This window comes from Thioalkalivibrio nitratireducens DSM 14787 (assembly GCF_000321415.2).
In the GTDB taxonomy this organism is placed as follows: domain Bacteria; phylum Pseudomonadota; class Gammaproteobacteria; order Ectothiorhodospirales; family Ectothiorhodospiraceae; genus Thioalkalivibrio; species Thioalkalivibrio nitratireducens.
Genome location: NC_019902.2, coordinates 57,672 through 286,946, shown reverse-complemented (window position 1 = coordinate 286,946; position 229,275 = coordinate 57,672). Strand labels below are relative to the sequence as shown.

The window sequence follows — 229,275 nt, the reverse complement described above, 5'->3', positions numbered from 1 at the left end:
GAGGAAACCTGGGTCGACGGGGCCTCGGTGCAGTTGCGCCGTGTCCAACCGGACGCCGAACTCTGCGTGCGTGCGCGCTCCCAGATGCTCCGAGTGCTGGACGACGGCAGTTACGTGCTGGAAAACGGGCCGTTCATGCGGCGTTTCCTCGATGGCTATTATCCGATGCGGGTGACCGTCGCGATCAACTGGGGCGATCTCGACCTGTCACTGACGGACACCACGCCGGACGCCCAACCGGGTTTCGATGTCACCGAGTCGCGGCACGGGGTGATCATCGACGCCACCTTCGAGGGGCGCCTGAACACCGTGCTGCGGTTCGTGAACGGCTCACGGGGCGCGGACACGACCGACTGATGCCCATGCAGCGCACCAAGCCCGCCGTCCATCATCGCCGCACGGTGGCCCGCAGCCGTCTGTTCGAGGTCGAGGAGATGCATCTGGAGTTCAGCAATGGAGTGCATGCCCGCTACGAACGGCTGCTCAGCAGCGGCCGCGGCGCGGTGGTGATCGCGCCGATGCTAGACGCGGAGACCGTGCTGCTGATCCGCGAGTACGCGGCGGGCACCCACCGCTACGAGCTGGGCCTGCCGAAGGGGCGAATCGAGGCGGACGAGGACATCCTGGCCGCAGCCGACCGCGAGATCATGGAGGAGATCGGCTTTGGCAGCCGGCGCCTGAGCCACCTCGGATCGTTCTCGCTCGCTCCCGGTTACATGTCCCATACCTCGCATCTCGTCCTGGCGCAGGATCTGTACGAGCACCGGGTTCCGGGCGACGAACCCGAGGAGATCGAGGTGCTCCCCTGGCGGCTGGCCGACCTGGGTCGCCTGCTGGAGCGCGAGGACTGCTCCGAAGCCCGCTCCATCGCCGCATTGTTCATGGTGCGCGAACGACTGCTGGCAGCCGCGTCATGAGCGGGCTTTCGCTGCCGGTCGAGGTGCTGCTGAACGAGGCCCGGAACATCGCCCGCGAGGCCGGGGATGCGATTCTCGACGTCTACGAGACGCGTTTCGCGACGATGGAGAAGGACGACCGGTCGCCGCTGACCGAAGCCGACCTCGCGGCACACCGCATCATCAGCGCGCGTCTCAGGGAACTGACCCCGGAACTCCCGCTGCTGTCCGAAGAGGGACGTGACGTCCCGTTCACCGAGCGCCGGCACTGGGAATCGTACTGGCTGATCGATCCGCTGGACGGCACGCGCGAATTCGTGAAACGCAACGGCGAGTTCACCGTGAACATCGCTTTGATCGAGCGCCACGACCCGCTGCTCGGTGTCGTCTGGAGCCCGGTGCTCGGCACCCTCTACTCGGGCGCTCGCGGCCTCGGCGCGTTCCGGGAAACCTCCGCGGCGTCGCGGGTACCGATCCGGGTGCGGCCGCCCACACCCGGACACAGGCCGCGCGTGGTCGGCAGCCGTTCCCACGGCAACGACCGGCTGCGCGCCGCGCTGGAGAAGCTCGGCCCGCATGAACTCGTCCCGATGGGCAGCTCCCTGAAGCTCTGCCTAGTCGCCGAGGGCGCCGCCGACCTGTACCCCCGCCTCGGACCCACCAGCGAGTGGGACACCGCCGCGGCACATGCGGTAGTCGACGCTGCGGGTGGGCGCGTCGTGGATCTGACCGGAGCCGAGCTGCGCTACAACACCCGGGAGTCGCTGCTCAACCCCGAATTCCTGGTCTGCGCCGAAGACCCTCGCGACTGGCTGTCGCGCCTGGGCCTGGACAGCCCCACCGCCTGAACCCGAATCGGTGCACCTGCGCTCGGCGCCGGCGCGCGCGAGGCGCCTACCCGGTCAGTTCACCGGCGACGGCACACTCGACACCCCCAGTACCCTGATTGGTGTCACGTTGCGCGTTCAGGGTGAGGGTCGAACCGATGATCGGTCCACCCGGCGTCTCGATACCCAGCCACGCGTCCACCGGTCCGGAGACCACTGCGCGGCGCTGGGGCAACTGGTTCTCGATGAACCCCTCGGTCAGCAGCTCCACCACGCGCAGCGGCGAAATCATTCCAGGCGTCTCCGCGGTCGTCGAGAAGAAGATCTGGACGTGCTGCGCGTCGTTGGAGATGGCCCGGCACGAGACGTAAGTCAGGCGCAGCACGGCCCCATCGGGAACCGTGTAGGACCGGACACCGATGCCGCTGTCGAACAAGTTGATCGAGCCGTCCTGGAATCCGCCCCGGAGATGGAGCTGCACCGGCGTCGGCGCACGCAACTCATGCCCGGGTGGGTTGAAGGGCTGGGCCACGGCAGTGGAGCCCAGCGATGCGACGATGCCGAGTGCGGCGACCAAGGCCACGAAAGGTGGCCACCGACGATAGGCTTCCCGCCGGCCGGGGGTGCGGATTCCCATCACAGTACCCTCCTGTATGGGTGCCCCGGCGCCCACTCGACCCGGGGCTGCAAGGGAAAGAGGGGTAAATTCAGCCGCCTTCAACAAGTTTCCTAGATCCTGCACTGCCGTTGGTCAATCGTCTCAACTGGAAAAGCAGGGTTTTACACGCACCACCGAGCGTTAGCCTGCACCGGCAGCGCGAGCGGCGTCGGCACATCGAGGCACCGGATCGCGCTGGCCGAAAGCGCGGACGCTCCCGCGGCGATACCATCAGCTTTTCACAGCCCCGCAAATGCAAACGGCTCGGCTTCTTCGAATGCATCCGACACTTCGCCGGAATAGACCTCGTGCTTTGCCAGCGGCAGCTGCCTGACAGCGCTGTCTGCGCCGAAATCGACCCGGTTCAGGTCTACCCAGAACGTGTTCGGTGTCAGCGCTGTCTCGAAGTAATACACGAGATGCTTCTGGTCAGACACCGACCTCCACCTCGTCGACGAGATGTGGGGCTCACCTTCCGTTGAGATGCCAAAAGGAACGGAGGCATTCCTGATGACACTGAAGACGCTCGCCACCGCAATTCGCGGGTCGCTGGTTCTGGGGATCGCATCCATGTAGAACGATGCCCGCACAAAGCGATCCGCCGGCCGGTTGGTTCCGGGCAACATGGTGGTGCCGCCGATCTGCTTCCAGTATTCGTTCAGCGCAAGCTGCTGTTCAAAGACCGGCGAGTTCGTCATCACCGTGTACGACATTCCATGATGAATCGTCAGCGCTCCATCCACGTACTCGAAAATCGCATTGTCGCCCATTACGTCGGAGATCGACAGGTGCAGCGTTCCGAAACGGTCGGTCCCGGGGATGTTCGTGGAAACCACCACGAAGGGCTCCTCGCTCAGCGCGTCGACCGCTTCTTCAACCGTGGCGAAATTATCAAGCACGTACTGCACCCAGGCAGCGATACTCAGGCCCTGCTGATCCCCGTCGAAGTCCGGATAGCGGGATTCGGTGAGCCAGAGCAGGTTGGCGACCAGGCCTTTCTCGTTCATTCCATCGGCGCTGGCAATATCGAAAGCGCTCGCCACGATGCTCCCATACCTGGAGACCCAGGTAACCGAGTTCGGACCGACCGCCCCGTGCCGCTCCATCCCCCTGGGAAACAGCCACAGATTGGCGGGGATCTCATCTTTCCAGTCCATCGAACGGGCCGTGATGGTCAGACCCTCGGGCCCCTGATAGACAGCCCGCGTGCAGGCATGGGCTTGCGGCGCGATCGAAAGCATGCACACGCATGCAATGGCAAGAGACAAGATTCCGTGACTCATTTTCACCCCCTCCCGCTTCGGTGATGACGACCGCATTCCGCGACAGCGCAAAGCAGCGCCGGATGCCGTACGTTGCTGGATCTCACTATGCGCGCACAGTCTACCGGACAGGAACTCGATTTGCTGCAGGACAGCAACGCGCAGCGGTGACCGCAACGGGCCACCGCCGGCCGAATTCGGAGGGCATGCCGTGCGGCCGGCACTGCTGCCCGGCGCGCACGCAGGGCACAGGGCCGCACGGCCTATCGAGCGACCCTGCCCTTCCAGTGCAAGAGCCCATTCAGTTCCGCGATCACTTCCAGATCGTCGAGATACGGGCGCAGATCGTCGAGATACGGGCGCAGATCGTCGAGATACGGGCGCAGATCGTCGAGATACGGGCGCAGATCGTCGAGTTCCGCCCCGTCGCAGAGTCCGCGATACAGCGGCCCTGCCGCACCGCGTTGACGCGCCCGCACGACCAGGTCGTTGGGACTGCGCAGCCGTGTGAAGCTTCTGCCATTGCTGGCGTGGAATGAATAGGCGCCAGGGACGATACGGAGCTGCCGGGACCAGTTGCAGTAGACCGGGCTCTCGTCATCTCGCAGCACCCGGGCGAAATCCTCGAGCAGGGGCCGATACTGGCTCTGAGCGGGGTTCGTCAGCCTCAGCGATTTGACCGACTGCAACGGCATACCGCCCCAGAACGCCAGCAACAGTGCGACGGGGACGACCAGTCCCCGCCATGGAATCAGCCGCGCCAGGATTGCGGCGAGGCTTGCTGCCAGGATCGGCAGTACCAGCAGGATGCACCGATCGTAGGTCATCCCCGAAGCCAGCGTAAGCATCAACGCGAATCCGGCCGCCGCCAGCGGTAGAAAAAACGCCTCCGGCCGGCGAACGATGAAGGGCAGCAGAAACAGCGCGGCGATCGCCGGGAGCCAGAGACCGGCGCCGTCCCGCAGGATCCACTGCCACCACTGCATCTGAACATCCGCATGATCCCCGTTCGGAGCAAACCGGCCCACGAGCCCGCGACCGTACGCGGCCCTGACGACCCGGGGCCATACAGCATCGTCTGCAGGATCGGCCACCAGAGAAAGATTGCCGCCCCGAGCAGCAGCGAAATCCGGAAATGGATACTCCGCCCGATTGCGCGCAGAGATACGTCGTGAAACCGCGCGGTCAATGGAATCAGCGCAAGAAAGGCCGGGATTGCCACCATCGCCGCCGGAACCTTCTGCAATGCGCCGAGCCCTGCCGCCAACGCCACCACGTACCACCATCTCGGCTGGCGCATCGCCAGAATGAAGGCAGCGATGGCGAGGGTCAGGAAGAATGCCGCCCCCGTGTCCAGCAGCGCGGAGGTGCTGTGGCGCTATAACGACGAAGAAGCGGGAAAGATCAGGATCGCGGCCGGACTCGCGTAGGGGTATCCCGGCACGAGTGCATAGGCGAGCAGCCCCGTGGCGGCGAGCAGCGCGAGCCCGAACAGAAAGGGCCAGAGCCTCAGGGCGAACTCGAGATCATCGAAATGCGCCAGGACACCGGCAGTCGGTACGGCAGCGGTGGCTTGAAGAAGCTCGGCCGGTGATTGGTGTAGACCGTGAACCAGTCGCCGTGCAGCGAAAAACCGGGCGATCGTTCACAAGCGTGAAGTACTCGTCCCAATGGCCGATCGCCCCGACGTGAAGCATCGACCCGTGGTGAACGGCGAGCACCAGCATCACGCCGAACGCGAGCAGAACGGGAGGGCAACGCGGTCCCTGGCAGACGGCGGCATGTACAAAGACTCCTGAAAGGTACGCGCGGAGCACGCAAGCCAATGCGCCGGATATCGAGCGACCGACCTCCGCCGGATCGCCGTCAGTAAGCCCCTGCAGCCAGGGCGATAACGGCAAAGGCTACGATCGCGGCCGCGGCAATTACACGGGGAGCCCGGATCTCGCCGTGGCGGACGTCGAAACCGCCCTCGTCATCCCAGAAGGTGGTGGCGTCGCGCGACAGTTGGTAATGCTGGGCAGCCATCAGGAACTGGCCGATCAGCGGCGTGCCCGCGCCGAGCCCCTTGGCCCAGACCATGTCCGAGCGGCGCAGCGCCTGCGAGTAGCTGAGCCGGGAACCATCCCGGTTCAGGATCCGGATCGAGAACACCCACTTGCCGGGGCTCGTAGCCAGACGGCTGATCAGGATGGGTTCGAGCAGCAGCCAAACGAACAGCGCGAGCATGCCGAACAGCATCAGGTCGAACCAGCCTGGCTCCGCCGGCCGGAACCAGTGCCACTGGGCCAGCCCCAGTGGCACCGCGACCAGCAATACATCGAAGGCTCGCGCCCAGAGTCGGATCCACGGATGGACGCGGCCCGGATCCTCCCAACGTTCGCCCGCAGGCATTGCCCGACCCCCACCCGCCCCGGCGTGCCGTCAGCGCCCGCCGAGCTGGGCGTCGATGGCCTGTTCGGCCTCCAGCCAGTGAGCATGATGGTCACCGGTGAACCCGTTGCGCTCGGCGATGAAATACGCGGCATCCTGAATCATGCGGTAGCGCTGCTCGGGACTGACATCCGCACCGTTGGCCGTCGCCGTGTTCCGTGCCCGCGCTCCGCTACCGTTCGTTGCCTTGCGCGGTGCTGCCTTGCGCGCGGCGGGCTTCTTCTCAGTCGGTGCGGCCTTCTTGCTTGCGCGCGCCGGTTGCTTCGGCTTCGCCGCTACGGTCGCCGCGGGTTCGGACACCGCTGCCGCGGCCTCGGACTGGGTTACGCCTTTCTTCGGTTGTTTTGCCATGATGCAGCCCCCTAGAGCTTGCCAGCGATATTGACAACGGAGCTGCGCGCCGGCAGCCACCGTGGTTGATCATAGGACGGCCCACCCGGCCCTTCAACACGAATTCACCCGGATGCAGCGAAAATTGCCGACACGCGATCGCGCGGTACCGGAAAAACCGTCGGGTGATGCAGGCTCCCGGGCCGCATTCAGGCAGCTGCGGTCAGGCCGGCTGCGCCCCTGGCGATGCAGCCTCCGCCTGACCGCACGCGGCTTCCAGCGGGATGTCGCAACGGCTCAGCAGGTCGAAATGTTCCACCGCTTCCAGGATGCCGCGGGCATGCGCAGCCTCGGCGAAATAGATGCGCGTAAACCCCCGCAGCTTTTCCAGTTCCGGGTGATGGTTGCCGACCACGACGCCGAGCAGCCGCCCGCGCAGCATGTCCTCGTCGTTGCCGGAATCACCGGCCACCAGCACCTGCTCCAGCGGGATACCCCACTTGTGAGCGACGTAGCGCACGGCCAGCCCCTTGGATGCCCGCACCGGCAGGAGATCCAGGAACATGTCGTGCGAGTAGACGACGCGGGCATGCAGATCCGCCTGGTACAGCAGCCGGTCGATCGCAGGTGCGCCCTCGAACTTTTCGGCATCCACGAAATAGCTCAGCTTGAACGGTCGCTGGTCCACCTCGGGCTGCAGCTCGAGCCCCGGCTGTTCCGACAGCAGTTCGCGCAGCCGGTCCGGTTGCCAGCGGTGGCTGATGTGGCGAGCCCAGCCCTTGTCGGGCGTCGCCTCCGCACCGTAGTAGATTTCCGAACCCACCGAAGTGATCCACAGGTCAGGCGCCGGAACCCCGTGCCGGGCCAGCACCTCCTGCGCGGAATCCAGGCGCCGCCCGGTGGCCACTCCGAACACGACCTTGCCTCGGTGCCGGCGCAACCAGGCTAGGAAGGCCTTCAGCGCCGCAGGGTCGCCGATCAGGGTGTTGTCGATATCGGTCAGCACCGCGCGGTCGGCATCCACCAGCCGGCCGGACACCGAACGCTGTTCGCGGCGGCTGCGCCGGACCTCGCGGTTCAGTTCCTTGATCAGCTTCACATAGCGCGCCGCATGGCCGTCCCAGGAGTAGTGTTCACGCACGCCCTTCAGACCCTGTTCGGAGAAGCGGCGCCAGAGGGTGCGGTCGGAGAGTATCGACTCGATGGCCGTGGTGATCCCGGGGGGATCCAAGGGATCGACCAGCACGCCGTTGTGGCAGCGCGAGATGATCTCCTGCGGGCCGCCGTCGTTGGTGGCCACGATCGGGGCACCGCTGGCGGCGGCCTCGATCAGGGTCAGACCGAACGGCTCGGTCAATGCGGGGTTCACGAACACGCCGCGGCTGGAGGCCACCAGCCGATACAGGTCGGGAACGTCGTCGCCCCCGTGGTGCTTCGGATACGCCACCTTGCCGTACAGGTCGTGGCGATCGATGCGCAACAGCAGGTCGGTCAACACCTCGCGCGCACCCTTGTCCATCTGGCTGATATCGTCGCGGTTGCCGGCCACGATCAGCAGGTTGGCGTGTTCACGCAGCCAGTCGCTCTGGGCGTAGGCGTCGACCAGTGCACGGATGTTCTTGCGCTCGTCGGCCCGGGACAGCGCCATGATCAGCGGGCGCTCGGATTTCTCGAGGAAGCGGGTGATTTCGCGCCAGATGCGGGGTTTGCGCTGGCCGCGCTTCGGCGGGTGGAAACGGGACAGGTCGGTACCCGGCGGGATGACCGTCATCCGCGACGGGTGGTAATTGTCGTAGGTCGCGTACTGCTCCTCAACCTCCTGCCGGGTGCTGGCGATCACCCGGTGGGCATGGGCCAGCGCCTCCTCCTCGGCCTGGATGCGCGCGGAGATGTTGTAGCGCGCCTCGATGTCCTCCTCCTTCACTCCGTGGGCCAGCAGGCGCTCGCGCTTGACGCGGCCCAGCGAGTGCCCGGTCTGCAGCATCGGAACGCCGAGCAGGTTGGAGATCCGCGTGGCCACGTAGCCGGCATCCGCGTAGTGTCCGTGCACCACGTCCGGGCGCAACCCGACCTTGCGGATGTGGTCCAGCAGGTTGTCGGCGAAGCAGTCGAGGTGCGGCCAGAGCTTCTCCTTGCGCAGGTAGCGCCGGGAACCGCACTCGACGCGGACGATGCGGGCACCGTGCCCGAGGTCCTCCTCGGGCACCGCGTAGTCGTTGGCCACGCGGCTGTCCTCCACGTGCCGGGTCACCAGGTCGACGCGTCCCACCTCCGAGTGCCGCGCCAGCGCGCGCGCGAGTTCCACCACGTAGAGCGTCTGGCCGCCGGTGTCGGCATCGCGACCCAGTTCCAGATTGCTGCCCCGGATCAGGCCGTGCACACTGATCAGCACGAGGTAGAGGCCCTCGCCGGCCCGCGCCTTGCTCTGGGTTTTCTTCACGTTTCTCCTCGCGGCTTGGGTGGGATCCTTCAGAGGCCTAGCGGCGCCGGCTAGACTCTCGGGCAGGCTCTTTCGGGGGAGGCGTAACCGGCGCGATGTACCTGCCGGCCCCCGGGGCGGCCCGCGGCTCCGGATGAGCCGCACACAGCCCGTAACCATACACAATGCCGGTGAACCGGCCAAGCTTGCGCCCCGCCCGCGACACAGCCCGTTCCCGAGGAGCCCCCTGATGTCCCGATTCGACGAGCTTTCCGATGCCGAGTGGCGGCAACGGCTGACCCCGGAGCAGTACCGCATCGCGCGCGAAGGCGGCACCGAACCGGCCTTCACCGGCCAATACCACGATCACAAGGCACCGGGACGCTATCACTGCGTCGGCTGCGGGGCCGAACTGTTCCGTTCCACCGACAAGTATAATTCGGGTTCCGGCTGGCCGAGTTTCACCGCGCCGGCCAGCCGCGACGCGGTATCCGAACACCGCGATATGAGTCACGGGATGCTCCGTACCGAGGTGCGCTGCGGCCGCTGCCAGGCGCATCTCGGGCACGTGTTTCCCGACGGCCCGGCGCCGACCGGTCTGCGTTACTGCATCAACTCCTCAGTGCTGCAGTTCGAGAGGAGCCCGTCCGGGGCCGGCGGCCGGACGTGAGCCGGCGCAGCGCCGGCGCGTCCGGTGAAGCGATACGGACTTCCCGCGTGCCCCACTAGGCGACTCCGCCCTCGCGGCCGCGGTCGACATCGTCGATGCGCGAGTCGAGTTGCTCGATGCGTCGGGTCATCGCCTTAGGGGACGTCGTTTGGCGCGCGAGCAACCCGTAGGAGGCGGGGATCACGAACAGCGTGAACAGGGTCGCGAAGAGGACGCCGGAGAACACCGCGATGCCGATCACGAAGCGCGTTTCGGCACCCGGGCCGGTGGCCAGGATCAGCGGGATCGAGCCGGCCACCGTGGTCAGCGCGGTCATCAGCACCGGGCGCAGGCGCATGCTAGCCGCCTCGACCACGGCATGGCTGAACTCGCGCCCGTGGTCGCGCAGCTGGTTGGCGAACTCGACGATCAGGATGCCGTTCTTCGCCGCAAGCCCGATCAGCATCACCATCCCGATCTGGCTGTAGATGTTGATCGTCTGCCCGGTGAGGTAGAGCCCGAGCAATGCGCCGACCACTGCCAATGGCACCGTCAGCATGATCACGAACGGGTGCACGAAGCTCTCAAACTGAGCCGCGAGCACGAGGTAGACGATCACCAGCGCAAGCACAAAGGTAAAAAACACCGCCTGGCTGCCCTCGCGCAGATCCAGCGACTCGCCCTTGTAGTCGATCCGCGCCTCCGGCGGCAGCACCTCGTCGGCGGCGGCGTCCAGCGCCGCCAGCACCTGGCCGAGAGTATAGCCCTCCTGCACCGCCGCCGAGAGCGTGACCGAACGGGCGCGGTTGTAGCGCTCCAGCGAGCCGGCCCCGGCAACCTCCTGGTAGCTCACCAGGCTCGACAGCGGGATCAGTTCCCCGCTGTCCGAACGCACGTAGAGGTTGGAGATGTCGCCCGGCGTGCGGCGCTGGTCCGAACGGCCCTCGATGATCACGTCGTACTCCTCGCCGCGATCGATGTAGGTGGTCACCGCGCGGCCGCCCAGCATCACGTCGAGCGTTCGGCCGACCGTGGCCAGCGACACCCCGAGGTCGGCCGCGCGGTCACGGTCGATGCGGACGGTCACCTGCGGCTGGGTCGGCTTGTAATCGAGATCCAGGCGCGCGAGCCCGGGAATTTCCTCGGCCCGTTCCAGTAGGGTCTGGCCCCACTCGGCCAGTTCGTCGTAGTCGGGCCCGGTGATCACGAACTGCACCGGCTGGCCGATTCGCCCACGGGAAAGCCCCTGGCGCATCACCAGCCGGGACTGGATCCCCGGGATCTCGGCAAGCGATGCGTTAATGTCCTCCATCACCTCCCAGGACAAACGCTCGCGGTCGTTCCAGTGGTGCATGATCACGATCACGAAGCCGTTGTTGACCACCTCGGTATTGCCGAAAGCGCGCGGGGTGCGAACCAGGATCCGGCGCACCTCGCCCTGCTCGGTCAGCGGCAGCATGCGCCGCTCGACTTCGGCCATCTGTTCGCGCATGTATTCGAAACTCGCGCCCTCGGGTCCGTTGACCAGCACGAAGAACGCACCCCGGTCCTCGCGGGGGGCGAACTCGTCCGGGATCTCGTTCAGCAGCCACCAGGCCCCACCCAGGCTCAGCAGCAGGATCGGCACCACGCCCCAGGAGTAGGGCAGGCTGCGCTGCAGAAGCCGCGCATAGCCGCGCTCCAGTGCTCCGAAGCCGCGTCCGATGATCCGGGCCATTCCGGTTTCATCGTCACCCTTGTGCATCAGCCGGCCCGACAGCACCGGAGCCAGGGTCAGCGCAACCAGGCTGGAGAAGACCACCGCGATCGCGATCGCCAGCGCGAACTCGGTAAACAGCCGCCCGACCGTGCCACTGAGAAAGGCCAGCGGCACGAACACCGCGACCAGCACGGAGGTAGTCGCTACGATCGCGAAACCGACCTGGCGCGCACCGCGATAGGCGGCGAGCAGTCCTGGCTCGCCGCGCTCGATGCGCCGGTGGATGTTCTCCAGCATCACGATCGCGTCGTCGACCACCAGGCCGATCGCGAGCACCAGTGCCAGCAGTGTCAGCAGGTTGACCGAGAATCCGAGCAGGCTGATCCCGATGAACGCGGCGGTGATCGCGACTGGCACGGTCACCCCCGGGATCAAGGTCGCGCGCCAACTGCCGAGGAACAGGTAGATCACCAGTACCACCGCCGCGGTCGCGATCGCCAGCGTGATGTAGACCTCGCGGATCGCGCCTTCGATGAACACCGAGCTGTCGTAAGTAACCACCAGCGAGGTGCCGTCGGGCAACTGCTCCTGCAGTTCCGCGGCGACCCGCTTGGCCCCGTTCGCGACGTCGAGCACGTTGGCATTGGCCTGGCGGATGATGCCGAGACCGACCATGTCCTCGCCGTTGCCGCGGAACTCGGTGCGCTCGGAATCCGAGCCCACGGCGACCTCGGCCACTTCGCCCAGGCGCACCAGGTGCTGGTTGTCGGCACGCTGGATCACCAGGCCCGCGAAGTCCTCCGCGGTGCGGTACATCCGGTCGACCCGCACCTTGAACTCGCGGTCGAGCGAGTCGATCCGGCCAGCGGGGAGCTCGACGTTCTCGCGGCGCAGCGCGTCCTCGATGTCGGCAACGGTCAGTCCGCGGGCGGCCAGCGCCTCGCGGTCCACCCAGATGCGCATCGCATAGCGTTTCGCGCCACCAAGCCGGATCAGCGCGACGCCGTCGACCACGGACAGCCGGTCGACCAGGTAACGGCGCGCGTAGTCGGCGAGCTCCAGACCATCCATCGTCGTGCTGGACAGATTGAGCCACAGGATCGGGCTGGCATCCGCATCCGCCTTGGTCACCTGCGGCGGGTCGACCTCGTCGGGAAGGAAACGGATCACGCGGGACACCGCTTCGCGGATGTCGTTGGCGGCGCCGTCGATGTCGCGATTCAGGTTGAACTCGATGGTGATCGACGAGCGACCGTCGCGGCTCGACGACTCGATGTAGCGGATCCCCTCGATCCCAGCGATCCGGTCCTCGAGGCGCTGGGTCACCTCGCGCTCGATGATTTCGGCGCTCGCTCCGGGGTAGCCAGTCTGCACCGTGACGACCGGCGCATCGACGTCCGGGTATTCGCGCAGCGGCAGCTGCTGGTAGGCGATCAGGCCGAAGGTCACCAGCAGCAGGTTGAACACCACTGCCAGCACCGGCCGTCGGTTCGCGATGTCGGAGATGATCATACCGCTTCCTCGCCCAGCACCCGCACCTCGCTGCCCTCGCGTACGCGCAGGATGCCTTCGTGAACCACGCGGTCACCGTTGGCGAGCCCATCCAGCACCTCAACCCAGCCCGGCTGACGCCGGCCGATGCGGATCTGTCGGCGCTGCACCGTGCCGTCCTCGGCCAGCACGAACACAAAATGCTGATCGGCAGTGGCCAGCACTGCGCCTTCCGGAATCGCCAGGCGGTCGGCAGGGTCCAGCGCCAGCCGTGTCGTCAGCAGCATGCCCGGACGTAGCTCGCGGTCAGGGTTGTCGATCTCCGCGCGCACGGTGAAGGTACGGGTCGCAACATCGACGCGGGTGCTGATTGCGGTGACCACGCCTTCGAACACGCGGTCCCGGAACGCGACGCTACGGGCCTCGATCGGCATGCCGCGCCTCACCACACCCAGGAAGCGTTCGGGTATGGTGAAGTCGACCTTGATCAACGAGATGTCGTCGAGTTCGGCGACAGCAGTACCCGGAGTGACCAGCGAGCCAGTGCTGACGCGCCGCAGTCCCAGCACGCCGCTGAACGGCGCGCGGATCACGCGATCGGAGAGCCGCGCTTCGACCGCAGCAAGCCGGGCCTCCGCCTCTTCCACGCGCGAGCGTTGCTGGTCGACCTGCTGCCGCGGCACGATGCCGTCCGCCGCCAGACCTCGAATGCGGTTCAGTTCCCTGCGCTGTTCGGTCAGCGTCACCTGGGCCTCCCGCTGTTCGGCGAGCTCCTCGGCCGAAGCCAGCCGCACCAGCACCTGCCCGGCCTCGACTTCGTCGCCATCCCGGAACCCAATCGCGGCCACATTGGCGGTCACGGTCGCAGTCAGCGTCACCGATTCATTTGCCTGCGCCGTACCCAGCGACTCCAGCACGGTCTCGAAACGCAGCGGCTCGACCACGGCTAGGCGTACCGGGACCCGGCGGTCCAGGGCCGCATTGCCGGCGGCGGGGCTGGCATTGCCCGCACCGTCGTCATGAAGCGACCAGTACCACAATCCGATCCCTCCCAGAATGGCGACGACCAGCACACCAACAAAGGTCTTCAACGCAATGCCCTCCGGACACAGCGGACAACAGCGACCAGGGTTCGGGACATAGCAGACCTCCAAGCAAGGGTACGATGGCTCAGGCAGTTTCAATCGAACGAGCCGGCGCCGCGATGCACGTTCCGAGCTGGCGACGTCATCGCGCCGAACCACCCCATCTTGTGGACTGCAACAACACGCCTAGATTCCGCCCGAGACCAAGCTAGTGGGCCATGCGGGAAGTTCGGCGCCTAAGGAGCACAGCCGAGCGCGCTGGAGCAAGGCGGGCAAGTGTAGGAATAGCCGACCTATTTCAAACTTGCCCAACGCAGCGCCGGCGTGTCTGGCGAAGCGACCGGTTGATGAACTTTCCGCATGGCCCACTAGGCCTCGATCTCCGGCGCCGGCCAGGGCCGCATCGCACCCTCCCCCAAGGAAGGATCCATCCTCCGCGCGCTGGGCGCTATCATTACATTCGTTTGAGCACGACTGCGCACAACGTTCGGGCCGCAGGATGGTCCTGACCGCAGGGAACCTCCGGACGATCCCGTCTGGACACGGCCGGCAGACACGATCTGCGGGCGCTCGGACGGAACTCACGGCCGTACGCACGCGGCCCCGACCGATGGAGAAGCGAGAACGATGGCCTCGGGAGTCTATTTCATCAAGTTCAAGTCGATCGTCGGAGGTTTGGGGCTCGGAGTCATCGTTCTGGACGATGGCCGCCTCCATGGCGGCGACACAGGCTACTACTATCGGGGGGTATACCGGATCCACCGCGGAACCATGGTGGCCATGATCGAGGTTACCTACTACCGCGGACCGCGGGATTCGGCCTTCGGCGGAACGATCAACCGATGCACCCTGCTGCTTAAGGGAGGGCTCAACGCGCGGGGTTTCGAACTGACCGGCGAAATGCGCGAGCGGGCCGGCATGAAGATGACCCTTACCGCCGAACGTCTCTGCGACCTGATCTCCGCGAGCAACGCCCTGTCGGCAGTCACCGTCCCGCACGAGGATGCACCTTAGCGGATGAACGATCGAGCGGCGGACATTCCCACCAGGCTACCGTCGAAATAGCGCTGCAGAAAGCTGTCGAAGTCGTACCGGTCGCTGGCCTCCATCGCGGTCTGCTCGGTCAGCGAATGCTGGGCTAGTTCGACCAGTTCGGCCTCGCGAGGCAGCGGGCAGTTGCTGCGGAAAGCCTCGCGGTGCTGGTCCGAGAGCCGCCGCGCATAGCGGTAGAACCCCTCCTCGCGAGCCATCATGTCCTCCAGCATCCGCGCCGACGGGGTCAGCGCTGCCTGCTCCACCTTGCCCCATTGCTCGCTCAGTGAACGGCGATACGGGTCTCCGGGCAATCCCTGGTCGAGCATGGCCGCAACCGGACGCATCAGGGTCAGGATCTCGCGCCCGAGATCCTGCAGTGCCGCGGGACCGCGCTCGCAGCGCAGCATCAGCCCCGGCTTGCGGCCGTAATGGGCCACGGCGAGCAGGTTCGCGTCGATATCGGCCATCGCCGATTCGCTGAGCGGGGCGCTGGGAATCAGCAGCGCCGTGAGACAGAAAGCCTCGAGGAAGCGCAGCTGGCTTTCGTCCACCCCAAGCGGGTGCTGGGCGTTCACGTCGACCGAGCGCAGCTCGACATAGGCGATCCCCCGTGACTCCAGCGCATCGGTCGGTTTCTCGAATCGTTCCAGCGGCTGCTTGGGCCGCACCGAACTGTAGTACTCGTTCTCGATCTGCAGAATGTTCGCGTTCAGCTGCCGGTAGTCGCCGTTCACCTTGACCCCGATGCGCGCCCATTCCGAGCTCTCCGTGGTGATCGCACAACGCAGGCTGTCGACGTACTCGGCCAGCGAGTTGTAGTTGGCCTTGATCCCGGTGTCCGCCTCCTTGCGGTTGTTGTAGCCGATATCCCCCATGCGCAGACTCGTCGCCAGCGGCAAGTAGCTGCTGTCGTCGTCGAAGTCCTCGAGCTTCGCCCCGCGCCCGTCGAGGAAGGTGTTGCAGACCGCGGGAGACGCACCGAACAGGTACGGCACCAGCCAGCCAAAGCGCAGGAGATTGCGGATCATCCCCATCATGCACTGGTCGCGGAATTCGCGGTCGTCGGTCGCGCCGCGAAGATCGGCGAGCACCGGCCAGAGTGCGGGTTGCGGTGAATAGTTGAAGTGAACACCGGCGATCACCTGCATCAGCCGCCCGTAGCGATGCCCCAACCCGATGCGATAGACGGTCTTCATGCGGCCTGCGTTCGAATGGCCGTACTGCGCCACGGGGATCGAATCCTCGCCACTGACCGCGCAGGGCATGCTGGTGGCCCAGAGGATCTCGTCGCCGACACGGGCCGCCGCGAAGGCCTGCAGATCCTGCAAGAATCCCAGAGTTTCGCGCACGTCGTCGAACGGCGGTGTGACCAGTTCCAGCAACGCCTCTGAGTAGTCCGTGGTGATGTAGGGATGGGTCAGTGCCGACCCCAGCCCGGCCGGGTGCGGTGTCTGCGCGATCGAACCGGCCGCCTGTACCCGTAGCGTCTCCTTCTCCAGACCGATCCGGCCGCGTAGCACGGTCGGCGCAAGCCGGTCGCCCAGACGCAGCATCAGTTGATGAAGATCGCTTTCGGGAATACCCACGGACTTTTTCCTTTGTCTGGACCGACGAAGGCGGGGAACATACCGTAATGACCACGCGCGGTCACATTGGTGTCCGTGGGATAATGATCCGATGATGCCAAATGACCTGAGAACCCTGTTCGATGGCCTCGGCAGGCGCCTGCGCCTGACCGGGCCGGATCCGGTCGTGCTGGATGAGGACCAGTGGGCCGCACTGCAGTCGCGGGTTCCGTTCCTGGCCGCCCTGTCACCGGAAGACGTCGCGGTTCTGCGGGAACGCATCGGCGAATTTCTGGCGGCCAAGCATTTCGTCGCGATCGGCGTGGATCTCCAGCTCTGGCAGCGACATGTGATCGCGGCCTATGCCAGCTTACCGGTGCTCCATCTCGGTACCCGCGCCTACCGGGAATGGAAGACCGTGATCGTCTACCCGGACACGTTCGCCCCCGAACAGGAATGGGTCGACGACGCCGGAGTGCATCACCGGGCGGTGGTGCCGCAGGCCGGGGAGGCCTGGGAACGCGGCCCGGTCGTTCTGTCCTGGAACGACATCGCCACCGACGGCGCGGTGATCGTGCACGAAATGACGCACACGCTGGACGCCGCGAACGGCGACGTGAACGGTTTCCCGCCGCTGCCCGCGCGGATGCCCGCAAAAGCCTGGACCGACACCTTCAGCGCGGCCTTCGAGCGTCTGAACGATGGCATCGAGCGCGGCGAAGATCCGCTGATCGACCCCTACGCAGCCACCGACCCGGCCGAATTCCTGGCGGTCGCCAGTGAGTACTTCTTCTTCTCGCCCGGATACCTGCGCGAAGTGTTTCCCGGAGTTTATGCACAACTCGCCGACTATTTCGGGCAACAGCCGCATCTGCGCGCTCCGGAGATCGAGACCGACCTGCCGGAGGGGCCATCCTGAGCCCGCGGGCGTCCGGCCCGAAGCCATCACCGACCCGAACGCGTTGGTGCGGACCGCGCTGGATCGCCGTGAGGAACGTGGCACCGAGGCCGGCCCCTATTTCTGCTGTTCCACCACCCACAGGGCCGCCTCGAGGCGGGAGTGCATCCCGAGCTTCTTCAGCAGGTGCTTCACATGCACCTTGACCGTGCCTTCGCTCAGCCCCAGTTCCCGCGCGATCTGCTTGTTGCTCAGGCCGGCGGCGATCTGGTCGAGCACCTCCTGTTCGCGGCGCGTCAGCACAACGCGCTCCCCGGGGGCCGGCTGGCGGCGCATCGCCTCGGCCAGGCGTTCGGTGAGTTCGTCGGTCAGGATGAGGCGGCCCGAGAGCACCTGCCGCAACTGGCGCAGCAGATCCTCGGGCTCGGTATGCTTCAACAGGTAGCCATCGGCACCGGCCCGCAGCGCGGCCACCAGATCCTCCTCCTCGTCGGACACGGTGAGCATGACCACGCGGGCGTCGATCCCGGCCTCGCGCAGCGCGCCGAGGGTCTCGGTGCCGTCCATGTCGCTCATGTTCAGGTCCAGCAGCACCAGGTCGGGCCGCAGGCTCAGCGCCAGATCGAGGCCCTCGCGCCCGGAACTGGCCTCGCCGACGACCTCGAACCCGCCATCGATATCCATCAGATGACGCGCCCCCCGCCGGAACAGGGGGTGGTCGTCGATCACCAGCACGCGGACCGTTGCCGTCATGTCAGACCGCCCAGCGCGCGGCTTCGGCCGGTTGCGGAACCGGGGCCGGCGCGGGTCGGAACCTCAGTTCCACGCAGGTGCCGCCGTCGCGAACAGGCTCGACTGAGATCGTCCCATGCAACTGCCGTGCGCGCTCGCGCATGATCGAGAGTCCGTAGTGATCCGATTTGTCGCGGGCCCCGGCGCCAATGCCGATGCCGATGCCGATGCCGATGCCGTCGTCGCGGATCGTCAGCAGAACCCCCTCCGGTGCCCACTCCAGCCGCACCCAGGCGTGCGAGGCGCGGGCATGCCGCAGGACGTTGCACAGCGCCTCCCGAACGATCTGCAGCACGTGGATCTCCTCGTTGATATTGAGCTCCCCGTCGGCGAGCCGGTTCTCGAGTGTGATCTCGATGGGCCCGCGCGCCGCGATACCGGCGGCCGTCTCCTCGAGCGTGCGTCCCAATCCCTCTCCACCTCGGCCGATCCGGAACGTCGTCAGCAGTTCGCGCAGTTGCCCATAGGCGTCGTTCAGCCCATGGTGGAGTTCCTGCAGCGCCGCTTCCACCTCCTCATTGCGGCGTGAACCGCGCAGCGCCGCGCGCAGGCGGCTGACCTGGATCTTCAGGTAGCTGAGCGCCTGGGCCAGCGAGTCGTGCAATTCCCGAGCAATCGTCGCCCGCTCCTCCAGCAGCGCCAGGCGCCGGCCCTGAAGGGCACGACGCTGACTCGCGATCGCGACCCCGAGGTGCCGGCCGATCGCCGCGACCAATTGCAGCTGCCACGGCTCGGGCCGGGTTTCCCCGGGTACCGTCATCTGCAGCAGCGCGTGCAGTTCCCCGCCGTCGAACAGCGGCACGGATACCACCCGGTGGCCGTCGGGTCCCGTCTTCAGCTGTGGACCCTCGCGGGCATCGTCGATGCAGGCCGCACACGTCAAGCGGTCACACAGAGGTCCGGTCGAGTCGTCGCTGGTTCCCGAGTTGGCCAGCTGGAAACCCTTGCGACCGTCCTGCTCGAGCAGGCAGAGGCTGCCGTGCCCCAGGCCGAGCACCTGCTCCATCTCGCGCAGGGTGTCGGTGTAGGTCGCCCGGTTCAGGGAGCCATCGTGCAGATGGCTCAGCGAGCGGTACATCAGTTCCAGCGACCGGTTGCTGTACTCGAGCGCCCGCGTCTTCTCGCGCACGCGCTCCTCGAGATCGCCGTAGAGGCGTGACAGGTCCCGGGTCATCCGGTTGAACGCCGCACCCAGCTGTCCCAGTTCGTCGCGCCCGGTATGGGCAACATGACGGGTAAAGTCGCCGTGGCGCACCTCCTCGGCACCGGCGAGCAGTTCGCGCAGCGGGCGCATCACCTGCCGCCGCAGAAACCCGACGGTGTAGAGCATCACCAGCACCGTCATCAGCAGGCAGGCCGCCTGCACGCCGCGCAGAACCTGCACGAAGGCCTCCGTACGCTGTTCGAGCTGCAGCACCATCCGGTCGACCAACTCCACGAAATCGTCGACCGCCACACGCAGATTCCGGTAGCCTGCGCCATCCGGGTGCACAGCAGAGAACCCGAGGATCAACGGCCGCATTTCGGCGTCCCAGATCCGCCCGACCTCGTCGTAGGATCGCCGCGCCGGGTGCGACGCTTCGCTTGGCACCAGCCGCTGAAGAGCCTCACTCCGGTAATGCCGTTCGAACCGCTCCAGCGCGGCCTCCAGATCCGCCCGGTGCCGCGCCGCGTCCTCGACTTCCGGCCGCAGCGCCGTGGTGCTCGCGGCGTAGGTCGAGTAGCGCAGGGTGCCGGCATGATTGATCGCCGTTGCCGCACCGCGCAACTGCTCGGCAATGATCACCGAGGTCACGATACCGAACAGGGCCATGGTGGCCATCAGCGACAGCGCGAAACCCAATTGCACGAGCAGCGAGCGATGGATACGACGTAGCATGCGGATCCCCGGGGCGGCGCCGCACCCGCGGCAGGCGGTCGGCCGGTACCCCCTCTATGATGACTGCACCCATGATCATAGATGGTTCCCGCAGGCCATGGGGACCACGCACGGGGTGGCAACGGCACCGCCGGGCGGCGGGTCGGCGCAGGCGTCAGGGGTTCACGTCGCCCGCCCGGGCCAGGCGCGCCTCCAGCTCGTCGAGGTTCGCGCGGATGACCGCGCCGTTCTGCGAGTCCTCCGGCAGGCGGCGCGCAAGCCGCTGCCAGTGCTCGCGAGCGTCGGCGTAGTCGCCCGCGCGGAAGGCCGCGGTACCCGCGAGCCACAAGCCGGTGACGTGATCAGGCTCGATCGCAAGAGCACGCCGGACCAGTTCGCGCGGCCGCCCCTCGAGGTTGCCGTTCTGAATTGTACCGAGGACATCGGCGTAGTCCACCAAGATGTCGGCGTCGTGGTTTCCGCCGTACTCGAGCGACTCGGCGTAGGCTTGCGCGGCCTGCCGCGTCAGCCCCATCGCGTGGTAGACCTTACCCAGCAATGCCCAGGCGATCGGGTCGTCCGGGCTCTGGTCCAGGCGTTCACGCAGTGCCTCGACGATCTCGTCGGGGCCGTTCCCGGCACTGGCGACGGTCTCGGACGGATCGGGCTGCCGCGGCGGATCAAAGGCCAGCGGACCGCCGCCGAATCCCTGGTAGATGCCCACAGCCAGCACCGGGACCAGCATCAGCGCTGCGCCGCCGGCGGCCCAGCGCCAGGAGTGCGACGGCGTGCGGTTCGAACCCTTTGCCGATTCGGACATCTCGAGCAGGCTGCGCTGCAGGTCCACTTTTGCGGCCTGATACTGCGCCTCGGACAATGCACCGGCCTGGTGGTCGGCGTCGAGTTCCGCCATCTGACTGCGATAGATCGACAAGCCGGTACCGGTTGCGCCTCTCCGGGCGCCGGTGGTGTCGACCACCGTCCGGGCACGCCACAACGGCACGAACACGAACAGCAAGGAGATCGCCAAGAGCGCGATCGCAAGAATCCAGAACAGGGTCATTCACTTCTCCGAAATACAGGGTTTGCCGCCGGGGCACCAACCCCGGGCTCCGCGAACCGAACGGAATCCGGCCCGCGGGGGCCGTCATGACTCGGCCTCGAGCTGGCGATAGAGCGGGATCAATTCGCGCCGCACGAGTTCCGCGCGCAGCGGGCCGACATGCTTGAACCGGACCTGCCCATGACGGTCGACCAGGAACGTCACCGGCGTCGCATGCACGCCCCAATCCGCACTGACCCGCCCGTTCGGGTCGAATCCGATCGCGGAGAACGGGTCTCCTCCCCGGCTCAGGTAATTCACCGCCTGCTCGCGGCTGTCGCGGAAGTTCAGGCCGAATACCGGGATACCCATGCGCTCGAGGCTCACCAATGTCTGGTGCTCCTGGCGGCAGGTCACGCACCACGACGCCCAGACGTTCAGCAGCGCCGGCTGTCCGAGCATGTCGGTGCTGGCGAACCGGGCCTCCGGGTTCCGCAATTCCGGCAGATCGAACGCCGGTGCGTCGCGGCCCACCAGTGGCTCCGGAACGTTCATTATATTCCAGACCAGTGCACCGGCCAGCGCCCCGACCAGCCCGATCAGAATCAGAACGGGCAGGAAGGGAAGCAGCGAACGCGAACGCATGCCCGGGCCTCAGGCCGACGCAGCCGACGGCTTGCCCGGGGGCCTGGCGGCGGTGTCGGTGTCGTCGTCGGGCAGATCCTCCTCGCGGCGCACGCGCACGCGGTAGCGGCGGTCGGTGGCGGCCAGGAAGCCGCCCAGGCCCATCAGCACCGCGCCGGTCCAGATCCAGTTCATGTACGGCTTGTAGTAGACGCGCATCACCCAGGCATCCCCGCCCAGCGGCTCTCCCATGTTCACGTACAGGTCCCGGAACAGCCCCCGGTGCAGCGAGGTGTGTGCCATCGGCATGTCCTGGCTGAAGTAGTCGCGCATCTGCGGGCGCAGCGTCGCCAGGCGCCGGCCGTCGTCGCGGTACACCGCGACCGTCGCCTGTTCGGCGCTGTAGTTCGGCCCGTCGATGTGTTCCAGCGCATCGAGCCGGAACGCGTAGCCGCCGACCTCGACCGTCTCGCCCACCGCCATGCGCACGTCGCGCTCGTCGTCGTAGCCGAGCACGAAGGTGACGCCGATCACCAGCAGTGCGACGCCGATGTGCGCGATCTGCATGCCGGCGTAGCTGCGCCCGAGCCGCTTGACCCGGGTGCCGAAGCCCTGCGTGCTGCCCGGGCGCCGGCGCAGGCGCTCGACCAGGTCCTTCAGTGCCGAGCCGATGATCCACAGCCCGAGGAAGGTGCCCATTCCGGCAAGCAGCGACCAGCTGCCGACCGCCAGCGGCCAGAGCATCCCGAACACCAGGCTGAACCCGAGGATCCAGCGCAGCCGCCACAGCTGCTCGGTCGGGCTGTCCTGCTTCCAGCGCAGCCGCGGGCCGAACCCGAGCAGCAGCAACAGCGGCAGCATCAACGGCAGGAACACCGCCTCGAAGTACGGCGGGCCGACCGAGATCTTGCCCAGACCGAACGCGTCGAGGAACAAGGGGTACAGCGTGCCCAGCAGCACCGCCGCTGCGGACACCGCCAGCAGCACGTTGTTGGTCAGCAGCGCCGACTCGCGCGAGACCAGCCCGAAGCTGCCGCCGAGACCGACCTTGCCCGCGCGCCAGGCGAACAGCGTCAGCGAGCCGGCGACGACCACCGCCATGAAGCCGAGCAGGTACAGCCCGCGGTCGGGGTCGACCGCGAACGCGTGCACCGAGGTCAGCACCCCGGAACGCACCAGGAACGCGCCCAGCAGCACCAGCGAGAAGGTCAGGATCGCGAGCATCACGGTCCAGTTCTTGAACCCGCCGCGCTTCTCGGTCACCGCCAGCGAATGCAGCAGCGCGGTACCCATCAGCCAGGGCAGGAACGACGCGTTCTCGACCGGATCCCAGAACCACCAGCCGCCCCAGCCGAGCACGTAGTACGCCCACCAACTCCCGAGCGCGATGCCGAGCGTCAGAAACGCCCAGGCGACCGCGGTCCAGGGCCGCGACCAGCGCGCCCAGGCCGCATCGAGCCGGCCGCCGATCAGCGCGGCGATCGCGAACGCGAACGCGACCGAGAAGCCGACATAGCCCATGTACAGCATCGGCGGGTGGAAGATCAGCCCCGGGTCCTGCAGCATCGGGTTGAGATCGCGCCCTTCCATCGCCGCCGGCAGCAGGCGCTCGAACGGGCTCGAGGTGAACAAGGTGAAGCCGATGAAGCCGATCGCGACCAGGCCCATCACGCCCAGCACCCGCGCCAGCACCTCGCGCGGCAGGCTGCGGCTGAAGGTCGCGACCGCCGCGCTCCACAGGCTCAGGATCAACACCCACAGCAGCAGCGAGCCCTCGTGTCCGCCCCAGACCCCGGAGATCTTGTACTGGGTCGGCAGCAGCGAGTTGGAGTGGGTCGCGACATAGCGCAGCGAGAAGTCGTCGGTGACAAAGGCCCAGGTCAGCGCCGCGTACGCCAGCGCGACGAAGAACAGCTGCCCGAACGCGGCGCTGCGCCCCACCGCCATCAGCGCGACGTCGCCGCGTGCGGCGCCGATCAGCGGCAGCGTGCCCTGGGCGATCGCCAACAGCAGCGCCAGGATCAGCGCAAACAGTCCAAGCTCGGCAATCATGCCTCAGTACCCCCCGGAATAACCGCCGGAATAGCCGCCGGGCGTGCCGCCGGGATGGCCGCCCACCGCAGCGTCGGCCGCACCGACCGTGCGCGCCTGCTCGCGCTGCGCGCGCTCGATCGCCTCCGCCGCCTCCGGCGGCATGTAGGTTTCGTCGTGGCGCGCCATCACCTGGCTGGCCTTGAACACCCCGCCGTCCTGCAGACTGCCCACCGCGACCACGCCCTGGCCCTCGCGGAACAGGTTCGGCAGGATGCCGTGATACACCACCGGCACCGCCACCGCGGTGTCGGTCACCCGGAAATGCACCGTCACCCCGTCCTCGGCCCGCTGCACGCTGCCGTCCTCGACCAGCCCGCCAATCCGGAACGTCCGCTCCATCGGCACGATGTCGGCGACGATGTCCGACGGCGTGTAGAAAAACACCAGATTGTCCCGAAAGGCGTTGAGCACCAGCCCCGCCACCACCGCCAGGCTCGCCAGCCCGCCGGCCACCAGCAACAACCGCTTCTGTCGCGTCTTCATCGCGTACCCTCCTGCTCGTTCAACCGGGCCATGCGCTTGAGCCAGCCCATCAGACTGCGCCGGCGATAGCGCAACTGCACCAACTCCACCAGTAACAGCCCAGCCATCACCAAATACGAGCCCCAGACATAGGGCGCATACCCGCCCATCGCCAGAAACTCCATCATGTCTCACCCTCCAGCCGTTCCCGTACCCAGCGCGCCCGGCGCTCGCGCTCGAGCACCTCGATCCGCGCCCGCGCCAGCACCACCGCAATCGAATACATCCAGCATGCCAGCGTCATGATCAGCAAGGTCACGAACATGATCGTCGCCATCGTCGGCGCCTCGGTCACCGTGATCGACGCCCCCTGGTGCAAGGTGTTCCACCACTGCACCGAAAAATAAATGATCGGCACGTTCACCACACCCACCAGCGCCAACACCGCACTCGCGTTCGCCGCCCGCTGCCGATCGTCGATCGCCGCGTGCAACGCCATGTAGCCCAGATACAGAAACAGCAGAATAAGTTCCGACGTCAGGCGCGCATCCCAAACCCAGTACACCCCCCAGGTCGGCCGCCCCCACAACGCCCCGGTCCACAACGCCAGGAACGTGAACAGTGCCCCCGTCGGCGCAATCGCCTTCGCCATCACCTCCGCCATCTTGATCCGCCACACCAGCCCGATCCCGGCATACACGGCCATCAATACGTACAGAAACATCGACATCCACGCCGCCGGCACGTGAATGTAAATGATCCGGTAACTGTCCCCCTGCTGGTAATCCGGCGGCGCCACCACCAGCCCCAGGTACAGCCCGATCACGAACAGAATCACCGTCAGCCCGGCAAACCACGGAATCATCCGCCCCGCCAGATCGTAAAAATTCGCCGGCGCCGTGAACCGGAACCACTGGATACCCCGGTCCACCACCACCGTGCCACGCTGCGACATCGTGCGTTCCTCCGAATTTGAGCGTGTCTCGCGCGCCACCGCCCCGGGCGCCGATCCGGCGCGCCCGGGCGCGGCACGCTGAGTCAGGGTCGGACGGTGTCGATCACCAGACGCACGTCTTCGGCACCGACCTCGACCGATTCCAGCACACCTTCCAAGTCGCCGGGACGGGCCTGGGCGTCACCGTGGCGGGAGACGCGCGCCACCAGCGTAATACTCTCGTGATTGGAGAGAACGTGGTCGGGAGTCATCGCGAGGCTGTCATCCAGGGTGAAGGTCACCGGCAACTGATCCAGGCTCGTGCGCAATGCCGCCAGCGGCGCGGTGCTTCCAGTGATGGTGCGCGCGAACAGGTAGACCGTGTCGCCCGGATCAGCGCTTCCGGCCAGATCGGGTGCGAGCTCGACGCGGCCCGTGATGCTTGCGGTCGATCCCACCGCCTCTTCGCCGAAAGCCTCCGCCCGCGACAGCCCGCGTGCCTGACGGACCATGGCGGTGAGCTCGCCATGCGCTGGCGATCCCTCGGGCATCTGGCGCAACAGCTGGTTCCAGTAATAGGCGGCGGTGCCATACTCCTGATTCTGATAGGCATGGAGGCCCGCCATCTCGAGACCCTTCGGATCCTCAGGGTCGAGCGCCAGCGCATCGCGTACCAGTTCCATTGGCCTGCCCCGAAGGTCCCGGTCCGCGTTCACCGCCAGCGCCTCCGCGTAGCCGGATACGACCACTGCCGTATCCGGAAGGAGTTCGTAGGCACGCTCGTACGCGGCCTCGGCGTCGTCCCACCGATCCCGGGCGATGTAGGCGTTGGCCAGGAAGGTCCAGCTGAGGCCGTCGTCGGGATCCTCACGTACCGCTTCCTCCAGGCTGGCCAGCGCCTCGTCTACCTGTTCCTCCAGGCGCGCCAGTGCCTCGTCGACCTTGCGCTGACGTTCCTGTTCGGCCTGTTCGGCCGCTGCCGCCTTCATGATGAATCCGGGGTCGCCGACGACCAGGTAGCCGCCCAGCGCGAGCGCGGGGACGACCGCCAGCAGCGCAGCCGCGAGACCGCGCCCCCCCTCGGTGGCCGCAGCCGGCGTCGGTGTTCGGGTCAGCGCGTCCTGGGCCAGGCGCGCCTCCAGTTCGGAGCGAGCAGCCTCCAGCTGCGCGTCACTGAGCAGCCCGTTGCGGTGATCGGACTCGAGTTCCCGATACTGGTCGCGGTAGACGGCAATGTTCAGTTCCCGCCGGTTCAGGGTCTTGCCGGTCGCGGGGCGCCGAAACAGCGGCGGAAGGACCCAAAGCAGGACCAGGGCCAGAATCAGCAGGGCAATGCTCCAGAACGCGGCTACGGATACGATCGAATTCAAGGGTCTTACCTCTCTTCTTGCAACGAGGACCGGGAGACCGGCCCGGAAACGGATGGGGCTCGTGGTGGAAGCGGTTCGTCGGAATCGAGCAGGGCTGCAGCCTCCCGAAGTGCCTCGCGGCTCACGTTGGGTGCCGGCGGCAGCGACCGGCGGCGATACAGCGTGCCGGCGGCCAGGCCCGCGCCCACGAGGAGGAACAGCAGCGGGCCGCCCCAAAGGGCGTAGGTCAGCGGTTTCACCGGCGGCCGGTAGAGCACGAAATCTCCGTAGCGCGCCACCAGCGACTCGACGACCTCGCCATCGCTCATCCCGGCGCGCATCATCTCGCGAATCTCTTCGCGCAGATCCAGCGCCAGCGACGCCCGTGACTCGGCCAGCGACTCGTTCTGACAGACCACGCAGCGCAGATCTTCCGCGAGGATGTTCAGCCGCGCCTCGAGCGCCGGGTCATCGGCATTCGGCAGGGCAGGCGGGCTCGCCGGGGCGAGCAATGGCACCAGCGACAGCATCAGCGTGACCGCGAGCAGCAGCGCCATCCTGGTCATACCCTGAGCTCCGCGAGCAGCGGTGCGAATTTCTGCTCCCACACCACCGGGGTGATCGGCCCTACGTGTTTCATGCGGATGATGCCGTCGCGGTCGATCACGAAGGTCTCCGGGGTCACGGTTACGCCGTAACGGATCGCGATGCGTCCGTCGTGGTCGTCCACCGCGGCCACATAGGGGCTGCCGTTGCGCGCGAGCAGCGGGGCCGCCTCGCGGTCGAGATCCTTCCAGGTCAGCCCGTAGATCGGTACTCGCCCGGCGACCATCCGCGGCAGGTGGCGATGCTCCTCGAGGCAGGTGCTGCACCAGGGGGCCCAGATATTCAGCAACCACACCTGGCCGCGCACCTCGGACGGCGAGAAGGTCTCTCCCGGGCGGCCGACCACGGGCAGCGTAAAGTCCGGTGCAGGGCGCCCAACCAGAGGCGACGGCACCTCTTTGGGATTCAGGTACAGCCCGAGGTAGAGGAATACCCCGAGTGCCATCACCAGCAGCAGCGGGATCCAGCGCCTCATGTCGCGGCTTCCTCGCGGGGCACGGCTGCGGCGGGTGCCACCGCTCCCGACGACCGCTCGCGGCGCCGGACTACGACGCGGTAACGCCTGTCGGCGGCCGCCAGCACGCCGCCGATCGCGAGCAGCAGGGCGCCGGCCCAAAGCCAGCCGACGAAAGGCTTGTGGTAGACGCGCACGGTCCAGACGCCGTCGCCCAGCGGTTCGCCCAGCGAGACGTACACGTCGCGGAACGGCCCGTAGTTCACCGCCGCCTGGGTCATGATCATGCCCGACGCATTGTAGTTGCGCTTTTCGGGATAAAGCACGAAATTTCGCCCCCAGGGACTCGTGACCTCCATCGTGCCCCGACCGGCGACGTAATTCGGCCCCGGAAGCTCCTCTACGCCCTGGAACTGGAAGCGGTATCCGGCCAGCTCGACGTGGCTGCCGATCGGCATGCGCACGTCGCGCTCGGTTTCGTAGTTGGAGACGACGGTCACTCCCACCACCAGCAGGGCCAGTCCGGCATGCGCGATCTGCATTCCCCAGAACGCCCTCGGCATTCCCGCCAACTGCTGCAGGCGTCCCTTGCGGGTACTGCGCAGGCGCAACGCAAAACCCTTCGCCACGGTGAACAGAATCCAGAGCGCGAGGAAGATACCCAGCGTCACCTGCAGGTTCATGCCCTTGAGCGTCAGCGGCAGCAATGCCGCCGTCGCCAGTGCCACCCCAAACGCCCATTTCAGACGCCACATCAGATCCGGAAGATCGGCCTGCTTCCAGCGCGCCAGCGGTCCGAGACCGGCCAGGAACAGCGCCGGGGCGACCAACGGCACGAAGACCGCGTTGAAATACGGTGGCCCCACCGAGATCTTGCCCAGCCCAAGCGCATCGAGGAACAGCGGATACAGCGTACCCAGCAGGACCGCGCCGAGGGCGGCCACCAGGAACACGTTGTTGGCCAGCAACAGCGATTCGCGCGAGAACCAGTGGAAGGAACCGCCCGACACGATGCGCGGCGCACGCAGCGCGTACAGCGCCATCGAGCCGCCGATCACCAGGCCCAGAAACGCCAGGATGAACAGGCCCCGGGCCGGGTCGGTTGCGAAGGCATGCACCGACGACAATACACCGGAACGCACCAGGAAGGTGCCGAGCAGGGACAACGAGAACGTCGCGATCGCCAGCAGCACGGACCAGTTGCTGAACACGCCCCGCTTCTCGGTAGCCGCCAGCGCGTGAATCAGCGCGGTGCCGGCCAGCCAGGGCATCAGCGAGGCGTTCTCGGTCGGATCCCAGAACCACCACCCACCCCACCCCAGCTCACGGTAGGCCCACCAGCTCCCGAGCGCCACACCCAGCGTGAGGAACGTCCAGGCGGTCGTGGTCCACGGACGCGACCAGCGCGCCCACGCGGCGTCGAGCTTGCCGGCCAGCAGCGCGGCGATCGCGAACGCGAACGCGACCGAGAACCCCACGTATCCCATGTAGAGCAACGGGGGGTGCGAGATCATCCCGACGTCCTGGAGCAGCGGATTCAGGTCGCGTCCGTCGGCCGGAATCGGGAACAGGCGCTCGAACGGATTGGAAGTGAAGATCAGCAGGGCCAGAAAACCGACACTGATCAGACCCATCACACCCAGTACACGGGCCACCATTTCCTCGGGCAGCTGCTTCGAGAATGCCGCGACGGCCGCCGACCAGCCCGCGAGAATCACCGTCCAAAGCAGCAGCGAACCTTCGTGGGACCCCCAGGTAGCGGTGAACCGGTACACGGCAGGAAGCTGCGAGAACGAATTCTGCGCGACGTTCTTCACCGAGAAATCGTGCGCGAGGAAGGACCACGCAAGCGCCGCGAATGCCGCCAGCAGCAGCACGAACTGTGCCTGCGCCAACGGTCGGCCAATGGCCATCAGGCTGGCGTGGCCGCGATGCGCGCCGACCAGCGGCCCGATTCCCTGAACCAGCGCAAGCACCAGCGCCAGAACGATCAAGAACTGACCCAGTTCCGGGATCATGCCTCACCGCCTTTGGAATCCGGAGCCGCCGAATTGCGCGTTTGGAATGCACCGGCGGGTCGAACCTGTGACGCCGGCCCGTCGGTGCTGGGGAAATCGATACACACCCGATTGCCTCGGGAGTCAGAAACACGTGACATCAACATCTACCGCAGGAAACCGTGAAAAAAGGAGCCGGTGACCAGCACCGGCTCCTCCAGGCTGTCGAACTTCAGCTTATCTCGAAGCCACCTGGGCGTCGATTGCGTCATTCAGCAGGCTAACGGCTTCCTTGCTCTTGCTGATCGAGGTCATCAGCGACTCACGCGCCTGATCGGGGTTGTGGAAACCGACGGAGTTTTCCGCGGTCCACCACTCCCAGTACAGGTGTGCGTCGTAGTGCAGCTCACGCGCCTGGTTCAGAACATCCTCCGACACGCCAGCCCGCTTCGCGACCGGGAACAGGTCGATCATCTTGGCAAGCCAGTACTCGGATTTGACGATCTTGCCGTGAGTGTAGTTCTTGATGTAGTCGATCGCGTACAGGGCCTGATCCTCGGTCCACTCCGCATGGCAGTTCAGACACGCCTGGCCCATCATGTCACGCGGCGTGCGCTGGCTGTGGCTGGTGTAGACCTTGCCGTTTTCCAGCTGAACCTTGGGCATGTGGCAGTCGGCGCAGGCGACGCCGTTGCGCTCGTGGACAGAGCCCCAGAACGTCTCGGCCTCCGGATGCTGCAGCTTCGGCAGCGCCGCTCCGGTGGTGGCATGCCGGAAATCGAAGAAGTCGATCTCCTGCGCGGCTTCCTTGTAGTCGAACACGTTGGCCCAGAAGAAGTGGTTGGCGCGACGATCGTCCATGCCGACCCGCGACCCGTCACTCAACTGGTAACCCGGGTTGCAGTTGTACTCCACGTGGCACTGGGCGCACATCACGTTGGAATCCGCCGTATCGAGCAGGCCGATCGCCCGGAAGTCCTCGCGGCCGCGCTGGAACGTGACCTTGGTCATGCCCTGCTGTTCGCTTTTCACCGGGTCATGCGGGTAGGTCCCGAGCCCGCGGTCGACAACCGCATTGATCAGGCCGTCACGCACGACGCGCGGACCGGCCGAATGCGGGTCATGGCACATGAAGCAGTTCAGCGGATGGTTCAAGTCACGCGCGAACTCGACCACCTCCGAGGTCCGGCTCCACTTGGCCGCTTCGTGCTCGTCACCCATGTAGGCCCAGTCAAGGATATGGTCCTGCGTCTTGCAGTTCAGGCACACCGGGTTTGCGGCGGTGGCCGTCTGCGACAGGAACCGGCGCTGGTCCGAGCTCTCGGGGTCGGCATCGGTCAGCACTGTCCAGGCGCCGCGAACCGCCCCCATGCCGTCGGTGACCTTCTGCCAGTTCTTGAACTGGAAGCGGCCGCCATAAGCGCGGTCGACGACAAAGTGATCGACCAGCATGAACGCGTGACTGCGCGGTTCGGCGTGCTCGAACGCGAAACCGTGACCGGCGATCAGCTTGTCGAACATCGGCGACCGACTCGTCGGCGTCGCCTTCTCCAAGCGCGGGTGCGACTCGTGGCGCACTTCAACGAAGGAATTGAACTGTGCGGTATGGCAGGTAGCGCAGGCCTCCAGATCCATGCGTGTAACGGGCCGTTCGCCCATGCGGCGGCTGCTGGCCGTTTCGACGTGCTCGGTAGCATCGTGACAGTGGACACAGTTCACGGTGGCGTGCTTGCCAACTGTGTGCATGTCCTCGATCTGCGTGTGGCAGTCGAAGCACTGCATCGCATCCACGGGTTTGAGGTTCTCCCCCGGTTCCGCGTGAGCGGCAGAGGCAAGGAACAGACAGGCTGCCCCCGCAATCCATCGGCCCACACGGCCGAGTCTGTTGAGATCATTCATAACAGGTTCTCCTCTCCTCGGCCCCCCGGGCTTGTCCGCAGCCCTTCGAGCCGTTTGTCTGCCTTTACGGTCTATGCGGGACATCCCTTCGAAAGCCCCACCCCTGTAGCACCCCCGGATCCGGGTGCGGACGAAGCCCCGAACCTGGCGCCGCCCTCGGCCCCCTCAGGCAAGCAGGGGCGCGGTTACAAGCCGCGCCCCTGTTTTCCGAGAGGTCGGATGCGATGATCCGGGTGCTGCCTTCCTCTGCTGCTCCCTGGGCACTCATTCCCATGCCCGATCGATCGTGACGGATGACTTCAACTGCGACGTCACCATCAGGTTTTGCTCGCATCCTTACCGGACACTATATAGCACATCCCCTTGCCCACCGACCTCGCCATACGCAAGAAATCACACCACCTCCCCACGATGGTTTCAACATTACCAATGGCAGCCACCCGCGGCATGGGTAGCATGGCTACCTCCGTATGGGTACAAATCACTACCCTCATAGGATCTCTACCTCGCGACACACCACAAAAACCTATATATATAATTGATTTTCCAGTATTTGTCTTGGGTTGCGGCGATCCGCGCAGCCGCTCGAGCAATTTCTCGGGAATGATGTAATGTATAAGGAGCGTGCGCCAGACCAAAATCAGAGAGTCTCAAAATACAACGTATTGCTAATACGCAAAGCACGAATCGACTCATGGGTCCGCATCGCTTCTCCGGCCAGAGCCCGTTGCCGGGCGCGACGCCGGAAAACAATATCCATGGCATCCAGAGGGCGCACGAAGACGCCCAGCACGATTCTTTGATCAGCCCAAGGGGCGAAGGAGAAATGATGAGACGAAACAGACTGAAGGCGATCGTAGTCGCCGGCCTGCTGACGGCCGGTTCGGCAGCGGTTGCAGACAACACGCCGCTGTCGGGCGAGATGCTCGCGTTCCAGTGCGCCGGCTGTCACGGTTACAACGGCCACAGCGTTGGGCCGGCGACGCCGTCGCTTGCCGGGTTCCCGCAAGAATACTTCGTGGACTCGATGATGGGGTACAAGGACGGCAGCCGGTACGCAACCATCATGGACCGCGTAGCGATCGGCTATACCGAGGAACAGTTCGAGGCGATGGCCGAGTTCTTCGCCGCCCAGCCCTACCTGCCGGCGCAGCAGGACTTCGATCCCGAACTCGCCGAGCGCGGTGCCGCAATTCACGACGAGCACTGCAATACCTGCCATTCCGAGGGCGGCCGGTATCCGGAGCCGGACACGGCACCGATCGCGGGACAGTGGATGCCGTACCTGCGCGACTCCTTCGAGGACTTCCGCGAGCACGGACGCTGGCAGCCAAGGGGCATGGAGCGGCGGCTGCTTTCGGTCGACGATCTGGAAGCGCTGGTTCACTACTACGGCAGCCAGCAGGATCCCGCGGCCTACGTGTTTGACTGATCAGGAGACGGACAGATGGCGAATTTCACTCGAAGGAGATTCATTCAGGCTGCGGGCCTGGGCGGCCTCGCGGCAACGCTGCCGTTCGGCACGGCCTGGGGCAGTCAGGCCAAGGCCCGCGTCATAATCGTCGGCGGCGGCACCGGCGGGGCGATCGCGGCCCGCTACGTGAAGGCGCTGGACCCGGCGATCGACGTGACCATCGTCGAGGCCAATCCGGAATACATCACCTGCTACATGAGCAACTGGGTGCTGGCCGAGATGCGCGACCTCGACAGCCTCACGCATGGCTACGACAACGTGAAGGCGCGCGGCATCAATGTCGTGATCGACACCGCCACCCGAATCGATACCGAAGGGCAGAAGGTCCTGACCGCCGGTGGGCAGAGCCTGCCCTACGATCGCCTGATCGTAGCACCCGGCATCGATTTCCAATGGGATGCGATCGAGGGCTACGACGAGGCGGCTTCACAGGTGCTGCCCCATGCATGGAAGGCAGGGCCGCAGACGCAGCTGTTGCGCGACCAGGTCGCGGCGATGCCCGAGAACGGCGTGGTCGCAATCGTCGCTCCGCCGAACCCGTTCCGCTGCCCGCCCGGACCCTACGAGCGCGCAGCGCTGATCGCGAACTACTGCACGCGGCACAAGCCGAATGCGAAAATCGTGATCTACGATGCCAAGGACGCTTTCTCCAAGCAGGGCCTGTTCCAGGCCGGTTGGGAACGCCATTACCCGGGCATGATCGAGTGGGTCGGTGGCTTCGAAACCGCTGGTGGCGTCCGGCGGGTGGACCCTGCCGCGAAGACGCTGCACACCGAGTTCGACGACCTCGAGGCGGATGTGATCAACGTGATCCCGCCGCAGACCGCTGGACGCATCGCGGTCGACTCGGGCCTGACCGACGACTCCGGCTGGTGTCCTGTCGATTACCGTGACCTGCAGTCGACGATCGCGCAGAACGTGCACGTGATCGGCGACGCGATGGTCAGCAGCGCACTGCCGAAATCCGGGTACATCGCGGCCTCGACCGCGAAAGTGGCGGCACTCGCCGTAGTCGACCACATCAACGGCCGCGAGCCCGGCGCTCCGGCGTACTTCAACACCTGCTACAGCCTACTGACGCCCGAGCACAGCATCTCGGTCTCCGGCGTCTACGAGGCGGGCGAGACCGATGACGGCGAGCAGGCGATCGTCCCGGTGGGAGACTCGGTCGCGGTGTCGCCAGCCGGCGCCGACGACCGCTTCCAGGGCCGCGAGGCGCGTTATGCAGCCAGCTGGTACGACAACCTGACCGACCAGGGCTTCGGCTGACGCCAGCCCTCGCGCACTGCGGCCGCCTCTCGGGCGGCCGCGGGTTTCTCGTTCGCGCGGCAACCGGCTTCGGCCGCGCGCAAGGACCGCCCGGGGCGTCGCGCGGGCGTCCCAGACCAACGCGGGCTTCAGGCCTCCATCCGGGCGTTTTCCAGGGCCTCCAGCACTTCGAGCCACGCGGCCTCCGCGGCCTTGAGTTCCGCACGTAGCTGACCCTGGCGCTGCAGCAGCGATTCCAGCTGTCCGCCGTCACCCTGGTCATAGAGGCCCGGGTCCGCCAGCGCCTCCTCGAGCGCATCGAGTTCCCCCTGCAACCGGGTGCAGCGTGCCTCCTCGCGTTCCGCCGCGTTGCGCAGCGGCTTCAGTGCTTCGCGCTGCCGCGCCGCCTGTTGCCGCCGCTCGCGACCACCCTCGCGTTCCCCTGCATCCCCGGTGCGTGCACCGTCGCTCGCCGCAATCTCGCTGGCAGGCGCCCCCCGGGTCAGTTCACGGGCGTAGTCGTCGAGATCGCCGTCGTAGTCCTCCACCCGGCCATCCCTTACGCGCCAGAACCGGTCGCAGGCCCGCGCCAGCAGATCCCGGTCGTGCGAGACCACGACCAGCGCCCCCGCATACTCCTCCAGGGCCTCCGCCAAGGCCTCGCGCATGTCGAGGTCCAGGTGGTTCGTGGGCTCGTCCAGCAGCAGCACCGACGGGCCCTGGCAGACCAGCATCGCCAATACCAGCCGCACGCGCTCGCCGCCGGACAGGCCGGCCACCGGCAGGTCGACACGGGTTCCCGAAAAGCCGAACCCGCCGAGGAGATTGCGCAGTTCCTGCTCGGTACTGTCGCCGCCGAGCCGCTGCAAGTGCAGCAGCGGGCTCGCCGCATCGTCGAGCTGTTCACGCTGGTGCTGGGCGAAATAGCCGACCCTCAGCCCTGGCTCGACCGCACGGCCACCCTCGGTCAGCGGGAGCAGCCCCGCGAGCACGGCCAGCAGGGTCGACTTACCGGCGCCGTTCGCGCCGAGGACGCCGATACGGTCGTCCGGGCGCAGGCGCAGCGTCGTCGGGTGCAGCCGCACCCGGCCTTCCACCGTAACGCCGGCGTGATCGAGGCGCAGCAGCGGGTCCGGCAGCCGGTCCGGTACCGGAATGCGCAGGTGCATCGGCCGCGCCGCCCGGATCAGCGCGACCTCGTCCAGCTTCTCCAGGCGTTTCAGCCGGCTCTGCGCCTGCCGGGCCTTGGTCGCCTTGGCCCGGAACCTCGCGATGAAGCGTTCGAGATGCGCGCGCTCCTCGGCCACGCGCCGGGCGGCGGCCTCGGTCTGGGCCACGGCCTCGGCCCGCCTGCGTTCGGCCGCACTGTAGTTACCGGTGTACAGCTGGATCTGCCGGTGCTCGATATGAGCGATGTGGCTGACCACCGAGTCGAGGAAACGCCGGTCGTGCGCGATTACGATCAGGGTGCCGGAATAACGCATAAGCCACCCCTCCAGCCACAGGATCGCCTCGAAGTCGAGATGGTTCGTGGGCTCGTCGAGCAGCAGCAGGTCCGAACGCGTCATCAGCGTTCGGGCCAGCCCCAGGCGCATACGCCAGCCGCCGGAGAACTCCGCTACCGTGCGATCGGGATCGCCCGGCGCGAAGCCGAGACCCGCCAGCAGCTGCCGGGCCCGGGCCTCGGCGCTCCAGCCGTCGATCGCGTCGATCTCGGCATACAACCGCCCGCGCTCGGTGCCGTCCTGGCAGTGCTCCAGGCGCTCCTGCAGCGCCCGCAGAGCAGCATCTCCGTCAAGCACGTAATCGACCGCGCGACGCGGACTCGCTTCCACTTCCTGCGGTAGGTGCGCACACACCCAGCCCCGCGGCATCTCGATGCGACCCGCGTCCGGCGCAAGCTCGCCGCGCAGCGCGGCGAGCAGACTGCTCTTGCCGCAGCCGTTGGCCCCGGTCAGGCCCACCCGCCATCCCGGATGAATTCCGAAACTCGCGCCGCCGATCAGCACCTGGCCGCCGCGGCGTAACTCCATGTCGTCGAACCGAATCATGCGCGTCAGTGTAGTGCCTGCACCGCGCCCCGGCGAATCGGGGCACAACCGTCGCGTCCGAACGCCCGCCGTTGCCAGCAATATCTGATTAGTCTTTGCTAATATACCGGGTAGTCAGGCGATGGCACGACCGCAACCCCGGTCGGCGCCGGGAACAGCGAGGACACAACCATGAAACGACCCACGATCGGCCGCCTGCTCGCGGCATTGCTGGTACTTCTGCTCTGGAGCCCGATGGCTTCGGCCGGGGTATTGGTGCTGGTACACGGCTACCTCGGCGACGGCGAGAGCTTCCAGCGCGCCGGCGTGATCGACGTGCTGCAGACCTCCGGTTGGCCTTACCGAGGCGACTGGCGCCCGACTGCCGATGGCAAGCCGCAGCTCGCCGGGACCACCGGGCCGCAGGAACCGGCCGTGTACCAGGAACCGGCCGTGTACACGGTGACCCTGCCGGCCAGCGCACCGCTCGCCGTGCAGGCGGACTGGCTCAACGCGATGCGTCGGGCGATCGAGCGGCACCACCCCGGCGAGCAACTGACGCTCGTCGGACATTCTGCGGGCGGCGTAGTCGCCCGGCTCGCGCTGGTGCGCTGGGGTGCCGGTTCGGTCGAACACCTGATCACCATCGCCAGCCCGCATCTCGGCACCTCCCGCGCGATCCAGGCGCTCGAGGCCACCGACAACCGGGGCCTGTTCGGACCGTTCCGGCAGATCGTCACGCGCCAGGTCGTCGGCGGCAACTACAATGCGATCCGGAATTCACGGGCCGCGCTGGTCGACCTGACCCCGCCCGCGCCGGGCAACCTGCTGGGGTGGCTGAACACGCAGGAACACCCCGACATCACCTATGACGCGGTAGTCCGCAACACCGATTTCCGGATGGGCGGGGATATCCTGGTTCCGGCCTTCAGCCAGGATCTGAACCAGGTTCCGGCACTGCGCGGCCGTGCCACCGTGATCCCCAGTCCCCTCGAACACGGCCTGGAGGCCCGGGATGCACGCCTGATCCTGGAGCGGATCGCCGCGCGCCAGGCCGCAGCGGACTGACGATCACGGCGATCCCCGAGGGGTGCGGCTTCCGCCGCCCGCGCCGACCGTCGCGCCGCGATCTTGGTCGGAACGCTCGCCCGGCCGGATGAAGCGTACGCAGCTCAGGCCGGTGTCGAGCACCGCCCGGCGCAGCGCCTCGATCGCCTGGGGCCGGGGGAAGCTCGTTCGCCAGGCAAGCGCGACCCGCCGGCTGGGTATCGGTTCGGCAAAACGCCGAACTGCGAGCAACCGCTGGGCATAACGATCGGCCCCGGCGGCGGTGCAGGGCAGGATCGTCACCCCCATTCCCGAGGCAACCATGTGCCGAATGGTTTCCAGCGAAGAACCTTCTAGATTGCTGGACGGGCTGCCCGCCGCGCGGGCCTGATGCAGGCATCCGGGGCATACCTCGAGCACCTGGTCGCGGAAGCAATGTCCGGCTCCGAGCAGCAGCAGGGTCGCCTCGGCGAGCCGGTCCATCGTCAGGGGTTCGCGACTGTTCAGCGGATGCGAGGCCGGCAGGACCGCGACGAACGGCTCGTCGTACAGCGGCAGGGTCACCACGCCTGGCTCGTCGAATGGCAGGGACACCACAATCGCGTCGAGTTCCCCTTCCTTGAGCCGATCACGCAGCACCGCGGTAAAGTTTTCCTCGATCACCAGCGGCATCCCGGGGGCCCGTTCATGCAGCACCGGGATCAGTTCGGGCAGCAGGTACGGGGCGACCGTGTAGATGGCTCCGAGCCGCAGCGGACCCGACAGTTGATCCTGTTGCCGCGCCGCCATCTCCTTCAACGCACCCGCCTCGTCCAGCACCCGTCGCGCCTGACGGATCAGCGCTTCACCTGCCGGTGTGACCGTGACTTCGCCGTGCCCGCGCTCGAACAGGGTGATCCCGAGTTCCTCCTCCAGCTTGCGCACGGCGACCGACAGCGACGGCTGGCTGATGTGGCAGGCTTCGGCTGCGCGGCCGAAATGCCGTTCCCGGGCCACCGCCACCGCATAGCGCAGTTCGTTCAGGGTCATGGGCGTTCGCGGCCGGATTCCGAACCGGTCGAGTCCGGGTCGAGCAGGCGCCCTCCTTCCGGGAGGTCCATGCTGACGACCCGGACACGGCGCCCCCGCAGCGACAGTTCGCCCACGTAGCGCGCGTTGCCGTCGGTGGCGAACTCGAACCGGTAGCGCCGCACCAGACCGAGGCGACCGTCGCTCCATTCCGGGCGCACCCCTGCCGCCACCACACTCCCGTCCAGGAACTGAACCCCGGCACGGGCGCACACATCGCGCGCCACCTTGCGCGCCCGTTCGATACTGCGCCAGGCATCGTTGAAGTAGACGGCGGCCAGCACGAGCGCAAGAATCACGAAGAGTCCAGTCATGAACGGGTATGATACGCGCAAGGCTCCACGGCTCTCACCCCCGGCGTGCCCCGCAGCCGGCTCCGCCGTCCGCCCCGCCCATTTTTTGTGGTCCCGAGATGATCCCGACACCCGATACGATCGATTCCCTGCTGATAGCCCTGCGCGACGTCGCGAGGCAAGAACTGCTGTCCCGCTTCGAGGGCCGACTGGCGGTAACCCGCAAGGCCGATGGCAGCCTGGTCACCAGTGCCGACCACGCGGTCGACGAACGCATGCGGGCAGTACTTGCAGCCCGGTTTCCCGGTATTCCGGTGCTGAGCGAGGAACAGACCCGCGAGCACCAGCAGGAAGTGTTGAACGGCGACGGCCCGTTCTGGCTGCTCGATCCGCTCGACGGCACCACCAACTTCACCGGCGGTCTGCCGTTCTTCGCGGTTTCGCTCGCGCTGGTCGACGACACCGGCGTCCTCTTCGGTGCGACCTGCGATCCTGTCCGGGACGAGCTCTTCAGCGCCACGCGCTCGACCGGGCTGCGTCTGAACGGAGAGCCGATTCCCCGGCGATTGCGCGAGAACACCGAGCTTCGCGAATGCACCGCGTTGATCGATTACAAGCGACTGCACCCGAAGCTGGCCGGCGCGCTGGTCGAGAATCCGCCCTATCGATCGCAGCGTAACCTGGGCGCCTGCGCACTGGAATGGGCCTGGCTGGCCGCCGGCCGGGCCGACCTGTACCTGCACGGCGGGCAGGCTCTGTGGGACAGCGCTGCGGGCGGCCTGATGCTGGCCGAGGCCGGCGGCAAGGCCAGTGATCTCGAGCGCGGACCGGTGTTCCGGCGCACGCTGGAAAAACCCTCGGCGGTTGCCGCCCGCACGCCGGCTTTGTACGAAAACTGGTTGCGCTGGCTCGACCAGCGGCGCTGACCCCTGCTGCCGTGGCACTGGCCCCCGTCCTGCCCCGTTACCTGCCGATCGCGTGGAAACTGGCGGCGGTCATCTCCGCACTGACGCTGCTCACCGTCGTGGCGCTGGCAACACTGGTTCTCTACCAAGTACGCGACGTGCTGCACAATCAGATCCGGGTGCAGGCCGAACTGATCGTCGGGCACATCGCCCGGGCTTCCGCGGAACCGATCCTCGCCGATGATCGGCTGGCGGTGCAGACGCTGGTCCAGGCGCAACTGCAGGACGGCGACATCGAGTTCCTCGCGGTCCATGCTAACGACCGTGGCCTGCTGGCCAGTGCCGGCCAGCGCCCGGGCACCCAGCCGCTGGATGCACACCCGCACTGGTCGCTGGTTCCATCGAGCCACTACCAGTACCGACCGGTCCTGTTCCAGGGCGTCGAGGTGGGATGGGTCGAGGCCTACATCGACACCGCCCCGATGCAGGGACTGCTGCAGAACACGATCCGGGCCGGTGTCGCCACCGCGGTCGTGATATCGATCCTGGGGCTGCTGCTCGCAATCACGATCAGCAAGCGGATGGTCCGGCCGCTGGAGCGTCTGGCCAGAGCGACACGCGAACATGCTGCGGTTGCGCCCAGTCCCAGCCTCGTGCAGGACGAACTGGGGCAACTGATCCACGCGTTCCAGAGCATGAGTACCGACCTGCTGCGCAAGGATCAGGTCGAGGACGCGCTGCGCCGCTACGTGTCGGACGGAGTAGCGCAGGACATTCTCGACAACCTGGACCGGGTCGAACTCGGGGGCCGCCCGGTGGAGGGATCGGTGCTGTTCGCCGACATCAAGGGCTATACCACGCTTTCCGAGGGGCTCGATCCGGCCGAACTCGGACGGATTCTCAACGAGTTCTTCGGGCCGATGGCAAGCACCATCGCGGCGCACGGCGGCGTGGTCGACAAGTACATCGGCGACTGTACGATGGCCGTGTTCGGCGTGACCCGGCCCGACGCGGACCATCGCCTGAAGGCGCTGTGCGCAGGCCTCGCACTGCTGGACACGATCCGCGAAATCAACCGCAAACGCGAGCAACGCGGCGAAGTTCGTACCGAATTCCGCATCGGCCTCCACGCCGGGCGGATGCTCGCCGGCAACCTGGGCGCCGAGGACCGGATGCAGTACACCGTGGTTGGCGATCCGGTGAATCTCGCCTCGCGCCTGACCGAGATCGCGAAGCCGGATTCGCTTCTGGTTACCGACGGTTTCATGGACCGCGACGAACTCGCCCGGCGGTTCCGCATCCGATCCTGCGGGCGCCGGCAGCTCCGGGGCGTGGCAGACGAGGTGGAACTGCTGTGCGTGTTGGAGGAACGATGACCCCAAGCCTACACGGGACCACCCCCTCGGTTCCGCTCGCGGCGGGATTGCTGCTGCTGATCCTGCAGGGTTGCGCCGTGGTGTTGCCTCCCGAGATGCACGAGGATCGCCTCGAACGGTTCCTTGCGGCCGAGGACTACCGCGCCGCGCTGGATCTCCTCGACAACCTGGAGTCCGCCCGCTTCGAGCCGCTGCTGGAACGCAAGCCCGAGATCGCGGCCGCCGCCAACCGCGCCGGTCGCGAAGTCCTGGGGCAGGCCGAACGCTTGGCCGCCGACGGTGACCTTGCACTGGCGCTGGTCACGCTGCGTCAGGCGCGTGACCGGCTGCCCGACGACCCGCGGCTGGAGCGTCAGATCGAGTTGCTGACCGCGACCCGGACCGTGGAACTGGAGGCGCTGAACACCGACTACCTGCGACTGGAGGCCGCCAGCCTGCTGGAACGCCAGCGCCTGATCGAGAGCATGAGCCGCCTGGCCACCGGCCCGGGTGAACTGCCGATGGGCCCGGAAGAACTGCAGCGCGAGGCCCGGGCACTCGCCCGGGCGCTCGACGCTCGGGCCGCGACGCACGAGGATCCGGCAGAACGCCAGGCCCTGCTCCAGCTCGCACAGGCGCTGGTCCCGTCGGAGCAGCGCGCACAAACGCTGGCTGCGCTGCAACCGTCGACGCCCGCACCAGCCCGCGACACGCCGGCCAGTCCGACCGTCGCGGATCTCCAGCAGGCCCTTGCCGGCGACGATCTCGAGTCAGCGCAGCGCATCTGCACGGATGCGGCCCGAGCCGGAACCGACGGCGCGCTCGCGGCGCTGTGCCAGGACATCGAACAGCGGCTGGCCATGCAACTCGAGGCGTGGCTCGAGGAGGGCCGGCGTCTGTACGCGACCGGCGACATCGATGCCGCGATCGACCGGTGGCGCCGCGGACACGAACTGGCGCCGGAACACGCGGAGTTGCAGGCGGCGCTGGAACGTGCGGAGCGGGTACAGGAACGGCTGGAGAGCCTCCGTGACCGCAACGCTGCGGTGCGGACCCAGTAGATGCACTCTGCAGATCCTGGCTGCACCGACTCCTGCGCGGCGCGCTGCACTTCCAGGCGGGTTCCGCCGCAATGCCGGGCCACATTCAGCCCACGGCGGATGGCTGCGCTCGCTCCCCGGGCATATTCCGGATAGGATGGCCGGCTGTTTTTCCGTCTTCTTGCCGACATGAGCCAAGCCATCGAACCCCTGCTCGCCGAGGAACCGCATCGGCGCATCCGCATCGGCGACACCGAGATCGTGCTGCTGGGTACCGCACACGTATCCCCGGCCAGCGCCCGCATCGTCGGCGACCTGATTGCCACCAAGGCCTTCGACACCGTCGCGATCGAGCTCTGCCTGAGCCGGCAGCGCGCAATGCTCGACCCGGACGCGATGCGCAGGCTCGACCTGTTCAGCGTCATCCGCGGAGGCCAGGTTCCGATGGTCGCCGCAAGCCTGGCGCTTGGCGCCTACCAGCAGCGCCTGGCCGAACAGTACGGGATCGAGCCCGGGGCCGAGATGCGCGCGGCGATCGACGGCGCGATGGACCGGGGGCTGCCGCTGGCGCTGATCGACCGCGACATCGGACTGACGCTGCGCCGCGCGTACCGGGCCGTGCCCTGGTGGCAACGCATGGGGCTGGTCGGCGGCCTGTTCGCCAGTGTGCTGAGCCGGGAGAAGATCGACGAATCGGAGATCGAGCGCCTGAAGCAGGGCGACATGCTGGAATCGACCTTCAGCGAGTTTGCCGAGCAGTCGCGCGAACTCTACCTCCCGCTGATCGACGAGCGCGACCGCTACATGGCCGCGCACCTGCGACGGCTGGCGGCCGACGGCGGCCACCGACGCATCCTCGCGGTGGTCGGGGCGGGACACCTCAAGGGGATCGAGAACTACGTGGCGCTGGACCGGCAGCCACCGCCCGAGGTGTTGCGCGAACTCGAGCAGTCCCCGCCACGGGCGCGCTGGCCCCGTTATCTGCCCTGGGTGGTGGTCAGCGTGATCCTGGCCGGCTTCGTGATCGGCTTCACGCGCAACCCCGAGCTGGGTCTGCAGATGGTGCTGGACTGGATCATGATCAACGGCGGCCTGGCCGCGCTCGGCGGAGCCATTGCACTGGCCCACCCCGTGACGATCGTGACCGCCGCGCTGGCGGCACCGTTGACGTCGCTGAATCCCACCATTGGCGTGGGGTTCGTCGCGGCCGCAGTGGAACTGTACCTGCGCAAGCCGCAAGTCGGCGACTTCGCCCAGCTGCGCCGCGACACCACCAGCGCAAGGGGCTGGTGGCGCAACCGGGTTTCGCGGGTGTTGCTGGTGTTTCTGCTGACCACGGTCGGCTCGGCGCTCGGCACCTACATCGGCGGTGCGCGCATCTTCGGACATCTCTTCGGCGCGGGGAACTGATCCGTGCCCCGGCCTGGGGTCAGAGGCCGATGCCGATCCCGATTCCGAAGGTCACACCGCCGGAACGCCGGTCGCGTACCTCCGGCTCCGGCCACAGCTGCACCGCGGTGCCGACCATCACCGGAAAGACATACTCGACCGCGCCGATGTGCCCGGCCTCGGTTCGCTCGACCGGCCCGTACGCAGTGATCCTCCGACCGACCCGGTAGTCCAGCGGGTCGAGAAATCCGGCGACCTGCACCCGGAATCGGCCATGGGTCATCCGGTCGGTCCGGGGCTCCTGGTTGCGCAGCGGGTAACCGACGACTTCCAGCAGCGTGTGGTCCGAACGGTTGTCGACGCCGACGATGACGCCGCCCCAGAGCTGTGCATGCACCGGCTGGCCGATCTCGACCGCCTGCCGGGGCGTAACCTGCGTACCGGCCTCCGGTACCGGAAGCGGCAGCGTCGCGCAGGCGGCGACCACGACCGACAACAATAGCACCACGACCGCGCGCGGCGGCCGCGACGTCATGGCCACGGCCCCCATCGCCGGGGTGCCCAGGGATACCGGTAGTAGGGACGCCAGGGATCCCAGAACGGATCCCAGTAGGGATCCCGGTAGATCACGGCCGGTTCCGGCACGGGCCAGAGGTGGACCGATGCCGCGGCGACTTCGGGAAAGCGATACGGGTACTCGCCAACGCTGCCGGAGCGGACACCGGTGACCCGGCCGCGTACGGTCATCTCGCGCATCGGCGCGTAAACCTGTGGATCGAGGAAGTCGGCGAAAAACACGTGGAACCGGCCCTCGCTGCGATCGCCAGCCAGCGGGCGCTGTTCGCGCGCCAGCGGCCGGGCGACGATCTCGAAACGCGTGCCATCGGGTTCGTTCGAAACCTGGGCAATTACACCGCCCCAGACCACTTCGGTACCGACCCAGGCGTCGGGGTTAGACCGGACTTCGGCGATGCCCGGCTGGGCTTCAGGCACTGGCTCGAGCGCTTCGGGCACGGTCGCGCACGACGCCAGCAGCCATGCAGCACAGCACAGAACCGGCAGAACGGACCCGGCGTATCGGCGCAACCTGTCCATGTTTAATAAGACCCTTGCGGCGACGGCGGCGTTCCCCGCCCGATGGGCGGGTGAACGTCCGTGCAGCATCCGCGTTGTGGACGCCATCAGCGCGCCTGCGCGAGATCAGTGTCCGGCCCGCAGCTGCCGGTTCATGAACGCCGTGGCCCGCATCAACGCGTCACGGGTGGCGAGATCGTCGGCAAAGGTCCGCACCGGGGGTTCCCGAAAATCGAACCCCCGGCCCACCCCTGGATAGGTCACCAGCTGCACCGGCAGTCCCCTGCCCTGCATGCTGCCCACGGCCATGTCGATCCCCCGCTTGCGTTGGTACTGTTCATGCTCGCCGACGAAAATCAGCGCCGGCAGGGTCAGCCGGTCCGCCTCGCCCGCATAGCGGTACACCTGCATGGGTTCCGGGGCATTCGGATCCTGCATGTGCGGGTAATAGCTGACGTAGCAGGCCAGCGCATCGGACTGGCGATCGAGGGTCACGGCCAGTTTCAGACTCTTGTACCCGCCCCGGGTATGCGAGTACACGCAAACGCGATCCCCGGAATGCGTCCCCGTGGCGAGCACGTGGTCGAGCACGTCGTTAAGATCGGCCTCGAGTGCGTAGTCGTGCTCGATCGGCATGGCCTCGACGAAGCGCCCGACATAGAGATCGGGCGCGTAGACCACGAAACCGCGGGCCGCCAGACGTTGCACGTGCCCTTCTATCAGCGGGTCCACTCCGCGGCGGCCATGCACGAACAACACCCCGGGGAATTCACCCTCCGTTTCCGGGCGAGCGATGAAGATCGGAATATCGGCCTCGTCCGTGATCAGCGTCTCGGTGGTCGACGTGACCTTGTGGTTCGGAGGAACCGGCAGTTGCCCCTCGGACCACCAGGCCGGATCCAGCCACTCGTGGCGGTCATCGGCGGCGGCAGGGTCGGCCACGAACAGCAAAAACATGAGCACGGTCAGTCGGTACGCCATAGCCTGCACTCCTTTCATTGGTGGTGCGCTGCTGCACGACTCCGGATAACGACCCATCGGGAGGGTACACCGCGTGGCGCAACTGGGGCCATTCGTCCGGCTCCTGAATGCTTCCGGATCGCGAAAGCGCTGACAGGGAACGACGGGCTGACCTTCATGGCCAGCGGCCACCCTGCAAGACGAAAAGGCGAGCCACGGAAAGCACGGAAGAGGAAACGGGTTGAACCTCTTTTCCGCGTCCGTCCGTTCTTTCCGTGTTCAACCGCGGCCGTCTTTTCCCGTAAGAAAGTAGACTTCCAGCCAGCTGTCCGCATTCCACGGCGACGGTGCGAATAGGTGCGATTGCACGGGATCGAAGCGCCGGATATTCTCGACCGCCAGAGTGACGCGACCGGACCGGGCCCCGGGCCGCCACCCACTCCTGACCCACCGAACGAGGAGCCCCCATGCGCCGGATGATCGTCGTTGTCGCGTTTGCCCTGCTGCTGACCATTAATACCGCCTTCGCCCAGACCGCGGCGGAGATCCATGTCGAAGAAATCACCTACGAACACGCCGGAGTCGAACTGACCGGCTATCTTGCCCATGACGCATCGCGCGAGGGCCCGCGCCCCGGCGTGATCGTCGTCCACGAATGGTGGGGGCACGACACGCACGCGCGCAGGCGCGTGGAAATGCTCGCGGAGGCGGGCTACGTCGGTTTCGCGCTGGACATGTACGGAACCGGCAAACTCGCCGAGCACCCGAGCGAAGCGCGTGAGTTCTCGACTGCGGTGCGCAGCAACCGCGACACGATGCTGGGCCGGTTCCAGGCCGCCGAGGCGCTGCTGCGGGAACATGGGTTGACCGGCGGCGAACCGCTCGCTGCGATCGGCTACTGCTTCGGCGGCAGTGTGGTGCTGGAGGCGGCCCGAAGCGGCGCCGACCTCGCGATGGTCGCGAGCTTCCATGGCGCGCTCGCCACCGAGCACCCCGCCAGGCCGGACAGCGTGAAGGCCGACATCCTGGTGTTCAACGGCGTCGACGACCCGCTGGTTCCGGCGGAACAGATCGCCGCGTTCCGCGAGGAAATGGCGACCGCCGGCGTCGACTACACGTTCATCGACTTCGCCGGCGCGACGCACAGTTTCACCAACCCCGGAGCCGACGCGATTGCCGAGCAGTTCGATATGCCGGTGGGCTACAACGCGCGCGCCGACCGTGACTCGTGGAACTGGCTGATCGCCTACCTCAACGACCGGGTCTGATTGTTTTCGCCGCGAAGGCCGAAGGCTGTGAACGGACAAGCGCAGCGACGCTGGAACGTGTCGGACAGGCAACCCGGTGACCGCACCTGTCGCCGCAGACCGCTTTGGCGGTATTACAGATCCGTCAGGCCGGCTAACGCGACGGGATCGGCTGGTCCCGATTGGGGAGACCTGTAGGGCCGACGAGCGCAGCGTCATCCGCCAGACAGAGTTGGCGCCGCTGCGGGGGCCTGGGCAACCCCGGCGCGGGCACGGCGGATGACGGCCTTGCGCCTCTTCCGCCCCGAGTTAGATCACATCGGGTCTACGCGTCTGCCATGGTCGGGGTGTGGCCGGCAGGACGATTACGGATTTTCAATCGCTGCGTGGCCATCAGCGCCTCCCCTTCCACACGACATCGTAGAGATCGCGCCGCCGGTCGCGCAGGTTCTGCACCGAGCCGTGGTTGCGCAACTCCTTCAGGTTGTCGAGATCGAGGTCGACGATCAGCGTCATCTCGGTGTTCGGGGTCGCCTCGGCCGCCACCGCGTCGTGCGGAAACGCGAAGTCTGAAGGGGTGAATACCGCGGCCTGCGAGTACTGCATGTCCATGTTCTCGACCTTCGGCAGGTTGCCGACGCTTCCCGAGATCACCACGTAGCACTCGTTCTCGATCGCCCGCGCCTGGGCACAGCGGCGCACGCGAAGGTAGGCGTTCTTGGTGTCGGTCCAGAACGGCACGAACAGGATCTGCAGGCCCTGCTCGGCCATCAGCCTTGGCAGTTCGGGAAACTCCACGTCGTAGCAGATCAGGATGCCGATCTTGCCGAAGTCGGTATCGAAGACCTTTACGTCGTCGCCGCCTTGCAGGCCCCAGAAGCTGATCTCGTCGGGAGTCACGTGGATCTTGTACTGGTGATCCCAGGTACCGTCGCGCCGGCACAGGTATGAGACGTTGCGCAGCACACCATCGTGGTACTCGGGCATCGTGCCGGCGACGATGTTGATATTGTACGCAAGCGCCAGGCGCACCATTTCCTCGCGGATCGCCTCGGTGAACTCGGCCAGACTGCGCACCGCCTCGGCGGTGTTCTCCTGGTTGAACTGTCCCATCAATGGCCCGTTGAAGAACTCGGGGAAGAGCACCGCGTCGGCCCGATACCCGGACACGGCATCGACGAAATATTCCATCTGGAGGAAGAGCTCATCCAGCGTGGCGGTCGGGCGCATCTGCCATTGCACCACGCCCACCCGAACGTCGGAGCGGCTGCCGCCGATCACCTTCTCCTCTTCCTCGTAGTAGATGTTCAGCCACTCGATCAGCGTCGCGTAAGCCCCGGACTTGTCGTCGGCCGGCAGGTAGTCGGTGATGATTCGGCGGACGTGGAAATCGTTCGCGAGCTGGAAGGTTAGGATCGGATCGGTGATCTCGTGGTTCTTCACCTTCTCCACGTACTGCTGCGGCGTCAGGTGATCCGCGTATTTCGCGTACCCCGGGATGCGTCCGCCTGCGACGATCGCGCGCAGGTTCAACTTCTCGCACAGTTCCTTGCGGGCGTCGTACAGGCGCCGGCCCAGGCGCAGGCCGCGGTAATCCGGGTGCACGAAGATGTCGACACCGTAGAGCGTGTCGCCGTCGGGATCGTGGGTGGTCAAAAAGCCGTTCCCGGTGATCTGCCAGTAGCTGTGCTGGTCGCCGAAACGGCGGTATTCGACGATCAGGCTGATGGCGGCCGCAACGACCTTGCCGTTGTCCTCGATGCAGATCTGGCCCTCGGGAAAGCGCGTAACCTGCGAGGTGAACTGATCGAGGCTCCACGCCCCGTCCAAGTCGGGGTACACGCGCTCCATGATCTCGCAGATGTCGGGATAATCGTCCAGCCGGGTCTGCCGAAGGGTGAGGTGGTGGGGCGTAACGCCCGAGTCGTGGCTGTCGGTCATGGGCACGGGCTCCCGGTCGGCGTGGGCGGTTCCGGATTTTGGCCCGCGCCCGGGATCCCGGCAACCTCCGGCACGCATCCACCCGCTTTCAGGTAGAGGGGTCCAACGAGACGCTCTGCGGCGCGAAGCTGCGGCGATCGCCCGCCACGGTGCCAACGCCAGCGCCCGGCTCTTCGATCGAGTGGTGCAGAGCTATGAAGCCTGAAGGCCGCGCGTTCGCCCGGTCCGCACTGCCTGTGCACCCCGCTCCCGCGTTCGCGAGCGGCGTCGCCGGCCCGCACGCGCATCACCCCGGGAAGTACCGGGCCTGGGCACCAAGCCCGATCAGAACACCCAGGCGATCATCAGCCAGAAGAAGACGAAGAACAGGAAGAATCCGGGGATCATGAACTGGATCTCGCCGATGATCCCCTCGCCCGCGGCCAGCGCGAACACGATCATCACCGTCACCGCGATCACCGCGGCGATGATCGCCGCGTTCTTCAGCCCGATGCCGCTGTCGAAGGTCACGGCCACCCACTCGGACAGCCCCGGCAGGGTGACGGCCGCAGCCAGCACGACCAGCGCGACCAGCAGCGCGACCAGCGCCGAAAAGCCGAGCAGGATCCGCAGCGCCAACCGGCTGTCGCGCAGATCGCTGCTGCTCACTCGGCGGACTCCCGGCGATTGCGCACATGGTCGCGCACGCGGTTCGGGTTGGGCATGCCCCCCACGGTGAACTCGGCTGAATCGCCGGTGGTGAAGACCTCGATCCGCCCGACCCGGAAGATCCGGTCCAGGAATCCCTGGTATACCCGCACCGCCCGGACCTGCCCGACGTGCAGGTCGACGTGATGCTTGCTGAGCAGCCCCTCCTCGAGATGCACCTGGTCACCGTTGATGCGCAGCCGGGTCGCCCGCGTTTTCACGAACCAGTACATCAGAACCACGATCCCGAGGCCGGTCGCAGCGAGCAGCATCGCCGGCGGAAAATCCCCCATCTCGGCGATCGGCTTGCGGAACAGCAACAGGAGCACCACCGGCGCGATGATCAGCACCCAGGTGACCAGGTAACCGAGCGGGTGGTTCCGGAACATCGCCGGATGGGAGTCGTAGGCAGGCTCGTTCTGATTCGTCATGGCAATCCCCCTGAAATTCCAAGAACCACAGTTTGCCAGAAGCCGCGGCCAAAGCGGTATCGATTGCCGGAACCCGCCGCCGATGCGCGGCCGCGAGCGAAGCGCCGCGGAGCCAGTAGCGTGGGGCAACATCGCCCACTTCGCTTGAATGGGAAGCCCCCTTCCCCCGCTTGCGGGGAAGGAGGGACGGACGGCGCCGCCCGAGTGCCTTCACCTTCGCCCTCGCCCTTCTCCCGCGGACGGGAAAGAGGACCATGGCTCAGGCGGACTCGGATAGTTTCCGCTCCGCCGGGTCGTAGCCGAGATTCGGCGCCAGCCAGCGCTCGGCCTCGCCGACGCTCCAGTCCTTGCGGCGGGCGTAGTCCTCGACCTGGTCGCGGTTGATCTTGCCCAGGCCGAAGTAGCGCGAATCGGGATGCGCGAAGTACCAGCCGGAGACGGCCGAAACCGGCAGCATCGCGTAGCTCTCGGTCAGCGTCATGCCCGCGTTCTCGACCGGATCGATCAGCTCCCAGAGCAGGCCCTTCTCCGTGTGCTCGGGGCAGGCCGGATACCCCGGAGCCGGGCGGATACCGGTATATCGCTCCTGGATCAGATCGTCGTTGTCGAGGCTTTCTTCCGGGGCGTAGCCCCAGAAGTCGCGCCGAACGCGCTGGTGCATCGCTTCGGCGAAAGCCTCCGCAAGGCGGTCGGCCAGACTCTTCACCAGGATCGCGTGGTAGTCGTCATGGGCGTCCTCGAACGCCTTCGCGCGTGCGTCGACGTCACCGCCGGCGCTGACCGCGAACGCGCCCATCCAGTCGGGCACGCCCGTCTCCTTCGGCGCAACAAAGTCGGCCAACGAATGGCTGGGGGCGCCGCGGCGTTTCTGCACCTGCTGGCGCAGGTGGTGCAGGCGCATCAGCACGTCACTGCGTCCTGCGTTGCGGTAAACCTCGATGTCGTCGGACTCGACGCTGTTGGCCGGGAACAGCCCGACCACGCCGCGCAGTCGCACCCAGCCCTCGTCGATCATCCGTTCAAGCATCTTCTGCCCGTCGTCGAACAGCTTGCGTGCCTCGGCACCGACCACCTCGTCGTCGAGGATGCGCGGGTAGGCGGCATGCAGCTGCCAGGCGTGGAAGAACGGGGTCCAGTCGATGAAGCGCGCGACCTCGCGGACGTCGTAATCGTCGAAACGCAGCAATACCGAATCCGGCCCATGGGGCTGCAGCCGGGAAACGCCCTGCGGCAGTGGGAAATCCGGATCCAGCGCCTGCGGCCGGACGGGTTGGTACGACTCCCAGTCGATCTGCGGCCGGTTCGCGCGCGCCTGCTCGAGGCCGAGCCAGTGGATGCGCTGCTTGCGCCCGGCGAGGCTCTCGCGCAGTTCCGCGTATTCGGCCCGGGTCTTCTCGGCATAGTCACCCTTGAGCTCCGGGCTGATCAGGCTCTGGGCGACACCCACCGCGCGTGACGCGTCCTTCACCCAAACCACCGGGCCGGCCCCATAGTTGGGCTCGATCTTCACCGCGGTGTGCGCGCGCGAGGTGGTCGCACCGCCGATCAGCAGCGGGGTCTCGAAGCCCTGCCGCTGCATCTCGGCGGCGACGTGGGCCATTTCTTCGAGCGACGGCGTGATCAGGCCGGAGAGCCCGATCACGTCGACGTTGTTCTCGCGCGCGGTTTCGAGGATTTTCTGCGCCGGCACCATCACGCCGAGGTCGATCACCTCGAAGTTGTTGCACTGGAGCACGACGCCGACGATGTTCTTGCCGATGTCGTGCACGTCACCCTTGACCGTCGCCATCAGGATGCGGCCGTTGTTCTCGCCGCAGCCGGCCTTCTCGGCCTCGATGAACGGGATCAGGTGGGCGACCGCCTTTTTCATCACCCGTGCCGACTTGACCACCTGCGGCAGGAACATCTTGCCCTCGCCGAACAGATCGCCGACGACGTTCATGCCGTCCATCAGCGGGCCTTCGATCACGTGGATCGGGCGCTCGGCGGCCAGGCGCGCCTCCTCGGTGTCCTCGACCACGAAGCTGTCGATGCCCTTGACCAGCGAATGTTCCAGACGCTTGGCAACCGGCCAGCTCCGCCATTCGAGGTCCTCCTTCTTCTCCGCCCCGCCGGTGCCGCGGTAGCGCTCGGCCAGATCCAGCAGCCGCTCGGTGGCGTCGGAACGGCGGTTCAGCACCACGTCCTCGACCGCCTCCTTCAGTTCCGGTTCGATCTCGTCGTAGACCGCGAGCTGCCCGGCGTTGACGATGCCCATGTCCATGCCGGCGCGGATCGCGTGGTACAGGAATACCGCGTGAATCGCCTCGCGCACCGGCTCGTTGCCACGGAACGAGAACGAGACGTTCGACACCCCGCCGGAGACCAGCGCGTGCGGCAGCCGCTGCTTGATCGCACGCGTCGCCTCGATGAAGTCGACGCCGTAGTTGTCGTGCTCCTCAATCCCGGTCGCGATCGCGAAGATGTTCGGGTCGAAGATGATGTCCTCGGCCGGAAAGCCGACCTGCTCGGTGAGGATCCGGTAGGCGCGCCCGCAGATCTCGACCTTGCGCTGTTCGGTATCCGCTTGGCCCTGCTCGTCGAAGGCCATCACGATCACCGCTGCGCCGTAGCGGCGTACCAGCTGCGCCTGCTCGAGGAAGTTCGCCTCGCCCTCCTTCAGCGAGATCGAGTTCACGATGCCCCTGCCCTGGATGCATTTCAGACCCGCCTCGAGGATCTCCCACTTGGACGAGTCGATCATGATCGGCACCCGAGCGATGTCGGGCTCGCCGGCGATCAGGTTCAGGAAACGCTGCATCGCGGCCTGCGAGTCCAGCATTCCCTCGTCCATGTTGATGTCGATGACCTGGGCGCCGTTCTCGACCTGGTCCTTCGCGACCTCGAGTGCGGTCTCGTAGTCCTCGTCACGGATCAGCCGGGCAAAGCGCTTGCTGCCGGTCACGTTGGTGCGCTCGCCGACGTTCACGAACAGCGAATCCTCGGTGATGTTCAGCGGTTCCAGGCCGGACAGCCGGCAGGCCGGGGCGATCTCCGGGATCGGGCGCGGGGGATGTTGCTGCACCGCCCCGGCGATGGCACGGATGTGATCCGGCGTGGTCCCACAGCAGCCCCCGATAATATTCAGGAAACCCGAGGCGGCCCATTCGCCGATCTCGACCGCCATCTGCTCCGGTGTCTCGTCGTAATCGCCGAATTCGTTCGGAAGACCTGCATTGGGATGTGCCGAGACGTGAGTGTCCGCGATCCGCGACAATTCCTCGACATAGGCACGCAATTCCTTCGGCCCCAGCGCGCAGTTCAGGCCGATCGACAGCGGCCGGGCATGGCGCAGGCTGTTCCAGAATGCCTCGGTGGTCTGGCCGGAGAGCGTGCGCCCGGAGGCATCGGTAATCGTGCCGGAGATCATCACCGGCACCCGCTGCCCGGTCTCGTCGAACAGCGTTTCCACCGCGAACACCGCGGCCTTCGCATTCAGCGTATCGAACACGGTCTCGATCAGCAGCAGGTCGGCGCCGCCCTCGACCAGCGCCGCGGCGGACTCGCGGTAGTTCGCGACCAGCGTGTCGAAATCAACGTTGCGATAGCCCGGGTCGTTGACGTCCGGGGAGATGCTGGCGGTGCGGTTGGTCGGGCCGAGCACGCCAGCGACGAAGCGCGGTTTCTCCGGCGTCTTCGCAGTCCAGGCGTCGGCGGCCCGGCGCGCGAGCCGCGCGGCCTCGCGGTTCAGCTCCGGCACCAGGTTCTCCATCGCGTAGTCGGCCATCGCGATGCGGGTACCGTTGAAGGTATTGGTCTCGATGATGTCCGCGCCGGCCTCGAGGTACTCGTTGTGGATCGCCTCGATCACGTCCGGCCGGGTCAGCACCAACAGGTCATTGTTGCCCTTCAGGTCGCTGTTCCAGTCGGCAAAACGCTCGCCGCGGTAATCCGCCTCCTCGAGACGGTACTCCTGGATCATCGTGCCCATTGCGCCATCCAGGATCAGGATGCGCTCGGTCAGGGCCTGTTGAATCGGTTGCTTGTCTGTCATCACCACGAAACCTGCGTCTGGATTTGGAAGAATGTCACGAGGCCACGGCGTGGCCAGCAGTCACCCGTCGGGTCAGGGGCCCCTGAACGGCATGGTCCTTGCCGCGGCCACCCCTTGCACCGGCGCCGCGAAATGTCACGATAGACGGATGCAAACGCATCCGATCCAGTGGTACATCACCGCGCCCCAGCCGTGTCCCTACCTTCAGGGCCGCGAGATGCAGACGGTGCTCGTCGATCCGGCGGCCCGCCTGCGCAGCGACCATTATGGCCGCCTGCTGGGCGAAGGGTTCCGTCGCAGCGGCCAGTTCGTGTACCGCCACCAGTGCCCGTCCTGCCGCGCCTGCATCCCGGTGCGGATCCCGGTAACCAAGTTCCGGCCTGGCCGGGCACAGCGGCGCTGCCTGCACCGGAATGCGGATCTGGACGTGCGCCACGTGCGACGCCCGGACCTCGACGAGCACATGACCCTGTTCCGGCGCTACCTGGACGCCCGCCATCCTGGCGGAGGCATGGAAAGCACCACGCGCGACGACTACGCCGGAATGCTCAGCGAGCGCGCCTGCGGCGTCTTGCTGTTCGAACACCGGCTCGGGTCGGAATTGCTCGCGGTCGCGGTAACCGACGTTACCCCGCGCGGCCTGTCGGCGATGTACAGCTTCTTCGACCCGAACCGGCCGGAACGCAGCCTGGGCACCTACGCGATCCTGCGCCAGATCGACGAGGCCCGGCGCATGGGCCTACCCCATCTCTACCTCGGCTACTGGATTCCCGGCTCGGAAAAGATGGACTACAAGACGCGCTTCCGGCCGGTCGAAGGCCGGGCGAACGGGGCCTGGCGGCGGATCGGCACGCAGTAGCGCACCGCTCGGGCAATGCCGATCCAGCCCCGTTCCAGCGAGCAGGAGAGGGGCGAACGCCCCCCTGCTACCCAGCGCACTCGCGCGGGAAGAACCCCGGGCAGGGCCCTATGGCGCTGCAGTCAGCGTCAGGCCGAGGCCTTGCGCGGGGATACTCCGGCATCGTCCGCCAGCGCCTGCGCCTTGTCGGTCCGCTCCCAGGACAGGTCGACGTCCTCGCGACCGAAGTGGCCATAGGACGCGGTGGGGCGGTAGATCGGGCGTTCCAGGTCCAGCATTTTCAGGATCCCGTACGGGCGCAGATCGAAGTGCTTGCGCACCAGCGCGGTGAGCTTGCTTTCCTCGATCTTGCCGGTCCCGAAGGTGTCGACCGCGATCGAGGTCGGCTCGGCCACGCCGATCGCATAGGAGACCTGCACCTCGCAGCGCTCGGCGAGCCCGGCCGCGACGATGTTCTTGGCCACGTAGCGGCACGCATACGCCGCCGAACGGTCCACCTTGGACGGATCCTTGCCCGAGAACGCACCGCCGCCGTGACGTGCCATCCCGCCGTAGGTATCGACGATGATCTTGCGCCCGGTCAGGCCACAGTCGCCGAGCGGACCGCCGGTGACGAATCGACCGGTCGGGTTGATGTGGAAACGGGTGTCGCCATGCAGCCACTGCTCGCCAAGCACCGGCTTGATGATCTCCTCCATCACCGCCTCGACCAGCGTGTTCTGCTCGATCTCAGGCGCATGCTGGGTCGACAGCACCACCGCGTCGGCAGCGACGGCCCGGCCGTTCTCGTAGCGGAAGCTGATCTGGCTCTTCGCATCGGGGCGCAGCCACGGCAGCGTACCGTTCTTGCGCACCTCGGCCTGGCGCCGGACGAGGCGGTGGGCAAAGTGGATCGGGGCCGGCATCAGCACGTCGGTTTCGCTGCAGGCGTACCCGAACATCAGGCCCTGGTCACCCGCGCCCTGCTCCTCAGGCCGCTGACGGTCGACGCCCTGGTTGATGTCGGCCGACTGCTTGCCCAGCGTGACCGCGACCGAACAGGTCGCATAGTCGAAACCCTTGTCGGAGCTGTCGTAGCCGATATCCTTCACCACCTCGCGCACGATGTCCTCGATCTCGACCTTCGCGCTCGATTTCACCTCGCCGCCGACCAGGACCAGGCCGGTCTGCGTGAAGGTTTCGGCGGCGACGCGGGCTTTCGGATCCTGGGCCAGGTAGGCATCCAGGATCGCGTCGGAGACCTGGTCGCACATCTTGTCCGGATGGCCCTCGGACACAGATTCGGAAGTAAAGAGATAGCGCTTGTTCATAATCGTGAAGACTCCTTGGGTGTTCTGTTGATCGAATGTCGGGATACCGGGTGGCTGGCGGGGCGCAACGTCAACGCGCAATACCCGTCCCGCAACCGGTCCGGCCCGGCAGCGAATCGCCGTCCCCGGTCACCGGGACGGGACGCGATCGCCGAGGCCGGTGATCGCCCCGGATTCAGGCCCCGGGCTTGCGGAAACGGAAGATGCCCCAGGCCAGGTGACCGGCCTTGCCGCCCTCCACCCAGTGGCCGAGGCCCTTCTTCATGCGGGCGATGTAATCGGGCGAGATATGCTCGGACAGATCCGCCTCGCGCGCCTCCAGTTCCTCCCGCACCCGCGAGTAGTGCCGCGGCAGCTGGTGCGAGTGATCCTCGAAACCGACCAGGTCGAGCCCCAGCGCCGATGCGGTCTGTTCGTAGAATCCGGGGGAACCGAGGCTGTCCAGATGGATGCGCTGCAGGATCGGGTCGAGCACGCCCTCGGGACAGGCGTCGTGCTGCATCGGGTCGGTGAAGATCAGCACCCCGCCCGGCTTCAGCACCCGCGCCGCTTCCTGCATCACGCGCTCGCGATCGCCGCTGTGCAGGAACGCATCCTGCGACCAGACCACGTCGAACTGTTCGTCGTCCTCGGGCACGTTTTCGAAGCTGCCGTCGACCACCGTGATCCGGTCGTCCAGGCCACGCGCCTTATTGATCGCGCGATTGCGTTCGTTCTCGACCTCGCTCAGATTCAGCGCGGTCACGCGGCAGCCATGGTTCTCGACCAGGTAGCGCGCGGAACCGCCGTAACCGGCGCCCAGGTCCAGCACCCGCCATTCGGCGGGTGGCTCGCCCAGCAGGTCGGCCATGTGTGCGACGGTGCGCCGGCTGGCGTCGATGATGGGCTCGCGGTCGTGCTCGTAGAGACCGATGTGGATGTCCTCGCCGCCCCACACACGATGGTAGAAGGTATCGGCGTCGGGGCTGTTGTAGTAGTCGCGGGCCGTGGCCACGGAACTGGAATAATCACTCATCGGGTGATTGCCTCCTCGTAATGCTTGTCGGCAACGTGGATGAAGAAGTCGGGCTCGTGCTCCCGATACGTCTCCTTGAAGTCGCCATAGGTGTCGATATTCTGAAAGCCGACCTCGCGCATCAGGCGGCGCACGTAGGCCTTGCGCAGCGGGAACATGTTCAGGTGATACGTCGACTTGTCGGGGAACCGGTACTCGAACCGCGCCAGCCCCTCGTCGACGTGTTCCGGTGCCACCGACACGTTGTCGCCGCAGTAGTAGTAGGTATGGCTGCTGGAATAACCATGATCCAGGATTGCGTCGTAGTTGCGCTGGTCCAGGATCAGCACCCCGTCATGGTTCAGCGCCGAATAGAACTCGGCCAGCGCCTTGCGCCGGTCGTTCTCGTTGAACAGGTGTGTGAAGGAATTGCCGAGGCAGACCACCGCGTCGTAGCGGCCATAGATGTCCCGGTTCAGCCAGCGCCAGTCGGCCTGGGTGGTGCGCATGATGTGTCCGCGGCGGCGGGCATTCTCGAACGCCTTGGCCAGCATCTCCGGGCTGCCATCGGCGCTGACGACATCGAACCCGGCCTCGATCAGCTGCACCGAGTGAAACCCGGTCCCGGCCGCGACATCCAGCACCCGGCGCGCACCGCGATCCTTGAGTACCTGGATGAAGAAATCCCCCTCGCTGCGGGCGCGGCTGTCCCAATCGATGAGATCGTCCCATTTGTCGACGAAGGACTTCACGTACTCCGAGCGATAGTTGTCGGTTTCCCGGCGTTCGATCGGCTGGTCACCGAAATCCTGTTGCATCGTGGCAGACATGGCGTTCCTCGCTGGCTGATGGGCGCTGGGCGCCGAAATACGGACGGGAAGACGAAAAGGCAATGGAGCCCAGAGTCCGCCCGCAACCGTTGCCACCGGTTGCACAAGGCGAACCCGATCGCCCGGATCGGACCTGGCAGTATCGTCTCCCGCTGAGCAGGGTTCCCGGACCGGCTGACCGCGCCCCGTTCGGGCACGGCTCTGGAGACCGCGTGGATGAGGCCTCGGGGGCATCGGGCGTCGACGGTAGAGTCCAGATCCACCGCTCCACCGGCACCGGGGGGCGCCTCGCGACCGGTGTCGTGAACCGGCTCCAGCGAAGCGCGCTTTATTACCCTGAACGTTCTGGGCCACGATTTCAAGGCCTGCCCGTACACGGTAGTGGGGCGGCACATTTGTTTGCAACGGTGTTTCCGGACTTGCGGTGGGAAAACACCTGTTCTTTCGGCGGGTCACGAACGTCGCATCATCCTGCCGCCCGCGCGGCATCCGCCGGCACGGGACCGCGGGACACCCGGCCATCCAAGTCCGTTATAATTTAAAGCTTTGCTGCAACGAGGCCCACTGCATGTCCGATTCCCGACCGATCCGCCGCGCCCTGCTCTCGGTGTCCGACAAGACCGGGCTGGTCGAATTGGCCCGCGAGCTGCACGCCCGGGGCGTCCAACTGCTGTCGACCGGGGGCACCGCGAAGCTGCTGGCAGCACATGACCTGCCGGTCACCGAAGTGTCGCGGCATACCGGTTTCCCCGAGATCATGGACGGCCGGGTGAAAACCCTGCATCCGATGATCCACGGCGGTCTGCTCGGGCGCCGGGGCCAGGACGATACGGTCATGAAGGAACAGGGGATCGAGCCGATCGATCTACTGGTGGTCAACCTGTATCCATTCGAGGCCACCGTCAGTCGGGCCGGATGCACGATCGACGAGGCCATCGAGAACATCGATATCGGCGGCCCGGCGATGCTCCGCGCGGCGGCCAAGAACTACGGTGACGTGACCATCGCGACCGAGCCGGGGCAGTACCCGGCGATCGTCGAGGCCCTGCGACACGAGCAAGCGGTTCCGGCGACGCTCCGCTTCCAGCTGGCGGTTGCAGCCTTCGACCACGTCGCACGCTACGATGCAGCGATCAGCAACTACCTGTCGGCGCTGGACGAAGCGCGCGAACCCGGGCGGTTCCCGGGGCAGCTGAACCTGAATTTCGTGAAGACCCAGGATCTTCGCTACGGCGAGAACCCGCATCAGAGCGCGGCGTTCTACCGCGAAATCCAGCCGGCCGCCGGGCAACTCGCGAGCTACCGGCAGCTGCAGGGCAAGGCGTTGAGCTACAACAATCTCGCCGATGCCGACGCTGCCTGGGAGTGCGTGCGCCAGTTCGAGGCACCGGCCTGTGTGATCGTGAAGCACGCGAATCCCTGCGGCGTCGCCCTCGCACAGAACCCGCTGATGGCCTACGAGCGCGCGTTCCAGACCGACCCAACGTCGGCATTCGGCGGCATCATCGCGTTCAACCGCCCGCTGGACGCCGACACCGCACAGGCGATCGTCAGCCGGCAGTTCGTCGAGGTGATCATCGCCCCCGAGCTCGCCCCCGCCGCGCTGCACGCAACCGCCGCGAAGGGCAATGTCCGGGTGCTGGAGATACCCCCCGCCGAAGTCCCTCCCGGGCTCGACTTCAAGCGCGTCGGCGGCGGCCTGCTGGTTCAGGACACGGACACCGGCAGCCTCGGCCAGGCGCAGCTGCGCTGCGTGACCGAGCGCGCTCCCGCCGAGCAGGAGACACGCGACCTGCGCTTCGCCTGGCAGGTGGCCAAGTTCGTGAAATCGAACGCGATCGTCTACGTGCGTGATGAGCAGACCATCGGGGTCGGCGCCGGGCAGATGAGCCGCGTCTATTCCGCAAAGATCGCAGGCATCAAGGCCGCAGACGAGGGCCTGCGTGTGCCGGGCAGCGTGATGGCATCGGACGCGTTCTTCCCGTTCCGCGACGGCATCGACGCCGCCGCCGAAGCCGGCATCACCGCGGTGATCCAGCCCGGGGGCTCGATGCGCGACGAGGAGGTGATCGCGGCCGCGAACGAGCACGGGATCGCGATGCTCTTCACCGGCATGCGCCACTTCCGCCACTGAACAGACAATGCCTGCACGCATCGTGCGGAAAAGGTCGCTGGCCGCGATCCGTGGGGTCGGCGGCGGACAGACCGGTCGCTTCGACACGCCCCCAGTGGCGGCTGACGCTTCGGCCGCCGGGCACGCGTGCTGAATGCTGGTGCAGCCGGCCCCGGAATCACGGTTACAGGGGGAGGGATGACATGAACGTTCTGGTGGTGGGCGGCGGCGGCCGCGAACACGCGCTGGCCTGGAAGCTGGCTCAATCCCCGCGCGTGAACCGTGTGCTGGTCGCACCGGGCAACGCCGGCACGGCCGCCGAGCCGAAATGCGAGAACGTGGCCATTGCGGCTACGGACATCGATGCGCTGGCTGCGCTCGCGCAGCGCGAGGGGGTGGCGTTCACCGTGGTCGGGCCCGAGGCGCCGCTGGTCGACGGTATCGTCGATACGTTCCGTGCGCGGCGGCTGCGCATTTTCGGGCCCAGCGCGAAGGCCGCGCAACTCGAGGGATCGAAGGCCTTCGCGAAGGATTTCATGCAGCGCCACGGCATCCCCACAGCCGCGTACGGCAGTTTCACCAATGTCGCGCAGGCCGAGGCCTTCATCCACGCGCACGGCGCGCCGATCGTGGTCAAGGCCGACGGGCTGGCCGCGGGCAAGGGCGTGATCCTGGCGCAGACCGTGGACGAGGCACTCGCCGCGGCGCGCGACATGCTGGCCGGCAACGCCTTCGGCGCCGCGGGGCACCGGGTCGTGATCGAGGAGTTCCTGACCGGCGAGGAGGCGAGCTTCATCTGCATGATCGACGGCGACCACATCCTGCCGCTGGCGAGTTCGCAGGACCACAAGGCACGGGACGATGGCGACCTCGGCCCGAATACCGGCGGCATGGGCGCGTATTCGCCGGCGCCGGTGGTCACGCCGGAGCTTCACCGGCGGATCGTGGACGCGATCGTCGAACCGACGCTGCGAGGAATGGCCGCCGAAGGCGAGCGCTACACCGGTTTCCTGTACGCGGGGGTGATGATCGACCCGCAGGGCCACCCAAAGGTGCTCGAGTTCAACTGCCGCTTCGGCGATCCCGAGACCCAGCCGATCCTGATGCGCCTGACGAGCGACCTCGCCGACCTGGTCGAAGCCGCGATCGACGGGCACCTGAATCGGTGCACGATCGACTGGGATCCGCGGGTCGCCCTCGGCGTGGTGCTGGCGGCGGGCGGCTATCCGTGCGAGTACCGCAAGGGCGACGAGATCACCGGCCTCGATACGATCGACCGAGACACCGCGAAGGTGTTCCATGCGGGCACCCGGCTCCGCGACGACGGCCGCGTGCTCACCGACGGTGGGCGGGTGCTGTGCGTGGTCGGTCTGGGCGACGACTTCCGCAGCGCGAGGGACCACGCGTACCGGGCCTCGCAAAACATCCGGTTCAAAGGTATATACTACCGGACCGATATTGGCCACCGCGCGCTCGAACGAACCCCCTGACGACCCGTTGCCGGGCGGCAGGCGGGAGGCCTGCCACCGCGACTCCTGGAGCTCCAACGCGATGACCGAAACGACACCGCCTAATCCACGGCACCGGCTCTCGCCGCTGACCTGCGACGCTCCCGGCCTGCGTCAGTCAATCCGCGACGCGCTGGTGCGGGTGGTGGGCAAGGACCCGGACCTGGCCACCCCGCGCGACTGGCTGCACGCAGTATCGTTCGCGATCCGGGAACGGATCATCGAGCGGCGCGTGGTCACCCGACGCCAGTTCGCCGACGAAGACGTGAAGCGGGTCTACTACCTGTCGATGGAATACCTGATCGGCCGGATGCTGGAGGCCAACCTGCGCAACATGGGCATTCTCGAGGTCACCCAGCAGGCGCTGCAGGATCTCGGCGTCGACTTTCGCGAGATCGCACGGCTGGAGGAAGACGCGGCGCTCGGCAACGGCGGTCTCGGGCGGCTCGCGGCGTGCATCCTCGAGTCCATGGCCACCCAGGGCTATCCCGGCTACGGCTACGGCATCCGCTACGAATACGGAATGTTCCAGCAGCATATCGAGCATTTTCGGCAGGTCGAGCACCCGGACAACTGGCTGCGCTTCGGCAACCCCTGGGAGTTCCCGCGGCCCGAAAAGACTTTCCCGGTACGCTTCTACGGCTACGTGGTCGAACACCACCAACCCGACGGCGAAACGTCCTGCAACTGGGAGAACGGCGAGGAAGTCCTGGCGATGGCCTACGATTACCCGACCGCCGGCTACGAGCGCCGGAACGTGAATAACCTGCGGCTGTGGGCGGCCAAGGCGACCCGCGACTTCGATCTGCGGTATTTCAACGAAGGAGACTACATCCGGGCAGTCGCGGACAAGAACGAGTCCGAGACCATCTCGATGGTCCTGTACCCGAACGACGCCACTGCGATCGGCAAGGAACTGCGGCTGAAACAGGAATACTTCTTCGTGTCCGCGTCGCTGCAGGACATCATAGACCGCCACCTGCAACTCGAATACCCGATCGACGAACTCGCCGACAAGGCGGCGATCCAGCTGAACGACACCCACCCGGCGATCGCGGTCGCCGAGTGCATGCGCCTGCTGCTGGACGAGCACCGGATTCCGTGGGACCAGGCGTGGACGATCACCCGTAACCTGTTCTCCTACACCAACCACACGCTGATGCCGGAGGCATTGGAGACCTGGCCCGTGGCGCTGATGGAGCGCGTGTTGCCCCGACACATGGGCATCATCTACCGCATCAACCACGAGTTCATCGAGGAGGTTCGGCACCGCTTCCCGGGCGAACACGAGTTCTTCCGGCGGCTCTCGATCATCGACGAGGACCACGGGCGGCGGGTCCGCATGGCGCATCTCGCGGTGATCGGCTCGCACCGGGTGAACGGGGTCGCGGCTCTGCACACCAGCCTGCTGAAGCAGACGCTGTTCGCCGATTTCAACCGCGTCTGGCCGGAACGGTTCGTGAACGTCACCAACGGTGTCACGCCGAGGCTGTGGATGATCCAGGCGAACCCGGGTCTGACCGAACTGATCGAATCACGGATCAGCAGCGACTGGAAGTTCGATCTCGACCGACTCAAGCAATTCGAACCCTACGCCTCGGACGATGCCACCCGCGAGGCGTTCCGCGCGGTCAAGCGCCGGAACAAGGAACGGCTCGCGGCGCTGGTGCACAAGCGCACCGGCATCACCATCCGCTCCGACGTGATGTACGACGTCCAGATCAAGCGCATCCACGAATACAAGCGGCAGCTGCTGAAGCTGCTGCACGTGATCGAGCTGTACCAGCGGATTCGCGACGGCGAGGACGTATTGCCGCGCGTGGTGCTGTTCGCCGGCAAGGCCGCTCCCGGCTACCAGCGCGCGAAGGACATCATCGCGGTGATCAACGAGGTCGCGGACATCGTGAACCACGACCCGGCGATGGGTGACCGGCTGAAATGCGTGTTCTTCCCGAACTACGAGGTGAGTTCGGCAACGATCATCATCCCGGCGGCCGACCTCTCGGAACAGATCTCGACCGCGGGCTTCGAAGCCTCGGGTACCGGCAACATGAAGCTGGCCCTGAACGGCGCACTGACGATCGGAACGCTCGATGGCGCCAACATCGAGATCCGCGACGCGGTCGGGACCGAGAACATCTTCATCTTCGGGATGACCGCGGACGAAATCAGCGCCCACCGGGCGCAGGGCATCCCGCCCGGCGCCCATCTGGATTCACACCCGCGCCTTCGCAGCATGGTCGAGGCACTGCGCGACGGCTTCTTCTCCAACGGCGGGCGCCACCTGCACGCCGAGATCGCGCGTTACCTGCTCGAAGAGGATCCGTTCTTCGTGCTCGCCGACTACGCAGCCTACAGCGACGCCTGCGCGCAGGCCGACCGGATGTACCAGGACGCAGAGGCCTGGTCCGAGGCCGCGCTGTTGAACGTCGCGCGGATGAGCCATTTCTCGATCGACCGCACCGTGCGCGAATACGCCCAGAACATCTGGAACGTGGTGCCCGAACCGGTACTGCCGCCCTGCCCCGAGGCGGACACGAACGACTGCGGACCGTAGCCGTTCCGCCCGGCAGGACCGGGTCAGACGCGGCGCAGGTCGCGCGGCGGCGCGTACTCGTGACGTGGCCGGGGATCGTCGTCGATCGGGGCCACACCGTGCGCCTCCAGTGCGGCGATCAGCTCCTGCGCGAGGTCGCCGAGCTGCGCCTCGTGCCGCTTCAGGCTGGTCAGCAGATCGGCGGCCTCGAAGGCATCCATCCGCACCTTCGCCTGGCGATCGGTGATTCCTTCCAGATTCATCGGGCTTCTCCGGGCTGACGCGGGGTTCAGTTCTCGATCGACGGCTGCCTCGGCGCCTTCTCGTCGAAGGCGTGCGGTGGCTGCCGGAACTCGTTGTTCGCCAGCGCATGCGCCTCGCCGAGCGCCGACGACAACGCCAGAGCGGCGTTGCGCATCGCGCTGGCGCGCCCGTTGATGGCCGAGGCCAGCTTCTTGCCTTCGTTCACGCCGATGCTGAGCCGGAAGTGATCCGGGTCGATTTTCTCGATCTTCATCACAACCTCCGTTTCCATCTCCCCGATCCTAGACGAAGCACGCCACTCGCGGCGCGAACCTGCGCCGGACGCAGGGTTCACAACCCCGCCGGCCGACACACACTGCAGCCTGCCGGGCACGATCAAGCCACGCGCGCAAACAGATCGTGTTCCGACGCGTCGACGATCTCGACCTCCAGGAAGTCGCCCAGTGCCGCACTCGCGCCCTCCACGTAGACGACACCGTCGATCTCCGGGGCCTCGGCCGGCGAGCGCGCGATCAGCGTCCCGTCCTCGTCGCTGCCATCGACCAACACCGTCTGGCGCGTGCCGATCCTGCGCTGCAGCCGCGCGGCACTGATGCCGGCCTGCACCTGCATGAACGCCTCCAGGCGCGCTTCCTTCTCGGCCTCGGGGATCGGGGCGGCCAGTGCATTCGCCGCGGCCCCGTCGACCGCGGAATAGGTGAAGGCCCCGACCCGGTCGAGTTGAGCGTCTTCCAGGAACTCGAGCAACGCCTCGAACTCGGCATCGGTCTCACCGGGGAATCCGACGATGAAGGTCGAACGCAGCGCAAGGTCCGGCACCCGTTCTCGCCATCCCCGGATTCGCTCCAGCACCCGCTCGGTCGCGGCCGGGCGACGCATCGCCTTCAGCACCCGCGGATGGCCGTGCTGCAGCGGCATGTCGAGGTAGGGCAACAAATGCCCGTCGGCGATCAGCGGAATCAGCCGGTCGACATGCGGGTAGGGGTAGACGTAATGCAGTCGCACCCAGATCCCGAGTTCTCCCAACGCAGCGGCCAACTGCTCGATGTCGGACCGCATCGGCCGCCCGTTGAAGAATCCGGTTCGATAGCGGAGATCGACACCGTAGGCCGACGTATCCTGGGAGATCACCAGCAGTTCCCGGACTCCGGCAGCAGCGAGCCGCTCCGCCTCGCCCAGCACGTCGCCCATCGGGCGGCTAACCAGATCTCCCCGCAGACTCGGGATGATGCAGAAACTGCACCGGTGGTTGCAGCCCTCGGAGATCTTCAGGTACGCATAGTGACGTGGCGTCAGACGGATGCCCTGCGGCGGGACCAGACTCGCGAACGGATCGTGTGGCGGCGGCAATTGTTCGTGCACGGCCGCCATCACGTCCGCAAAGGCGCGGGGTCCGGTCACGGCCAGCACGCCCGGATGGGCCTGCTGGATCCGCTCCGCGTCCTTGCCCAGGCAGCCGGTGACCACCACTCGGCCGTTCTCCGCCACCGCCTCCCCGATCGCGTCCAGCGATTCGGCGATTGCGCTGTCGATGAAACCGCAGGTATTCACGATCACCAGGTCGGCACCGTCGTAATCGGGAACGATCCCGTAGCCCTCCGCACGCAGTCGGGACAGAATCTGTTCCGAATCCACCAGCGCCTTCGGGCACCCGAGGCTCACGAAACCGATCTGCGGCTGGGGGGTTGACAGGCGGTCAAACTTATTCACAGTCGTCCACCTGCCGCCCGTAGCGCCAGCGGCGCGGAGGGGCACCCGCGGGAGTCCGGGCGCGCAAATCTTTTATCTCTATTTTTCATTCACTTATGACATCCGGTTAATTTCTGCCCTGCATCTGGAAACCCTTGTATCACAACAGCCTCCGGACTCTGATGACAACCGATCCACAGAGTTATCCACAGGAGCTGGGGAAAACTACTGCCGGCCCGATGGGTCAGACACTTACGGCCAGCGCGCGGCAAAGCACTGAGGCACGACGCAGACCACGGCTCCCATTCTCGCCCGGCGGAGCCAGATGTTGCCAGCTGGCCCGCGCAGCCTGTATTCTATTTCACTTTTCGCCGGAACCCGACCCGAGCCAGATCATGAAAGCGAACATCCATCCCAAGTATCAGGACGTGAAGGTCACCTGCAGCTGCGGGAACACCTTCGAGACGCGCTCCACCTACGCCGGAGACGAGATCCACGTCGACGTGTGCTCGCAGTGCCACCCGTTCTACACGGGGAAGCAGAAGATGCTCGACACGGCCGGGCAGGTGGACAAGTTCCGCCGCCGCTACGGCTTCTGACGGCAACCGCCCCCTGCCATCGCGGGGGAGCCGCCGCAGCGAACCCGGCCCGAACGGCACCCCTCGACGGGTGCCGTTTCGCTCTGTGGGACGGATGGTCGCCGACACGCGCAGGGGCCGGATCGGTGTCCGGACCGAAGCCACCGGATCCCGGGCCTGCGGTGCATTCGACCGTCTTTTAAGGTGCCGTTCATCCCGCTAGCGCTAAGATGGGAACCGTATCGCCGCCCTCGGTGCGGGCAGCCCGTCTTTTCGGCACGAGGTTCCAGACCATGAAACCCTCCCCTACCGTGCATACCCGTTCGCGCCGCCTCCTGTCTTTCGGCCTGGCACTGGTGACTCTGGCCGCAGTCGCCATGCTGCTGAACGCCTGCGCCAGCAACCCGGTCACCGGCCGATCGCAGCTGATGCTGGTTTCGGAGAGCGCCGCGATCAGCGCCTCGCGGCAGGCCTACGCGGAAATGCTTGCACCCGCACGCGAAGAGGGCCGCATCGACAGTGACCCGCGCACCAAGCGGCGCGTACTCGCGATCAGCGAACGCGTGGTCGCGCAGGCGGTGCGCTACCGCCCGGAGACCGCCGACTGGGACTGGCAGATCGCGGTGATCGACGCGCCCGACACCATCAACGCCTTTGCGATGGCGGGGGGCCAGATGGCGATCTACACGGGCATCATCGACCAACTCGACCTGACCGATGACGAACTGGCGCAGATCATCGGTCACGAGATCGCCCACGCGCTGTCCTCGCATTCGGCCGAGAAGATGTCGGTGGCCCTGGCCAGCAACCTGGCACTGGCGACCTACGCCGCGACCGGCACCCGGTCCGATGTTGCCCTGACAGGCGCGGCGCTGGCCGCGATGGTCGCGATCCAGCTCCCGAACAGCCGCCAGATGGAAGCCGAAGCGGATCGCATCGGGATCGAGCTGGCGGCGCGGGCAGGCTATCGCCCCGAGGCCGCCGCGAGCCTCTGGGCGAAAATGGCCGACCAGGCCGGTTCCCGGCACCCGGTGTTCCTGAGCACCCATCCGGCGCCGCAGTCGCGGCAACGCGACCTCGCCGCACTCGCCAGCCAGATGCAGCCGCTGTACCAGCAGGCTCGCCGCGGTCCGCTGCCAACTCATCCGGTGCGCTGACGGATAGCGTGAAAATACACCGGCCCCTGGATCGCATGACGCTGATTATTAATGACATTTTCATGAATCGGGGTGTCTCGCGGCCGAGGGCATGACAGTTAGCGTGAAAATACGGCCACGGCGGCACACGGAAGGCGAAGCGGATCAAACCCCTTTTCCGTGTCAGTCCGTGCTTTCCGTGGCTCGCCTTTTCACCTTGCAGGGTCGCCGCTGGACATGAGAGTTGACGTGAAAGAATCCGGCGTCAGCGGCCGCGCCGGGGCCGCCCCTGGTGGGCCCGGCGCACTTGACCCACCCGACGTCGCTTGACCGATAACCGGGCGCATACGCTTCTTTCCCGGTCCGCGGCGGTGACCGCGCGCCTTGACCGTTGGCCCCGGGTGCGGTGCCGCTGCGGCCGGCCCCATGCACCGGAGCCCGGCCAGGGATTACACTGGACCATTCCCCGTCACGGACCCCGTTACCATGTCGAAAAACTTCAAGCAGCGCGCACTGGAGTACCACGAGCGCGCACCCGCAGGGAAGCTCGCGATCCATGTCACCAAGCCGACGGCGACCCAGGACGATCTGTCATTGGCCTACTCGCCGGGGGTGGCCGCGCCGGTGCGCGCGATCGTGGAGGATCCAGACGCTGCGTACCGCTACACCGGCAAGAGTAACCTGGTTGCGGTGATCACCGACGGTACGGCCGTGCTGGGTCTGGGCAACGTCGGGCCGCTGGCCTCCAAACCGGTGATGGAAGGCAAGGCGGTGCTGTTCAAGCGCTTCGCAAACATCGACGTCTACGACATCGAGGTCAATGCCCCGCACCCAGAAGAATTCATCAATACCGTGGCCCGCATCGCCAGCGGTTTTGGCGGCATCAACCTGGAGGACATCGCCGCACCGCACTGCTTCGAAATCGAGAAGCGGCTATCCGAACGGCTGGACATCCCGGTGTTCCACGACGACCAGCACGGGACCGCTATCATCACCGCGGCGGGCCTACTGAACGCGCTCGAGATCCAGGGCAAGAAACTGGAGGACGCACGCATCGTCTGCGTCGGCGCCGGCGCGGCAGGGATTGCGTCGATGCGCCTGCTGCTACGGCTCGGCGCACACCGTACACAGATCTTCATGGTCGACCGCAAGGGCGTGATCCACGACCAGCGCACCGACCTGAACGAATTCAAGCAGCTGTTCGCGCAGGAGACCGAGCTGCGCACCCTCGAGGACGCCTGCGCCGGTGCCGACGTGTTCATCGGCCTCTCGGGACCGGACATCCTGACTCAGGAAATGTTGCGGTCGATGGCCCCGCGCCCGATCGTGTTCGCCCTATCCAATCCCGACCCCGAGATCATGCCGGAACTGGCCCATGCCACTCGCCACGATCTGGTGATGGCCACCGGGCGTTCCGACTTTCCGAACCAGGTCAACAACGTGCTCGGGTTCCCCTTCATCTTTCGTGGCGCGCTCGACGTCCGTGCCCGGCACATCACCGACGAGATGCACGTCGCGGCAGTGCACGCGCTGGCGGGGCTAGCGCGCGAACCGGTGCCGCAGGACGTGCTCGACGCCTATGGCACGCAGCAACTGGAGTTCGGGCCCGAGTACATCCTGCCGACGCCGTTTGACCCGCGACTGATCGATACCATCCCCGCGGCGGTGGCGCAGGCTGCCCGAGACAGTGGGGTGGCCCGGGTCTGAGACGCCACGATGCAGTTCCCAGAATACCGCCGTACCGGGTATCCGGCGACCGCGCCGGTCGTAACCCGCCCCGGAAGGCCGGCGATGGGCGGGTATCCACAGCGCTACGGAGCCGATCGATGACCGCGCCCTTGATGTCTCTCGGGCGAACGGAAACACCGGACCGGGCACCCGGTCCAACCCCACGAAATGCAACGCGGAGGACGCAGACATGTTGAAGATCGCCATCATCGGGGCCGGCCGCGTCGGGGAGTCCACGGCCCAATTCCTGGCCGAATCCGACCTGGCACGCGAGATCGCGCTGCTCGACGTACGGGAGGGTGCTGCGGCCGGCGCCGCACTGGACATCCAGGAGACAGCCCCCCTGCTCGGTTTCGATGCCCGGCTCATCGGCGACACCGATCCCGGGGTGATCGCCGGTGCCGAACTGGTGATCATCACCGCCGGGCTGCCGCGCAAGCCCGGGATGTCGCGCTCCGACGTGCTGGACAAGAACGTCGAAATCCTCGACAGCATCATCACCGACGTGACGCGCGAGGCGCCCGACAGCCGGATCCTGGTCGTGTCCAACCCGGTCGACGTGCTGACCTACCGCGCCTGGGAAAAGACGGGCTGGGACCGTTCGCGGGTTTTCGGACAGGCGGGCGTACTGGACGCGTCCCGCATGGCCGCGTTCGTCGCGCTCGAAACGGGGCTCTCCACCCGGGATATCCACACGCTGGTGCTCGGCGGTCACGGGGATGCGATGGTGCCAATGCTGCGGTACTCGGGCATCAACGGCATTCCGCTGCATCACTTCATGGACCAGGACGCGATCGACCGGATCGTCGAGCGCACCCGCCACGGAGGTGCCGAGATCCTGGCGCTGAAACAGACCTCCAGCGCGTACGACGCGCCCGCAGCGGCGATCAAGGCCATGGTCGAGGCGATCGTGCTCGACCGCCGGCGCGTGCTGCCCACGGTCGCGCTGCTGAACGGCGAGTACCGTGCGAGTGACGTCGCGATGGGTGTCCCCTGCGTACTGGGTGCCGGCGGCATGGAGCGGATCGTCGAACTGGACCTGAATGCCGCAGAACACGAGGCTTTCATGACCTCGCTCGCGGGCGTCAAAGCCGACATCGATCGTCTGAAATGAACCGCTCCCCAACACCGTGCGCGGCTGCGGGCAAGCAGGTCGCGACGCTGGTCGACAGCAGTATCTTCGTGTTCCGCGCCTGGTTCGCCCGCGGTGAACAACCCGACATATTCGGGCGCCCCGGGGGAGCGGTGCACGGATTCGCGCACTCGCTGTGCCAGTGGTTGCCTCTGTGTCCAGCGGGCCCGATTGCGTTCGCGTTCGACACCGGACTGCGCATCGGCTTCCGGCATCGCATCGACCCCGAATACAAGGCCAACCGACCGCCTGCACCGGACGCGCTGCGGGCCCAGTTCGGCCGCATCCGGGAGATGCTGGATACCCTTGGCCTGGTCCAGTTGGCGGATGCCGAATTCGAGGCCGATGACCTGATCGCGACCATGGCCGCGAATGCCCGCGCGCACCGACTGCCGGTCGACGTGCTGAGCGCCGACAAGGATCTCGCCCAGGTCATCCTCGGCCCCACCGACCGGCTTCGGGACCCCGAACGCGGGACCGCCCTCGGACGCGGTGATCTCGAACGCAGACTGCGGGTCCGGCCGGAACAGGTGGCCGACCTGCTGGCGCTGGCCGGAGACCGCAGCGACAACGTCCGCGGCCTGACCGGCGTGGGTCTGGCCAGTGCCGCACGAATCCTGCGCCGGCTAGGTGACCTGGACACGGTGCTGGCCGCGCCGCAGGAGGTCGCCCATTGCCGGATCCGCGGAGCCGCCGGCATCGCCCGACAGGTGGCCGACCGATCGGACGCCCTCCGGCAGGCACGGCGGCTGACCGCCCTGGTCACCTCGGTACGCAACCTGCCGACGCTGGATGCGCTGTACCCGCATGGGCCGGTGCCGGATGCGGAACGGCGCCTGCACGCGCTGGGCGTCGCCCCCCCCTACCGCAGCCGCCTACTGGCGATTGCCGCGGACATGGCCCGACGGCCCATCGCCGGCCAGCGCTCAGCGCAAGCGGCATGACGGCCACCAGCGAACACCGGCAGCGGCGCGGCAAACCCGGCGCGCGCCTCAGCGCCCTGCTGCTGGGAATCGTGGCATGGGCCTGCCTGCTGCCCCCGTTGCAGGCGCATCCCCACGCCTGGATCGACCTCGACATCGAACTGGAAGCCGACACGGAGGACCGGGTCGTTGCGATGGCACAGACCTGGGTCATGGATCCTCTGTACAGCCGTTACCTCTACGATGACGCGATGGAACAGTTCGAGGGCGACACGCCGGAGGCGAAACTGGCAGGACTCGGCGCCGAGATCCTCGACAACCTCGCCGAGTACGACTGGTACACCGACATACGCGCCGGGGACCACCGCATTCGCGCGCGCCCGGACGGTGGCGCAGAACTGGTCCTGCAGGACGGACGGCTACGGTTTCGATTCCGCCTCGCGCTGGACCAGGCGGTCGACCCCCGCGCCCGGCAACTGCGCTATCGCATCTACGACCCGACCTATTTCATCGAGGTTCTGCACGACACCGACACCCCGCCACGGCTCGAACTGAGCACTGGGTCCTGCCACATGGAGGTGCAGAAGCCGCGGCCCGATCCGGTGGTGGTCGCAAGGGCGCTGGCGCTGGACTACGGCCAGACCGGCGAGCCCGACCTGGGCCGCCACTTCGCCGAACATGTCACGGTCCGCTGCGACTAAGCTACGGTGGCACGCATCCTGCTGTTCAACAAACCCTGGGGGATCCTGACCCAGTTTACCGACCGCGACGGCCGACCCACGCTGGCGGACTACGTGCCCGTACCCGGGGTGCATGCCGCCGGCCGGCTCGACCGCGACAGCGAGGGGCTGGTGGTACTGACCGACGACGGGCGCCTGCAGGCCCGCCTCAGCGACCCCCGGTACGGGGCCACCAAGACCTACTGGGTCCAGGTCGAAGGCGAGCCCGGGGCAGCGGCACTCGAGCGGCTGCGCGAGGGCGTGTTGCTTCGGGATGGCCCTACCCGGCCGGCCCGGGTCGAACCGATCGCGGCACCACCGCTCCCGCCGCGGAATCCGCCGGTCAGAGAACGCCGGCGGATCCCCACCCGCTGGCTCGCGATCACGCTGGCCGAAGGCCGGAACCGGCAGGTGCGACGGATGACGGCCGCGGTCGGTCACCCGACACTGCGGCTGGTCCGCTATCGGGTCGCATCCTGGACGATCGACGGCATCGAACCGGGCTGCCACCTCCAAATCGGGACCGTCTGAACGTCCGGGAGATCGCAGCGAAAATCGCGCCCAGCCATTGCATTAGGACATAAACTTGCGGAACATGGGGATCTACAGGATTCCCCCCTACAGGGAGTGTTCTCGATGCGGATCGGCGCGCCTGCAATTGCTGCCCTAGCCCTTGTGCTTACCGTGGGTTCCGCGGTCGGGGAACCCAACGAGCGCGACTTCACCGTCGAGCGGAGTCTGTTCCTGCTCGCGGAACGCGCGCTGACCCAGGGCGACGATCGCGCCTTCCAGGCGACCCGAACGGCCCTGGGTGGCTACCCCCTGCTGCCCTACCTCGAGTACCGGCGCCTCGCGCGCAACCTCGGCAGCGCGGACCCCGGCGCGGTCGCCGATTTCCTCGAGCGGCACGGCGATACCCCGCTGGCACGGATGCTGCGCAACGGTTACCTCAATCACCTGGCGCAGGAGGGGCAATGGCACGATTTCCTGCGCTTCGCCGGGGACACGGACGGGCTCTCCACCGAACTGACCTGCTTTCGGAAACAGGCCCTGCTAAATGCCGGGCAGCGTCAGGAGGCGTTGGTGGAGGTCGACGCGATCTGGCTGCACGGGCATTCGCAACCGAAGGCCTGTGATCCGGTGCTCGATGCCTGGCGGGCCGACGGACGACTGACCCCGGAGCTCGCATGGCAGCGGCTGGAGCTCGCAGTCGAGGCAGGACAGACCGGCCTCGCCCGCTACCTGCGCCGCTACCTGCGGGCCGATGACCGGGCCTGGGCGGATCGCTGGCTGGAGCTCGAGGCCAACCCGGAGCGGGTGACCCGCGCGGGCTTCCGGGCCGGAGACCACCTCGCGGCCGGGCGGATGCTGGAGCGGGCCCTCCTGCGCCTGGTTCCGCGGGATCTCGATGGCGCGCTCGCTGCATGGCAGAGTCACGGTGACCGACTCGGGCTCGACACGGAAAGCCAGTACCGCATTCTTCATGCGCTGGCGCTGCGCCTGGCACTGCGCGGCCGCCCGGAGACGCTGCCGTTCATGGCCGGCCTGCCGGACGCGGTGTTCGACGACCAGCTACGCCAGTGGCAGCTGCGCTCGGCGCTGCGGGACCGCGACTGGAACACCGTGCTCGCGGCCGTCGATGCCATGAGCGCGGAAGCCGCGTCGGAGGCCCGCTGGCAGTACTGGCGCGCGCGCGCGCTGGAACAGCTAGGCCGGGACGACGAGGCCATACGGAGTTACCGTGCCGCGGCGCAGGAGCGCAACTTCCACGGCTTCCTAGCCGCCGACCGGCTCGGCGTACCCTACCGGATTGGACACGAACCGACGGCGGTCGCGACTTCCGCCGTGCAGCGCGTGGCGCAGGATCCGGCGATCCAGCGCATGCGGGAACTGGTGCTGCTGGACCGGTATCCGGAAGCCCGGCGCGAGTGGTCGCACCGGATCGACGCACTGCCATCCGGCGACCAGGAGGCCGCCGCGCGCCTGTTCGCCGACTGGGGCTGGCATGACCGGGCGATCTTCACCGCCGCCCGCGCACGCAGCTGGGGCGACATCGACCTGCGCTTTCCGCTGGCCTTCGCCGACCTGATCCTCGCGGGCGCGCGCGAGCAGGAGATCGACCCCGCCTGGGCGATGGCAATCGCCCGGCAGGAAAGCGCCTTTCTCCACGACGTGCGCTCCGGCGCGGGGGCCCTCGGCATCATGCAGGTCATGCCCGCCACCGGCCGCTCCGTCGCGGACGCCGCGGGGGTCCGGATCCGCAACGACCACGACATCCTGAACCCGTCGAACAATGCACGCCTCGGCACCTACTACCTGAGACGCAATCTCGACAGCTTCGGCGGGCACAGCCTGCTGTCGACCGCCGCCTACAACGCCGGAGCGCACCGCGTGCGGTCCTGGCTGCCCGAACAGGAGCGCATGGACCCGGATATCTGGGCCGAACTGATCCCGTTCCACGAGACACGGGATTACATTCAGCGGGTCTTCGCGTACCGGATCATCTACGCGGTCCGGCTCGGCATGACACCTCCCTCACTGCAAACGTTGCTGTTCCCGGTCACGCCCCGGGAGCAGCTGGCGCTGGCGCGGGAGCGTCATCTGGCCGACCACGGAATCACCGGCCCGACCCTGGCCGCCACGCGGGACTTCTGCGACGCGCCCGGGTACACCAGCGCACGCTGCCCCTAGACTTTGCGGTGAGCGCAGGGCTACGCACAGTCGCCCGCGTGGCGGGGCTGCCGCGGGTCGCCGTGATCGTTCTCTTCCCCCACCGCGCTCCCGCAGCGGGGCGCCCGGAAATCTGCGATGGAACCCTGGATCGAAGTTGTCGGCAACCTGATCGCGAGCGATACCGGCGAGCCCTTTGAGCCGGCCAGGCGCAGCGGGGCTGGCGGAGGTTCGATCAGCCAGGGATTTGTCCTCGCGGGCATCGACGGACGGCGCTTCTTCGTAAAGAGGAACCAGCTTCGCCTCCGACCGATGTTCGAAGCCGAAGCCGCCGGCCTGAAGGAACTGGCACGCTGCGCGGAGCTGCGGATCCCCCGTGCCCTGGGCGTCGTCGCCCAGGGCAGTGCCTGCTTCCTGGTACTCGAACATCTGGAACTCGGCGGCCCGGCCCATGGCGCAGGGCTCGGCCGGGGGATCGCCGCGCTGCACCGGATCACGGCCCCGGAATTCGGCTGGAGCATGGACAACTTCATCGGCAGCACGCCGCAACCGAACGGCCCCTGCAGCGACTGGGTCGAATTCTACCGCGACGAGCGGCTGGCCCATCAGCGCCGGCTCGCCCGCCAGAACGGGGCCCGTCGGGCGCTGCTCGACGCCGTCGCCCGACTCGAACAGGAACTCGGCGGCTTCTTTCCCGAGTACCATCCACCGCCGTCGCTGCTGCATGGCGACCTCTGGAGCGGCAACTGGGGCTTTCTTCCCGACGGCTCGCCGGCGCTGTTCGACCCGGCCGTCTATTACGGTGACCGCGAGGCGGACATCGCGATGATGGAACTTTTCGGACACCCCGGGGCAGACTTCTTCGCGGCCTACAACGAGCGGATGCCGCTGGATCCCGGCTATGCCGTGCGCCGCGAACTCTACAACCTCTACCACATCCTGAACCACTTCAACCTGTTCGGCGGCGGTTACGCGGCACAGGCCGAACGCATGGCACTCGGCCTTCTGGCGCAGCTGCGCTGACTGCAGCTTCGGGGCGAGCAATTTCCGGGGACCGGTGCTAGGGTTACCCTCGAATCCCGGCCGGCCGCTGCCGGCACCGGGCCCGACAGCCGCTCTGCCATCATTCAACCGAGGTCGACATCATGGATTTCGCGGTCTTGCTCCACCCCGAGGTGGTCATCGTTTCCATCCTGCTGGCGTTGATCGGCGCGGTGCTGGGCTTCGCACTCGGCAGGGGCCTGGAGGCGCGCCGGGCCGAAGAAACGCTGCAGGCGACGAACAACGCCCATTCCCGGACCGTAGCCGATCTGGAGGCCGACTACGCGGAGACCCTCCACCGGCTGCGCGAAAGCCACAGCGAGGAACGGGACCGGCTGAAGACCGAACACGCCCGCGAGATCGACACGCTCAGGTCCGAACACAGCACCGAGATCCAGCGTATCACCGAGGAGCACGATGGCCTCGTGCAGCAGCTGAACGACGCGAACATCGCCAACGTGAAGGAACTGCGCAGCGACTATGAGAGGCAGCTCGCGCAGTTGCGCGAGCAGCACGAAACCACGGTCCACGAACTGAACGAGCAACATGCCGCCGAAACCCGGCAGGCCCGGGCCGAGATGGAACGGAACATGCAAATTCTCCGCGACGAACATGGACGCGCGCTAGAGGCCCTGCGTGACGAGCAGCAGGCGAACCTGCAGACGCTGAAGGGCGAATATGCCCAGGCCGCGGCGGCGCTGCGCAGCGAGCAGAAAGGGCTCCGCGAACGGCAGGCGGCCGAGGCCCAGCAGAAGCTCGACGAACTGCGGGCCACGAAAGACGCCGAGATCCAGCGGCTGGAGGCCAGGATCCGGCAGCTCGAGGATGCCGCGGCCGGCATGCACGACGAGAACCGCACCTTGCAGGAGACCATCCGCGAGCTCAACGAGAGCATCAAGGAAGCCAAACGCAACAACACCTTCTCGCTCTCCAAGTCCGGCGAACGCCTGATCCGGGTGATCCGGAGCGTCCAGGAACTCGCCAACGAGCTGGACGAGACGTCGCGCGCGGTGACCAACGGCGAGTATTCCTTCTTCGACGCGATCCAGGACCGCCGCGACCGCGAGACGATCCTGAAGCTGGCGGGCGAGGACCGGCGCGTCGTCGACGGACAGGAACTGCGCCCGGGCCAGACCATCGATCCGGAAGCGGAGCCCGAGACGGAACCCGCACCCGCCGGGGACAACGAGAGCAAGCCCGCTTCCTGAGCCGACAGCGGCCGGTCAACCGTCGGCGCGGTGCTTGCGGCGGCGCCGGGTCAGCGGGTGTTCGACGCGCCGGAATTTGTCCAGCATGTGCAGCAGTGCCTGCCAGGGGTGGCGCCACAGCATCCGCGGGCCCGCGTAGCGCATAACCTGCCGCACCTGCTCCCGCTGCGCGCGCTTGTAGCAGTGCACCGGGCATTTCGCACACGTCGGCTTCTCCTCGCCATACGGGCACTTGACCAGCCGCTGCCCCGCATAGGCGAGCAGTTCCATGCACTCGGCACACAGGCCACTGGTGCGGCCAACCGCGCCATGACGGTCGGCACACCAGATCCGCAGCATGCTCTCGATGGTACGGTACTCACGCCGCAGACGCGGCGTCGACGGCAGCTCTCCGGTCACGGGGCGCTCCGGGCGGTTCATCGCCCGCCCCCGGGCCATCGCATCGCGCACCGGGTTCCCGGCATCAGCCGGCCTGCGTCCGGCCCGATGCCGGGGCCACCACCCCCGCGCGATGCAGACGCAGCAGCCAGGGCATGCAGACCAGCACGCACAACGCCTCCAGTGCGCCGACCAGCAGGAAGACTCCGGGCCAGGGCTCGTGTCCCAGTGCACGCAGCAGCGCGACGGCCGCCACTCCCACCAGCGGCCCCAGCATGAAGCCGAGCGAGCCGGCGAGATGGAACCCGCCCATCGCGGTCGCCCGCTGTGCGGGATCGGCCAGGCGGGTGACCAACACCAGCGACGGCGCGAACATCATCGCGGCCACCACGCCCCCCAGCGCCATCACCAGCACCACGGCCTGTGCGGACGCGAACCCCAACCCGGCCAGGAACAGGCCGTAGAGCAGACTGCCCACTGCCATCAGCACCACCGGATCCCGACGCTGGCACAGCAACCCTGCGGGATAGGTCAGCAGCGCGAACGGCAGCAGGAACGCGGCCATCGACAACCCGATGCGCGTCGGGTCGAACCCGAGAACGGTGGCGAAATACAGCGATACGGTGGAGATGATGAAGCCGACCGTCAGGCGATCGACGAACGTGAACGCATAGGGCACCAAGAGCGCGCGCCGTTGCAGTGCCAGCCGCAGCATCTGCCCCAGGCGCTGCGGGGCCTGCCGCAACGGCGCATCGCGCAGGATCCACACGCCGGCCAGCCCGGCCGCGAGCATCAGCCCCCCGCCCAAGAAGAAGACCGCTTCCGGCGTCTCGGCACCGACATACCCGCCGAGCACCGCCCCGCTGGCCACGCCCAGGCTCAGCGCCCCGCCGACCAGCCCCATCGCACCGCCCTCGCGGCCGCGCGGGGCCCGGTCGGCCGCCAGCGTCATCGCCAGGCTCAACACGGTAATGTGGGCACAGCCCTCGATGAACCGCAGCAGGAGCTGCATCCCGTAGGGCCAGGGCCACGCCATCAGCAGCAGCACGCCGCCGTTCACGAACAGCGCCGGCACGATCAGCCGCTTGCGCACGCCGAGCCGGTCGGACAGCAGACCCGCGACGACCGCGAACAGCAGCGCCCCCGCCATATGCGCGGACATGAACAGGTGCCGCTCTAGGTCCGACAGTCCGGGGTAGCGACCCTCGGTCAACGGATACAGCAGGGGCACCATCGCGGTGACCGGCAGCATCAAGACGTAGATGCCCAGCGCAATGGGCCAGGTCCTGGTCATTCTCCGTGTCCGCTAGACGTGATGATGTGCACAATGACGGCTCGAGCGCGACATTACAAAGCGGGCACCGGGTGACGTGGCTGCGAATCCCACCAGTCCTCGCGTTCACATTGCTCGCCGCGCGCTTCCAACGGGCCGGGCAATGGCGGCTTGTGACCGCGAGCCTCGGACTACCCCCGCTGCCGGCGGCACACGGCCACTGGGTCGCGCACCTGCGGCGCGCCGCGCTGGTTCCCGACGTGTTGGACCGGCTACACATCGTCATTTCGGCCCTACGAATCTCCGCCGGCTTCCCGGTGACGCGGATGACCGTGATCCTGGCCCTGGTCTCGCTGCTAACGGGGTCATGGCGCGGGTGGCCACCTTCGATCAGAAACGAGGGCTCCGGGTCACCGGGGCGTGAACATTGCGTGCTTTCACGCCAACTCCCATGGCCCTCCGCCCCGACGCACCCCGAAGGATGAAAACGGGCCACGGAAGCATACGGAATTAAAACAGGACGTTGAATACCTGTCACTTTCCGTGTTGTCCGCGTCCTTCCGTGGCTGGATTTTCACGCTACTACCCCTGGCGCCGATCCTGGTGTTCCGCCATCGGGACCCGCGGCGGTTCTACGGGCTTCGCCCGCTGCGGGACGCCGGTCCCGGAACGTGCGGCGGCCGAATCGCGATGGCGGCCCTGCTGAATGCACCACAGCGCGGCCTCTACACGGGAGTTCAGGCTCAGCTTCTTCAGCAGGTGTTTCACGTGCACCTTCACGGTTGAATCGGCGATTCCGAGCTGGCGCGCGATCTCCTTGTTGCTCAGACCAAGCGCAATCTGCTCGAGAATCTCCCGTTCGCGGTCTGTCAGTCCTACCCGGTCCAGCGCCTCGCAGCGGCGGTCCGTACGGATCGCCTGCGCCAGCGATTCGCCCAGTCCGTCGCCCAGCACCGTGTGCCCGGCCGCGATCCGGCGCAGTTGCGCCAACAGGCAATCCGGTGCGGTGCTCTTCAGAAGGTAGCCGTCGGCACCCGCCCGCAGCGCAGTGGTCAGATCCTCCGGGTCGTCGGACACGGTGACGATCGCGACCCGCGCCTGCACGCCGGCCTCGCGCATGCGGATCAGTGCCGCCGGCCCGTCCAGGTCCGGCAGCCTCAAGTCCAGCACCACCAGGTCCGGCCCGAGCTCCAGCGCCAGGTCGAGACCCTCGCTGCCAGAACCCGCCTCGCCGACGACCTGGAATGATCCGCTAGCCTCCATCAGATCCCGGGCGCCCCTGCGGAACAGCGGGTGATCGTCGACGATCAGCGCGCGCGCTGGGGCGGACCGCCGGGACAGGGATTGCCAGCCGCCCTCCTGCGCAGGGGAACGCGATCCCTCGTGCCAGGCACCGAAAACGGAGCTGCGCTTGCCAGAAACCATATGCCACCTATCGTCCACCGCTGGTCCGAGGGTGACCTGGCGCTTGCCGGTCGTCCTTGATTTTAGTCAAGTGGAAGCGTGGTGCCGGCATACCTCCGCGCGGCCGGGCTTACCAGAGCGTCCCCTTGATCCAGTCGCGGACGAGCAGACCGAGGAGCACTAGGATCGACAGCGTGGTGATCACGGTGGCGGCGGTCACCAGCAAAGCGAGAAACGCTTCAGAGGCCATGTCAGTTTCCCCGTCCGTTGTCCGGGGGCGGCTCGCGGAGCCGCTCCCAGTCGAAGTCCTGGGGTCGGAGCCAGGTGGTCAACAGCACGATCACCATCGATACCGCAGCCCCCACCAATGCCCCGACATAGAAGCCGACCTGGAAGTAGGCGGTGATTCCGGCCGCGCTCCCGAGCACCATCGCCGCGGAAGCCCCGAGACGGTTCGTCCGCCGCCAGTACAGCCCGGCTGCGATCGGCCAGATGGTGCTGGCCACGAAGGCCCCGGTGAAGTGCAGCAGTTCGGCGAGCGTGGTGATCCGCGGCAGGCAGAGCAGCCAGGCGAGCACGCCGAGCAGCAGGATCGTGACCTTGGTCGCGCTGCGCAGGTGCGCCGCCGACGCCATCGGGCGGAAATGCCGATGGTAGATGTCCCGGACGACGAGCATCGCGGTTGCCGCGAGCAGCGAGTCGAGGCTGGACGCGAGCGCCGCGAACACCATCACCAGCACGATCACCGCACCCGCGACGCCGAGCAGTTCCGAGGCGACGATCGGCCCGACCATGTCCGCGGCCGGGATGTTCGCCCCGAGCGCCGGCCCCGCCAGCGCAATGAACCCGGCGACGATCGGAATCGGCGCCCAGAACAGCCCCGCGAGCAGGTAGGCCCACATGCCGACGCCTTCCCGGAACGAGTAGGCGCGGGTCCACCAGACATTCGAGTGGAAGATCTCGCCGATCCCGAACAACAGGTTGTTGAACAGGAACATGATCGCCGCCGGCATCAGCAAAGCCAGCAGCTCGGGGCGCTCGAGTTCCAGACTGAAGTGGATCTCATCGAAACCGATCCCGCCGATCACCAGCCATGCCAGCACGACCAGCCCGACCAGGATCAGAATCGACTGGATGAAGTCGGTGCCGATGACCGCCCGGAACCCGCCGATCAGCGTGTAGGCCACGCAGGCGGCGAGGATCACCGTCATTCCCTGCCAGTAGGGAATGCCGGAAAGCGCGTGCGTCAGCACGCCGCCGGCCATGCCCAGACTGACCAGCCAGCCGAGGCTGTAGAACAGCGAGATGGCCAGGAAGATGCGCCAGGCGAGGTGCCCGTAGCGCAGGCGCACGAAGTCGCCGCTGGTGTAGCCGTGGGGCATCAGCGTGCGGATGCGCCGGGCCAGCGGCGCGAACAGCAGCAGGCCGACCGACCCGAGCGAATAGCCGATCATGCCCCAGATGCCCATCTGGTACGCGAGCTGCGGCGCCATCATCGTGGTGTTGCTGGTCACCCAGGTCGCCATCGCGGTCGCGGTGCCGACCGCGAGCCCAACCTTGCGCCCCGCGAGCACGAACTGGTCGAGCTCCTTGTCGCGCCGGCCGAAATACCAGCCCAGGCCGACGTAGAGCGCGGTGAACAGCGCGATCAGCAACCAGGCCTGGCCGGGATCGAGGATGGCGGTTTCCTGGACCCTCATCACGTCCCTCCGGAGCCGTGGACCGGCACACGCATCGACGGGACTCCTGGCACCGGGATCACCGCTGCCGTTCCCTGCGCCGTTCGGCGCGCGTTCCGGCGACGATCAGGCCCGCGGTCGCGAGGAACACCAGGCCGCCGACGGTGAAGATCCCGAAGGCCTGCGCGCGGGGGTGGTGCGCGACTTCCACCGTCAACGTTTCGCTCCAGGCGGACTCGCTGCCGTCGGCGAGCGTCGCGCGCGCGCGGTAATGGAAAATGCCGTCGCTGCGGCCGCTGACCACGGTCGCGCGGTCGGCGCCCTCATACAACGCGACCGGCTCCGAGAAAGCGGGATCGGTGTCCTCTTCCACCCGGTAGCGGGCGACCTCGGCTTCGTCCAGCACCCAGCGCAGCTGGTAATAGCCGGCCCGCGCCAGTTCGGCCGAACTGCCGATCTCCGGGGCCGCGCCGCCAGCTGCCCCCACCGTGGGCATGGCCGCCAGCGCCAGCAGCAGAACGGCGTAGACGCCGGCGACACGCGGTCGGAAACAACGGGGCTCCGGACTCGACTGGCTCAAGAGAGTCTCCTTGGACACGCGCCGGAAAGACGGCGGGGTGAGAACTTCGGCTGTGGTCCCATGCCCGGTGGGCGGACGCTCGTGCCGGCCCTGGCAGGGGAGCGTGCGTCGGATCGGTTTCGCACTACCCTAGACCCAGCCCCCGGGAGGGGTCAAGACAGTCGGAACGGGAACCTGGCCGCGCCAAGACCATCCCGGCTGGCGCGTTCCGGGGTTGCGCGGATCAGCCCCCTGGCACCCGCAACAGCAGCCCCCGGGCCTGGCCGCTCACGCGTTCGCGCAGGACCTCCCAGCCTTCCGGGGCAGGCAGTGCCGCCTCCTGTTCCACATACACCAGCGCCCGCGGTGCCAGCCAGCCGCCCTCCCGCAACGCCCGCAATGCCGGGCCCACCCGGCCCGCGCCGAACGGCGGGTCCAGGAACACGAGGTCGAACGGCGTTCCGCCGGCCGCCTGGCAGCCCTGCTCCAGCAGCCGTTGGGCATCGCCCGGATGCACGCCCACCTGATCGGCAGCGAGCAGCGCCACGCTGTCACGCAACTGGCGCAGCGCGACCGGATTCCGCTCGACCAGCAGCACGAATCGGGCGCCGCGCGACGCAGCCTCGAGCCCCAGCGCCCCGGTGCCGGCGAACAGGTCCAGCACCGCGGCGCCGGGAATCTCCGGCTGCAGCCAGTTGAACAGGGTCTCGCGCTGCGCGTCGGCGCTGGGCCGCAACCCGGACGGCACGCGGAACCGGGGCCACCGGCAGCCAACGCCGGCGCCAGGCGCCGCCGATGATCCGCACGACGGGCCGGGCGACCGGCCGGCGCAGCCCCCCGAGCCCTGCGGCTCACCGGCCGGTTCCGCAACGCGGATCGCGCACCGGGACTTCAGTCCTCGCCGCCGACCACGACCGTGACCAGCGCGTCCGGGCGCAGGCGGCGCTGCAGCGCCTGATGCACATCCTCCACCGTCACCGCGTCGATGCGCTCATTGTGGCCGCTCAGGTAGTCCAGCGGCAGGTCGTAGAACCCGAGCATGCCCAGGTTCTGCACGATGTCGCTGTTCGATGCCAGCCGCAGCGGGAAACTGCCGGTGATATTGGCCTGGGAGGCCTCGAGCTCGTCTGGCGTGATCCCATCGCGGTGGTAGCGCAGCAGCTCCTCGCGCAGCACCTCAATGGCCTCGTCGGTCTGGTCCCGGCCGGTCTGCATTCCGATCAGGAACGGGCCCTCGGCCGCCATTGGCCGATAGGCGCTGTAGACCGAATACGCGAGCCCGCGGCGGGTACGGACCTCGTCGAAGAGCCGGGAGGTGAAGCCGCCGCCACCCAGCACGTGGTTCGCGACAGTCAGCGCGTAGTAGTCGGGGTCGTCGCGCCGCAGTGCCGGGGCACCGATGAAGATGTGCGCCTGCTCCGACGGGAACGCGATACGCTCGGTCACCGGACCCTCGAGCTGCGGAACCGGGGGCAGTTCCGGCGCGCGCTCGCCCTGCGGCAGCGCCGCGGCGATGCGGTCGGCCAGCGCCTCGGCCTCGTCGCGGCTGATCGCCCCGGTCAGCGCCAGCACCGCGTTGCCGGCGGTGTAGTACTCGCGGAAGAAGGCGTCGACTTCGTCGCGGGTCAGCGTCGGCAACGTGGCCTCGTCGCCGAGCGTCGGGTTGGCGTACGGGTGGCCGGGGTACATCAGCTGGTAGAAACGGCGGCTGGCCACCGATCCCGGCTCCTGGCGCTCGCGCTGCAGCGCCTGCAGCAGCTGCCTGCGCCCGCGCGCCAGATCGTCCTCCGGGAACGCGGGTGCCGCCAGCAGTTCGGTCAGGGTATCGATCGCCTCGGCCATCCAGTCCGGCTCGGTCAGCGTGCGCAGGGTCACGATGCCCATGTCCCGAGCCGCGCTGGTGCTGAAGCGGGCACCGACCGACTCGAAGCGCTCGGCCAGCGCGTCGGCATCCATCGCCTCCGTTCCGTAGGTCAGCGCCTCGTTGGTCAGGCGGGCAAGCCCGTGGCGGTCTCCGTCCCGCGCAGCGCCGGCGTCGAAGGTCAGCCGGACGTCGACCATCGGCAGGCCGGCGGCGGGCGCGTAGAGCACGCGCATCCCGCCGGCGGCGTCCCAACGCTCGATCTCGACCCCCTGAAGCGCGGGGGCGAACCACAGCGCGAGGGCAGCGAACAGGCCGAGACCCGGCCATCGCAGGCGGCGCCCCGTAGCGGGCGCGGCGATCCATGTACGGCGGCTCATGCCTCACCCCCGATCGGCAGCGGGTCCAGCACGCCGACGGTGCGACGCTCCGGGGCCAGATACTCGCGCGCGACGCGCTGCACGTCCTCGGCGGTGACCGCCCGGATACGGTCGACGTATTCCTCGGCGACCTGCCAGCCCAGCCCGACGGTCTGCAGCATCCCCAACTCGAATGCCTGTGCCCGGATCGAGTCCTTCTGGAAGATCTCCGAGGCAATCACCCGCGCCTGCACGCGCTGCAGTTCGGAATCCTCGATCGGATCTTCCTTCAACCGCTCGATTTCAGCCAGCAGCGCCGCCTCGAGGGCGTCGATGTCGGTCCCCCCGGCCGGCACGGCCGCGACGGTGAACAGCGAATTCAGCCGGCTGAACGGGCTGTAGCGCGCCGAAGTGCTGCTGGCGATTTCCCGGCCGCGCACCAGCCCGCGCGCAAAGCGCGACGCGTCGCCGGAGTCGAGCACGCCGGCGGCGACGATCAGCGCGTAGGCGTCGGCGGGGTCGTCGAGCGTCTTCAGCACCGGCGTCTTCCAACCCATCAGCAGGTAGGGCAGTTCCGCCGGCGCCTGTAACGTGACCCGGCGCTCGCCCCGCTGCGGGGTCTCGATCCGGGGCTTGCGCGCCGGCAGTTCGCGCGCCGGAATGTCGCCGAAATGGCGCTCGGCCGCGGCGATCACCGCGTCGGGATCGACATCGCCGACGACGACCACGACCGCGTTGTTCGGCGCGTACCACGAGTCGTACCACGCCTGCAGATCGTCGAGCGTATACGCGTCGATATCGGTCATCCAGCCGATGATCGGGTGACCGTAGGGATGATTGAAAAACGCGGTCGCCATGAACTGCTCGTGGAGCAGCGAGTTCGGGCGGTCCTCGGTCCTGAGCCGGCGTTCCTCGATCACGACGCGCCGCTCGGGCCGGAATTCCTCCTCGGCGAGCTGCAATGCACGCATGCGCTCGGCCTCCATCGCCATCACCTTGTCCCAGTGTTCGTTCCCGAGCACCTGGAAATAGCCGGTGTAATCGCGCCCGGTGAACGCGTTCTCCTGCCCCCCCAGCCGTGACACGATGCGCGAGAACTCGCCGGGCGGATACTGTTCGCTGCCCTTGAACATCATGTGCTCGAGCATGTGGGAGATGCCGGTGATGCCGCTGTGCTCGTCCATCGACCCGACCCGGTACCATACCTGGTGGGTCACCACCGGGGCCCGCGAGTCCTGCTGAACCAGCACGGTCAGACCGTTTTCCAGCCGGTGTTCGACCACCTGCGCGGCCGTAGCACCTGGAACGAGCGCAAATACCAGCAGGGCACCGGACAGTGCCTCGAATAGCCGTCTCATCATGCGTGAACCTCGTGATAGCATTGCCGAACCTTAGCCCTTGACCACGGACACGATGTTCGGTTTCCGAAAAAAAGACCCTGCCCCACCGGCGGACGCCCCGAGCCGCGCCGGCCTGTTCGATCGCCTGCGCAAGGGTCTCGCGAAGACCGGCCGGGTCCTGAACACCGATATCGGCGAACTGTTCCGCCGCAAGATCGACGACAGCCTGTTCGAGGAACTCGAGGAGCGGCTGCTGCTCGCGGACGTCGGCGTCGACGCGACCCAGCGCATCATGGACCGGATCACGCGCGCAGTGAAGCGCGGCGAACTCAAGGACGGCGATGCGCTGCTGCAGGCGCTGGAACAGGCGATGACCGAGATTCTGGAGCCGGTCCAGAAACCGCTGCGCATCGAGCCCCCCCCGGGGAAGCCGTTCTCGATCCTGGTCGTCGGCATCAACGGCGCCGGCAAGACCACGACCATCGGCAAGCTGGCCCATCACCTGCAGGCCGACGGCTTTTCCGTGCTGCTGGCCGCCGGCGACACCTTCCGCGCGGCTGCGGTGGAACAACTGCAGACCTGGGGCGAGCGCAACCGGGTGCCAGTGATCGCGCAGGGCACCGGGGCCGATTCCGCGTCGGTCGTCTTCGACGCGCTGCAGGCCGCCCAGTCCCGCCGCATCGAGGTGATGATCGCCGACACCGCCGGGCGCCTGCACACCCAGCACAACCTGATGGACGAAATCCGCAAGGTGCGCCGGGTGATGGGCCGGCTCGACCCGGACGCGCCGAACGAGGTGCTGATGGTCGTCGACGGCGGCACCGGCCAGAACGCGATCAACCAGGTGCGCCAGTTCCACGAGGCGCTGGGCGTCACCGGGCTCGTGGTCACCAAGCTCGACGGCACCGCGAAAGGCGGTGTGCTGTTCGCGCTGGCCGAACAAATGGGGATCCCGGTCCGCTTCATCGGTGTCGGCGAGAAGGCCGAGGATCTCCAGCTTTTCGACGCACGTGCATTCGTCCGGGCGCTGCTGAACCGCGGCGACGACTGAGTCCCGAGCACCGTGTCCATGATTCGGCTGCAGCGTGTGACCAAGCGTTTCGACGGGGGCGCGGAGGCGCTGCACAACGTAAGCCTGCGCGTGGACGCGGGTGCGCTCGCCTTCGTCACTGGCCCGTCGGGAGCCGGCAAGAGCACACTGCTGCGGCTGATCGCGAGGCTGGAACGGCCGACCCGCGGCCGGATCCTGGTCAACGACCAGGATCTGGCGACCCTGCCCAGGAGCCGTGAGCCGCAGTTCCGGCGCGGCATCGGCCTGGTATTCCAGGACCATAGGCTGCTGTTCGACCGCCCGGTACACGCGAACGTCGCGCTGCCGCTGGAGATCCTCGGCTACCGCCGCGCCGAGGCCCGCAAGCGGGTCCGCGCCGCTCTGGACAAGGTCGGGCTGCTGCACAAGGAAAGCGCAGCGCCGCAGACGTTGTCCGCAGGGGAGCAGCAGCGGGTGGGCATTGCCCGGGCCATCGTGCACCGGCCGGCGCTGCTACTGGCGGACGAACCCACCGGCAACCTGGATCCGGCGCTATCGCGCGAGATCATGCAGCTGTTCCTGGACTTCAACCGGGTCGGAGTGACCGCACTGATCGCGAGCCACAACCTCGAACTGATCTCGGCCCTGCGCAAGCCGATGCTGCACCTCGAGCACGGACGCCTCGAGGCCCGCCACGGCCCACGGTCCGAGAGTCCGGCGTGAAGAAGGACGGCAGCGAACGCGCGGGCTGTCTCGAGGCCTGGCTGCACAACCACGCGGACGCGGCGGTGCGATCGTTCCGGCGCAGGCTGGCCGCGCCGGGCCAGACGCTGATCATGATCGCGGTGCTCGGCTTCATCCTGGCGTTGCCCGCTTACCTGTGGTTGCTGCTGGAGAACGCGCGGGCCCTGTCGTCCGATATCGACCATGAACCCCGGATCGCGCTATATCTCGACGACATCACCGCAGAAGAGCTGGCGGCCACCGTCGAGCGGGTGGGCGCGCTCGACGGGATCGCCCGGGTCGACGCCACCGGGGCCGACCAAGCCCTCGACGCGTACCGCGCGAGCCTTCCTGACCCGGCGCTGCTCGACTGGCTGGACGAAAACCCGCTGCCGGCGATCGTCGAGGTGGTGCCGCTGCAGCACACCCCGGAGGCGGTGCAGGCGCTGGAATCCCGGCTCACGGACCTGCTGCCCCGCGCGACACTGATCAGCGATCACGAATGGGTGCGGCAGCTGGACGCCCTGCATGGAGCCGGTTTGCGCATCCTGATGGTGATTGCCGGACTGCTCGCTCTCGGGATCACGTTGATCCTCGCCGTGGCATCCGCCGCCGAGCTGCGGGAGCGGCGCGAGGAGATCTCGATCTCCCGCATCACCGGGGCCACTGACCGGTTCCTGCGCCGACCATCGCTGTATGGCGGTCTGATGATCGGCCTGGGAGGCGGTCTCGTCAGCTATGGGCTGTTATGGATCGGCGTGGGGCTGACCCGGCTCCCGGTCGAGGAAGCCGCCGCCGTGTTCGGACTGCCGCTGGTGTTCGTCGGACCGCGGCTGCAACTGGCCTTGCTGCTGGCCACGTCGGGCGTACTGCTGGGCTGGCTGGGCGCAAGACTCGGCAGCGGTGCGGCACTGCGCGACTGAGGGCCTGCGCGAACCCCCCTTGCCCGGCGCGACCGCCGCTGACCACGCCTTCGTCGACCCGCGGACCCCCAGCCGCCTTCCGGGAACCGCACCCGCACTTAGCACTCTAATGGGCAGACTGCTAGAATCAGCCGAATTACTCTTTGGGGGGAGACCTACATGAGCCAAGCACTGGTGCGCAAGCCCGTGGACATGCCGGTCCCGGTAGGCAACCTGGATCACTACATCGCGGCCGTGAGCCAGATCGAGGTCCTCGACGCGGAGGAGGAGCAGCGCCTGGCACGCGCCCTGCGCGACCGGCAGGATCTGGACGCGGCACGCCAGCTGATCCTGCACAACCTGCGTTTCGTCGTCCACGTGGCCCGCGGCTACCTGGGCTACGGCCTGCCGCTGGGCGACCTGATTCAGGAAGGCAACGTGGGCTTGATGAAGGCGGTGCGCCGTTTCGATCCCGAGCAGGGCGTGCGGCTGGTCTCGTTCGCGGTCCACTGGATTCGCGCCGAGATCCATGAATTCATCCTGCGCAACTGGCGGATCGTGAAAGTAGCCACGACCAAGGCCCAGCGCAAGCTGTTCTTCAACCTCCGCCAGGCCAAGCGGCGCCTGGGCTGGCTGAATGCGGACGAGGTCACCGCGGTCGCCCGGGATCTTGGGGTGTCCGAAAGCGACGTGCTGGAGATGGAGAGCCGGCTGTCGAGCCGGGATACCAGCTTCGACCCTGCCCCGGAGGACGACGAAGACCGGGAACACCTGGTACCGGCCGAGCACCTGGCAGGCAGCCCGGAGCACGATCCGGCCCAGGTCGCGGAAGATGCCGACTGGAATCGCCATTTCCAGTACCGCCTCCGCGAGTCGCTGGATGCGCTGGATGCACGCACACGTGACATCCTGGTGCGGCGCTACCTGAGCGAACCGAAGGCCACGCTGCACGAACTCGCGGCCGAATACGGCGTGTCCGCCGAGCGCATTCGCCAGATCGAAAGCCGAGCGTTCCGTTCCCTGCGTGAGGCGCTGGCGGCATAGGGGGATCCCGGGCCGACAGCCGACGAAACCGCAGGCCACGGCACTGGCCAGGATTCATGCCGCGGCCCGAAGCGGCATTCCCTGCAGGGGCACGCAGCTCGCGCCAAGCGACGCCACCGGTATCGGGTCGGACCACATCGAGGCGTGTTCGTCGTCCCCGCGCGACAGCCAAAACATGGTAAGCGCACCGAGAACCACGGCCAGCGCCAGCCGCCGCCGGACCCGGTCGGAGGGAATAGCGACCGGCTCGAGGCGGACCAGCACCCAGAGGGCGATGGCCGACACGATCCATGCGGACCACCCGGGCAGGTCGAGGGGATCCAGAATCGGGCGCAGCAGGTCGGGCGCGGATATCCCCAGCAGCGCCAGCAGGAATACGATCGCAAGCGTCAGGCTGCGCCCGCGAACCGCCTGCCAGAGCCATCGAAGGTCGAACGGATTCATCCGGACAGCATCCTCAGCACTGCGTCCATCGCGACACCGATGCGCAGGTTCGGTCACCCGCCCGGGGATCACAACCCCGGTGGTCCCGGCGGGGCACCCGCGATACCGAAAGCGGATCGGCGGCGACCCGCCGGCGGTACCGTGGAGCGGCGGGCAGATCCGGGGCAACATCTGCTGCTGGTATCCTAGGGGCATGCACACAACCCGTTTCCAGCAGCACAACGTCGGCATCCCGGTCACGCGCGTGACCGGCACCGAGATGCTGCCCGCGGTCGATGACGTGGGCGCGTCTGCCCGTTCTGCGTGCCGTTCCGGGATGTTCGAATGGCAGCTGGTGTTGCGTACGCTGCGGGTGCCCCCGCATATCGAGCAACCTGCGCTGCGTTTCAGCCATGGCCGGGAAACGAAGGACGACGGGATCACCGAGTCGACACAACTCCTGGTCCGCGCACCCCGGATCCGGCGATGCGCCCCCAGGCCGCCGGATCGCCCGGGCAGGAAAACAGTGCGCCGCTGATGCACGATCCGGGGATCCACCGTCCGGGGGAGCTCTGGCCGTCAACGGCCTATGCGCGGCAAGTCGAACGCCTGCGCGCCGCGGTGGGGCAGACCGTCTACCTGGTCGAACTCGAGGCGTCCGACACCCACATGGCGGTTCGCCAAACCGGGCGCGGCCACATCCTGCTGGACGTGCTCGATTTCCCGCGTCCGGACCCCGCGCGCGGCCTCGCGCCGCACCTCGTCCTGCTCGACGACGGCCGGGGCATCAACCTCGGCCGGATCCTGCGGATCAGCCTCGGCCGAGCCTTCGACCCGTCACCGGCACAACTGGTCTACCAGGACGAGCCGCTGCGCCACCGGCTGCTGCTGGGCGAGCGGACGCTCTCGAAGGGGTTCATCGCAGATCGCTCCAGGCGCCTCCTGGGCCAGATCCTGGGGCGGGGCGCCCCCCCCGCATTGGATACGCCAGGAAAGGAACCCGACAATAGGGCAGACTAGCCGCCGAACAGGATCACCGAGAAAAAGCTCAGCCAGGATACGATGATCAGGAGGATGATGAGGGTCAGGGGCAGGTTATCAAACGTGAACCAGTCGCGCATCGCGGGGAATCTCGGCTGAAGCTTGGGCCGAAAGGGTATGCGGATGGGCGGCCGGAAGCAAGGAGCCGCTGCGTGCACGCCGCGGCATACGGATCAGCGATCGCGATCGCCGGCATTCCCGTCGGGATCGGGTTTCGTCGGATCGGCGCGGGACTCATTGCCTGGAATCAGGGGATCATCGTCGTCCATCAGGATGCGATACGCCGGACCTTCCATGTCCTCGTACTGGCCCGACCGAATCGCCCAGAACAACGCGACACCGACGATGACCACGAAGATCATCGCCAGCGGAATCAGCAGATACAGGACTTCCATCCCGACAGTCTAGCGTGTCCCCGCGGGCGATGGCCAGGATCAGCCGTCGCGGGCCGGGCGGACCACCGCGGCGTGCAGCGCCGGCTGCCCGCTGAGTCTTGCCGGCAGATTCCGGTCCTCTTGGCGCAGCCGCAGCGCATTGCCGACCACCAGCAGCGAACTCAGCGACATACCCAGTGCGGCGAGCCACGGCGTCAGAAGTCCCGTGGCTGCCACCGGCAGCGCCAACGCATTGTAACCCACCGCCCAGACAATGTTCTGGCGCACAATGCGCAATGTGCGGCGTGCCTGACGCACCGCCGCCGGAATCGCCTCCAGCCGGTCGGACATCAGCACCAGGTCCGACTGAGTCTGCGCGATCCGGGTTCCGCTGCCCATCGCGAGCGAGACATCCGCACCGGCCAGCACCGGCGCATCGTTGATCCCCTCCCCGGCCATCACCACTATCTCACCGCGGGACTGGCGTGCGCGCACGTAGGCGACCTTGTCCTCGGGCGTCATGCCGCCATGAGCCTCATCGATACCCGCCCGAGCGGCGAACGCGGCGGCCGCTTCGGGGCGATCCCCCGACAGCAGCACCACCTCGAGGCCCAGCTCCCGCAGGTCCGTCACCGTCTGCTCCATCTGCTGGCGCGGAGGGTCGGCGAACCAGAACACGCCCAGCACCTGACCGCCACGGGCGATCCAGACCGCCGTTGCATGACCGTGCGCGGGCGGCGGTCGGACATCGTCCGGCACCCGCTCCAGGCCCACGAACTCGGGCGTCCCGATCCGGATCTCCTGTGCGTCGAGGCATCCCGCCAGTCCGCGGCCCGGCGAGTTGCGCAGATCCTGAACACGTGGCAATTCCCGGTCACCGGCGGCGCGGACCAGGGCTCTCGCCAACGGGTGCTCCGAGTGGCGCTCCAGCGCAGCCGCGGCCGACAGCAGGGATTGCTCGTTCCAGCCCGGGGCCAGCACCTGGGTTCCGATCCACTCCGGACGGCCAATCGTCAGCGTGCCGGTCTTGTCGAAACAGAACACCCGGGCACGCGCCAGATCTTCGACCGCCTGCCCGCGGGTCAACAGCAGCCCCATCCGCGACAGGACGCCGGTGGTCGTCGTGATCGCAACCGGGGTCGCCAAAGCCAGCGCACAGGGGCAGGTCGCGACCAGCATTGCGACCACCACCCAGAAGGCCCGGTCGGGGGCGATCCAGACATACCAGGTCAGCCCGACCAGCGCGGTCAGGATCAACACCGCCGCAACGAAGTGCCCAGTACCCTTCTCCGCCATCCGCGCGAGCCGCGGCTTCTCGGTCTGGGCCCGGTCGAGCAGGCGCTGGATCGCCGCCAGCGTGGTCTCGGCACCAACCCGGGTGATCCGCACCACCAGCGGGCTGTCCACGTTCACCGTGCCGCCGGTGACCGCATCCCCGGTGCGGCGCAGGCAGGGCTCCGGCTCACCGGTCAGCAGCGCCTGATTCACCGTCGATTCACCTTCATCGACCACGCCGTCCGCCGGAAGCGGTTCGCCGGGCCGCACACGCACCCGGTCCCCGGGCACCAGTTGCGTTACCGGAACCTGCTCGTCGCGACCACTGGCGTCGACCCGCACGGCCAGCGCGGGAATCAGCCGGTCGAGGCGGTCGATCGCCTGGCTCGAGCGCTGCCGCGCCATCAGCTCCAGGTAGCGGCTGGTCAACAGGAAGAACACGAACATCGCCACCGACTCGAAATAGACGTGCTCGCCGGTGCCCAGCGCGACGGAGTAGACGCTCGCCGCATAGGTGCTCGCAATCGCCAGGCTGACCGGCACGTCCATCCCGAGCTGGCGCTGGCGAAGGTCGCGCCAGGCGCTCTGGAAGAACGGCAGCGCCGAGTAGAACACCACCGGTGTCGTCAACCCGGCCGCAATCCAGCGCATGAACTGCAGCAGGTCGGCATGGGTCTCGTCGCCGGCACCCAGCCAGAGCGCGACCGCCAGCATCATCACCTGCATCATCCCGAGACCGGCGACCGCGAGCCGACGCAGCGCCAGATGCCGCTCCCGCCGAAAGGCCTGGTCGCGCGTCCCGGGATCATAGGGATGGGCACGGTAGCCGATCGCGCGGATCGCCTGCAGGATATCGGACAACACCAAACGCTCGGGATCCCAGCGCACCCGGGCCCGGTGGGTCGAGTAGTTGACCGCGAACTCGGCCACCCCCGGGATGGCCCGGACATGGCGCTCGTTCAGCCAGACACAGGCCGCGCAGGTGATACCCTCGAGGATCAGCGAGGCCTCGCGCAACACCTTGCCGGAAGCCCGGTCGGTCTCGTCGATCACGAACTGCCGCTGCACCTCGGGCTCGTCGAACAGCTTCAGTTCGCGCAGTTCATCGGGGATCAGCGGCTCGCCCGGGCTTCCGGCCGGCGCGGTGCGGTGGTGGTAGTAGCCCCCCAGGCCGTTGTCGATGATCGCGTTCGCGACCGCCTGGCAACCGCCGCAGCAGGTTTCGCGAGGCCGCCCCTCGAAAGTCACCGGGTAATGCGCGGCGCGGGGAATCGGCAGACCGCAGTGGAAGCAGCCATCGGTCAGATCGGTGCCCTGCGGCTGATTTTCAGTCGTCATCGGTCGAATGCTCGGACGCCAGCCGGTCCGGTCACGAGTTTCGGATCCGCAGGCCGGACGAAACCGCGGGCCGCGATCCTTCGAATGACGCGCGGCACGGTCCGGGCGCCGCCAACCTCACGGAACGGCGGCACCGCGGGTGATCGAGCGTCCCCATTGGCGCTGAGGGAGGCACGTCAGCCACGGGTTGCGCGAACGCTCGTGCTGGCCTGCTGCTCGTGCACCTCGTCCCCGCGCTGCACGCGGAACAGCAGGTCCCAGCGCCCCGCGGCCGGCAGCGCGACCTGCGCCTCGTAGAGCCCGCCCCCGACCGGCCGCATCGCGAACGACTGGTCCAGGCTGAAGTCGGAGACGCGCATGAACTCACCCTCGATCGCCGCATCCGAGATCGGTTCGCCGTCCCGATCGAGCACCCGCACCTGGAACAGCGCCGGTTCGCCCGCGGTGGGCCGCGACCGCCAACCCTGGTACACCTGCCAGCCGAGCTCGCGCTGCTGGCGTAAGTGAGTCACGTAGTCCACCGCCAGCGCCTCCTTGCGCTCGCCGATCCTGGCAACGGTACCGGGAAAACCCGAGGTGACCTCGGACGCCTGGCTCTGCGGCTCCGGCAGGAACACCCCGACGAGCTGGGTCGGCATGCCGTTGTTGGCCCACGAAAGCAGCACCGCATTGACGGTGGCCACCACGCCGAAGAAAGCGAGGATGGTCATCGGCGCCCAGTGCAACCGGCCACGCTTCGCCTTCGTGCCACGTTCCCCTTCGATCTGGGTGGTGATGATCCCGAGGCCGTAGGGCACGATCACGTAGAGCGCGAGATGGATCGCGAACACGTCCGCACCGCTCCAGCTCAACACCGACAGCGGGACGAACACGATCATCGTGATTGCCAGCACCAGCCCGGCCGTCTGGTAGCCGCGCAAGCGGGTGAACCGGTAGATCAGGAAGAACAGGGCCGCGATCAGCGCAACCCCGAGTCCGAGTGAGACGACCAGATTATCCATCACAGCGACCTGCTATTAAACGTAACACGAAAACATACCGGCCTTGCCAGAAGGGTTCCAGCCACCCCACCGGCCCCGCCCCCTCACTCCTCTCCCGCAAGCGGGAGAGCGGCGCAAAAGCCCCTCCCCCTTCCCAACGGGGAGGATGCGGCCTTCAGGGTCGCAGGCTCAACTGCGAGCCGACCCGCACCGGCTCCACCAACCCCTCGCGCTCGACGATCTCGAACTCCAGCGGCAGCCGCGACGGGCTGCCGCCCGGCTCCGGATGGTAACGTACCCGCGCGAGCACGGTCGTGCGCTGGGTGGGCTCGAGCACGATCTCCTCGACGCGCCCCAGATCCAGGTCCGCGCCCTCTAGGCCGACTACCCGGATCTCCAGATCCAGCCGGCGCTGTGTCTTGTTGTTCAGCGCGATCTCGTAGCTGTTCTGGGTGCTGCCATCGGCCATCTGCACGAACAGCGGCTGGCGCACCTGGCTGACGTTGGCGTCGAGTTCGGGCCGGTGCAGCACACTGAGGACCAGAAGCGTACCGATGATCAGGATGGCCGTCCCATAACCGACCGTCTTCAGCTTCAGGAACCGGGTCTTCCCGCCCTCGAGCGCGTTCTCGGAGGTGTAACGGATCAGTCCGCGCGGCCAGCCCTGCTTGTCCATGATCGCGTCGCAGGCATCGATGCACAGCGCACAGTGAATGCACTCGATCTGCAGCCCGTTGCGGATGTCGATCCCGGTCGGGCAGACCTGCACGCAGTACCCGCAGTCGATGCAGTCGCCGACACCGGCCTGCTGGCGCTCGTCACGGGATCGGAGATCGCGCGCGGGCTTTGCGCGGCCGGCCATGCCTTCCCCGCGTGCACGATCGTAGGAGACGATCAGCGTATCGCGGTCGAACATCACCGACTGAAAACGCGCATACGGGCACATGTAGGTACAGACCTGCTCGCGCGCGAGTCCGGCGAAGGTATACGTGGTCAGCGTCAGCAGCCCGGTCGTCACGTAGGCCGCGTGGGCCGCCTGGCCGGTGAAGAACTCGCGCACCATGGTGGGTGCATCGGCCCAATAGAGCACGAAGCCCAGACCGGTCGCGAACGCGACCAGCAGCCAGGACGCGTGAGTCGCGCCGAGTTTCAGGATCTTCTCGGCGTTCCACGGCTGGTTGGACAGCCGGATCCGCGCCGGGCGCTCGCCCTGGATCCGGCGCTCCAGAAACATGTACACGTCGGTCCACAGCGTCTGGAAGCAGAAATAGCCGCAGAAGACCCGCCCGGCGAGCCCGGTCACGAAGAACAGCAGCAGTGCCGCGATCATCAGCAGCCCGGCGAGCCAGAAAATGTCCTGCGGATAGACGATCAGGTCGAACAGGTAGAACCGGCGGTGTGGAATGTCGAACAGTACCGCTTGCGAAGGCCCGGTCTCCCGCTCCCAGCGCAGCCACGGCAGCAGGAAGAATACCGCGTAGGCGAGGAACAGAATCCCGTACTTCAGGTTCCGGAAGCGGCCCTCGACGGAACGCGGATGGATCGGAATGCGGGCCTGGTACAGGGGCTGGGACATCGGGCGCTCGGTGGAAAGGACGGTACGGCGCTGCGGGGCCGCTATGACCGACGGTCCGGGACCGCCCCGAACCGGGCGGATCGGCCCCGCGCCCACGCGCCGGGGACAGTTTACCGTCATCGGCGAGGAACCCCGCCAGTACACGCAGCGGAATTGCGGAAGTGAACACGCCTGCAACGCGAAGGCAGCGCGGGCACGCAACGCACGGAGCGGGTGCGCGCGTCCCGCAGCCGCCCTTCAGGCCCGCCGCGAGCGAAATCGCGTGCGGCTTTACTGCCCCCCGCCCAGCGAGTGCACGTAGGCGGTCAGCACCCGGATCTCGGTTGGGGACAGGCGGTCGGCAAAGGCCGGCATCTCGCGCTGGATTCCGTCACGCACGAACTCGGCAACCCGGGCCACTCGCTCCTCGTCGTCGGCCGCGCCCGGCACGTCGACCAGCGCCCAGAGGTTGTTGCTGAGGTTGGGGGCACCCTGCGAGGTCAGCCCCTGCGCGTCCATGCCATGGCACTGAAAACAACCGCCGAGATGTCCGGTGAAGATCTCCGCGCCTGCGGCGACTGGATCCCCGTCCATGTCGTAGTTGTTCAGGGACAGCACGTAAGAGGCGACCTGCTCCAACTGTTCGCTGTTCAGCGTCTCGCGGTAACCGGGCATGTAGCCGAGCCGGCCGTTCACCAGCGTCTCCTCGATCTCGGCCACGGTGCCACCCCACTTCCACTGGTCGTTGCGAAGATTCGGATACAATCCGATGACCCCCGCTCCGCCGGTCTGGTGGCAGGCGGCACACCAGGTGCCGAACGAACCCTTGGCATAGGCATTCACGAAGCTCATCGCGTCGACATCGGCCAGGATGGTGTCGTAATCCATTTCACCGACGCGCTCGAGCATTTCGCGCTGGCGCACTGCGTGCTTGCCGCTCTGCATGTCGTGAGTCAGCAGTGCCCGGGTGTTCCAGTGCATGGTGCGCTCTTCGCCGTCTTCCATGAAGGTGACGGTATTCAGGCCCTTGGTGAACGTGTCGCCCACCGGCCAGGCGGGGTACAGGATCCAGTACACCACGGCGAAGACCACGGTGGCATAGAAGCCCCACAGCCACCAGCGGGGGAGCGGATTGTTGTACTCCTGCAGGTTCGCGTCCCAGACGTGGCCGGTGGTCTCGACCTCGCCCGGCTTCTTGCTCGGATTCTCGTTCGTGCTCATGACCTTTCGCCCTTGTTGCGGTCGCCGGGAGAGACGTTCGGATCCAGGTGGGAGTCCTCGTCATCCAGCGGAATGTAGCGGTAAGACTCGAAGCGGGTGGAACGCCGGCGGCTCGAGAACAGGTAGATCACGATCGCGACGAACGTGCTCATGAACAGGATCAGCGCGACGATCTTGCTGTTGCCCAGATCGGTGATCCAGCTCCAGAACTCAGCCATGGGAGCCTCCGCCCTGTCCTCGGGACAGCCTATCGGAACTCGGCAAAGTAACCCTCCGAGTACTCGTTGAAGTCCACCATCGTACCCAGAACCTGCAGGTAGGCGACGATGGCGTCCATCTCCGAGATGAACGACGGATCGCCGTCGTAGTTTCCGGCCTGCGCCTGTGCGATCAGGTTGTCCTCGGCGCGGTTGATGTCGAGCATGAGCGCGGTCTCCCCACCGAAATGCTCGACGTTGGCCTCGAACTCGTCCCTGTTGATCGAATAGGGCACGCCAACCCGCTTCAGCGCGATCATCCGCCCTTCGATGTCGGAGTAGTCCAGCGGCGTGGTCGCAAGCCAGGGGTAGCCCGGCATGATCGACTCCGGCACCAACGACTGCGGGTCGATCAGGTGCTGCACCTGCCACTCATTGGAGTACTTTCCGCCGACCCGGGCCAAGTCCGGCCCGGTGCGCTTGGATCCCCACTGGAACGGGTGGTCGTACTGCGACTCCGCCGCCAGCGAGTAATGCCCGTAGCGGAGCATTTCGTCGCGGAACGGGCGTACCATCTGCGAGTGGCAGGTGTAGCAGCCTTCGCGCACGTAGATGTCGCGCCCCCGCTGCTCCAGTGGCGTGTAGGGGCGCACGCCCTCGACCTCCTCGATCGTGTCGTTGATGTAAAAGAGCGGCACGATTTCGACCAGGCCGCCGATGCTGATCACCGCGAGCGTCAGAATGATCAGCAGGCCGGCATTGGTCTCGACACTTTCATGCTTCATGGTCTGGCAACTCCGGATCAGGACGCGCTGGCGGCGGTGGCACGCGAGGCCTCCGTCGCGCGGCTCTCACGCTTGGCGGAAAGGATGGTCACGGTGATGTTGAAGGCCATGATCACCATGCCGAGCAGGAACAACCCGCCGCCGATCGCCCGGACCACGTACGGCTTGTGGAGGAACACCACCGACTCGGTGAAGGTGTAGGCCAGGTTGCCGTACTGGTCGAACGCCCGTAGCATCAGCCCCTGACCGATACCCGCCACCCACATCGACACGATGTACAACACGATCCCGATCGTGGCGAGGAAGAAGTGGATGTACACCAGCCGCAGGCTGAACAGCTGCGTGTTCCACAGCCGCGGGATCAGGTGGTACAGCGAGCCGAAGGTGATCATCGCTACCCAGCCGAGCGCGCCCGAGTGTACGTGGCCGACGGTCCAGTCGGTGTAGTGTGACAGCGCGTTCACGCTCTTCAGCGACATCATCGGCCCTTCGAAGGTCGACATGCCGTAGAACGACAGCGCGGTGATCAGGAACAGCATGATCGGGTCGGTGCGCAGCTTGTCCCAGGCACCGGACAGCGTCATGATCCCGTTGATCATCCCGCCCCAGGAAGGCAGCAGCAGCAGGATCGAGAACGTCGCGGCGAGCGTCGACACCCAGTCGGGCAGCGCGGTCCAGTGCAGGTGGTGCGCGCCCACCCACATGTACAGGAACACTAGCGCCCAGAAGTGGATGATGGAGAGCTTGTACGAGTAGATCGGGCGCCCGGCCTGTTTCGGCACGAAGTAGTACATCATCCCGAGGAACGCAGCGGTGAGGAAGAAGCCGACCGCGTTGTGTCCGTACCACCACTGGGTCATTGCATCCTGGACGCCGGAGAACAGCGAGTAGGAATGCGGGCTGGTCAGGCTGACCGGAACCTGCAGGTTGTTGAAGATGTGCAGCAGCGCGGTGGCCAGGATGAATGCCATGAAGAACCAGTTCGCGACGTAGATGTGCGGCTGGCTGCGGCGCAGCAGGGTCATCAGGTAGATCCAGAAGTAGGTGACCCAGACGACCGCGATCAGGATGTCGATCTGCCAGTTGAACTCGGCGTACTCGCGACCCTGGGTGATACCTGCCATGTAAGTGATCACGCCGAGGACCAGCGCGAGGTTCCAGCCGTAGAAGGTGAACAGCGCTAGCTTGTCGCCGTACAGCCGTGTCTGGCAGGTGCGCTGCACGATGTAGTACGAGGTCGCGAACAGCGCGTTGCCCCCGAAGCCGAAGATCACCAGCGTGGTATGGACCGGGCGGAAGCGGCCGAAGGTGATCTGGGCGATATCGAAGTTCAGGAACGGCCAGGCCAGCTGCGAGGCGATCCAGACGCCGGCGGCCATCCCGAGCACTCCCCAGATGACCGCCGCGATCGAGAATTTCTTGACGATTTCGTAGTTGTACTGTTCCGACGGAACAGCCGTCGAAGCCGGCACGGACCCGGCGGTTGCTGCAGTTTCAGACATATTGATTTCCACCTTGCCTGCGGGGAATACGGTATGCCCGGCGCGCCGGGACGTGAACTGTACCCCAAGAACTCACCAGAAAAAAGCAACGCCCATACAGGCTCCATCCCCTCTCCGGCGCCCCGAATGAGGCGACGGAGCGCGGATCCGATCTATTCCCCCGCGTCTTCACCGGGCCCGGATCGGGATGAAATGCCCCGGAGCCCGCGAGGGCGGTGGCGCGGCCGGAACCCAAGCGTGACCATAGACCACTTCCCAGGATGCAGGCAGCCGCCCCTGCTCGCCGTAGTGCGATGCATACGCGTCGGCCACCGCGCGCAGCCGGCGCGGCCCCAGCAGTCCGCGCGAACGCCCGGACAGCGCATTGCGGACACCGACGCCGCGCAGGTCGCGCAACAGCGCGTTGAAGTCGGGGTAGGTCACGGTCAGGCGTTCCTGGTCCATCACCGGATCGGCAAAGCCCGCGCGCACCAGCGCGTCGCCGATATCGTGCATGTCGATGAACGCGTTCACGTGGGTGGCCGCTCCCGCATCCACCGAGGCGAACGCCGCACGCAGCTCGCGCAGCGTGTCCGGCCCGAAGGTCGCGAACAGCCAGAGGCCGCCCGGCGCCACCACCCGCCGGACCTCCGCGAACACGCGGTCGAGGTCGGCCACCCACTGCAACGCCGCGGCCGAGATCGCAAGGTCGAAGCTCGCATCCGCAAGCGGCAGCCGTTCCATATCGGCGCAGATCACCCAGGGCCGGCGGAACCAGCGCCCCTGGACACGGGCACGAAGCGCCATTCCCGGCGCAAAATCCAGCCCGGCTACCCGGGCCTTGCGGTAGCGCTGGGCCAACGCCTTCAGTGCGCCACCCGGCCCGCACCCGAGGTCGATCACCCGTGCGGGATCGAGTCGGATCCAGTGCAGGCGCTCCAGCAGCCGCTGCTGCACCTCGTGCTGAAGCCGTGCATGGCGATCATAGTCGTGTGCGGCACGGTCGAAAGCCGCGCGCACCTGAGTCTTGTCGATTTCGAAACCGTCGCTCAAGCGACCACCTCACGCAGAAAATGCGCCAGATCCGCGGGCCGCTCCAGCCAGGCAGCATGCCCACCCGGCACCAGCCGGATCCGAGCGTCCGGGCGCATCTCGGACAAGCGGTTTGCGAGTTCCGCCGGGACCAGGCGGTCGTGTTGACCCAGCCAGGCGGCCACGGGGGCATCCAGACCGGCCCAGGCGGCACGCAGGTCGCCCCGCGCCAGCGCATCGAGTCCCGCCCGCAGCCCGCCGAGGCCTGCCTGCCGGACCCTCAGCTGCCCGGCCAGCAGGCGGCGCATTTGCGCGGGGAACCGCCCGCCCTGCGCGCACAGCGAAGCGAAGCGCCGCTCCAGCGCCCCCCGGTCACGCCCGAGTTCATCGACGAAACCGGCCGGGTCCGAGGGAGGCAGGCCGCAGGACCAGCCCGGCGCGCGGGTGAAACGCGGCGTACCGGCGACCAGCACCAGGCGCTGCGGGCCCGTCCACCGGGCGGCGGCCGCCAGAGCCACGACCGCACCGAGCGACCATCCCACCCAGACCGGTTCGCGCACGCGCGACGGGAGCCGGCGCAGCAGGGTCTGGGCGACCTGCCGCGGATCCGCCAGTTCGGCGCCTCCCGGGGCGTCACCGTGCCCGGGCAGCTCCAGCACCAGCGGATCCAGATCCTCGATCAGCACCCGCAGGGAATCCCAGACGGCGCCGCTGAACCCCCAGCCGTGGATCAGCACCACGGTCGGCGCCTGCAGCGCGCGCGGCTTCATGCACCACCGAGCCCCGCCGGGGCCGGCAGGCGGGAACCGGCGCGGACCATCGAGCCCACGCGCTGCGTCGCCGTAGCCGGCGCGAACAGCGCAGCCCCGGTGTACCGGGGTCCGCGCACCCGCCCGGATGAACCCCGACGGCTGGCTTGCGTATGATGGCAAACGTCGACAGCGGCACGGATCGTAAGGATGGACATCGCAGTATTGATCATCGGCATGTTGCTGGCTTACCTGCTCGGCTCGATCTCCTCCGCGATCGTCGTCAGCCGCCTGCTGGGCCTGCCGGATCCGCGCGCCACCGGCTCCGGAAACCCCGGCGCCACCAACGTGCTGCGCGCCGGCAGCAAGACCGGTGCTGCGCTGACCCTCGCCGGCGACGCCGCGAAGGGCTGGTTGCCGGTGTTCATCGCACTGCAGAGCGTACACTTCCCGGCCTGGATGGTCGGGCTCATCGCACTGGCGGCATTCCTAGGTCACCTCTATCCGGTGTTCTTCGGCTTCCGGGGCGGCAAGGGTGTAGCCACCGCATTGGGCGTGATCCTCGCGATCCATCCGCTGACCGGGCTGCTGGTGCTGGCCACATGGCTGCTGGTCGCCGTCATTGTGCGCTACTCCTCGCTCGCCGCGCTGGTGGCCGCACTGGCGGCACCGATATACCTGGCCCTGTGGCACCCGGAGCCCTGGCTGATTGCAGCCGTCGGCGTGATGGTGCTGTTCCTGTATCTGCGTCACTCGACCAACATCCAGCGCCTGCTGCAGGGCACCGAACCGCGGATCGGCGAAAAGAAGCCGGCAGCCAACCGCGGCGACTGAATCTCCGCCCCCCGCGCGCTCCCGCAAGCCGGATAGCGCGCATCGGCGCGCCCGTGGGCATTACGATGGGGCCGCGCGCGTCCCCTTCACCTCCCCCGTTCCCGGCGGAGGGCTTTTCTCGCCGTTGGCGCTTGCGGGAAAGGGACGTGGCCAAGGCGAGTGCAACGCTCACACCGAGTGCTCCAGAGTCAACTCGGCCAGCGGCCAGCGGGCGCGGGCGCGGATGGCCAGCCCACTGTCTGCGCCACCGGCCTGCAGGCGGCGCAGCCCTGCAAGCGCGATCATCGCACCATTGTCGGTACAGAACGCGGGCCGCGGAAAGAACACCGGAACCCCCTGTGCCCCCGCCATGGCCTCGAGGCCCGCGCGCAGCCGCCGGTTCGCGGCCACGCCTCCTGCCACCACCAGCGCGGGTGCCCGGCTGGCCTCCAGTGCTCTGCGTGTCTTCTCGACGAGCGTGTCCGTGACCGCCTCCTCGAAGGCCCGCGCGACTGCCGCCGGAGCGTACTCGCCTTTCTGCACCGCAGTCAGCACCGCCGTCTTCAACCCCGAGAAACTCATGTCCAGACCCGGCCGGTCAAGCATCGGCCGCGGCAGCCGCAGGCTGCCCGCTGCGCCGGTCTCGGCTAGCCGCGACAGCGCCGGGCCGCCGGGGTAGCCCAGGCCCAGCAGCTTGGCCGTCTTGTCGAAGGCCTCACCCGCCGCGTCGTCGATGCTTTCACCCAGCAACTCGTATTCACCGAGCTCCCGCGCCAGGATCAGCTGGGTATGCCCGCCGGAAACCAGCAGCACGAGGAACGGGAACGATAGCCGGGCGTCGTCCAGCAACGGTGCGAGCAGGTGGCCCTCCAGGTGATGCACCGCCAGCGCGGGCACACCCCAGCCATAGGCCAATGCACGCGCAACCGAGGCGCCGGTCAGCAAGGCCCCTAGCAGGCCCGGGCCCGCAGTGAAGGCGACCGCAGACAGTTCCGGGCCCTCCACGCCTGCCTCGTCCAGCACCTCGCGCAGCAGCGGCAGGATGCGCCGGATGTGATCGCGCGACGCTAGCTCGGGGACCACCCCGCCATACAGCGCGTGCAGATCCACCTGGCTGTACAGCCGGTGCGCCAGCAGACCCGCTTCGGCGTCGACGATCGCGACGCCCGTCTCGTCACAGGAGGTCTCGATTCCAAGTACGCGCATGGTCACAGTTCGTTGGCGGTGTCGGGTTGGACAAGGTCCTGCGGGCGAAGTGTCATCGGCCCACTCCGAGGAAGATCCGCCCCGGGAACCACATCCACGATCCGACGGGTGATGCTGGAGATCCACAGGATATCGCTAAACCCCTGCACGAGCGCCCGCAGCCAGCCCATCAGCTCCTCGTGCCGCATCGTTGGCGTCCGAGGATATCGGGCATGAAGGCGCCCCGGCTTCAGAGAGCGTGGGCGTCCGCACGGAAGCGCATCCGGCCCTGCCGTGGCGACCGCGCATTCTACACGCCATGGGCGTCCGGTTGGGGGGGGGGGGGGCGGACACCCGGGGGGCTGCAGCGCCCCCGGCACTGTCCGGGGCGCGGGATCTGACGTTACGGGTTTGCGCCTGCCGGAACGACATCCTGCGGTAGCCGGAGAATCGCTGCACCTGTTGGTGATGCCTTTCGGTGCGATCAGCGAAGCCCCCTCGGGGGCAATGCGCCGCGCGGGCGCGTTCGGGAGCGGCCCGCGCTGCACTGGCTACAGACGTTCGCGCCGGTCGGGAAAGCTGCCGCCGGGAGGAAGGTCGCAGTTACTCCCGAGCACCATCACCTGGAAGCGCTCGCCCATCTCGCCCGGGAGCGTCAGCATCCGCACCTGCTGCGCGAGCTGCATGATATGCCGCGGATCGTCATTCCCGGCCACCGCCTGCTCGAACAACGCGGGCAAGCCGGCACCGAGCAGGAACTCTCCCTGCGCCGCGTAGGCCAGCACTTCCAGCCCCGCCGAGTGCGCGGCTTCGGCGACGGCAGTGAAGTCGACGCTCGCGGTCAAATCCATCAGACCCGGCCAGGCGAAGGGGTCGAACACCAGCTGCTGCCGGTAGTAGCCCACCAGGGTGCCGGCACCACGCTCGGGTGCGTAGAACTCGCGGCGCGGATAACCGTAATCGGCAATCCAGACGATTCCCTCCGCCAGCGCGTCGACTACGGAGCGCAGCCACGGCGGGACGGCCGGGCGCAGTTCCGACACGTACCCATCCGGCCAGGGACCCGCCTGTCTCTGGAGATCCCGCACCGCCCGATCCAGCCAGGGCGGCGCCGGGCGTTCTGCGAAGCCGAGACCGTTGTCCGCATCCTGCGTCACCACTCCACGCTGCAGCACCCGCCCTTCGCGCCAGGCGAAGAGTTCCACCGGCATCGCGTCCAGCACCTCGTTGGCCAGCACCACGCCCTGCAGCGGCTCGGCCGGCAACCGGTCCAGCCATTCGACCCGAACCATGCGCTCGGAGCCGAGGCGCGCGGCGAGCAGCGACTGCTGCCGCGCGCGCAGATCCGGGCTGACCTCCAGAATTCGATAGCGCTCCAGTCGCACGCCGAGATCGTCGAGCCTCTGGATCACGTCCGCCGCCAGCCGGCCGCTGCCCGCGCCAAACTCCAGGATCTCGCAGCGGGTTCCGTCCAGAACCGGCCCCAGCCACTGCGCCAGGGCGGCACCGAACAGCGGCGACAGCTCGGGAGCGGTCACGAAATCGCCGTCGGCGCCGAGCTTGCGCAGCCCGTTCACATAGTAACCAAGCCCGGGTTCGTACAGGGCCATCTCCATGTAGCGGGAGAACGGCAGGAAGCCGCCACCGGCCTTGATCGCAGCGCGAATCCGGTCGTGCAGGCGCGCCGAAAGCGCGAGCGCTTCGGCAGCCGGCTCGTGCCGCGGCCGCGAGCCGTCGGGTGTGCTAGATTCTGGGCGAGCGACCATGACGCGAGGATGAAGAGACCCTGATGGCGGAGAGCCCTGGCACGGCCGCAAGCGGCCGGGACCACGAAGTGGTATTGATCACCGGAGCGGCCCGCCGGATCGGAGCGGCGATCGCCCGCACCTTGCACCGCGCCGGAATCAACATATTGCTCCATTATCGCGGTTCGCGCGAGGAGGCCGCCACCCTCGCTGCCGAGATGAACGAGGCCAGGCCCGACAGTGCACGACTGCTGCAGGCCGACCTGCTCGACGAACGGGCAACCGCCGACTTGGCAGAACGCGCGGTGACAGAATACGGGCACCTCAACTACCTAGTGAACAACGCCTCGACCTTTTACGCCACGCCGGTGGGTCAGATCACCCGCGAGCACTGGGACGACCTGATGGGATCGAACCTGAAGGCTCCGTTGTTCCTGACCCAGGCCTGCGCGCCGGCCCTGAAGGAATCGCGCGGCGCTGTGGTGAACATCGTCGACATCCACGCCCTGAGACCGCTGAAGGACTACCCGCTGTATTCCGCGGCAAAGGCCGGTCTGTGGGCCCTGACTCAGGCCTATGCCCGCGAACTCGGACCCGAGGTGCGGGTGAACGGGGTCGCTCCCGGGGCCATCCTGCTGCCGGAAGACATGGCGGCCGTGGGCACCCACGAGGCGATGGTCCTGCGTACCGCGTTGAAACGCGAAGGGGATCCCAGCGACATCGCCCGAACAGTGCTGTTTCTGCTGCGCGAGGCGCCCTACATCACCGGACAGGTGATTCCGGTCGACGGCGGCCGGTCGGCCTCGCAGTAGGGTGCGGCATCCGGCTGCGTTATGCTGACAGCCTCCAGAACACGGGAGAGGAACCGATGATCGACCCGAAGAACCTTGACGAGATGGCGCGGCGCATCGGCGCCAGCCTGCCCGAATCGGTCCGCGCGTTCCAGAGAGACGTCGAACGCCAGGTCCGATCCACGCTGCACCAGGGTTTCGAGCGCATGGACCTGGTGACGCGCGAGGACTTCGACGTGCAGGTCGCGCTGCTCGAGCGGACACGGGCGCACCTGCGCGAACTGGAAGATAGGATCGCCGCGCTGGAAGCCCAGCCCTCGATCGACGACCGGGGCGGGTCGGACATTACCTGAGCGCCTCCCTCGGCCTACAACGTGGCACCTTTGGGGCGCCTGTGCGCCCAGGGACAGGAATCGAGGGCGACGCGGGACCCGCGCAACCCGCCTGAAGCCAACCCGCAACAAGGAGGGGCACGGATGCCCATCGCAATGGTTAATGCCCGTGCCGTCGACGGAATCCGAGCCCCACTGGTGCGTATCGAAACCCACCTGGCGAACGGGTTGCCGGGGTTTCAGATCGTCGGGCTGCCCGAAGCTGCGGTGCGCGAGAGTCGCGACCGCGTTCGCGCGGCGATCCAGACCAGCGGCTTCGAGTTTCCGCGCCGGCGCATCACGGTGAACCTCGCGCCTGCCGACCTCCCGAAGGACGGCGGGCGCTTCGACCTTGGAATTGCACTGGGGATTCTCGCGGCCAGCGCCCAGGTTCCCCAGTCGGCGCTGGACCGCCGTGAGTTTCTCGGGGAACTCGGCCTCGACGGCCGATTGCGCGCGGTTGGCGGCACGCTACCAGCAAGCCTCGCGGCTCGGGACAGCGAGCATCAGCTGGTACTGGGCCGCGACGATGGCCCGGAAGCGGCACTGGCCGGCGGTGCCGACGTGGTGACCGCCGATCACCTGCTCGAGGTATGCGCCGCACTAAACGGCAAGGCGCAACTGCCCGCCGCAGAGCCTCCCGGCCTGCAGCCAGTCGCCGCACCCGATCTGGCCGATGTGCGCGGGCAGCACCAGGCGCGGCGGGCACTCGAGATCGCAGCAGCCGGCGGGCATCACCTGTTGATGATCGGCCCTCCCGGAAGCGGCAAGTCGATGCTCGCCTCGCGCATACCGGGAATCCTGCCGCCGCTGACCGAAGCGGAGGCGCTGGAGACCGCCGCGATTCACAGCCTGCGCGGTTCCGAGCACCTGCGCCACAACTGGCGCTGCCGTCCGTTTCGCTCGCCACACCACACCGCGTCGGGCGTTGCACTGGTGGGCGGCGGCCCGAACCCGCGGCCGGGCGAGATCTCGCTGGCACACAACGGCGTGCTGTTCCTGGACGAACTGACCGAATTCGACCGGAGGGTTCTCGACGTGCTGCGCGAACCGCTGGAGACGGGTGTGATCCACATCTCCCGAGCCGCACGCCACGCGGAATACCCGGCCCGGTTCCAGCTGGTTGCCGCGATGAACCCGTGTCCGCAGGGCTTCGACTGCGACCTGGCCGAGCGCTGCCAGTGTTCCCCCGAGCAGCGCGCACGACACCGAAGGCGCCTGTCGGCCCCGCTGATCGACCGCATCGACCTCGCGGTCGAGGTGCCACGCCTGCCGACCACGGCGCTTAAACCGGTTCCCGGAGAGGACGAGGCTTCGGCCAGCGTCGCCGAGCGGGTCTGCGCCGCCCATGAGCGCCAGCGCAGGCGCCAGGATGGCAGACTCAACACCCAGTTGAGCGGAAGGGAACTGGATGTGCATGCCCCGCTGGAACGCGGAGAACGCGTGCTGCTAGAGCGGGCGGTCGACAAGTTCCGGCTATCCGCCCGCGCCTACCATCGGATCCTCCGCGTCGCGCGCAGCATCGCCGACCTGGCCGGCAGTGAGACGATCCGCGCGGACCACCTCGCCGAGGCGCTGGGCTTCCGCGCGCTGGACCGCTGGAGGATCGATTGACGCGGGCGTGCCGAGGCGGTCAGAGCGAAGCGATGTACGCGGCCAGATCGGCGATCGCTTCGTCGGAAAGACCCGACGCATGCGGCGCCATCAGCGCCGTGTTCGGCCCCACCGTCTCACCGGCGCGGTACTGCCCGAGCCGCTCAGCGATGTAATCCGCGCCCTGCCCGGCGATCTTCGGGAAGATGCCCATGCCCTCGCCCTCGGCCCCGTGGCAGCTCACGCAGGCCGCATACCGCTCCTCGCCGCGCTCGGCGTCGCCATCGGAGGGAGCGGCTTCGGGAACATCCGCCTCTTCGTCGACCGCCGCGACCTCGACGGCGGCGTCCGCATCGACTTCCAGCCCGGCCTCCGACAGCATGTAGTCGACCGAAGCCGTCACTTCCTCGTCGCTCAGGTTCGGGTCGCCACCCCGTGCAGGCATGGCCAGGAAACCGTCGATCGCATGCGTGACCAATGTGTCGCGCCCTTTCTCGTCAAGGCGGGCTTGCCATTCGTCGCGGTCGGTCTTCAACGGTGCGCCGGCCGCGCCGGTGTCATGACAGGCGGCGCACACCGACTGATAGACCTCGCTTGCCGGGCGTGCCTCCGCGGGCGCTTCGTCCTCGTCGACGGCGGCCACCTCGACCCGACCCACCGGCGCGATGCGTTCGTCGACCGTCTCGGTGACCGCCGGCGCCGGATCCCTTTCTCCCAGGCCGACCTGTCCCAGAAAATTCACAAGGTGATACGCCAGAAAGGCCGCCGCACCCGCCAGCGCGAGCACCGACACGACCATCAGGAACTTGTTGCCCGCATCCATCTTGAACTGTTGATCAGCCACTTCACTCCTCCAGGGTCCTGGCCGGCTGCGGCCCCAGGTCGTACCCACCCCAGCGGGCCGCCCGAGACGGTCGCCGAGTATAGGCCAAACCCCCCCGTGCTAGCCATAATCGACCGGGCCCCGGACCCCAGCGTCGTCTTGGGCGACCGCGCGGCCCGCGGGGACACTGGACGCGCTGCCCGGCTGCCCGTACTATGCGGCGATCAATGCGCCCGTAGCTCAGCTGGATAGAGCGCTGCCCTCCGGAGGCAGAGGCCAGGGGTTCGAATCCCTTCGGGCGCGCCACTCTCCCCTAGAATTATGCGCTTAAGAAACAACCCCGTTCTTCCTCGAGCGCTGACCGTCGCGAGCAACGCTCATTGTTGAGTCCCGTTTTGGCCAGCGCTCACAATCGCTGCCCGTCACGCCCCGCGTGTGCCCCCGTTTCGGGCCTGCCCCCGAGATGTGCCCGCCCGGTGCCCACCCGCTTTTTGGCCCCCGATCCAACCCCAGTGCAGGTTGACCCACCGCAACCCGCCTCCGGAAAACGCGGGGTGGTTCAGTTCATCAAGCAACAACAAGAGGGTTGATGCATGGCCCCGTGATTCAGGTCTCGGGGAGAATCTCTTTGCACAAACCAGACTCCACGACATTTGCGGCAGCGAAACGGTGGGCGGTATCGACGAAAGCAGGCGCGTCCCTGGCCAGTTGGCGCAGCAACCGTCGTGCTTCGTCGACGCGACCCGCTTTGGCCAGCACAGTTGCGTGCAAGAGAGCGAGCTCTGGTTCGTCGTGTGGGGTGGAAATCGACCCGTCAAGCAGATCGAGCCCGGCGGCGGCCTGGCCATCGAGTGCAAGCTCAAACGCCCCATACGCGGCGTGATAGCGCACGCTATACCGCGTCATGCGCTCCAGTTCGAACACAGTTTCCGGATGATCGTCGACCCTGAGGTCCACCACGTTGTCGCGCCAGGGCCGACCACTGCGCTCAACCCGCACCACCAGTAGCGCGGCCGAACGCTGACCGCGTACATCACCACCCAGTGATTGAGCGGCTTTCAGTGCCTCGACCAAACGTAGCGCCAAGCTGCCAGTGGAGTTCTCGAACACCTCGACCATGCGCGTTCAACTGGCGCTATCCGCAAGCATGTTTCCAAGCGCCACGCTATGGGCACTCACGTGGTGTCCTGCGACGCGACGCAGGAATCGCCGGTATACGCCGCCAGCGCGCCGCTGCAGTCGATCATCGCCACCTGACGGCGTTCTGGAGAAGGGTCGATCGATCGCAACGCATCCAAGGCTTCCGGCGCGGTGAGGCCGCTGCGCATCAGATCGAGCCCCAGCTCTCCATACATAGGCTCGCCAATCGATTGTGTGGCGATGACGCCTGCCCCGGGCATGGCCCACGGCACGCTGCTTCCCACCGCGAACGCCTGGCTTTGCGTGGCCACGCCCATTTCACGAGTACGCTGATCCCGCGCGACAATTGAATAGGTCATGCGGAGAGCATAACCCAACACGCTTCTGAATCTCGTCTGCGCGGCGGCAAAGTCAGTGCGTTTCGGCGGGCTGCGCCGAGGTGCTGTGATGGCTGCCGGTCGGCTTTCTTACGAAGATCGTCGAGGTTCTGGCCAAGGCGTGATGCCAGCCGGACTGGACTGAAGGCCAACGTGCACGGCTGCCTGCCTCGGCCCGTCGTCGGCGTAATTCGATGGGTCGTGGGCTTCGTAACCCGAACGAGTGGCGTTTCTCGGATGCCGCCTCGGGCTGCCCTATACCCACATCTAGTGCTGAACAAACGCGTGCCGGCCGGTACCGTGCCGGGCATGTGGGAGCAGAACCAGATCAAGCGCACGTTGAGCGCGCCGGCGAACCTGGCGCGGGTGCAGGCGCTGATGCGTGAGGCGCCGGAGTTGCACCGCACGGGGCTTGCGGATCGGGTCTGTGCCACGTTGGATTTTCTCGATGCCCGTGGGCGCGTGCAGCGGGCGGGCTGCTTGAAGGCGCTGCGCGCTTCGGAACGCGCAGGGCAGATGACGCTGCCGCCTGCGCGCAACAGCCCGGGGCGCGGGGGCCAGGGCCGGCGCCTGGGGGTAGCGGTCCGGCACCGGCACGGGGGGACAGGCCGCTGGAACCCGCCGAGGGTCTGGATGCGCAGCTGTGGGCCGAGCACGAGTTCGGGGGTGCGCCCTTGGGGGACCAGCGATTGACGAAACGGCTGGTGGCCAGTGCCCAGCGCCAGGGGGAGGATCCGCTGCGCGCCTTCACCGCAGTGGCCCGCGACGACTGGGCGGCGGTGAAGGGCTACTACCGGCTGATCGACCAGCCGGCCGATTCCGAGGTGACGCCGGGGCACATCCTGGCGCCGCATCGCGCGCGCAGCGCCGGATGCAGGCGCAGGCGACGGTGCTGTGCCTGCAGGATGGCACCGATCTGAACTTCACCACCCGCCCGCAGACGCGCGGCATCGGTGTCATTGGCCGCAACCAAACCGGTGCCGAGAGTCTGGGGCTGCATCTGCACTCGACGCTGGCGGTCAACGCCGACGGACTGCCGCTGGGAGTGCTGCAGGCGCAGTTCGAGGCGCCGCAGCCGCGGGGCGAGGAAGTACCCCCGCAGGAAGAGAAGAAGAGCTTCCGCTGGATCGCCGGTCTGCGCGATACGGCGGCGTTGGCGGCGACCCTCCCCAACACCCGGGTGGTCAGCGTGGCCGACCGGGAGGCCGATGCGTTCGAGCTCTAGGTCGAGCAGCAGCGTCACCCCGAGGTGGAGCTGGTGGTCCGCGCCCAGCACAACCGCCGGCTCGCCGACGGGCGGCGCCTGTTCGAGGTCGCCCGGGCGACGGCGAGCCGCGGATCGGTGCAACTCCAGGTCGACGGCCAGAGTCTGCGCACCAAGACCAGCAAGCGCCCCGCCCGCCTGGGCCGAGCGGCACGGGCCGCGGAACTGGACCTGCGCTACGCCCCGGTCACGGTCCGTGGCCGACCCGCCGATGTCGATCCGCCGGTCACCCTGGAACTGACCGTGGTGCATGCGCTGGAACGGGATCCGCCGAAAGGGGAAAAGCCGCTCGAGTGGTTCGTGCTCACCACCCTGAGCGTCGCCTCGGCCGAACAGGCCGCCGAGATTCTGCGCTGGTATCGCCTGCGCTGGCGCATCGAGGACTGGAACCGGGTGCTGAAATCGGGTTGCAAGATCGACGAGCTCGGCCATCACAGCGTCGAGCGTCTGGAGCGCGCCATCGCGATCCGGCTGGTCATCGCCTGGCGGGTGATGCTGATGACCCTGCTGGGACGGGAGGCCCCGGAGCTGCCACCGGAACTGCTGTTCTCGGACGTCGAATTGCGGGTGCTCGGCGACTACGCCCAGTCCCGGCGCCGGCCTCGCCCCAGCAGCCTCCGGGCAGCTGTCCGCGAAGTCGCCATCCTCGGTGGGTACACCAACCGCAATCACGATCCGCCGCCTGGCCACCAGCTGATGTGGCACGGCTACGCCAAACTCACCACCATGTCCTTCGCCTACACCTTAAGAGATGAAATCGAATGACACTGCCTGGCATTGATTGGTCTGCGCCATTTGTGGGTAAAGGGCAGTACTAGCCGGCGCTCTGCTGCTCTGGTTCGATCCGCCGGACCTGGAACGCCCGGAGCGCTGGGGGCTGGATCTCACGGCCTTGTTCCCGAAGGCCGTCACCCCGCACGAGGTGGTGCGCTACACCAACCAATTCCGCAACGCGCAGGGCATCCCGCCATTGACGGTCAACCCGGCGCTGAACGCCGCGACACTGGCGCGCGCGCAGGACATGAAAACGCACCGCTACTTCGCACATCGCAACCCCGACGCCGGTGAAGGCCCCCGCGATGCGATCAAAGCCGTCGGGCATGTGGCCAAGGTATCCGCCGTAAACATCGCCAGGGGGAACCGGTGATCGGGCCAGTCCCTCGTGCAAGGCTGGATGGACGCCCCGGGCCACCGGGCCAACATCCTGAAGGGGCGTGTCGGGTCTGTGCAGCCTTGCGGAGCCTTGAGCCGACACAACGTCGCCGGCCGGGCGCATGGCGTTGACCGTGTTACCGTGAATAAGCGGCGATGAGGCGAGCAAAGGCCCCCTCCCCCGCAAGCGGGAAAGGGAGATTCTCGTCGTCAGAAGTGGCACAGGGCCATGACTGTTGGCGCCAACAGCTGCGATGCCTTCCGCACCGCCGTCGTCATTCGGTAGGCGCGATCGCAGTCATCTTCGCACGAACGCGCAGCAAGGTTCCGGGCAGCTGTTACACTTTGAAGAAGGCCATTCCACGTGCCCTTCCAGCATGCCCAATCGGACCGCCGATTCCGCTTTCCGCGCGCAATTGCGTCGCCTCCGCGTGTACGTGGCGCTGGCGGCACTGGTGTGGACGCTGTCCTTCGCCGGGCTGAGCGGGTGGATGCTGGACCACTTCCGCTCCAACACGCTGGATCTCGCTTTCCAGGAAGCCCGCGCAAATTTCAACAAGGACCAGGCCTTCCGCTACTGGGGAACACTGCACGGCGGCGTCTACGTGCCGGTTAACGGTTTGATCCAGCCCAACCCGTACCTGGCGCATCTGCCGGAACGCGATATCACGACTCCGTCCGGCCAGGAACTGACCCTGATGAATCCGGCCTACATGCTGCGCCACCTGCACGAAGAGTTCGGCGACCTGTTCGGGGTGCGTGGAAACATCACGAGTCTCGATCCGCTGCGGCCGGAGAACGCCCCGGATGCCTGGGAAGAGGATGCGCTTCGCAGCTTCGAGGAAAATGCGCAGGAGCGGCTTGAAGTAGCTGCCATCGGGGACGAACCGCATCTGCGCTACATGGCGCCGATGCAGGTGGACCACGGCTGCCTGGAATGCCATGCCCATCAGGGCTACGAAGTGGGTGACATCCGTGGCGGCGTATCGGTCGCCGTGCCCCTTACCGACTACCTGGAACGCGAGCGCCAGATTGCCGGCGTCACCGTCTCCGCGTTCGCCGGAGTCTGGCTGCTGGGCCTCGCCGGGCTGGGTCTCGGGGCCCGGCGTCTGAGCCAGGACATCCGCCTGCAACAGGCGGCAGCCGAACATATACGCGAGTTGAACGCCGGCCTGGAGAAGCGCGTACGCGAGCGCACCGTCGAACTGGACGAGGCACGACAGCAGGCCGAGGGCGCCAATCGGGCCAAGAGCGTGTTCCTGGCCAACATGAGCCACGAGTTGCGCACGCCAATGAATGCCATCCTCGGGTTCTCGCGCCTGGCCGCCCAGGGCCCCAATCTGACCACGGAGCAGCGTGAACACCTCGGCCTGGTGGAACGCAACGGCGATCATTTGCTGTCGCTGATCAACGACGTGCTGAACATGGCCAAGATCGAATCCGGGCGCCAGACCGTTGAATCGGGGGCGCTGGACCTCTCACGGAACCTGCACGACGTGCTGGAGATGCTGCGCGCCCGGGCACGGGAAAAGGATCTGGCACTGACGCTGGACGCGGATCCGCAGCTGCCTCGCTTCATCCGCAGCGACTCGCGCAAACTGTGTCAGATCCTGATCAATCTCGTGGGCAACGCGATCAAATACACCGATGTCGGTGCCGTGACCCTTCGCGCCAGCCGGGAGGAGAATCCCGGGGGTGGGGAATGGCTGCGTTTGGTGGTTGAAGATACCGGCCCGGGGATCGACCCCGAGCTTCAGCGACGGGTCTTCGAGCCCTTCGTCCAGGGGGGCGACGCGGGCACGACCGAGGGCACGGGCCTCGGTCTGCCGATTACCCGCCAGTTCGCGGAACTGATGGGGGGCTCGGTCACCCTCGCCAGCACGCCGGGCGGCGGATCCCGCTTCACGGTTCACCTCCCCCTGGAAACCGTCGACGGAGAACCCGAACCCGACGACGCCCCCGCGCGCCGGGTACTGGGCCTGGCACCCGGCCAGCCTGCGTGGCGCATCCTGGTCGCCGATGATTCCGAATCGAACCGGATCCTCCTGCGCCGGTTACTGGAAGGCGCGGGTTTCGACGTGCGCGTCGCGGCCGATGGCGAGGAGGCACTGAAGGTGTTTCGCGAATGGCAGCCGCATCTCGTCTGGATGGACATGCGCATGCCGCGGATCGATGGTTTCGCCGCGAGCCGGGCGATCCGCGAGGCGCCTGGCGGTCAGGACACGGTGATCATCGCACTGACCGCGTCGGCATCGTCGGTGCAGGCACAGGAAGTGCGCGATGCGGGCTGCGTCGACCTCATCAGCAAACCCTTCCGCGATCACGACATCTTCGCCGCGATGGGACGCCACCTGGGCGTCAAATACCGTTACGCTGCCACCAGCGAGCGCGGAGTGGCCCACACCGCCGGCCTGAACAGATATGCCCGGCGGCTGCAGGCACTGGCTCCAGGACAGCTGGAAGCATTGGAACATGCAGTACGCACGGGCGATGTACAGGCACTGGCGGACTGGGTGGAACACATGCGCGGTGAGAGCCCCGAACTGGCCGAGGCGGTCCGCGCCGCAGCATCGGCCTTTCGCTACGACGACATCCTGACCGCGATCGGGAAGGGGCGCAGCGCATGACACCCGTTCAGGATCCCGTGCGACACCCCGATGCCGAGAACGGCATCCTGGTAGTGGACGACAACCCCGACAATCTGCGCCTGATCGTCAATGTCCTGCAGCAGGCCGGCCTCGGGGTGCGCGTGGCGCCGGGCGGACGCCTGGCGTTGGAGTCGGTCGTCGAACGGCGTCCGGCACTGATTCTGCTGGACATCCGGATGCCGGATCTGGACGGGTTCGAGGTGTGCCGGCGCCTGAAAGAGGATCCAGCCACCGCGGACATTCCCGTCATCTTTCTCAGCGCGCTGCGCGAGCCGGAGGACAAGTTGCAGGGATTTGCCGCCGGTGCCGTAGACTACATCACCAAGCCGTTCGTGGCCGAAGAGGTCCTGGTTCGGGTCAAGAGTCATCTGGCGCTGCATGAATCGCACCGGGAACTCGAGGCGCTAGTCGCCGAACGCACGCGTGCCCTGCATACTGTGTCTGCGGGCAACCGGGCGCTGGTGCATGCCGAAAGCGAGGTAGGTCTGCTACAGGGCATGACCGATGCGATCGTGACCAGCGGCGATTACCCTGCCGCTGGAGTCTGGATGGAGGACGGGCGGCATTGTCAGTCGGGCAGCCCCGCGGCGGCGGTCGAGACCGGAACGCTCAACCCGGCCGGCCCCTGCCTGGTCCGTTTCCAGGACCCGCGTCTGCTTGTCCTGGTCCTGCCCCTGCAGAGTGACCGCGGCATGCTGGGCAGCCTGCAAGTCAGCAGCCACACCCAGACGGCATTCGCCGCCACCGAGGACATCGCCCTGCTGGCGGAACTGGCCGGCGATCTCGTCTACGGCCTGCGTACGCAACAATCGCGCACCGCTCTGGAACATTCGCTGGAACGCACCATCGAGGCCATGGCCGCCACCATCGAGGTGCGCGACCCCTACACCGCCGGGCATCAGCAGCGGACCACTCGGATCGCCGACGCCATAGCCGCGGAGCTGGGACTGGACCCGGAACGGCGCAAGGGGCTGCACGTCGCCAGTTCCATCCATGACATCGGCAAGATATCGGTTCCGGTGGAGATCCTGGCCAAGCCGGGCCGCCTGTCCGAACCAGAGTTCGAACTCATCAAGGGGCACGCGGAGTTGGGGTACGAAATCCTCAAGGGCATCGACTTTCCGTGGCCGGTCGCCACCATCGTGCGCCAGCACCATGAACGCCGGGACGGCTCCGGCTATCCCGACGGCCTCCGCGGCGACGCCATCCTGCTGGAATCGCAGATTCTGGCGGTGGCCGATGTGGTCGAGGCCATTCACTCGCACCGTCCGTATCGTCCTGGACTGGGGCTCGAGGTGGCACTCGCAGAATTGCAGGAAAACCGCGGGCGCCTCTATGCCCCGCAGGTGGTGGACGCCTGCCTGCGGCTGGCGGCGGAGGACCGGCTGCCCCTCTAGCAGCCTGTTCCGCATTGCGAAAGCTTCACCCAGCCGCGAAAAGGTCCACCTGATTATCACGCAAGCTCCGCAGGCCGCCCTGTGGTGCACAACGCACTCTCCGCATCAGCCTTGCCCCCGGTAGGAGGCGAGCCCTCTCGCCGATCGGGCGCCGGAAAACCCATCGGCCAGGGACTGGCCTCCTACATCCGCGTCCCCGCAAACGACACGAATCTCACCACCGGCGGAGCTTTCGTGATAATCAGGAAGGTCCATGCATCTTCAAGACGCTGCGTCTCGAACCAGACGGTGCGGCTGCGGGCCATCCGGCTCACTGGACACACAGCCCACGACACGGCATCACGCGAGCGCCCACGAAGCCCCTGGAGGACAGGCGCGCACCGTTGCAGGAGGGGCGACCGCTACCCCGGCGGCGGTTCCGGTGACCCTGCAGCGAGTGGGATTGCCCGGGGCACAGCTCGGCCGATTCGCCGAGGATTCGTGCCAGTCACGAGGGACTATCGTTGCCCGGTCCAGTCCGGCGCAGGGCGGCCGGGAGAGAGAAGGTCACGTGTTCCTCCAGGCCGCGGGCTTCGCTGACCCGTTGTGCGCCCTGGGCGCGCAGGAAGTCGATCAGTTCCCGGACCAGGATTTCGGGTGCCGACGCACCTGCGGTCACACCGATGTGCTGCTTGCCCTGAAGCCACGCTGGCTGCACGTCGGCCGGGCCATCGACCAGATGGGCTTCTACGCCGGCACGGGCGCCGATCTCGCGCAGGCGATTGGAATTGGAACTGTTGCTGGAGCCCACCACCAGCAGCAGATCGCACTGGCGCACGAGCTCCTTGACCGCGTCCTGGCGGTTCTGGGTGGCATAGCAGATGTCCATCTTGCGCGGACCCTCGACCCGCGGGAAGCGCGCGCGCAGCGCGTCGATGACCGTTGCGGTGTCGTCCATCGACAGGGTCGTCTGGCTGACGTAGGCCAGCCGGTCGGGATCGGCGACCTCGAGGCCGGCGACGTCCTCCGGCGATTCGACCAGGTACATCCGCCCACCGTAGGCGGGGTCGAACTGCCCCAGCGTGCCCTCGACCTCCGGATGGCCTGCGTGCCCGATCAGCACCACCTCGCGCCCTTCCCGGGCGTAGCGCGCCACTTCCAGGTGTACCTTGGTCACCAGCGGGCAGGTCGCGTCGAAGACCCGCAGTCCGCGGTGCGCCGCCTCTTCCTGCACGCGCTTCGGAACTCCGTGGGCCGAAAAGATCACGACCTGGCCATCCGGCACCTCGTCGAGTTCGTCGACGAATACCACGCCATCCGCGCGCAGCCGATCGACCACGTGCCGGTTGTGCACCACCTCGTGGCGCACGTACAGCGGCGCACCGAACAGTTCCAGCGCGCGCTCGACGATCTCGATCGCACGTTCCACTCCGGCGCAGAAACCACGAGGATTGGCGAGCAGCACGTCCACCGTCTCAGCCCTCGCCTTCCATTCCGGCATTGTCGAAGTCGGCCGCCGGTTCGACCGAGACGATTTCCACCTCGAAGGTGAAGGGCTGCCCCGCCAGCGGGTGATTGAAATCCACAGTCACACCATCGCCCTCCACCGCCTGTATGCGCCCCGGCACCGCATCGCCGGCCGGGGTGTTGAACTCGTAGATCATGCCGGGCTCGAGCGGCATGTCGGACGGAAACGCGGAGCGGTCGAGCACCTGCACCGCGGCCTTCACCGCGAAGGGGAACACGGTTCCGGGTGCGATCGCAATGTCCTTTCGGGTCCCCGCTTCCAGCCCGATCAGGTGGCGTTCCAGTCCCGGCTCCAGCGTCCCGTCGCCCAGCACGAACTCCAGCGGTTCGTCGCCCGAACTGTCTGCGACGAAACCCTGCTCGAGCACCAGACGGTAGTGCAGCATCACGCGGCTGCCTTCGCCGATGGTAGTCATGACGCGTTTTCCCCACGGTTCGGCCCGCACTGCTCGGTGCACGTGGCGATGATCAGGGAGATGGCACCGACGGTGATCGCAGCGTCGGCCACGTTGAAGGCAGGCCAGTGCAGCCCGGCATAGTGGAAGTCCAGGAAATCCACCACCATGCCCAGACGCAGCCGGTCGACCAGGTTGCCCAGCGCCCCGCCCAGGATCAGCCCCAGCGACGCCATCATCAGCCACGCCTGGCGCGGCAGGCGCCGCAGCCAGACCACGATCAGCACGCCAACACCCAGCGCGATCCCGGAGAGTAGCCAGCGCTGCCAGCCACCGGCCGCGCTCAGGAAACTGAATGCCGCGCCGGGGTTGTAGACCAGCGTCAGGTTGAAGAAGCCGGTGACCTCGATCGGCGCGTACAGCGTCAGCACCCGTTCCGCCCAGAACTTGGTGATCTGGTCGAGCACGAAGACCGTGGCGGCGACGGCCAGGCCTGGCCACAATGCAGTCGCGGGGGACATCAGGCGTACCGCCGCTGTTCGCCCGCCCCGGCCACGTTCTCGACGCAGCGCCCGCACAGTTCGGGATGCTCTGCGTGGCTGCCCACATCCGGCCGGCGATGCCAGCAGCGTACGCATTTCGGGTGTTCGCTCCTGCGCACGCGGATCGCGATCGTGTCCCCACTCGCCAGTGTCACCCGCTCGACGCCCTCGGGCGCCGTTTCGCGCAGCACGCGCGCGTCGGAGGTGATCAGCACGAAGCGCAGTTCGTCGCCGAGGCGCTCCAGGAGCGCGGCCAGATCGTCCGCCGCGTACACGTCGATCTCGGCGTTCAGCGAGCCTCCCAGCCCCTGTTCGTTGCGCGCCACCTCGATCGAACGCGCGACCGCGGTACGCACCTCGAGGATCCGGTCCCAGTCCCGCGCCGAGAACACGGCATCGGCCGCGAGCGACCGCAGGCCGTCGTACCACTGCGCGAACAGCACGCTCTCGGCGCGGTCTCCCGGCAGCAGCGCCCAGATCTCCTCGGCGGTGAAGGTCAGGATCGGCGCGATCCAGCGGGTCAGCGCCTCGGCCACGTGGTACAGCGCGGTCTGGGCGGAGCGCCGCGGCAGGCTCTCCGACGGGGTGGTGTACTGGCGATCCTTGATCACGTCCAGGTAGAAGCTACCCAATTCGACCGAGCAGAAGTGGTGCACCCGCTGGTAGATCTGGTGGAACTGGTAGTCGTCGTAGGCCTGTACCACCTGGTTCTGTACCCGCAGCGCCCGGTCGACGATCCAGCGATCGAGCGGCAGCAGGGCCTCGGCCGGCAGCGCGTCGCGCACGGGCTCGAAACCGTTGAGATTCGCGAGCAGAAAACGCGCGGTGTTGCGGATACGCCGGTAGGCGTCCGAAGTGCGCTCCAGGATGCCGGGGGATATCGCCATCTCCCCGGAAAAGTCAGTGGCGGCGACCCACAGCCGCAGGATGTCGGCCCCCAGCGTGGACACCACCTCCTGCGGCGCGACCACGTTGCCGCGCGACTTCGACATCTTCTCGCCCTTCTCGTCCACGGTGAAGCCGTGGGTCAAGACCGCGCGGTAGGGTGCCTCGCCGTGCATCGCGACGCTGGTCAGCAGACTGGACTGGAACCAGCCGCGGTGCTGATCCGAGCCTTCCAGGTACAGGTCGGCCGGAAACCCGAGTTCCTCGCGCCGGTCGCTGACGGTGAAATGGGTGACCCCGGAATCGAACCAGACGTCCAGGGTGTCCTTCAGTTTCACGTATTCGCCAGCATCGGAACCCAACATCTCCTCCGGCTCGAGCATGAACCACGCCTCGATCCCTCGCTCTTCCACGCGCCGGGCCACCGCTTCGAGGAGTGCCGCGGACTGCGGGTGCGGGCGCCCGGTCTCCCGGTGCACAAACAGCGGCATCGGCACGCCCCAGTTGCGCTGGCGCGAAATGCACCAGTCCGGCCGGTTCTCGACCATGCCGCGGATACGGGCTTCGCCCCACTCGGGTACCCAGCGGGTGGCCCGGATCGCGCGTAGCGCGTCGCGCCGCAGATTGGAACGCTCCATGCTGATGAACCACTGAGGCGTGGCGCGGAAGATGGTCGGGGTCTTGTGCCGCCAGCAGTGCGGGTAGCTGTGATGAAACTTCTCCACCACGATCAGGCTGCCGCGTTCGCGCAGCACGTCGACGACGTGGGCGTTCGCCTGATGCACGTTCTCTCCTGCGAAATAGGGCGTTCCCGGCAGAAAACGGCCGTCCGGACCGACGGGATTCTCTACCGGCAGGCCGTAGCGCTGGCCGATCGCGTAATCGTCCTGACCGTGGCAGGGCGCGGTGTGCACGCAGCCCGTGCCCGCCTCCGTGGTCACGTGGTCGCCGAGGATCACCGGCACCTGGCGTTCCAGGAACGGATGCTGCAGCAGCAGGCCTTCGAGACTGGCCCCCCTCGCGCGGCCGACGACCACCCCTTCGCCCAACTGGTAGCGCTCCCGGCAAGCGTCCAGGAGTTCCTCGGCGAGCAGCAGGCGCTCGCGCTCGAAACGCACCAGCACGTAGGTCAGCGACGGATTCAGCGCCACGGCCTGGTTCGCTGGCAGGGTCCAGGCCGTGGTGGTCCAGATCACCACGCTGACCGGCTCGTCGGAATCGCCATCGAGCTCAACGCGCCGCAGCAGGTCGATCTCGTCGATCACCGGGAAGCGCACGTCGATCGCCAGCGAGATTTTGTCCTCGTACTCGACCTCGGCCTCGGCCAGCGCCGAGCCGCAGTCGACGCACCAGTGCACCGGCTTCTCGCCCATCTGCACATGGTCGCGCGCCATGATCCGGCCCAGGGCCCGGATCGTGTCGGCCTCGACACGGTAGTCCATGGTTAGGTACGGATGGCCCCAGTCGGCGAGCACGCCCAAGCGCTGGAAATCGGCACTCTGGCCGGCAACCTGCTCCGACGCGTACTCGCGGCAGGCGGCGCGGAAGCTGGCCGGATCCACGTCCTTGCCGGCCTTGCCCAGGTTCTGCTCGACTTGCAGTTCGATCGGCAGCCCGTGGCAGTCCCATCCGGGCACGAACGGCGCGTCGTAGCCCGACAGGGTCTTACTCTTAATGATGAAGTCCTTCAAGATCTTGTTCACCGCGTGCCCGACGTGGATGGACCCGTTCGCGTAGGGCGGGCCATCCGCGAGCACGAAGCGCGGGCGGCCGGAACAGTGCTCGCGCAACCGCTGGTAGCGCCGTCCCTCGGTCCACTCGCGCAGCCAGCCCGGTTCGCGCTGCGCCAGTCCAGCGCGCATCGGGAACGGGGTCTCCGGCAGGTTCAGCGTGTGCTTGTAGGGGTTCGGCGGGGGCGGTTTGCGTGCCATGGGTCGATTCCGAAGCGCCGGTCAGACCGGCTGGTGTAGTGAAAGATTCGCGAATACCGCACGGGCGGCCGCGACATCGTGCGCGATTTGGGCTTTCAGCGCGTCCAGCGACTCGAAGCGCTGTTCGCCGCGCAGGTGGGCCAGTGGTTCGAAACGCACCAGCTGGCCATACAGGTCGGGGCTGGCGTCCAGTACGTGCGCTTCCAGGCGCTGTTCGCGGCCCGCGACCGTGGGCCGCCAGCCGATGTTCGTTACCGCGGGCATGCGCTCGCCTCCGCGCGGGCACAGCCATCCCGCGAAAACCCCGCGCAGAGCCAGCGGCTGCGGGCCGAGACGCACGTTGGCGGTTGGGAAGCCGATCACGCGCCCGCGTTTGTCGCCGTGCGAGACCCGACCGCAGATCGCATAGCGGCGCCCGAGCAGCTGGGCCACGGCATCGAAATCGCCAGCCTGCGCGGCTGCGCGTACACGTGTGCTGCTGATGCGCCCCGCGTCGTCGGTCAGCGTCGGCGTCGCCTCCACCGAGAAGCCCATCCCGGTGCCCATGCGCTCGAGCAGCGCATAGTCGCCGGTCCGGCCCTTGCCGAAACGGAAGTCGTCGCCGACCAGCACGTGGCGGGCCGCCAGCGTGTCGTGCAGCACGCGTTCCACGAAGGTTTCGGCCGGCAAGCCGGCCAGGCCGGGGCCGAAGCGCATCAGCCAGACGGCGTCCAGCCCGGTGGTGCGCAGGAAATCGATGCGGTCACGCAGGCGCTGCAGCCTGCCCGGCGCGCGCTCGGGTGCGAAAAACTCCAGCGGCAGTGGTTCGAAGGTGATCAGCACGGTGGGCGCATTCAGCCGCGCACCGGCATCGAGCAACCGGGAAACCACCGCCTGGTGACCGCGATGGAAGCCGTCGAAGTTCCCGATTGTGACCGCCGCGCCGGAATACACCGGCCTGCGGAAGGCCAAGCCGCGCAACAGCCGCATCGCCACTCATCCGCACAAAAGCGAAAGTATACCGCGGGCCCGCCCGGCCACACACCTTCCCCCTGAGACTCAGGGGTTCAAAGCGCGCCCGGCGCGGCCCCGCTGCGACGCCCCCTGGACGCCGTCCCCTGAGTCGGGTGGCCTCCAGGCGGCCATGCGTACCGGCGCGCGGGCGCCGGGGCCCCAGCGTCAGGAATCGCGGAGCAGGAACTGCCGCGGGCGCAGCCCGGCCACGAACAGCACGGCCAGAAAACTGCCTGCCCCCGCAGCGATCAGGCCCGACAACACCAGCCCGCGCTGTGCCGCACCCCAGTCCGACCACTGTCCCCAGCCCGGAGCCGCCAGTGCGAGCACGGCCACCATCACCGCCAGCGCAGCCCACAGCCCGGGCTGGAACCCGGGCAGTGCCGGGCCGGGGCGATAGATTCCCTCGCGCCGCAACCCGCGGTACAGCAGCCCCGCGTTCAGATAGGCCGAAGCGGACGTGGCCAGCGCCAGGCCGGCATGCGCGCCGGGAACGCCGGAGACGTACCAAGGCACAACGAACAGGGCATTGAGCCCCATGTTCGCGAGCATCGCGATCACCGCGATCTTCACCGGCGTCTTCGTGTCCTGGCGCGCGAAGAACCCCGGCGCCAGCACCTTGATCAGGATGAACGCAGGCAGGCCCAGCGCATACGCGGCCAGGGCCATCGCGGCCATGCGGGTATCGTGCTCGGTAAAGGCGCTGTACTGGATCAGCGTCGCAAGGATCGGCACCGCGAGCACGATCAGACCGGCCGCGGCGGGCAGCGCGACCAGCAGCGACAGCCGCAACGCCCAGTCCAGGGTACGCCCGAACGCGGCCCCGTCGGCGCGGGAATGCTCGCCCGACAGCCGCGGCAGGATCACGGTCGCGATCGCGATCCCGAACAGCGCCAGCGGCAGCTCGACGAACCGGTCTCCGAAGTACAGCCAGGAAATCGAGCCCGCGACCAGGAACGACGCGATCACCGTGTCGACCAGCAGGTTGATCTGGACCACCGACGTGCCCAGGATCGCGGGCAGCATCAGCCGCACGATCTTGCGCACGCCGGCGTGTGCACGCCGGAAGCGCGGCCGGGGCAGCAGCCCCGCGCGCACCAGGAACGGCACCTGGAAGGCCAGTTGCAGCACCCCGGCGATGAACACGCCCCAGGCCAGCGCCACCACCGGCTCCGGAAACATCGGCGCGGCCCAGAGCGCCGCCGCGATCAGCGCCAGGTTCAGAAACACCGGCGTGAAGGCCGGCACCGCGAAGCGCCCGATGCTGTTCAGGATCCCGGCGGCCATCGCGGTCAACGAGATGAACAGCAGGTAGGGAAAGGTGATGCGCAGCATCTGCACCGCGAGATCCTGGCGTCCCTCGGCCTGTGCGAGCCCCGGTGCGAACACCCAGATCAGCCAGGGCGCGGCGAGCACTCCGATCAGCGTGACCAGCGCCAGCGCGGCCAGCAGTGCCCCGGCGGTATGATCGAGCAGGTCGCGCAGGGACACGCGCCCGTGCTTCTCCCGGTATTCGGCAAACACCGGCACGAACGCCTGGGAAAATGCCCCCTCGGCGAACAGCCGGCGAAAGAAGTTCGGGATCCGGAATGCGACGAAGAACGCGTCGGTCGCGGCGCCCGCGCCGAAGGTGACGGCCAACACCATGTCGCGCAGGTAGCCGAGGATGCGGGAGATCAGCGTCATCCCGCTGACGATCGCGGTGGAACGGAATATGCGGTTCACGGCGAGCCTGCGTCGCGAAAACCGGCAAGTGTAGGGGACGCCGGCCGCCGGATGAAGGAGACCGGGGCCCTGGCTGGCGTGGATCGCCCCGGCCGCGACCCGCGCCGGGGCGGCCAGGGGCCGGCAGGCAGCCCCCGCCCCGGACTCAGACGTTCATTCGACCTTCACGTAGGCGAAGCCTTCCTCGTTCTGCAACTCGGCAATCCGCACCACGCCCGAGGGGATGAAATCCACCGCCTCGTACACCTCGTCCGAACCCAGGCCGATCGCGCCCTGGGTGATCTCGCAGAGTTCCAGGCGCACGTTGTGCAGGCTGTTCAGCGACAGCAGGCGCCCGCGCAGCGTGGAACGGTCCTCGCGAAGCCGGTCGTCCTCCTCGAACGGAGTCCCCTCCAGCGCGTCGTCGGTTACGAAACGGATCCCGTGCGCCACGAACACGATGCGCACGTCGTAGTCGATGAAGTGGTCGTTGTAGTGCATTACCATGTTGTTGATGCTCGTCAGCATCGACGAGAAGCGCCGGGGATCGGCAAAGTCCGCGTGGTAGACGACGCGCGCCTCGGCCGCGCTCAACGCCTTCGGCGCCGCCGCCAACATCAGGCTGGCCACCACCAGCAGCGCGGCCATGCCCAACCAGCCGGTGGAACGGGCACGCGTTCCGTGATTTCCAGTCTTCATCATCGAATCTCTCCTGTGGATCGTGGGTTCCGCTGCCGGCCTGAACACCGGATGCGACCCGGCGCGGCCAGTGCCGATCGGTGCGGGGCGGCGCAGGCAGCCTGTGCAAGTAGACGCAGCAGCAACGCGTTTCAATCCGCATCGGGCCGACGCGCGGCGATGCCGGGGGCTGGCAACGCCTTGACCGCAGCCGCGCATCGCTGTATTTTCTCGTCCCTTTCCGACGCTCTACACGGCATTCAAGAGGATTCCGCCTTGGCGAACATCGCATCTGCACGCAAGCGCGCCCGACAGGCAGTGAAGAACCGCGCCCACAACATGGCGCTGCGCTCCCGTTTCCGCACCTCGGTCAAGAGTGTGCTGAAGGTCATCCGCTCCGGCGATCCGGAAAGCGCGACCAGCGCCTATCGCCAGGCCGTGCCGGTGATCGATTCCACCGTCAGCAAGGGCCTGATACACCGGAACAAGGCCGCGCGGCACAAGAGTCGGCTGAACGCCCGGATCCGGGAGATGGGCCAGGCCTGATCCAGCGGGCACCGGGCCGCACCCGGTGCCCGCCTCCGACAGAAAGCCCGCCAAGGTCACACCTCGGCGGGCTTTCTGCTGTGCGCGGCCGCGCAGGCATCGGCCGCCCGTACACCGCCGGGCGAGCGATGGAAGCTACAGCAGCACCAGGTTGTCGCGGTGAATCAATTCGGGCTCGGCGACATACCCCAGCACCGACTCGACCAGATCGGCCTTGAGGCCGCGGATGCGCCGGACCTCGTCGGACCCGTAGTTGCAAAGCCCCCGCGCGATCGGCTGGCCCTCGGGGTCGACGCAGGTCACCACCTCGCCGCGGCGGAAAGCGCCCCGCACACCGACCACGCCCACCGGCAGCAGGCTTCGCCCCGATTCGCGCAGCACCCGCGCGGCACCGGCATCCAGCCGCAGTTCGCCGCGCGAGTGCAACTGATCGGCAATCCAGCGCTTGCGCGCGGCCAGCGGCTCGCGGTCCGGCTTCAGCCAGGTACCGATATTTTCGCCGCGCGCCACTCGCGCGACGACCTCCGGTTGGCGTCCGAAGGCGATCACTGTGTGCGTTCCTGAACGGGCCGCCCGTTCGGCCGCCAGCAGCTTGGTGGCCATGCCGCCCCGCCCCAGCCGCCCGAAGGTGCCCGATACATACGCGTGCAGTGCAGGATCCGAGGCCTTGCCTTCGTCGATCAACCGGGCATCCGCGTGGGCGCGGGGATCCCGGTCGAACAGGCCGTGCTGGTCGGTCAGGATCAGCAGCAGATCGGCAACCAGCAGGTTCGCGACCAGCGCGCCGAGGGTATCGTTGTCGCCCAGGCGGATCTCGTCGTTTGCGACGGTGTCGTTCTCGTTCACCACCGGGATCGTGCCAAGCCCGAGCAGAGCCTGGATGGTGCTGCGGGCGTTCAGGTAGCGGGCGCGGTCGGCCAAGTCGTCATGGGTCAGCAGCACCTGCGCCGCGTGCAGCCCGTGGCCGGCAAATTCCCGCTCGTAGGCCTGGATCAGCCCCATCTGGCCGACCGCTGCGGCCGCCTGCAGCAGGTGCAGCGCATGCGGGCGTTCGCGCATGCCGAGGCGGTGCATCCCCTCGGCGACCGCCCCGCTGGACACCAGCACCACCTCGTAGCCCTGCTGCCGCAGCTCGGCGATCTCGCGCGCCCAGCCGGTCAGCGCCACCCGGTCGAGCCCGGTGCCGTCACCGGTGATCAGCGCGCTGCCGATCTTGATCACGACCCGGCGGACCCGGGGGAAGCCGTTACGCATCGCCGCCATCTTCCGCGTCCATGCCTTCCCTGGACCCGGAGCGCTGCTCGATCTCCCGCATGGCTGCCTGTACCAGCGCCGCGACCCCGGTACCGGTGGCCGCAGAGATCTCGAAGATCGGCCGGTCCGGGCCAGTCTTCGCAGCCGCCCGCTCCCGCAGCGCAGACACGGCGTCGGCATCAAGCAGGTCGACCTTGTTCAGCACCAGCCAACGCGGCAGCCGGGCCAGTTCGGCGCTGTATTGCTCCAGTTCGGCGACCACGGTCTCCACCGCTTCCAGCGGATCCAGATCGGGGTCGGGGGGCGCGACGTCGACCAGGTGCAGCAGCAGCCGGGTACGCCCCAGGTGCTTCAGGAACCGGATGCCAAGCCCCGCGCCCTCGGCCGCACCCTCGATCAGTCCGGGGATGTCCGCCATCACGAAGCTCTGCGTCGGCCCCACGCGGACCACGCCGAGCTGTGGATGCAGGGTGGTGAACGGGTAGTCCGCAATCTTCGGTTCGGCGGCCGAGACCTGCTTGAGCAGCGTCGACTTGCCCGCGTTGGGCAGGCCCAGCAGGCCGACGTCGGCGAGCACCTTGAGCTCGAGTTTGAGACTGCGCAGATCGCCCGGGGTGCCGGGCTTGCTCTGCCGCGGCGTCCGGTTGGTCGAGCTCTTGTAGCGGGTGTTGCCCAGACCGTGGAACCCGCCCTGCGCGACCAGCAGCCGCTGGCCCGGGCGCGTCACGTCGCCGATCAGCTCGCCGGTTTCCGCATCGAAGACCTGCGTGCCAACCGGCACCGGCACCTCGAGGTCCGTGCCCGAACGCCCGGTGCGGTTGCGCCCATGACCGTTCTCGCCGCGCTCGGCCTCGAACCGGCGCTGGAACCGGAAGTCCGCGAGCGTGTTCAGCCCGGAATCTCCAACCAGCCAGACACTCCCGCCGTCGCCGCCATCACCGCCGTCCGGACCGCCGAAGGGGATGTACTTCTCCCGGCGGAAGCTGACACAGCCGTTGCCTCCGTCGCCGGCCTTCACCGTGATCGTTGCTTCGTCGATGAATTTCATGGCGGCGCGTCTCCGTTGGACCCGTTCCCAAACCGAAAAAGCCCCGAAGATCGGGGCTTTGCGGGAGCGGCGATGCCAGCACTTACTGCTGCGGCTGTACGCTCACATAGCGCCGGTTGCGCGGGCCACCAACCTTGAATACCACCTCGCCGTCGGCCTTCGCGAAAAGGGTGTGATCCTTGCCGCATCCCACGTTCTCGCCCGCATGGAACTGCGTTCCCCGCTGGCGGACCAGGATGTTGCCGGCCCGGACCTGCTGGCCGCCAAAGCGCTTCACGCCCAGGCGCTTGCTCTCGGAATCGCGGCCGTTACGGGTGCTGCCGCCTGCCTTCTTGTGTGCCATCTTTGTTTCTCCTTACCCGGCAATGCCGGTGATGCGCACGGCCGTGTAGTACTGGCGGTGCCCCATCTGCTTGCGATGATGCTTGCGGCGGCGGAACTTGATGATGTGCACCTTGTCTCCGCGCCCGTGAGATTCCACGGTGGCGGTGACCTTGCCGCCATCGACCAGCGGAGCCCCGACACGCACGTCCTCGCCCTCGCCGACCATCAGAACCCGGTCGAAATCGACGGTCGACCCGACGTCGGCCTCGAGCTTCTCGATCCGGATCAGGTCGCCTTCGGCCACCCGATACTGCTTTCCACCCGTTGCGATGATCGCGTACATGATGCTCAGACTCCGTTGGCGCTACTGCTCTCGCGAAAGGGGCGGAATACTAGCAACGGATCACCCCGCGGTCAACGCCGAATCCGCTCCCCGGCAGCGCGGCGGACCACCGAGCAGCCGCAGGGCCGCTTGACACCCCTGAAAGCCGTTTCTAGCATGCAATCGCCCTCACCACCGGCTTTCAGCCTGCAACATGTCCACTAGCGTCATTCCAACCATCGCTGCAGACGACATGCAGGCGGTCGACCAGTGCATCCGCGAGCGCCTTGCCTCGCCGGTGGCGCTGATCAATCAGCTCTCGCACTATATCATCCGCAGCGGCGGCAAGCGCCTGCGGCCACTGCTCGCGGTGCTCGCTGCCCGTGCCTGCGGCTACCAGGGGCCGCACCACGTCACCCTGGCCGCCGTGGTGGAGTTCATCCATACCGCGACCCTGCTGCACGACGACGTGGTCGATGCCTCGGAATTGCGCCGGGGCCAGGAAACGGCCAACCAGCTGTTCGGCAACGAGGCGGCGGTACTCGTCGGCGACTTCCTGTACTCGCGCGCGTTCGAAATGATGGTCGACGTCGGCTCGATGCGGGTGATGGAGATCCTCGCGCATGCGACCAATGTGATCGCCGAGGGCGAGGTGATGCAGCTGATGAACTGCCACGATGCCGACGTCGATGAAGCGCGCTACATGGAAGTCATCCGCTCCAAGACCGCGAAGCTGTTCGAGGCGGCGTGCCAGATGGGGGCCGTACTCGCCGAAATGCCGAACGCGGAAGAGCAGGCGCTGGCCCACTACGGAATGCACCTCGGCACCGCGTTCCAGCTGATCGACGACGTGCTCGACTACTCCGCCGACAGCGAGGTCACCGGCAAGCGGATGGGCGACGACCTCGCCGAGGGCAAACCCACGCTGCCCCTGATCCAGGCGCTGCGCATCGCGTCGCCCGAGGGCCAAACCCTGATCCGTGGCGCGATCGAGTCGGGCGGCCGGGATCATGTCGACGAGATCCTCGCGATCGTCCGCGACAGCGGCGCGCTCGACTATGCCAGAGCACGGGCCGAGGCCGAGGCATCGGCGGCGATCGCCGCTCTCGAACTCCTGCCGCCCTCGCCGCACCGCGACGTGCTGACGCATCTCGCGCGCTTCGCGGTGGAACGCGATCACTGAATCGCGAATTACCCGGGGCATGGACAGCGGCGAAAGTTCCATGCAGAATATGCGGCTCGGTTCGGAGTGTAGCTCAGCCTGGTAGAGCACTGCCTTCGGGAGGCAGGGGTCGAAGGTTCGAATCCTTTCACTCCGACCAATTGAATCAAGAACATAGGCTCGGGCATCCGGGCCTTGTTCGTTCTGGGGGTGTCAACAGCCCTCCGTATCGAGTGTCCGCTCGCGGTCGGGCATTGGGCGTGCAGGGATGGCGGCACTACTGTCAACGTTCAACGTTCCGAACACGGGTTGCCATTGGCTCGGGGCCCGCCCCACGCGAACGGGGTAATCCGCACCGGCACCATCCGTGGATGGCAAGGTCGCGTCCGGGCAACCTAGATCAGACCGGCTCCGATTCGCCTACGAACGCGACTGGCGCGACCGCCCCTGGCCCCCGAGCGACAAGGTACGGCTACGCCGCGAGCGACCCGGAGCCCGGTCTCTGAGATAAGGGTTCGCCGGAAGCGGCAATCCCACTCCCGTGTTCCACCTACGGTGGTGCCGGTGACGGTTGGCGGGGTTCTGCCGATCGGGCCGCCCCGGTGTCTGCCGGCGAGGCCGGGCCTCGCGCGCGATGGTTTGGCCCGGCCTGGCAGGGCGGGCGCGATGGGGCTATCAAGCGCAGCAGGTCCACCGAGGCGGCGTGGCGATGCGCCTGCCGCAGGTGCAAGAATTTAGCACCGATCTTCGCCCCGTCCCTCGCCGTCAACGACGGGGCGCTACGACGAGTACTAGCAGCCTGCCGGACTTGGGTGCCCGTAGCGAGCCGCGTGGGAGAGCGAGGGCAGTTTTCATGATTTCGAGGCGCATAGTGGTTCTATGTAACGAGAAATCAGGGAAAATACACCGCTCTTCCCACCGGCGCAGTAGGAGCAGTCCAAGTCCGACAGGCTGCTAGTGGTTCCGCGCACGCACACTCACGGCCCGGGGCCGGCCGCCGCGGCCCGTCTTCGGCGACGCGCTCTATAGGTTCTCCCATCGCCTGGTGAACCAGGACTTGGCCCAGCCCACCCTGCTCCAGGCGCTGCAGACCGACGAACACCGGATTATTCGCGATGCGTTGAAGGCCGCCCCGGGTTCCGGGACGGTCCTGTCGGCCGGGCCATTCACGAATCCGCCCACCCATGCTGCGTCCTGATTATCACGGAAACTCCGCACATTGGAACGGGCCGTCTTCGAAACCACTGTCATCGCGAAAAGCGAGGCCTTTAGCCGCGAGCCTAGCGTGGCGGCACGTGGCGATTCAAACGGCGTTGGCCCTCCTGGCGCCGCCTAGATTATTCGCTGCGCTCACCCTGCGGGCCAGCCTTCGGCTGTTCAATGCGCTGCGCGCATTTGTGCCGCGCTACGCTCGCAATGACGACCGACGCAGGGCAGTGTCGCACTCACCGCGAAGGTTCCGTGGTAGTCAAGTGCTGCGTTGTGCCGCCCAATGAGCCGGGGGAACGGCGACGCCGGTAACCGTGGCCGATTGACGCAGAACTGGCGACGACTGGATACTGCGGCGGGCCGCAGAATGCCAGAGACTGGACCCGAACACGCCCGCAGGTGCCCGGAAACGCCGGAAATGCTCGGCAGGTGCCTCGCATCGGTCGCTCGGCCACAAGAGGGAAGCCTTCATGCCAATGCCGGATCCATCGACCGCATCCATCCGGCCGCGACGCACGCTCGGTCGGCTGTGGCGGCATGCCGAACGGATCTGGACCACGCGCGTGATGGAAGGCCTGCTGCTGCGGCGCCACGCGCGGCACATGTACCTGTTGATGGGCGGGCACATCTACTTCCAGACCGTCTGCGCCGGGGTCCAGACCGGTCTGTTCACGCTGCTCGACCGCGAACCCGAACTCACGCTGCCGGAAATCGCCGAACGGTTGGGACTGGAAGAGAAGCCCACGCGGATCCTGCTGCTGGGATGTACGAGCCTGGGCCTGCTGCGCAAGCGACGGCACCGTTACCGGAACGGCTACTTGGCAAGCCGGCTGCTGGTGGAAGGGGTTCCGGGCAACGTGGTGCCGATCCTCCGGTGGCAGCGGGAGATCAACTACCGGGCGCTGGCGCATCTTCCCGAGGCCCTGGCTGCGAACACGAACGTCGGCCTCACGGAGTTCCCGGGTAACGAACCCACCCTGTACGAACGTCTCGCCCACGATCCGCGGCTGGAAACCATCTTCCAGGAGGCGATGGAGTCGATCTCGGTGCAGGCCAACCAGCTGCTCGCCCGTTTCGGCGATTTCTCCGGTGTCCGCCATCTCGTCGATGTCGGCGGCGGCAACGGAGCCAACGTGCTGGAACTTGCCGGCCAGCACCCGCATCTGCGCAACACGGTCTTCGACCTGCCGAGCGTCTGCACGATCGCGCAGCGGAACTTCCAGCAAAGCCGGCACGCCGACCGGCTGGGCACACATGCCGGGAACTGCTTCACCGATCCGTTTCCGGAGGGCGCCGACGGCTTTCTGTTCTGTCACTTCCTGACGATCTGGTCCGAGGCCGAAAACCGGCGGCTACTCGAAAAGGCGTTTCAGGCGCTTCCCAGCGGCGGGCAGGTGATGATCTTCAACATGATGCAGGCGGACGACGGCCGGGGACCACTGAGCGCCGCGCTGGGCTCACCGTATTTCCTGACCCTCGCCACGGGTCGGGGCATGCTCTACACGTGGAACGAATACGAGAGCTGGCTCCGGGACGCGGGGTTCCAATCGGTCAGCCGCCTGCGGCTGCCGCGCGATCATGGCCTGATCGTGGGACGCAAAACCGGGTGAAACCAATTGGTTCGGTGCGACTGCCACCCCCTGTCCGGTAGGCGCCCGGCCGTCGCCCCCCCCCCCCCCCCCCGCGAATCGATCAGGAGATCACCCAGTCCTTCAACTCCGGGATCTTCCCCTGGGCGACTTCCTTGCGGATGCTCTCGGGATCCCGGGTCTGACGCTCGATGAACTCCTTGAAGGCCGCGAAGTCCCGCTTGTCCATCGACTGGAACGCGACGCCGCAACCCCGGCCGTCCTCGTAAACGACCCACCCATCGATCGTCACCGAGAACACGTCTTCGCCCTCGGCGAACAGCGTCAGCACGCAGCTGCGTTCCGAGGAATCGCCGGAGACGAAGTCCACTCGGGCCCCACCGAGGCTGATATCCTGGGTCTCGGTCTCGTGGTACTGACCATCCTCGAGGCTCAGGTGCCCGGAAAGCTTCAGCGGTAGACGTGTGTTCTTGCGCTTGTCCATGGTTCCCGTACCGGTGGTCGCCCTGTCGGGGTGCGGAGCCCTGCTGGCACCCACCTACGACCCGCCGTGGATCCCGGCGGTCTGTAGTAGAGACTAGGCTGGGATGCCGCCCTTTTCCAGACCGGTTTATACCGTTCGGCATGATGATCGCACCGATCGTCGTACAGGAACGGCCTCCCGTCACATTTCGTCGGAAAAGGTGCCCCGGCACTTGCCAAACCCATCGTTTCCCCTGGCCGCCGCGGTCGACCGGCTCGGTCCGAGGGGATGAACGACCGGGCGGCGCGCGCCGCCCCGGATATGCACACTGCCAGGCGCGCCCCCGCCCGGACGGAAACCCGGCCCCGGGCGGACGCACGGGCCCGGCTCGGGTCACGGCCGCCAGCGCGTGAACACGTAATCGGAATCGGCCTGCGACTGATGGCAGGCGAAGCAGGCCTGACCACCGTCAGACACCAGGCGCTGATCCCGCGAGTCACCGGCAAACCCCTCGAAGCCCCAGCCGCCGGTTTCCTGGTAGGTCTCGGCTCCCTTGACCATCACGCCCACGAGCTTGCGTTCGCCTTCGGTCAATACCTCGTCGCCGTGCTCCGCCTGCAGCAGATCGAACACGAACACCGAGCCATCGGCATAACGACCGGTTTGCAGGCCCTCGAGCGCCGGGTCGTTCACATAGATGTGATGAATCCCTGCAAAGGGATCGGCGAGTGGATGACCGTCGTGGATCACCATGGACTTCGCGTGGTGCCAGTGACGGTACCCCTCAGGATAGGCCACGGGATCGGCCATCGCGGCCAGTGGGGCTCCCAGCATTGCAGCCAGGGCGAGCGCGGTCGACAAGCGTCGGTTGGTACGGGTCATCGCAGATCCTCCTCCTTTGTGGTTTCGTGTCGAAACTATAGGGCATGAAAGCGCAGTCGTCAAACCAGTTTCGATGCGATACCATATGGCCATGGACAGTTCCAGACTCCATGAGCTGATCGAACGGATCGGCGTATTGCTGCGCACCGAGGCGCGCCGCCTCGGGGCCGATGCCGCACTGCAGCCGGTACATCTTCAGGCGCTGCTGTACCTCGAGCGCTGCAACCGCTACAGCAACACCCCTGCGGCACTGGGTGCCTACCTGGGCCAGACCAAGGGAACGGTATCCCAGTCCCTGAAGCTGTTGGAGCGAGAGGGCTACCTGACGAAGCGCGACGATCCAGACGACCGGCGGGTCGTACGCCTTGCGCTCACAGCCCGGGGGCGGGGGCTGCTCGCGGAAACGGCCGCTGCACGGGCCTGGAGCCGGGCGGAGGCAACGCTGGCCGAACACGAACGCAAGGCGATGACCGAGGGACTGGAACGCCTACTGCAGGGCTTGCAGCGGGCGCATGGAGGTCGAACCTTTGGCATCTGCCGCAGCTGCCGTCACTTCCAGACGGTATCGGAGGGGGGGCACCGCTGTGGTCTGACCGGGGAGGCCCTGTCCGATTCCGACAGTCGGTTGATCTGCCACGAACACGAATGGCAGGGTTCGGCCTGAGGCCCTGCCGGGCACACCCTCGCCGACCATTGGGCAGCCTGGTCGCAGCGCTGAGGCGTGCCGCTGCCACAGGCGGATCGGAACGCGGCCGAACCGTAAGGCTTGCCGCTACTCGGTCAGATCCAGCCGCCCCTGCCCGACCCCGCGCCGCCTCTCGAGCCTGCCCCGGCGCCGGCGTGCCTCCGGCCCTTCGCCGAGCCTGGCGGTATAATCCAGCGCGGTTTCCCAATCCCGGCGCACGTGCTCGTGGTACTTGGCGAGGCATTCCACTGCCTCGGCGCAGCCGGTTTGCGCCAGGCGCTCCCAGACCGCGACGGCCTCTGGCCAGCGCCCGGCCCTGCGCAGCCCGCGCGCCAGTTCCAGCCCACCGCGGATATCGAGGCGATCCTGTGCGCGTTCCAGCACGGCGAGCGCCCTGCGCCGTTCCCCGCTCCGCGACCAGACCTCCGCGGCAGCCAGCGGGTCGGCGCTGAAGGCCAGCGGGTCGTACATCGCCCGGGCCAGGACCGGGCCCAGCACCAGCAGGCTCAGCACGTCCAGCGCGTTGTGGCGAAGGACCCGCTCCAGGTCATCGGCGGGTCCACCGGCGAGGTAGTCGCGCCACGCCCCGGGCGCCTCGGATCCCGGCAGGTCGTCCTCGCGGACCAGGCCGAGCAGCCTGTGCTCCGCGGTGGCAAGCCGGCAGTCCGGCCAGGCGCTGCGGAACAGCCGGCGGGTCGGGTGTAGCAGGTCGAGGTGCCGCGGTTCGGCAAGGGCGCGTCCGCGCTGGAGACGCCGCCGGTCGCGCAGCAGCGGCAGGTCGAAGGTTGCGCCGTTGTAGCTCACCATCAGGCCGGCGCCGGCGAGGCTTACGTCCAGCGCGTCCAGCATCGCGGCCTCGCCGGAGAAGGCCGTCAGCAGCCACTGCCGCAGGCGCACGCCTCCCGGCCCGGCCTCAGCGACCCCCGCCATGAAGGCGGCGGTGCCGGTACCGCCCGCCAGGCCGGTGGTTTCGGTATCGATGCCGATGACCGATCCGCCTGCGGCCCCGTCCACCGCCCCCCTCGGATCGGGCGAGGCCAAAGCCCCTCCCCCGGCACGGGGGAGGGGTTGCGGAGGGGGCGGTGCACGGACTAGCGCCGATGCACCCGCCCTCTCCGCCCCCTCTCCCGCGAGCGGGACAGTGGGCAAGAGTCCGTCTCCTTCTAGCCTGGGCGAGGCGGGCAACGACGCTGCAAGGGGCCACAACGGCTCCAGCGCGTCCGCTAGACGCCAGCGACCGTGGCGCGCAGCCAGCGGCAGGACCGTCTCGACCAGGATCAGGTGTTCCGAGACCACCACGCCGCCCAGGCGTTCGGCCAGCGCCGCAGTGGACTCCCGCATCCCGTCGGCGAATCGCCTGCGCGGCATGGATGAGCGCCCGCCCAGGCGGTCCAGCCGCGCCCGGAGGCCGTCCGGGGCCGCCAGAGGCCCCGGTGCGTCAGCCGTTTCGGCAGCCACGGGGGAAGCCGTGCCGGCCTGGCGGCGCAGCACGTCAAGCCGGCGTTTCAGGTCCATCGGCCAGGAACTGCGCGAGCACCGTCAGCGCCGCCGCCTTCGGCGAGAAGCCGCGCTCTTCGTCGGACGCGAGGATCGGGCCGATACAGGCCGGGCAGCCGTGACGGCAGTCGCAGTCGCGGATCAGCCGCGCCGCGTCTCCGATCACCCGGTCGCGCTGATCGTACAGCGGCGCAGCGAGCCCGACGCCGCCCGGGTAGTTGTCATACAGGAACACCGCGGGGCGAAACCGGGTTTCGCGCTCGGGATCCTGTTCGCCACCTTCGAGGCTGCGCATCTGCCCGCGCCCGTCCGTGCCGACGGTCGCGAACCAGCGGGCGTCGCCGTCGCCGACCGCGCGGCCGATGTCCTGCGGCTCGGACATCGCGATCAGCGCCGCCACGTGGTGCATCGCATAGGCCGCGCCGAGGAAGCCGTCCAGTGCCTGCTGGCGGTTCGGAAACCACTGCGCCAGCACCTCCGGTGCGACCTCCCACCAGGCGGCGGTCGTGTGCATCTCCTGGTCCGGCAGGTCGATGTTCCCGTAGCCGATGTTCTCGTGGCTGTAGTAGCGGATCTTCTTGTAGCCGGGGATACGCCGGACCAGGTGCACCTCGCCGTGCGCGGTCTCGGTGCGTCCGTCCTGGCGGTGCTCGAAGCGGTCGAGGATCTTCAGGCGCGTGTAGTCGATCGCGTCGGTGTAGTAATCCACCTCGGTCTTGGTCACGAACGCCTTGCGCCCGGTCCAGTCCAGCCGTTCGACCTGCCAGGTCTGCGCCTGCACCATGTAGATTGCACCCTCGTACAACGTCTCGGCGGCGCTGGAGTAATCGACCTCGGCGATGATGTCCTTGCGCCCGCCGGTGGTGTCGACGACGACGAAGTTGCCTTCGGCGACCGAGCGCAGGCTCACGCTCTGCGCGGGGTAGCTGTCCTCGGTCCAGTGCCAGGTGTCGGCCTCGCGGTGCAACACGCCGTGCTCCTCGAGGTAGGTCAGCAGTTCCTCGAGGTTCTCCTTGCAGAAACGGTCGCCCCTGCGGAACGGCAGTTCGAACGCCGCGCAGCGCACGTGGTCGAGCAGGATCAGCAACTGGTCGGGATCGATGCGCGCGTGCTCCGGGGAGCTTTCGAGGAAGAACTCCGGGTTGCGGATGATGTACTGATCCAGCGGCTGGCTGGTCGCCACCAGCACGCCGAGCGACGGACGCTGGCGACGCCCGGCCCGGCCCAGGCGCTGCCAGGTCGCTGCGATCGTCCCCGGATAGCCGTTCAGCACGCAGACGTCGAGGCTGCCGATGTCGACGCCGAGTTCCAATGCCGAGGTCGCGATCACGCAGTCGACGTTGCCGGCACGCAGCGCCTTCTCGGTCTCGCGCCGCTGGCCGGGCAGGTAGCCGCCGCGGTAGGCGGCGACCCGTGCCGGCTTGCGGGGATCGGCGTCGAACACGTCCTTCAGGTACTTGGTCAGCACCTCGACCATCAGCCGCGACTGCGCGAACACGATCGTCTTCAGCCCGCTTTTCACCGCCATCCGGGCGATGCGCGTCGCCTGCGAGCGCGCCGACGCGCGGATGCCGAGATCGGCATTCACCACCGGTGGATTCCACAGCAGCAGGTGGCGCTCGCCGGCGGGCGCGCCGCTCTCGGTGATGGCGGTCACTGGCTCGCCGATCAGGCCCTCGGCCAACTCCGCCGGGTTCGCGATGGTGGCCGAGCTGAGCACGAACACCGGGTCGGAGCCGTAGAACTGGCAGACGCGCCGCAGCCGGCGGATCACGTTCGCGACGTGCGAGCCGAACACGCCGCGGTAGCTGTGCATCTCGTCGATCACCACGTAGCGCAGGTTCTCGAAGAACTGCGCCCACTTGGTGTGGTGCGGCAGCACACCCTGGTGCAGCATGTCCGGGTTCGACACGACGATGTCGCCCCGGGTGCGCACGGCCTTGCGTGCGTCGCCGGGCGTGTCGCCGTCGAAGGTGAACGCGCGGATGCCGAGCCCTCCGGCCTCGTTCAGCTCCATCAGCTCGGCGACCTGGTCCTGCGACAGTGCCTTGGTCGGAAACAGGTACAGCGCCTTCGCCCGGTTCGTGAGCGCGGACTGCAGCACGGGCAGGTTGTAGCAGAGTGTCTTGCCCGACGCGGTGGGAGTGACCACCACCGTGTGCCGCCCGGCGGTCACCGCGTCCCAGGCCTCGCGCTGGTGGCTGTAGAGCTGGACCACGCCGCGGGCGCGCAGCGCGGACGCCAGGCGCGGGTCGAGTCCGTCGGGCAGCGGCAGCAGCCGCGCCGGGCGCCCGGGCAGCACCACATTCCCGGTGATCCGCCCCCGGTAGCGGGTCTTCAGGCGCCGCACCAGCCACCGCACCGGGTCGTCGCTCCCGGTATCCACCTGCACCGCCCCGGCCGCCTCCGACATCACCCGCCGCCCTGCCGCTACATCGCATCAACGCCGTGCAGGATGCACGCGACGCTGCTCACGCGAAACAGGCGTAATGTCCGGACGGGGTGCCCGGCGCCCATCGCCGTTTACTGTGCGTGGTTCGCCGCCGCCGCCAGGGATTCCGCAATGGCGTCGGGAGCCGAACGGATGCTCATGAAGCTGCCGCTGCCCATCATCGACAGGTCGGGGAAGTTGATGGCGATGCGGAAGCGGGCGTCCAGGGCCTTGACCGTATCTCCGTCCACCAGCAACTCGTAGGGCAGATGAGGTGTGTGATGCGGCGAGCGTCCATCGATGTTCCCCATGATGTGGGCATCCGCAGCCTCGCCTCCCAGCAGCGCGACACCAAACAGCACCTGCTCCCGTCCCGGGATGTCGATGCGGTAGACCTGCGCGGTATCCCCTGCCCCGGCCGCCAGGCCGGCTTCGACCGCGGCGACGGCCGCTGCATGGCTGGAATGCGTGGCCAGTGTCAGGGGGTCATCGAACCGGGGCATGCGGATCATGTAGCGATAGCGGTTCAGGTCGCGTACCGACTTGCCTTCCTCGGAGCCGAAATCGCGGGCACGCCCGAGAGCCGCTTCCATCGAACTGGCCACGCCGTCGAGATCGTCACCCAGGCGATATGCGGCGGCCATGTAGCGGGGATTGGTAAAGGCCAGCTCGGTACCGCCATCGGTGGCGGTCACTGCAACGCGCTGGGCCGCGGCGTAGGCACCGGAATCGCTGGCGGCAGCCGCCTGCCGCAGTGCCTCGCTGGTCACCACCAACACCCGGGCCTGCGGGTAGGGAGCATGCTCGCCGACGACCTCGAAGCCGGCACCTTCCAGCGCGTTGCGCGCATCGTTCAGACGCGTCTGCGGATCACCCGCGCCATCCGGAGCCAGGATGAACGGGCGCAGGGCATCGCCGGCAGCGGCGGTTGCAGCAAAGGCGAGCAGACCCGCCAGCAACAGGCCGGCGGCCAACAGAGCATTGCGTCCGGAACGAAGGAATCTCAGCATCAGCGGTCTCCAGTCAGGGGAAGGCGGAACACGCGGCAGCATAGGGCCCTGTGCGTTGCCCGGTCAACGACCCTTCCCGACCACCCTACCACCAGGCCAACAGACGCCCGTCCGCGACCCGTGTCTCGAACGCCTTCATCGGGTGTTTGCCTTTGGCGATGCAGTCACCGGTACGAATGTCGAACTTCCACTGGTGTTTCGGACAGGTCAGCGTCATGCCCTCCAGGGCCAGATGCGGAATGTTGGTCACCTGGTGCGGACAATGCGAATCGTAGACCCGGTAGGAATCCCCTTCGCGGTACACGAACACGGTACGGGTGGCGGATTCCACACGAAGCACTTCGCCGTCCGCGATATCGTCGGCGGCCATCACATCGCGCCACTGGGGCTCGGCGGCGATCAGTTCCGGGGAAAACTCCGGAATATCCATCTTCAGAATGATTTCGGTGGCCCAGACGACCTTGGCCAAGCCCAATGCTGGGAACGCCATCATCAGTGCGTCGATGACCTCCATCGGCGTGCAGCCCTCGCGCAGCGCGCGCATCAAATACTGCTTGAAGCCTGCCTCGGTCTGGGAATGGACCTTGGTGATCACCGAGATCAGATTGCGGGTCTTCGGGTCGAGGTGTTTGCCGGCGTCCTTGAGAAACTTGAAGTAATGGCCGAGCGCGTCGCCGCGCACCTGGACCAGGTAGTTCAGGGCATCGCTCATGGTGATGTACCACTCCTGACTGGCGAACCGGGGGTTCGGGTTGAGGGAGATGACCACGATTGTAGGGACGCGCCGGGCGCGGAGCCATAGGCCGCTCCGGCAAGGGGGAGCTATGACTGTCGGCCCCGCCCCTGCCCGGCGTTCGTGGCGGCGAACGCTCTGGTTCGCGGCCAGCCGGGGGATCCGGCGAAGCGAGGTGCGCGCGCCTTTTCCGGGCAGACCGGTCCATGCCGCGGGAACCGAACCACGCCCGGGAACCCTCCGGGCGTCTCGCGCGTCCCTGCAGCACCTCGGGCCACACCCGCGCACCGGGGACCGGATCTCGCACGCGGCGCGTGCAGGTCGATCCGAACCACAACGAAGGAGGAGCACGCATGAAACACCTGACCACGAGCATGCTGGTTGCCGGCTGTCTGACGGCCTTCACCCACGTATCGGTCGCCACCGCGGACGACGGGATGTTCATCATCCGCGATACCACCGACTCGCCCGCGGAACTCGCCGCCAGGATCCGGCAATATGCGGAAGGGCACGACGACTGGCTGTTCCTCTCGGAGCACCCATTGAAGGGAGGAGAAGTGACGATCATGAAGATCTGCTATCCGCCGATCGGCCCGGACTTCTTCCAGGCGGACATGAAGGCGTCCGCGATGCTGCCCTGCGGCAACCTCGCGATCTACGAGGAAGGAAACCTCACCCGGATGTCACTGCTGCATCCGCGTTTCATGAACGAACTCTATCCCGATCCCAACCTCGAGAGGGCGGGGGACAAGGCCCTGCCCGCCTTCGAAGCGATGCTGGACACCGTGTTCGATTGAGCGGGGGGATGATCCTGACCTGAACGGAACGAGGAGGCAGGCGTGCGGTGGGTGATCGGAACCGCACGCCGCTTCTCGTCGCGGACCGGGCTTTCGGGAAACCCGGGGAGCAGGAACCCTTGACGACTGCCCGGACGGTGCACGCAGCAACGGCAATCTCTCGCCGAACATCCTTTCGCATCCTATCGAGGTGTCCACGACAATCAGACCACCACACATGCCCCATGGGAAAAGCAAACCCCTGCGCTAGGAAGATCTGCGTTGCGCCCGAAATGGCGACAGATGAATCGCCGATCCACAGGTGCCGCATTGGCGCGCCCCTGCGGAATGATCCATGATCGAGTCACCGATGGTCTTGACCAGGCGAAGTGCCGGACCCCGTTCCGGCAGGGACCGCGAACGATGGAGGATCGGTACAAGGCTTGTCATGGCGGACCCAGGCGCAGACGATGCGAGATCTCTCGGCAGGAGCGAGCGTCGGGACATCTTCGAGAGGACGGTCGATCGGCTCATGGATCGCCTTTATGGCACGGCCCTGCGCCTGGCGGGTGATCCGGACGACGCCGAAGACATCGTCGCCGAGACAGTGGCGAAGGCCTGGGCCAGTTTCGGAGACCTGCGTGACGCGGGATCCCTCGAGGGCTGGCTGTTCCGTATACTCAACAACACCTTCGTCAGCGCGTGGCGCCGCCACCGGACACGGAGCCAGGTGGAACAGCACACCGATCCCGAGATCACCGATCCGTCCGCGGTCGCCGACTTCTCGCTGTTCGAGAAACTGCACCAGCCGTTCCTGCTGTGGTGGGGAACCCCGGAGGAGCGTTTCCTGAACGATCTGCTCCGGGAGGACCTGCAGGCGGCACTCGACAACCTGCCGGACGCATTTCGTATCGTCGTCGTGCTGGTCGAGGTGCAGGGGCATACCTATGAGGAAGTCGCCGATCTACTCGAAATCCCGGTCGGGACCGTGCGCTCGCGCCTGAGCCGGGGGCGCAGTCTGCTGCAGCGCCGTCTCTGGGAGATCGCTCGGGAGGAAGGATTGGATCCCGGTGCGACGGGGCACGGGAAGACGCGATGACAGCACACGAAATCAACTGCGAGGAGGTCATTCGGCTCCTCTTCGAATATTTGGACCGCGAGTTGGATCCAGCCCGGAGCAGCGACATCGACCGCCACCTCGAGCGCTGCCGGGAATGCTTCAGCCGCGCAGAGTTCGAGAAGAAGCTGCGCGCACGCGTGCACGCGGCCGCCGAAGACGAGGCACCGCCGCGGCTGCGGCGTCGAGTGCGGCGCCTGATCGAGCGGTTCTGAGGCCGGGGAAACCCCGGCGGCGGGCCACCCGAATACCCGACGGGCCTCCGGCCCAGCGCTGCTAGACTCTCTGGTTCGAGACAACGACAGGGAGGATTCCGCCTTGGTCGCCATACTCGGTTACTCGCGGGAGCAGATTCACTCGGCGGTGCAGGATATGTATACCACCGTGGCCGACCACCCCGACTCGCACTTCCATTTCCCGGTCGGGGCCTCCGCCAGCGCGCTGGTCGGCTATCCGCCCGAGCGCACCGCCCCCCTTCCGCGCGCCGTGCAGGAATCGTTCGCCGGCGTCGGCTACCCCTTCAATGGCGAAGCCGTCCGGCGCGGGGACACCGTGCTCGACATCGGCGCCGGGGCCGGGGTGGACACACTGATCGCCGGCCAGCTGGCAGGTCCCGACGGACATGTGGTCGCGCTCGACCTGACCACGGCGATGACCCGCAAGCTCCGGCACGCCGCCAGCGAATCCGGGGGCGCTCCGGTCAGCGTAATCCGGGGTTCGGCAGAGGCGCTGCCGCTGGCAGATGCGAGCGTCGACAGCATCACCAGCAACGGTGCGCTGAACCTGGTCCCGGACAAGCGACGCGCGATCGGCGAGATGTTCCGCGTGCTGCGTCCTGGCGGGTGCCTGCAACTCGCCGACGTGGTGATCGACCGGCCCGTCACCGTCGACTGCGCCGAGGATCCGCGTCTCTGGGTCGAGTGCGTGGTCGGTGCGACCGTCGACGAGGACCTGCTGCACATGTTTCGCGACGCCGGGTTCGAGGATGTGCGGGTGCTGGGCTCGCGGGACTATTTCGCCCACAGCCCGAGCCGCCAGACCCGCGAGGTCGCCGCCGGCTTCGGGGCGCGTTCGGTCGAGCTCGCGATGCGCCGTGGCAATCGTGCGCCGTCCCGCACCGCGCAGTTCTTCCGGAGGGTGAATCCCGCGCGCCTGGCCGCATCGCTCTGGCGGCGGGGCTTCGCGGGCGTGCTGGGACTCGCGGCCGCACTGCTGGCCTGCTACGGCACGCTGGCCGCGCTGGGGCTGCTCGCGGTGCTCGGAATCGGCCTCGCGCTCGACGAAGGCATCTGGGCCGGGGCGATCGCACTGTTCGCGGTGCTGACGGCGCTGGCGGTCGTGCCCGGGTTCCGCCGCCACCGCGGGGTCGGTCCGTCGCTACTGGCTGCCGGCGGCGCGGGCGTGATCGTCTACGCGCTGTTCGTGAATTACCACGCGCTGACGGAACTGACCGGGTTCGTGGCCCTGGCCGGCGCGGTGGGCTGGGACATCTGGCTGCGCCGGCGGCAACAGGCAAGGCTGCTGGGGTTGGGCGCGCAGTCGCGGTAGGTTGTGCCGACACAGGAGGCACAAAAACCCAAGCAGCTACAACCGCAGACCCTGGACTATCGCGACCGGTCGCGACGTTGTGCCTGCGGCACAGCCTACGGCGGCGTGGGCACGGTCGGACGATCGGGAGCGCGGCGGCAAGCCGCCGCACTCCAAAGGCGACTGCGTTCAGACCGCGGTGGCCGGCTGCCTGCCCTTGTTCCAGAGCATGAACAGCAAGAACGCGGCCACGATCGCGACCCACACGACATACCAGAGCGTAGCGGCATAGATGATCGCCATACCCAGTGCACCGGCTGCGAGCACGTAATAGGTCATCGGAATCAGCGCCTTGCGGATCAGGTCACCCTCGCGCCCGATCAGGCCAACGGTGGCCGACGCCGCGACCACGTTGTGCACGCAGATCATGTTGCCCGCGGCACCGCCCACGGCCTGCAGCGCCACGACGAAAGCCGCCTGGTTGGCGGTCAGGTCGATCTGCACGGCAGTCGCGAACTGGAACAGCGAAAACATCATGTTGCTGACCGTGTTCGAACCGGCGATGAAAGCGCCGAGCGCGCCGATGATCGGCGAGTAGAACGGCCACGCTGCCCCCGAGACCGCGGACACGCCTTCCGCGAGCACCAGCGGCATGCTCGCGTACTCCGACGCCTGCCCGGACTGGATGAACACCTGCACCATCGGCACGGCGAAGATCAGTGCGACGCTCGCCCCAACGATGATCCGCCCGGACTGGCCCCAGGCCCTGAGATAGGCGCCCTTTTCCCTGTACATTCTATGCAGGAAATAGGTGACGATCGACGCGACCAGAAGCACTGCCCCGGGCAGGTACAGCGGCTGCGACGAGGTATTGATGTTGGTGCCGAAAATGCCGGTCCAGGACAGCGTCATCTCCGGCGACCGCAGGAACGCGGTGACCGGCTCCACGGTGCGGGTGATCACCAGCAGGAGCACCACCACGACATAGGGGACCAGGGCCTGCACCATCGTGATCGCGGCACCGGTCCTGACCGGGTCCGGCTGATCCTGGAAGCGGCTGATCCACTCGGGCTCCCAGCGGCTGCGCTCCTCGAACTGGAATACTTCCTTCGGGACCAGGAAGCCCTTCTTCGCAGCGGTCACCACGATCGCAAGGCCGACCAGGCCGCCCACGATCGACGGGAACTCCGGGCCCAGCAGCCAGGCAACCAGCAGGTACGGAATCGTGAACGACACGCCCGCGAACAGCGCGAACTTCCACGCCTTCAGGCCCTCGCGGAACGAACGCGACTTACCGAAGAAACGCGTGAGCATGCCGACCATGATCAGCGGGATCAGGAAACCGACCAGGGTGTGCAACAACGCGACGTTTCCGCCGATCTGCAGCAGGTAATCGGCGAAGGCGACGTCGCCGATATGCCCCTCGACGATCTCCTGCCCCGACAGGCCGGCGTTCACGCCGACCAGGATCGGCGTACCAACGGCGCCGAACGACACTGGCGTCGACTGGATGATCAGCGCCGACAGCACCGCCGCCATGGCCGGGAATCCGATCGCGACCAGCAGCGGTGCCGCGACTGCCGCCGGCGTGCCGAAACCGGCGGAGCCCTCGATCAACGAGCCGAACATCCACGCGATGATGATCGCCTGGATGCGCCGGTCGGGCGAGATGTTCGTGAACCCCTGGCGCAGCGTCTGCATCGCCCCGCTCTCGCGCATCGTGTATAGCAACAGGATCGCCCCGAACACGATGAACAGGATGTTCAGCGCAGTGACGACGCCGTGCACGCTCGCCGCAGCGACCACCCTGAAATCGGTGCCCCACAGCAGCAGCGCGATCGCCGCCGTGACCACGTAGGCCAACGGCATCGCGTGCTTGGCTGGCCAGCGCAGCACCACGAGGAAGACGAACACCGTGGCCACCGGCATCAGTGCCAGCAGGAACAGGATACCCAGGTTCATGGACTCGCTCCTCTATTCTTATTGGTATCAGGCTCCGCCGCCCCCGGACCGAAAGCAGCGGGCCGGCGCGTGGCGAAGAATGCGGTTGCGGGCCTACAGCAGGGCGCCGCAAGAACCGAAAGGACCGGGGTGCCCTGCCTTCCGGCGGGTGTCGGCGGCACGGATGCTGCCGTGAAGCCTACAGGGACGTATTCATGGCGTCCCGCGGGCAGGCAGGGCCCCCCGGTCCCGTCGCCCCCGTGCGTGACAGCCCCCATCCCGCTAGTCCACCAGGAACACGTGCAGGCTGCGCGGTCCGTGGGCACCCAGCTGGATCGTCAGCTCGATGTCCGCGGTGCGCGACGGCCCGGTGATCACGTTCACGGTCCGGGGCCAGCCGTCCCTGCCCCGTTCGCGCAGCGCGGCCCAGACCTGTTCCAGGTGCGGCACCAGATCACCCGCGCGCAGCACGACCATGTGGTGGTCGGGCAGGAAGTTCAGCGAGGTCGGATCGTCGGGGCCGGAAAGCAGCACCAGACTGCCGTTCTCGGCGGCACCGCGCCAGGCCAGGCTCACCCCGGCATAGTCGCCGCCGCGGGTCGGCCCGACGCTCGCGGTGATCCCCGCCCCGGTCCAGTCCAGTTCCTCCAGGGACGGCGCAACCGCCGCCTCGGGGCCCAGACCATGGCTGGAGAGGTAGCCGGCCACCGCGGCTGGCACTTCGGCCAGTGACTCGAGTTCCGACATCGTCCCGGAGACCTTTTCGAGCCCGGCGCGGAACACCTGCGCCAGTGGCCCGTGCGGGAGCCTCGGCAGCAGCGGCTCGCTGTCGGTCGCGCCCCGGCGGCGTTCCAATGCCCGTCGCGCGTCGGGGCCCAGCGGGCCGCGCCCGAGGCCGCGGCGAATCGCCGCCAGCACGGTGTCGCGCCCGCTCACCGGCCCCCGCTCCTTCTGGCGGCGCTTCCACACCGCCATGAAGGTCTCGCCCTGCGGCGCGGGCAGGTCGCGCCCGCCGCGGAACCAGCCGCCGGCGAGCGGCATCCGGGTGAAGCGGCCCTTGCGGCCCGCGAGCAGCGCGAGCATCCGCGCCTGCACCCGCGTGCCCAGACGGTAGATGCGCGGGTGCGAGGTGAACCAGACCCAGGCGGCAAGCCCCCAGCGCAGCGGCTTCAAGCCCAGCTTCAGCTGGTACTCGCGGTGGCGCAGCGTGCGCAGCAGGTCGGGCAGCGGGATGCGCACCGGACAGACCTCGGCGCAATGCCCGTTCAGCGTGCATGCGTTCGGCAGGTTGCCCGCCTCCTTCAGCCCGACCGACAGCGGCGTGAGCACCGAACCCATCGGCCCCGGGTAGACCCAGCCGTAGGCATGGCCGCCGATCGCCCCGTAGACCGGGCAGTGGTTCATGCAGGCCCCGCAGCGGATGCAGCGCAGCATCTCGCGGAACTCGTCGGCGAGCATCGTCGAGCGACCGTTGTCGACCAGCACCACGTGGTATTCCTCGGGACCTTCGGGATCCCCGGGGCGCTTCGGACCGGTGCTGAAGGTGGTGTAAGTGGTCAGGTCCTGGCCGGTCGCGCTGCGCGCGAGCAGGCGCATCAGCGTGGTCGCGTCCTCGGCGGTGGGAACGACCTTCTCGATCGCGGTGATCACGATGTGCACCTTCGGCAGCGAGCAGGTCAGGTCGCCGTTGCCCTCGTTGGTCACGATCACGCTGGTCCCGGTCTCGGCGATCAGGAAGTTCGCGCCGGTGATGCCGACATCGGCCTCGAGATACTTGCTGCGCAACACCTGCCGGGCCTCGTTGACCATCTCCGGCACCTCGTTGAGCCGGCGCGTCAACCCGTACTGCTGGTGATGCTGGTGGAACAGATCGGCGATCTGCCCGCGCGTCTTGTGCACCGCAGGAACGATGATGTGGCTCGGCGGCTCGTTCGCGAGCTGGATGATGTACTCACCGAGGTCGGTCTCGACGACCTCGAACCCCGCCGCCTCGAGCGCACCGTTCAGGCCGACCTCCTCGCCGACCATCGACTTGCCCTTGGTGATCATGCGCGCGCCGGCGGCACGGCAGATCTCGACCACGGCGCGCCGCGCATCGTCGGCGGTCGCGGCCCAATGCACGGTGCCGCCACTACGCTCGACCGCGTCGGCGTAACGCTCCAGGTAGTAATCGAGGTGCTCGAGCGTGTGGTTCTTGATCGCGACCGCGCGGTCGCGCAGCGCATCGAACTCGGGCAGCCCGCCAACCGCGTTCGCGCGCTTGACCGCGAAGCCGTCCTTCGCCCGGTGCAGCGCGACCTGCAGCGTCTCGTCCTGCAATGCCGCGACCGAGCGTTTCTTGAAGGCGTGGCTGAGCGGCTGCATCAGCGCGATCCCTTGCCGGGTTTCGGCGGATCGCCGAGTCCCGGGACGTCGGCGATGCCGGCGAGCACCTCGGCGACGTGATAAACGCTCACCCCGCCGCCCTCGCGGCCGAGGCGGCCGGCGATGTTCAGCAGGCAGCCGAGATCGCCGCCGAGCACGACCTTTGCCTCGGTCGCGCCGATGCTGGCCGCCTTGTCGGCGACCATCCGGCCCGAGATCTCGGGGTACTTCACGCAGAACGTGCCGCCGAAGCCGCAGCAGATCTCGGAGTCCGCCATTTCGCGCAACTCGAGGCCGCGCACGCTTTCCAGCAGCCGGCGCGGCTGTTCCTTGATTCCGAGCGCACGCAGGCCATGGCAGCTGTCGTGGTAGGTCACGGGGCGGTTGAAGGCGGCGTCGACCGACGTGACGCCGCGGACGTCGGTCAGGAACGAGATCAGTTCGTGAGTCTTTTCCGCCATCGCCCGCGCCCGCAGCCGCCAGCCCGGCTCGGCCTCGAACAGGCGGGGGTAGTCGCGCAGCATGCCCGCACAGGAGCCGGACGGCACGACGACGTAGTCGTAGTCCTCGAAGGCCTCGATGGTGCGGCGCGCGGTGCGGGCGGCTCCGGCGAGATCACCGTTGTTGTACGAGGGCTGACCGCAGCAGGTCTGCGAGTCGGGCACTTCCACGGTGCAGCCGGACCGCTCGAGCAGCGCGACCGCCGCAAGACCGACATTCGGCCGGTAGATGTCCGCGAGGCAGGTGACGAACAGCCCGATCCTGGGCGTGCCGTCGCTGCTGGCGTCGGACGACTCCGGCCGCGCATCGCTCATGAGATCGCGCTCATCAGATCGGGATGCCGCTTAAGGACATCGCTCCTCATCCACGGGCTGGAACACCACCCCGCACGGGGGGTTCCGTCGCCCGGGGTCACGCGCCTGCCCTTCGCGTTGCAGTGACATCGAAAATAGCCCATAACGCGGCCGGCTGAAAGTCACTCGGGTGAATTGCGACCGGTTCCCGCGCCGCCCGTCGATCACGGTGGTCGGCAACAACGCAAGGCCGATCCCAACGCCCGTCATCGAGTCCGCAGGTGAGGCGGAAGAGGCCGAAGACCGTCATCCGCCATTCGCTACCGGGGTCGACGAGGGGGTTGGGGATCGCGTTGACTCCGATCGGCGGATGACGCTGCGCTCTTCCGCCCTACCCGGGGTGGACCGCGAGCGCGGGGCGGAAAGGGCCAAAGGCCGTCATCCGCCGACGCCGGTCAGGAGCGGCAACGGTGCCGCGAAGACGGGCGCAGCCTCACAGCAACCGGTGCGCCTGCTCGTCCTCCAGACGCAGCACCTGCTGGGCCAGCGAGATCGCCTGCTCGCAGAAGGCGTCGAGGTCGCGCCAGCGGCCCGAGACGTCGAGTTCACGGTCCAGGTCGGGGCCCAGCACCCGCAGCGCGAAGTCGCCGGATGCAGTGGCGCTCCGGACCGACAGCACGTAGAAACCCGGTTCGGTCGAGCCATCCTGCACCAGCGCACAGACATACCGGTAGTCGACGCCGTCGTCGCTTTCGATCTCGCCCAGCACCACCGCCGAGAAATCCCCGATCTTGTAGCGCCGCTGCGGTAACGCGGTTCGAATCGCCGGTCGTTTCATCGTGGTATCCCCCCGTTCTCGGCCCAGTGCCGCAGCCAACGCGGCACACGTCGGTTTCCAGAGCTTCTGGAAGCTAGCATGCGCTACACCGGACGAACCAATAGACTGCACGCCATACCGCTTTCGGGAGTCCTCATGACGTCACCGCCCGCCCGTGCGAAGGCCGACCTCCTGGACGAGGCCGAGCTACTCGATGCCCCGGGCGGTCCCTCGCTGCGCCTGCGCTTTTGCGGCCCGTTCGAGGGCCGGGAAATCACCTGGCAGGCCACACTCGTCGCCCAAGCCGCCGTGGGTAGGCCACCCGAACGGCGATTCATCCAGATCGGGCCGGACGCCGCCGACGGCACGGTGCCCATCCAAGTCGGTCTCCCGGTCGAGCGCATCGACACCTCCACCGTGCGCAAGGCGATGATCATGATCCGCCGCTACCGCCGGCTGCGCCGCGGACGGTACGAATACGGCGACCCCTGAACCCGGCGGCGTCCCGCAACGCCACCCCGACACGACCAATGCCCCACTCCCCAGAACCCACTCCCCACGAAGAACCTTGCCCCGCGCCGTGAAGACCACCCGGTGCCGGCCCCGCTGGCCGCAAGCCGGGGAACCGTTTGCGTGCCTCGCGCGTCCTTGGGCCAACGGCACGGTATATCCCGTTTGCACGGCGCCGGCCGAACCACCCGCCCGGGCACCCCCCGCGGACAGGCTCCACCCAGTCCGTTGGCACAGACCGAAGGACCCCGGGACGGCAGACGACGAGGACACGGAGGAGAACGACCATGGCAACCGATTGCGAAGTGACACTGGACCGCGAACGGCTGAAGAAGGAGATCCGCGCCACCTATGGCCGGGTGGCGGAGGAACCCGACGGCGACTTCCACTTTCACCGCGGCCCGGACTATGCCGCGACACTGCTGGGTTACGACCGGGCCGAGCTCGACGAGCTGCCCGACTTCGTCACCGCGCCGTTTGCCGGCGTCGGCAATCCTTTCCGCGCGGCTGCACTCCCCAGCGGCGCCCGGGTGATCGACCTGGGTTCGGGCAGCGGCATGGACTGCCTGCTGGCCGCACGTCAGGTCGGGCCGCGCGGCGAGGTGATCGGCTTCGACTTCACCGACGCGATGCTCCGCACGGCCCGGACCGGGGCGGCGACGGTCGGCATCGACCATGCCCGCTTCGAACGCGCCGACATCGCGGAACTCCCGCTCGAGGACGCGTCGGTGGATGTGGCCATTTCGAATGGCGTGATCAACCTGAGCCCGGAGAAAGATCGGGTATTCGCGGAGCTCTACCGCGTGCTGCGCCCAGGCGGGCGCGTGCAGTTCTCCGACATCGTGATCGAGGCTGAACTGTCGGCGGCGGCGCGCAACGACATCGAACTCTGGGTTGGGTGAATCGCGGGGGCTCTGCAGTCTGCAGGCTACCTCGCGGCACTGGCCGACGCCGGTTTCCAGCGTGCCCAGAGCGTCGCCTACTTCGATTCGTTCGCTGGCACCAGCAAGGAGGACATCGCCCGCCAGTTCGGCGTTCAGGGCGCGACGTTCGTCGCATTCAAGGACTGACAGCGCGGTTCCGGAGTCGTGCACCTGCGACGCAGGCCGAACCGCTTCGCGACTGCCGACCCCGGCGACCACCGACCGCTGACGCCCTGCGGCCTTTTCCACCCACTTCTAGCGAGAGGGAGGAGGAGCAAGCGGATCCGGCAGCGGGTCGCCCGGATCTGCGAGCCACATCCGGGGCGGCTGCGCGCGTTCCAGCCAGAGGAACGCGACCTGGCCGAAGTCCAGCGCGAGCCGATTCAACCGCTCCAGCGCGATATCCGGAACCAGCAGGCTGGTTTCGTCGGGCCACTGGCCTGCAGGGTCGGTGGCATAGCCGACCAGTGCATCGAAGCCTTCGGCCTGTAGACATCGAAACAGATCCTGGTGGCGCCGCAGATTCTCCAGCAGAGTCAGCGGGCGGCTGCCCGGGTTGCACGCGCTGATCCATCCCGCGCCCCCCCGGGCGGCGAGCCATTGCTGCATCGATTCCGGCACCGGCTGCCCGATCCGCAGTCGGCAGACCCGGGAACCGATCGGCACTACGTATTCCGCCGCGCGATAGGCGGCAAGCAGCGCGGGATCCGGCCGCGGCGGCGCGGGCCCGACGGTCATCGTGCAGCTCCTTCCGACGCGAGGTCCTGTGGGCAGAACCACCGGCACGCGACGGCGGCGACTCCGTGAGCCTGTGCAGTCATCATCGTCCGCCACCCGAGATGTGCTGCCCCGACATGCGCCCGCGCAGCGCGTCGCCGAGGCCGGTACCGCGTAGCACGCGGCGGCGGACGGCCTGCTCCAGGACCCCCGCCCGCGGTTCGATCAGGGTGAACCAGCACCGCGCGCGCGTGATCGCCGTGTACAGCAGTTCCCGCGTCAGGACCGGGTTCTCACGCTCGGGCAGCAGCAGGGCCGCGTGGTCGAACTCCGATCCCTGCGCCTTGTGCACTGTCATCGCGTAGACCGTCTCGACGTTCACCAGCCGGCTCGGCACGAACCAGCGCACCCGGCCGCTGCCGTCGCCAGCCGGAAACGCGACGCGCAGCGCACGCACCCGGCGTCCATCCGCCTCTGCCATGGGGCGGGCAAGCGTGACCCCGATATCTCCGTTCATCAGGCCGAGCCCGTAGTCGTTCGCGGTCACGATCACCGGTCGTCCCGCGTACCAGATCCCGCTCGAGGGAATCAGGCCCTCCGAGCGCAGTGCGGCCTCGATGCGGCGGTTCAGCGTCTCGACCCCCCAGGGGCCACGGCGCACCGCGCTCAGCAGCTGAAACCCCGAATGCGCATCCAGGACCTGCCCGGCCCAGCGATTGGTCGCGTCCGGCACCGCGTCGTCGCCCGGATCCAGGCTGCGCATCAGCCTCAGGTAGTGCGCTTGACCGGTGGGCAGGTCGTCTCTTCGTCGGTCCCGCGCGGCATCGTCGCGGCCGTGAAGCACATAGCGCTCGAATACCGCGTCCTCGGGACCGTTCAGCGAGACCGCGGCGAGATCGGGCAACGCCCCGCTGCCCGACACGATGGCCCGGGCCGCCTCCGCGTCACCCGCGTTCACCGAGCGGGCCAGACGGCCGATCGCGCTGCTCTCGCCGAAACGGTAACTGCGCCGGAGCATCACGACGTGCTGGTCCAGCGGTCCGCCGGCCGGGTTCCGAAGCCTATCGGGGATCCGCTCGCCGCTGACCGCCTCCAGCCAGCGGCTCGTCGCGGGCGAGTAATGCCCGGCACCGGCGCGTGCACAGATCTCGCCGAGCACCGCGCCGGCCTCCACCGATGCGAGCTGATCTTTGTCCCCCAGCAGGATCAACCGCGCCGCGGTCGGCAGCGCCTGGACCACGGAGGTCATCAGCTCCATGTCGATCATCGACGCCTCGTCGACCACCAGCACATCCAGCGGCAGCGGGTTGCCCGCATGGTGCCGGTACCGGCGGCTGCCGGGCCGGCTCCCCAGCAGCCGGTGCACCGTGCTGACCTCGGCCGGGATCGCGGCGCGGATCCGCGCCCCGCATTCGTCGTCCGGCAGGCTGAGCGCATGCACGGCGCCGGCCACCGAGGCGTTCAGGCGGGCAGCGGCCTTGCCCGTAGGCGCGGCCATGCGGATGCGCAGCGGCAACGCAGACGCGCGCTCGAGCTGCAGTGCCTGCAACAGCGCGAGCAGGCGCACCACCGTGGTGGTCTTGCCGGTGCCCGGTCCGCCGGTGATTACGCCGAAGGCTCCGGCCGCCGCCAGCGCGCAGGCCGCGCGCTGCCAGTCGATCTCGCGCTCCGTCCGGGCCCCGAACAGGTGATCGAGCCAGGTCCGCATCGCGGCCGGATCCAGACCGGAACGCAGCTCGCTGAACCAGGCGACGCGTTCAGCGACCGACTCCGCGATACGCTGCTCGCATTCCCAGAGCCGGCGCAGGTAGAGCCGGCCGCGGTCCAGCACCAGCGGCGTCGCCCCGGCGGCAGGGGCCACCAGTGCCGGGTGATCCAGGGATGCGGTCCAGTCCTGCAGCGTGACCGGCGCGAGCAGCGCCGCCGGCCGAACCGGGGGATCCTCTCCCGGTTCGCCATCCGGCGGCAGCGACAGCGTCCGGTCCGGGGCGTCCAGTGCCGCTTCCAGGTCCAGGCAGGCGTGCCCCCGGCCCAGTTGATGGCTCGCTAGTGCCGCGCCGAGCAGCAGCAGCGGCGCGGCCTCCGGTACCTGCTCGCGCAGGAAGCGTGCGAGCGCACGATCTAGGGCCCGCAGCCAGCCATGCTCGACCCACCGATCCAGCAGGTCCAGCAGCGCGTCGGCCGACGCTAGGGCCGCAGCGGCCACGGGTCGGCTCATGCGGCATCTCCCGCGGCGGCGTCCGGTGCCGAGCGGATCGTCTGATCCAGCGCATCGACCAGCGCCCCGGGCGGTCGATCCGCATGCAGGCCCGCCCGCGGGGCATCGACACCGCGGAGGAACCACGTCAGCGCACCGCCCAGGTGCCGGTCGGGGTCGTAGTCCAGCAACCGTGCATGCAGCTGCCGGTGCAGCGCCAGGGTATAGAGCAGGTACTGCAGGTCGTAGCGGTGCGCCAGTACCTGCGCCGCAACCCGCTGCGGTGCGTAGTGCGCCGGCCCCGGGCCGAGCCAGTTGGACTTGTAGTCCAGCGTGAAATAGCGCCCCTCGTGCTCGAACACCAGGTCGATGAACCCCTTCAGCATCCCGTTCAGCAGGACTGGCGCCAGTTCGGGCCGCGCGGCACCGCCGAGCGTCTGCGCCCGCACCAGCCGGTCGATGCGCTGGGCATCGACCCAGTGCGTCTCGAACCAGAACTCCATCTCCGGCTGGAACACAGACAGCTCGCACAGCCGTGCAGGCGTGTCGCAATCGGGCAGCACCAGCGGCTCGGTCAGCAGCCGGTGCAGCCACCGGCTGACCGGCTCGACCCAGTGCCCCCAGCCACGCCGGCGGCAACGCCGGGCAACGGTGTCGCGCAGCAGCGCGGGATCCCGGACCACGGCGGCAAAGCCCTCGCGCGCGGCCCATTCTAGCAGGCCGTGCAGAAAGGTTCCGGGCTCGGGGCCACGGGGAAAGCGGTGCAGACCCGTCTCGGTATCGCCCGCGTCGTGGCCGCCTGCCGCCGGTTCGTCCGCGATCTCGGGGAACCGGTCCTCCAGCGCAGTGTCGGCGGCGTCCGGCGGCGCGGTCATCGACCCGGACAGCGCATCGGCGGCGCGCAACGCGCTGTAGCTGGCGATCCACCAGTGCTCGCGCGCCGCGCGCAGCGGCTCGCGGGCACGACCGACACCGGTCGCCGCGGCCACGATGCGAAAGCGCTCGTCCCGCGGCTCAGGCACCGGGCGTACCGCGATATCGGCCGAGTCACCGGCCAATCGCTGCAACTGCGCCCGCACGCCGCCGGGCGGGATCTCGGCGCCACCGGACAGCAGGTAGCCGAAGCCACTCAGATGCAGCTGGCTCGCCGATCCGCTGCCAACCCGAAGCGGCGCGATCCCCAACCAGCAGGAGTGCCGGGCGCGGGTCACCGCGACATACAGCAGCCGCAGGTCCTCGGCCAGGCGCTCGCGATCGGCCAGTTCCACCTGCGCGGACTCGGGGTGCCAGGTCAGGCAGGACTGACCGGCGTCGTCGCGGTAAACAAGCGGAAGCGCTTTCCCATCGACCTGGCGAAAGGTACAGATGAACGGCAGGAACACCAGTGGATACTGCAATCCCTTCGACTTGTGAATGGTCACCACCTGGACCAAGCCCTCGTCGCTTTCCAGCCGCAGGATCTGCTCGTCGCTCCCCGCGCCCCGGCCGTCGAGGTGTTCCGCGAGATGGCGGATCAGCGCCTGCTCGCCATCGAGTTCCCCGGCCGCCGCCTGCAGCAGTTCGCTCAGGTGCAGCAGGTTCGTCAGCGCGCGCTCGCCGCGGTCGGGCCGCTGCAGCAGCGTGGCAGGCAGTTCGAATGCGTGCAGCAGGCGGCGCAGCATCGGCAATACCCCCTGCTCGCGCCAGATCCTCCGGTATTCCCGGAACTCGAGCACCCGCTCCTCCCAGTGGGCCTCGTCGTGGTTCAGGCGGTCCATCTGCTCGGGGTCCAGGTCCAGCGTCGCGGTCGCCAGCGCAGCGCGCAACAGCCGTTCCGACTCGGGCTCGGCGCAGGCGCGCAGCCAGCGCAGCAGGTCGGCTGCCTCGGGGGTGTCGAACACCGATTCTCGGTCGGACAGGTAGACGCTGCGCACGCCGCGCCGCTCCAGCGCGCCACGGATCGCTTCCGCCTCGTTGCGGTTACGCACCAGCACCGCCAGATCCGAAGGCTGCAGCGGACGCAGCCCGCCGTTCCCGAGGAAGCCGCCTTGGCCATCCTGACCGGCCTGCAGCAGCGCCACCATCTCGCTGGCACAGCGTTCGGCCATCGTGCCTAGGTAGGTCCCCTTCCCGACCGCCGCGCCGTCGTCGACGAACGCGAGCGTCAGCGCCGGTACCGGCTGCCCCGAGATCCGCAGCGACTCGCCGAGACCGTGCGCGGCCACGCCCTCGAACGGAACGGGATTCTCGCCCTCCGGCGTGCGGAACAGGAACGCGCCCTGCGGGTGCCCCTCGGCATGGGCAAACAGCCGGTTGCACGCTTGCACGAACGATCCGGTAGCCCGGAAGTTCGTCGCCAGCGTGTAGTGGCGCCCGGAGGTCGCGGCACGGGCGCGCAGGTAGCTGTGGATGTCGGCGCCGCGGAACGCATAGATCGACTGCTTCGGGTCGCCGATCAGGAACACGCCCTGTTCCGGGCGGTTCTCCGCGACCCGGTAGATGCGCTCGAAGATCCGGTACTGCACCGGATCGGTGTCCTGAAACTCGTCGATCATCGCGACCGGGAACTGGCTGCGGATGGTCTCGGCGAGCTGCGGCCCTCCTGGCCCGATCAGCGCGGTGTCCAGGCCCTGCAGCAGGTCTTCGAAACCCAGCTGCGCGCGCCGCTGCCGCTCGCGCTCAAAGCGGTGGCGCACCCAGGCTGCGGCATGGGCAAGTACCTGCCCCGGCGTGTCGTCGCGTTCGCCGGCGTAGCCGTCCAGCCCGGCGAAAGCGGGGTGCAGATCCGCCGGCAGGTCCCGTCCCTGCTTCAGGCGCTCGCGCATGCCCTGCAGGCTGAAGCGTTCGGCAAGATTCCCGTGCGGAGGTTCTGCCCCGGGATGAAGCGACCATTCGCGCATCTTCTCGAGCAGGTCCTCGGCGTTGCGATATTTGTTCCCGTTCAGCGCCGGCAGTGCAGCTCGGAAGCTCTCCGCCACCGCATCGAAGTCGTCACGCCACGGGGCCTTGCGCTGTGCGACCTGGTCCAGCCGCCGGTCCAGCAGGGCCTCGAGTTCAGGCAGGGCCGCGGCACCAGGCGGCTCCCTCTCCAGCAGTGCACCGATTCGCGCCTCCAACGCCTGCGGATCCTGACCCATGATCGAACACAACAGGCCCAGCCGCGCGGGAGGCTGCGGGTAGATCATCGTGCGCCAGTAGTCCCGCACCGCCTCTGACCGCAGGTCGGAGAGATCCGCCTCCAGCTGCTGATCGAACAGACTGCCGCTGTCGAACGCATGCTCGCGCAGCATCCGGTAGCACCAGCCGTGGATGGTCGAGACCGCCGCCTCGTCCATCCACTCGGCGGCCGCCTCCAGCCGCCGGGCACCCGCGGCGCGCTGCCCGGGGTCCGGATGATCGTCGAGCAGGCGCCGCAGCGAAGGATCCGGTTCGGCCGGGGCGGCGCCGCGAAAATGGCGCGCCGCCTCGAGCAGCCGATCCTGGATCCGGGCGCGCAGCTCCTGCGTCGCGGCATCGGTGAAGGTGACCACCAGGATCTCGGGCGGCGACAGCGGCCGGTCGAAGGCCCGCTCGCCGCCGTGCCCCAGCACCAGCCGCAGGTACAGCCCGGCGATGGTGTAGGTCTTGCCGGTGCCGGCGCTCGCCTCGATCAGCCGGCTGCCGAACAGCGGCAGGTCGCCCGGATCCCGCAGCGGGGGCGTGGCGGCCCCGGCATCTGCCGTCCGGTATCCGACGGTCATGCGGCCGTCTCCGCGGCCACATGCACCGCCCCGAACAATGGCCGGTACAGCGCGTGGGCCCAGTGCACGAAACCCTCCGCCCCGAGCAGATGCCCGGCGCTCGGGAAGGCGCGGGCATGGTAAGGGCTGCGGCCGAGCTCCCCGGCCGACTGCCAGCCCCCCTCGTAGGCGCCTGCTGCAGCCGCGCCGGGATCCTTGCCCGCCGCCTCGGCTTCCAGCCATGCGCAGGCGGTCTGGCAGGCCACCGGCAGGGGGCTCCGCTGGCCCGCACTCCAGCCGTCCAGCAAACTCCGCAGCGCGTCAGCGGCATCGGCCGCGGGCACCGGCGCCCAGTCCAGACCGGTGTCGGTTCCGACCAGCACCGTCGTCAGCTCCAGTCCCGAAGCATTGGCCAGCAGGTGCGTGACCCAGGCATGGGCGAACACGTCGTAGCGCCAAGCGGGCACCTTGCCCCGCAGCGGCCCGGCGCGGTGGCGAAGCAGCGCCGGGGCGCCGGTGGCTTCCGCGCGCAGGCCGGTCAGCATTCCCTCGACCACGAGGCCCGCATGCTCGAAACGCACCTGCTCCGGCCGTTCGACGCGCCGCGGCAGACGTGCGATGGCCTCACGGTAACGCTCCAGCAGATCGCCGATCTCGCTGCGCAACTCGTCGGCGACGATAGACCCGAGGCCAGCGAGCGGGAGCTGCCCGGACCGACGCAGCGTTGCCAGCGCAGCGGTGAGACTGGCCTCCCAGCGTTCCGGGGAGTCGGGGTCGGCGAGCGCGTTGCCCACGAGGTAATCGCGCGCCGACCAGCGGCTGAGACCATCCAGCACGAACGGCTCCTGGTCCTCGGCTGCGGGGGTCTCTTCGTCGAAGAAGACTCCGAGCCTGCGATTGAAGAAGCTCTTCACAGGGTTGCGCAGAAATCCGCCGAGATCCTCCGGCGCCAGCGGGGCATCGGCCGGCCGTTCGGCCAGGGGCTGCCCGATCGCGGGCCTTTCGCCGGGATCCCCGGGTTCGCCCACACCCGATCGGCCTTGCGATCGCGGCGCATGAACCGCGTTCCACTCGCGGGCGTAGGTGAACAGCGGGCCGGTGCCGTCCGACGGAAAGTTTCGGGGGCTGAATGGCTGCAGCGGGTGCTCGGCGGTCAGCGCCCGCAGCAGCCACGGCCCTTCGGCGCCGGTCCCGTCGCCCGCAGCCGGTTCCGCGAGGCGCCAGCCGGCGGCGAGGTGATCGCGCAGCTGCGTGACCAGTACCGATGGCGGACGCGGGGCGTTGTCACGCACGCTGCGCCCGACCCAGCTCAGGTGCAGCTGCTCGCGCGCCGAGAGCAGCGCCTCCAGGAACAGGTAGCGGTCGTCTTCACGCCGGGAACGGTCCCCGGGCCGGTAGTTTCCCGCCATCAGGTCGAAATCCATCGGCGTCGGAATGCGCGGGTAGTCACCGTCATTCATCCCCAACAGGCAGACCACCCGGAACGGGATCGCTCGCATCGGCATCAGCGTGCAGAAGTTCACCGCCCCGCCAAGGAAACGCTGCGCCAGCCCGGGTTCGTCGACGGCCGCGAGCCAGCTGTCGCGTACCACCGCCAGCGGCAACGTTTCTTCCAAGCGGGCCAACGCGCACGCTCCTTCCCATGCCTCCAGTGCCTCGTCCAGTTGGCTCAGCAACCCCTGTTCGCGCTCGTCCTCGGCCGCGAAGAAGTCTGCGAGCAGCATGCGCAGCCGATCGCCCCACTGTGCCGGTATCGCGTCCTGCCGCAAGCGCGACCACCAGCGCGCAAGCGCCGACAGCAGTGCATCCAGCTGCCCCACCATCGCGGCATCGAGGCCCCCGACCTCGTCGTAGGGTTCGATGCCGGACCAATCCACGGATGGGGTTCCCGGCCCTGCGACCGCATAGCCCAGCAGCATCCGGCGCAGGCCGAAACGCCAGGTGTTCTGCTCGAGCCCGCCGGGCAGCCCGAGGCTGGCGCGCTGGGCGCCGTCCAGCCCCCAGCGGATGCCGGAGCCCTCGATCCAGGCATGCAGCAGGTACAGCTGCTGGGCACCGATGCCGAAGCGCCGCCGCACAGCCGGCACCTCGAGCAGATCGAGCAGATCGCTGACCGCGAGCCGCGACTCGGGCAGTGCCAGCAGACGCTCCAATGCCACCAGCAGGGGTTCGCGGCCGCGCCGGCTGCGGTCCGACAGTGCGAACGGGATATGACGCGGATCCCCGGGGTCGATCTGGCCGAAGACCGCCTGAACGTGCGGCGCGTAGGTCTCGACATCCGGCACCATCACGATTACGTCGCGCGGGCGCAGTTCGGGGTCGCGCTGGAATCGATCGAGCAATCGGTCGTGCAGCACCTCCACTTCGCGCTGGGGGCTGTGCGCGATATGAAAGCGCAGCGATTCATCGCGGGCCGGGTTCACCGCCGGCCAGTGCACGCACGTCTCGTGCAGCGGCCGGAGCTCGCGGATGTCGTCCTGCAGCTGGTTCAGCAGCGTCGTACCGCCATGGGGCTCGAACACGTCGATCCGCTGCCAGCGCAGCGCCTCGAGCAGGTGCCCATAGCGCTGCGGATCGTCATGCTCGTCGAGCAGGCGAATGTAATCCCGGCCCTGCTTGCCCCAGGCTGCCAGCAGCGGGTGCGCATGCTGATGCAGGTCGGCTTCGCCGAGATCTTCGGGCATGCCCGGCTTGCGGGCCTGGCGCCGTCGCTGCGCCCGCAGCAAGTCCCGATCGGCCACGATGTCCGCCCAGTAGTGCTCGCAGGGATTGTGGACGCAGAGCAGCACCTGGCTCAGACGCCCGAGCGCCTCGAGCGCCTCGAGCGCCTGGGAGGGCAGCGACGAGATGCCGAACACGACGACCCGCCGTGGCAACCCGGGCGGCCGTTGGTCGAGATCGCGGATCCGTGGGATGAAGCGCCGGTGCACCGCAGCGCGGCTCTGCTCCCGCTGCCCGGGCGCGAGGTCGTCGAGCACCGCTCGCCACAGCGCGGCCTGCCAGCACTGCCCCTCCGGCAGCGGGCGCGGCGCCCCCCTGCGCGTCGCGCAGCACGTCCCGCCGACTGGCCCAGTCCTCCAACCAGTCGGCTCGGTAGACCTGGTACTGGTCGAACAGATCCGCGAGGCGTCCCGCGAGCTGCCAGCGCTTGCGCAGGTCGGGATCGTCGCCGAGGAAGCGCGCGAGCGCAGCGAACTCCGGCGCTTCGAGGCATTCGGGCAGCAGGCGCATCAGGCGCCAGACCAGCGGGGCCTTCGCGAGCGGCGATTCGTCGGGCAGTGCGTCGGGGCCAAGCACCGCCCGGTAGGCAGACCACAGGAAACGCGCCGGCAGCTGCACGTCCAGCGCGGCGGCGATGCCGCAGCCCCCTTCATCCCCCCCTGGATCGCGGGCCAGCGCCAGCTTCAGCCACTGCGCGATGCCGCTGCTCTGGACCAGGATGACCTCGTTCTCCAACGGCGCCAGCGGGTAGCGGCGCAGCCATTCCACGGCCAGCGCGCGCAGATCGTGCATGCGGTTGCCGTGCACCACCATGAAGCCGGGCACCAGAGACTCCGCATCCGCCATTTGCAGTCTCCATTGGAAAACACGGAGGACGATAGCAGACCGGGGCGGTGGCCGGGGTAGTGAGGCGCACCGAGGCATCCGCAGCACGCACAGGTCGTGCCCGCGGCGACAGGAGCCCGGCGCCAGCGAAAGCCGTGGCTACAAGCCGGCCGTGCGGTTCACGGCCAGCGGAGGCGGATGGTTCGGTCAGCGATTGGGTACGAAATTTGCCGCATGCCCCGCCAGGGGGCAGGGTTCAGGACTCCGCAGCGCGAGGTGGCCGCTTCTGGGAACGCATCTGCGGTTTACGGCCCTTGGAGCCCCTTCCGGATCGGCCCTCCCCGCCCGAGGAACCGCCGTTCGTCCGGGGATGCCGATCGCCACCAGCGGAGATCTGGTTCACGGCCGCGAGCGAGATCTCGAGTTCGTTCAGTTCATCCCATTCGGCCTCGGTCCGCTTGCTGTCCGGTATCGCCAGCAGCTCCTGCAGGCGGCGGCGCGGCGAGACGGCTTGAGGTTCATTCATTACGGTGTTGTCTCCTTGGGTTTCATCATAAGCGCGACAGGGGAATCCACGAGCAGGCGGATTCCACACGATTTCGCGGTCGGCGCTTGGCTGGGGGGCGGAGCTCGGTTACAGGGACCGGAAGGCTATTCGAGCCTTCGGATTGCGAGCCGCACTGAAGGCCGCACATCGCTCCTGCCAACAGTCTAGCCGCAATGGACGCAGCTCGCCCATTACCCTGCGATTATGGGCGGTAACGGGCGATTCGGAAACCCGGGCGTCCCGGCTATGGACCGGGCGGACTCTTCCCGGGGCGGAACCCCCCGCTACCGAGCCACCTGCCGACTGCGTCAGGGCCGCGCGACGCCCGGTGCCGGCGGATCGGTCACCCGGTCGACGCCACCCGGCGCATCCGCGCCACCGCTCGACAGGCCGCTGAGACCCGGCCGCCCGGCGCGGAAGCCGACGGAGAAGTCGATCCCGTCGAGATCGCGATCGACGCGCAGCAGTTCGAACAGGGCCAGCGTAGGATAAGCCCCGCAAGCCTCACCCGGGTCGCAGATCTGCCGGTCGTCGTCCATATCGGTACCCGCAACGATTCGGTAATCGCCCTGCGACACATCCTCGAACCGGTAGCGGTACCGACCTCCGTCCGGATTCACCCCGGTCTCGGCTACGGCCTCCCCGGACGCATCGACCAGCAGCACGTAAATCCTGCCCACGCTGTCCGCTGCCAGTTCCGGGGCTGCAACCCGCAGGCTCACCGGGATCAGGCGCTCGTCCCCACCCTCGATCGTCACGCGGATCGAGGTTCGGTATTCGCCCGGTTGCAGCCCCTCGCGTGCAACCTGGGCCCGGTACCCGCCCAGTCCATCGGCACCAGTCGCCCCTGCGGTCACGGAGAGCCATGGAGCATCGGCGATCACCTGGCCAATCCGCAGGCTGCCCCCTCCGGAGTTGCGCAGCGAGAAGGCCAGCGTGGACTCGGTAAAGCCGAACTCCAGCCGCTCGGGCGTGACCGACAACAACGGCGGCAATGGCGCACCCCCGGCCCACTCGCGCACCGCGCCCAGGGTGCGGCGTGCATTGATCAGTCCCCAGCCCGTCTCCGGATCCCAGCCCGCGCCGCCGAGGTCGTCAGTGAGCGCCCCGGAACGCAGCAGGAAGTCGAATACATCGGGCGTGAGGCCGGGTTCGGTCGAGCGCGCGAGCGACACCACACCGGAGGCCACCGCGGTCGCCATCGACGTACCCTGGTAGAATGCATAGGCGCTGCGTCGGGATCCGGTGGTGTCATCGGCGACCGTGCTCAGAACTCCATCGCCGTATCCGTCGCCGGTTCGGTCCACACGCATGTCGCCCCCGGGTGCCACCAGGTCCAGCCGTTCGCCGAAACTGCTGTACGGCGCGCGCTGGTTCGCCGCGTCGGTGGCTCCTACCGCGAACACCGCGTCGTACGCAGCGGGGAAGCCCACCGGCCCGGCACTGTTCCCGGAGGCCGCGACGACGAAAATCCCGAGATCGCGAATCTGTTGGTAGAGATCGGCCTGCGCCTGGGCAAACGCCCCTCCCCCCAGGCTGATGTTGATCACGTCGGCCCGGCGCGGAGGCACGGTGCCTGAGTCGTTCGGCAGTCCGGCCGCAAAGCGAATCCCCTGCAGCGTGTCGTACAGCAGGCCGCCGCCCTTGCCCACCGTGCGTACCGGCATGATACGCGCGCCCCAGGACACACCGGCGATTCCGATCGCGTTGTCGGTGGCGGCCGCGGCAGTGCCGGCTACGTGGGTTCCGTGCCAGGAACTCTGACCCGGTTGCGACGAATCGCCGGGATCGTCGGGGTTGGGATCGATCCCGTCACCGTCCCGGGCGACATCCGGGTTCGAAATGAAATCGAAGCCGGGAACCAGCCGGTCGCGCAAGTCCTCGTGATCGAGAAAGACGCCGGTGTCGATCACCGCGATGATCATCTCCGCATCGGGCGCCTGCCCGGTGGAGAGATCCCAGGCCGCCGGGAGATCCGTGTTCCGATGGTGCCACTGCAGCCCCTGCAGCGGATCGTTTGGCAAACGCTGGGTTTGCAGCCGGTAGTTGGGTGAAACCGAAACGATTCCCGGACGTCGTTCCAGCGCCTTGAGCGCCTTCAGCGTCCGGTAGCGCTCGAGATCGTCACTGTCGGCAAAGCGCAGCGCGTCCACCGCGGGCCTGCGCTCGCCGAGGATGTCCAGCACCTGTTCCGCCCGCCCGGCAGGGATGCGCCACAGCTGTTCGCGGTCGGGAGCGCCGGCCTCCGCTTTCAGACCGAGGGACTGCACGTCGATCTCGGGCCGCGCGGGGCCGTTGCCGGCGGTGTTAACGACTTTCACGATCATCTCGCCGGGCGCAAACGGGTCGGACAGTCTGGGCCCCCGGTGTTCGGAAACCTGCGACAGTGACGACACGGCATCGAGCCGCAGGGAATAGTTGGAACGCCCAGCATAGGCATGGACCGCGACGAAATAGCGGTCGTCCCGGGGGACCACCAGCGACTCTCTGGAGCCGACTCCGAGCGAGGCATCGATGATCGTGCCGCTGCGATCGTAGAGGTAGAGATCGAGGTCGGCGACCGAGGCGTCGGGAAACCCCAGCACGATGGGCTGGCCGGCCCGCAGGTCGACCTGGTAGACATCCCACTCGTCGCCCGCGGGACCGAACCGGCTGGCCGTGAGGGGAGCGGACACGAAACCACCGATAATCGCCGGCGCCAGCACCTCCTGTGCCTCGCTCGGGGTGTTGTTGCGGACCATCGGCGTTTCGGGATCGTTGGTATCGGAGTCGACCCGGTTCAGCGCATCCGCCTCGATCACGCCCGACAGCGTGTAGCCGGATGGTGCATCGCCGCCGTTGCCACCCCCGCAGGCGACGAGCAGCAGCGCCAGCGCGCTCGCGGTCACGACAGGCCAGTTCATCCGGGCGTCTCCAGTCTCGTTCGCGATTGCACAACGTTAGGCGCCTTTCGCTGCCAGGTCCATACCCCGCCGATGCGCAACGGCCACTCGCAGGCCTTCTTGCCCGCGGCCGGCGCTACACCGTATGTTGCCGGCAATGAGTGATGGGCCCACCACAGCACCGGAACGCGAGCCGGACCCGCCGAAGGGCCGCTTCTGGCGGGCACTGATGTGGCCGCTACTTGGGGTCGCCGTGCTCTGGACGATCGCCGGCATCCAGATGGTCGTGAACTCGGACTGGGTGCGACTCGGGGTGTTCCCCCGCGACCCGGGGACACTCACCGGGATCCTGACCGCCCCTCTCATTCACGAATCGTGGACCCACCTGATGGCGAATACGCCGGCGTTGCTGGGCCTTGGCGCGCTGGCACTTTTCGGGTTTCCGCGGGCGACCCGGCTCGCAGTCCCGCTGATCTGGCTGCTCAGCGGCATCGGGGTCTGGCTGTTCGCCCGTGAGAGCTTCCACATCGGCATCAGCGGTCTGACCCATGGGCTGATGTTCTTCATCGTCGTGATCAGTTTCCTGCGCCGCGACCCGATGTCCATTGCGCTGGCGCTGGTGGTCTTCCTGGTGTTCGGGGGGATGGCGGCCGGGATCTTTCCCCAGGAGCCCAGCATCTCCTTCGAATACCATCTGTTCGGTGCACTGTCCGGCATCCTCTGCGCACTGATGATGTACCGTTTGGATCCGGCGCCGTGGCGCAGGCGCCACCGCCCAGCCTCGGACGACGACGAGACTGTGGACGCGGACTCGCAGGAAGCCGCTTTGCCGGAAGGTAGCCCGACCCGGCCCGAAGCCGCACCGGTCAGCCGGCCCGGAGGAGAGGGTCCGCCCCGGCACTGAGCAGGCGTGCCGACAGACCCGCGCAGCCCGGAACCGCCGTCACTCCGCGGGCTACGGACCTGCGTCAGTCGGCCGGCGGCACCTGGTGGCGGATCGGCTCCAGGGACTGCAGGTAGATGACCAGTGCGCGTCGATCGGCATCGGTCAAATGGCTGGTGCCCTCGCCGATCACGTCCCCCATTGCACCGCCGGCGAAATCTCCGTCGGGGTCCATGCCCAAATCGAGATAACGCAGCAGGTGCGACGCGCGCCAGCGCCCGATGCCCGTCTCCCGATCCGGAGTGATGTTCGGCGCGACGTCGCCGTCGGCCAGACGCGCTCCCGCATACAGTCGGCGCGGATCCAGCCCTCCGGTTCGAGTGCGCGGCGTATGGCACTCCGCACAGTGGGCGAGCGCCTGGGAAAGGTAGGCCCCGCGGTTCCATTCGTCTGTCTCATCGGCCCGCGGCTCGAACTCTTCGGTGCGGAAGTGGAGAAACTTCCATCCGGCCAGGGACGGGCGGAAACGCGCGTACCAGACGAGATCGTGCGGGCGGTTCTCTCGGCGCACCGGCTCGACGGTCTGCAGGTAGGCCCAGAGGGCCCCAATGTCCTCCCGCCGCAACCGCGTGTACGATGTGTAGGGAAAGGCCGGGTAATAATGGCTTCCCGATGGATTGCGCCCATTTCGCAGCGCCCGCACGAAATCATCCTCGGCCCAGCGTCCGATGCCGGTCTCGGGGTCGGGCGTGATGTTGGGGCCGTAGAAGGTTCCGAACGGACTCTCGATCGCGCGGCCGCCCGCGAGGAACGGGGCGTCGTCCCGCTTTTCCGTGTGGCAGGAGACACATCCGCCCGCGCGCAGCAGGTACTCGCCCTGCCGGACTTTCGCGTCCCGCTCCCCGCCCACAGCCGCACCGGGGCTCGAAAGGAACAGGGCCGGGGCGAGCAGCACCGCGGCCCGCAAACCGTGCGCCGCCCCCCCTGGGAATGGGATCCTCACGTCCGCCGGTCAGTCGCTCTGGCGGAAGTCATCGTGGCACGAACGGCAGGACTGACCCAGTGCCCGGAAGCGCTGACCCATCTCCGCGTCGTCGCCCACTTCGACCGCTGCATGCAGCGCGACAGCCGCTTCATGAGTGTCGCGCGCCCTCTCGGCGAACTTTTCCGGTTCCTCCCAGACCGCGGCCAGCGCATCGGTCTCGCCGAAATCGGAGTCCTCGGGAAACAGCGCCGGAATGTCCCGGGTCGCATCCACCAGGTAACGGGCGTGCATCTCCAGGTTGTCGCGGTAGTCCGCGCCGTCCACGACGATCGCTGCCGTAGAGGCCATGTTACCGCCGATGGCCCGCATTACGCCCTGCCGGTAGTCGATGGTGGCCTCGGCACCCAGGTCGAACGCGGACCCGGTGGCAGGCAGCCCCAGCGCCAGCACCGCCGCGGTTCCGACGAAGACATTCCGGCTCATTTGCATCATTCGCTGCATCATCCGTTCTCTCCTGGTATAAGCGATCATTGGCGCGGCGCCGGGAAGACCCATGCGCTGAATGCCACCAAGTCAAACCGTGGCGGTCCCGTCAAGCATGGCCCATCATCATCCGCCGCGGCAGCGGGCACCTGCGTACGGGCCGAATCCGCACGGCCACAGTGGCCTGCCCACCCGTCGACAACTTAGTGGCCGTCACCCCCAGCGTCAACCGCGACACGTGTACATCCCACCCTCGAGTGGGCCATGCGGACAGTTCATCACCAGATCGCTTCGCCAGACACGCCGGCGCTGCGTTGGGCAAGTTTGAAATGAGTTGGCCATTCCTGCACTTGCTCCGGCGCGCCCGGCTGTGCTCCATAGGCACCGAACTTCCCGCATGTCCCACGAGCCGCACCTATACCGCCCTGTCTAGACCGGGGGATATCCGTGCGAGCGGCTCCGCTTTTGGTCTAAACTCACGCGACGCAAAGCGCCCGGAAGCTGCCACTCGGCGGACTGGCACGACAAGGGCGAAAGCAAGGATGATTTCTGGCAAGGGGCTGCTGCGCCAGGGTCCGCGTCCGCGCATCCGGGGTCGGCTGGCCCGACCGCGTCCGAAGGACAACCAGCGCGATGGCGACGACAGAGATGGGATGGAACAAGAGGAAGCAGACAGCGGCGGCTCACGGCGGATCCGCGGCGGTTCAACCCGAACAGATCGAACTGAAGGGGTTCAACCGCACGCTCGCCGAAATCGAGTGGTTGCTGCTGATCCTGATCCTGGTCTACCTCGTGATCCCCGGGGTAGATATCAACGCGCTGGCGATTTCAATCGCGTGTGGCGCCTTTGCGCTGCTGATCATCGGATTCCGCTACCTCAACCTGTTCACGACCGAAGCACGCTGGAAGCTGACCGTCGAAACCCTGGGCATGATCGCCCTGACCGCGTTCGTGATCTGGCACACCGGCAAGTCGGACAGCCCGCTGGTGAACCTGTACCTGCTGCCGATCGTGTTCTCCGCACTGACACTCGGCAAGTACATGACGCTCTCCCTCGTCGTGCTGATCACGCTGCTGTACCTGCATGCGTCGCACTCATTGCTGGGCGACGCGTTCTATACCTACGAGACGTTCAGTTCCGTGATGTTCAACTTCGCGCCGTTCGTGCTGGTGGCCTACCTCACGGCCCTGCTCGCGGCAGACATGAACTTCGCCCGCAGGTTCCTGCAGCATCTCTCCGAAACCGACGACATGACCGGTCTTCCGAACATGCGAGCCTTCTATGCCTCGATGGAACGCGAGAGAATCCGGGCGACTCGCGAGAATACCGAACTCACCGTGATGATGATCGACACCGACAACCTCAAGGGCATCAACGACGAACTGGGGCACGAGGTCGGGAACCTGCTCATCATCCGCATGGTGGAGACCCTGAAGCACACGCTGCGTGGCTCCGACCTGATCGCGCACTACGGGGGCGATGAATTTATCGTGCTACTCCCCAACACCGGCAAAGCCCCCGCCCACGAGGTCGCCGAACGGATTCGCAAGGCGATCGAGCACATGACCTTCGATGCCGACGGCAAGCGGGTGAACACCACGATCAGCATCGGCTTCGCCAGCTACCCGGAAACCGCCGGAGACATCCAGGAACTGATTTCCCGCGCCGACCAGGCGATGTACATGAGCAAAAAGGCAGGGCGCAACCGCGTGACGGCCTATGGCAACGGGGTGGAGCAGGGGCTCGGGTAGCAGCCGTACCGGACTGCCCAACCCACCACCCGAGGGCCGAAAACACTAGCCGCCCTCAGCCCGTCGCCTCCTGGCCGCAGGAGGCGACCGGAATGCTTACCTCAACGGAACAGGCTGTTCCGGGGCACCTCGACAGCGGGCGGGGCCACTGGCGGACAGATTTCTTCAGGATCGATCACCGGCGGATCGCCCACGTCCGGCATCTCGTCCCGCACAAGCTCGAGTGCTGGCAGCAGGCGCCCCAGACCGGTAAGGGCTTCCGCCACCGCAATCTCGCGGTCGAACTGGCCATCGACAAACGCCCGGCGCGCCTCGAAGAACTCGTTCTCCATGTCCAGCAAATCCAGCAGCGTCCGCTGGCCAATCGTGAACTGCTGCATATAGGCCGTCCGCACGCGGTCGCTGGACAGCTGGTGCTGATCCAGATACACGAGACGCTCGTCCAGCACGTCGATGTCGTTGAAAGCGATCGCCACCGTCTGACGGATGTTGCGGCACACGGTTTCCCGCTTGTCCTTCGCGACGTTGGCCTCTTCGACAAATTGGCCGATTCGCGCCTGATCGGCCAAGCCTCTGAACAGATTGAAGGTCAGAACCAGACCGATCACCGTATCGGTCACCCACTCCTCGCCGCTATCCGTAAAAAAGTTGTTCAGGGCATTGTCGCGGCTCGCCTGAACTCGAAAATCCAGCCGCGGATGGTAGTAGGATCGGCCCACTCGGACCTGCTCCTGCGCCGACAGGATATTCTCGACCGACGCGAACAGCGCAGGATTGGACGCAAGCGCATCGACCAGCGCCTGGTCCACCGTTTCCGGGATGCGTTCCACCGGCAGCACACCGATCATCTCGATGTAGTCGTCAGGCGGGGTGCGCCCCACGATGCGCAGAAAGCGCGCGGTGACGTCGTGCAGATTCGCGATCTCGGTGAGCAGATTCGACTCCGCCAGAGCCAGACGCCCGGTCGCCTGTTCCAGATCCACGCGGCGCCCCACGCCCGTGCGGGCCAGTTCCTCGACCTGATCGTAGAGATCCCGATGCGCCTGGTAGTTCTGCTCAGCCAGGAAGACCAGCTCGCGGTAGCGTTCCACGTCCGCATAGGCACGAATCGCCTCCAGCGCCGCTTGCTCCGCCGCCTCCAGCAGCTCGTAATAACGCACCATCTTCGCGTGCCCCAAGCGCGCCACGTCCGCCTGGGTGAAGAAGCCGTCATAGATCATTTGATTCAGCGTCAGGCTGGCGCTGAGCGGATCCCGCGTGAGACGCCCGAAATCGCTGCTTTCCTGGTACTGTCGAGCGGCTGATAGCGTCAGGTCCACCTCGGGAAAATACCGCCCGCGGGCGACCTTGCGCCCCTCTTCGGCCGCCAGGAACGCGTGCCACCGTTCCTGCACCTCCGGGTTCGTGTTGATCGCCTCGATGATCGCCTCCCGCAGGGGTTCTGGGATCGATGCCTGCGCCACTGTGCCCATTACCGCCAGCATGGCCGCCACAGCCACGGATAATGCAAAGCGCTTTAGACTCTTCATGTCGTCAACCCACCTTTTGATCATTCGCATTGACCGCAGACCGACCTCCACCAGCTGCGCCGGCGGCTTACGTCCACAGTGCCGCACACGCGGGCCGGCAACCACCAAACGCACGGCCCCGGTTCGACCTCCTAACAACCCGCACCTTATCCGTGGCAAGCATGTCACGCACCAGGGCGGCGTGGACCGTCTTCATGTTCTTCGACGCCCGAAGCCTGTCGGATCGCATCACCCGAGTGACAAAATTCGTCACCTTCCCGAGACCACCGGTTCTCCCTCCATGCCGGACACACCCACTATCCAAGCCGAAAGCGTGACGGAAGCGACACACGCGATCCTTGAATACCTAATCTAGATGCTGGCTATGGCTACCGTCAATGCACAGCGCGACATTCTTGCGACAAATCCGACCGGTTCTGTAGGCATTTTGACACACATTCGATCGTTACTGACGCCCGCAGATGGACCACGAATATGCGTAGCGGTCCATTTTCACGACTGCGCCCCGCATCGACCTCCTGGGTCCTCGCGTTTGCTCGAATCCTTCCCGACCGAGAAGGGCACCGAAAAGGAGACTCGTTATGACGACGATCGAGCCCTTCGGTTATAGGCTGCGGACCGTGCCATCACCTTGTCTGGCTCCCGTGGCGCGCATTCCGGCGAAGGTGACCGCCGATTCCGGTGATATTGACCGGCGTGCCCATCGGTAACCCGCTGGAGCGGGTCTTTTACTTGCGGGATCACGTTGGTCCGGAATACGCAACGGGAGGATTAACCTTTTGTCCAGAACGTTTTGATCTTCTGCGACCGATATTTCTGGAACACCCGATCGAAGGTGCCGTTGTACAGCGCGCAGCGCAGGCGCAGCATGCCGTTGCCGTTTGTCACCACCCACCAGGCACCGGAGCGTTTCAGCCGGGCGTGGCTGATGAACTTGTTGGCCGATTCGATCGCGCCGCTGCCGATCGGCAGGCCTTCGGCCTTGCAGGCGTCGTCGTCGATCCGCTGGCGGTGGTTCTGCAGGTAGGTGATGAGCTTGTCGATCTCGGCTCTGGCGAACGCATCGGCCTGGAGCCGGTGCAGGCCCCAGATCACCGCGTCGACCTGATTCGCGGCCAGCCGCGCCAGCGTGGCTTCCACCCATCGATGGCCCGGGCGCAGTGACCGTAGTGGGCATCGGCCAGCGATTGCAGCACGCCACCGAGCAGCTGCTGGCGGGTGCGGGTGAAATGCTGGCTCAGCTCCAGCAGCGTGGGCGGCTTTTCCTGTTCGAACAGGGGCCGCATCTGCTCCAGCCATTGATCGAGTTGTTCATGCGCCATGCGGCGGACCTCCTCCAGCGGGTCGAACTCCAGCACCCGAGCGGCGTAGCCCATCGCTTAGCCCTCCCCGCGCAGCCAGCGCCGGCTGTGCCGGTGCAAGGGATAGAGCCACACGCGCTTGGGCGCGGCGCCATGACGGCGGTGGTGGCGGTCGTCGCGGCCGCGGCCGGTGGTCTCACCCACCGCCCTCCAGTTGGCGGCCCGATAGCAGGCGCCGCGAAAGCGGGAGTCCACCAGCGTTTCGAGCAGCCAGGGGGTGACACCATACTGCGCTGGCCAGTCCGCCACCACCTGCCGGGCACCCCGGGCCAGGAGGTGGCTCGCCAGGTTCGGGACCTGCACCCAGGGCAGGATCAGAAACCGGCTGTTGCACAGCACATGCTGCAAGCGTCCCTGGCTGAGTGTGATCACCTGATTTGATGTTGCGCTGATCACGTTCGTTGAGGGGTCTGCTCAGCACTAAGCCGCCGAACCCCGGGAGGGGGTTCGGCGGCGTCTCGAGCGCAGGGCTTGGGAGAGCTTCAGAACGGCGGGCTGTCCGGGTCTTCGTGTGGGATGGGATCGTCGGACAGGAAACTCAGTTGGGTCAGGTTTTCCTGCGAGCGTTCGTCGTGGTAGCGATGGATCTGCCCGAGGTAGTGGGATTCGAACAAGACCAGGAAGTCGCTGAACAGGGCCTGCAACGCGACGACGGAGGCGTCGCTGAGTTCGGGCCAGGGCAGCGATTGGGGAGAGGAGGATGAGCGCATGAGGGTCTCCAGAGGGTTTCAGCGGCGTGCGGCGGCGCGGCGCGGGATGGGTTTTTCGTTGGGGGCGAAGACGTCGAGGTAGAGTTTTTCGTCGAGCTGCGGCAGGTCGCGTTGGGCGGCGACGGCGAGCAGTTCGGCGGCCAGGGTGGTGAGCATCCGGTAGTTGCCGACGGCGTGGTCACAGAGGGTGTGCTGGAGCGCGGGGGTCATGAGGCTGGCGTTGCCGGCGGTGTCGAGCAGGTGTTGCAGGCAGGCTTGGAGTTCGTCGCGGCTGGCGGCTTCGGTGACCAGGCGGGTGCGGATGCGCGAGCCGAGCGGGATGAGTTCCTCGCGGCGCAGCTTTTCGGGCAGGCGGGCGTCGCCGGCGAGGACCACGCACAGGAGGGTCTGGGAGTCGAACCGGGCGCTGGCCATCAGGCGCAGTTCGGACAGGACCGCGGGGCTCATTTCCTGGGCTTCGTCGATCAGGAGCACGGCGCGCCGGCGCGTGGTGTCCAGGTGGGCGAACCAGTTCTCGCGCAGAGCCTTGAAGCCACCCCAGCGGTTGTGCGGGCGCAGGGGCACGCCGAAGAGATCACCCATCTCGCGGTAGAAGTCGGCGAGATGGCTCTGCGGGTGATGGATCGCGGCGACGGTGAGGTCGGGCAGCCGTGCCAGGCGTTCCGCGATCAGGCGCAGGACGGCGCTTTTGCCGGTGCCGGGGTCGCCGTGGACCATGGCGAAGCCACCTTCCCGGATCAGTCCCTGCTCGATGCGCCAGTAGAAGTCCTCGACCCGTGCTGGCACATAGAGTGCCTCGATCGGGATTTCGGTGGCGAACGGGTTCCACTTCAGCCCGTAGAGGGCGAGTAATTTCGGGTTCATGCGTCGTCCTCCTCGGGGATCGGCAGATAGGCTGGCGGCAGACCGGTGGCGGCGTAGTCGGCGAGCAGCTGGCGTAACAATGGCGCCATGCCCGAGGGCGGCAGCGGATCCAGCGGGGGCGTGGCAGGGGGTCGGGTGCGGCGTTGGCCGTGGGCGTGGGCGGACTTGTCGAGCGGCAGCACCGGGCACAGGAGGGTGCCGGTGTGCGGATCGACCAGATCGACGCGACTGCGATCCCAGCGCGCGTAACGCAGGTGCACCCGGTCGAGGTGCTGGTAGCGGGCGGGGATTTCGAAGCGCTGCCCGTCCAGCGAGACGGTGCCGTCGGAGCGCCGCTGGCGGCGGGTGACCTCGATGCGGAAGGCGTCGGCCAGGGCCGCGACCGGCGGGCAGTCCCGGCGTACGTTGGGTCCGGCCAGATAGCGTTGCAGCGGGGTGGTGCCGAGTTCACTGTGGTGAGTGCGGTGGTACTCCTGCTCGGCCCAGGCCTGCGTGGCCTGGTTCAGCACCTCCAGGGTGAGTGGCGTGTGCCCTTCCAGCATCGGCAGCAGACGGCCTTCGATACGTCCCCAGAGGGACTCCTGCTTACCGTTTTGATGCGGAGAATACGGTAGCGTGGTCTGGTGCAGCACGCCCAGGCGTTGCAGTCCGGCGACGGTTTCCTCGGCCAGCATCGCAGCGCCATTGTCGGTCATCAAGGCCCGCGGCAGGCCGCGCTTCATGAACGCCTGCGACAGGCCGTGCACCAGACCCTGGGCGCTCTCGTCCAGGTACCACTGGAGATGGCAGATCAGGCGCGAGCGATCGTCCAGGATGCCGAGCAGATACGGCTTGGCCCAGGTTCCGTCCCGGGTCAGCACCTTGCGCGAGCCGTGATGGAAGTCCAGATGCCACAGGGCCGCGACATGCTCCAGCTCGTAGCTGCGTACCTCGAGCCGTTCGAACCGGTCACGGGCCCGCTCGGCCCCTTCAGTATCCCGGCGCGGACGCGCCTGACGGTGCATCCCGTGCGCCTTCAGGTACCGCCGCACCGTGGCGTACGAGGGCATCCCCTCCGTGCAGCCGGCGAAGGCCGCACACAGGTTGTCGAAGTGCAACTGCGCGGTCCAGCCGGGATGCTCCCGGTACTGCTGCACCAGGGTCTCGATCACTACCGGCGTCAGGGCCATGAAGTGGCCCTTGGGCCGGCGCCGGTTGCGCAAGGCGGCCACCGGATCGGTGGCCGCGCGGGCCGCGTAGTACCAGCGCTCTAGCGTCGACACGCCGAAGCGCACAGGGCCTCCGGTGACCGGATGCCGCCAGTCGCGTTCGGCCAGTGCTGCCAGCGCCGCTTGCAACGCACCCGGCTGGGGTGGCGCCGCGAACAAAGGACCAATGATCGAGAAGCGCAGCCGCGCCCAGCGATCGCGGTGGCGTGGATCGTTGCCTGTGGTCAAAAGCCTTCTCCCAGTGTCGGCGGTACCGGCGGTACCACCCTCCTGAGGAGGCTATTTGTTACGCTCGGCTCTGCCTATTGACATCCTCTGCGGAAACTCAGCGCCCCTCGGGAGCCGTGACCGTGAGCGGCCAGAGCCACGTCAGTAACGCAAGCAACGGTGCCTGCCCCTGGCCCGGGATGCGCTCCAGAAGACCGGCCGGCAACCGTACCACCGCCACCGGCGGCAGGAACCGCGCACCCAGCACCTGCCACACCGCACTCTGCGCAAAGCCTTCGCGCCACCACCGGCGCCACCGCGCCAGAGTCCGCCAGGGAATCGACAACGCTTCACACAGTGCGGATGCCGCCGGGGTCCGCTCGCCCACCCGGGTCGACCCCAACACCACCACCCAGCCCAACCACACCCGCCGCCCCAGGAACCGCACCGACCTCGAGGTGGTCCGGCGCCGACACTGATGACAGCAAAAACTCAGCCGGGTCGAATACTCCACGCGGAACGCACCCGGACAGCCACGCGGCTTGCGCGGATAGTTCGCCTGATGCAAGGCACCGCCACAGTACGGACACCCCGCCGCCTGGACCTCAGCCGCCACGGTCTCATCGATGTAGGTCAGAAAGCGGAAAAACTGGGGATCGGACAACGGAACGTGGCACACTGTGAGCGTCTCTTGGCGTGGTAACCAGAGACTCCCCCGACGGGCGCGTTTGTTCAAGCTCCCCGAGGGGGATCCCCCCTCAAACCTCACGCTGCCTGATCATTCCAGCCGCAAATCCCATCAGCAGCCATGACCGTGCTCACCTGGCGCTGCGCATCGCTCCAGCCGATCCAGCGATCCCGGCCCTGCAGCCGCCAGGCGGGGCTCGAGTATTGCAGGCAGCCGACCACCCCCTGCGCGGACACGGCGAGATAGCGCAGATGGGCGCCAAAGGGAATGCGATGCCCCCGATAGTGATGCTGCTCGACCAAAGCGCGCCACTGGCGGCGCTGCTCGGCACTGGTGACCGCGTGCAGCTGCAGCGGACCGAGCGCCGCGAGCGGCCCCTGGATCGGCACCGGCGCCGGCCGGTCCTCGGTGGCGATCGCCACGGCCACCCGCTTGGCCCGCTTCTGCCGCCGCGCCGGCAGCACGATCCGCTGCTGTTCCTCCAGGGTGTCGAGCAAGACCCTGCACTCGACCGTCTTCGGCTTGCCGTTGGCGCGCAGCCATCCCAGCAGCTCACAGGCGGTGGCGGCCAGTTCCGTGCGGCTGAGCTGGGGATAGCGGGCGACCAGCGCCCGGATCAGATCCAGTTGCGGCTCCTCGACGACATGGCCGCAAAAGCGCGGCAGGGGTGCGGAGTGGGGCATCGCGTTTCCCGTGGGCGGTTCTCTCCAGCGCCACCCTACTCAACACCGGCCCAGATGTCCAGCGCCCGAACTCGGCTGGGACAAAAGCGTAATGCCCCCCAGCCCTTCACGTCTCCGTTCCGACTCGTGGCTGAGCCGGCACAGTAGCTGGATGGTGGGAACCCTACCACCTCGGAGGTGGGTCAAAAGCGTTAGCCAGTAGTGGGGCACTTTACTTGGCCATTCACACCAACCCGTACGATCCGGGGGATGCGGATTACTTCCGGCCGCGTCGCCCAGCTACCCGCCCCCCCGGCAGGCGTTCACGGAGAAACGAACCTGCGCCGAGGCACCTTGGCTCTCTGGTAACCCACCGGTTTCACGACAGCGTGGAAGACTGCCTCTCAAGATGCACCCCTTTTGACGGCCATCACATTCAAGCTGATACGCTTCCCGTTGCGGATCTTGTTGCTGTTGTCCGCAAAGAGACCGAATCGCTTCACTTGACGGATCTCCGAGAACCCGACCTTGCGAAGCCAATGAACCAAGAAGGCACGGCTGAAGCCCGTACGGTGAAAATCGCAGGGATTCACCTGGCCCCCGAAGATCATCCGCATCACGAAAAATCTTTCATTGGACGAAAGTTTCCGGTCCAGAAACATGGCCGACAACACCTCAAGGTCCGGGACGCTGATCCGCAATCGGCCACCTTCCTTCATTACCCGGTACCACTCGTTGAGCACTTGCTCCAACTCCTGGCTGTAGCTAAAGTGCTCCAGCACATGAGACGCGTAAAGCTCGGTGAACGTTCGGTCGGGAAAGCGGGAAAGGTCTTTCGCGTTCCCGACATGATCAACACCCTCAGCAGGCGCGATATTGAATATTTCCCAGCCTGGGGCTGGCCTCGTACCGCCGATTTGCAGGCGTCGCGGAGGAGCCTCACCTTGTGCGTCGTGCTCTCGGCTGTGGGGCTCAGTCACCTGTCGCCACGCCCCGAGAAAAAGCGATTCGAGTTTACGCACGAACCCATGCGCATCGCAAAGAGGGGATGCCAGCAGCCGGGGGCGCATCTGCCCCCTAAGCGCGGCCAACCGTGCCGGTTCTCTCCCCAACTGCCCGGCGCGCGCGATGTAGTCCTCCTCTGAACCCGCAACGAGATCGTCCAACGCCATCTGCCTCAACACACTAGCACTGACGCGCCCCACGTGACTGCGGCCATAAAGCGTCAGGACCGGAACCCCCATCCACAACGCCTGGCAGGTGGTCGTAGTCCCACTGTAGGGAAACGTATCCAACGCGAGGTCCACCCGGTCATAGATCCGCAGGTGCTCCTCGGTGGAACGCACGCGGTTCATCAAGTCGATCCGAGCGCCCGGATTGCTCAAACCGGCGGCCTCGAACAATGACATCAGCCGTGTTCGCGTTTCGGACGAGTCGAGCCCTGTCGACTTGATCAGGAGGCGCGAATCCGGGACTGCTGCAAGAATGCGTGCCCAAACTGCGATGACCTCTCGCGAAATTTTCGCGTAATTATTAAAAGTTCCGAAGGTGACGAAACCGGCCGAGGCGGCGGGTGGAGGTCCGACAGGAATTGCCAGCCTCGGCGGCTGGTAGCATAGGAAGACAGGATCGATGCGCAGCAAGCGCTCCCGGTACAGGCGATCGGACGCCCCCGGTGGATCGGTTACCGCGTCGGTCACCCGGCAGTCCATGGATCGGATACCTGTGCCATTAGGATAACCCAGGTAGGTAACCTGTAAAGGCGCAGCACGACGGATGAAGACATCCAGCCGATTGCCTGATGTGTGGCCGGCCAGATCGACCAGGATATCTACGCAATCTTTACGGATCGCCTCCACCACCTCCTGCGTCGCCAGACCATGGATTTCGCGCCAACGGTCGCACAGCCGCTTAAGCTCATCCGTCACCGAATCCTGCTTTGCATTGGCCGCGTACCCGATGACCTCGAACCGGGTGCGATCATGGTTTTCAAGTATCGGCCGAAGGAACGAAGCGGCGGAATGATTCCGGAAATCGGCGGAAACATAGCCGACCCGGAGACGTCGGGGGTCGTCCGAGGGTTTCCTAGTCCCAATTGCCGGACCCTTCAAGAAGCCATGGCGATCGCCCCAGTCGAAGTGCTCCTGCGCAATGTCCTCGGGGGAAAACTCCGTTGCGTAATGCATCGCCATCAGCATCCGGCGTTCGATTTTGGAATCCCGCTTGATTGCAAGTGCTTCCTGATGCGCAAGAACGGCTTTGTGCATTTCGCCGACGATCTTGATCAGCGCGTACGCTCTCAACCTGAGCGCAGCAACCGAGTTCCGATGCCGCCTGACTGCTTCGTCCAGATACGCGAGCGCCGTGACGGGTCGACCCTGCTGGATAAGCATCCTCCCGAGCTCCGTGAACAACTGGGAGCCCTGAACGTATTCACCTAGGAGTTCGCTGAGGACCCTCACCTGAATCGCGGGCTCAGATGCCGGTTGCAGCGTAGCGAGCAATTCTTCCGCATGCTGTCGTGGCAGAGCGACGAGCGAAAGAAGTTCGCCGCTATTCGGCGACTGGCGACTCCCGTTCGCTGCTCTGCGTTCAGGATCTTCAACCCGGCTGCGCAACTCCAACAGAACCCGTTTCAGTGCATGGTTCATGATTTGGAGCCTTGGCTCTCTGCAGGCCGCGTATCGAGGCCAGCCCGCTTTTCCGTCCGTCCGGGGAAAATGACTTCTACCTCCAGCCCAGGCACTGTGGTCGCGGAGACACGGTACCGTCGCGACACGAGCCCTACGTCGACGCGGTGAATGCCGTTCTCGATCTGCTTTGCCGGAGGCGGTCTGAGCCCGAAGTAATCCCGATAGATACGGCCCGGCCTCCAGTGCCGTGTAGGCATCATCCAGTCGCATGGATCGTGATCCATACCGCGGCCCCAGACGGACGCAGACCCAGGAATGCCACGGACCTGAATGTCCAACCGGACGTCATCGGACAACTCGTGATCCGCCTGCCAATAGCTCTCAACCCAGATCATCTGCCGCCCAACAATTCTTTGCGGCAACACCCGCACGCCCAACAGCCGGAGAGGCCCGATCGGGATTTCCGCGATGGCAACGTTCCGGGGAACGGCATCCACGCAGCACGTTGCTTCTTCAACTCCACCGCTCCAGGCAGACTCGTAGTTCATAGCAGGCGGCCCACTCTGATCACGCGCGACCTCACCATTCCCATTTCGTGGCAACGGATCGAGAAAGAGAATGCCGGTATCCGCCGTCGCCATCACCATCTCTGATCCCAGATCCCATGACATCCGGGCGTACTCGAGGCAGCGTTCACGCGCCTCCGTACCCGGCGCAGGAAAGCTCAACCCGAAGTCCGAGATCACGGGCATAAACTCCAGCATTTCCACACCGCGGTCGCTCAGGCTCAAACGAAAGAGCCCCGAGTCCACCTGCCCCGTTTTCGCATCAAACAACAGGTTCCCCGCATCGTGAATAATGGGCCGTTGCTTGTACACTTCGACGCCCTGAAGACGATGTGCAGAGGCACCGAGAACGGCATCGGCCCCTGCATCCACAAGTGCGTGACCGACTTGCACTTCATCGTCACCGGGATGCGGCTCGCCATTCCTTCCCCAGTGAACCGCGACCAGCACCACATCAGCGATGTCTCTGGCTTTTCCGATCCTGGGTTTCATCTCATCTATCCAGGCGCGGGACGACTTCAAGCTCAGGTACGCGATCCCGGGACGGCTCGCTCCAGCAGCAAAATGCGGCATGGTTGCATCGACTGCAAAGATTGCTACAGAACAGTCACCGACTGCCCTGTAAATCGGCGCGAACGCCTCTTCGCGGTTGCGCCCGGCCCCAACCGATCCAATACCCGCACGCGCAAGGATTTCCTGCTGTTGCATCAACGCGCTGCTGCCATAATCGCCGGCATGGTTGTTAGCTACGGCAACGACATTGATCCCCGCGTCAGACAGTACCTGGACCATTTCCGGCCGTGCTCGATAATAGTATGGCCCCCGCTCACCTTTCTCGACCCCATGCTCGCCGATTGAAGCCACCACGCACTCCAAATTGACGATCCGGAGCTCAGCATTTGCCAGTTCCGGTATCCGCTCGAACATCGCTCTGCTACCCAGTTCCGCAGTGCGGTAGTGTTGCCTCCGCCCGAGATTGACATCCCCGCCCCAGATCACGCGCGCCTTTCTTCTATCGCTCCCGCCTACTCCCAGGACCGATGGATTCGCGATAGTCGAGCCGACATCCCCACCCTCCATCCGCATGGAGCCCAGCAGCGGAATCCGGGGCTTTCGGCCGCTGACGTTAAGGCTGATATTTCGGCCAAGAAACACCTTGTTAGTGATATCCGAAAACTGCCGAAAGCCGACATGTTGATACACATTCACAAAACCGGCGCGCTCGAGATGGAGTTTAATGAGCTCAAAGTCATAACCTGCGCAATTGAAATCGGCGGTTCCGGTTTGCGCCCCGAACATCATGCGCATCACAGAGGTTTGTTCTCTCAGAGACAGAGAGCGGTTCAGGTACAGTCGAGCGAGAACGGACAGGTCGGGCACACTCAGCTTCAAGACGCCCCCAGGCGCAAGGAGTCGGTAAACAGATGACAAGAAACCCCTTTGAAACTCCCGGTAAGGCAGCGTCGCGACCACATGTGAAGCGAATATGTCGCCGAAAATGGTATCCTTAAACTCTGCGAGCCCACGCGGATCAGTGATATGCTGAGACTGCGTCGTAGCAGACTGGTGCTGACTCGGCGGTCTCGCGAGGGGCCGAGCGCTGATGACTAACTGGCGATCAGCGAGCCTCGTTTCTCCATAGGCAACATCTACCACGGCGTCGCGTTTTGGGCCCGGATTCTTCAGGTAACGCAAATAGGCGACGTAGCCCGAGAGATAGTGCTGCACATCATCTATCCGCACCCGGAAACCATAATGCCGGATGAAAAACGCCCCCAGAATCTTGGTGGGGACTTTGAAGAACATCGCCAACTCGGGATAGAAATACCCGTTCAACAGGTAGCGGGCACGATAATTCAGAGCACGCTCAAACTTTTCAAGATCCAATTCGGCGTTGAGCATCTCACGCAAACTGTCGTCATTCCGCATCCGCGCGAACATCTTCTCTGCCGCCATCATCAGTTCCAGCAGCGTGGGGTAGGTGGTCAGCCGCGTCAGAACGAAGTCGAGGTGCTCGCGCACATTCTGAATACCGAACAGAAAATATTTTTCTTCAGGCACATGCTGCGTGAATTCGGTGATGCAGTAGCCAAGCCAGTGATCGTGCGCCCTCCAGTGCTCTGACGCTATGAAATGGTCCATCGCCTTGTGTACGGCCTCCAACCACCGTGGATCACCCGTCAGGTCGTAAAGCCGCAATAGCCCGAAAGCGGCTTCGCCATCGTAGTAGATGGTCCTGGTCGTTTCCTTGAGCTCAAGCGAGGGGTATTCGAGCACGTGAACGAAGCTGCCGGTCTCCGGGTCCTGCATGGCGAGCAGACCTAGGGCGAGCTTTTCCATCAGGGGGTACCGACTGGTATCGCTGGTCAACTTGGCGTGCTTGGCAAGTGCGAGCAGGCTGACCGCGTTGCCACCCAGCTTGATTTCGTTGCCAACATCCACGAGGTAGGAGACTTCGTTGCCGTTTGGAAGCCGCACATCGTGGATCAATTCGCGGCAAAGGTACTCAAGTGCGCGTTCGGCAGCCGCGAGGTGTTTTGCGTCCTTCGTCAGTTCCCAGCCCTCAAGGAGCGCGTAGGCGGAACTCGCGTGGCGCAGCGAATTGTAGGACGGAAGTGGCTTATTGAAGGCCGGAGCCCAGCCATAGGCCCAGCGGCCATCCGGCCTCACCTGGCGGGAAAGATAATCACTGCTCCGGCAAACCAATTCGCGTACCAGTTCGACATCCAGTGTTCCAACCCTTCGCACCCCCGCCATATTTCCTTCATGCTCGAGAGCGATGGTCTCGCGCCCATTAGCGAACACGGCACGCGTTCGGAAGACCCACATCGGCTCGCTGTCTGACTCGGGCCAGCCACGATCGACGCCGAATCGACGGCTCAACAGGCGCTGCAGATTACACTGATTCGGGGTGCAGGCCATGATATCCCCGGTGTAGAGAGAACTCGTGCCACTCAACTCCTGCTCGAGGACCGCGACTCGCAACTCCGGGTCCCAGCCGACCCCCCACTTGAAATAATTGGTCTTGGTCTTGGCAAACGTGCTTTTCAGCTCCAGCCAGGAAAGCTCCCGAATTTCGGAAACCACGTCCACACGAAGCCAGCGTGGCGGAAGCTTTTGCGTCTTGAGCCACTGGCGGAGCCGCTGCATGCCGTTCGCCCATGCCTGATCGAAATCGTTGCCTCGTACATTGACGACGTGGGCGCGCTCATGTCCGTTACAGGCAGAGAAGAAGAGGACCCAACCACAAGCGGGAACGGAATACTGGGTTTCTTCGAGGAAACGGGACAATGCGGGCTTTGCCGCAGACGCAAGTTGGGCGAGACTCACGGTGGCGCGCCCCAGCAATACGCGACACATGAAGAGGAAGAGGTGTTGGAAGCTCTACCTGGATTCAGAGTACTCAACTGAAGCACCTTGAGGTATGCACGAGTGCGCGCAGTATGATCCCAATTCCAAAGCCTAGTGAAGGGGCTCCGCCGAATCAAGCGGAAACGGGTTGACTATCACGCAAGCTTCGCCGGTGGTCCGGCCCCGTTTACCTCTTTAAGGCACGCGGATGTCGGAGGCTTGCGAGTGGCCGTTGGGGTTTTCCGGCGCCAGATCGGCGAGAGGGCTCGCCTCCTACATGCTCGCAGATCCTGCGGCGCATCTGGGGTCATCACCAGGCTCCGTTTTCAGCTGTTGGACGCACTGATTAGCTCTTCATCGCGAGGAGCGCATCCTTTAGCCGCAAGCATAGCGTGGTGGGACTAGGCGATCCATAAGGCACTGATTCGTTGGTGCCGCCTGGATTGCCGCGCTTTGCTCGCAATGACGCGGCCCTTTGTTCAGCGTTGCCTTGGTGCGCAACATACTATCAGATGATCCCGTCATGCTCGTCGAAAAGGTCGAGATCGCGTGCCGTCTCCCGTAGAGACTTGCGTGCCAACAACTTGCGCTGGGCGGCTTCAGGAAAATCGGTGAAGCTGATCAGCCCCCGGCGCGTCAGGATCTCGATCAGATCCTCAAGGACTCGAATGGTTTCAAGGTCGGACGCCGCGAGCTCCGAGACCCCGGTGGCCTGCAGAGCGGCAACGAACGCAGCAAGTTCTGGGCTGGAATCCGGTATCGGCTCGGAAATCTCCGGCGTCTGGATGCGACTGACCGCGACTATCTCACCCTTCTGGTTTCGTCGTATAAACATCGTCAGCGCCCACGAACAAACGTTCCGTGGACCCGACAATGCGCCAACGGGCCAGGAGAATCAAGCGAACGCCAAGGGCGATTTGAGGTTGGGAGTTCATGATTGCCCGATCACGCCTCGTGCCCCGGCAAATACGTTCGACGACGTGATTACCGGTTAAACGCAACGACCTTCTGTACCCAGGAAACAGCCAAGCACTAGGGAAGCGCTGATTAATCCATCCCGTCACTGCGAGCGAAGCGCGGCAATCCAAACAGCGCCTTCTGAATCAATGCGTTATGGATCGCCACGTCACGTCGCGCCTCGCGATGGCGGTTTAATCAGCGTTTCCCTAGAGCTTTTCGTGGAGAGGCCGTCCTCCCGCACGCCAGATTAGATTTGTTGCAGGCGGACGGCACCCCTTCCCCGGACCAGGTCGGGGTCACGACCCTGTACGAGCGGTCGTGACCCCCAACGACGCGTCAGTGCTGCTCTTCGCCATCCGTGGTGTCCGGGATGTCCGGCTGATCGTCGTCGAAGAACGGTTCTTCATTGGCATCCGGATCAGTGTCGTCACCGCCGATATCGTCATCCCCCTCAGGGAATAGCCCCTCATCGTCGTCGCCCGTCACGTCCCGACTGCTGAGGGAGCCGGCCTGGAGCGGCTGCGAATTACCCTCGATCTCGGTATCCGCATCGGTATCCGTGTCCGCATCGGTATCCGTGTCCGTGTCCGTGTCCGTGTCCGTGTCCGTGTCCGTGTTCCGTGTCCGTGTCCGTGTCCGTGTCCGTGTCCGTGTCCGTGTCCGTGTCCGTGTCCGTGTCCGTGTCCGTGTCCGTGTCCGTGTCCGTGTCTCCGTATCGGTATCGGTATCGGTATCGGTATCGGTATCGGTATCGGTGTCCGTATCGGCGTCCGTATCCGTATCGGTATCGGTATCGGTATCGGTGTCCGTATCGGTATCGGTGTCCGTATCGGTATCGGTGTCCGTATCGGTGTCGGTGTCCTCAGATCCCGACGACTCAAGGCTGCCGTAGCTCACTACTTGAACATCTTTCCCTCCGACCTTCCCGGAATTTCCAGCTTCGGGCCAACCTTCATCACCAAAATCTGGTTCGGTTTCCGTGGCGACCGGATTGCCATCCCCGTCATATTCGATGGTGTAATGCTTATTGCCGCCATGGATGATGATATCCGTCCATTCACCTTCGCCGGCCACCTCATCTGCCACCTGGATAGCAAGCTCAGGGTTGTCCTCGATCTTGATGTCCTCGTCACCGTCAAACTCGACTTTAATGACGGTCCCGTCGTCCAGCTTGACCGCGATATAGGAATACGCCGGTGACGGACCATCGGTATCCGTATCGGTATCCGTATCGGTATCCGTGTCGGTGTCGGTATCCGTATCGGTATCCGTGTCGGTGTCGGTGTCCGTGTCGGTGTCCGTGTCGGTGTCCGTGTCGGTATCCGTGTCGGTATCCGTGTCGGTGTCCGTGTCGGTATCCGTGTCGGTGTCCGTGTCGGTATCCGTGTCGGTATCCGTGTCGGTATCCGTGTCGGTATCCGTGTCGGTATCCGTGTCGGTATCCGTGTCGGTATCCGTGTCGGTATCCGTGTCCGTGTCGGTGTCCGTATCGGTATCCGTATCGGTATCCGTATCGGTATCCGTATCGGTATCCGTATCGGTATCCGTGTCGGTATCCGTGTCGGTATCCGTGTCGGTATCGGTATCCGTGTCCGTGTCGGTGTCCGTGTCGGTGTCCGTATCGGTATCCGTGTCGGTATCGGTATCCGTGTCCGTGTCGGTGTCCGTGTCGGTGTCCGTGTCGGTGTCCGTGTCGGTGTCCGTATCGGTATCCGTATCGGTATCCGTATCGGTATCCGTATCGGTATCCGTATCGGTGTCCGTGTCGGTGTCCGTGTCGGTGTCCGTGTCGGTGTCCGTGTCGGTGTCGGTATCGGTGTCCGTGTCGGTATCGGTATCGGTGTCCGTGTCCGTATCGGTATCCGTATCGGTATCCGTATCGGTATCCGTGTCGGTATCCGTGTCGGTATCCGTGTCGGTATCCGTGTCGGTATCCGTGTCGGTATCGGTGTCCGTGTCGGTATCGGTATCCGTATCGGTGTCGGTGTCCGTATCGGTGTCCGTGTCGGTGTCCGTGTCGGTGTCCGTGTCGGTGTCCGTGTCGGTGTCCGTATCGGTGTCCGTATCGGTGTCCGTATCGGTGTCCGTATCGGTGTCCGTATCGGTGTCCGTATCGGTGTCCGTATCGGTATCGGTATCCGTATCCGTATCCGTATCCGTATCCGTGTCGGTATCCGTGTCGGTATCCGTGTCGGTATCCGTGTCGGTATCCGTGTCCGTATCGGTGTCCGTATCGGTGTCCGTATCGGTGTCCGTATCGGTGTCCGTATCGGTGTCCGTATCGGTGTCCGTATCGGTGTCCGTATCGGTATCCGTGTCGGTGTCCGTATCGGTGTCCGTATCGGTATCGGTGTCCGTGTCGGTATCGGTATCGGTATCGGTATCGGTATCGGTATCGGTATCGGTATCGGTATCGGTGTCCGTGTCGGTGTCGGTGTCGGTGTCCGTGTCCGTGTCCGTGTCGGTATCGGTGTCCGTGTCGGTGTCCGTATCGGTGTCCGTATCCGTGTCCGTATCGGTGTCCGTATCGGTATCCGTATCGGTATCCGTATCGGTATCCGTATCGGTGTCCGTGTCGGTGTCCGTGTCGGTATCGGTATCCGTGTCGGTGGGCGGGCCGGTGTCCGTGTCGGTGTCCGTATCGGTATCCGTATCGGTATCCGTGTCGGTGTCCGTGTCGGTGTCCGTGTCGGTGTCCGTGTCGGTGTCCGTGTCGGTGTCCGTGTCGGTGTCGGTATCGGTGTCCGTGTCGGTATCGGTATCGGTGTCCGTGTCGGTGTCCGTGTCCGGTATCGGTATCCGTATCGGTATCCGTATCGGTATCCGTGTCGGTATCCGTGTCGGTATCCGTGTCGGTATCCGTGTCGGTATCGGTGTCCGTGTCGGTATCGGTATCCGTATCGGTGTCGGTGTCCGTATCGGTGTCCGTGTCGGTGTCCGTGTCGGTGTCCGTGTCGGTGTCCGTGTCGGTGTCCGTGTCGGTGTCCGTATCGGTGTCCGTATCGGTGTCCGTATCGGTGTCCGTATCGGTGTCCGTATCGGTGTCCGTATCGGTGTCCGTATCGGTGTCCGTATCGGTATCCGTGTCGGTGTCCGTATCGGTATCGGTATCGGTGTCCGTGTCGGTATCGGTATCGGTATCGGTATCGGTATCGGTATCGGTATCCGTGTCGGTGTCCGTGTCGGTGTCCGTGTCGGTGTCCGTGTCGGTGTCCGTGTCGGTGTCCGTGTCGGTGTCCGTGTCGGTGTCCGTGTCGGTATCGGTATCGGTATCGGTATCGGTATCGGTATCCGGTATCGGTATCGGTATCCGTGTCGGTATCCGTGTCGGTGTCCGTGTCGGTGTCCGTGTCGGTGTCCGTGTCGGTGTCCGTGTCGGTATCGGTATCGGTATCGGTATCGGTATCGGTATCGGTATCCGTGTCGGTATCCGTGTCCGTGTCGGTGTCCGTATCGGTGTCCGTATCGGTATCGGTGTCCGTATCGGTATCGGTGTCCGTGTCGGTATCGGTGTCCGTGTCGGTATCGGTGTCCGTGTCGGTGTCCGTGTCGGTGTCGGTATCGGTGTCCGTGTCGGTGTCCGTGTCGGTGTCCGTGTCGGTATCAGTGTCGTCCAGCAGGATCAGTTCGTCACCCACCTCGATCTCAGGAGTGGGCGCGCCGAACACCCCGAACTGATAGGCCACCGGAGGAACGTTCTCCGACACGCGCGGCAACCACACCGCGCTGCTACCTTCATCGCCGTCACCGCCAGGGCCAGGACCGGCAGCGGGTGCTTCGAGCAGGTCATCCAGACTTTCACCCCTTTCCAGGGCAGCAATGATCTCTTCGACCGTCGGCGCATCAACCTGAGATTCGTCGCCGTCGGGCGGGGTAGAGTCCGCAAGATCCTCGCTGATCGAAACTTCGTCGTCAGAGCCGACAACGAGGGGCGTTCCGTCGTCGAACGCGAGAACGACCGCGGCACCGGATTCGGTGATGACGACATCGCCTGGGAAAATGGGATCGTTGGGGTTCAGTGTGCGAACGTTCCCGTCCGCGTCGCGCACCATTGCGTTCCCCTGTACCGTGGTTGCGACCGCGATTGCCTGTTCGGTTGCCATCTGCCTTTCCCCCGCCCAGTCGGCGAGCCAATTGCTGGATATACCCTTTCAGCTTGAAGGGTAGCGAGCCGGCAAACGGGACACCAGACGGACCAAGGTACAGGTGGGCGGCAGGCGGCCGGATATCCGAGACAACCCGCAACGTCAGGAAGCAGGCGCTCCGCGGGCGAGGTACAACACCAGATGCACTCGATCCCTGACGCCCAGCTTCTTAAAGATGGCACCGAGGTGCATCTTCACCGTACGCTCGGTCAAGCTGAGCTGGTCCGCAATGTCCTTGTTGGAAGCCCCCGTCGTGACCGCCAGCGCCACCTCCCGCTCTCTGGCCGTCAGTCGCTCGAAGCCGTCCGGAGGGTAGCCCGGATCAGCGCGCCGGGCCACGCGCACCGCACGGATCATTCGTGCCATCACAGCGGGGTTAACCCACAACCCCCCGCTCGCGACCGTACTGGCCACCGACTGGAGAATCGTGACGTTGGACAGGCTGTGGCAGTACCCATGCGCCCCGGCTTCGAACGCGGCCACAGCCTCGTCATCGTTGGGGCGACGGGAGTGCACGACCACCCGGCAGCCTGATACCTGCTCGCGTACGACTTCAGGCCAGCGCTCGAGCCCGGTGCTGATCCAGCAGATCTCGACACCACGGGCCCGCTGAGAAGCGAATGGCGGCCGCTCGATCACGGCCCCCGGAAACGCCTCGACCCACCGTTCCGACGGACGCTCCTCCGGTGCAATTTTGAACCGATGCATCGCTAGCGCTCCGTGAACGCAATTTCTGTCGCACGCAACAGTGGCTTCAGCAAGTACCGCAGCAGCGTACGCTTGCCGGTCAGAATATCAACTTCGGCAACCATGCCCGTCATAATGGGCTGCTCGTCGCCGAACCCGTATTCATTCGTCCTCACGCGAACCTTGTAAAAGGTATTCCCCTGTTCATCAATCATCGAGTCGGGGCTGATGTGTTCAAGCGTAGCAGACAATCCCCCGTAGATTGCAAAATCGTAGGCCGTGAAGCGCACTCGTGCATTCAGACCTGGACGCAGGAACGCGATATCCCGCGGCGACATCTTTGCCTCGATCAGGAGTTGATCGTCGAGAGGCACCACTTCCGCTACCTCGCGTCCTGGCGAGATCACCCCACCGCGGGTCGTGATGAACAGGCGCTGGACGATTCCCCGCATCGGCGAACGCACTTCGGCCAGGCGTACACGGTCCTCCAGGGCTGTCGTGCCCTCCGCCAGTTCCGACAAGCGACCGAGCGTTTCCGAAAGCTCGCTGCGCCACCGGTTCTCAAAACTGAGCTTGACCTCGCGGATACGGGTTTCGGACTCGCTGATTGCCGCCTGCAGCCGGCTGATCTGGGCGATCGCCTGATCCCGGTCACCACGCGCCCTCGCCACCTCCCGCTGCAGGCGCAGGATCTCGACCTCCGACACGGCGCCGCTGGCCACGAGCGGCTCGGTCACGGACAATTCCCGAGAGGACAGTTGCAGCGAACGGATCGCCTGCGTGCGCCGAGCCTGGGCCTCGTTCAGTTCCTCGCGCCGCTGACGGAGCTGGTCCTCGGCAATGGCGATCCGTGCCTCCTGCTCCTCCCTGCTGGTTGCGAACAGCCGCATTTCCTGTTCGAGCACTTCCGCCGGGACTGCCATGAGCTCCGGAGTCACTACGAACTCGGTTCCGCCGACCAGCGCGGCGAGCCGTGCAGCACGCGCCTGGAGCGCACCCTCACTCGCCCGGGTCTCACCCAGATCGGCCAGGAAGCGTGTCGGATCAACACGCAACAACACATCACCCTCGTCGACGATGTCGCCTTCCCGTACCAGGATCTCGGACACCACACCGCCGTCGAAGGACTGGATGACCTGCAGCTGTGCCGATGGAATCACCCGGCCGGTGCCCCGGGCCACCTCGTCGATCTCCGCGACCGACGCCCAGCCGACAAGCACCACCAGCGTGGCGATAAAGCCGTACAGAAGTACCCGGGCGCGAACCGGCCGCTGCTGAATCAACGCCCATTCGGCGTCGGAATCCCAGCCACCCAGGTCATCGCGGGCTCCGCGAGCCTTCCCGTCAAACCGATTCATCTTCACACTTCCCCCGCAGGGAGAACAGCGTCACGCGGATCCTGCTTACGCATCGGACTCAAGTCCTGGCTTTCTTGATGCGTCCCTGCCGCAGCGCCTCCATCACCTGCTCCTTGGGTCCATCCGCAACGATTTGACCATGGTCCATTACAATGATGCGGTCCACGAGCTCCAGAAGTGACGTGCGATGGGTGATCACCAGCGCCGTACGGCCTTTCAGAAACTCGCGAAGCTGCGCCTTGATCGCACGCTCGGTGGAATGATCCATGGCACTCGTGGGCTCATCGAGCAGCAGGATCGACGGTTCGTGGATCACCGCCCGGGCAATACCGACGCTTTGTTTCTGACCACCCGACAGCCGGCTCCCGCGCTCACCCACCTCCATGTCGACCCCCTGGGGATGGCGATTGATCAGATCCTCCATGCCGCTGATCCGAATCGCCTTGAGAATCGCGTCGTCCTCCGCCAGCGGGCTCCCCAGCACGATGTTGTCGCGCAGCGAACCATAGAATAGGGTCACATCCTGGGAGACATGGCCCATCGCGCGTCGAAGCTCCGCGGGGTCGAGCTGCCGGATGTCGACGCCATCGATCAGAATCGCCCCGTCGGAAGGCTGATACAGGTCCAGGATCAGCTTGGCGATGGTCGTCTTGCCCGAGCCGACCCTTCCCAGCACCGCCACGCGCTCGCCAGCAGCGATGCGGAAGGAAACCTCGTCCAGCGCCGGAGTCGTCTGGTTGGGATAGACGAAGGATACATCGCGAAACTCGATATCACCCTGAATGCGGGGGCGACTCAGGAAGGACGAGCCCGGCGGGCGTTCGACTTCCAGCTCCATCATCCGGTTCAGCGACCGCAACGCTGTCGATGCTTGGTGATAGTGCACCATCAACCCTGCTGTCCGACCGATCGGCGACATCGCCCGGTTCGAGATCAGGTAGGAAGCGATCAGGCCACCGAGGCTGAGCGCACCGTTTATGATCAAGAATACCCCCGCGATGACGATCGTAACCCCGACCAAGCGCTGGATCCACGAGGAACCGTTCGAGACGCTGGTCGAAAGCAGTCGATTACGCGTGTTCTGCTCGGCGATATGAGCGCTTGCTTTTTCCCACAGCGCCTGCACCCGACCTTCCGCACCCAGTGTTTTGATCGTCTCCGCAGCGTTCAGACTCTCGACCAGCGTAGAGTTCCGCTGGGCCCTCGCGCGGTAGATGCTCTCCGCAAGCCCGCGCAGTTTGCGATGCACAAAAAGCACCCACACCAACAGCACGACCGCGCCAATCACCACCGGCACCGCCAACGGCCAGGCGATCAACGCGATCACGGCGATAAACAGCAAGACAAACGGGAGATCGACAAAGGCCAGCACCGTCGCCGATGAGATGAAGCTACGAACCGCTTCGAAGCTGTTCAGGCGAGAGGCGAACGCCCCCACGGAGGCGGGGTAGTTCTCCATCCGCATGCCGAGCACGCGCTCCATGATCATCGCCGACAGCTTCACATCGGCACGTGCTGCCGCCTTGTCCACGAAGTAGGCGCGCATTGTGCGCAGCAGCAACTCCGCGATCAGCACGATCACCACTCCCGCGGCGAACATGAACAGCGTCTCAACGGCGTGATTCGGAACCACGCGATCGTAAACGTTCAGCACGAACAGCGGCATCGCCAGCGCGAACAGGTTCACCATGAACGCCGCCACCAGCACGTCCCGGTACAGGCCCTTGTTCTCGCGTACCACACCCCAGAACCAGTGCCCCCGAGACTCCTTCGAAACCTCGGGGCTGCGCGCATCGACGCGGAACGTTGGACGCGCGTAGATCGCCCAGCCCGTGTACGCCGCCTTGAGCTGAGACCACGGCAAGTCTACCCGGGCATCGCTCAGATCCGGGTAAACGACGGTCGCCACGCTACGGTCGTCGTTCCAAGCAACCAGTACGCAGGCCTCGTCCCCCTCGAGCAACAGCACGGCAGGGAGGAGTTCGTCCCGCAACTGCCGGGGATCACGCTGAACGATGCGGCTGCTGAGACCCGCCCTGCGAGCCGCACGTTCGAATAGCGAGGGCGTCAGCCGGCCCTCGGGGGCGGGTAGTCCGGCCATCGCGGCTTCGCGCGTGAGCTGAACTCCGTGTGTCTTCGCAATCAGGACCAGACTGCCAAGCAGGGAGTCCTGCGCCCGGCTGTCGCCTGATCCCCGAGCAATCGCATCGTTCATGCCGGCTGGTGCCTCGGCGCCCGTTGCTTGCATGGTTCCTGAGAGCGCTTTCCGGCGGCAGGCCGTTGCCCGGACGCCTCCCTCACCAACACCGATTCGTCTCCTTGGTCGTCGTGGCCACGCAGCTGTTAGAGCTCGGTTACAAAGAACCGACCGCCACCCCATCACAACGCAACAGACCGGTCAAGCAGATCCCCGCAAGGCTTCGCGACCGGGAGCAAAGACGACCGGCTCTTCCTGTACGGGGATCGCGGCCAACCGGCGCAGGGTGACTGCCTGCAGCGCCCATCACCGGAACGGCGACGGCATCAGCGTCTCGGGCCGCGTGAACTTGTTGATGTCCACGGACATGCGGCCCATCGTACCGGTCATTCGGGCCATCGACTGGTTCATCTGCGACATGGATGCGTTCATCGTTCCGATGTTGCCGGCCATGCCGCGGATGTTCACCGCCAGGTCGTTCATGTTCTCCGCCATGCTGCGCACGTCCCGGGACATCAGCTCCATACCGGACCGCACCCCGGTCAGATCCTGCGACATCCCCGCCTGACCCTCGACCATGCTGTCGGCCATCACCGCCATGCGCCCGCTCATGAACGTCATGTCGTCGGCCATCGCCGAGACGTCCAGGCCCATCTGCGTGACCGCCCGGGTCATCGTGCTCATGTCGCGGCCCATGTTGAACATGAACAGGCCCATGCCGGTAAAGGCCAGCGCAGCGACAATCAGGAGCACCCCGACGCCCGCCTTGCGCGCCGCCGCGTTGGCGGCCGCAGGTTCCTGTGCCTCACCGGCATTGCTGCTCGACATTTCACCCTCTCCTCTGATCACTCGCCCAACCCCCTGCAGTGTCCGGTACGGACACCCTGCCTCGCACGCCAGCGCCGGCGACCGACACGATCCCCGGAACCGGCGGGGGCCTTCCGGGCACCAACAGGGTGCCCGCACCAAACGCCCAAAGTGTAGTGCAGATCCGCAGTGACCGGGACACGGCACCCCCGTCGCAGGGACCGCACCGGCGCATGCGTGCCGCCGAACCCGCACGTAGAATGCAACGCCACGGCGGCGCAGCGCGTTCGTCGCATCTCTCCAATCCGCGGCCGACGTCCTTCGTCGGGGTGCCTCGTGGCCGAGGGCATGGGAGTTAGCACCGAAGGATCGGATCGGCGACACTCCCGCCCGCCCCCCATGGAATCCCGCCGCCCGTGGACCTGATCTGGCATTACGCACTGGTGTTTCTGGCCGCGGCGACCCCGTGGCTCGAGATCATGATCGTGATCCCGGTGGCCATCGGCGTCGGGCTGGCACCGATTCCGGTCACCGTCGTCAGCTTTGTCGGCAATGCCCTGCCGGTATTCGGGATCATCGTGCTGTTTCGGGCCTGGGAACGCCGCCATGGGCCGCTGCGCCGGCACTGGAGCCCACGGGCCCGCAGCATCTGGGAGCGCTACGGACTCCCTGGAATCGCGCTGGCCGGCCCGGTAGTGACCGGCATCCACCTGGCGGCGGTGATGGCGCTTGCGCTTCAGGCCGACCGCCAGCGTACCGCGATCTGGATGACACTCAGTCTTGCGCTTTGGTCGGTAGCGACAACCGTGGTAACGCTAATGGGATTCGAGGGCTTGCGGTGGCTGTTCGACAAAGGGTGAGCTAGTCTTTTGGGTTCGTCTGCAAACCGCTGGCCTGCCGCTTGCATTCCTTAGCCTTGCTTGCATTCTTCGTTCGGGGAAACCACCACGCGCGCCCTGCCCGCCGGTTCAACCGGCCACCCGGTCGAGTCGACGCACATTCGCAGTGCACTCTGCACGAGAAAGGATCGACCACCCGATCAGCAAACCACCACATCCGGGTGCACAAATCAGCGCCCGGGCACAGACAAGGTCCGGCCGGCTGCCGGCGCTGGCTCATCGCGCTGCCCCGGACTTGCACTCCGGAACCCGTTTTACCGGTCGAGACACTCATTTGCGGACAACCCAGCGAGGGACACCATGAACCGAGCGCACACGAAGAACCCCGAACTGCGGGCCTGGATCGACGAGATCGCAGCCCTGTGCGAGCCCGACACGATCCACTGGTGCGACGGCTCCGATGAGGAGTACGACAGACTCACCAACGAACTCGTGCAGGCCGGCACGTTCCGGCGTCTGGATCCGGAACAATGGCCCGGCTGCTTCGCCGCGCGCAGCGATCCCAGCGACGTTGCGCGGGTCGAGGACCGCACCTACGTCTGCAGCATCAGCAAGAAGGACGCCGGCCCGACCAACAACTGGGTCCACCCGCGCGAGATGAAAAAGACGCTCAAGGGTCTGTTCGAGGGCTGCATGCGCGGGCGCACGATGTACGTGATCCCGTTCAGCATGGGTCCGCTCGGCTCGCCGATCGCGCAGATCGGCGTCGAGCTGACCGACTCGCCCTACGTGGTCGTGAACATGCGCATCATGACGCGCATGGGCAGCGCGGTGCTCGACGTGCTCGGCGACGGCCCGTTCGTGAAATGCCTGCACAGCGTCGGCGCGCCGCTGGAACCCGGTCAGGCCGACGTCCCGTGGCCCTGCAACCCGGACACGAAATACATCGTGCATTACCCCGAGGAGCGCAGCATCGTCTCCTACGGCAGTGGCTATGGCGGCAACGCATTGCTGGGGAAAAAGTGCTTCGCGCTACGCATCGCCTCGACCATGGCCCGGAACGAGGGCTGGCTGGCCGAACATATGCTGATCCTCGGCGCCGAATCGCCGGAAGGCCAGCGCACCTACATCGCCGCCGCCTTCCCCAGCGCCTGCGGCAAGACCAACCTCGCGATGCTGGTCCCGCCGAAGCCCTTCCTGGACGACGGCTGGAAGATCACCACGGTGGGCGACGATATCGCCTGGATCAAACCCGGGCCGGACGGACGGCTGCGCGCGATCAACCCGGAAGCCGGTTTCTTCGGCGTCGCGCCCGGCACCAACGAGCACACGAACCCGAACGCGATGGCGACGATCCGGCGCAACACCATCTTCACCAACGTCGCCCAGACCGATGACGGCGACATCTGGTGGGAAGGGCTGAGCGACACCCCGCCTGCGGGCCTGATCGACTGGCGCGGCGAACCCTGGGATCCGGCGAGCGGCCGGCCGGCCGCGCACCCGAACGCCCGGTTCACCGCCCCCGCGGCCCAATGCCCGTCGATCGACCCGGCCTGGGAGGATCCCGCCGGCGTTCCGATCCATGCGTTCATCTTCGGCGGGCGGCGCAGCACCACGGTGCCGCTGGTGCTGCAGGCGTTCAACTGGAATTTCGGCGTCTACATGGCCGCGACGATGGGTTCGGAAACCACCGCGGCCGCGTTCGGCGAGCAGGGCAAGGTTCGCCGCGACCCCTTCGCGATGCTGCCGTTCTGCGGCTACCACATGGCCGATTATTTCAACCACTGGCTGCAGATCGGCCGCGAACTCGCCCATCCACCGAAGATCTTCGGCGTGAACTGGTTCCGCCGCGACGAGCAGGGGCACTTCCTGTGGCCCGGCTTCGGCGAGAACATGCGCGTGCTGAAATGGGTGCTCGACCGGGTGCACGGCCACCGCCCCGCGGTGGAGAGCGCGCTCGGCCGAATGCCGCACTACGACGATCTCGACTGGCGCGGACTCGAGGGCTTTACCCGCGAGCAGTTCAACGCGCTGATGTCGATCGACCGCGACGACTGGAAACGGGAGGTGCACTCGCAGGACGAACTCTTCTCGGAGCTCTACGACAAGCTCCCCAAGGAGTTCATTTTCATGCGCGAACTGCTGCTCTCGAGCCTGTGGCGCTCGCCCCGGTACTGGGGCCTCGCCCCCGAACGCCAGTAGCGGCTCCGCAAGCGGGAGAGGGGAGAAACGTCCCCTCCCCCGGTCACGAGATAGGGGTTGGGGAGGGGGCCAGTACACGGCCCAACACCGCGCACTCACCCTCCCCGCTCCCGCCAGACGAGCGGATTGCTTGCGTGGCACGCACGCATCTGCTAACGTTCACCGCCTTTCGTCAAGGCCGAACCCTTTCCTGGAGTTTCCGATCATGGCCCGAGTCTGCCAGGTGACGGGCAAGCGCCCGATCACGGGGAACAATGTTTCCCACGCCCACAACAAGACCCGCCGGCGCTTCCTGCCGAACCTGCACACCCACCGCTTCTGGGTCGATAGCGAGAACCGCTTCGTGCGCCTGCGCCTGAGCAGCAAGGGGATGCGAGTGATCGACAAGCGCGGTATCGACGCCGTGCTGGCCGACCTTCGCGCACGCGGCGAAAAGGTCTGAGGAGAGCAACGACATGGCCAAAGGCGTACGTGACAAGATCCGGCTGATCTCCAGTGCCGGCACCGGACATTTCTACACCACGACCAAGAACAAGCGGAACATGCCCGAAAAGATGGAGATCAAGAAGTTCGATCCCGTCGTCCGCAAGCACGTGATGTACAAGGAAGGCAAGATCAAGTAACCGGGCTCGCAGAAGTCCTGCAGACAAGGCCCGGCTGAGTCCGGGCCTTGTCGTCTCCGAGGCCGCGCCGCCTCACGCGCACCCCCGCTGCCGGCATCCCCAGCCAGTTGGCGTGACAATACAGCCACGGAAGGCACGGACAAGGGCCGAAAGGCGTTCTTTGCCACGGATGAACACGGATGGACACGGATATTTTTTGGTTGAAACCCTGTCCGTGTGCATCCGTGGCTAACCTTTTTCATCGTTCGGGGTGGCTCGGAGCCATGACAGTTAGCGTGAAAGAACCTGACGTTGGGGCGAGCGAGATTCTGGCGTGACGCATGCCGGTGCGCAAATGCCTGCTTGCGGGACTCGAAGAGCCTGTGTGGCGGCTCAGGTGGCGGTGAGATAGCCGTGCTTTTCCAGCATCTTCAGCCAGCGCGGCGCGTTGCGCTGCACGACGAGAGCCTCGTAATCGACGGTGCGATCCTGGTAGGGGGCCGCATGATTGAGCATGGCGTAGACGATGCGCAGGAGCTTGTGCGCCAGGGCCACGATGGAGCGCTTGTGTCCCTTGCGGATGGACAAGGCCGAAAACTTGTCCTTGAGCGCACAGCGGGTGCGGGAGGCGGCTTGCGCGAACTCGCACAGCAGGCGACGGACCCAGGCGTTGCCCTTGCGCGTGCGTCCGTCTTTGCGTTGCCGGCGCTCTCGTGGTTGCCGGGGCAGATGCCGACCCAGGACGCGAGGCGTTCGGCGCTGCCGAAGCTCGCCATGTCGGTACCGATTTCGACGAGCAGCATGGCGGCGCCAATGCGGTCGATGCCGGGCACGGTTTCCAGCAGGCACACCTGCGGCTCCCAGGGGGCCAGACCCGCAAGCAGTTCCTGTTCGAAGCGGGCGATCATGGCCTCGAGGTACTCGATGTGCGCCAGAACCTCGTTGAGCACGAAGCGGTGCCTGGTGCTCAGTTCCTCCGGTTGCAGGGCTTCGAACAGTTCTTCGCGGGAAGCCCGCAGGCGGCCGGCGAGGTCGAGGATTGCGTGCATGGGGGCAGTCGGCGAGCAGGGCCTTGATCATGGCCCGTGCCGACGCGCCGTGTACGTCGGAGACCAGCACGTTCAGGCGAATCCCGGCATCGGTCAGCACCTTGTGCAGCCGGTTCTTCTCCGCGGCCAGCATCCCGACCAGCTTCTGGCGCTGCCGGGCGATCAGGCGCAGATGGCGGATCTCGGCCGGAGGAATGAACGAAGCCCGCAGCAGACCGGCACGGGCCAGCGTGGCCAGCCACTGGGCATCGGAGAGGTCGGTCTTGCGGCCAGGCACGTTTCGGGCGTGACGGGCATTGACCACCCAGGCCATGACGCCCACACGCTCAAGGGCCGCATAGGGGCTCTTCCAGTAGATCCCAGTGCTCTCCATCACCACGACCTCGGGGTCAAACCCGCGAACCCACTCGGCCAACGCCCGCCGATCGCGCTTGAAACCACCAAACTCCCGGTGCTCCACCGCCACACTGCCATCGGGCTGCTCGATCAGCGCACAGGCCGTGATCTTGCTCTGGTGCACATCCAGACCGACAACGCGCCGGTGAATCGGGGTAATGTCCATGCTGACCTCCTCGGGCAAACGCACTATCCTTCACGATGTGCTGTCGCCAAGGGCGCCGTCCTTCAACGGCCTGTCGGGACTCGACGGCTCTTTTTAGCGTGCGCTGTCCATGACCCTTCCAGGCCATGCCAGGCAATCCGGGGTACGAGTGAAGGGCAGCGGGTCGAGTTAGCGTGCGCGGTCAGGCGCCATCAAGAATTATCGCGACCTCAGCCCGACGCGACAGCACGCCCATTATCTTTCATCATCGGGGGTGCCGCGCGCCCGGCGGCATGACAGTTAGCGTGAAAGTCACGGCCTGTCTCGTGTCCCTGGCGACACGTAGCGGAAGAGAGCAGCGTCATCCGCCACACCGCGTTCGCAGTGCCCAGGCGCCCGCGGCACCCCGGGCGCCGGATGGCGGATGACGGCCTTCGGCCGTTTCCGCCCTACGCCTCTTTCATCATCGCGGGGGGCCGCCTGCGCTGACAGTCAACCCCAGCGTTGCATGAACCGGGTTACCGCCATCGCGGACGCTGTAGGCTGCAACTCTGGGCTACAGCATGGATCGGGGTGATAATTGCGGTCTTTACCGACAGCCGCAAGGCTGACCGGATACACACCCAGGCCGTGCGGGAAAACCTGCATTGGGGCTTCGCCCCACCGCAAGCCCGCTGGCCGGCGTTAACCAATCTGGCGCAACGACATGAACGACAGGCTTGCCTGGACAGGGGTGAAACGCCCCCCCGGCTTTCCCGCACCGGCCCTGACCTCCGGGACTCAACCATGAACCTACCGTTGAGGAGCCGCTTGCTGGACACGGACGTCGCCGTTGCCGCCGAGGCGGCGACGGATGCCTGCCTGCATGTCCATGCCGACCATCCGCCGGGTATCCAGCTCGCACCCAATTGCCTGAGTATCGCGCCCGGTCTGCGTTCGCTGTCCCGGGATCCACTGATCGAGATCTGGAGTCTGCCGGGCACGGGCCGGGCCGCACGTGCCGGCACGGTGTACCTGCTGGAGCACGAGGACGCGCTGTTCGCCGCCTGGCACCGACCCGACGACGCGCTCGAGGCCAACACCCGCGACGCCTACCGGGATCTTTTCCTTGCCATCCAGGCGCGCGGCTTCACCTACCCGATCCGCATCTGGAACTATTTCAGCCGGATCCACGCCGAGGAATGCGGACTGGAACGCTACCAGTCGTTCTGCATCGGCCGCGCCCGGGCGCTCGAGGAACTCGGCGTCGCGGAAGATCGCATGCCCGCCGCGACCGCGATTGGCACCGGCGCACCGGGCCTGTTCGTGTACCTGATCGCTGCGCGCGAACCCGGCGCGGCCGTCGAGAACCCTCGCCAGGTCAGCGCCTACCACTACCCCGAGCAATACAGCCCGGAGAGCCCGGCGTTTGCCCGGGCGACCCGGATCGAAACTGCCGACGGTCCGCAGCTATTGCTGTCCGGCACCGCGAGCATTACCGGCCACGAAAGCCGCCATGCCGGCGACTGCCCAGCCCAGGCCCGGGAGATTCTTGCGAACCTGGACGCGCTGCACGCCGCTGCCGGAGCCGACATCCCGCCCCCGGCCTGGCTGCGCGTCTACCTGCGGCGTCCGGAGGACCGGCCCGACGTGGCCAGCGTGCTGGCCGAACACTACCCAAGGCTCCCGCCGCTGCAGTGGGTGCAGGGCGACGTTTGCCGCCGCGAGCTGCTGGTCGAGATCGAAGGCGTCTATGCCCGAACTCCCTGAGGTCGAGACGACCCGTAGCGGCCTCGAACCCCACCTGCAGGGACGCCGGATCCGGGAACTGGTCGTGCGTGAACCGCGGCTGCGCTGGCCGGTGCCACCGGAACTCCCGGCGATGCTCTCGGGGCGGCAGGTGCGAAGGCTCGACCGGCGCGCGAAATACCTGCTGCTGGGAACCGACGGCCCCGGCGTGCTGCTGCACCTCGGGATGTCGGGAAGCCTGCGCCGGTGCTTGCCGGACGCCCCGCTGCGCCCGCACGACCACCTGAGCTTCCGGCTCGACGACGGCTTCGAGATCCGGCTGCACGACCCGCGCCGCTTCGGCTGCTGCCTGCCGCTACCGGACCCGCCGCGGCTCCACCCGCTGCTGTCGACGCTGGGCCCGGAACCGCTCGGCGATGCGTTCGATGGCGACTACCTCCACTACTTAAGCCGCGGGCGCCGCGCGCCGGTGAAAGCCTTCATCATGGACCAGCAGGTGGTCGTCGGCGTGGGCAACATCTACGCCAGCGAGGCGCTGTTTCTCGCCGCCATCCGTCCCGGACGGGCCGCCGGCCGGGTATCCCGAGCCGAATATCGCGCGCTCGCCACCAGCGTTCGCAGCGTCCTCGCCCGGGCGATCGCCGAGGGGGGCACCACGCTGCGGGACTTCGTACGCGAGGACGGCACCCACGGCTATTTCCGCCAGCGCCTGCGCGTATACGGCCGCGAGGGCCAGCCCTGCGTTTCCTGCGCGACCCCGATCCGCACCCGCCGCATCGGCAACCGCGCCAGCAGCTACTGCCCCGCCTGCCAGCGCTGACTCGGCGCGATCTGCATCACCCGCACGCCCCTGTCCCCCAAGCGGGACAGGGGCGAAGGCGCGCTCGTTGGCCGCCTATTCGGCGGCAGCGAGACGCTCGGCGAGTTCGCGGCCGTTGCGTACGCAGTCGTTCATCGCGATCCCGCGATAGGCGTTGCCGCCCAGATACAGCCCGGGGTAGCGGTCGAGTTGCTTGAACAGCGCATCCACCGCCGCAATGTGGCCGACCCGATAGGACGGGATGCCGCGGTCCCAGCGCTGCACGAAGCTCACGTCCGGCTCGCGCTCGACGCCCATCGTCAGGCGCAGCCCCTCGCGCGCGGTCGCGATCAGCCCTGCCTCGTCCTGGTCGACCAGTTCGGGGTTGCGCTGGCCGCCGATCATCACGCGCACGCTCTTGGCCCCGTCAGGGGCACGGTCCGGGAAGATGCTGCTGTCCCAGAGCACTCCAAGCACCGGCAATCCCGCGCTGGTGGTGGTCAGCAGACCAAACCCGTCCAGCGGGTGGTCGAGTTCCTTCCAGCCGAGCCCGACCACCGCCACCGGCGAGTACTCGATCGCGGCGAGTCCGGCGGAGAGATCGGGATCCAGCCGCCGCAGCATCGCGGAAGCCGCGTGCGACGGGGTGCTCACCACGACCTGGTCGAAGCCTTCTTCGAAATCACCGGCACGCACCCGGTAGCCGGAAGTGGCGCGCACGACCTCGGTCACCGGCTCGCCCAGGTGCCACTGCGCCGGGGTCTGCGCGCGCAGATGCCCGATGAACGTGCCCACCCCGCTCTTGAAGCTCATCAGGATCCCCCCGGGGCCGGCCTGCTTCTTGCGCCGTGCCAGCATGCCGCGGAACAGTCCGCCGTGTTCCTGCTCGAGGCGCACGACTAGCGGAAAAGCCGCGTTCACCGAGACGCGATCCGGGGTGGTCGCATAGATGCCGGCGGTCATCGCGTCCAGGAACACGTCGGTGAAGCCCTTGCCCACGCGCCGATAGCCAAACTCCTGCAGAGTCTCCTCGCCGCCGCCGCGGCGCCGGGGCGACACGAAAACCTCGCCGGCCACGCGCAGCTTGTCGCCGAACCCGATCAGTTTCGAGCGCAGGAACAGCCCCGGGGATTCCGGCAGCCGGTGCAGCCGGTCGGTGAAAATGTAGCGCTTGCGGGCCTGGTCGGAACTCGGCATCAGCAGATCCTGCGCCCCGGCATCCTTGGCCAGTTGCATGCTGTCGGGCTTGTTGGTCAGAAAGCCGTTGCCCCCGGCCTCGAAGTGAAATCCGTCCTGCGTGACCGTGCGCATCGTCCCGCCCGGGATCGCGGCCGCATCGAAGACGTGGACCTCCCGGTCCGGCCGTTCACGGAGGAGGTAGAAGGCCGTGGTCAAGCCGCTGATGCCGGCGCCGATGATGGCAGTACGCATGATGCACTCCTGGAGGGATGGGGAACACGACAGGCGACCGATAGGATCGGTGCCCGGATGCATTATCCACCAGCGGCACCACCTCGCGCAGGAGGCACAGCACCCGCCGTTCGGGACCCCCACCGGGCATCGCCTGTTGTGCCTGACGGCACAACCTACCGGGCAGGCCACTAGCCTGGCGGATCACGCACCTCACGACCAAGCCCGTAGGTTGTGCCGACACAGGAGGCACAACACCCGGCATTCGGGAGTCCCCGGGCCGGGCTGCGCAGGGTTCGCTGTTGGTGGATAATGCGCGCGTACCCAAGGGACGATGGAGCGCAATGGCCGAGCACAGCCAACGGGTGGGCCGTATCAGGCGGGTCAGCGCCTTCCTGTTGCGCGTTGGCTTCCTGCTGGTGATCTGGTGGATCCTGACGGGCAGCGGCAGCGACTGGTGGTTCGGCTTCCCGCTGGCGCTCGCCGCCGCCGCACTGAGTCTCTGGCTCACGCCGCCGGCCACGTACCGCCTGCGGCCCCTGCGCTTCCCGGGTTTCGCGGTATTCTTCCTGTGGCAGTCGCTGCTCGCCGGCTGGGATGTCGCCCGCCGGACGCTGGACCCGAAGCTTCCGCTGCAGCCTGACGTTCTCCAGCTTCCGCTGGGGCTTCCCGCAGGCGCACCGACGTGGTGGCTGATGCTCACGATCAGCCTGCTGCCCGGGACGCTCAGCGTGCGCCTGCACCAGCAGCGCGTGCTGGAGGTCCACTGTCTCGATGCACGTCTCGATGTGGCGGGCAGCGTGCGCGACACGGAATGCCAGATCGCGCGCCTGTACGGTCTCGGCCCGGACACACTGGAACGCCTGGATCCGCGATGACCTGGATGCTGGAAACGGTCGCGATCCTGCTGCTGCTGACGCTGGTGCTGGGACTGGTGCGCATCTGGCGCGGCCCGACGATTGCCGACCGCATGCTCGCCGCCCAGCTGTTCGGCACCACCGGCGTCGGGCTGTTGCTGGTGCTCGCCGAACTGCAGGACGATCCGGCTCTGCGCGACGTCGCGCTGGTCCTCGCGCTGCTGGCCGTGATGGCCGTGCTGGCCTTCGTGGCCCGCGTCTGGCGCAGAGACTCGGAACACGACCAGGATCCGGAGGACCCGCGATGATCCTGGTCGAACTGCTGCAGGCGATCCTGCTGATCGCGGGCGTGGGTTTCTTCCTGGTCGGCACCGTGGGCATCCTGCGCTTTCCCGACGTGTACACGCGTGTGCACGCGCTCACGAAGGCCGACAACCTCGGCCTCGGCCTGATCGTGTTCGGGCTGCTGCTGGGCGCGGACTCGCTCCCGGTGGCACTCAAGCTGCTGCTGATCTGGGGCCTGGCGCTGGTCGCCAGCGCCACCGCCGGCTACCTCGTGGCGCGCGCGGCACGCCGGCGCGGCGTTCGGCCGTGGAAGGCACAACACCGGGAGGACGCCTGATGCCCTGGCTTGATCTGTTGCTCGGAATCACGCTGGTCGCCACCGCCGCACTATCGCTGACCGCGCGCGACCTGTTCCGCGGCGTGATCATGTTCATCGTGTTCGGGCTGCTGATGGCACTGGCCTGGGTGCGCCTGCAGGCGCCCGACATCGCGCTGGCCGAGGCCGCGATCGGCGCCGGCCTGACCGGAGTGCTGCTGCTCGATACGCTGGGCTATCTGCGCCGACCGTTCGGCAGCCGCGCCGACCCGACGGACGAACGGTCGTGAGCCTGCGCGCGGGGCTGGCGGGGCTGCTGTGCCTCGGGGTCACGCTGGCCCTGGGCTGGGCAGTGCTCGAGCGCCCGCAGCCGGCCGAGAATCTCCCCGAACGCGTCGCCGGGGCCATGCCCGACAGCGGGGTCGAACATGCCGTCACTGCGGTGCTGCTGAACTTCCGCAGCTACGACACGCTGCTCGAGATCGCGGTGCTGCTGCTGGCGGTGGTCGTCGCCCTGGCGCTGCGCGAAGCGCAGCCGGACCGGCCGGAGCCGATGGGGCTGGAGAACCCGCTGCTGCGCGCGGTGATGGCCTGGCTGCTGCCGCTGATCCTTGTCGTCGCCGGCTTCCTGCTCTGGGCCGGATCCTACCAGCCGGGAGGTGCGTTCCAGGCCGGCTCGGTGCTCGCCGCGGCCGGAGTGCTGCTGCGTCTTGCGGGCGTGACCACCGCCTGGCTAGACAACGCCGCGCTGATGCGCACCGGGCTGGCGTTGGGCCTGCTCACTTTCCTGGGCATCGGCGTGGTGGTGATGGCCCCGGGCGTGCCGTTCCTTGCGTACCCGCCCGAATATGCGGGCACGCTGATCCTGGTGATCGAACTCACGCTGACGCTCTCGATCGGCCTGACCCTGATCAGCCTGTTCCGGCTGACCCCACCGTACGCCGACGATCCCGACGACGCGCGCAGCGACCGCGAGGCGCGACCGTGAGCGGCGCACTGGCCTTTGCCTGGTCCGGCGTGTTGCTGTTCGGTCTCGGGCTGTTCGGCTTCATCATGCACCGGCATCTGCTGCGGCGGCTGCTGGCGTTCAACATCATGGGCAGCGGCAGCTTCCTGGTGCTGGTGGGCCTGGCCCAGGACGGTCGTGGCGTCGACCCGGTACCGCACGCGATGGTGATCACCGGCATCGTGGTTGCGGTCGCGTCGACCGCGCTGGCGCTGGTCGTGTTCCGGCGCTGGTACCGGGCCAGCGGGCGCACCGACCTGCCGGAGGACACGTGATCGGCCTGTGGTCGGTGCCGCTGCTGTTCGCGTTGCCGCTGGCGCTCGGCATACTGACTTTGCTGGCGACACCGGCATGGCGCCCGCGGCTATCGCTGGCCGGACTGCCGCTGCTGCTGGCCGCGAGCGCCGCGGCGTTCCTGGATCTGGCGCTGTCGGGCCCGGGAATCTACCGGCTCGGCGACTGGCCGGCGCCACTCGGGATCAACCTGAACGTCGACGGCCTGTCCGCCGGCATGGTCGTGATGACCGCGGTGGTCGCCGCCCTCTGCGCGGCTTATGCACGATCCTACCTGCGCGACTATCCGGCCTCCGCAAGCTTCTTCTGGCCGCTGTTCTGGTTCCTCTGGGCCGGGATGAACGGCATCTGGCTGGCCGAGGACATCTTCAACCTCTACGTCGGGCTGGAAGTCATGGGGCTCGCCGCGGTCGGGATGGTCGCGCTACGCGCAACCCCGCAGGCGCTGGCGGCCGCGATGCGCTACCTGCTCGCCGCGCTGCTCGGTTCGCTTGCCTACCTGCTTGGCGTCGCACTGCTCTACGGCGCCTACGGCACGCTGTCGATGGCCGGGTTGCAGCACGTGGCCGCCGACAATCCCACCACCCAGGTCGCGCTGGCGCTGATCATCCTCGGCCTGCTGCTGAAGACCGCATTGTTCCCGCTGCATGCCTGGCTGCCGCCCGCGCACGGGGGCGCACTCACGCCGGTCAGCGCGCTGCTCTCGGCGCTGGTGGTCAAGGGCTCGTTCTACATCCTGCTGCGCCTGTGGCTGGTGCTCGGCCCGGAGGTCACGCCGGCGTTCACCGCCCAGCTCCTCGGGGTGCTTGGCGCCGGCGCAGTGTTCTACGGCGGCTGGATGGCCTGGCGCCAGCACCTGCTCAAGCAACTCGTCGCCTACTCCACCGTGGCCCAGATCGGCTATCTGTTCCTGTTCTTCCCGCTGGTCACCGGCACCGGCGCCGAGGCGGCCCGGCTGGCCTGGGACGGCACGATGATGATGCTGGTCGCACACGCGCTAGCCAAGGCCGCGCTGTTCCTCAGCGCCGGCAACCTGATTCTCGCGGTGGGTAGTTCGCAGATCGGTCACCTGGTCGGGATCAGCCGCTTCCGCCCGCTGTCGCTGTTCAGTTTCGGGCTGGCCGGCGTCAGCCTGATGGGCCTGCCACCCAGCGGCGGCTTCACCGGCAAGTGGCTGCTGCTGCACAGCGCGATCCTCAGCGGCCAGTGGTGGTGGCTGATCGTGCTGTTCCTCGGGGGGCTGCTGAGCGCGGCCTACATCTTCAAGGTGTTCCGCATGTCGTTCCGTGAGGGCCCGCAGATCGACCGCTCGGTCCCGCCGCCGCTGACGATGGACGTCGCCGCGATGATCCTGGCGGCCAGCGCGATCGTGATCGGCCTGACCGCACACCTCCCGCTGCACTGGCTGCGGGCCGGCGCACTGCTCGGAGGCGGTTGACGATCATGGCGATACGCGTCACCTCGAGAAGCGACCGTCGGTCGCGGATGTTCGTGATCGTTCCCTCACCCCATCCCTGTACTCCGGTCATCCTGCCCCCCGGCCTTCGGGCCAGCCTGCGGCTGTTCGAAATCCGCTCCCGGCGGATTGGTCCCGCAAGCGGCAGACAGGGGTCTTCTGCGCGCTGCATGCGAGTCTTGCGCTGATGGACTGGAACGCGCTGATCCTGTTCGGGGTGCCCGCGACGTCGCTGATCGCGTCGGCGGTGATCTTTCTGCTCGCCGAGTCGCGGCACACGCTGCGCAGCGTGTTCAACCTCGTGGCCGCGGTGCTGAAACTGCTGCTGGTCGTCTGGATCATCTGGGGCGTCTACCAGAACGTCGACTACGAGCTTCGGTTCACGATCATCGACGGCGTGGACTTCATCCTGCGTGCCGACGCGCTCGGGATGATGTTCGTCGGCCTGTCGTCGCTGCTATGGCTGTTCACCACCATCTACGCGATCGGCTACCTCGAGGACGCGCCGAACCGCAGCCGCTTCTTCGGCTTTTTCAGCCTCTGCGTCGCCAGCACCGTCGGCATCGCGCTGGCCGGCAACCTGTTCACCTTCCTGCTGTTCTACGAATTGCTGACGCTGTCGACCTACCCGCTGGTGGTGCACCGGGGTACGCGAGAATCGCTGCGTGCCGGACAGGTCTATCTCTACTACACGCTCGGCGGCGGCGCACTGCTGCTATTCGGGGTGGTTGCGCTGCATGTGCTGGTCGGCGACACCGAGTTCGTGCCGGGCGGCGTGCTGTCCGGGCTGGACGCGTCGCTGCACCCGATGCTGGTCGTGATCTTCGTGATGATGGTGGTCGGGCTGGGCGTGAAAGCGGCGCTGTTCCCGCTGCACGCCTGGCTGCCGATGGCGATGGTCGCGCCGGCCCCGGTCAGCGCGCTGCTGCACGCGGTCGCGGTGGTCAAGGCGGGCGCATTCGGCATCGCCCGGGTGGTCTACGACGTCTACGGGATCGAGTTTACGTTCTCGCTCGGGCTGCTGGGGCCACTCGCGGTGGCCGCAGCGATCACGATCCTGTACGGCTCGTTCCGGGCGCTGGCGCAGGACGACCTGAAGAAGCGGCTGGCGTTTTCGACGGTCAGCCAGGTGTCGTACATCGTGCTCGGCATCACGCTGTTCGGACCGGTCGGCACGCTCGGCGGACTGGTGCACCTGCTGCACCAGGGCCTGATGAAGATCACGCTGTTCTTCTGCGCCGGGAATTACGCCGAGACGCTGGGCGTGCACAAGATCAGCGAACTCGACGGTACCGGACAGCGGATGCCGGCGACCAGCGTCGCGTTCACACTCGGCGCTTTCGGGATGATTGGCATTCCGCCCATGGCCGGCTTCATCAGCAAGTGGTATCTGGGCATGGGTGCGCTGCACGCGAACATGAATTGGGTGCTCGCGGTGCTGATCCTGAGCAGCCTGCTGAATGCGGCCTATTTCCTGCCGATCCTGTACCGCATCTGGTTCCGCACGCGTAACAAGCCCTGGTGCGAGGAGAAGGCGCTCGGCCGCCACGAGACGACGCTCTGGCTGCTGGTTCCGACGCTGGCCACCGCAGGCTTTGCGCTGATTGCGGGCCTGCTGGCGGGGATGCCGTTCAGTCCGCTGTACTGGGCCGACCTGATCGTCAGCCGCGAGTACCTGCAATGAACGCTCCCCGGGCCGGCCTGTTCCCGAAGCTCGCGCCGGCGCCTTCGCCGCGAGGCCGGCACGATGCCGCTGGCTGCGCCGGAGCATCGCCATGAGAGTGTGCGTGAAAGTCACGGTCATGGCCCCCGTAGGAGCGTGCCTTGCACGCGAACGCGCCGCAGGCGCGCCCGGCGCTGGCGGCCCATCCAAAACGGTTTCGCGAGCGAGGCTCGCTCCTACACGGTGGATACCAACGTCGCGGGCCACCCTGAACAGTACTGCGCCCCCCCCCCGGAGGCCAGCCCGCTGGCCGATCGCCTGTCATGGTCGGGGGCGGCCTGAAGCGATGACAGTTAGCGTGAAACGACACGGCTTGCGTCCGGTGCGACGTGTAGGGCGGACGAGCGCAAGCGTCATCCGCCATCCGGTGTGTGCAATACCCAGGAGTGTACGGCGACCCCGGCGCCGGATGGCGGATGACGGCCTTCGGCCTCTTCCGCCCTACGCATGTTTCATGGTCGGGGTTGGCCGCGCCCGCGCCGTGACGATTCGGCCCGGGCCCGGCCGACCCGAGGGCTGGGAATGATCGCCACGTTGATGCCACCGTGCGTCCCGGCTAAACGGGCGAAATCCACCGCACACCGGAAACCCCCGCTGTGAGCGCGTCACTCAACACAGCGTTGCTGGTCCTGGCCCCTGGGGTGCCGCTGCTGCTGGGGGTGCTATGGAGCATCCCGCGCCTGCGCCGGCAGGTCGGCCGGCTCACGCCCTGGGCGGCACTGCCCGCATTGCTGCTCGCGCTGGTCGGGCGCCCGGGCGAGGCGGTGGAACTGAGCTGGCTGCTGTTCGGCGGCTTCCTCGGGCTGACTCCGACCTCGCAGGTCTTCCTGTTCTTCACCGCGCTGATCTGGTTCGCCGCCGGCATCCACGGCCGCAGGCACCTGGAGCAAGGCAGCCACTGCGAGCGCTTCTGCGTGTTCTGGCTGTTCACGCTGGCCGGGAACATCGCCCTGATCGTCGCGCTCGACGTCGCGCTGTTCTATACCGGCTTCGCGCTGATGACCTTCGCCGCCTACGGGTTGATCGTGCACGACGGCAGCGAGCGCGCGCGCCGCGCCGGGCGCGTCTACCTGGTGCTGGCCGTGCTCGGCGAGGCGCTGATCCTCGCCGGCCTGATCCTGGCCGCCCGCGCGACTGCGGCACCGCTGCTGCCGATGCTGGGCGAACTGCCCCAGGCGATCGCCGGCGCCCCCGAACGCAACGTGATCATCGCCTGTCTTTGGCTCGGTTTCGGCGTGAAGGCCGGGCTGCCACTGCTGCACTTCAGCCTACCGCTGGCCTACGGCGCCGCGCCGGTTTCGGTCGCCGCGGCGCTGGCCGGGGCGATGATCAAGGCCGGGTTGCTGGGCTGGCTGGTCACGCTGCCGCTGGGGGCAGACGTGTTTCCCGGCTGGGGCGAGGCGATCATCGTCACCGGTCTGTTCGCCGCGTTCTTCGGCGCACTGGTCGGGGTGCACCAGAAACAACCCCGGATCGTGCTCGCCTATTCCAGCATCAGCCAGATGGGCCTGATCTCGGTCGCGATCGGGGCCTGGATGACGTTCCCGGCGCTGGGGCCCCTGCTGGCGACCGCGATCACGATCTACGCGTTTCACCACGCGCTGGCCAAGGCCGCCCTGTTCCTGGGCACAGACGTGGTGCGCCACCGTACCCGGGGGTTCGCGACCTGGCTGTGGATCGGGCTGAGCATCCCGGCGCTGGCGCTCGCCGGCCTGATGCCGAGTGGCCTGATCGCGAAGGGCAGCCTGAAGGACGCGCTCGCGGCAGCCGAAGCGGCGCCGGAGGCCTGGCAGCAGCTGCCGCTGCTGCTGGCATTGGCCGCGGTCGGCACCACCGCGCTGATGGCGCGCCACCTGTGGCTATTGCGGCTCGAGGCCGCACAGGACGATGCGCCTTCAGGGGCCTGGTATGGCTGGGCACTCGTTACCGCCGCGAGCCTGTTCGGCATCCTGCTGCTGCCCTTGTGGGGTATGCACGGCCACTGGCCGTTCGCGGCCAAGGATCTCGTCGCCACCGTCTGGCCGGTCGCGATGGGCGGACTGCTCGCGGTCATCGCGTGGCGCCTGCTCCGTCCCTGGCCGGTTCCGCCGGCCGACGTGCTGGAGCTGCTGACCCCGCTGCCGTGTCTGGCCGTGCGCGCTGGGCGCGCGGTCGGCGTGACCGGGCCGGCGATCCGGCAGCTGTTGCGCCACCTGCAGGCCATGGTACTCGCCGGCTACCAGCGCGCCGACCACCGCCTCGGCCGGTTCACCGAGCACCTCTGGCGCCGCGACGCGTCGCTGCTGTTCGCGCTGCTGCTCGCCGTCCTCGCCCTCGCTGCGCTTCACCTCTCATAGCGTCAAAGGCCCGCAGGTTGTGCCGCGAGGCACAACCATTCCCCGGCGCCGACTCACCCTCGGCACCCGCGATCGAGCGTGTTGTGCCTGCCGGCACAACCTGCCGAACTCGCGTAGGGCGGAAAAGGCCGAAGGCCGTCATCCGCCATGTCGGCGAAGGCGACGCCCAAGCGCTCGCCTTCGCCCCTGCGTCCTTCCGGCCTACAACGCCTGTTCGAGGCGTTCGCAGAGGACCTGCAGTGCGCAGACGCGGGCCCAGCGCTTGTCGTTGCCCTCGATCAGGTTCCAGGGCGCGAATTCGGTGCTGGTGCGCTCGACCATGTCGTTTACTGCGTGGGCGTAGTCATCCCATTTCTCGCGGTTGCGGTAATCTTCCTCGGTGATCTTGTGCTGCTTGAAACTGGTCTCCTCGCGGGCTCTGAAGCGCAGCAGTTGCTCGTCCTTGTCGATGTGCACCCAGAACTTCAACAGCACGATCCCGTGGTCGGTCAGCTCCTCTTCGAACTCGTTGATCTCGCGGTAGGCGCGGATCCATTCGTCGTCGGCCGCGTAGCCCTCCACCCGCTCGACCAGCACGCGCCCGTACCAGGACCGGTCATAGATCGTGAAGCGACCGGCCCGCGGGATATGGCGCCAAAAGCGCCAGAGGTAGTGGTGCGCGCGTTCTTCGTCGGTCGGCGCGGCCACCGGGATCACGCGATAGCTTCGGGCGTCGATGGCCCGCGTGATTCGCCGGATGATGCCGCCCTTGCCCGCCGCATCCCAGCCCTCGAGCACCACGATGGTGCTGACCTTGCGCTCCCGGGCCTTGCGGGCCAGCACGTTGAGGCGCCCCTGGTAGTCGGCGAGCTGCTTGCGGTAGGACTTCTTGTCCAGGCTCAGATCCAGGTCGAGAAAATCCAGGATCGTCTTCTCGTCCTCGCGCGGGGTCTTCCAGGCCGTGGTCGTGCCGCGCAGGGTCTTCGGGTCGAGTTCCATTCGCCTGCGCACCACCTCCAGAATGTGACTGGCGGTGGTCACGTTGCGGTGGCGCTCGTCGAAGCCTTCGATGATCATCCACGGGGCCTCGCCGGTACTGGTCAGCCGCAGCGTCTGCTCGGCCACCGCCCGGAAACGGTCGTAGGACTTCAGCGCGGCCAGATCCCGCTCGCCGACACGCCACCGGGTTTTCGGGTTCTTGCGCAACTTGCGGATGCGTTCGACCTGCATCTCCTTGCCCAGGTGGAACCAGAGCTTGATCAGCAGCGCGCCGCCGTCCACCAGCATCTTCTCGAACGTGTTGATGCGCTTGAGCATCACGTCAAGGCCGTCGTCGTCCACGCGGTCTGCGACCCGCTCGGCGATCGGATGGCTGTACCAGGAACCGAACAGCACGCCGATCCGGCCCTTCGGCGGCAGCGCCCGCCAGAAACGCCAGAACGCCGGGCGCTCGCGCTCCTCGTCGGAGGGTTCGTCGAAGGCGGTGGTCTCGATCCAGCGCGGGTCCATCCACTGGTGCAGCAGATTGACCGTCTCGCTCTTGCCGGCGCCATCGGCACCCGAGATCAGCAGGATCACCGGGAAATCGCACTCGCGCAGACCCTGCTGGAGGTTCAGGAGCCCGGTCCGCAGCGCGGGGACCATCTCTTTGTAGGTGTCCTTGTCGAGCGTACGCCCGAGTTCCGCGGCTTCGAACACGATGGTTCCCCCTGGTTCCGGATGACTGCCTGACGGCTGCCGATCCCCGTCAGCCTACACCCTTGGCGGCCCGGTGACGGCATCGGGCGTCGGAAAGATCCCGCCCTGCGGTGAGGTCCGGCGCCGGGGTTGCCGTAAGCACCGGCACGGCACGAATGCCGAGCCACGGATGCCGCTGCGCTCTTTTGCCCTACGGGTTGCCAAGAGGCGAGCGGCGGGGACAGCGCCGCGCTCAGTCGGGGCGGTCCTGGCCCATGCCGCGCATGCGGCGGATCAGTCCGTCGCCCCGGCGGAGGCTGAAAAACAGCAGCGCGAGCCCGAAAAGGCCGAGTGCCCAGGATGGCCACGGCACGCCATGCCAGTGGGTGAACGCGTCCATCCGCGTCGCCACCCCGGCGCCGATCAGCAAGCCGATGCCGGTGAACGCCTCTGCCCGGCGCCGGGCATCGCGCTGCAGCATCGCTTTCAGCGCGCGCAACTCGGCGCGCAGCGCGGCATCGCGCTCGGCGCGGTCGCGCTCGGAATCCAGCACCTCCTGCAGCCGCATCGGCAGTTCCGGCAGCTGCACCAGCACCTTGGGCAGGTTGCGCTCGGCACTGCGCAGGAAAGCGCGCACGCCGACCTGTTCGGACATCCAGCGCTCGATGAACGGCTTGGCGGTCGTCCAGAGGTCGAGTTGCGGATACAGCTGCCGACCCAGCCCCTCGATATTCAGCAGCGTCTTCTGCAGCAGCACCAGCTGTGGCTGCACTTCCATATCGAAACGCCGCGCAGTCTGGAACAGCCGCAGCAGCAGCGTACCGAACGAGATCTGGTCCAGCGGCTTCTGGAAGATCGGCTCGCAGACCGAGCGGATCGCGCCCTCGAATTCATCTACGCGGGTATGCCGCGGCACCCAGCCGGACTGCACGTAGAGTTCGGCCACGCGCCGGTAATCCCGGTTGAAAAACGCATAGAAGTTCTCGGCGAGATAGTGCTGATCCGAGTCCAGCAGGCTCCCGACGATGCCGAAATCGACCGCGAGGTAGCTCGGGTCTTCCGGATCGCTCGCATCCACGAAGATGTTCCCCGGGTGCATATCGGCGTGGAAGAAATTGTGCCGAAAGACCTGGGTGAAGAAGAGCTCGACACCGCGTTCGGCGAGCAGGCGCAGGTTCACGCCCAGCGCGCGCAGCGCGTCGACCTCCGCCACCGGGATGCCGCTGATGCGCTCCATCACCATCACGTTGCGCCGGGTGTAGTCCCAGATCACCTCCGGGATGTACACCAGCCCGCTGCCCTCGAAGTGGCGGCGGATCGTGACCGCGTTCGCGCCCTCGCGGATCAGGTCCAGCTCGTCGAGCACGGTTTTCTCGTACTCGGCGACGACCTCGCGCGGACGCAGACGCCGGCCATCGGCCCAGTAGCGGTCGGCCAGGAAAGCGATCAGGTGCAGAATCTCCAGGTCCGCGCGGATGGTCCGGTCGATCCCCGGGCGCACCACCTTCACCACCACCGAGCGCCCGTCGCGCAGCCGCGCCGCGTGCACCTGTGCGATCGACGCCGATGCAAGCGGCGCGTCGGTGAACTCGGCGAAGACCGTAGCGATCGGCTGTTCCAGCGCCTTCTCGATCTCGACGCGTGCCTGATCGCTCGGAAACGCCGGGACCCGATCCTGCAGCCGCGCGAGTTCCAGCGCCAGGTCGTCCGGCAGCAGGTCCCGCCGGGTCGAGAGCATCTGCCCGAACTTCACGAAGATCGGGCCGAGATCCTCCAATGCGCAGCGGATCCGCTCGCCGCGGGTACCCTCGGCCTGCCGGAACCAGTTCCAGGGCAGCAGGTGCAGCAGGAAGCTCAGCGGGCGCAGCGGCTTCAGCGTGAACAGGATCGCGTCGAGCCGGTAGCGCACCAGCACGCGACCGATCGCCCACAGGCGCAGGCCCTGGTGGAAGGTGCGGATCATCCCGGGCCGGACGAACCGGTGCCGCCGTCCCGCGCAACCCGCGGATCCTCCAATCGCTCGAGGCGTGCCTCGAGCCGGGCGACATCGTCGCGCAGGTCGGCCAGATCGATGCTGAAGGCGTCGAATTCGCCGGACGCCGGCAGCCAGCGGATCTCTTCCTGCAGATACCCGGACAGATCCGCTTCCCCACGTCGGAAAAAGCGTTCGACCCGCGCCCGCGCCGTCTCGCCGGCCCTGAGCAGCGGCCCGGCGCTGCCCGCACCCGCCAGCGATTCGAACCAACCCGCCCAGTCGAACGACACGCCTGCAAGGGCACGCTGCAGATCCCCGAGAACGGTCGCATCTCCGCGGATCACGATCCCCGAGCGGTCCCCCCGCGACAGCGCCGCCGCCAGCGCCAGCGGCGAACCCGACACGGAGCAGTCGGGCTCCTCGCCTTCCAGTTCACCGAGAACCTGGATCCGGTCCGCAGCGCCCAGAAAGACCAAGCCGAGCCCGGGCGGCTCGATCGTCACCGCGATGCTGCGCCCGGCCAGCCGCAGCCGGGCCGATGGCGGCCCGGCTGCGAGCCAGCGATCCAGCGCCGCTTCCAGCAGCGCCGTCAGCGCGGTGGGCATGGGCAGGGGGGTCGAACCGGCCATCGCGATCAGAGCCGCGTACCCCGGTGCAACGCGACCACGCCGCCCGTCAGGTTGTCGTATTCGACGCGTTCCAGCCCCGCCTCGCGCATCATCCCGGCCAGGGTCTCCTGGTCGGGATGCATCCGGATGCTCTCGGCCAGGTAGCGGTAGCTGTCGGAGTCGCCGGCGATCAGCCGGCCCATCAGCGGCAACACCTTGAACGAATAGGCGTCGTAGAACGGCCGCAGCGGGGCGGCCGGCTGCGAAAACTCGAGCACCAGCAAGCGCCCGCCGGCCTTCAGCACCCGGCGCATCTCGGCCAGCGCCAGTTCTTTCCGGGTCACGTTGCGCAGGCCGAAGGCGATGGTGATCCGATCGAAGGACTCGTCGGCATACGGCAGGCGCTCGGCGTCCGCCTGAACGAAATCGACGTTTCCGACCCGGCCCTCGTCGATCAGCCGGTCGCGTCCGACCCGGAGCATCGACGCATTGATGTCGCAGACCACCACACGGCCGCGCCCACCGACGCGGGGCGCAAATGCCTCCGCGAGGTCGCCCGTGCCCCCGGCGAGGTCGAGCACGCGCATGCCCGGGCGCACCGCGGCCCGCTGCACCGTGTGACGCTTCCAGAGGCGATGGATGCCCATCGACATCACATCGTTCATCAGGTCGTACCGGGTCGCGACCGAATGGAAAACCGCGCCGACCCGGGCGGCCTTCTCCTCTTCCACAACGGTCTGGAAACCGAAGTGGGTCTTGCGGCGCTGTTCGTCGGTCATCGTGGGTATATCAATGCGTCTTGCGCTGGTGGCCGGCGGCGGCGAGCTTGTCCAGGTACTCTTGCCATAGCTGTTCCTGCTCCAGGCCGAGGTTGTACAGGTAGTCCCAGTCGAAGATACCCGTGTCGTGGCCATCGGAGAAGACCAGCTTCACCGCGTAGTGGCCGACCGGCTCCACCTCGGTGATGCTCACGTCCTCCTTGCCAAGCTGCAGCGTTTCCTGCCCCGGGCCATGGCCGCGCACCTCGGCGGAAGGCGAGTAGACGCGCAGGAATTCGCAGGGCAGGCGGAAGGTGGTGCCATCCGCGTAGCCGAGTTCAAGGATGCGTGACTTCTGGTGCAACTGAATATCCGTGGGGCGATGTTTGCTGCTCATATTGTGCTCCTCAGCATTGCCAATTCCGGCTCAGAGTAAACGTTCTCATACACCCAGCGCGGGCCAGACCCGGCATACCCACCGCCCCGGGCATCGTGGTGGGCACGTTTCGCCCAAGCCACTCCGCGGTCGTGCAGGGCCGCTCGGGGCGCAGGCCGGGCCAGGCGCAGCGTGCGCCCTGCCGACCCCGCGCACCTGTGGGGTGGGCGCGTGTCCTCGAGCCCACCCTGTTGCTGCACCGGCGTTTCCGAACGACAGATAGAGATGGCCGGGTCAGAGGATATAGCGGGAAAGATCCTCATCCTGGATCAGTTCGCCCAAGCTCTGCTCGACCATCGCCGCATCGACGATCACCGGCCCGGCTACGTCCGGAGCCTCGAACGCGACCTGCTGCAGCAGGCGCTCCAGCACCGTGTGCAGCCGCCGTGCGCCGATGTTTTCGGTGCTCGCGTTCACGTCGTGCGCGATCTCGGCGATCCGGCGCACGCCATCCGGGCGGAACTCCAGAGTGACCCCCTCGGTAGCGAGCAGGGCCGTGTACTGCTCGGTCAGCGAAGCAGTCGGCTCGGTCAGGATGCGGACGAAATCCTCCACCGAAAGGGCGTCCAGCTCCACCCGGATCGGCAGGCGGCCCTGCAACTCGGGGATCAGGTCCGACGGCTTGGACAGGTGAAACGCGCCCGAGGCGATGAACAGGATGTGGTCGGTACGCACCATGCCGAGCTTGGTGTTCACCGTGGTGCCTTCGACCAGCGGCAGCAGGTCACGCTGCACTCCCTCGCGCGAGACGTCGGTACCGCCGTGCTCGCCACGTTTCGCGACCTTGTCGATCTCGTCGAGGAACACGATACCGCTCTGCTCGACCCGTTCCACTGCCTTCAGTTTCAGTTCGTCCTCGTTCACCAGGCGCGCCGCCTCCTCGTCGGTCAGCAGGCGCATTGCGTCGCGCACTTTCAGGCGCCGATTGCGGGTGCGGTTGCCGCCCAGGTTCTGGAACATCGACTGCAGCTGGCTGGCCATTTCCTCCATCCCGGGCGGCGTCATGATCTCCAGTCCCGGCTGCACCGCACGCACTTCGATTTCGATCTCGCGATCGTCCAGGCCGCCCTCGCGCAGGCGCTTCCGCAGCTTCTGGCGCGTGTCGTTGTCGGCGGGTTCGGGCTCGGCGGTGTAGCCGGTCGCCCGCGGGCGCGGCAGCAACGCGTCGAGGATGCGTTCTTCGGCTGCGTCCTCGGCCTTGCCACGGTGCTGGACCATCTCCTCCTCGCGCAGCTGCTTCACCGAGGCATCGGCCAGGTCGCGGATGATCGACTCGACATCGCGGCCGACATAGCCAACCTCGGTGAACTTGGTCGCCTCGACTTTCAGGAACGGCGCCTTGGCCAGCCGCGCCAGCCGGCGCGCGATCTCGGTCTTGCCGACACCGGTCGGGCCGATCATCAGGATGTTCTTGGGCGTGACTTCCTGGCGCAGCGCCTCCGGCAGCTGCTGCCGGCGCCAGCGGTTGCGCAGTGCTACGGCCACGGAACGCTTGGCCTCGCTCTGGCCAATGATGTAACGGTCCAGTTCCTGGACGATCTCGCGCGGGGTCATGTCGGTCATCGGGGAATCCTTGCGTCAGGCGCGGCGCGTTTCCGGCCCGAGGTGTTCGAGCGTGATCTGGTGGTTGGTGTAGATGCAGATGTCGGCGGCAATGCCGAGACTCCGTTCGACGATCTCTCGCGCCGGCAGTTCGGTATTCTCGAGCAATGCCCGCGCCGCCGCCTGTGCATACGGCCCGCCGGAGCCGATCGCGATCAGGCTGTGCTCGGGCTCGATCACGTCGCCGTTGCCCGAGATCACGAACGAATGCTCGTTGTCGGCCACCGCCAGCAACGCCTCCAGCCGGCGCAGCGCGCGGTCGGTCCGCCAGTCCTTCGCCAGTTCGACCGCAGCCCGGGTCATGTTGCCCGAGTGCTTCTCGAGCATGCCCTCGAAGCGTTCGAACAGCGTGAAGGCATCGGCGGTGCCGCCGGCAAACCCGGCGAGGATGCGGTCATGATAGACACGCCGGACCTTGCGCGCGTTGCCTTTCATCACCGTATTGCCCAGCGAAACCTGCCCGTCGCCGCCGAGGGTCACCTCGCCGTTGCGCCGGACGCTGACGATGGTGGTGCCGCGAAATTGCTCCAAGGATGACCTCCTGTTCGCGCGCCCGGCGCGCGGCTGCATGGTTCGGGATCCCGTCGAGACGCGCCGCAGGATACTCTGCGCACGCCCGGCGTGCTCCTAGGAGCCTGCCGAAGTCGTGCCCTTGCCGCCCGCCGGCAAGCGCGATCGCCGCCGCGCCCGCGGGTGTGCGCTGTCGTATACCTGCGCCAGGTGCTGAAAATCCAGATGGGTGTAGATTTGCGTGGTTGCGAGATCGGCATGCCCCAGCAGTTCCTGCACCGCGCGCAGATCCCCGGAAGACTCGAGCAGGTGGCTCGCGAAGGCATGGCGCAGCCGGTGCGGGTGCAGCCGCTCGGGCAGACCCGCCCGCAGCCCGGCCTGCGCCAGCCGGTACTGCACCGCGCGATTGCCCAGCCGCCGGCCGCGCTGCGATACGAACAGCGCCGGCTGATCCGGCCCCGCCCAGTCCGCGCGCACTGCCAGCCACTCGCGTAGCACCGCGCGGGCCGGACGCCCCACCGGCACCGTGCGCTCGCGCCGGCCCTTGCCCAGCACGCGAACGAGCCCTGCGTCGAGGTCGAGTCCGCCGAGATCCAGCCCGGTCAGTTCCGACAGGCGCAGACCGGAGGAGTAGAAGAGCTCCAGCAGCGCCCGGTCACGCAGATCCAGCCCATCGTCGCCCTGCGGGCACATCGCCCGCTCGGCCTGGTCGACGTCCAGCGTCCTCGGCAGGGGCCGGCCCAGCCGGGGGCCACGCACCGCCGCCGCCGGGTTGTGTTCCATCCACCCCTCGCGCACCGCCCAGCGCCCGAAGCTCCGCGCGGCCGACAGGAACCGCTGGACACTCCGTGGCTTCTGCCCGTCCCGGGCCAGCGCGGCCGCAGCCCGGCGCAGATCCGCCGGCTGCAGTTCGTTCCAGGTGTCGGCCACGAGCCCCCGAAGGCGCTCGAGATCGCGTGCGTAGGCCGAGACGGTATGCGCCGAGAGCCCGCGTTCGCCCCGCAGATGTTCGAGAAACGCGGCGACCGCCGGATCCGCCACCGCGTGGCCCGGCTCAGCCTCGGCACGCATGGGGCTTCGGGATCGGGCACGCAGGCCGTGCAGGAACCATGGCTGCGCGGCGCAGCAGCAGGCGTGGGCGCCCCTCGGAAGGCATCGGCTACTTCCCCGCGCATCCACGGTCGGAATGACAGCGGATCGCCTCGGCCAGCAGTTCGCCGAGGTGGGTCACGAAGTAGGTACCCATGTCCGGCTGGAAACGCTCGGCCGACCGGCTGCCCAGCGCCAGAACGCCCGTGCGTCCGCCGCCTTCGGCCACCAGCGGCATCAGGATCGCCGATCCGACCGCGCTCGCATCGTCGCCGAACATGAACTCGAGCGCCGCTCGGGGCAACCGCCCGCACTGGGCCCGTCCGCGCGCGAACAGATCCTCGAAATGCACCAGATCCGCTTCGCGCAGGCGGTGCAGGTCGTCATGTTCGGTGCCGATCAGCCGGATGCTGACGAGTTCCGCCTTCATCTCGTCGCGCAGCGCGTCCTGGGTCAGTGCCAGCACCGCGTCCGGGTCCTCGGCGTGCATCAGCGTGCAGGCCAGCCGGTGCAGATGCTCGCCGACGCGCTCATTGTCGCGCGCACGCTCGACCAGGTCGCCCATGTGCTGCTCCAGCTGGCGGTGCCGGTCGCGCAGCAGGGCCACCTGTCGTTCGATCAGCGAGACCGATCCGCTGACGGGATGCGGCAAACGCAGCAGGGTCAGCAACGGCAGGTGGCGCTCGAAGAAGTCGGGGTGCGCGCGGAGATACGCCTCCACCGCCTGTTCGCTGGGGAATTCGGGTTCGGCTTTCGGGGAACTGGCTGTCATCGCTCGATTCGACCGTGGAAAACTGTGGTGGCGGGCCCGGTCATCCACACCGGTTGATCCGATTCGCCGCTCCAGCTTAGCACAAGGCTTCCCCCCGGCAGGTCGACCCGAACCCGGGTATCGACCAGGCCGCGCCGCCGCGCCACGGCCATTGCGGCACAGGCACCGGTACCGCAGGCCAGCGTCTCGCCCGCACCGCGTTCCCAGACACGCAGGTCGATCCGGTCGCGGGCCCGGACGGCCGCGAACCCGACGTTGACCCGGTCCGGAAAGCGCGGATGGTGCTCAATCGCCGGGCCGAGCCGCTCGACCGGCGCGGTCGCCACCGCGTCGACCAGCAACACCGCGTGGGGGTTACCCATCGACACCGCACCGATCCGCAGCGGTTCGCCGTCGACTTCGAGCGGATACTCGTCGACCTCGGTCGGCGCGAGGAACGGAAGCTGGTCGGGATGGAAACGAGGGCGTCCCATGTTCACCGTCACCTGGCCATCGGCCTCGACCCGGAGCTCGATCGGCCCCGACAGCGTCTCAACCGGGATCGTATCGGCCTGCGTCAGCCCCTGCTCGCGTACGAACACCGCGAAGCACCGGGCGCCGTTCCCGCACTGCTCGACCTCGCCGCCGTCCGCATTGAAGATCCGGTAGCGAAACAGCGCCCGCGACGGATCCACCGGGCGCTCGACCAGCAACACCTGGTCGCAACCGATCCCGAAGTGGCGGTCGGCGAGGAAACGGATCGCTTCCGGGTCCAGGTTTACCCGCTGGCGTACCCCGTCGATTACCACAAAATCGTTGCCCAGGCCGTGCATCTTGGTGAACGCGAGTTTCATCGTCGCCTTGTCCGTGTCAGTCCCGTGCCTCGCAGCTTCGCCGAATCACAGGCGGCCCCAGGCCACGAGGTGGCGATCGCTGACCTGCTCGACTTGAAATGCCTCGAGGCCGGCCTCGTCGAGCTGCGACCGCACTTCCTCGGGCGTGAACGCCGCGTACAGCGAATCCTCGAAGTCGCGCCGCAGCACTTCCGGCTCGTTCGCAGCGTGGCGCGCCACCAGTGCAGAGACCCGCTCCGCGGTTTCGGGCCTGCAGAGATCCATCACGAACACCCGTGCCCCGGGCGCGCCATCGCGCAGGATCACGCCCCAGAGCACCCGCGGGTCGTGCAGGTGGTGCAGCAGGCTGTTGGATACGATCGTCTCGTAAGGTGCACCCGGGGCTCGCACCTCGGGCAACTGCCCCAGGCGCAGCTGCACGCGGGGACCGGCCGGATGCGCCCTGCACAGCGTCTCGCCGGCGGCCAGCATCGCCGGCGCGCCGTCGATCCCGTGGACCACACAGGCCGGATACCGCGCGGCCAGCCTCAGGCTCACATCACCCGGGCCGCAGCCCAGATCCAGCACGGCTCCGCCGACCATGTCCGGAAAGCGTTCCGCGAACAGGTCGACAAACCGTTCGTGCGGCTCGGCGAAATCGGCCTCGGCATACGCCCGCGCCTGCTCCGGGTCGAGCATCAGTTCCGGTTCCAGACGGCGCTCCATCAGTCCGCCACCGGCAGCATGCTCTCGCGCATCATCAGGTGGTCCACCTGTTCGCGCCGGTTCACGATGTAGTAACGGTCGCCGTCGACCATCACCTCGGGCGGACGCGGCCGGCTGTTGTAGTTGCTTGCCATCACGTATCCATAGGCACCGGCAGAGCGCACCGCCATCAAATCGCCCGGTGCGAGCACCAGCTCGCGCTCGCGGCCGAGGAAGTCGCCGGTCTCGCAGACCGGCCCGACCACATCGTAGCGCCGCGATTCCCCGTTCCGGGGCGAGACCGGAACGATCTCCTGCCAGGCTCCGTACAGCGCGGGGCGGATCAGGTCATTCATCGCCCCGTCGACGACCGCGAAGTCCTTGTGCGCCGTGTGTTTCAGCAACTCGACCCGGGTCAGGAACACCCCCGCGTTCGCGGCGATCGCCCGCCCCGGCTCGAGCAATACCGGCCAGTTCCGGTCGGCGAGCAATTCGCGCAGCGCCGCGGCATAGTCGGCCGGCTCGGGCGGAGTCTCGTCGCGGTAGCGCACGCCCAGGCCTCCGCCGACGTCGATGTGCGCGAGCCCGATCCCGTCGCGCTCCAGGTCGTCGGCGAGCGCCAGCACGCGCCGCAGGGCGTCGGTGAACGGAGTCAGCCGGGTCAACTGCGAGCCGATGTGGAACCCGACGCCTCGGATCTCCAGGTGCCCGAGGCGCGTGGCCTCCAGGTACAGTGCGTGCGCGGCTGCGATGTCGACCCCGAACTTGTTCTCGCGCAGCCCGGTCGCGATGTAGGGGTGTGTCTCCGCATCCACGTCCGGGTTCACCCGAATCGCGATCGGCGCGCGCAGGCCCATGTCCCCGGCCACCGCATTCAGCAGTTCGAGTTCCGGCCCGGATTCGACGTTGAAGCAATGGATACCCACCTGCAGGGCCCGGCGCATCTCGCCCGCCGTCTTGCCGACCCCGGAAAAGACCACCTTGCCGGGTTCCCCGCCGGCGCGCAGCACCCGCTCCAGCTCGCCGCCCGAAACGATGTCGAAACCGGCCCCGAGGCGCGCGAGCACGTTCAGCACGGCCAGGCTGGAATTCGCCTTGACCGCGAAGCAGACCTGGTGCGGGATGCCCTCGAGCGCGTTGGCGAACGCATGGTAGTGGCGGGTCAGAGTCGCACGCGAATACACATAGGCCGGGGTGCCGACCGCCTCGGCAACTTCGGTCAGCGGCACCAACTCGCAGTGCAGCACGCCGTCACGCAGATCAAAGTGATCCATCAGCGCCGCTCCTCGGAAGCATCGTCGGGGAAGTAGAGGTCCCCCTTCTGCCCGCAGCTGGCCAATATCTGCAGGGTTCCCAGGAGGACGACGACCAGGATCAGGGCAACGTGGGCTTTGCAGGGCATTGGATATGGACACAGTTCGGGCCGAAGGCATCAGTCTAACTCTCATGGCGCACGCGGCCACCCCCGACCCGGGAAGAATCGTCGCATGGCGTGATCCCGCGCGGCTTGCGCCGACGCCGGAGGCACAAGCACACGCGCCAGCCAACTTCAGGCCCCAGGCCATCACCAACACCCGCGACGTTGTGCCTGTGGCACAACCTGCGGCGGCCGCCATGGCCATGGCCCTGCGCCGCCCCTGGCGACGAGAACCTCCCTTCCCCTTTGCGGGGACCCTTTGCGGGGGAGCCTTGGGGAGGCGGACAGTGCACCGCGAGTGCATGCCAGGTGGGTGGTCTATACTCGTTAATCCGGTGTCGCCCGACGGGCGCACGGGAAGGGCCCGCGGCCGTCTCCCCCAGGGGGCTCGCGTGCCCGCCTGGAAGCCGGCAGCGGCATTGGTGGAAAATTCGTGAAACCCTGTGGGAATAGATTAGTCTTAGCCACCGTCCGTAGTGCAGGCGTAACAACCCACGCCCCGGACGATCCGGAACGACCCAAAGATGAGAGGAGATCTCCATGACCAGTAACAAGCGTCGTGTCTTCCTGAAAGGCACCCTGGCTGCCGGCACCGTCGGCGTCGCCGTTGGAGCCGGCCTCCTGGCTCCCAGCCAGCTGTTGGCCGCCTGGCCCGCCGATGCCTTCGAAGCCCGCGGCATGGACAATGCCCTGAGTGCCGCACTGGGCACGACCGACCTGACCCCCGGCGACATCGAAATCACCGCCCCCGAGATCGCCGAAAACGGCGCCGTGGTCCCGGTGACGATGGAAACCGGCATGTCCGACGTGACCGAAATGGCCCTGTTCGCGGTGGAGAACGGCTCCCCGCTGACATCCAAGTACCTCCTGGGTGCCGGCGCCGTGCCCATGGTGGCCACCCGAATCAAGCTCGGCCAGTCCTCCGACGTGGTCGCGGCCGTGAAGTCGGGCGGCACCTGGTACAGCGCGGCCCGCGAAGTGAAGGTCACCATCGGTGGCTGCGGCGGCTAACGGCCGGCATTGACGAACCGACTTTTCCCAATTCTGGAGGTATAGCTAAATGTCCACCATTCGTGTTCGCGCCCAGGAGTCCGGCGGCGTCGTGACCGTTCGCTCCCTGATGAGCCACCCCATGGAGACCGGCGCCCGCAAGGACAGCGCCGGAAACTTGATTCCCGCCCACTACATCGAGACCGTCGAGGCCGAGGTGGGTGGCAACACCGTGATGACCGCCCTGTGGGGCGCTGGCATCTCGCGCAACCCGTTCTTCCAGTTCCAGTTCGCCGGAAGCAAGGGCGACACCCTGAAGCTCTCCTGGAAGGACAACAAGGGCGAAAGCGACAGCACCGAAGTCGAAATCGGCTGATTTCGGTTCAGGCGCAAGCCAAAAAGCCGGGGCATGTCCCCGGCTTTTTGGTGCCCGCACCCCGGGCGATGTAACCTCTTGCCAATAGGTGGGTCCACCGGGATCCGCCTGTCAACCGGCCCGCGACGGGAGGTGGCATGGCACGAATGCCCGGGATTCCGGATCGACTCGTCTCGGTCTGCCCGCTGGCCGAACGCCTCGACCCGGCTGCACCGCAAGCCGAGCCCGGCCTGCGGCGAGCCTCCGCATTCCAGCCGGTCGAGCCCCTGTGGCAGCGCCTCCCCCGACGCGACGCGGACGGCCGGCGTCTGGCAGACTTCATGATGCTGATTCCCGGCCTGAAACGCCGGAACGACCACGAGATCCGCGCGCGCCTCGCAGCAATCCAGTGCGTGCTGGAAGGCTACGGCGAGGTGATCGCCTTTGTGGAACTGAACCTGCGGATCAACACGCTCTGGGTTTCGGTGCTGGCCCGACCGGGGCTGTGCCTCGAGATCCCGGTTGCGATTCAGGCCGCGGTGCCGGAGGCCCTGCTGATCGGCCAGCGCCCCGACCGTTAGCGTGAAAATACGCTGCCCGGGAATCGTATCTCTCTGATTCATAATCGTAGTTTCATCCTTCGGGGTGCCTCGCGGCCGAGGGCATGACAGTTAGCGTGAAAGAACCTGACGTTGGGGCGAGCGAGATTCTGGCGTGACGCATGCCGGTGCGCAAATGCCTGCTTGCGGGACTCGAAGAGCCTGTGTGGCGGCTCAGGTGGCGGTGAGATAGCCGTGCTTTTAGCGTGAAAATACGCCGCCCTAGAATCGTATGTCTCTGATTTATAATCGTATTTTCATCCTTCGGGGTGCCTCGCGGCCGAGGGCATGACAGTTAGCGTGAAAATACGCTGCCCGGGAATCGTATCTCTCTGATTCATAATCGTATTTCATCCTTCGGGGTGCCTCGCGGCCGAGGGCATGACAGTTAGCGTGAAAGAACCTGACGTTGGGGCGAGCGAGATTCTGGCGTGACGCATGCCGGTGCGCAAATGCCTGCTTGCGGGACTCGAAGAGCCTGTGTGGCGGCTCAGGTGGCGGTGAGATAGCCGTGCTTTTCCAGCATCTTCAGCCAGCGCGGCGCGTTGCGCTGCACGACGAGAGCCTCGTAATCGACGGTGCGATCCTGGTAGGGGGCCGCATGATTGAGCATGGCGTAGACGATGCGCAGGAGCTTGTGCGCCAGGGCCACGATGGAGCGCTTGTGTCCCTTGCGGATGGACAAGGCCGAAAACTTGTCCTTGAGCGCACAGCGGGTGCGGGAGGCGGCTTGCGCGAACTCGCACAGCAGGCGACGGACCCAGGCGTTGCCCTTGCGCGTGCGTCCGCTTTTGCGTTTGCCGGCGCTCTCGTGGTTGCCGGGGCAGATGCCGACCCAGGACGCGAGGCGTTCGGCGCTGCCGAAGCTCGCCATGTCGGTACCGACTTTCGACGAGCAGCATGGCGGCGCCAATGCGGTCGATGCCGGGCACGGTTTCCAGCAGGCACACCTGCGGCTCCCAGGGGGCCAGACCCGCAAGCAGTTCCTGTTCGAAGCGGGCGATCATGGCCTCGAGGTACTCGATGTGCGCCAGAACCTCGTTGAGCACGAAGCGGTGCCTGGTGCTCAGTTCCTCCGGTTGCAGGGCTTCGAACAGTTCTTCGCGGGAAGCCCGCAGGCGGCCGGCGAGGTCGAGGATTGCGTGCATGGGGCATCGGCGAGCAGGGCCTTGATCATGGCCCGTGCCGACGCGCCGTGTACGTCGGAGACCAGCACGTTCAGGCGAATCCCGGCATCGGTCAGCACCTTGTGCAGCCGGTTCTTCTCCGCGGCCAGCATCCCGACCAGCTTCTGGCGCTGCCGGGCGATCAGGCGCAGATGGCGGATCTCGGCCGGAGGAATGAACGAAGCCCGCAGCAGACCGGCACGGGCCAGCGTGGCCAGCCACTGGGCATCGGAGAGGTCGGTCTTGCGGCCAGGCACGTTTCGGGCGTGACGGGCATTGACCACCCAGGCCATGACGCCCACACGCTCAAGGGCCGCATAGGGGCTCTTCCAGTAGATCCCAGTGCTCTCCATCACCACGACCTCGGGGTCAAACCCGCGAACCCACTCGGCCAACGCCCGCCGATCGCGCTTGAAACCACCAAACTCCCGGTGCTCCACCGCCACACTGCCATCGGGCTGCTCGATCAGCGCACAGGCCGTGATCTTGCTCTGGTGCACATCCAGACCGACAACGCGCCGGTGAATCGGGGTAATGTCCATGCTGACCTCCTCGGGCAAACGCACTATCCTTCACGATGTGCTGTCGCCAAGGGCGCCGTCCTTCAACGGCCTGTCGGGACTCGACGGCTCTTTTTAGCGTGCGCTGTCCATGACCCTTCCAGGCCATGCCAGGCAATCCGGGGTACGAGTGAAGGGCAGCGGGTCGAGTTAGCGTGCGCGGTCAGGCGCCATCAAGAATTATCGCGACCTCAGCCCGACGCGACAGCACGCCCATTATCTTTCATCATCGGGGGTGCCGCGCGCCCGGCGGCATGACAGTTAGCGTGAAAGTCACGGCCTGTCTCGTGTCCCTGGCGACCCGTAGGGCGGAAAAGCGCAGCGTCATCCGCCGTACGGCGTTCGCAGTGCCCCGGCGTCCGCGGCAACTCTGGCGCCGGAAGGCGGATGACGGCCTCCGTCCTTCCTGATTATCACGAAACCTCCGCGGCGAGTGCGACGCCGTGCGGCATCGGTCGTCATTGCGAGCGTAGCGCGGCACTCATGCGCGCAGGGCATTGAACAACCGAAGGCTGGCCCGCAGGGTGAGCGCAGCGAATAATCCAGGCGGCGCGGGGAGGACTAACGCCGTTTGGATCGCCACGTCCCGCCACGCTGCGCTCGCGGCTAAAGGCTTCGCGCCTCGCGATGACGGTGGTTTCGATGACGGCCCGTTCCAATTTGCGGAGCTTCCCTGATAATCAGGTCGTCCTTTTCCGCGCTACGACTGTTTCATGGTCGCGGGTTGCCGCGCGAGGGCGTGAGACCTGGCGCCGGCGTACCGTGTTTGCCCCCGCTTGCTATACTGTCGATTTGCGATAGCATCGGCATCATGAAAGCGCGTACAGCCGTCGTCCAGCGCGACACCCTCGAAACCCGTATCCGGGTGGAACTGAACCTGGATGGCAGCGGCAAGGGCCATTTCGCGACCGGACTCCCGTTCCTGGACCACATGCTGGATCAGGTCGCCCGCCATGGCGTCGTGGATCTCGACATCCAGGCCGACGGCGACCTGCACATCGACGCCCACCACACGGTGGAAGACATCGGCATCACGCTTGGGCAGGCGCTCGCCCAGGCACTGGACGACAAGAAGGGTATCCGCCGCTACGGCCACGCCTACGTCCCGCTGGACGAGGCCCTCGCCCGCGTGGTGATCGACTTCTCCGGGCGCCCGGGGCTCGAGATGCACGCCGATTTCCGCCGCTCGCACATCGGCCAGTTCGACGTCGACCTGTTCCAGGAGTTTTTCCAGGGGCTCGTCAATCACGCTCGGATGACGCTGCACATCGACAGCATCCGGGGACACAACGCCCACCATGTCGCCGAGACGATCTTCAAAGCCTTCGGCCGGGCGCTGCGCATGGCGGCCGAACCGGATCCGCGCATGATTGACGTCACCCCATCCACCAAAGGCGCGCTGTAAGGCGGGTTGCGCAAGAGGGCGTTCTTCGATGCAAAGCGTGGCCGTAATCGACTACGGCATGGGCAACCTGCACTCCGTGGAACGGGCGCTGCGCCACGAGGCGCCACCCGGCATGCACGTACTGCTCACCGACGACCTCTCGGTAATCGGCGAGGCGGACCGGCTCGTGTTCCCTGGCCAGGGCGCGGCAGCCGATGCGATGGAGGCGCTGCGCCGGCTCGGGATCGACCGCATGCTGCCGGAACTCGCCGCGACCCGACCGTTTTTCGGGATGTGCCTGGGCCAGCAGATCCTGCTCGACTGGACCGCCGAAAACGGCGGCGTCGATCTTCTTGGCCTGATCCCGGGCCGGGTCGAACGCTTCCCGGAGCGTGCGATCGACAACGAGGGCCGGCGCTTGAAAATCCCACACATGGGCTGGAACGTGGTGCGCCGGGTGCGCGAACACCCGCTCTGGCAGGGACTTCCCCGCGAGGCATGGTTCTATTTCGTGCACAGCTACCGGGTGCTGCCGGCGCAGGGCGACCAGATCGTCGGCGAGACCGACTATGGCGACACCTTCGCCTCCGCGATCGCAGACGGCCCGATGTTCGCGATGCAGTGCCACCCGGAAAAGAGCTCGGCCGACGGGCTACGCCTGCTGAACAACTTTCTGCGCTGGGACGGGGGCTGGTGATGCGGACCCTGCGTGTTTCCATCTACCGGAGTCGATGATGCTGGTCATACCCGCGATTGATCTCAAGGAAGGCAAGTGTGTCCGGCTGCGCCAGGGGCGCATGGACGAGTCGACGGTATTCGGCGACGATCCGGTGGCGATGGCCTCCCGCTGGATCGACGCCGGGGCCGCACGGCTGCACATCGTCGACCTCGACGGCGCCTTTGCCGGCTCGCCGAAGAACGCGGCAGTGATCCACCGCATCGCCGAGGCCCACCCGACCCTGCGCATCCAGGTCGGCGGCGGCATCCGCGACGCGGACACGGTGCAAGCCTATCTCGAGGCCGGGGTCGAGTACGTCATCGTCGGCACCAAGGCCGTCAGCGCGCCGCACTTCGTGAACGACCTCTGCCTGGAGTTTCCCGGGCGCATCATCGTCGGGCTCGACGCACGCGACGGCA

Annotated in this window: 200 protein-coding genes, 2 tRNA genes and 6 pseudogenes (2 of these 208 running past the window's edge); 83 read left to right on the top strand and 125 right to left on the bottom strand. The window is 67.0% G+C overall.

All coding sequences use genetic code 11. The features are described from left to right. The 3 genes in view from TVNIR_RS01355 to cysQ are tightly spaced (at most 5 nt apart) and all read left to right on the top strand, a layout consistent with a single transcriptional unit that may run on beyond the window. On the top strand, positions 1 to 357 hold the 3' portion of the coding sequence (locus TVNIR_RS01355; RefSeq protein ID WP_015257156.1) for a hypothetical protein. Its footprint begins 354 nt before the window's first position; 357 of the gene's 711 nt are visible here — the last part of the coding sequence; the start codon falls outside the window, past its left edge; the stop codon is at positions 355 to 357. A 5-nt stretch (positions 358 to 362) separates the two neighbouring features. Further along, the gene (nudE, locus tag TVNIR_RS01350) at positions 363 to 917 is read left to right on the top strand and encodes an ADP compounds hydrolase NudE (RefSeq protein WP_015257155.1); all 555 of its coding nucleotides are present in this window, start codon (positions 363 to 365) and stop codon (positions 915 to 917) included. Continuing rightward, complete coding sequence (gene cysQ / locus TVNIR_RS01345) at positions 914 to 1,744, top strand: 3'(2'),5'-bisphosphate nucleotidase CysQ (RefSeq protein ID WP_015257154.1); 831 nt, start codon at positions 914 to 916, stop codon at positions 1,742 to 1,744. The genes nudE and cysQ overlap by 4 nt, the downstream gene beginning before the upstream one ends. Positions 1,745 to 1,790: 46 nt before the next feature. On the opposite strand, the gene TVNIR_RS01340 is transcribed toward cysQ, so the two are convergent. From TVNIR_RS01340 to TVNIR_RS01315, 6 genes are all read right to left on the bottom strand, one after another. Further along, on the bottom strand, positions 1,791 to 2,360 hold the full coding sequence (locus TVNIR_RS01340) for a hypothetical protein (protein ID WP_043739032.1): 570 nt from the start codon (positions 2,358 to 2,360) through the stop codon (positions 1,791 to 1,793). Between the two features lie 260 nt (positions 2,361 to 2,620). Continuing rightward, positions 2,621 to 3,622, bottom strand: coding sequence for a linear amide C-N hydrolase (locus tag TVNIR_RS01335; protein ID WP_015257152.1), 1,002 nt, complete (start codon positions 3,620 to 3,622; stop codon positions 2,621 to 2,623). A gap of 284 nt (positions 3,623 to 3,906) precedes the next feature. After that, a complete protein-coding gene (locus tag TVNIR_RS19955; protein WP_015257151.1) occupies positions 3,907 to 4,629 on the bottom strand; it encodes a hypothetical protein in 723 nt (240 codons plus the stop codon). Between the two features lie 880 nt (positions 4,630 to 5,509). Further along, entirely contained in the window at positions 5,510 to 6,037 is a 528-nt protein-coding gene (locus tag TVNIR_RS01325) for an RDD family protein (RefSeq protein ID WP_015257147.1), read from the bottom strand. A gap of 30 nt (positions 6,038 to 6,067) precedes the next feature. After that, positions 6,068 to 6,487: a DUF2934 domain-containing protein gene (locus TVNIR_RS01320; protein ID WP_237251702.1), complete on the bottom strand. Its 420-nt coding sequence runs from the start codon at positions 6,485 to 6,487 to the stop codon at positions 6,068 to 6,070. 142 nt (positions 6,488 to 6,629) lie between these two features. Beyond that, positions 6,630 to 8,846 carry an HAD-IIB family hydrolase gene (locus TVNIR_RS01315; protein WP_015257145.1) on the bottom strand — a complete coding sequence of 739 codons (2,217 nt, stop codon included), beginning with the start codon at positions 8,844 to 8,846 and terminating at the stop codon, positions 6,630 to 6,632. A 229-nt stretch (positions 8,847 to 9,075) separates the two neighbouring features. Here TVNIR_RS01315 and msrB point away from each other — a divergent pair, with 229 nt between their 5' ends. Further along, entirely contained in the window at positions 9,076 to 9,495 is a 420-nt protein-coding gene (gene msrB / locus TVNIR_RS01310) for a peptide-methionine (R)-S-oxide reductase MsrB (RefSeq protein WP_015257144.1), read from the top strand. Positions 9,496 to 9,550: 55 nt separating this feature from the next. On the opposite strand, the gene TVNIR_RS01305 is transcribed toward msrB, so the two are convergent. Together TVNIR_RS01305 and TVNIR_RS01300 are read right to left on the bottom strand one after the other, a co-directional pair. Then, the gene (locus TVNIR_RS01305; RefSeq protein ID WP_015257143.1) at positions 9,551 to 12,685 is read right to left on the bottom strand and encodes an efflux RND transporter permease subunit; all 3,135 of its coding nucleotides are present in this window, start codon (positions 12,683 to 12,685) and stop codon (positions 9,551 to 9,553) included. After that, positions 12,682 to 13,755: an efflux RND transporter periplasmic adaptor subunit gene (locus TVNIR_RS01300; RefSeq protein ID WP_015257142.1), complete on the bottom strand. Its 1,074-nt coding sequence runs from the start codon at positions 13,753 to 13,755 to the stop codon at positions 12,682 to 12,684. The genes TVNIR_RS01305 and TVNIR_RS01300 overlap by 4 nt, the downstream gene beginning before the upstream one ends. Before the next feature lie 621 nt (positions 13,756 to 14,376). On the opposite strand from TVNIR_RS01300, the gene TVNIR_RS01295 reads away from it, so the two are divergent. Further along, on the top strand, positions 14,377 to 14,763 hold the full coding sequence (locus TVNIR_RS01295) for a GrlR family regulatory protein (RefSeq protein WP_015257141.1): 387 nt from the start codon (positions 14,377 to 14,379) through the stop codon (positions 14,761 to 14,763). Here the strand turns inward: TVNIR_RS01295 and gshA are convergent. After that, positions 14,760 to 16,337: a glutamate--cysteine ligase gene (gene gshA / locus TVNIR_RS01290; RefSeq protein ID WP_418081375.1), complete on the bottom strand. Its 1,578-nt coding sequence runs from the start codon at positions 16,335 to 16,337 to the stop codon at positions 14,760 to 14,762. The two genes, TVNIR_RS01295 and gshA, sit on opposite strands and share 4 nt — an antisense overlap. Positions 16,338 to 16,461: 124 nt before the next feature. Here gshA and TVNIR_RS01285 point away from each other — a divergent pair, with 124 nt between their 5' ends. Beyond that, entirely contained in the window at positions 16,462 to 17,268 is an 807-nt protein-coding gene (locus tag TVNIR_RS01285) for a M90 family metallopeptidase (RefSeq protein WP_015257139.1), read from the top strand. Between the two features lie 96 nt (positions 17,269 to 17,364). Here the strand turns inward: TVNIR_RS01285 and narL (TVNIR_RS01280) are convergent, their stop codons facing one another. From narL (TVNIR_RS01280) to TVNIR_RS01220, 13 genes are all read right to left on the bottom strand, one after another. Then, a complete protein-coding gene (narL, locus tag TVNIR_RS01280; RefSeq protein ID WP_043739023.1) occupies positions 17,365 to 18,000 on the bottom strand; it encodes a two-component system response regulator NarL in 636 nt (211 codons plus the stop codon). A 1-nt stretch (position 18,001) separates the two neighbouring features. Further along, positions 18,002 to 19,918: a histidine kinase gene (locus TVNIR_RS01275; RefSeq protein WP_015257137.1), complete on the bottom strand. Its 1,917-nt coding sequence runs from the start codon at positions 19,916 to 19,918 to the stop codon at positions 18,002 to 18,004. A 154-nt stretch (positions 19,919 to 20,072) separates the two neighbouring features. Beyond that, positions 20,073 to 20,960 carry a c-type cytochrome biogenesis protein CcmI gene (gene ccmI, locus TVNIR_RS01270; protein WP_015257136.1) on the bottom strand — a complete coding sequence of 296 codons (888 nt, stop codon included), beginning with the start codon at positions 20,958 to 20,960 and terminating at the stop codon, positions 20,073 to 20,075. An 84-nt stretch (positions 20,961 to 21,044) separates the two neighbouring features. Then, positions 21,045 to 21,584 (bottom strand): DsbE family thiol:disulfide interchange protein, encoded by a 540-nt coding sequence (locus tag TVNIR_RS01265; protein ID WP_015257135.1) that lies wholly within the window; start codon positions 21,582 to 21,584, stop codon positions 21,045 to 21,047. A 9-nt stretch (positions 21,585 to 21,593) separates the two neighbouring features. Continuing rightward, positions 21,594 to 23,615 (bottom strand): heme lyase CcmF/NrfE family subunit, encoded by a 2,022-nt coding sequence (locus TVNIR_RS01260; protein WP_015257134.1) that lies wholly within the window; start codon positions 23,613 to 23,615, stop codon positions 21,594 to 21,596. A gap of 3 nt (positions 23,616 to 23,618) precedes the next feature. After that, on the bottom strand, positions 23,619 to 24,140 hold the full coding sequence (ccmE, locus tag TVNIR_RS01255) for a cytochrome c maturation protein CcmE (protein WP_015257133.1): 522 nt from the start codon (positions 24,138 to 24,140) through the stop codon (positions 23,619 to 23,621). Beyond that, positions 24,137 to 24,307, bottom strand: a complete 171-nt coding sequence (gene ccmD, locus TVNIR_RS01250) for a heme exporter protein CcmD (RefSeq protein ID WP_015257132.1) — start codon at positions 24,305 to 24,307, stop codon at positions 24,137 to 24,139. Before ccmD ends, ccmE begins: the two co-directional genes overlap by 4 nt. After that, entirely contained in the window at positions 24,304 to 25,074 is a 771-nt protein-coding gene (locus TVNIR_RS01245; RefSeq protein ID WP_015257131.1) for a heme ABC transporter permease, read from the bottom strand. Before TVNIR_RS01245 ends, ccmD begins: the two co-directional genes overlap by 4 nt. An 83-nt stretch (positions 25,075 to 25,157) precedes the next feature. Next, on the bottom strand, positions 25,158 to 26,423 hold the full coding sequence (gene ccmI, locus TVNIR_RS01240) for a c-type cytochrome biogenesis protein CcmI (RefSeq protein WP_015257130.1): 1,266 nt from the start codon (positions 26,421 to 26,423) through the stop codon (positions 25,158 to 25,160). Positions 26,424 to 26,428: 5 nt separating this feature from the next. Beyond that, positions 26,429 to 26,968, bottom strand: coding sequence for a cytochrome c-type biogenesis protein (locus TVNIR_RS01235; protein WP_015257129.1), 540 nt, complete (start codon positions 26,966 to 26,968; stop codon positions 26,429 to 26,431). Continuing rightward, entirely contained in the window at positions 26,965 to 27,483 is a 519-nt protein-coding gene (locus TVNIR_RS01230) for a DsbE family thiol:disulfide interchange protein (RefSeq protein WP_015257128.1), read from the bottom strand. Before TVNIR_RS01230 ends, TVNIR_RS01235 begins: the two co-directional genes overlap by 4 nt. Continuing rightward, positions 27,480 to 29,480: a heme lyase CcmF/NrfE family subunit gene (locus TVNIR_RS01225; RefSeq protein ID WP_015257127.1), complete on the bottom strand. Its 2,001-nt coding sequence runs from the start codon at positions 29,478 to 29,480 to the stop codon at positions 27,480 to 27,482. Before TVNIR_RS01225 ends, TVNIR_RS01230 begins: the two co-directional genes overlap by 4 nt. A gap of 216 nt (positions 29,481 to 29,696) precedes the next feature. Then, positions 29,697 to 31,358, bottom strand: coding sequence for an ammonia-forming cytochrome c nitrite reductase subunit c552 (locus TVNIR_RS01220; protein ID WP_015257125.1), 1,662 nt, complete (start codon positions 31,356 to 31,358; stop codon positions 29,697 to 29,699). Between the two features lie 829 nt (positions 31,359 to 32,187). On the opposite strand from TVNIR_RS01220, the gene TVNIR_RS01215 reads away from it, so the two are divergent. Both TVNIR_RS01215 and TVNIR_RS01210 read left to right on the top strand, forming a co-directional pair. Then, complete coding sequence (locus tag TVNIR_RS01215; RefSeq protein ID WP_043739969.1) at positions 32,188 to 32,790, top strand: c-type cytochrome; 603 nt, start codon at positions 32,188 to 32,190, stop codon at positions 32,788 to 32,790. Between the two features lie 15 nt (positions 32,791 to 32,805). Continuing rightward, complete coding sequence (locus tag TVNIR_RS01210; RefSeq protein ID WP_015257122.1) at positions 32,806 to 34,101, top strand: NAD(P)/FAD-dependent oxidoreductase; 1,296 nt, start codon at positions 32,806 to 32,808, stop codon at positions 34,099 to 34,101. 128 nt (positions 34,102 to 34,229) lie between these two features. Here the strand turns inward: TVNIR_RS01210 and TVNIR_RS01205 are convergent, their stop codons facing one another. Further along, positions 34,230 to 36,131, bottom strand: a complete 1,902-nt coding sequence (locus tag TVNIR_RS01205) for an ABC-F family ATP-binding cassette domain-containing protein (RefSeq protein ID WP_015257121.1) — start codon at positions 36,129 to 36,131, stop codon at positions 34,230 to 34,232. Between the two features lie 171 nt (positions 36,132 to 36,302). On the opposite strand from TVNIR_RS01205, the gene TVNIR_RS01200 reads away from it, so the two are divergent. Then, on the top strand, positions 36,303 to 37,178 hold the full coding sequence (locus tag TVNIR_RS01200) for an alpha/beta fold hydrolase (RefSeq protein ID WP_015257120.1): 876 nt from the start codon (positions 36,303 to 36,305) through the stop codon (positions 37,176 to 37,178). A 3-nt stretch (positions 37,179 to 37,181) separates the two neighbouring features. Here TVNIR_RS01200 and TVNIR_RS01195 read toward each other — a convergent pair whose 3' ends face one another. Beyond that, a complete protein-coding gene (locus TVNIR_RS01195; RefSeq protein ID WP_015257119.1) occupies positions 37,182 to 38,186 on the bottom strand; it encodes a hydrogen peroxide-inducible genes activator in 1,005 nt (334 codons plus the stop codon). Then, positions 38,183 to 38,539 carry a DUF3301 domain-containing protein gene (locus TVNIR_RS01190; protein WP_015257118.1) on the bottom strand — a complete coding sequence of 119 codons (357 nt, stop codon included), beginning with the start codon at positions 38,537 to 38,539 and terminating at the stop codon, positions 38,183 to 38,185. The genes TVNIR_RS01195 and TVNIR_RS01190 overlap by 4 nt, the downstream gene beginning before the upstream one ends. Positions 38,540 to 38,637: 98 nt before the next feature. On the opposite strand from TVNIR_RS01190, the gene TVNIR_RS01185 reads away from it, so the two are divergent. From TVNIR_RS01185 to TVNIR_RS01170, 4 genes are all read left to right on the top strand, one after another. After that, positions 38,638 to 39,444, top strand: a complete 807-nt coding sequence (locus tag TVNIR_RS01185; RefSeq protein ID WP_015257117.1) for an inositol monophosphatase family protein — start codon at positions 38,638 to 38,640, stop codon at positions 39,442 to 39,444. Between the two features lie 11 nt (positions 39,445 to 39,455). Then, positions 39,456 to 40,799, top strand: a complete 1,344-nt coding sequence (locus tag TVNIR_RS01180; RefSeq protein ID WP_015257116.1) for an adenylate/guanylate cyclase domain-containing protein — start codon at positions 39,456 to 39,458, stop codon at positions 40,797 to 40,799. Next, positions 40,796 to 41,839, top strand: a complete 1,044-nt coding sequence (locus TVNIR_RS01175) for a hypothetical protein (protein ID WP_083499314.1) — start codon at positions 40,796 to 40,798, stop codon at positions 41,837 to 41,839. Before TVNIR_RS01180 ends, TVNIR_RS01175 begins: the two co-directional genes overlap by 4 nt. Before the next feature lie 168 nt (positions 41,840 to 42,007). Then, entirely contained in the window at positions 42,008 to 43,228 is a 1,221-nt protein-coding gene (locus TVNIR_RS01170) for a TraB/GumN family protein (protein ID WP_015257114.1), read from the top strand. Positions 43,229 to 43,247: 19 nt separating this feature from the next. Here the strand turns inward: TVNIR_RS01170 and TVNIR_RS01165 are convergent, their stop codons facing one another. The 3 genes from TVNIR_RS01165 to TVNIR_RS01155 form a co-directional block, all read right to left on the bottom strand. Beyond that, positions 43,248 to 43,742 carry a Slp family lipoprotein gene (locus TVNIR_RS01165; RefSeq protein WP_015257113.1) on the bottom strand — a complete coding sequence of 165 codons (495 nt, stop codon included), beginning with the start codon at positions 43,740 to 43,742 and terminating at the stop codon, positions 43,248 to 43,250. After that, entirely contained in the window at positions 43,739 to 44,302 is a 564-nt protein-coding gene (locus TVNIR_RS01160) for a Slp family lipoprotein (RefSeq protein ID WP_015257112.1), read from the bottom strand. Before TVNIR_RS01160 ends, TVNIR_RS01165 begins: the two co-directional genes overlap by 4 nt. A gap of 105 nt (positions 44,303 to 44,407) precedes the next feature. After that, entirely contained in the window at positions 44,408 to 45,262 is an 855-nt protein-coding gene (locus tag TVNIR_RS01155) for a dienelactone hydrolase family protein (RefSeq protein ID WP_015257111.1), read from the bottom strand. Positions 45,263 to 45,708: 446 nt separating this feature from the next. Between TVNIR_RS01155 and TVNIR_RS01150 the strand changes: the two genes are divergently transcribed. Continuing rightward, entirely contained in the window at positions 45,709 to 46,509 is an 801-nt protein-coding gene (locus tag TVNIR_RS01150; RefSeq protein ID WP_015257109.1) for a dienelactone hydrolase family protein, read from the top strand. Between the two features lie 372 nt (positions 46,510 to 46,881). On the opposite strand, the gene TVNIR_RS01145 is transcribed toward TVNIR_RS01150, so the two are convergent. From TVNIR_RS01145 to metH, 4 genes are all read right to left on the bottom strand, one after another. Further along, positions 46,882 to 48,429, bottom strand: a complete 1,548-nt coding sequence (locus TVNIR_RS01145) for a bifunctional GNAT family N-acetyltransferase/carbon-nitrogen hydrolase family protein (RefSeq protein ID WP_043739012.1) — start codon at positions 48,427 to 48,429, stop codon at positions 46,882 to 46,884. Positions 48,430 to 48,753: 324 nt separating this feature from the next. Further along, the gene (locus TVNIR_RS01140; RefSeq protein WP_015257107.1) at positions 48,754 to 49,077 is read right to left on the bottom strand and encodes a hypothetical protein; all 324 of its coding nucleotides are present in this window, start codon (positions 49,075 to 49,077) and stop codon (positions 48,754 to 48,756) included. Further along, entirely contained in the window at positions 49,074 to 49,547 is a 474-nt protein-coding gene (locus tag TVNIR_RS01135; protein ID WP_015257106.1) for a PH domain-containing protein, read from the bottom strand. Before TVNIR_RS01135 ends, TVNIR_RS01140 begins: the two co-directional genes overlap by 4 nt. Before the next feature lie 259 nt (positions 49,548 to 49,806). Further along, complete coding sequence (gene metH / locus TVNIR_RS01130) at positions 49,807 to 53,580, bottom strand: methionine synthase (RefSeq protein ID WP_015257104.1); 3,774 nt, start codon at positions 53,578 to 53,580, stop codon at positions 49,807 to 49,809. A 148-nt stretch (positions 53,581 to 53,728) separates the two neighbouring features. On the opposite strand from metH, the gene TVNIR_RS01125 reads away from it, so the two are divergent. Further along, positions 53,729 to 54,439, top strand: coding sequence for an arginyltransferase (locus tag TVNIR_RS01125; protein WP_015257103.1), 711 nt, complete (start codon positions 53,729 to 53,731; stop codon positions 54,437 to 54,439). A gap of 128 nt (positions 54,440 to 54,567) precedes the next feature. Here TVNIR_RS01125 and metK read toward each other — a convergent pair whose 3' ends face one another. From metK to TVNIR_RS01110, 3 genes are all read right to left on the bottom strand, one after another. Then, the gene (gene metK, locus TVNIR_RS01120; RefSeq protein WP_015257102.1) at positions 54,568 to 55,749 is read right to left on the bottom strand and encodes a methionine adenosyltransferase; all 1,182 of its coding nucleotides are present in this window, start codon (positions 55,747 to 55,749) and stop codon (positions 54,568 to 54,570) included. A gap of 175 nt (positions 55,750 to 55,924) precedes the next feature. Next, complete coding sequence (locus TVNIR_RS01115; RefSeq protein ID WP_015257101.1) at positions 55,925 to 56,764, bottom strand: methyltransferase domain-containing protein; 840 nt, start codon at positions 56,762 to 56,764, stop codon at positions 55,925 to 55,927. Continuing rightward, on the bottom strand, positions 56,761 to 57,573 hold the full coding sequence (locus TVNIR_RS01110) for a glycine/sarcosine N-methyltransferase (protein WP_015257100.1): 813 nt from the start codon (positions 57,571 to 57,573) through the stop codon (positions 56,761 to 56,763). Before TVNIR_RS01110 ends, TVNIR_RS01115 begins: the two co-directional genes overlap by 4 nt. Before the next feature lie 568 nt (positions 57,574 to 58,141). On the opposite strand from TVNIR_RS01110, the gene purH reads away from it, so the two are divergent. From purH to TVNIR_RS01095, 3 genes are all read left to right on the top strand, one after another. Continuing rightward, positions 58,142 to 59,707 carry a bifunctional phosphoribosylaminoimidazolecarboxamide formyltransferase/IMP cyclohydrolase gene (gene purH, locus TVNIR_RS01105; RefSeq protein ID WP_015257099.1) on the top strand — a complete coding sequence of 522 codons (1,566 nt, stop codon included), beginning with the start codon at positions 58,142 to 58,144 and terminating at the stop codon, positions 59,705 to 59,707. Positions 59,708 to 59,889: 182 nt separating this feature from the next. Next, positions 59,890 to 61,176 carry a phosphoribosylamine--glycine ligase gene (purD, locus tag TVNIR_RS01100; protein ID WP_015257098.1) on the top strand — a complete coding sequence of 429 codons (1,287 nt, stop codon included), beginning with the start codon at positions 59,890 to 59,892 and terminating at the stop codon, positions 61,174 to 61,176. Between the two features lie 61 nt (positions 61,177 to 61,237). Beyond that, complete coding sequence (locus TVNIR_RS01095; protein ID WP_015257097.1) at positions 61,238 to 63,751, top strand: glycogen/starch/alpha-glucan phosphorylase; 2,514 nt, start codon at positions 61,238 to 61,240, stop codon at positions 63,749 to 63,751. 23 nt (positions 63,752 to 63,774) lie between these two features. Here the strand turns inward: TVNIR_RS01095 and TVNIR_RS01090 are convergent, their stop codons facing one another. The 3 genes from TVNIR_RS01090 to rimO all read right to left on the bottom strand — a co-directional run bounded on the left by TVNIR_RS01090 (position 63,775) and on the right by rimO (position 65,665). Further along, positions 63,775 to 63,993, bottom strand: a complete 219-nt coding sequence (locus TVNIR_RS01090) for a hypothetical protein (RefSeq protein WP_015257096.1) — start codon at positions 63,991 to 63,993, stop codon at positions 63,775 to 63,777. A 26-nt stretch (positions 63,994 to 64,019) separates the two neighbouring features. Beyond that, the gene (locus TVNIR_RS01085; RefSeq protein WP_237251699.1) at positions 64,020 to 64,265 is read right to left on the bottom strand and encodes a hypothetical protein; all 246 of its coding nucleotides are present in this window, start codon (positions 64,263 to 64,265) and stop codon (positions 64,020 to 64,022) included. 104 nt (positions 64,266 to 64,369) lie between these two features. After that, positions 64,370 to 65,665, bottom strand: a complete 1,296-nt coding sequence (rimO, locus tag TVNIR_RS01080; RefSeq protein ID WP_211263166.1) for a 30S ribosomal protein S12 methylthiotransferase RimO — start codon at positions 65,663 to 65,665, stop codon at positions 64,370 to 64,372. A 413-nt stretch (positions 65,666 to 66,078) separates the two neighbouring features. On the opposite strand from rimO, the gene rpmE reads away from it, so the two are divergent. From rpmE to TVNIR_RS01030, 10 genes are all read left to right on the top strand, one after another. Then, positions 66,079 to 66,282 carry a 50S ribosomal protein L31 gene (rpmE, locus tag TVNIR_RS01075; RefSeq protein ID WP_006746820.1) on the top strand — a complete coding sequence of 68 codons (204 nt, stop codon included), beginning with the start codon at positions 66,079 to 66,081 and terminating at the stop codon, positions 66,280 to 66,282. A 272-nt stretch (positions 66,283 to 66,554) separates the two neighbouring features. Next, on the top strand, positions 66,555 to 67,418 hold the full coding sequence (locus TVNIR_RS01070; RefSeq protein WP_043739009.1) for a M48 family metallopeptidase: 864 nt from the start codon (positions 66,555 to 66,557) through the stop codon (positions 67,416 to 67,418). A gap of 465 nt (positions 67,419 to 67,883) precedes the next feature. Further along, the gene (locus tag TVNIR_RS01065) at positions 67,884 to 69,104 is read left to right on the top strand and encodes a malic enzyme-like NAD(P)-binding protein (protein WP_015257092.1); all 1,221 of its coding nucleotides are present in this window, start codon (positions 67,884 to 67,886) and stop codon (positions 69,102 to 69,104) included. A gap of 211 nt (positions 69,105 to 69,315) precedes the next feature. Then, positions 69,316 to 70,239, top strand: coding sequence for a malate dehydrogenase (gene mdh / locus TVNIR_RS01060; RefSeq protein ID WP_015257091.1), 924 nt, complete (start codon positions 69,316 to 69,318; stop codon positions 70,237 to 70,239). Continuing rightward, complete coding sequence (locus TVNIR_RS01055) at positions 70,236 to 71,201, top strand: 5'-3' exonuclease (RefSeq protein WP_015257090.1); 966 nt, start codon at positions 70,236 to 70,238, stop codon at positions 71,199 to 71,201. Before mdh ends, TVNIR_RS01055 begins: the two co-directional genes overlap by 4 nt. Continuing rightward, positions 71,198 to 71,881 carry a DUF1007 family protein gene (locus tag TVNIR_RS01050; protein ID WP_015257089.1) on the top strand — a complete coding sequence of 228 codons (684 nt, stop codon included), beginning with the start codon at positions 71,198 to 71,200 and terminating at the stop codon, positions 71,879 to 71,881. The genes TVNIR_RS01055 and TVNIR_RS01050 overlap by 4 nt, the downstream gene beginning before the upstream one ends. A gap of 6 nt (positions 71,882 to 71,887) precedes the next feature. After that, a complete protein-coding gene (locus TVNIR_RS01045; protein ID WP_015257088.1) occupies positions 71,888 to 72,430 on the top strand; it encodes a pseudouridine synthase in 543 nt (180 codons plus the stop codon). A 105-nt stretch (positions 72,431 to 72,535) separates the two neighbouring features. Next, positions 72,536 to 74,590 carry a transglycosylase SLT domain-containing protein gene (locus TVNIR_RS01040; protein WP_015257087.1) on the top strand — a complete coding sequence of 685 codons (2,055 nt, stop codon included), beginning with the start codon at positions 72,536 to 72,538 and terminating at the stop codon, positions 74,588 to 74,590. Between the two features lie 117 nt (positions 74,591 to 74,707). Continuing rightward, on the top strand, positions 74,708 to 75,592 hold the full coding sequence (locus TVNIR_RS01035) for a fructosamine kinase family protein (protein ID WP_015257086.1): 885 nt from the start codon (positions 74,708 to 74,710) through the stop codon (positions 75,590 to 75,592). A 122-nt stretch (positions 75,593 to 75,714) separates the two neighbouring features. Continuing rightward, complete coding sequence (locus TVNIR_RS01030) at positions 75,715 to 76,818, top strand: large Ala/Glu-rich protein (protein WP_015257085.1); 1,104 nt, start codon at positions 75,715 to 75,717, stop codon at positions 76,816 to 76,818. 15 nt (positions 76,819 to 76,833) lie between these two features. On the opposite strand, the gene TVNIR_RS01025 is transcribed toward TVNIR_RS01030, so the two are convergent. The 8 genes from TVNIR_RS01025 to TVNIR_RS00990 form a co-directional block, all read right to left on the bottom strand. Next, positions 76,834 to 77,217, bottom strand: a complete 384-nt coding sequence (locus tag TVNIR_RS01025) for a nitrous oxide-stimulated promoter family protein (RefSeq protein ID WP_237251698.1) — start codon at positions 77,215 to 77,217, stop codon at positions 76,834 to 76,836. A gap of 64 nt (positions 77,218 to 77,281) precedes the next feature. Then, positions 77,282 to 78,490, bottom strand: coding sequence for an MFS transporter (locus tag TVNIR_RS01020; RefSeq protein ID WP_015257083.1), 1,209 nt, complete (start codon positions 78,488 to 78,490; stop codon positions 77,282 to 77,284). A gap of 561 nt (positions 78,491 to 79,051) precedes the next feature. Next, entirely contained in the window at positions 79,052 to 79,894 is an 843-nt protein-coding gene (gene narL / locus TVNIR_RS01015) for a two-component system response regulator NarL (RefSeq protein ID WP_015257082.1), read from the bottom strand. A gap of 230 nt (positions 79,895 to 80,124) precedes the next feature. Next, positions 80,125 to 81,573 carry a sodium:solute symporter family protein gene (locus tag TVNIR_RS01010; protein ID WP_015257080.1) on the bottom strand — a complete coding sequence of 483 codons (1,449 nt, stop codon included), beginning with the start codon at positions 81,571 to 81,573 and terminating at the stop codon, positions 80,125 to 80,127. A 58-nt stretch (positions 81,574 to 81,631) separates the two neighbouring features. Next, complete coding sequence (locus TVNIR_RS01005) at positions 81,632 to 82,132, bottom strand: hypothetical protein (protein ID WP_015257079.1); 501 nt, start codon at positions 82,130 to 82,132, stop codon at positions 81,632 to 81,634. 223 nt (positions 82,133 to 82,355) lie between these two features. Continuing rightward, the gene (rsmD, locus tag TVNIR_RS01000) at positions 82,356 to 82,859 is read right to left on the bottom strand and encodes a 16S rRNA (guanine(966)-N(2))-methyltransferase RsmD (RefSeq protein ID WP_015257078.1); all 504 of its coding nucleotides are present in this window, start codon (positions 82,857 to 82,859) and stop codon (positions 82,356 to 82,358) included. Between the two features lie 143 nt (positions 82,860 to 83,002). Next, a complete protein-coding gene (locus TVNIR_RS00995; RefSeq protein ID WP_015257077.1) occupies positions 83,003 to 84,352 on the bottom strand; it encodes a M16 family metallopeptidase in 1,350 nt (449 codons plus the stop codon). Beyond that, the gene (locus TVNIR_RS00990) at positions 84,349 to 85,692 is read right to left on the bottom strand and encodes a M16 family metallopeptidase (protein WP_015257076.1); all 1,344 of its coding nucleotides are present in this window, start codon (positions 85,690 to 85,692) and stop codon (positions 84,349 to 84,351) included. The genes TVNIR_RS00995 and TVNIR_RS00990 overlap by 4 nt, the downstream gene beginning before the upstream one ends. Before the next feature lie 52 nt (positions 85,693 to 85,744). On the opposite strand from TVNIR_RS00990, the gene ftsY reads away from it, so the two are divergent. The 4 genes from ftsY (at position 85,745) to rpoH (ending at position 89,370) form a co-directional block, all read left to right on the top strand. Further along, a complete protein-coding gene (gene ftsY, locus TVNIR_RS00985) occupies positions 85,745 to 86,722 on the top strand; it encodes a signal recognition particle-docking protein FtsY (protein WP_043739003.1) in 978 nt (325 codons plus the stop codon). Between the two features lie 18 nt (positions 86,723 to 86,740). Then, a complete protein-coding gene (gene ftsE / locus TVNIR_RS00980) occupies positions 86,741 to 87,424 on the top strand; it encodes a cell division ATP-binding protein FtsE (RefSeq protein WP_015257074.1) in 684 nt (227 codons plus the stop codon). Next, positions 87,421 to 88,347, top strand: coding sequence for a cell division protein FtsX (locus tag TVNIR_RS00975; RefSeq protein WP_015257073.1), 927 nt, complete (start codon positions 87,421 to 87,423; stop codon positions 88,345 to 88,347). Before ftsE ends, TVNIR_RS00975 begins: the two co-directional genes overlap by 4 nt. 159 nt (positions 88,348 to 88,506) lie before the next feature. Further along, positions 88,507 to 89,370 carry an RNA polymerase sigma factor RpoH gene (rpoH, locus tag TVNIR_RS00970; RefSeq protein WP_015257072.1) on the top strand — a complete coding sequence of 288 codons (864 nt, stop codon included), beginning with the start codon at positions 88,507 to 88,509 and terminating at the stop codon, positions 89,368 to 89,370. Between the two features lie 54 nt (positions 89,371 to 89,424). On the opposite strand, the gene TVNIR_RS00965 is transcribed toward rpoH, so the two are convergent. Next, on the bottom strand, positions 89,425 to 89,814 hold the full coding sequence (locus TVNIR_RS00965) for a hypothetical protein (RefSeq protein WP_015257071.1): 390 nt from the start codon (positions 89,812 to 89,814) through the stop codon (positions 89,425 to 89,427). 193 nt (positions 89,815 to 90,007) lie between these two features. Between TVNIR_RS00965 and TVNIR_RS00960 the strand changes: the two genes are divergently transcribed. Then, a complete protein-coding gene (locus tag TVNIR_RS00960) occupies positions 90,008 to 90,331 on the top strand; it encodes a hypothetical protein (RefSeq protein ID WP_015257070.1) in 324 nt (107 codons plus the stop codon). Next, positions 90,280 to 90,813 (top strand): hypothetical protein, encoded by a 534-nt coding sequence (locus TVNIR_RS00955; RefSeq protein WP_237251697.1) that lies wholly within the window; start codon positions 90,280 to 90,282, stop codon positions 90,811 to 90,813. The genes TVNIR_RS00960 and TVNIR_RS00955 overlap by 52 nt, the downstream gene beginning before the upstream one ends. Before the next feature lie 194 nt (positions 90,814 to 91,007). On the opposite strand, the gene ccoS is transcribed toward TVNIR_RS00955, so the two are convergent. The 10 genes from ccoS to TVNIR_RS00905 form a co-directional block, all read right to left on the bottom strand. Then, entirely contained in the window at positions 91,008 to 91,229 is a 222-nt protein-coding gene (gene ccoS, locus TVNIR_RS00950) for a cbb3-type cytochrome oxidase assembly protein CcoS (RefSeq protein WP_015257067.1), read from the bottom strand. Positions 91,230 to 91,268: 39 nt separating this feature from the next. After that, complete coding sequence (locus tag TVNIR_RS00945; protein WP_015257066.1) at positions 91,269 to 93,821, bottom strand: heavy metal translocating P-type ATPase; 2,553 nt, start codon at positions 93,819 to 93,821, stop codon at positions 91,269 to 91,271. Positions 93,822 to 93,997: 176 nt separating this feature from the next. Continuing rightward, positions 93,998 to 94,822: a FixH family protein gene (locus TVNIR_RS00940; RefSeq protein ID WP_015257065.1), complete on the bottom strand. Its 825-nt coding sequence runs from the start codon at positions 94,820 to 94,822 to the stop codon at positions 93,998 to 94,000. Between the two features lie 154 nt (positions 94,823 to 94,976). Then, positions 94,977 to 96,377 (bottom strand): cytochrome c oxidase accessory protein CcoG, encoded by a 1,401-nt coding sequence (ccoG, locus tag TVNIR_RS00935; RefSeq protein ID WP_015257064.1) that lies wholly within the window; start codon positions 96,375 to 96,377, stop codon positions 94,977 to 94,979. 270 nt (positions 96,378 to 96,647) lie between these two features. Next, complete coding sequence (gene ccoP, locus TVNIR_RS00930; protein ID WP_015257063.1) at positions 96,648 to 97,577, bottom strand: cytochrome-c oxidase, cbb3-type subunit III; 930 nt, start codon at positions 97,575 to 97,577, stop codon at positions 96,648 to 96,650. After that, complete coding sequence (locus tag TVNIR_RS00925) at positions 97,574 to 97,795, bottom strand: cbb3-type cytochrome oxidase subunit 3 (protein ID WP_006746789.1); 222 nt, start codon at positions 97,793 to 97,795, stop codon at positions 97,574 to 97,576. The genes ccoP and TVNIR_RS00925 overlap by 4 nt, the downstream gene beginning before the upstream one ends. Before the next feature lie 29 nt (positions 97,796 to 97,824). Continuing rightward, positions 97,825 to 98,559 carry a cytochrome-c oxidase, cbb3-type subunit II gene (gene ccoO, locus TVNIR_RS00920; protein ID WP_015257062.1) on the bottom strand — a complete coding sequence of 245 codons (735 nt, stop codon included), beginning with the start codon at positions 98,557 to 98,559 and terminating at the stop codon, positions 97,825 to 97,827. A 17-nt stretch (positions 98,560 to 98,576) separates the two neighbouring features. Further along, entirely contained in the window at positions 98,577 to 100,061 is a 1,485-nt protein-coding gene (ccoN, locus tag TVNIR_RS00915; RefSeq protein ID WP_043738994.1) for a cytochrome-c oxidase, cbb3-type subunit I, read from the bottom strand. Positions 100,062 to 100,229: 168 nt separating this feature from the next. Beyond that, positions 100,230 to 101,093 (bottom strand): malonyl-ACP O-methyltransferase BioC, encoded by an 864-nt coding sequence (gene bioC, locus TVNIR_RS00910; RefSeq protein WP_015257060.1) that lies wholly within the window; start codon positions 101,091 to 101,093, stop codon positions 100,230 to 100,232. Next, on the bottom strand, positions 101,090 to 101,842 hold the full coding sequence (locus TVNIR_RS00905) for an alpha/beta fold hydrolase (protein ID WP_015257059.1): 753 nt from the start codon (positions 101,840 to 101,842) through the stop codon (positions 101,090 to 101,092). The genes bioC and TVNIR_RS00905 overlap by 4 nt, the downstream gene beginning before the upstream one ends. A 189-nt stretch (positions 101,843 to 102,031) precedes the next feature. Between TVNIR_RS00905 and plsY the strand changes: the two genes are divergently transcribed. Beyond that, positions 102,032 to 102,655, top strand: a complete 624-nt coding sequence (plsY, locus tag TVNIR_RS00900; protein WP_015257057.1) for a glycerol-3-phosphate 1-O-acyltransferase PlsY — start codon at positions 102,032 to 102,034, stop codon at positions 102,653 to 102,655. 168 nt (positions 102,656 to 102,823) lie between these two features. Here the strand turns inward: plsY and tsaD are convergent, their stop codons facing one another. The 3 genes from tsaD to TVNIR_RS00885 form a co-directional block, all read right to left on the bottom strand. After that, positions 102,824 to 103,840, bottom strand: a complete 1,017-nt coding sequence (gene tsaD, locus TVNIR_RS00895) for a tRNA (adenosine(37)-N6)-threonylcarbamoyltransferase complex transferase subunit TsaD (RefSeq protein WP_015257056.1) — start codon at positions 103,838 to 103,840, stop codon at positions 102,824 to 102,826. A 2-nt stretch (positions 103,841 to 103,842) separates the two neighbouring features. Then, entirely contained in the window at positions 103,843 to 104,028 is a 186-nt protein-coding gene (locus TVNIR_RS00890) for a hypothetical protein (protein ID WP_015257055.1), read from the bottom strand. Positions 104,029 to 104,370: 342 nt separating this feature from the next. Then, positions 104,371 to 105,585, bottom strand: coding sequence for a class I SAM-dependent methyltransferase (locus TVNIR_RS00885; RefSeq protein WP_015257054.1), 1,215 nt, complete (start codon positions 105,583 to 105,585; stop codon positions 104,371 to 104,373). A gap of 68 nt (positions 105,586 to 105,653) precedes the next feature. On the opposite strand from TVNIR_RS00885, the gene TVNIR_RS00880 reads away from it, so the two are divergent. The 3 genes from TVNIR_RS00880 (at position 105,654) to TVNIR_RS00870 (ending at position 108,340) form a co-directional block, all read left to right on the top strand. Beyond that, positions 105,654 to 106,376 carry a pteridine reductase gene (locus TVNIR_RS00880; protein WP_157092315.1) on the top strand — a complete coding sequence of 241 codons (723 nt, stop codon included), beginning with the start codon at positions 105,654 to 105,656 and terminating at the stop codon, positions 106,374 to 106,376. A gap of 56 nt (positions 106,377 to 106,432) precedes the next feature. Continuing rightward, positions 106,433 to 106,708, top strand: a complete 276-nt coding sequence (gene ubiK, locus TVNIR_RS00875) for a ubiquinone biosynthesis accessory factor UbiK (protein WP_015257052.1) — start codon at positions 106,433 to 106,435, stop codon at positions 106,706 to 106,708. 123 nt (positions 106,709 to 106,831) lie between these two features. Continuing rightward, on the top strand, positions 106,832 to 108,340 hold the full coding sequence (locus TVNIR_RS00870; protein WP_043738991.1) for a YifB family Mg chelatase-like AAA ATPase: 1,509 nt from the start codon (positions 106,832 to 106,834) through the stop codon (positions 108,338 to 108,340). A gap of 19 nt (positions 108,341 to 108,359) precedes the next feature. Here TVNIR_RS00870 and TVNIR_RS00865 read toward each other — a convergent pair whose 3' ends face one another. After that, positions 108,360 to 109,163: a c-type cytochrome gene (locus TVNIR_RS00865; RefSeq protein WP_015257050.1), complete on the bottom strand. Its 804-nt coding sequence runs from the start codon at positions 109,161 to 109,163 to the stop codon at positions 108,360 to 108,362. A 208-nt stretch (positions 109,164 to 109,371) separates the two neighbouring features. On the opposite strand from TVNIR_RS00865, the gene TVNIR_RS00860 reads away from it, so the two are divergent. Beyond that, a tRNA-Arg gene (locus TVNIR_RS00860) sits at positions 109,372 to 109,448 on the top strand. A 300-nt stretch (positions 109,449 to 109,748) separates the two neighbouring features. Here TVNIR_RS00860 and TVNIR_RS20940 read toward each other — a convergent pair. Together TVNIR_RS20940 and TVNIR_RS20935 are read right to left on the bottom strand one after the other, a co-directional pair. Continuing rightward, entirely contained in the window at positions 109,749 to 110,261 is a 513-nt protein-coding gene (locus tag TVNIR_RS20940) for a DUF1028 domain-containing protein (protein WP_052316587.1), read from the bottom strand. A gap of 56 nt (positions 110,262 to 110,317) precedes the next feature. Further along, on the bottom strand, positions 110,318 to 110,641 hold the full coding sequence (locus TVNIR_RS20935) for a DUF1028 domain-containing protein (RefSeq protein ID WP_211263135.1): 324 nt from the start codon (positions 110,639 to 110,641) through the stop codon (positions 110,318 to 110,320). Between the two features lie 327 nt (positions 110,642 to 110,968). Here TVNIR_RS20935 and TVNIR_RS20325 point away from each other — a divergent pair, with 327 nt between their 5' ends. From TVNIR_RS20325 to TVNIR_RS00815, 7 genes are all read left to right on the top strand, one after another. After that, the gene (locus TVNIR_RS20325; RefSeq protein WP_237251696.1) at positions 110,969 to 111,352 is read left to right on the top strand and encodes a hypothetical protein; all 384 of its coding nucleotides are present in this window, start codon (positions 110,969 to 110,971) and stop codon (positions 111,350 to 111,352) included. Continuing rightward, complete coding sequence (locus TVNIR_RS20320) at positions 111,349 to 111,579, top strand: transposase DNA-binding-containing protein (RefSeq protein WP_043738983.1); 231 nt, start codon at positions 111,349 to 111,351, stop codon at positions 111,577 to 111,579. Before TVNIR_RS20325 ends, TVNIR_RS20320 begins: the two co-directional genes overlap by 4 nt. Continuing rightward, positions 111,531 to 111,884 (top strand): hypothetical protein, encoded by a 354-nt coding sequence (locus TVNIR_RS20315; protein WP_237251695.1) that lies wholly within the window; start codon positions 111,531 to 111,533, stop codon positions 111,882 to 111,884. Before TVNIR_RS20320 ends, TVNIR_RS20315 begins: the two co-directional genes overlap by 49 nt. A gap of 33 nt (positions 111,885 to 111,917) precedes the next feature. Beyond that, positions 111,918 to 112,688 carry an IS4 family transposase gene (locus TVNIR_RS20310; RefSeq protein WP_237251694.1) on the top strand — a complete coding sequence of 257 codons (771 nt, stop codon included), beginning with the start codon at positions 111,918 to 111,920 and terminating at the stop codon, positions 112,686 to 112,688. Between the two features lie 127 nt (positions 112,689 to 112,815). Then, complete coding sequence (locus TVNIR_RS00825) at positions 112,816 to 113,070, top strand: CAP domain-containing protein (RefSeq protein ID WP_015257045.1); 255 nt, start codon at positions 112,816 to 112,818, stop codon at positions 113,068 to 113,070. A gap of 382 nt (positions 113,071 to 113,452) precedes the next feature. Next, positions 113,453 to 115,702, top strand: a complete 2,250-nt coding sequence (locus tag TVNIR_RS00820; protein WP_043738982.1) for an ATP-binding protein — start codon at positions 113,453 to 113,455, stop codon at positions 115,700 to 115,702. Further along, positions 115,699 to 117,120, top strand: a complete 1,422-nt coding sequence (locus TVNIR_RS00815; RefSeq protein WP_015257043.1) for an HD domain-containing phosphohydrolase — start codon at positions 115,699 to 115,701, stop codon at positions 117,118 to 117,120. The genes TVNIR_RS00820 and TVNIR_RS00815 overlap by 4 nt, the downstream gene beginning before the upstream one ends. Before the next feature lie 487 nt (positions 117,121 to 117,607). Here TVNIR_RS00815 and ispH read toward each other — a convergent pair whose 3' ends face one another. The 7 genes from ispH to TVNIR_RS00780 form a co-directional block, all read right to left on the bottom strand. After that, the gene (gene ispH / locus TVNIR_RS00810; RefSeq protein WP_043738980.1) at positions 117,608 to 118,600 is read right to left on the bottom strand and encodes a 4-hydroxy-3-methylbut-2-enyl diphosphate reductase; all 993 of its coding nucleotides are present in this window, start codon (positions 118,598 to 118,600) and stop codon (positions 117,608 to 117,610) included. Beyond that, positions 118,575 to 119,042 (bottom strand): FKBP-type peptidyl-prolyl cis-trans isomerase, encoded by a 468-nt coding sequence (locus tag TVNIR_RS00805; RefSeq protein ID WP_015257040.1) that lies wholly within the window; start codon positions 119,040 to 119,042, stop codon positions 118,575 to 118,577. Before TVNIR_RS00805 ends, ispH begins: the two co-directional genes overlap by 26 nt. Next, on the bottom strand, positions 119,039 to 119,542 hold the full coding sequence (lspA, locus tag TVNIR_RS00800; RefSeq protein WP_015257039.1) for a signal peptidase II: 504 nt from the start codon (positions 119,540 to 119,542) through the stop codon (positions 119,039 to 119,041). Before lspA ends, TVNIR_RS00805 begins: the two co-directional genes overlap by 4 nt. After that, positions 119,542 to 122,379 (bottom strand): isoleucine--tRNA ligase, encoded by a 2,838-nt coding sequence (gene ileS / locus TVNIR_RS00795; RefSeq protein WP_015257038.1) that lies wholly within the window; start codon positions 122,377 to 122,379, stop codon positions 119,542 to 119,544. The genes lspA and ileS overlap by 1 nt, the downstream gene beginning before the upstream one ends. Before the next feature lie 21 nt (positions 122,380 to 122,400). Beyond that, the gene (ribF, locus tag TVNIR_RS00790) at positions 122,401 to 123,348 is read right to left on the bottom strand and encodes a bifunctional riboflavin kinase/FAD synthetase (RefSeq protein WP_015257037.1); all 948 of its coding nucleotides are present in this window, start codon (positions 123,346 to 123,348) and stop codon (positions 122,401 to 122,403) included. 189 nt (positions 123,349 to 123,537) lie between these two features. Continuing rightward, a complete protein-coding gene (gene murJ, locus TVNIR_RS00785; RefSeq protein WP_015257036.1) occupies positions 123,538 to 125,097 on the bottom strand; it encodes a murein biosynthesis integral membrane protein MurJ in 1,560 nt (519 codons plus the stop codon). A 153-nt stretch (positions 125,098 to 125,250) separates the two neighbouring features. After that, a complete protein-coding gene (locus TVNIR_RS00780) occupies positions 125,251 to 125,778 on the bottom strand; it encodes a DsrE family protein (protein ID WP_015257035.1) in 528 nt (175 codons plus the stop codon). Between the two features lie 252 nt (positions 125,779 to 126,030). Between TVNIR_RS00780 and rpsT the strand changes: the two genes are divergently transcribed. Further along, the gene (gene rpsT / locus TVNIR_RS00775; protein ID WP_015257034.1) at positions 126,031 to 126,300 is read left to right on the top strand and encodes a 30S ribosomal protein S20; all 270 of its coding nucleotides are present in this window, start codon (positions 126,031 to 126,033) and stop codon (positions 126,298 to 126,300) included. 135 nt (positions 126,301 to 126,435) lie between these two features. Here the strand turns inward: rpsT and proB are convergent, their stop codons facing one another. From proB to rplU, 4 genes are all read right to left on the bottom strand, one after another. Next, positions 126,436 to 127,563, bottom strand: coding sequence for a glutamate 5-kinase (gene proB, locus TVNIR_RS00770; RefSeq protein ID WP_043738977.1), 1,128 nt, complete (start codon positions 127,561 to 127,563; stop codon positions 126,436 to 126,438). Then, positions 127,547 to 128,602 carry an Obg family GTPase CgtA gene (cgtA, locus tag TVNIR_RS00765; RefSeq protein ID WP_015257032.1) on the bottom strand — a complete coding sequence of 352 codons (1,056 nt, stop codon included), beginning with the start codon at positions 128,600 to 128,602 and terminating at the stop codon, positions 127,547 to 127,549. The genes proB and cgtA overlap by 17 nt, the downstream gene beginning before the upstream one ends. Before the next feature lie 82 nt (positions 128,603 to 128,684). Then, positions 128,685 to 128,945, bottom strand: a complete 261-nt coding sequence (gene rpmA / locus TVNIR_RS00760; protein ID WP_006746407.1) for a 50S ribosomal protein L27 — start codon at positions 128,943 to 128,945, stop codon at positions 128,685 to 128,687. Positions 128,946 to 128,957: 12 nt separating this feature from the next. Next, positions 128,958 to 129,269 (bottom strand): 50S ribosomal protein L21, encoded by a 312-nt coding sequence (gene rplU, locus TVNIR_RS00755; RefSeq protein ID WP_015257031.1) that lies wholly within the window; start codon positions 129,267 to 129,269, stop codon positions 128,958 to 128,960. A gap of 193 nt (positions 129,270 to 129,462) precedes the next feature. On the opposite strand from rplU, the gene ispB reads away from it, so the two are divergent. The 4 genes from ispB (at position 129,463) to TVNIR_RS00740 (ending at position 133,229) form a co-directional block, all read left to right on the top strand. Beyond that, on the top strand, positions 129,463 to 130,431 hold the full coding sequence (ispB, locus tag TVNIR_RS00750; protein WP_043738974.1) for an octaprenyl diphosphate synthase: 969 nt from the start codon (positions 129,463 to 129,465) through the stop codon (positions 130,429 to 130,431). A 62-nt stretch (positions 130,432 to 130,493) separates the two neighbouring features. Continuing rightward, positions 130,494 to 130,570, top strand: a tRNA-Pro gene (locus tag TVNIR_RS00745). Between the two features lie 897 nt (positions 130,571 to 131,467). Continuing rightward, positions 131,468 to 131,608: a hypothetical protein gene (locus TVNIR_RS19485; RefSeq protein WP_157092164.1), complete on the top strand. Its 141-nt coding sequence runs from the start codon at positions 131,468 to 131,470 to the stop codon at positions 131,606 to 131,608. A 481-nt stretch (positions 131,609 to 132,089) separates the two neighbouring features. After that, complete coding sequence (locus TVNIR_RS00740; RefSeq protein ID WP_157092163.1) at positions 132,090 to 133,229, top strand: methyltransferase; 1,140 nt, start codon at positions 132,090 to 132,092, stop codon at positions 133,227 to 133,229. An 82-nt stretch (positions 133,230 to 133,311) separates the two neighbouring features. Here TVNIR_RS00740 and TVNIR_RS00735 read toward each other — a convergent pair whose 3' ends face one another. Together TVNIR_RS00735 and TVNIR_RS00730 are read right to left on the bottom strand one after the other, a co-directional pair. Further along, positions 133,312 to 133,692, bottom strand: a complete 381-nt coding sequence (locus TVNIR_RS00735; protein ID WP_015257027.1) for a PilZ domain-containing protein — start codon at positions 133,690 to 133,692, stop codon at positions 133,312 to 133,314. Positions 133,693 to 134,064: 372 nt separating this feature from the next. Beyond that, complete coding sequence (locus TVNIR_RS00730; RefSeq protein WP_015257026.1) at positions 134,065 to 134,553, bottom strand: cytochrome P460 family protein; 489 nt, start codon at positions 134,551 to 134,553, stop codon at positions 134,065 to 134,067. Between the two features lie 91 nt (positions 134,554 to 134,644). On the opposite strand from TVNIR_RS00730, the gene TVNIR_RS00725 reads away from it, so the two are divergent. Then, positions 134,645 to 135,217: a MarR family winged helix-turn-helix transcriptional regulator gene (locus tag TVNIR_RS00725; protein WP_015257025.1), complete on the top strand. Its 573-nt coding sequence runs from the start codon at positions 134,645 to 134,647 to the stop codon at positions 135,215 to 135,217. A 108-nt stretch (positions 135,218 to 135,325) separates the two neighbouring features. Here the strand turns inward: TVNIR_RS00725 and TVNIR_RS18435 are convergent, their stop codons facing one another. The 4 genes from TVNIR_RS18435 to TVNIR_RS00705 form a co-directional block, all read right to left on the bottom strand. Beyond that, positions 135,326 to 136,753, bottom strand: a complete 1,428-nt coding sequence (locus tag TVNIR_RS18435; protein WP_083499312.1) for a ribonuclease H-like domain-containing protein — start codon at positions 136,751 to 136,753, stop codon at positions 135,326 to 135,328. Further along, entirely contained in the window at positions 136,731 to 139,148 is a 2,418-nt protein-coding gene (locus TVNIR_RS00715; protein WP_015257023.1) for a DEAD/DEAH box helicase, read from the bottom strand. The genes TVNIR_RS18435 and TVNIR_RS00715 overlap by 23 nt, the downstream gene beginning before the upstream one ends. 110 nt (positions 139,149 to 139,258) lie before the next feature. Beyond that, positions 139,259 to 140,176 (bottom strand): hypothetical protein, encoded by a 918-nt coding sequence (locus tag TVNIR_RS00710; protein WP_015257022.1) that lies wholly within the window; start codon positions 140,174 to 140,176, stop codon positions 139,259 to 139,261. Between the two features lie 85 nt (positions 140,177 to 140,261). Beyond that, on the bottom strand, positions 140,262 to 140,888 hold the full coding sequence (locus tag TVNIR_RS00705; protein ID WP_015257021.1) for a Rieske 2Fe-2S domain-containing protein: 627 nt from the start codon (positions 140,886 to 140,888) through the stop codon (positions 140,262 to 140,264). A 374-nt stretch (positions 140,889 to 141,262) separates the two neighbouring features. Here TVNIR_RS00705 and TVNIR_RS00700 point away from each other — a divergent pair, with 374 nt between their 5' ends. From TVNIR_RS00700 to TVNIR_RS00685, 4 genes are all read left to right on the top strand, one after another. Then, positions 141,263 to 141,706 carry a DUF302 domain-containing protein gene (locus TVNIR_RS00700; protein ID WP_052316661.1) on the top strand — a complete coding sequence of 148 codons (444 nt, stop codon included), beginning with the start codon at positions 141,263 to 141,265 and terminating at the stop codon, positions 141,704 to 141,706. Between the two features lie 427 nt (positions 141,707 to 142,133). Further along, positions 142,134 to 142,784, top strand: a complete 651-nt coding sequence (locus tag TVNIR_RS00695; protein WP_043738971.1) for an RNA polymerase sigma factor — start codon at positions 142,134 to 142,136, stop codon at positions 142,782 to 142,784. Further along, on the top strand, positions 142,781 to 143,017 hold the full coding sequence (locus TVNIR_RS00690) for an anti-sigma factor family protein (protein ID WP_015257018.1): 237 nt from the start codon (positions 142,781 to 142,783) through the stop codon (positions 143,015 to 143,017). The genes TVNIR_RS00695 and TVNIR_RS00690 overlap by 4 nt, the downstream gene beginning before the upstream one ends. A 103-nt stretch (positions 143,018 to 143,120) precedes the next feature. Continuing rightward, a complete protein-coding gene (locus tag TVNIR_RS00685; RefSeq protein WP_015257017.1) occupies positions 143,121 to 144,350 on the top strand; it encodes a MerC family mercury resistance protein in 1,230 nt (409 codons plus the stop codon). A gap of 168 nt (positions 144,351 to 144,518) precedes the next feature. Here TVNIR_RS00685 and TVNIR_RS00680 read toward each other — a convergent pair whose 3' ends face one another. The 4 genes from TVNIR_RS00680 to TVNIR_RS00665 form a co-directional block, all read right to left on the bottom strand. Then, a complete protein-coding gene (locus TVNIR_RS00680) occupies positions 144,519 to 146,291 on the bottom strand; it encodes an L-lactate permease (RefSeq protein ID WP_015257016.1) in 1,773 nt (590 codons plus the stop codon). Positions 146,292 to 146,552: 261 nt separating this feature from the next. Further along, positions 146,553 to 148,634, bottom strand: coding sequence for a LutB/LldF family L-lactate oxidation iron-sulfur protein (locus TVNIR_RS00675; protein WP_015257015.1), 2,082 nt, complete (start codon positions 148,632 to 148,634; stop codon positions 146,553 to 146,555). Beyond that, positions 148,634 to 149,449, bottom strand: a complete 816-nt coding sequence (locus TVNIR_RS00670) for a (Fe-S)-binding protein (RefSeq protein ID WP_015257014.1) — start codon at positions 149,447 to 149,449, stop codon at positions 148,634 to 148,636. Before TVNIR_RS00670 ends, TVNIR_RS00675 begins: the two co-directional genes overlap by 1 nt. A gap of 472 nt (positions 149,450 to 149,921) precedes the next feature. Further along, on the bottom strand, positions 149,922 to 150,266 hold the full coding sequence (locus tag TVNIR_RS00665) for a hypothetical protein (RefSeq protein ID WP_015257013.1): 345 nt from the start codon (positions 150,264 to 150,266) through the stop codon (positions 149,922 to 149,924). 135 nt (positions 150,267 to 150,401) lie between these two features. Here TVNIR_RS00665 and TVNIR_RS00660 point away from each other — a divergent pair, with 135 nt between their 5' ends. Next, positions 150,402 to 150,737 (top strand): hypothetical protein, encoded by a 336-nt coding sequence (locus TVNIR_RS00660; RefSeq protein ID WP_015257012.1) that lies wholly within the window; start codon positions 150,402 to 150,404, stop codon positions 150,735 to 150,737. Positions 150,738 to 151,042: 305 nt separating this feature from the next. Further along, the gene (locus TVNIR_RS00655; protein WP_015257011.1) at positions 151,043 to 151,657 is read left to right on the top strand and encodes a methyltransferase domain-containing protein; all 615 of its coding nucleotides are present in this window, start codon (positions 151,043 to 151,045) and stop codon (positions 151,655 to 151,657) included. Positions 151,658 to 151,933: 276 nt separating this feature from the next. On the opposite strand, the gene TVNIR_RS00650 is transcribed toward TVNIR_RS00655, so the two are convergent. The 6 genes and pseudogenes from TVNIR_RS00650 to TVNIR_RS00625 all read right to left on the bottom strand — a co-directional run bounded on the left by TVNIR_RS00650 (position 151,934) and on the right by TVNIR_RS00625 (position 165,286). Beyond that, a complete protein-coding gene (locus TVNIR_RS00650) occupies positions 151,934 to 152,416 on the bottom strand; it encodes a DUF3293 domain-containing protein (protein ID WP_015257010.1) in 483 nt (160 codons plus the stop codon). Between the two features lie 82 nt (positions 152,417 to 152,498). Next, a complete protein-coding gene (gene recD, locus TVNIR_RS00645; protein ID WP_015257009.1) occupies positions 152,499 to 154,613 on the bottom strand; it encodes an exodeoxyribonuclease V subunit alpha in 2,115 nt (704 codons plus the stop codon). Beyond that, positions 154,610 to 158,311: an exodeoxyribonuclease V subunit beta gene (gene recB, locus TVNIR_RS00640; protein ID WP_015257008.1), complete on the bottom strand. Its 3,702-nt coding sequence runs from the start codon at positions 158,309 to 158,311 to the stop codon at positions 154,610 to 154,612. Before recB ends, recD begins: the two co-directional genes overlap by 4 nt. Then, positions 158,308 to 161,857 (bottom strand): annotated as a pseudogene (gene recC / locus TVNIR_RS00635) (exodeoxyribonuclease V subunit gamma). Before recC ends, recB begins: the two are co-directional and overlap by 4 nt. 235 nt (positions 161,858 to 162,092) lie before the next feature. Beyond that, positions 162,093 to 162,362 carry a hypothetical protein gene (locus TVNIR_RS00630; RefSeq protein WP_015257005.1) on the bottom strand — a complete coding sequence of 90 codons (270 nt, stop codon included), beginning with the start codon at positions 162,360 to 162,362 and terminating at the stop codon, positions 162,093 to 162,095. Positions 162,363 to 162,691: 329 nt separating this feature from the next. Then, positions 162,692 to 165,286, bottom strand: coding sequence for a S8 family serine peptidase (locus tag TVNIR_RS00625; RefSeq protein WP_015257004.1), 2,595 nt, complete (start codon positions 165,284 to 165,286; stop codon positions 162,692 to 162,694). Between the two features lie 136 nt (positions 165,287 to 165,422). Here TVNIR_RS00625 and TVNIR_RS00620 point away from each other — a divergent pair, with 136 nt between their 5' ends. Next, the gene (locus TVNIR_RS00620; protein ID WP_157092160.1) at positions 165,423 to 166,169 is read left to right on the top strand and encodes a rhomboid family intramembrane serine protease; all 747 of its coding nucleotides are present in this window, start codon (positions 165,423 to 165,425) and stop codon (positions 166,167 to 166,169) included. 64 nt (positions 166,170 to 166,233) lie between these two features. On the opposite strand, the gene TVNIR_RS00615 is transcribed toward TVNIR_RS00620, so the two are convergent. Continuing rightward, positions 166,234 to 167,085 carry a c-type cytochrome gene (locus TVNIR_RS00615; protein ID WP_052316660.1) on the bottom strand — a complete coding sequence of 284 codons (852 nt, stop codon included), beginning with the start codon at positions 167,083 to 167,085 and terminating at the stop codon, positions 166,234 to 166,236. A gap of 75 nt (positions 167,086 to 167,160) precedes the next feature. Continuing rightward, on the bottom strand, positions 167,161 to 167,634 hold the full coding sequence (locus tag TVNIR_RS00610; protein ID WP_043739950.1) for a c-type cytochrome: 474 nt from the start codon (positions 167,632 to 167,634) through the stop codon (positions 167,161 to 167,163). Positions 167,635 to 168,249: 615 nt separating this feature from the next. Here TVNIR_RS00610 and TVNIR_RS00605 point away from each other — a divergent pair. Further along, a complete protein-coding gene (locus TVNIR_RS00605; RefSeq protein WP_083499311.1) occupies positions 168,250 to 169,368 on the top strand; it encodes a GGDEF domain-containing protein in 1,119 nt (372 codons plus the stop codon). Between the two features lie 101 nt (positions 169,369 to 169,469). Here TVNIR_RS00605 and TVNIR_RS00600 read toward each other — a convergent pair whose 3' ends face one another. From TVNIR_RS00600 to TVNIR_RS20085, 12 genes and pseudogenes are all read right to left on the bottom strand, one after another. After that, positions 169,470 to 170,897 (bottom strand): TolC family outer membrane protein, encoded by a 1,428-nt coding sequence (locus TVNIR_RS00600; protein ID WP_043738966.1) that lies wholly within the window; start codon positions 170,895 to 170,897, stop codon positions 169,470 to 169,472. 740 nt (positions 170,898 to 171,637) lie between these two features. Beyond that, positions 171,638 to 172,090 (bottom strand): annotated as a pseudogene (locus TVNIR_RS18430) (hypothetical protein); the annotation flags it as partial. Positions 172,091 to 172,276: 186 nt separating this feature from the next. Then, positions 172,277 to 172,630, bottom strand: coding sequence for a Druantia anti-phage system protein DruA (locus TVNIR_RS00585; protein WP_052316585.1), 354 nt, complete (start codon positions 172,628 to 172,630; stop codon positions 172,277 to 172,279). A 110-nt stretch (positions 172,631 to 172,740) separates the two neighbouring features. Beyond that, the gene (locus tag TVNIR_RS00580) at positions 172,741 to 172,968 is read right to left on the bottom strand and encodes a rhomboid family protein (protein WP_015256994.1); all 228 of its coding nucleotides are present in this window, start codon (positions 172,966 to 172,968) and stop codon (positions 172,741 to 172,743) included. 18 nt (positions 172,969 to 172,986) lie between these two features. Further along, positions 172,987 to 173,832, bottom strand: a complete 846-nt coding sequence (locus TVNIR_RS00575) for an ExeA family protein (RefSeq protein ID WP_015256993.1) — start codon at positions 173,830 to 173,832, stop codon at positions 172,987 to 172,989. Continuing rightward, positions 173,829 to 175,268, bottom strand: coding sequence for an IS481-like element ISTni2 family transposase (locus TVNIR_RS00570; RefSeq protein WP_015256992.1), 1,440 nt, complete (start codon positions 175,266 to 175,268; stop codon positions 173,829 to 173,831). Before TVNIR_RS00570 ends, TVNIR_RS00575 begins: the two co-directional genes overlap by 4 nt. 97 nt (positions 175,269 to 175,365) lie before the next feature. Next, the gene (locus tag TVNIR_RS19950) at positions 175,366 to 175,911 is read right to left on the bottom strand and encodes a hypothetical protein (protein ID WP_237251654.1); all 546 of its coding nucleotides are present in this window, start codon (positions 175,909 to 175,911) and stop codon (positions 175,366 to 175,368) included. 101 nt (positions 175,912 to 176,012) lie between these two features. Then, positions 176,013 to 176,618: a Druantia anti-phage system protein DruA gene (locus TVNIR_RS00560; protein ID WP_015256990.1), complete on the bottom strand. Its 606-nt coding sequence runs from the start codon at positions 176,616 to 176,618 to the stop codon at positions 176,013 to 176,015. A 383-nt stretch (positions 176,619 to 177,001) separates the two neighbouring features. Then, complete coding sequence (locus tag TVNIR_RS19480) at positions 177,002 to 179,248, bottom strand: O-linked N-acetylglucosamine transferase family protein (protein ID WP_169794284.1); 2,247 nt, start codon at positions 179,246 to 179,248, stop codon at positions 177,002 to 177,004. Next, the gene (locus tag TVNIR_RS18410) at positions 179,245 to 183,126 is read right to left on the bottom strand and encodes a CapA family protein (protein ID WP_157092158.1); all 3,882 of its coding nucleotides are present in this window, start codon (positions 183,124 to 183,126) and stop codon (positions 179,245 to 179,247) included. The genes TVNIR_RS19480 and TVNIR_RS18410 overlap by 4 nt, the downstream gene beginning before the upstream one ends. 529 nt (positions 183,127 to 183,655) lie before the next feature. After that, positions 183,656 to 183,982, bottom strand: a complete 327-nt coding sequence (locus tag TVNIR_RS00545) for a hypothetical protein (protein ID WP_015256987.1) — start codon at positions 183,980 to 183,982, stop codon at positions 183,656 to 183,658. A 461-nt stretch (positions 183,983 to 184,443) separates the two neighbouring features. Continuing rightward, positions 184,444 to 185,004 (bottom strand): hypothetical protein, encoded by a 561-nt coding sequence (locus TVNIR_RS20085; protein ID WP_015256986.1) that lies wholly within the window; start codon positions 185,002 to 185,004, stop codon positions 184,444 to 184,446. Between the two features lie 3 nt (positions 185,005 to 185,007). On the opposite strand from TVNIR_RS20085, the gene TVNIR_RS20305 reads away from it, so the two are divergent. Beyond that, the gene (locus tag TVNIR_RS20305; RefSeq protein ID WP_169794281.1) at positions 185,008 to 185,307 is read left to right on the top strand and encodes a hypothetical protein; all 300 of its coding nucleotides are present in this window, start codon (positions 185,008 to 185,010) and stop codon (positions 185,305 to 185,307) included. A gap of 2,531 nt (positions 185,308 to 187,838) precedes the next feature. Here the strand turns inward: TVNIR_RS20305 and TVNIR_RS21185 are convergent. The 5 genes and pseudogenes from TVNIR_RS21185 to TVNIR_RS00510 form a co-directional block, all read right to left on the bottom strand. Continuing rightward, positions 187,839 to 188,159 (bottom strand): annotated as a pseudogene (locus tag TVNIR_RS21185) (retention module-containing protein); the annotation flags it as partial. A gap of 195 nt (positions 188,160 to 188,354) precedes the next feature. Continuing rightward, positions 188,355 to 188,960, bottom strand: coding sequence for a response regulator transcription factor (locus TVNIR_RS00525; protein WP_015256983.1), 606 nt, complete (start codon positions 188,958 to 188,960; stop codon positions 188,355 to 188,357). A 2-nt stretch (positions 188,961 to 188,962) separates the two neighbouring features. Continuing rightward, entirely contained in the window at positions 188,963 to 190,297 is a 1,335-nt protein-coding gene (locus tag TVNIR_RS00520) for an HlyD family type I secretion periplasmic adaptor subunit (RefSeq protein ID WP_015256982.1), read from the bottom strand. A 58-nt stretch (positions 190,298 to 190,355) separates the two neighbouring features. Continuing rightward, complete coding sequence (locus TVNIR_RS00515) at positions 190,356 to 192,512, bottom strand: type I secretion system permease/ATPase (RefSeq protein WP_015256981.1); 2,157 nt, start codon at positions 192,510 to 192,512, stop codon at positions 190,356 to 190,358. A 288-nt stretch (positions 192,513 to 192,800) separates the two neighbouring features. Then, the gene (locus TVNIR_RS00510) at positions 192,801 to 193,322 is read right to left on the bottom strand and encodes a methyl-accepting chemotaxis protein (RefSeq protein WP_015256980.1); all 522 of its coding nucleotides are present in this window, start codon (positions 193,320 to 193,322) and stop codon (positions 192,801 to 192,803) included. 395 nt (positions 193,323 to 193,717) lie between these two features. Between TVNIR_RS00510 and TVNIR_RS00505 the strand changes: the two genes are divergently transcribed. The 4 genes from TVNIR_RS00505 to rpmG all read left to right on the top strand — a co-directional run bounded on the left by TVNIR_RS00505 (position 193,718) and on the right by rpmG (position 196,965). After that, positions 193,718 to 194,161 (top strand): small multi-drug export protein, encoded by a 444-nt coding sequence (locus TVNIR_RS00505; protein WP_015256979.1) that lies wholly within the window; start codon positions 193,718 to 193,720, stop codon positions 194,159 to 194,161. A gap of 339 nt (positions 194,162 to 194,500) precedes the next feature. Next, positions 194,501 to 196,342 (top strand): phosphoenolpyruvate carboxykinase (GTP), encoded by a 1,842-nt coding sequence (locus tag TVNIR_RS00500; protein ID WP_015256978.1) that lies wholly within the window; start codon positions 194,501 to 194,503, stop codon positions 196,340 to 196,342. A gap of 205 nt (positions 196,343 to 196,547) precedes the next feature. Next, the gene (gene rpmB / locus TVNIR_RS00495; protein WP_015256977.1) at positions 196,548 to 196,784 is read left to right on the top strand and encodes a 50S ribosomal protein L28; all 237 of its coding nucleotides are present in this window, start codon (positions 196,548 to 196,550) and stop codon (positions 196,782 to 196,784) included. A 13-nt stretch (positions 196,785 to 196,797) separates the two neighbouring features. Then, complete coding sequence (rpmG, locus tag TVNIR_RS00490) at positions 196,798 to 196,965, top strand: 50S ribosomal protein L33 (RefSeq protein ID WP_015256976.1); 168 nt, start codon at positions 196,798 to 196,800, stop codon at positions 196,963 to 196,965. A 372-nt stretch (positions 196,966 to 197,337) separates the two neighbouring features. Here the strand turns inward: rpmG and TVNIR_RS00485 are convergent. Then, a pseudogene (locus TVNIR_RS00485) lies at positions 197,338 to 198,555 on the bottom strand (IS110 family RNA-guided transposase). A 272-nt stretch (positions 198,556 to 198,827) separates the two neighbouring features. Between TVNIR_RS00485 and TVNIR_RS20295 the strand changes: the two are divergent. The 3 genes and pseudogenes from TVNIR_RS20295 (at position 198,828) to mutM (ending at position 201,082) form a co-directional block, all read left to right on the top strand. Beyond that, positions 198,828 to 199,023: pseudogene (locus TVNIR_RS20295) on the top strand (hypothetical protein). Positions 199,024 to 199,320: 297 nt separating this feature from the next. After that, positions 199,321 to 200,283, top strand: a complete 963-nt coding sequence (locus tag TVNIR_RS00480) for a chorismate transformation FkbO/Hyg5 family protein (RefSeq protein ID WP_043738959.1) — start codon at positions 199,321 to 199,323, stop codon at positions 200,281 to 200,283. Further along, positions 200,267 to 201,082 (top strand): bifunctional DNA-formamidopyrimidine glycosylase/DNA-(apurinic or apyrimidinic site) lyase, encoded by an 816-nt coding sequence (gene mutM, locus TVNIR_RS00475; RefSeq protein ID WP_015256972.1) that lies wholly within the window; start codon positions 200,267 to 200,269, stop codon positions 201,080 to 201,082. The genes TVNIR_RS00480 and mutM overlap by 17 nt, the downstream gene beginning before the upstream one ends. A gap of 75 nt (positions 201,083 to 201,157) precedes the next feature. Here the strand turns inward: mutM and hemG are convergent, their stop codons facing one another. Further along, positions 201,158 to 202,492 (bottom strand): protoporphyrinogen oxidase, encoded by a 1,335-nt coding sequence (gene hemG, locus TVNIR_RS00470; RefSeq protein ID WP_015256971.1) that lies wholly within the window; start codon positions 202,490 to 202,492, stop codon positions 201,158 to 201,160. 323 nt (positions 202,493 to 202,815) lie between these two features. Here hemG and TVNIR_RS00465 point away from each other — a divergent pair, with 323 nt between their 5' ends. The 9 genes from TVNIR_RS00465 (at position 202,816) to TVNIR_RS00425 (ending at position 210,744) form a co-directional block, all read left to right on the top strand. After that, positions 202,816 to 203,349 carry a Na+/H+ antiporter subunit E gene (locus TVNIR_RS00465; protein ID WP_015256970.1) on the top strand — a complete coding sequence of 178 codons (534 nt, stop codon included), beginning with the start codon at positions 202,816 to 202,818 and terminating at the stop codon, positions 203,347 to 203,349. Next, positions 203,346 to 203,636: an MrpF/PhaF family protein gene (locus TVNIR_RS00460; protein WP_015256969.1), complete on the top strand. Its 291-nt coding sequence runs from the start codon at positions 203,346 to 203,348 to the stop codon at positions 203,634 to 203,636. Before TVNIR_RS00465 ends, TVNIR_RS00460 begins: the two co-directional genes overlap by 4 nt. Continuing rightward, entirely contained in the window at positions 203,633 to 203,950 is a 318-nt protein-coding gene (mnhG, locus tag TVNIR_RS00455) for a monovalent cation/H(+) antiporter subunit G (RefSeq protein WP_015256968.1), read from the top strand. The genes TVNIR_RS00460 and mnhG overlap by 4 nt, the downstream gene beginning before the upstream one ends. Continuing rightward, a complete protein-coding gene (locus tag TVNIR_RS21180; protein WP_006746473.1) occupies positions 203,950 to 204,219 on the top strand; it encodes a Na(+)/H(+) antiporter subunit B in 270 nt (89 codons plus the stop codon). Before mnhG ends, TVNIR_RS21180 begins: the two co-directional genes overlap by 1 nt. Further along, positions 204,216 to 204,917, top strand: a complete 702-nt coding sequence (locus TVNIR_RS00445; protein ID WP_015256967.1) for an MnhB domain-containing protein — start codon at positions 204,216 to 204,218, stop codon at positions 204,915 to 204,917. Before TVNIR_RS21180 ends, TVNIR_RS00445 begins: the two co-directional genes overlap by 4 nt. After that, positions 204,914 to 205,210: a Na+/H+ antiporter subunit C gene (locus TVNIR_RS00440; RefSeq protein ID WP_006746475.1), complete on the top strand. Its 297-nt coding sequence runs from the start codon at positions 204,914 to 204,916 to the stop codon at positions 205,208 to 205,210. The genes TVNIR_RS00445 and TVNIR_RS00440 overlap by 4 nt, the downstream gene beginning before the upstream one ends. Beyond that, the gene (locus tag TVNIR_RS00435; RefSeq protein WP_015256966.1) at positions 205,207 to 206,667 is read left to right on the top strand and encodes a complex I subunit 5 family protein; all 1,461 of its coding nucleotides are present in this window, start codon (positions 205,207 to 205,209) and stop codon (positions 206,665 to 206,667) included. Before TVNIR_RS00440 ends, TVNIR_RS00435 begins: the two co-directional genes overlap by 4 nt. A 205-nt stretch (positions 206,668 to 206,872) precedes the next feature. After that, on the top strand, positions 206,873 to 208,369 hold the full coding sequence (locus TVNIR_RS00430; RefSeq protein ID WP_015256965.1) for a proton-conducting transporter transmembrane domain-containing protein: 1,497 nt from the start codon (positions 206,873 to 206,875) through the stop codon (positions 208,367 to 208,369). Between the two features lie 635 nt (positions 208,370 to 209,004). Further along, positions 209,005 to 210,744, top strand: a complete 1,740-nt coding sequence (locus TVNIR_RS00425) for a complex I subunit 5 family protein (protein WP_015256964.1) — start codon at positions 209,005 to 209,007, stop codon at positions 210,742 to 210,744. A 201-nt stretch (positions 210,745 to 210,945) separates the two neighbouring features. Here the strand turns inward: TVNIR_RS00425 and pap are convergent, their stop codons facing one another. From pap to lptM, 13 genes are all read right to left on the bottom strand, one after another. After that, positions 210,946 to 212,421, bottom strand: coding sequence for a polyphosphate:AMP phosphotransferase (gene pap, locus TVNIR_RS00420; protein WP_015256963.1), 1,476 nt, complete (start codon positions 212,419 to 212,421; stop codon positions 210,946 to 210,948). A 232-nt stretch (positions 212,422 to 212,653) separates the two neighbouring features. Beyond that, entirely contained in the window at positions 212,654 to 214,363 is a 1,710-nt protein-coding gene (gene ubiB / locus TVNIR_RS00415; protein WP_015256962.1) for a ubiquinone biosynthesis regulatory protein kinase UbiB, read from the bottom strand. Next, the gene (locus tag TVNIR_RS00410) at positions 214,360 to 215,004 is read right to left on the bottom strand and encodes a ubiquinone biosynthesis accessory factor UbiJ (RefSeq protein WP_043738957.1); all 645 of its coding nucleotides are present in this window, start codon (positions 215,002 to 215,004) and stop codon (positions 214,360 to 214,362) included. The genes ubiB and TVNIR_RS00410 overlap by 4 nt, the downstream gene beginning before the upstream one ends. Before the next feature lie 5 nt (positions 215,005 to 215,009). Further along, the gene (ubiE, locus tag TVNIR_RS00405) at positions 215,010 to 215,762 is read right to left on the bottom strand and encodes a bifunctional demethylmenaquinone methyltransferase/2-methoxy-6-polyprenyl-1,4-benzoquinol methylase UbiE (RefSeq protein ID WP_015256960.1); all 753 of its coding nucleotides are present in this window, start codon (positions 215,760 to 215,762) and stop codon (positions 215,010 to 215,012) included. 10 nt (positions 215,763 to 215,772) lie between these two features. Then, on the bottom strand, positions 215,773 to 216,138 hold the full coding sequence (locus TVNIR_RS00400; protein ID WP_015256959.1) for a gamma-butyrobetaine hydroxylase family protein: 366 nt from the start codon (positions 216,136 to 216,138) through the stop codon (positions 215,773 to 215,775). 273 nt (positions 216,139 to 216,411) lie between these two features. After that, entirely contained in the window at positions 216,412 to 217,740 is a 1,329-nt protein-coding gene (gene hslU, locus TVNIR_RS00395) for an ATP-dependent protease ATPase subunit HslU (RefSeq protein ID WP_015256958.1), read from the bottom strand. Positions 217,741 to 217,755: 15 nt separating this feature from the next. Then, on the bottom strand, positions 217,756 to 218,310 hold the full coding sequence (hslV, locus tag TVNIR_RS00390) for an ATP-dependent protease subunit HslV (protein WP_015256957.1): 555 nt from the start codon (positions 218,308 to 218,310) through the stop codon (positions 217,756 to 217,758). A gap of 96 nt (positions 218,311 to 218,406) precedes the next feature. After that, positions 218,407 to 219,360 carry a tyrosine recombinase XerC gene (gene xerC, locus TVNIR_RS00385; protein ID WP_015256956.1) on the bottom strand — a complete coding sequence of 318 codons (954 nt, stop codon included), beginning with the start codon at positions 219,358 to 219,360 and terminating at the stop codon, positions 218,407 to 218,409. 88 nt (positions 219,361 to 219,448) lie between these two features. Further along, a complete protein-coding gene (locus tag TVNIR_RS00380) occupies positions 219,449 to 220,150 on the bottom strand; it encodes a DUF484 family protein (RefSeq protein ID WP_015256955.1) in 702 nt (233 codons plus the stop codon). Continuing rightward, a complete protein-coding gene (dapF, locus tag TVNIR_RS00375) occupies positions 220,147 to 220,983 on the bottom strand; it encodes a diaminopimelate epimerase (RefSeq protein WP_015256954.1) in 837 nt (278 codons plus the stop codon). The genes TVNIR_RS00380 and dapF overlap by 4 nt, the downstream gene beginning before the upstream one ends. Before the next feature lie 45 nt (positions 220,984 to 221,028). Further along, positions 221,029 to 221,691 (bottom strand): class I SAM-dependent methyltransferase, encoded by a 663-nt coding sequence (locus TVNIR_RS00370; protein ID WP_043738953.1) that lies wholly within the window; start codon positions 221,689 to 221,691, stop codon positions 221,029 to 221,031. Then, positions 221,688 to 222,941, bottom strand: a complete 1,254-nt coding sequence (gene lysA / locus TVNIR_RS00365; protein ID WP_015256952.1) for a diaminopimelate decarboxylase — start codon at positions 222,939 to 222,941, stop codon at positions 221,688 to 221,690. Before lysA ends, TVNIR_RS00370 begins: the two co-directional genes overlap by 4 nt. Then, complete coding sequence (gene lptM, locus TVNIR_RS18385) at positions 222,941 to 223,069, bottom strand: LPS translocon maturation chaperone LptM (protein WP_015256951.1); 129 nt, start codon at positions 223,067 to 223,069, stop codon at positions 222,941 to 222,943. The genes lysA and lptM overlap by 1 nt, the downstream gene beginning before the upstream one ends. Before the next feature lie 555 nt (positions 223,070 to 223,624). On the opposite strand from lptM, the gene soxY reads away from it, so the two are divergent. The 3 genes from soxY to TVNIR_RS00350 all read left to right on the top strand — a co-directional run bounded on the left by soxY (position 223,625) and on the right by TVNIR_RS00350 (position 225,010). Then, positions 223,625 to 224,095 carry a thiosulfate oxidation carrier protein SoxY gene (gene soxY / locus TVNIR_RS00360; protein WP_015256950.1) on the top strand — a complete coding sequence of 157 codons (471 nt, stop codon included), beginning with the start codon at positions 223,625 to 223,627 and terminating at the stop codon, positions 224,093 to 224,095. Positions 224,096 to 224,144: 49 nt separating this feature from the next. Then, a complete protein-coding gene (gene soxZ / locus TVNIR_RS00355; RefSeq protein WP_015256949.1) occupies positions 224,145 to 224,450 on the top strand; it encodes a thiosulfate oxidation carrier complex protein SoxZ in 306 nt (101 codons plus the stop codon). Positions 224,451 to 224,596: 146 nt separating this feature from the next. Further along, complete coding sequence (locus tag TVNIR_RS00350; RefSeq protein ID WP_015256948.1) at positions 224,597 to 225,010, top strand: hypothetical protein; 414 nt, start codon at positions 224,597 to 224,599, stop codon at positions 225,008 to 225,010. Between the two features lie 508 nt (positions 225,011 to 225,518). On the opposite strand, the pseudogene TVNIR_RS00345 reads toward TVNIR_RS00350, so the two are convergent. After that, positions 225,519 to 226,736 (bottom strand): annotated as a pseudogene (locus TVNIR_RS00345) (IS110 family RNA-guided transposase). An 829-nt stretch (positions 226,737 to 227,565) separates the two neighbouring features. Here TVNIR_RS00345 and hisB point away from each other — a divergent pair. The 3 genes in view from hisB to hisA are tightly spaced (at most 37 nt apart) and all read left to right on the top strand, a layout consistent with a single transcriptional unit that may run on beyond the window. Then, positions 227,566 to 228,159: an imidazoleglycerol-phosphate dehydratase HisB gene (hisB, locus tag TVNIR_RS00340; protein ID WP_015256947.1), complete on the top strand. Its 594-nt coding sequence runs from the start codon at positions 227,566 to 227,568 to the stop codon at positions 228,157 to 228,159. A gap of 28 nt (positions 228,160 to 228,187) precedes the next feature. Continuing rightward, positions 228,188 to 228,835, top strand: coding sequence for an imidazole glycerol phosphate synthase subunit HisH (gene hisH / locus TVNIR_RS00335; protein WP_043738950.1), 648 nt, complete (start codon positions 228,188 to 228,190; stop codon positions 228,833 to 228,835). 37 nt (positions 228,836 to 228,872) lie between these two features. Next, on the top strand, positions 228,873 to 229,275 hold the 5' portion of the coding sequence (gene hisA / locus TVNIR_RS00330; protein ID WP_015256945.1) for a 1-(5-phosphoribosyl)-5-[(5-phosphoribosylamino)methylideneamino]imidazole-4-carboxamide isomerase. Its footprint extends 332 nt past the window's final position; 403 of the gene's 735 nt are visible here — the first part of the coding sequence; its start codon is at positions 228,873 to 228,875; its stop codon lies beyond the right edge, outside the window.

Excerpts from the sequence above, each read along its gene's own strand:
- nudE (WP_015257155.1), top strand. The coding sequence starts at position 363 with ATGCAGCGCACCAAGCCCGCCGTCCATCATCGCCGCACGGTGGCCCGC.
- cysQ (WP_015257154.1), top strand. The coding sequence starts at position 914 with ATGAGCGGGCTTTCGCTGCCGGTCGAGGTGCTGCTGAACGAGGCCCGG.
- TVNIR_RS01340 (WP_043739032.1), bottom strand. The coding sequence starts at position 2,360 with ATGGGAATCCGCACCCCCGGCCGGCGGGAAGCCTATCGTCGGTGGCCA.
- TVNIR_RS01335 (WP_015257152.1), bottom strand. The coding sequence starts at position 3,622 with ATGCTTTCGATCGCGCCGCAAGCCCATGCCTGCACGCGGGCTGTCTAT.
- TVNIR_RS19955 (WP_015257151.1), bottom strand. The coding sequence starts at position 4,629 with ATGCAGTGGTGGCAGTGGATCCTGCGGGACGGCGCCGGTCTCTGGCTC.
- TVNIR_RS01325 (WP_015257147.1), bottom strand. The coding sequence starts at position 6,037 with ATGCCTGCGGGCGAACGTTGGGAGGATCCGGGCCGCGTCCATCCGTGG.
- msrB (WP_015257144.1), top strand. The coding sequence starts at position 9,076 with ATGTCCCGATTCGACGAGCTTTCCGATGCCGAGTGGCGGCAACGGCTG.
- TVNIR_RS01305 (WP_015257143.1), bottom strand. The coding sequence starts at position 12,685 with ATGATCATCTCCGACATCGCGAACCGACGGCCGGTGCTGGCAGTGGTG.
- TVNIR_RS01295 (WP_015257141.1), top strand. The coding sequence starts at position 14,377 with ATGGCCTCGGGAGTCTATTTCATCAAGTTCAAGTCGATCGTCGGAGGT.
- gshA (WP_418081375.1), bottom strand. The coding sequence starts at position 16,337 with ATGCTGCGTCTGGGCGACCGGCTTGCGCCGACCGTGCTACGCGGCCGG.
- TVNIR_RS01285 (WP_015257139.1), top strand. The coding sequence starts at position 16,462 with ATGATGCCAAATGACCTGAGAACCCTGTTCGATGGCCTCGGCAGGCGC.
- narL (WP_043739023.1), bottom strand. The coding sequence starts at position 18,000 with ATGACGGCAACGGTCCGCGTGCTGGTGATCGACGACCACCCCCTGTTC.
- TVNIR_RS01275 (WP_015257137.1), bottom strand. The coding sequence starts at position 19,918 with ATGCTACGTCGTATCCATCGCTCGCTGCTCGTGCAATTGGGTTTCGCG.
- ccmI (WP_015257136.1), bottom strand. The coding sequence starts at position 20,960 with ATGACCCTGTTCTGGATTCTTGCGATCGCGCTCTTGGCGATCTCCTTG.
- TVNIR_RS01265 (WP_015257135.1), bottom strand. The coding sequence starts at position 21,584 with ATGCGTTCGCGTTCGCTGCTTCCCTTCCTGCCCGTTCTGATTCTGATC.
- TVNIR_RS01260 (WP_015257134.1), bottom strand. The coding sequence starts at position 23,615 with ATGATTGCCGAGCTTGGACTGTTTGCGCTGATCCTGGCGCTGCTGTTG.
- ccmE (WP_015257133.1), bottom strand. The coding sequence starts at position 24,140 with ATGAAGACGCGACAGAAGCGGTTGTTGCTGGTGGCCGGCGGGCTGGCG.
- ccmD (WP_015257132.1), bottom strand. The coding sequence starts at position 24,307 with ATGATGGAGTTTCTGGCGATGGGCGGGTATGCGCCCTATGTCTGGGGC.
- TVNIR_RS01245 (WP_015257131.1), bottom strand. The coding sequence starts at position 25,074 with ATGTCGCAGCGTGGCACGGTGGTGGTGGACCGGGGTATCCAGTGGTTC.
- TVNIR_RS01235 (WP_015257129.1), bottom strand. The coding sequence starts at position 26,968 with ATGACCAGGATGGCGCTGCTGCTCGCGGTCACGCTGATGCTGTCGCTG.
- TVNIR_RS01230 (WP_015257128.1), bottom strand. The coding sequence starts at position 27,483 with ATGAGGCGCTGGATCCCGCTGCTGCTGGTGATGGCACTCGGGGTATTC.
- TVNIR_RS01225 (WP_015257127.1), bottom strand. The coding sequence starts at position 29,480 with ATGATCCCGGAACTGGGTCAGTTCTTGATCGTTCTGGCGCTGGTGCTT.
- TVNIR_RS01220 (WP_015257125.1), bottom strand. The coding sequence starts at position 31,358 with ATGAATGATCTCAACAGACTCGGCCGTGTGGGCCGATGGATTGCGGGG.
- TVNIR_RS01215 (WP_043739969.1), top strand. The coding sequence starts at position 32,188 with ATGAGACGAAACAGACTGAAGGCGATCGTAGTCGCCGGCCTGCTGACG.
- TVNIR_RS01210 (WP_015257122.1), top strand. The coding sequence starts at position 32,806 with ATGGCGAATTTCACTCGAAGGAGATTCATTCAGGCTGCGGGCCTGGGC.
- TVNIR_RS01205 (WP_015257121.1), bottom strand. The coding sequence starts at position 36,131 with ATGATTCGGTTCGACGACATGGAGTTACGCCGCGGCGGCCAGGTGCTG.
- TVNIR_RS01200 (WP_015257120.1), top strand. The coding sequence starts at position 36,303 with ATGAAACGACCCACGATCGGCCGCCTGCTCGCGGCATTGCTGGTACTT.
- TVNIR_RS01195 (WP_015257119.1), bottom strand. The coding sequence starts at position 38,186 with ATGACCCTGAACGAACTGCGCTATGCGGTGGCGGTGGCCCGGGAACGG.
- TVNIR_RS01190 (WP_015257118.1), bottom strand. The coding sequence starts at position 38,539 with ATGACTGGACTCTTCGTGATTCTTGCGCTCGTGCTGGCCGCCGTCTAC.
- TVNIR_RS01185 (WP_015257117.1), top strand. The coding sequence starts at position 38,638 with ATGATCCCGACACCCGATACGATCGATTCCCTGCTGATAGCCCTGCGC.
- TVNIR_RS01175 (WP_083499314.1), top strand. The coding sequence starts at position 40,796 with ATGACCCCAAGCCTACACGGGACCACCCCCTCGGTTCCGCTCGCGGCG.
- TVNIR_RS01170 (WP_015257114.1), top strand. The coding sequence starts at position 42,008 with ATGAGCCAAGCCATCGAACCCCTGCTCGCCGAGGAACCGCATCGGCGC.
- TVNIR_RS01165 (WP_015257113.1), bottom strand. The coding sequence starts at position 43,742 with ATGACGTCGCGGCCGCCGCGCGCGGTCGTGGTGCTATTGTTGTCGGTC.
- TVNIR_RS01160 (WP_015257112.1), bottom strand. The coding sequence starts at position 44,302 with ATGGACAGGTTGCGCCGATACGCCGGGTCCGTTCTGCCGGTTCTGTGC.
- TVNIR_RS01155 (WP_015257111.1), bottom strand. The coding sequence starts at position 45,262 with ATGGCGTACCGACTGACCGTGCTCATGTTTTTGCTGTTCGTGGCCGAC.
- TVNIR_RS01150 (WP_015257109.1), top strand. The coding sequence starts at position 45,709 with ATGCGCCGGATGATCGTCGTTGTCGCGTTTGCCCTGCTGCTGACCATT.
- TVNIR_RS01145 (WP_043739012.1), bottom strand. The coding sequence starts at position 48,429 with ATGACCGACAGCCACGACTCGGGCGTTACGCCCCACCACCTCACCCTT.
- TVNIR_RS01135 (WP_015257106.1), bottom strand. The coding sequence starts at position 49,547 with ATGACGAATCAGAACGAGCCTGCCTACGACTCCCATCCGGCGATGTTC.
- metH (WP_015257104.1), bottom strand. The coding sequence starts at position 53,580 with ATGACAGACAAGCAACCGATTCAACAGGCCCTGACCGAGCGCATCCTG.
- TVNIR_RS01125 (WP_015257103.1), top strand. The coding sequence starts at position 53,729 with ATGCAAACGCATCCGATCCAGTGGTACATCACCGCGCCCCAGCCGTGT.
- metK (WP_015257102.1), bottom strand. The coding sequence starts at position 55,749 with ATGAACAAGCGCTATCTCTTTACTTCCGAATCTGTGTCCGAGGGCCAT.
- TVNIR_RS01115 (WP_015257101.1), bottom strand. The coding sequence starts at position 56,764 with ATGAGTGATTATTCCAGTTCCGTGGCCACGGCCCGCGACTACTACAAC.
- TVNIR_RS01110 (WP_015257100.1), bottom strand. The coding sequence starts at position 57,573 with ATGTCTGCCACGATGCAACAGGATTTCGGTGACCAGCCGATCGAACGC.
- purH (WP_015257099.1), top strand. The coding sequence starts at position 58,142 with ATGTCCGATTCCCGACCGATCCGCCGCGCCCTGCTCTCGGTGTCCGAC.
- purD (WP_015257098.1), top strand. The coding sequence starts at position 59,890 with ATGAACGTTCTGGTGGTGGGCGGCGGCGGCCGCGAACACGCGCTGGCC.
- TVNIR_RS01095 (WP_015257097.1), top strand. The coding sequence starts at position 61,238 with ATGACCGAAACGACACCGCCTAATCCACGGCACCGGCTCTCGCCGCTG.
- TVNIR_RS01090 (WP_015257096.1), bottom strand. The coding sequence starts at position 63,993 with ATGAATCTGGAAGGAATCACCGATCGCCAGGCGAAGGTGCGGATGGAT.
- TVNIR_RS01085 (WP_237251699.1), bottom strand. The coding sequence starts at position 64,265 with ATGGAAACGGAGGTTGTGATGAAGATCGAGAAAATCGACCCGGATCAC.
- rpmE (WP_006746820.1), top strand. The coding sequence starts at position 66,079 with ATGAAAGCGAACATCCATCCCAAGTATCAGGACGTGAAGGTCACCTGC.
- TVNIR_RS01070 (WP_043739009.1), top strand. The coding sequence starts at position 66,555 with ATGAAACCCTCCCCTACCGTGCATACCCGTTCGCGCCGCCTCCTGTCT.
- TVNIR_RS01065 (WP_015257092.1), top strand. The coding sequence starts at position 67,884 with ATGTCGAAAAACTTCAAGCAGCGCGCACTGGAGTACCACGAGCGCGCA.
- mdh (WP_015257091.1), top strand. The coding sequence starts at position 69,316 with ATGTTGAAGATCGCCATCATCGGGGCCGGCCGCGTCGGGGAGTCCACG.
- TVNIR_RS01055 (WP_015257090.1), top strand. The coding sequence starts at position 70,236 with ATGAACCGCTCCCCAACACCGTGCGCGGCTGCGGGCAAGCAGGTCGCG.
- TVNIR_RS01050 (WP_015257089.1), top strand. The coding sequence starts at position 71,198 with ATGACGGCCACCAGCGAACACCGGCAGCGGCGCGGCAAACCCGGCGCG.
- TVNIR_RS01040 (WP_015257087.1), top strand. The coding sequence starts at position 72,536 with ATGCGGATCGGCGCGCCTGCAATTGCTGCCCTAGCCCTTGTGCTTACC.
- TVNIR_RS01035 (WP_015257086.1), top strand. The coding sequence starts at position 74,708 with ATGGAACCCTGGATCGAAGTTGTCGGCAACCTGATCGCGAGCGATACC.
- TVNIR_RS01030 (WP_015257085.1), top strand. The coding sequence starts at position 75,715 with ATGGATTTCGCGGTCTTGCTCCACCCCGAGGTGGTCATCGTTTCCATC.
- TVNIR_RS01020 (WP_015257083.1), bottom strand. The coding sequence starts at position 78,490 with ATGACCAGGACCTGGCCCATTGCGCTGGGCATCTACGTCTTGATGCTG.
- narL (WP_015257082.1), bottom strand. The coding sequence starts at position 79,894 with ATGGTTTCTGGCAAGCGCAGCTCCGTTTTCGGTGCCTGGCACGAGGGA.
- TVNIR_RS01010 (WP_015257080.1), bottom strand. The coding sequence starts at position 81,573 with ATGAGGGTCCAGGAAACCGCCATCCTCGATCCCGGCCAGGCCTGGTTG.
- TVNIR_RS00995 (WP_015257077.1), bottom strand. The coding sequence starts at position 84,352 with ATGAGCCGCCGTACATGGATCGCCGCGCCCGCTACGGGGCGCCGCCTG.
- TVNIR_RS00990 (WP_015257076.1), bottom strand. The coding sequence starts at position 85,692 with ATGATGAGACGGCTATTCGAGGCACTGTCCGGTGCCCTGCTGGTATTT.
- ftsY (WP_043739003.1), top strand. The coding sequence starts at position 85,745 with ATGTTCGGTTTCCGAAAAAAAGACCCTGCCCCACCGGCGGACGCCCCG.
- ftsE (WP_015257074.1), top strand. The coding sequence starts at position 86,741 with ATGATTCGGCTGCAGCGTGTGACCAAGCGTTTCGACGGGGGCGCGGAG.
- rpoH (WP_015257072.1), top strand. The coding sequence starts at position 88,507 with ATGAGCCAAGCACTGGTGCGCAAGCCCGTGGACATGCCGGTCCCGGTA.
- TVNIR_RS00965 (WP_015257071.1), bottom strand. The coding sequence starts at position 89,814 with ATGAATCCGTTCGACCTTCGATGGCTCTGGCAGGCGGTTCGCGGGCGC.
- TVNIR_RS00960 (WP_015257070.1), top strand. The coding sequence starts at position 90,008 with ATGCACACAACCCGTTTCCAGCAGCACAACGTCGGCATCCCGGTCACG.
- TVNIR_RS00955 (WP_237251697.1), top strand. The coding sequence starts at position 90,280 with ATGCGCCCCCAGGCCGCCGGATCGCCCGGGCAGGAAAACAGTGCGCCG.
- ccoS (WP_015257067.1), bottom strand. The coding sequence starts at position 91,229 with ATGGAAGTCCTGTATCTGCTGATTCCGCTGGCGATGATCTTCGTGGTC.
- TVNIR_RS00945 (WP_015257066.1), bottom strand. The coding sequence starts at position 93,821 with ATGACGACTGAAAATCAGCCGCAGGGCACCGATCTGACCGATGGCTGC.
- TVNIR_RS00940 (WP_015257065.1), bottom strand. The coding sequence starts at position 94,822 with ATGGATAATCTGGTCGTCTCACTCGGACTCGGGGTTGCGCTGATCGCG.
- ccoG (WP_015257064.1), bottom strand. The coding sequence starts at position 96,377 with ATGTCCCAGCCCCTGTACCAGGCCCGCATTCCGATCCATCCGCGTTCC.
- ccoP (WP_015257063.1), bottom strand. The coding sequence starts at position 97,577 with ATGAGCACGAACGAGAATCCGAGCAAGAAGCCGGGCGAGGTCGAGACC.
- TVNIR_RS00925 (WP_006746789.1), bottom strand. The coding sequence starts at position 97,795 with ATGGCTGAGTTCTGGAGCTGGATCACCGATCTGGGCAACAGCAAGATC.
- ccoO (WP_015257062.1), bottom strand. The coding sequence starts at position 98,559 with ATGAAGCATGAAAGTGTCGAGACCAATGCCGGCCTGCTGATCATTCTG.
- ccoN (WP_043738994.1), bottom strand. The coding sequence starts at position 100,061 with ATGTCTGAAACTGCAGCAACCGCCGGGTCCGTGCCGGCTTCGACGGCT.
- TVNIR_RS00905 (WP_015257059.1), bottom strand. The coding sequence starts at position 101,842 with ATGAAGCCGCGCGCGCTGCAGGCGCCGACCGTGGTGCTGATCCACGGC.
- plsY (WP_015257057.1), top strand. The coding sequence starts at position 102,032 with ATGGACATCGCAGTATTGATCATCGGCATGTTGCTGGCTTACCTGCTC.
- tsaD (WP_015257056.1), bottom strand. The coding sequence starts at position 103,840 with ATGCGCGTACTTGGAATCGAGACCTCCTGTGACGAGACGGGCGTCGCG.
- TVNIR_RS00890 (WP_015257055.1), bottom strand. The coding sequence starts at position 104,028 with ATGCGGCACGAGGAGCTGATGGGCTGGCTGCGGGCGCTCGTGCAGGGG.
- TVNIR_RS00885 (WP_015257054.1), bottom strand. The coding sequence starts at position 105,585 with ATGGTCGCTCGCCCAGAATCTAGCACACCCGACGGCTCGCGGCCGCGG.
- ubiK (WP_015257052.1), top strand. The coding sequence starts at position 106,433 with ATGATCGACCCGAAGAACCTTGACGAGATGGCGCGGCGCATCGGCGCC.
- TVNIR_RS00870 (WP_043738991.1), top strand. The coding sequence starts at position 106,832 with ATGCCCATCGCAATGGTTAATGCCCGTGCCGTCGACGGAATCCGAGCC.
- TVNIR_RS20940 (WP_052316587.1), bottom strand. The coding sequence starts at position 110,261 with ATGGTCGAGGTGTTCGAGAACTCCACTGGCAGCTTGGCGCTACGTTTG.
- TVNIR_RS20935 (WP_211263135.1), bottom strand. The coding sequence starts at position 110,641 with ATGACCTATTCAATTGTCGCGCGGGATCAGCGTACTCGTGAAATGGGC.
- TVNIR_RS20325 (WP_237251696.1), top strand. The coding sequence starts at position 110,969 with ATGTGGGAGCAGAACCAGATCAAGCGCACGTTGAGCGCGCCGGCGAAC.
- TVNIR_RS20315 (WP_237251695.1), top strand. The coding sequence starts at position 111,531 with ATGCAGGCGCAGGCGACGGTGCTGTGCCTGCAGGATGGCACCGATCTG.
- TVNIR_RS00820 (WP_043738982.1), top strand. The coding sequence starts at position 113,453 with ATGCCCAATCGGACCGCCGATTCCGCTTTCCGCGCGCAATTGCGTCGC.
- TVNIR_RS00815 (WP_015257043.1), top strand. The coding sequence starts at position 115,699 with ATGACACCCGTTCAGGATCCCGTGCGACACCCCGATGCCGAGAACGGC.
- ispH (WP_043738980.1), bottom strand. The coding sequence starts at position 118,600 with ATGCCGGAATGGAAGGCGAGGGCTGAGACGGTGGACGTGCTGCTCGCC.
- TVNIR_RS00805 (WP_015257040.1), bottom strand. The coding sequence starts at position 119,042 with ATGACTACCATCGGCGAAGGCAGCCGCGTGATGCTGCACTACCGTCTG.
- lspA (WP_015257039.1), bottom strand. The coding sequence starts at position 119,542 with ATGTCCCCCGCGACTGCATTGTGGCCAGGCCTGGCCGTCGCCGCCACG.
- ileS (WP_015257038.1), bottom strand. The coding sequence starts at position 122,379 with ATGGCACGCAAACCGCCCCCGCCGAACCCCTACAAGCACACGCTGAAC.
- ribF (WP_015257037.1), bottom strand. The coding sequence starts at position 123,348 with ATGCGGCTGTTGCGCGGCTTGGCCTTCCGCAGGCCGGTGTATTCCGGC.
- TVNIR_RS00780 (WP_015257035.1), bottom strand. The coding sequence starts at position 125,778 with ATGATGAAGACTGGAAATCACGGAACGCGTGCCCGTTCCACCGGCTGG.
- proB (WP_043738977.1), bottom strand. The coding sequence starts at position 127,563 with ATGGCGGCGATGCGTAACGGCTTCCCCCGGGTCCGCCGGGTCGTGATC.
- cgtA (WP_015257032.1), bottom strand. The coding sequence starts at position 128,602 with ATGAAATTCATCGACGAAGCAACGATCACGGTGAAGGCCGGCGACGGA.
- rpmA (WP_006746407.1), bottom strand. The coding sequence starts at position 128,945 with ATGGCACACAAGAAGGCAGGCGGCAGCACCCGTAACGGCCGCGATTCC.
- rplU (WP_015257031.1), bottom strand. The coding sequence starts at position 129,269 with ATGTACGCGATCATCGCAACGGGTGGAAAGCAGTATCGGGTGGCCGAA.
- ispB (WP_043738974.1), top strand. The coding sequence starts at position 129,463 with ATGTCCACTAGCGTCATTCCAACCATCGCTGCAGACGACATGCAGGCG.
- TVNIR_RS00740 (WP_157092163.1), top strand. The coding sequence starts at position 132,090 with ATGCCAATGCCGGATCCATCGACCGCATCCATCCGGCCGCGACGCACG.
- TVNIR_RS00735 (WP_015257027.1), bottom strand. The coding sequence starts at position 133,692 with ATGGACAAGCGCAAGAACACACGTCTACCGCTGAAGCTTTCCGGGCAC.
- TVNIR_RS00730 (WP_015257026.1), bottom strand. The coding sequence starts at position 134,553 with ATGACCCGTACCAACCGACGCTTGTCGACCGCGCTCGCCCTGGCTGCA.
- TVNIR_RS00725 (WP_015257025.1), top strand. The coding sequence starts at position 134,645 with ATGGACAGTTCCAGACTCCATGAGCTGATCGAACGGATCGGCGTATTG.
- TVNIR_RS18435 (WP_083499312.1), bottom strand. The coding sequence starts at position 136,753 with ATGGACCTGAAACGCCGGCTTGACGTGCTGCGCCGCCAGGCCGGCACG.
- TVNIR_RS00715 (WP_015257023.1), bottom strand. The coding sequence starts at position 139,148 with ATGTCGGAGGCGGCCGGGGCGGTGCAGGTGGATACCGGGAGCGACGAC.
- TVNIR_RS00710 (WP_015257022.1), bottom strand. The coding sequence starts at position 140,176 with ATGCTGAGATTCCTTCGTTCCGGACGCAATGCTCTGTTGGCCGCCGGC.
- TVNIR_RS00705 (WP_015257021.1), bottom strand. The coding sequence starts at position 140,888 with ATGAGCGATGCCCTGAACTACCTGGTCCAGGTGCGCGGCGACGCGCTC.
- TVNIR_RS00700 (WP_052316661.1), top strand. The coding sequence starts at position 141,263 with ATGAAACACCTGACCACGAGCATGCTGGTTGCCGGCTGTCTGACGGCC.
- TVNIR_RS00695 (WP_043738971.1), top strand. The coding sequence starts at position 142,134 with ATGGCGGACCCAGGCGCAGACGATGCGAGATCTCTCGGCAGGAGCGAG.
- TVNIR_RS00690 (WP_015257018.1), top strand. The coding sequence starts at position 142,781 with ATGACAGCACACGAAATCAACTGCGAGGAGGTCATTCGGCTCCTCTTC.
- TVNIR_RS00680 (WP_015257016.1), bottom strand. The coding sequence starts at position 146,291 with ATGAACCTGGGTATCCTGTTCCTGCTGGCACTGATGCCGGTGGCCACG.
- TVNIR_RS00675 (WP_015257015.1), bottom strand. The coding sequence starts at position 148,634 with ATGCAGCCGCTCAGCCACGCCTTCAAGAAACGCTCGGTCGCGGCATTG.
- TVNIR_RS00670 (WP_015257014.1), bottom strand. The coding sequence starts at position 149,449 with ATGAGCGATGCGCGGCCGGAGTCGTCCGACGCCAGCAGCGACGGCACG.
- TVNIR_RS00665 (WP_015257013.1), bottom strand. The coding sequence starts at position 150,266 with ATGAAACGACCGGCGATTCGAACCGCGTTACCGCAGCGGCGCTACAAG.
- TVNIR_RS00660 (WP_015257012.1), top strand. The coding sequence starts at position 150,402 with ATGACGTCACCGCCCGCCCGTGCGAAGGCCGACCTCCTGGACGAGGCC.
- TVNIR_RS00655 (WP_015257011.1), top strand. The coding sequence starts at position 151,043 with ATGGCAACCGATTGCGAAGTGACACTGGACCGCGAACGGCTGAAGAAG.
- TVNIR_RS00650 (WP_015257010.1), bottom strand. The coding sequence starts at position 152,416 with ATGACCGTCGGGCCCGCGCCGCCGCGGCCGGATCCCGCGCTGCTTGCC.
- recD (WP_015257009.1), bottom strand. The coding sequence starts at position 154,613 with ATGAGCCGACCCGTGGCCGCTGCGGCCCTAGCGTCGGCCGACGCGCTG.
- recB (WP_015257008.1), bottom strand. The coding sequence starts at position 158,311 with ATGACCGTCGGATACCGGACGGCAGATGCCGGGGCCGCCACGCCCCCG.
- TVNIR_RS00630 (WP_015257005.1), bottom strand. The coding sequence starts at position 162,362 with ATGAATGAACCTCAAGCCGTCTCGCCGCGCCGCCGCCTGCAGGAGCTG.
- TVNIR_RS00625 (WP_015257004.1), bottom strand. The coding sequence starts at position 165,286 with ATGAACTGGCCTGTCGTGACCGCGAGCGCGCTGGCGCTGCTGCTCGTC.
- TVNIR_RS00620 (WP_157092160.1), top strand. The coding sequence starts at position 165,423 with ATGAGTGATGGGCCCACCACAGCACCGGAACGCGAGCCGGACCCGCCG.
- TVNIR_RS00610 (WP_043739950.1), bottom strand. The coding sequence starts at position 167,634 with ATGCAGCGAATGATGCAAATGAGCCGGAATGTCTTCGTCGGAACCGCG.
- TVNIR_RS00605 (WP_083499311.1), top strand. The coding sequence starts at position 168,250 with ATGGCGACGACAGAGATGGGATGGAACAAGAGGAAGCAGACAGCGGCG.
- TVNIR_RS00600 (WP_043738966.1), bottom strand. The coding sequence starts at position 170,897 with ATGAAGAGTCTAAAGCGCTTTGCATTATCCGTGGCTGTGGCGGCCATG.
- TVNIR_RS00580 (WP_015256994.1), bottom strand. The coding sequence starts at position 172,968 with ATGCGCTCATCCTCCTCTCCCCAATCGCTGCCCTGGCCCGAACTCAGC.
- TVNIR_RS00575 (WP_015256993.1), bottom strand. The coding sequence starts at position 173,832 with ATGAACCCGAAATTACTCGCCCTCTACGGGCTGAAGTGGAACCCGTTC.
- TVNIR_RS00560 (WP_015256990.1), bottom strand. The coding sequence starts at position 176,618 with ATGCCCCACTCCGCACCCCTGCCGCGCTTTTGCGGCCATGTCGTCGAG.
- TVNIR_RS19480 (WP_169794284.1), bottom strand. The coding sequence starts at position 179,248 with ATGAACCATGCACTGAAACGGGTTCTGTTGGAGTTGCGCAGCCGGGTT.
- TVNIR_RS00545 (WP_015256987.1), bottom strand. The coding sequence starts at position 183,982 with ATGTTTATACGACGAAACCAGAAGGGTGAGATAGTCGCGGTCAGTCGC.
- TVNIR_RS00525 (WP_015256983.1), bottom strand. The coding sequence starts at position 188,960 with ATGCATCGGTTCAAAATTGCACCGGAGGAGCGTCCGTCGGAACGGTGG.
- TVNIR_RS00520 (WP_015256982.1), bottom strand. The coding sequence starts at position 190,297 with ATGAATCGGTTTGACGGGAAGGCTCGCGGAGCCCGCGATGACCTGGGT.
- TVNIR_RS00515 (WP_015256981.1), bottom strand. The coding sequence starts at position 192,512 with ATGAACGATGCGATTGCTCGGGGATCAGGCGACAGCCGGGCGCAGGAC.
- TVNIR_RS00510 (WP_015256980.1), bottom strand. The coding sequence starts at position 193,322 with ATGTCGAGCAGCAATGCCGGTGAGGCACAGGAACCTGCGGCCGCCAAC.
- TVNIR_RS00500 (WP_015256978.1), top strand. The coding sequence starts at position 194,501 with ATGAACCGAGCGCACACGAAGAACCCCGAACTGCGGGCCTGGATCGAC.
- rpmB (WP_015256977.1), top strand. The coding sequence starts at position 196,548 with ATGGCCCGAGTCTGCCAGGTGACGGGCAAGCGCCCGATCACGGGGAAC.
- rpmG (WP_015256976.1), top strand. The coding sequence starts at position 196,798 with ATGGCCAAAGGCGTACGTGACAAGATCCGGCTGATCTCCAGTGCCGGC.
- TVNIR_RS00480 (WP_043738959.1), top strand. The coding sequence starts at position 199,321 with ATGAACCTACCGTTGAGGAGCCGCTTGCTGGACACGGACGTCGCCGTT.
- mutM (WP_015256972.1), top strand. The coding sequence starts at position 200,267 with ATGCCCGAACTCCCTGAGGTCGAGACGACCCGTAGCGGCCTCGAACCC.
- hemG (WP_015256971.1), bottom strand. The coding sequence starts at position 202,492 with ATGCGTACTGCCATCATCGGCGCCGGCATCAGCGGCTTGACCACGGCC.
- TVNIR_RS00465 (WP_015256970.1), top strand. The coding sequence starts at position 202,816 with ATGGCCGAGCACAGCCAACGGGTGGGCCGTATCAGGCGGGTCAGCGCC.
- TVNIR_RS00460 (WP_015256969.1), top strand. The coding sequence starts at position 203,346 with ATGACCTGGATGCTGGAAACGGTCGCGATCCTGCTGCTGCTGACGCTG.
- mnhG (WP_015256968.1), top strand. The coding sequence starts at position 203,633 with ATGATCCTGGTCGAACTGCTGCAGGCGATCCTGCTGATCGCGGGCGTG.
- TVNIR_RS21180 (WP_006746473.1), top strand. The coding sequence starts at position 203,950 with ATGCCCTGGCTTGATCTGTTGCTCGGAATCACGCTGGTCGCCACCGCC.
- TVNIR_RS00430 (WP_015256965.1), top strand. The coding sequence starts at position 206,873 with ATGGACTGGAACGCGCTGATCCTGTTCGGGGTGCCCGCGACGTCGCTG.
- ubiB (WP_015256962.1), bottom strand. The coding sequence starts at position 214,363 with ATGATCCGCACCTTCCACCAGGGCCTGCGCCTGTGGGCGATCGGTCGC.
- TVNIR_RS00410 (WP_043738957.1), bottom strand. The coding sequence starts at position 215,004 with ATGGCCGGTTCGACCCCCCTGCCCATGCCCACCGCGCTGACGGCGCTG.
- ubiE (WP_015256960.1), bottom strand. The coding sequence starts at position 215,762 with ATGACCGACGAACAGCGCCGCAAGACCCACTTCGGTTTCCAGACCGTT.
- TVNIR_RS00400 (WP_015256959.1), bottom strand. The coding sequence starts at position 216,138 with ATGAGCAGCAAACATCGCCCCACGGATATTCAGTTGCACCAGAAGTCA.
- hslU (WP_015256958.1), bottom strand. The coding sequence starts at position 217,740 with ATGACCGACATGACCCCGCGCGAGATCGTCCAGGAACTGGACCGTTAC.
- xerC (WP_015256956.1), bottom strand. The coding sequence starts at position 219,360 with ATGCGTGCCGAGGCTGAGCCGGGCCACGCGGTGGCGGATCCGGCGGTC.
- TVNIR_RS00380 (WP_015256955.1), bottom strand. The coding sequence starts at position 220,150 with ATGACAGCCAGTTCCCCGAAAGCCGAACCCGAATTCCCCAGCGAACAG.
- dapF (WP_015256954.1), bottom strand. The coding sequence starts at position 220,983 with ATGAAACTCGCGTTCACCAAGATGCACGGCCTGGGCAACGATTTTGTG.
- lysA (WP_015256952.1), bottom strand. The coding sequence starts at position 222,941 with ATGGATCACTTTGATCTGCGTGACGGCGTGCTGCACTGCGAGTTGGTG.
- lptM (WP_015256951.1), bottom strand. The coding sequence starts at position 223,069 with ATGCCCTGCAAAGCCCACGTTGCCCTGATCCTGGTCGTCGTCCTCCTG.
- soxY (WP_015256950.1), top strand. The coding sequence starts at position 223,625 with ATGACCAGTAACAAGCGTCGTGTCTTCCTGAAAGGCACCCTGGCTGCC.
- soxZ (WP_015256949.1), top strand. The coding sequence starts at position 224,145 with ATGTCCACCATTCGTGTTCGCGCCCAGGAGTCCGGCGGCGTCGTGACC.
- TVNIR_RS00350 (WP_015256948.1), top strand. The coding sequence starts at position 224,597 with ATGCCCGGGATTCCGGATCGACTCGTCTCGGTCTGCCCGCTGGCCGAA.
- hisB (WP_015256947.1), top strand. The coding sequence starts at position 227,566 with ATGAAAGCGCGTACAGCCGTCGTCCAGCGCGACACCCTCGAAACCCGT.
- hisH (WP_043738950.1), top strand. The coding sequence starts at position 228,188 with ATGCAAAGCGTGGCCGTAATCGACTACGGCATGGGCAACCTGCACTCC.